Genomic DNA, 230686 nt, shown 5'->3' on the forward strand with positions numbered 1-230686 from the left:
AGATGCGGCTAAAATACTACCTAAAACTACAACTATATACATTACTGGAAGGGTTCCTAAGCATCTTTATAATATTTATCTTCCACAAAATATTATATTAACTGATTTTCTTCCAGATGACAAATATGCAGAACTATTATTTTCGTCAGATGTAATTATTGATTTTACTAAGTTGGACTGGTGTCTTGTTTGTGGGGGATATGAAGCGGTCTCACTTGAAAAGCCATTCATTACTTCGGATACTTCTGCTTTACGCGAATTATACAAAGAAAATGTTATCTATTGTGATCATAAACCCGAAAATATAGCTCGTTGTATAGTGATGGCATGTGAATTGCTTAAATTCTACGAAGAAAAAGTTATTAAATACAAAAAACAATATTTAGTTGAATGGGGAGAAAAATTTGTAGAATTAGAGAATAAATTGAATCTGCTTGAATAATTTACTTATATTCAATAATATTGAAAGCTTAACGGAGATCATTATGGAAAGATGCGTTGTTTTTTTACTAATAGTCATATTTGGTTTGATTAATCAGGCTGAAGCAGCAAGACCCATTATAAGTGAACACCCTGTATCTATGACACATAGTAAAAACATTACCATTAAAGGATCTAATTTTGGTATCAAGACGCCTGCAGCACCACTTCGGTACGATAATTTTCAAAATGGAAGTAAAGGAACAAGAGCTTCATCCGAATCCGAAGGAGGATGGTATACCGCAACTGGAGTTGTATATGATAATAAATATCAAAGGTTTAATGGTGACATGTCATTGCAGCAGAACTTCAATACTAATGGCGGTGGATATAATCAAACTATAGGTTTGACGGGTGATGTCTCTCTCAAGAATGCTAGAAAATTATACATGCATGCTTGGTGGAGAATCGATACATGGAATCATGCGACAAGAAATTGCAAAATTTTAAATTTGGGATCTGGTATTGGCAGCACTGGTTGGGATAGTCGATTAGACTTGCATCCTGCTGCTTCTAATGGGCTTATAAATATTCGCGAAGGTTGTCCATATGATGTCCAAGTCGCAGATTATATTGACGAAACAAAAGCTTTGGGTGACGATGGATCTTGGCATAGAATTGATAGTTGGTTTGACGGAGAAATAGGACATAGAACAATACATGTGGATAATCAATTACTTGGTTCAGTAACTCACACCCCATCCACCTCTGTTTTTTCTGGCTGTTCAGAAGACTATATAAACTACGCATATTTTGGTCATTACTATACAAACGATACTTATGATCCGGACCCCATGGCCCAAAGATGGTATAGTGAGTTGTATGTAGACATAACAAGGGCAAGGATAGAAATTGGTGATAATATAACGTTTGAAAATTGCAAACACAGGGAAATACAAATACCAACCGCATGGTCGGGCGGTTCAATCTCATTTACCTCAAATCAAGGTAGCTTTAAAGATGGTGATACAATTTACTTATTTGTAATAAATTCAGATGGAGAGGTAAGTGAAGGTGCTAAAATAATATTAGGAAATAATGATACTACTGCATCAGATAACCCACCTTCTGTGAATATTACTGCACCAACGTCCAATACAAATTATGTTACAGATACAAATTATATAACAATTTCCGGAACCGCTAGTGACGATTTGGATGTATCTTTAGTAACATGGAACAATAATTTGGGAGGAAGCGGGACAGCCCTGAATGTATCGGGAAATTGGACTAGTTTTTCATTGGAGAATGTTAGTCTTCAAGAGGGTACTAATGTTATCTCAGTGACTGCAACAGATACTGAAGGGCAGACTGCAACCGACACGCTAACCGTTACTTATAGTACGCTTGCTAGTACCGGAAGTACCGATGATTCTAGTGCCTGGAACGCGTTTTCCCAGACTGGAGACACAAGCTGGAAGGATTCCAGTGTGACCTATTGTGTGCGATTGCTGGTTGAAGGCAGTCAGATTGCTGGAAGCGCAAACCAGGTGAAATTGGGATTCCAGGGACGCAGTTCGGGTGATTACACCATCCACGGTGTGTCTATTGCCGAAAGGGATACTTCGGCCAATGAGGGGGATGTAATAGATAGTACATGGAAACAGGTCACATTTGATGGCGCTAGTTGGACTGCCAGCACAACAATACCTCAAGGGACGGAAAAATTAAGCGATCCGGTTGCCATTGATCTTAAATCAGGCACGGATTATTATGTAACACTAAAAATTGAATCACCATCTGTCTACCTCAATCCACCTTCAGGATACCGTGAGCTTTATTTTTACAGTGCAGATCATACGACCGATATTGACTGGAGCGGCAACGGCCATAGTGTCACTCAGGATTATCATGCACTGACCAAAATTTATGCCTATGAGGCCGATGGAGGAACCACTACAGTTCCAGCTCCTGAACATTTGGAAGTGCTAACAGATTGACATTAATTTATAGAATTACTTGACTTCAAAGCGCTTCATTTATTATAATGAAGCGCTTTGGTTATTTAAGCCTCAATTTATTCCAGTTATCACCTAAGCAGGACATTCTTTCAATTAGGGTAATACTCATTATTGTTTCCTTTATAGTGTGAAAAATCTGTTTTTAGCTCTCTTCGTAATTACGATATTTTCCCGCCGATGGCTTCAAATTCTTCTTCTAATGTAAAACTCCTTCATTTAAATTGAGACTTTTTTTGAATTGCATGCGTATCGAAACAAAAAAGTAGATTGTTTTTCCCAAGGTGAGCTGTTGACTTTTCGAAGTCAGCTGTTAGGCATAATTATGTTCTGGATACCGGATCAAGTCCGGCATGACGAGTCCGCACTTTTAACGAGTTCATCAAATTTAGGTCAATTAAGAACAAAAACGCAAATTGGTGTATGATTTTTTTTACGTTAAAACAACCTTACTCCAATACTGGGCGATTGTCGAGATTGCCGCATATACAAGGCAGATGTATTTCAGCTATAGTCGCCTATGCTGCTACCGCCGGCTAAAAATGGACCCGTCTTCGCGGTTTTATGGACCCACCTAAAAGTTGCTGATTTTGAGGATGGGGCTGTGAGGGCAGCGGTTTAGAAGCGATGCTCACGGCTACCGGAATAGAGCCCGCCCAGCCTATGTAAAAAAAGAGATCCCGCCTATTGCGCGCAGATTAAGCCGTAGACTACAAGAATGGTATATTTATCGGTTAAGGGAAGATTGAAGCTCGCTGATGACGCGATCAATGTTTTTGAGGCGATTTTCGAGGTGGGAGATTTTCTCAATGATTGATTCCAGGGATGGCACATCGGTTTTGCCTTGAGACGGCGATGGCATCACATGAGGCAGGATATCGCCGATGGCGCAAGGCCCGGCGTTATTGATCTTGTTTGTGAGGATGTTTTGATGAACAGACGACATGCGGTTTTGAAGCCATTTGACACTGTCGACAAAGCTGATTTTTAGCTGGTACATAACCAGTTCGATGGGGTTAAAGTTCCGCTGGCAGGAAAAGCATCGGACAAGATTGTGAGCGGCATGGATGGACGTGTCCAGGCCACCGCATATGGGGCAGGCAATTCGCCGCTTGCCGCTTTTGTTTTGGATGGGAGCATCAAACAAAGTTTCCACGACCCGGTCGATGGGGACCCGGTTGCGTAAAAAAACCAGTTCTCCCGATGAAAAACGGCGCGTCATTTGGATTTACCAGTGGTTTGCCTTTTGCGGGGGGATCGATTCAACCGTTTGGATTCATGCATCCGCCAACTGGGGCCATCGATGCTGATAATAACCGCATGATGGACCATACGATCAACGATGGCAGCCGTGACCACGGGATCCCCCAGGTATTTGCCCATGGCCGTAAAGTCGATGTTGGTCGTTAAAATGGTGCTGTTATTGCCGTATCGACCTTCGATGACCTTGAAGAAAAGCGACGCGTTACGGGTTGATTCCTGTTCCAGACGGTCAAAGCCGATTTCGTCGATCAAAAGGATCTGGGGACGCACATATGCCTTCAGTTTGTCCTCGAGGCTGTCGTCGGCCAGACCGGACCAAAGGTCCCGTAGCATAAAGGAGGCCGTTACATAACGACATCGGTAAAGGTGCTGGCAGGCGAGCAGCAACAGCGCCTTGGCGATATGGCTTTTTCCAGCGCCGGAACTGCCTGCCAGGATAAGCCACTGTTTTCGTTCGATAAATGTCAACGTGGCCAGATCCATTACCTGACGTTTGTCGACGCCGGTCTGGAACGTGAAGTCAAAATCGGCGAGCAGCTTGCGATCGGGCAGTTTTGACTCACGGATGCGCCGCTCCATACGCCTTTCGATCAACGAGACAGCCTCGATTTCCAGGAGCCGTTCGAGCACGGCTGCGGTTGGCAGGTTCTTCTTTGTCGCCTCGGCCAAGGTGTCATCCAGGGCCTTTTCCATGCGAGAAAGCTTCAGCGTCGCAAGATGGCTGCGGATATTATCCATCGTGCTCATCGACAGACTCCTTTAAAAGACTACTGTACGCTTCCAGCGGCCGCTGTTTGATATCCGGCAGTAGGGCGGCGCACTGTGAGACCGACCGGGTGCTCATTTGTTCCAACTGGCGCGGGGTATGACGGGCTTTTAAAATCCGCTGTACGGCCTTGCCGTCAAAGGCGTAATACTTTGCCGCATGCACCAGGGCCGCGTGAATATCTTCGCAATGATAGTGTTCTTTAAGACGCAGGATATAACGCGCCTGGAACCCGCAATAGTGCCGATGGCGCTCTTTGAGCCCATCCAGAAACGCCTGTGCGCCATCGCCGAGGGACAAAAACGCCGCTTTCACCGGTTCGAGCCCATAGCGCACTTTTTCCGATTTGCGATGATCCGGCTCCTCCACCTTCTCAGAGGCGCCCATGGGTTTTCTCTCGTGATGCGCGATCACACGAAGATCTGGACTGTACACAATGATTTCACGCTCCGTGGCCTTGACCGTAAGGATATCGGCGATGTACTCGTAAGGCACCGAATAGAAGTTGGTCTCATGTTCCAAGAATCCGTCCACGCGGCAGACCCGTAGCGCCACCTCGGCCGTGTCATAGGGATGGGCGGGCAGCGGTTTCAAGGCGGCTTGTTCTTGCTCCAAAAACAGTTCCAAAGGCCTGCGACCGGTGGTGTCGTGAACGTGCACATCCGAGCGATTTTTCAGCCACCACGCCGCCGTTTGGCGCAGATCCGAAAGATCGGCGAATGTCCGACCATTGAGCAGATTCTTCTCGATATATTGAAACGGAGCCTCGATTTTTCCCTTTGTTTGGGCTCGTCCGGGTAAACACGCCACCGGCCGGCAATGATAATGGGTAATGAAGGCCACGAATGCCGGGTTGTATACCGGCTGACCGCCCTCCCAACGCAGGATCACGGTTTTCTCACCGTCGTACAGGCAGGTGGCGGGAACACCCTTAAAACGGGCGAAGGCATCCTGATGGCGCCGAATCAAGGTATGAAAACGCCGGTCGGTGGTAAAATCGATATAATGCCGGCGTGAAAATCCCAGAATGTACGAGAAACAAAGCACCTTCTGTCGGCCGCTACGGGTGAAGTTAAACGTGTAAGGACTCCAGTCCATTTGGCCCTGACGTCCCGGCAGCGTCTCGAAACGCACCACCGGTTCTTTTTTCGGCCGCGGCCGGATCTTGCGCAGATAGTCCCTGACGATGCTTTGACCGCCGTCAAAATTGTTTTCGCGAAGCTCCTCATACACCCTTACGCCGGTCATGTCGGGATACCTTTCCAAAAGCGCCTTGATCATGGGCTTGAAGGCATCCAGCTTGCTTTTTCTCGCAACCGGTCTGCGCGGCTCGAGCACATCATGACCTTTATCCCGCTGCTCCTGGTGTTTGCGCAGGATCCGCCGGATCGTGTTACGGCCCATGTCAAAATGCCGCGACAGGGCACGAATGCCCCAGCCTTCGGCATGCATGAGAATGATTCGATGTTCCAGATCCTGCCGATTGCGAACAAAGACTACCATCTTTTAAGATGTCCATGCATGCCGGCCAGTACCACTTGTATCCGTTCGATGGCTGGCAGAACACGCGCCGGTTGACAAGTGTTTAGCTGATCCGTGGTGATGCCGGACAAATACACGTCCATCTTGACCAGCCGATTGTGAAAACCGTCGCACCAATCCTTCCGGGGACGTGGCGCATGCCGATCGCTCAAAATCTTTTCCGGGAAGCCAAGGATCAAAGGGTGGTTCCATCCCGGCTCCTTGAGCAGCAACCGGACTAACTGAGCGGTTTCACTGCCGGTCAATCCGTATTTCAATACCGTGGTCAGTGCCTTTTTCTGGTTGCCCGCGGGCAACCGCGACAACTCGCGACCGATGGTGATGTTGATCAGCCCCAGCTTGAGATGATCCATCACCTCGTCGCCAAGCTTTTCCGCCAGCGCAAGACGCCGGCACACAAAGCTCTTGTGGCGATGTAACAGTGCGGCGATCTCGACCTGGCTTAAATTGTCTTCCCGGTGTAGCGAGCGGATCACCAGGGCACTTTCGATGTCCGCGATGGTGCGCGCCTTGGTGTTCAGGTAAATGATGGCCGCCTTCATGGCCCGCCTACCACCGGGCATGAGCCGGGCCTGCAGGCTTTCATACCCCAGCTTGCGTCCGGCCCGCAGCCGCTTGAACCCGTCTACCATCTCGTATCGATCGTCCACTTGCCCCACCACCACGGGGGGTCAATTGACCATAGTTTTGCATGGACCGCTCCATGGCGTTTTCCGCCACAGGCTGAATGATCCGTAAATCCGCGTAGCGTTCACCGATGGTTTTCGCCGCGATCGTCATGTAGGGGCTATCGGACATGGTGCCAACATATCCCGGTGGCCCCTTACATGTCGATTGCGTCTTAAAAACGATTTCCGATTAGTCTGTCAGTATTCATCTGTTATCTCTATTGGTTATCCATTTATTGCGTCTTAAAGTCATTTTTTGATTAGTTGATCAATATCATAATAAAATAACAATAAGTTACATGATTCATGCATCTTAAAAACCCTGTGCGCGTTATGGCGCCCTAACGGATGACCGCCTTTTCCCATGGCGCATCACCTGCTTGATGATTTATTCCAGAATAATAAGGTGGCGAACACCGATGATGTCGGCCATCAAATCCTTGGGCAGGTCCAGGTTGATGCGGCTGGAAGATCTGATGACAGGGGCTTTGTTCGACGTTGATGCCGGTGGGTCTTTCGCATGCGCCAGTTTTTCGTACAAGTAGTTGGCTTTAAAATAGTCGCCGTTTTTTTGGTTCCACTTCGCGCATTGATGACGATGGTTTTCTTTTTGGCATAAAGAATCGCCGCAAGTTTTTTGTCTGCCGATCTGCCGCGGATCCGGCAGGAACCATTTGCGGCAGATCTTACACGGCCGCTTACGGGGTCGCGCTCGTTGCATCGTGCCCTCTCATACAAAAGGTGGAATGGATGGCACGATATTATAGGGAATTGCCTTCTGGGTGGGTCCGAAAATCTCCCTTTCGGTCGTTTTAGAAATGGCGGTGTAGTGGGTTCAGTTTCCGCCGGAAGGTGGGTTCATTTTTTACTGGCGATAGCACCTATGCGGAGAGACATCTAACGCGGTTCGAAGATCCCGCCATCGGGAAGATGCGGTGAGATCGGGAACCCCGTCAGGGGTTCAAATTCTGGGAGGCAATAATGGTTTACCATATTACCATGCTTACCAATTTTCATGCATACCAGAACTTGAATCGCCCAGTTAAATAAATCCAAGCTCTCTTTCTTCAAACGCAAATGATAAAATTGACCATGCTACAACTTGTTACAATAGTTTTAATTATTGCATTAGGTCAAAGTTTTGCGCAGGGCTACTTTGTCATTACAATAGAGGGGAAAAGTCAATCCAATGTTTTTCTTAACAAAACAGATAGCCTTAAAAACAGTGCGCATAAGCTTCTTCTGCTCGACGAAGGAAAAGATCAAAGTGGATACACGCTACCTAACCAATTAGCGCATGAACATCCCGAATTATTGTTTTATTTCGACAGAATTGCAATCCCTGAAGTTGTCATTCGTTCAAGTGCTCAGATTGAGACGCAAAATTTTAGTATTGATAATATGTTGTATGCAAACCTGAGGATTGCCCGTTTAATAGATGAATACGAGGGACTAAAAAAAAGATCCCAAGCTGTTCTTGAAGGCTTGGATGTCCCTTATCTAAATCAATATATTGATTGGGATAAAGTAATTGGCGATAAGAGTAAAAATATTAATGATAATTTAAATAGGCTGTTATCACAAACTAATATATCATCAGGTGCTGGTATCTCTGCCCGGGGAGGTACGAATCTAAAAAGAGATAGTCCATCTCTTCAATTCCGACAGTTCGTCAATAAAAAGCCATCGTTCAATCAACCTTTTCCGGTAACTAATTATCAAGCGAACAAAGCTACAAACAAAACTATCCCAAGAGATATAGATTCAGAAAAAGATCAGCCGAATGACAACGATCAAGTTGAAGGACCGCGGAGGATTCGCTATGGAGCCAATAAAAGTGAAAAATTGCCATGGCCGTTTCCATTATTATTCTCTATATTTGAGTATTTGCTGAGGAATAAAATGGAAGCATTAATATATTTCTTAATGTTAACTTGGGCTATACATTTTGCTATTAAATTATTCAAGCAATCGTAAAAAGGAACGGTAAAATTAAGTAATGAAGACATCGATCCAAAACTTGAGTCGTAATATTTTTATTATGGTTTATGGGATTGCTGTCTTTATTCTTGCATGCGGATCAGATGAAAAAATAGATAATAGTATACTCATTAGGCAAGGTGATGCAGCATTCCAAAATGGAATGTATGATGAGGCTATTAATGCGTGGGAAATAGCATTGAGGAAGGAACCGCAAAATTCTGGATTGAAGATAAAAATAGCCTCTGCTTATCAGCGACAGGCAAAATTTGATTCATCAAATCAGATGCTTGATCCCATTATCCAAACAAATGAGGCGCCAGGCAAAGCTTATTTGCTAAAAGCTCAAAATCATATCCTGTCATTTCAACTGGAGGAAGCGGAAAAAGTATTTGTTCTGGCAAGTCAGCGTATGTCTGCCGACAACGACATTCTATTGCTTGAAGGCGATTTCAAGACGCTAACCGGACAAATAGAAGATGGTGAGCAGTTGTACCGTCAGGTGATTACCAGGCAGGCTGATAACGTCTATGCATATTTCAAGCTTGCGGCAAATTTAATTGCACAAAATCGTCCGGAGATGGCTGATGAAGTATACCAACAGGCCCTTAGGTTAAAAGTAGATAAAACAATCCGGTTCTGGCTGAGCAAAGCTGAATACCTGATGCTGGCTGGCGATGATGTTGGCGCAGAAATGGCTTTGAGGCAGGCGATGAAAGATGATCCACAAAATTTTTTGGTCAAAATAAAGACAGCGCAATTTTTTCAATCAAACCAAAATTACGACGAAATTATTGCTTTGTTTATGAAAAACAATCAACTCATTGAAAATGAGGATATCCAAAAAATTGTTGCTGACGCGCTTTTAAATACCAATCAGGCGGCTAAAGCCAGTTCGATTCTGGAAAAATACCATCACTCAAATGACATTGACTGGCTGCTGCTTAACGGTAAATCCGCCCTTATCAATAAAAAAAACGCAATGGCTGTCAGCTATTTCCAACAAGTTGTTGATAGGGACAATGATGACCCGCAATCCCTTTATCTGCTGGCCCTTGCATACATGGCCAGTAATAAGACAAATTTGGCCCTTCAAGCCTTAACACGGCTTTTAGTCATTGCACCGGACCACCTTGATGCAGAACTCGCACTGGCTGACGTCCACTATAAAAAAGGCAATTACGATCTTTGTACCGATTATCTAAATCGTATCATTAAAAAATTTCCCGAAACCTTTCGTGCCTATCAGATAATGGGTAACTGCATGCTGGCCATGGAAAGATATAAAGAGGCGGAATTAAATTTCCGGAAAGCATTAAAACTAAATAATAATGCATTGGATGCCTATTATTACCTGGCCATTGCCAAGGAGAAACAAGGCGAGGATGATGCGGCTCTACAGATATTAAACAACATTTTTAAAAAAAAGCCGAAAAGTGTGGATGCAGCGTATGCGATTGCTCAGATCCATATCAAAAAAGGACAAAAGGATGAAGGCATAAAGGCCATAAACAATTTGGTCGATATCGATCCGGACAATAGCTATTTTCAATTGATTCTCGGGCAGATTTATCAGACCGTCAATGAAAACCAAAAAGCCCTCGTTTCATACAAGCGTGTATTAGTTAACGACCCAAAACAGGCTGAGGCATACAAAGGGCTCGTTAGCTTGTTAGAGGACCACCAACTAAAAATTTCAATTTTAAAGAAGGCAATTGAGGATCTGCCAAACGATAGGGATTTGAAGTTATTACTTTGTAGCTTGTATTATCAAGATGGAGATTTGCAATCCGCCATAGGAACAATGGAGGGCATCTATTCCGCTGATCCGAAAAATCCGGTTCTGGCAAATAATTTGGCATGGCTTTACCTCGAAAACGAGTATGAACTGCTCAAAGCTTTTGACTTGGCTCTTTTTTCCTATGAAACAGAATCGGAAAATGCTGATTTTGCCCATACACTTGGCGTGGCCTACCATCGAAAAGGGATGCATAAACAAGCCAAATGGTATTTAGAGCAAGCAATAAAGCTGACTGAGGGAAATTTGTCAGACCAGAACGACAATTCGGAAAAAGTTGATATTTACAAATATCACCTGGCCAGTCTCCTGATGGATATGAACCGGGTCAAAGACGCACGCAAAACCATGCTTGGACTGAATATGAGTACTTTACCACCAAGATATGAAGCCAATGCAAAAAAAATAATGGCTGAGGTTTTGAAGGAGAAGGGTGATGGGGGAGAGGCGGGGAGCAGAGAGAGGAAAAGCGGAAGCTCTGAAGATATGGAGATGAAGGATTCAAGGATCGTAGGATTTTAGGGGACGAGGGGGAAAGCTGGTGGCCCATTTTTCTCGCCCTTCCCGCGTTTCTCGCCATTCTCGCATAAACACTTTTCCTGCCAGTCTTGCTGAAAATACCAATATCCCCAACAAACATAAAATCACCGCAGAGTCGCCGAGAACGCAAAGAAAAGAAATTGTTTTTTATTGGCTTCGCCAAAGTTTTGTTTTTCCCATCAGGGAAATTTAAACCCTCTGCGAACTCAGCGCCTTGAGCGAAGCAGGCGGTGAATAATTAGCCACGGACTCACACAGATAGACTCGGCAAATGAAGAAGATCTTTCAGCAGCAATTTAGTAGACACCAGTTACAATTCGTATCTTTTCATCAAGCACAGTAATTCGTTCTGCTGGAAGGGAGCCGAAAGAATGTTGTGAAAGGCGTTTTTTATCAATGCAGCGCAGCTGAAAAACTTTTATTTTTGAAGGATGGTTTAAGTTTGCAGTTCCCTTGGGAAGGAAAATTTCATGAAAATATGTTTTATTTCCTTCTGCCTTTGCGATTGGTGCTACGATAATAAGTGACCCGACTCTGTTCGCCGAATCTGGCGAAATGACAACACACGGACGAGTTTTCTTGATTTCAGCTCCAATTGTTGGATCCAAGTTTACCCAATATATATCACCCCTTTTGGGAAATTTCATTGCCAAGTCTCCAATGTGGCTTGATCCCAATCGGCGTTTTCCTGCAGATCTTCCTCAGCAGATTCCCTGCAGGCCTCTTCCAGTTGTTGATAAACCTTTTCCCGTTTCAGTTTTTTGAGGTAATGCCGACTGGCCTCTTCAAAAAATTCCCTCCTGGTATTGAAAGGATTGAATTGGTCAATTTCGTTTAATAGCATTTTATGAATAGGGGTTGTGGTTTTTACAGTTTTCTGCTTTTGGGGTGTCATTTTTACCTCCGATGTTATGTCTTAATTGCCATCTATATATACATCACTTTTAGTTCCTGTCAAGTGGGGGAGAAAACGGAGTCAGGTTTTCGTTTATGATAAGCATGTAGGTGGAAAAGGTTGGGAGCGAGAATAGCGGAAGATAGGAAGATCGGAAGCTATGAAGATAGGAGGCTCGGAAGGTGGAAGATCCGTTTGTTCGTTTGATTGGTTGGGCTAGCTGATAGCATGGAGCATTGAGCGAAGAGGGGGATAAGAAGAGCGGACGCTGGGAAGAGCTGAGGCGTAGGCAGCGGATTATCTGTCTGTGTGAGTCCGTGAGTGCCGGTGGCTAATCATTTCACCGCCCGCTTTGCTCGAGTCGCGGAGTGCGCTGAGGGTTTAAATTTCCCTGACGGGAGGGCATACTGTTTTTCTTTGCGATCTTTGCGTCTCTGCGGTGATGTTGTGTTAGTTGAGTTCTTTGGATTACTTGTGTTTATTGTGTTCTTTGGGTTTAACAACCTTTCAGCGGAACTGGCGGGAAAAGCGTGAAACGCGGGAAATAAGCGCTAACGCCCTATAATCCTTCATTTCAACATCTTCATATATTCCGATCTTCAAATCTTCCGCTTTCCATTTTTTCCATCGCCTATAGCCCCCGGCCTCTTTCCTATCATCTACATCGCCCGTGTGAGTCGGTGGCAAGGTTAGATGCAGTTGGTCGGTGATTTATGACATTAGTTCAAAAATACCGGCCTTGGCTGCTTTTTTATCGAATGACAATACGCTTTCACAGCCTGACTGTTTGGCTGAACTGGAGATTAGAATGTCCGAAAGATCTGCGTTGTTTTCTCGGGCATACACCAAAAAATGTTTAAGTGCGGTTTGTCCTTTTTTTTGCGAGAAACCTAATGATAATATTGGTATCTAAGGCCTTCATCTGAATTCTTTCTTAAATTTCTTGGAAATGGCCTCGTCCATCGCTTGAGTTGAAACAGGCTTTATGCCTGGCCGGTTTAATTTCCCAAACAATTCATCCACTGTTTTGGAAATCGGCCTGATGAGCGCTTCACGTTCATTGGTCAAAATGAATTCTATTTTATCACCGGTATCAATCATCAACTTTTCTCGAATCGCTTTAGGAATAGTGATTTGCCCTTTGCTGGTGATTGTTGATAGGGCCATTGTCTGTCTCCTTACTTGATTTAAATTCCTTACATAATGTTAAGGCAAACCTGTGGATATGTCAATGACCTAAGTCGAACGTTCAAAATTTCGGAGCCACAGACCAACACAGACGAGATAGGTGATGGGAGATAGGCTTGATGAAGCGTAGTGAAGTGCAGAAGCTGCAGACTGCGCATTGCTTGTCCGTGTGAGTCCGTGTGTGTCGGTGGCAAAAAAGAAGAAAATGGGTCAAGTTTTCCAACCACTCTGCGCCTTTGTGGCCTCGAGCGAAGCGGGCGGAAAAAAAATGATCACCGCAGAGTCGCAGAGAACGCAAAGAAAAAAACAGGTTTCAGTTGGCTTCGCCAAAAAGAGACAGATAGCCACAGTCACACACAGACGAGTTCGTTGATAGCTTATTGTGGCTTACCAAACAGATTGAACGTAAGGGTAATTCAATATTTTCTCATCTCTGGTGATTAAAGGTACGTCCAGGGCAAGAGCGCTTGCAATGATAATTCTGTCGGCTGGATCACTATGAAGCGGTTGCGGCAGGTTGACCGATTTTAACGCTATCGAGTTGTCAACAGGAAGAAATTGAAAAAACCGTAGTCTTTCCGCTTTTGATATCCACTCACTAATCTCAATTTTGAGAATCAACCGTTTTTTGGCCACCAGAAGCGCTATTTCCCAGATACTAATGGACGAAATATATACAGCATTATTGTGAACGGCCTTTTCAACTAATTCAATGGCTTTTTGAGAGATCAACCCTGGATCGCTGAGAAACCATATCCACGCATGGGTGTCCAATAAGATCATTGTAGGGATTCCCAATCATCGAGACCGACAGGTTCAAGTGGTTCTGTGTATTCACAGACCGTACCCCTAAGGGAATCAAGAATTTTCTGGGTATCATCTGTGTAGGGAACAATTTTTATAACTGGTTTCCCATGATCGCTAATGATTAATGGCTTACCCGTTTTTTGGACATCCCGAAAATACTTTAGCGCGTGAGGTTTAAATTGTGATTTTGAAATGATACGTTCCATTTCGCACCTGATACATTAATATTAGTTTGAATAATGTCGATTTCATCTTCTACGTGCAGTAATTTGCACAATTATTTAATGGATATAGTCATTTTACCGTGGTCATATTTTTAGTTCAAGTCATTTTTCATCAAAAAAGAATGAGGAAATTTTCATCTTCATACTTAGACTCAATAAACGCGATACAAAATATGTCCGTGTACGTCTGTGGCAGATGTGGAGCGAGAAAGGGTGAAAGGACAAAGAGCGGGAAAGGCGGGAAAATCTCACAGAGCTGCAGAGTACACAGAGAGAAAAAGCAGTTTAAATGGGGGGCTAACGCAAGGTGATTTCACATTGGAAAATCAACCTTCTTTGCGCCTCTGCGCCCTCGAGCGAAGCGGGCGGTAAAAAAATAATCACCGCAGAGCCGCAGAGAACGCAAAGGGTAGTAATCTATCTTAATATGCGTGACAGGGAAAAATTAATATGACAATGAAAAAAGACTATAAAATCCATCTAATCGCAGCGGCTCGTCCTAATTTCATGAAAATTGCTCCATTGTATCATGAACTGAACAAAACAGATTGGGCGACGCCCATTATCGTACACACCGGTCAGCATTACGACATCAATATGTCGGATGCCTTTTTCAAGGATCTTGATCTTCCGGAACCGCATATTCATCTTGGGGTGGGGAGCGGCACCCATGCCGAGCAGACCGGGCGAGTCATGATTGAATACGAGAAAGTGTTAGTGCAGCAACAACCGAACTTGGTGGTGGTTGTCGGGGATGTGAATTCGACTATTGCTGCAACCCTTGCTGCGGTCAAGTTGGGTATTAAAACAGCCCACTTGGAAGCAGGATTGCGTTCATTTGATAGAACCATGCCGGAAGAAATCAACCGGATTGTGACCGATTCCATCGCCGATTTGTTGTGGACGCCATCCCCGGATGGGGATGAAAACCTGATTCGTGAAGGTGTTCCTCCTGAAAAGATTCAACGGGTCGGCAACATCATGATTGATTCATTAGAAATGATGCGTGGTAAAATAGAAAATGCTGGAACCTGGCAGGACATGGGACTGAGCCGGAATGTGTACGCGGTAGTTACCCTGCATCGACCGGCAAATGTTGACAATGAAGATACCTTGCGTTCCCTGGTCAATGCGCTGATAGAGCTCGCCGCTATCCATCCGGTTGTTTTTCCCATCCATCCACGGACCCGAGCAAACCTGGAACGCTTCAAGATGATGGAAAAATTGCAGGCGACAGATGGTATGAAATGTCTGGACCCGCTGAATTATGTGCGCTTTATGAATCTTGTTTTTAATTGTCGTCTGGTCGTGACTGATTCTGGAGGAATACAGGAAGAGACAACCTACCTGGGTATCCCTTGTATCACATTACGTGATAACACGGAAAGGCCGGTTACTGTAATCGAGGGGACTAATCGTCTGTGCAAAGTTCAAGAACTTCGCCAATCCATTGAGTCTATATTGAATCAAAAGGGAAAAAAGAAAAATCCGCCGGAATTGTGGGATGGCAGAACGGCTTCGAGGATTGCTGAGCGTATTCGGTCGTATTTGGGGGAAGGTGGGCATAAGGTATAAGGTGGAAGGTGGAAGGTGGAAGGCGAGGGGCAGGGAGGCGGAAAGGGTTAATGGTTAATGCGGGAAAGGCGGGAAAAGGCAAGACATAAAAGATGAAGGGGCCGAGGGACCAAGGAGTTGCGGGGAAAAAGGTAAAATAGCTGGTAGGCAGGGAGTGAGGAGCAAGGGGATAGGGCTTGGAGCTGGGGGCAAGGGGCGAGGAGCATAAATTAGGGAAAATCTGAAGTTAGGAAGAGGGGAAGATCGGAAGAGATGAATATGAAGGATTCAAGGGGCCAAGGGGTTGAGGGGGATGCTGGTGGCCCATTTTCTCGCATTTCCCGCGTTTCTCGCCAGTCCCGCCTTTCATATTTTCGCTCCATTCTCCACGCTCTACGCATTTCTAAGGGCTAACACAATAAACCCAAAAAACTGGACAAACAATGTGTGGAATCGCCGGGATTTTAAATTTTAAGGGGCCAGAGGATAAACGGGAACTCCTTACGCGCATGGTCAATCTGATGCACCACCGCGGACCGGATGCGTCGGGTCTTTTTCTGGATGGACCGGTCGGGCTCGGACATGCCCGCTTGAGTATTATCGATCTTAGCAGCAGTGGTATACAGCCGATTCACAATGAGGATCGCACGGTCTGGATTGTTTTTAATGGAGAAATCTTTAATTATCCTGACCTCAGGGTTGATCTGGAGGGCAAAGGACACAAATTTTATACACAAACAGATACCGAGGTGCTTGTTCATCTGTATGAGGAAAAGGGCACCGACCTCTTCCAGTTACTCAATGGCCAGTTTGCCATCGCCATTTGGGATGCAAAATCGCAATCCCTTCTTCTGGGGAGGGACCGGGTCGGCATTCGGCCCTTGTTCTACCACCATAAAAATGGCCGGCTTGCCTTTGCATCCGAGATCAAGGCGCTGTTTGCGGATCCGACAATTGAGCGGCAGATTGATCCCCAGTCCCTTTCTGATGTATTTACCTGCTGGGCGCCCCTTGGTGAGCGGACTTCATTTAAAGATATTTTCCAGCTTTTGCCCGGCCACTATGCAACGTATACCCGTATGGGGATGAATACCCAACCTTATTGGCAACCGGATTTTACGCCTGAAAACGGCCAACCTCGCAACCTTTCTGATTGGGCGGAGGAATTAAACGCACTGCTTCTTGATGCCTCCCGTATCCGTTTGCGGGCCGATGTCCCTGTCGGTGCTTATCTCAGCGGAGGAATTGACAGCACGTATATCAGTGCGCTGGTAAAGCAAAACTTCAACAATCGGTTAAGTACCTTCTCTGTCAGTTTTTCAGATAAACGCTTTGACGAATCATCATTCCAATCCATCGCTGTCCGGTCTTTGAAGACCGACCACAAGGACATTCACTGCTCGGAGAGTGACATCGGTGAGCTGTTCCCAAAGATCATATGGCATACCGAAACACCGATTATCCGGACCGCGCCCACGCCGCTTTTCATGCTTTCTAGACTTGTCCGGGAAAGCGATTTCAAGGTTGTCCTGACCGGTGAAGGGGCGGATGAGATATTTGCCGGCTACAATATTTTCAAAGAGGATAAAATACGTCGATTTTGGGCGCGCCACCCCCGATCTAAATCGCGGCCCAGGCTTTTGGAAAAGCTATACCCTTATATTTTTTCAGAGGCCAATCAGCGATCCCGGCAGTTTATAGAAGGTTTTTTCAAAAAAAACCTTTTGCAGACGGGCTCGCCTGTTTATTCGCATTTGTTGCGGTGGCAGAACACATACAAATTAAAGTCTTTTTTTAACGATGATTTCAGGGGGGCAGAAGATTCCATCGAGGGATTTGTCAAGCGGTTCAGCGACAGACTGCCAGACAATTTTATGTCCTGGAGCCCGCTTTCAAGAGCCCAGTATATTGAAATCAACATTTTCCTGTCCAATTATCTACTTTCTTCCCAAGGGGATCGTATGGCCATGGCTAATTCTATTGAAGGCCGTTTCCCATACCTTGACCATCGTGTTATTGAATTTGCCTGCCGGATGCCGGATCAATTGCGTCTACGTAGCCTGGATGAGAAGTTTCTGCTCAAACAAGTCGCCAGGCAAGTTATTCCCAAAGAAGTGGTTGACAGAGCCAAGCAGCCATACCGCGCCCCGATCAGCCGCAGCTTTTTTGGCGATCGGTCATTGGATTACGTCGATACCTTATTGAGTGAGGAGCAGATACGATCCAGCGGATATTTCGATGCCCCAAAAGTATCCCGGTTGATTAAAAAGTGCCGCAGCCGTCAGGGGATGCTTTTAAGTGAACGGGAAAATATGGCTTTGGTTGCCATTTTATCTACCCAATTGCTTGATCAACAGTTTATTAAACAATTTCCTGCCTATGAAGCTAAGGATGTCAATGAACCGGTTGTTTTTTGAGTTCGTTGAGTTCCTTGGGTTTGTTGTGTTTATTGAGTTGGTTGCTGGGAATGCGGAGAATGCTGGTGCGTGGAGCGAAACGAGGAAAAGCGAGAAAGGCGAGAAAGGCGAGACTGGCGGGAAATGCGGGAAATGCGGGAAAGGTAAAACACTATTTTTTATTGGCGAAGCCAAACAAAACCATTTCTTTTCTTTGCGTTCTCTGCGACTCTGCGGTGATTATTTTATTTGCCGCCCGCTTCGCTCGAGGGCGCAGAGACGCAGAGGGGTTGATCCCTGAGATAGGGATCAAATGAATACATGGGAACAGAGCTGCTTCAATGAATAAAACGACGACGATAATCGGCGCAGGGGTGGTCGGTCTTGCCGTGGCGGCTGAATTGTCGAAAATCCACAACGATATTCTGCTTATCGATAAAAACCCCAGTTTTGGCCAAGAGACCTCAAGCCGCAACAGTGAGGTGATACACGCTGGTATCTACTATGCAAAAGACTCTAAAAAGGCCAGGTTTTGCGTAGAGGGCAACCGATTACTCTATCAGCTTTGCGAAGAAAGTCGAATCCCGCATCGTCGATGTGGCAAGGTTATTGTTGCCACAGATCCGGATGAGGAAGAAATCCTTGAATCAATAGCGGAAAAGGCAAGGGATAACGGCGCCGTACCCCTTGAGAGACTGAGTTCACAGCAAATAAAAGCTCTTGAACCCAATGTAAAGGCGTTTGCAGCGCTTTTATCACCTTCCACCGGAATCATTGATTCTCACCGGCTGATGCGCAGGTATTTGTCCGAGGCCAAAAAAAATGGTGCTCAGTTTGTAACGCAGACAATGGTTTCAAGGATCGAAAAGCGCGATCGTGGTGATTACCGGATTCATGTAACGTATCCGGATGGTGATACCGACAGATTTAATTCGCACTGGGTTATTAATTGCGCGGGCCTTGAAGCTGACACCATCGCGGCTTCCATGGGTATAGATATTGACGCATGTGGTTACCGGCTGCATTATTGGAAAGGCGAATATTTCAGCCTGGATGTGCCGCATGGCTACATACGACGGCTGGTCTATCCGGTTCCTCAGGTGAACCATGTGGGCTTGGGTGTCCATGCCACAATCGATTTGAGCGATCGCATCAAGCTTGGTCCCAATGCCATTTACCTGCCCGACAGGACCCTCGAGTATGGTGTGGATAATTCAGTGCGCAGATCCTTTTTCGAGGCGGCAGTAAGATACTTACCCGATATCAACATCGAACAACTCAATCCGGAAATGGCCGGGATCAGACCTAAATTACAAAAACCTGGCGACTCGGTCAGGGATTTCATCATTGAGGAGGAATCTGCCAAAGGTCTTGCCGGTGTGGTCAATCTGATTGGTATCGAGTCGCCCGGTCTGACTGCCTGCCTTGCCATTGCGAAATATGTGAGGGCGTTGGTGGAAGGATAACTTTGTTAGTTGGTTGGTTGAATTGGTTTTGTTGGTTCGGTGGACGGTGGGGAGTGGGAAATGGTGAATGGTTAAAGCGGGAAAAGCGGGGCGAGAGATAAAGTAAAGATAGTCTCTCACAAAGCCGCAGAGATCACAGAGAAAAGTTGGGGGGGAGCTGGTTTTGCCAGAAAAAACGGATAGAAATTCTATATTATTTGATCCCTACTTCCCGTTAGGGAAATCTAAATAAACCCTGTGCGATCTCCGCGTCTTGAGCGAAGCGGGCGGTGAAACAACAGCCACGGATTCACACAGACAGACACTGACGATTTGGATGATAGAAATGAAGGGGCAAGGAGGGCAAGGATTCGAGGAGAAAACCGATAGCCCATTTTTCTCGCCTTTCCCGCGTTCCCCGCCAGTCTCGCTTTTCATATTCTCGCTCCACGCACCAGCATTCTCCGCATTCCCAGCAACCAACCCAACCAAACCCAACCAACCCAAATAACTCGTCCCCAAAGGTATTGAAGACCAATTAAAACGAAATCCAAAAAACACATATTGGCTTTTGGGACCGTAATGATGGTGTTGATGGTCCTTTATTTTGGCTTGCGAATAAGGGGGGATGGTAATATCAATGATGCTTTATGGCTGCCTGATCGAACCGCCCTGCGTTTCCAAGGATCGGGAATTGCTTATGTCGATGATCTATCGATTTCTCGGTTGAACCGCAAGGTTGACTCGCTGACCATCGAGATGGTCGTGAGGCCTGGACGGAATCAGCGGCAAGGCTTTGGACCGCTGCTTCTTTTGCACGATGGCGATGATGGAAGGCAGATGGCCATCTGGCAATACAAAGATTCTTTGATTGTCATGAATGGCAACGATTACAACAACGCCCGAAGATGGCCAAGAATAACCGGAATGCACGTTCTGCCACCGGATCAAATTCGCTACTTGACAATTACTGCGAGTAAAAAGAAAGGGAGTCGATTATTTGTAAATGGTAAACCCGTTGCCGCCAAAAAAGACTGGTGTTTGCGGATTCCTTCAGAAGGCCGACCGCTGCGTTTGGTATTGGGTAATTCTGTTTATGGCAATCATGGCTGGATCGGCGATATATACGGGTTGGGAATAGCCGGGAAAGCCATTTTCTCAGAACAGGTTCGAGCAAGATATGAAAAATGGGTTGAGGATCAGTCGGTTCCTTTGCTGGAACCTGATTTGCCGGAGCAGATAATCAAATTCAACCAACAGTTGTGGTCGCGACCATCAGAGGCCGACATGGTTGGTTCATTGCTTAATATTCCATCAGATGTCGTTGCTCTGGAAAAAGCGGTTCTTTCTACCCCACAAGCCTATTTCAAATTAAACCGCGTCACGATAGCTGACATCAGCCTTAATATTTTTGGTTTTGTACCACTCGGTGCTATGCTGTTTGCTTATCTGGGATCATGCTACGGGTTTGATGGTAGTCGAAAATGGATTGCCTTGGCGTTTTGCGGAACGTTGAGTCTTGGCATTGAACTGGCACAAGCGTGGATACCTACACGATTTTCTACCCTTTTAGATCTGATTCTCAATACCATCGGAGCCTGGATCGGGATCGAATTGTTGTATCGAATAAGAAAATTAAGAGGCCGTGATTCAATCTAACCCTCCCTAATTTTGCCTTACCAATTGTCCCACCTGCAACTATATAACCAATGATTGAAATTGGTATAGTAACAATTCATTCTACCTTTATACCTCCCTGAAATTACTTTTATCCTGAATGAATATGTAATTTATTTCCTATTTTTGGGTACAGATAACATGAATTGCCCAATAAGTAAGAAAAAAATGTAATATTTCTTGGCGAGATAGCGCGCCCCCGTTTAAAACATCCTGAAATGAATAGTAAAATTATTATTTAAATATAATTCATAATTGGTATATATCATGAATACGAATCATACGACGTTATTTAGCGTATTTAGCTCTGTTCGTAATCTTTCTTGCTGAGTTGCGTTGCTAATGAGACGGTTTTATCGTAAAGATGAAAAACTAGAACCATCCCCTAATCAGCTTATCGATCAAATCTCACAGACATAAACTCACCTTGTATGTCACATTAGCTTATTCAGCGGGATAATTTCGGGTCAAATCTATTGAATTTTCATCAAACGGAAGGGAGGGTAAAAAAATAGGATAGTAAGGAGAGGAATTTGGATCTATCTATAGAGATAGCAGGGGTGCTAGATGAAAAGAATGTTACTGTTGATTGTTGCTGTCGGATTAGTGATCTGTGTTTCGAATGTTGCATTTGCCGTTTCATATGTGGATCCTCAAATCCATACCGATAGAATAGAGCAAGATGATAAGGGTTCCCGTGATTTGTGCGATTTCGTAACGATTGAAATTGGAAGTTACACTTTTATTGGGGAGGTTGATACAGGAGAAGTCGGTTTTACGTTTGAGTCTATTAAGATACTTAGTGACCTTGGAACTGTCGATGCTTCCGCTTCCGCTAAATTGAGCGATTTTCACTTCAATGAGGCAACATTGACTGAACAAGCGATCACAAGTTATACTTCTCAGCCTGTCCCTGAACCCGCTACAATGCTGTTGCTGGGAACCGGTCTTTTCAGTTTGGCTGGTGCGACACGAAAGAAGATTTTCAAAAAGCGTTAGTTTATTATCCATTGATTGATGGATAATTTAAAAAACGGTTTGGCTTCCAACGCCAAGCCGTTTTTTTTTGCCGTCTACCACTTCACATCTATGTAATTTCCTACCAATTTTATTTTTAACGGTGACTTTTTAAATCAATGCAACAGCTCTTAAAAGTTCAAGATATGCATAGTTCATTATTGCTTTTTGGGGTGCTATTTTTTTATTGAGTTAAATTAAAGTAAAGAATATGAAAAAAATTACATAAGTACATAATAACTATTTCTAAAATTTCGTATGGCCTATCAATAACAAAATAAATTTGATGTCTAAAGTTTTATAATATGCTAAAAATATTGAAAATAAAAATATTTTGAAAATTGGCATTCGATTTGCTTAAACAGAAGCAAAACATATGTTTTAGGAGATCTCGTAAAAAAAAATGCAAACATTACTTAGTATCAACGGGTAAAAAATAATGGAGGTAAAGAAAAAGAAATAGAAATAAAAAAGAGTGATGATGAATATGGTTAAAGCACTGAATAAAAAAATAATGAAACTTTAATAAGAGGTGAATATGAAGATGATTAAATTGATTTCTTCACTGGTTTTCGCAATTACTTTTTTAACTGCCGTGAACGCCATGGCGACAGAAATGACCCTGCAAGAAATTTTTGACGATATAACTGTCGACGGTCCAAGTTCCGTAAATGCGGAAACGGATTACCTCACCAATGATGCCTATTGGAGCATAACAGGTTCAGGAGGCTCACTTGCGACAATGATTATTGAACTTGCCGGATATGCTTCCGAGAATATCTTTGGTGTTTATAGTGGAGATGAACTTGTCCCACTCTTTTCGGGAGCTCATGAAGCCGGTGATCAAACGGTACTTTCGATAAAAAACGATGGCAGCGTATATGTTAACTTTGATGATACTGGGGTAGATTTCTCAGCTAATCTTTTTGGATATTACCTCAGTACGCCGAACGGAATATTTTACAGTGACTCTACGCTGAATGAAGATGGGTTGGACCACTTGATGGCATATCAAGGCAACGACGTGGATGTCGTCGAACTTCCTGGCTTTGCTTCAGGTACTTGGACCGACAATGAATTTATTCTTGCATGGGAAGACCTTCTTGGAACTCAGAATCCTGACTATAACGATATGGTCCTCATGGTTGAATCAGTCCAACCCGCACCCGTTCCTGAGCCAACCACCATGTTGCTGTTAGGCTCCGGTTTGATCGGCCTGGCTGGCGCTGGAAGAAAAAAGCTGTTTAAAAAATAGACTCAAGTAATAGTCCAATAAAAAAGCCCGCTCTTTGGATCGGGCTTTTTTTATTTGATTTGGGGGTTGGTCCAATGCACCCATGTTGAGTCATCTGAGTAAATTAGAACCACCCAGTCTATATGGAAAAAGAGTTCACATATCGTCACTTTACCTCAATGATTTACATTATAGGGGCTGTTACCTATGATAGTTAGGAAACTGACAATTTTGCTATTGTCACAATAACTGTATAGAAATAAACAATATTTTAATTCGTGTTATAGCTTCTAAGCGTTTGTTAGGATGGTATAGTATTTGTAATCAACTTTCTTTTCATTTATCATAAATGAAATACCGATCCGATTACCATCAAATGGGGGAATATTAATGAAAAGCCGCTTATTTCAAGTATTAATCCTGCTGACAACGCTCGTTATCGTCGTGGGTTGTTCAACAAATGAAGAAAAAAAGGCCTCTCATTTTAAAAAGGGACAAACTTATTTTGAAAAAGGCGATTACAAAAGCGCCGAACTGGAATTTCGCAATGCCATTCAAATCGATCCGGAATTTGTAGCGGCCTATGAAAGCTTAGGGGAAACCTATCTGAGGCTTGGGGATCCGCGTGGTGCGTTCAGAGAGTACTCCAAGGTGGCCAAACTCGATCCGCAAAACACCAAAGCGTCACTAAAATTGGCAACCTTTTTCCTATTGGCCAAAAAAACCGAGGAATCCAGAAAAAGAGTGGAAACAGTGCTTGAAAAAGAACCCCACAACATCGATGCGCTGTTTCTAATGGGCGGAATTTATAATATAGAGCAGGATCTGTCTGAAGCCGCTGAAATATATAAAAAAATTATCGAATTGGACGAAAAACAAGCGCGGGCGTATATGGGTCTTTCGCGCATATATCTGAAGCAGGGAAAATTCGATGAAGCCGAATCGCAGCTCCAAAAAGCGGTCCAGTTAGATCCCAAGGACATCAAGCCGCGTGTCGAAATCGCTCGATTTTACACGGAGCAAAAAGCCTATGACAAGGCCCAGGCGCAAATCGAAAAAGCCATCCAACTCAATCCGAACAATAGCGATCTGCATATCATTCTAGGAAATTTTTTCTTCAAGATGAACAAGATGAAAGATGCTGAAGAGTCTTATCTTCAGGCGATCGCGGTTAATCCTGAAAAAGAAAGACCGTATATGGTCGCGGCCGGTTTTTATGAGCTATCCAACGCACCCGAAAAGACACTGGCGATGTATGAAAAAGCCCTGGCTGCCAAGCCGGATAGTGTAAACATCATGACCACCATGGCAGGATATTACATCAACCATCAACAGATGGAGAAAGCAGAGCAATACCTGATCCGGGTGCTTGATAAAAGGCCCCGTTTTTTCCCTGCCCGAATGTTAAACGGCGAAATCGCGATCCACAAAAAAGACTTTATTGGCGCAATCGGTGTTTTCGATCAGTTGCTGAGTGAAGAACCCCGATCCTACAAAGCCCATTATCTGAAAGGGTTGGCCCACCTTGGGAAGGGTGAATCTCAGGTGGCCAAAGCCTCTCTTAGCAAGGCCATTGAGCTCAATGGAAAATTTGCAAAAGCGAAAATCCTGCTTGCCGAAATTGCAATGAAAGAGCGGGATTTTGAATATGCACAACGCTTATGCACCGACATCTTAAAGGATAATACAAACAATTATCAAGCCAGGATGATGCTGGGTAATGCGTTGATGGCGCAAGGACAAGTCGATGAGGCGAGATTGCAATTTGCCGCCCTGATCGACCAGCAGCCGGAAAATCCAGTCGGTTATTACCGTATGGGATTGCTGCAAAGGGCAAACAAAAATTACGATGCGGCCTTGGACAGTTTCAACAAAGCCCTTTCATTGAATCCCATGCTGATGGACGTATTTGCCAATATCATTCTGGTGCATGGCGCCAACGGTGAACTGGACCTGGCGCTTTCCAAATGCGATGCGCAATTGGAAAAAGTTGGCGACTCCACCATTCACAAGGCGCTGATCAATAATCTGAAAGGAAAGGTGCTGTTGGCTCAGAAAAAGATACCGCAGGCGGAAAAGGCTTTTCAGGCAGCCATTCAAGAAAATGCACAATTTTTGCCGCCTTATTACGAGCTGGCAAAGATTTATCTGTCCGGTGAAAAACCGCAAAAGGCGATCGATCAGTACTTGGCTGTTCTGGAAAAAAATCCCGATCAGGTTCGACCGCATATGCTGCTTGGCACCATTTTTGACATGCAGAAAAAATACGATTTATCTGAGAAACACTATCGTGCTGCGTTAAAGGTTGATCCGCAATTCGCTCCGGCGGCCAACAATCTGGCGTATTTGCTCTCCTCACACGATGGGGATATTGATGAAGCCTTTAAATTTGCCCGTATCGCCAAGGAAAAATTACCGGATGATCCCAGTGTGATGGACACACTCGGATGGATTTACTACAAAAAAGGGCTTTATGGGAATGCCGTTCAGGAAATATCGGACAGCTTGCAAAAGATGCCTGATAATCCAGTCATTCATTATCATCTTGGCGCGGCGTTGTTTCACAAAGGGGACAAAAAGCAAGCCAAGCGGGCGCTTGAAAAAGCGCTATCCTTTAACGCGGAATTTGATGGTGCCGATGATGCGAGACAGATGCTGTCTGAGATATAACGATGCATCATTTCCCATTAAAAATACTGATCCTTTGCGTACTGCTGCCGCCTTTGCTTTACATTTATTCGCTTGGCCTGTTGGAAAAGGTCATTCAGATCCGATATGATAAGGATCTGGCCGCAGTGCTGATTGGCAATGTCAATCCGTTATTGGAAGGCAGCGCTGAGCTTCAGGATGTCCTGCAAAAAAACATCACTGCCTTTAAATCCAGCCGAAAGATGACCGCTTTAGGCGTTGAGATCAATATAACCGTCACTTCAGCCAGCGGTGCATATTTGTACCCTCACGGCTACGAAGAGTCCCAACCGGAGTTTGGAGAAACGGACAGCCTTTCCATTGCCAGAGAAAACTACCGACTGCTTTCAGAGGGGCTCCAACGAAGCCTAAAGGTCAAAATTGATCATAACGCTCTGATTGCAAATTTTATATTATCCTTTTACGTGTTGATTTCAGTGGGGGTGCTTTTTCTGTTCTATCGCCGCGGTGTGAAGAAAAGCCGTGCCGACGAGCTGGCCACCAGGAAAATGATCGATGAACTGGCCGATGAACACCGGGAACATTTGTTACAACTCGGCGCTTTGGAAGACCAGCGCAGTGAATTGTCCAAAAAAATCGAGCAGATGAAAAAAGCCTTGGACGAGGAGCGTCAAAAAGCATCCGAAACTGAAGATGAGATGGTGGAAGAGCTGGTGGCATTGGAGGAAAAAATCAGTCAGCACCTTAACCTGCAGACTCAGCAATTACAGGAGATTGATGCGCTTCAAGAAAAAATAGACCAATATGAAAAAGAAAAGGCGAGCCGACAGCGTCAAGTGCAAAAGGGCAGCGATGCGGTGCGCAAACGGTTTAATGTACTGTATAAGAACCTTGGTATTCATGATAAAGCCATCGATGGGTTCATGAATCTGACCGAGGAACTGCAGATCAAGGCTGAAGAAACCATTCACCAGCTCAACGATGATCCCAAAATGGTTCCGGTCAAACGCAAGGTTTTCGGGAAAAAGAATCGTGAGACGGTATTTGAAGTGATTTTTGCTTACAAGGGCCGCTTGTATTACCGGACCAAACCCGGTAACCGGGTAGAGGTGCTGGTGGTCGGCACCAAGCTGACCCAGAATAAGGATTTGGCGTTTTTGGAAAAGATATAAGCAGGAGGGGGCGTGGAGCCAGGGGTCGAGGGGCGAGACTATGAGAAGCGAGAAAAGCGAGACTGGCGGGAAAAGGCGGGAAAGATCAGTCCCATAATTCAGGCATTTAAAATTTTTTTTTCTCGCATTTCCCGCGTTTCTCTCTTTCACCCCTCCTACCTCACACTCGTCTCAATTTTCAAATTATACTTGTCAATCTTGGCATGCAGGGTCGGACGGGACATGCCCAGCAATTTGGCTGCCTGGCTGCGATTGCCGCCGGTCAGGTTCAACGCTTCTCCAACCAGAACGCTGCCAAAGTGATCCATGCAGCTTTCAAACAGATTGTCCTGGCCCCCATTGGATAGCAATGTGCGAATCCAGGCCCGGATGCTTTCGTCACACGCATCTTCGCTAAACTGGCAGCTTTTCCCTTCACTACCGGTAGCCTGGGTGATGTCCGAAATGCTCAAGGGTGCCCCGCGGTTGAAAATCAGTGCCTTTTGCAGCGTGTTGGAAAGTTCACGGATATTCCCCTGCCAGGGGCTGGAAACAAGCATGGACATGGCTTCGCGCATGATCCCCGGATTTTCGATGCCCAGTTCGTTGGAAAAACGGTTGAGGAAATAGTCGGCCAGCAAGGGGATGTCCCCGGTGCGGTCTCGCAAGGACGGCAACCAGATCGTGATTACTTTCAGCCGGTAATAAAGATCCTCGCGAAATTCTCCCTTGGTAATCAGTTGTTCCAAATCACGGTTTGTGGCGGCGATAATCCTTACATCCACAGGGATGGTTTCTCGTCCCCCCAGGCGCTCTATGCTTTTTTCCTGGAGCAGGCGCAGCATCTTGGCCTGCAGGTTCAAGGGCATATCACCGATTTCGTCCAAAAACACCGTCCCGCCACTGGCCTGCTCAATTTTTCCCACCCGGCGGTGGGTGGCGCCGGTAAAGGCCCCTTTTTCATATCCGAACAGTTCGCTTTCAAGCAACGTATCAGGGATGGCTACACAGTTGATGACCAGAAACGGTTTTTGCGAGCGAATGCTGTGCTGATATAATGCGCGGGCCACCAGTTCCTTCCCGGAACCGGATTCACCACGAATCAGCACGGTGGCATCCGTGGCCGACACCCGGCCGATGGCCTTGTACACCTCCTGCATGGCCGGGCTTTTACCGATGATGGCTTCCCCTTGGGTTTTATCCGGAGAGACATCCATATCCACTGGAGAACGCATGAAACGACCGGCCTCCAGAGCCTGCCGGATCGTGGAAAGCATTTGGGGAATGTCAAAGGGCTTGATGACATAGTCAAAAGCGCCCATTTTTGTCGCTTCAATGGCTGTTTCCGTGGTGCCATAGGCGGTCATGATGATCACCGGCAATTTTTGCTCGATCAGATGAATTTGCCTGAAGGTTTCAAGGCCGTTGATACCCGGCAAACGGACATCCAGAACCACTAGATCGGGAATCTCCTCGCTGATCATGCGGATGCCGGCCTCTCCTGATGCCGCTGTGCGGACCTGGTATCCCTCCTCCTTAAGCAGCCGCTCGAAACTGATGCGCAGCTGATCGTCGTCGTCAATAATCAGGATCGTATTCACAATGTGACTCCTTGTGTGGGAAGAACAATGATAAAGGTTGTTCCCTGTCCTTCAGTTGATGTGAGATCAATGCGTCCGCCATGTTCCTTGATAATTCTCGAAACGATGCTCAGTCCCAGTCCGGTGCCGTCTTCCTTGGTGGTAAAAAAAGGGTCAAACACTTTTTTTGCAAAGGACGGCGGGATTCCAGGCCCATTGTCGGTAACCCGAATCTGGGCCTGCAAACGATCCGGTGGCCCAATTACCTTCTCTTCGATGCTGATGGTTCCGGCACCGGTCATGGCTTCGCAGGCATTAATCATCAGGTTGACAAACACCTCCTTGAGTTGGTCGGGGTCCGCATCGATGGCCGGCAAAAGCTGGCTGCGATGCAAATCAATCCTGACATTGTAGGATTCCAGACGATAGCAGAGCAACTGAATGGCGGTATCGACTACGGTTGAAGGGCTTACCGGCTGAATTTTCAGTTTTGGTGGACGGGAAAATTCCAGAAAGTTTTGCACAATGGTGTCGATATGATCAATTTCTTCAGAAATTACATCGAAATCTTCTTTTTGGGTACCGGAAAGCTTCAAGGAACGGCTTAAGGAAAAGAGCCGCATTTTGACCGACGTGAACGGGTTGCGCACACTGTGGGCCATACCGGCCGCCAGTTTGCCGACCATGGCCATCTTTTCCGCCTGCAACAAATTCTCACGGCTTTTTTCCAATTCCACCTGGGTTTGTCCTACATCTTCAATGAGTCCACGGACACTTTTACTTAAGGTTTTAACATCATTACCGGACAGTTCGATGTTATCGCTGCGGCTGGTTTCTAATATCAACGCCCGGACCGGATTGAGAATTTGGTTGACCAGCTGATACGCCAAAAGCAATACCAGCATGACGTGGGTGACGATGACCGCCATGGCGGTGTCACGTAATCTGGCTGCCTCGGTCAACGCATTTCGCTTAGCCGCCATGATTGATTCCGTATGTTCTTTTTTATAGTCTTCGCACATTTGCAGGATGGAGAAAAAACGGTTGCGTACATCCTGATGCAACTGGGAACCGTATCTGTCCTGGCCGGATTTATAGTATTCGATGACCTGATCTTTTTCGCGGATATAATGATCGTATTCCTGGGCGATTTTAGAAATAGTTGTCTGCTGATCCGATGATTGGGTCAGTACTCTGGCCCGCCCTAATTGTTCGCTGAAAATACGGCGATATTTTTCCAACTGGATCAACCAGTCCGGGTTGCCATCCAGAAAATAGTAAGAGACGAATCCTTTTTGATTAACCAGGGCGATTTCCAGTGACTCGGCGCTTTGAAAGGCCACCAGGTTTTCGTCGGTGATGGCCGTCAGCACCCCCTCGATGCTGTAGGAATACCAGACCATTACCGCGGCGCCGGAGAAGGTCACCAGGAAAATAACAGCCAACAGGATATAGATGCGATTTTTCAGGCTAATGCGTGTCCACATGCAATTTCCTTTCGCTCTTCGAGGCAAAGGAACCGGTCGGAAATATCGGAATAGAGCTTTACCGAAAAAGATTCGCCGCTCGGCGGTAGGTTCTCCCAATGTCAGTTTGAAAACGCCATCCAAAGTCCAAGGAGGTCATACAATCGCCCAAAGGGGTTGAGGAACGGCTGGATGGCCTCGGTGTGCTGCAACACTTTCCGAGGCCATCCAGAATTGACAAACACAATCATGGCCCGCTGTCGGTTTTCTTATTTTATGGCGCAGGTCAGGGTCATGGATTGAAATACGGCGGCAAAGACGTCGGTCAGGCGCAATATGCCGATAATTTGCTTGTCACGGGTAACCAGCAAGGATTGATGATTACCCATGATCAGCATGTGGATGGCCTCGTCCAATGTCGCATCCGCATCCAGAAATTCGCCCTCGGTCATTTCCTGCATGAAATCCTTTACTTTCAGTTTGGCGGCTTTTTCACAGATGCGGCTGAGGGGTTTGTCAAAGAGACGATATTGTTCCTGCATGGATTTAAGAAAATATTTGCTGAAATGGCGGAATCCGGAACCGGGTGCCTCCCCCTGAATATCGTTGTATTTGGGCTCGAGGGCCTTGAGCGCATCGATCTGGCTGATCTTGCCGATGACCTGCTGGCGTTGATCCAGTACCAGGACGGCGCGGTGGCGGTATTTGGTGTGATCGAAAGATTGCTGGGCTTTCTCCAGGGAAATGATGGCATCGGCCAGCGTGGCATCTTCCGATACGGAGGCATACTCGTTAAGGGGTACCATCAGTTCTTTGACGTTCAAGGTTTTCATGTTATTTTTCTCCCATTGGCTCGCTTTAAATTTTGATCAGGCGCTCAGATGTTGCCCCGTTTTCTCAACAGCAATCGGGCTTCGGCCTTGCGGATGCGCTCCTCCTGTTCATCCTTTTTCTTTCGCGCGCCAACCAGTTTGGTGGTCAGATCCTCGAAATCCGCAGGCTTGAGAAGATAATCAAAGGCGCCCAGCTTCATCCCCTCTACGGCCGTTTCGGTCGTTCCGTGACCGGTCAGCAGAATCACTTCTACAAGGGGATAGCTGTTTTTAATGTTTTGCAATGTCTGGATGCCGTCCATGCCAGGCATCTTGATATCCAGAATGACAACGTCGATTTCATTGGAAGCCAGTTTCTCAAGGCATTCCTGGCCAGTATAGGCCGGTGTGACCTGTTCGCCGGCTTCTTCCAGACGCATCGCAAGCATTTCCACGAAATCCTGTTCATCATCGACCAGAAGTACTCTGGTGGGTATTTTTATCATCATCCGGGTCTCCTTTGCATGTTGGGCGCTGAAGGTTCGGCGACGACGGTCGCTGGCTATTGATGACCGACGTCGTCGCCGCGTTGTCGTTGACTTTCCAGGTGTTGAATGGGGATGTGTACGGTCATGGTCGTGCCCTCGCCGACACGGCTATCGACCTTTATGGAGCCGTCGAGCTTGTCGACAATTTCCTTGGTAACGAACAAACCCAATCCGGTTCCTTGACCTGGCGGTTTGTCACTGAAAAAAGGTTCGAAAATTTTATCGAGATTTTCCTTGGGGATCCCCTTGCCGGTGTCTTGGACAACAAGGGTGATGCCGTTGGGTTCTCGCTTTTTGATACTGATGGTGATTTGACCATTGGGTGCCGTGGCATGGATTGCATTGGCGATCAGGTTGATGAGGATCTGACGAATCTGGTTGGCATTGATCCATACGGCCCTCACATCCTTGGCGCTTTCTCGGGTGATACTGATTTCTTTGTCCTTGGCTTCCTTACTCACCAATTGAATGGACTCATCCACAAGGTCGTTGGGGTGCATGTGAACCAGGACCGGTTCCGGTTTACGGACGCTGCCCAGCAGTTGATGGGTGATGGCTCGCGCCCGCTTGACTCCTTTTTGGATTTTCTCGACGGCCCTTCCCATCTGCTCCTTGCGGGGAATATCGGCCAATTCAGGCTTTTCCAGCAAGCTCGATAGATATCCGCTGGCTTCGTTGATGATGGCCAGCGGATTGTTGATTTCATGGGCCACGCCGGCCGCTAAGGTTCCCAATGCCGCCAGCCGCTCCGTTGCAATCATCTGCTGCTCGATATGCGCCTTGTATTCGGCTTCTAAACGACGCTCTTCTGTGCGTTGCTTCTTTTCGAAAGCCTGTTTGATCTTCTCCAGAAGGTGTTCGAATTCCACCGGTTTGCTCAGATAATCGAATGCCCCGGCTTTGATCCCTTCAATGCCGTCGCGGGTCGCGGTATGGCCGGTGAGTAGGATCACCTCGGTTTGGGGATACCGTTGTTTGATGTGACGCAGGGTTTCCATTCCGTCCATGCCCGGCATTTTCACATCCAGCACCACCACGTCCATTGGATGGGTGACGAGAAAGTCAATCGCAGTTTCACCGCTTTCTGCCTGGTGGGCGTTGATTCCGCGTCGGCTCAGGCGCTTGGTCAGCGTGCTGCGAAAATCCGTTTCATCATCGACTAGCAACAATTGGAAACTAGCGGATTGTCCGGAATCCATGTGACCTTTCCTTTTTAAATGATGAGCGTACTGCTTGACTGTTGTGTCGCATTCTTAAAGCGATTAAACAAGTCCCAAAATGTTCCACCACACCGCCGCCACGACTACCAGGATCAAGATCAAAACCGGCGTCGCCACCAGGCCCACCTTGGTGATGTCCGAGGCCTTGAACTGCCTGAAGCTGTAAGCGATGGCATTGGGCGGACAGCCGATCACCAGCAGCATGGCAAAGGATGTGGCAGTGCCCAGGCACAGGGCCAGCACCCTGGGATCGACCCCCTCAAGCTGCGCCATGGGGATTACGATGGGTAGAATCAGGGCTGCCGCGGCGACGTTGGCCATGGCATTAGTCACCAGCGCACCGAAGATTCCCACCCCGACAAACATCAACAACCATCCGCCGCCCTTGACAAAGGGGAAGAACAGGTTGGCAAAGTAGTCGGCCGCGCCGGAGGCACCCATGGCCAGGCCCAGGGAGATGCCGCCGCCGAAAATGAATAGGGCCGTGCCCCATTCCAGGTTCTCGTGGATGTCGTCCCACTTGAGAATGCCGCTAAACACCAGCGCCGCCACGCCGATCATGCCGGTGACGGAGTAATCCAGACCATGGAACCCCTTGGTCAACCAGGCGATGAAGGCGAGGGCGACGATGGCCACGGTGATTTTTTCCTGAAACGTCCAGGGCGGCAGTTCCTCGTCCAGGCCCGGCAGGTTCAAGGTGCGATCCGGGCGGAAGACGAAGTAGCAGACCAATACCGATGCCGGTACGGTGACGATGGCCAGGGGCATGGCGTATTTGATCCAGTCCATGAAAGTGATCTCAATACCGGTGAACTCCTTGAGGAACGCCGCCGACACCATGCACCGGCCGCCGCCGACCAAGGAGCCCATGCCGCCGCAGGAGCAGGCAAAGGCCAGTGAGATGAGCATGAATTTGGCCGTATTGCTATGCGGTTGGATGCCGGCTGCGCGCATCAGCGGCAGCATGGTGACAATGCCGATGGACACGGCCGCGGCGTCGTGCATGAAGGAGGAGGAGATCCCCAGCCCGATGCTGATGAAAAAGGTAAACCGGACGACATTGGTGCCGGCCTTCTGGACGATGAAGTGCCCCAGGCGCTTGGTCAGGCCGGCCTTGTCCAGTGCAATGGCATAGATCAGGCAGCACATGATGAAGACCACCACGGGGTGCATGTAGGGGGCCCAGGCGGACTTCACGTCCATGATCCCCATCAGCACCAGGGAGACGCCGATGAGGGTGGCGGTGATTTCCAGAGGAATCGGCTCCACGAGGAAGAGGAAAATCAGGACCGCCAGCACCGCCAAAAAACGCATGGCCTTGGGGGACAGCCCGTTAAGGTAGTCGATCTGGATATCTCCCTTTCCAGAAGCCAAAGCCTTGTCGTGCAGTAAGGTTCCAAACGATTCGGCGGAGCCTTTATCAACGGTTTCGACAACATAAGTACCGTCATCGGGTTTGGCCGGCGTGACCAGGCTGAACTGATCCCGTATGGTTTCGTAAAATTCTTTGGCTGAATCCCCTGTGATTTTGAAACGGTTTCCTTCGGGCCTCGGTGCCATGAGAACGATGGCACCGAGAAGAAGCGCGAAGAGAATCTGAACATTTTTCGATTTTACCAAGGTTAGCATGAATCCCTCTCCTTTTACCCTTCCTCAATGAAAGAATTGATTGGGTTGCCCGCCATCGGTTCCGATGGAACCGATAGGGGCAACAACAACCGTTGCTCCCTTTTTACTTTAACCCCATAACACGACGTCGATTCTTAAACTGCGGTGAATTATCCGTCGGTTTGCTGTTTTTTTCCTTCGCTGACTGCAGCATGGATTTTGTCGATCAATTCGTCCAATTCATGCGGCTTGGTCAGGTAATCGTAGGCCCCATAAAGCAGCCCTTCCTGGGAAGCCTTTTCTGAGCCATGGCCGGTTAGCATGATAACCGGCATGGCAGGGTCCATTTTTTTAAAGATTTTAAGGATTTCAATTCCGTCCATGTCTTCCAGTTTCAGGTCCAACACAGCGATATCGAAGTCCCTTTTCCTGAGCAGACGGATGCCTTCGCTTCCCGAGAAAGCTTGTGTGGCCTTGATGTTGCGCTTGGCCAGACGCTTGGATAAGACGTCAACGAAACCCTTTTCGTCATCCACCAGCAGTAAACGAATCGGCTCTGGCCATTGCTTTAACGGGTGTTTTGGTTCCATGGTTCCTCTATGGGCGTCTTGCCGTTATTTCTTGGATACGGGCATTGATGATTTTATCTTCATGTTGACGTTTCTTGGCTGCCGCTTCGGATACCTTGGCGATCAGGTGTTCCATGTCGCATGGTTTGAGCAGGTAGTCGAAGGCGCCCAGTTTCATGCCTTCGATGGCCGATTCGACGGTGGCATGACCAGTCAGCATGATCACTTCGATCAAGGGTACCTTGCTTTTAATTGCCTTTAACGTGTCGATGCCGTCCATGCCCGGCATTTTCACATCCAGGATCACGACTTCGGTCTTGCTATCCTCGGTCAACTTGTCGAGGGCCTCCTGGCCGCTAAAGGCCTGTTCGACGTCGAGATCACGTCGCTTCAAACGCTTGGTCATTGCCTCGACGAAGGGGACTTCGTCGTCAACGAGCATAATGGTGGCAATTGTCATTGATCATTCTCCTTTCCTGAAGGTATTTTTGATTTCAGTCCTCGTTACCGGTTACATGCACTACACCTTCCGAGGGGTCGTCTGTTTGGATTGGGATGCGGATGCTAAAGGTGGTGCCCACATCCATTGTGCTTTTTACAGTGATTTCGCCGCCCATTTTATGGATAATGCCGTAGCAAATGCTCAATCCCAGCCCTGTTCCGCTGCCGACGGGCTTGGTGGTGAAAAAAGGATCGAATATCCGGGCCAAATTGGCCTTGGGAATGCCGGGGCCATTATCGGCGACGTCGATGACGATGGATTCATCCTCCTGCCGGCCGATGATATCGAGTACCCCGCCGGTTTTGTCCATGGCATCCAGGGCATTGTTGATCAGGTTCAGCAAGACCTGTTGCAATTCCGATTGCGATGCAGAGATGGCGGGCAATTTGGGGTCGAGATGGGTGTTTAATTCGATGTTGCTGAATTTGGCCCGCTGGGAGGCCAGGGCCACCATTTCTTCGATCAGGGGACTGATTTCAAAATCTTCGATGCGCGAGTCGGTTTTACGGGCGAAACTGAGCAGCTTGTGGGTGATTTCCTTGCAGCGGCGGCCCTGGATGCGGATTTGATTCAACGCGCGTTCGAACTCTTTGATATCCTCTTCGTTATCAAAGGCACCATCTTCCATCAGGTCCTGGAGCCAACCGGCCTCTTCGACCATGATGGCTACCGGGTTGTTGATCTCATGGGCGATACCGGCGGCCAGTTCACCGACCGAGGCCAGTTTGCCGGTTTCGATGACCTGCTGATTCATGATCTCCTTTTCACTGTCTGCCTTGGCGATGCGATTGACCACATTATTGGACATCCAGACGGCCAGACACACGATGATGATGCCGCCAAGTAAAATAAAGATCACCGCTCCGGTCTGGGCATTGCGAAGATCCGAAAACGCGTCGCTGCTTGCCTGTTTATAGACCAGCAGCCAATCTCCCCCCTTGAGCAGGGCGCTTACATAGATGCTCATCACGCCGGCACCATCCGGACGTTCCTGGATTTCAACATCCTTGCCGATACGCTTCAGAGTAAAAAAGTAGCGGTCGTAAATGTCCAGGGTGGGGGTGAAATCAAAAATCGGCTTGGTCTGGAATTGACCCTCCCGGTTCAAGATGTAGGCAAAGCCGGTTTCGCCGATGCGTACCTTTTCCACCAGGCGGTTGAACGAGAGAAAGTCGATGGTGGCGCGAATGATCCATTTCTGGCCGTGCCAGGTTTTTTGCACGGCAATGATAAAATGTGGCGAACCGCGCAGGCCCAGGAATACATCGCTGGTAAAATATAGATTTTCCCGGGCTTTTTTAAACCAGTCGGCATCGGCATATTGGGCCTTTTCCAGTTTGAAGGGCCCTGCGTAAGCGACCTGCTGTCCCTTTTCGTTGATCACTCCCAAATCAACGAAAACCGTTCCATAGGCACTTTGCAGGCGCATCAGCTTCTCGGCGATATCGTCATTTTCACCGATATGGTCGAATTCCATGGTGTCGACCAGAAATCTGATATTATGAATGCGTTCTTCAAGAAATCCGTCAATGTTCTGTTTATGTTTGAGCACCAGTTCAGCCAGATGCGCATATATTTTTTCATGATGGGAGGCACTGAATTGGTTGAGGATGATTCCGGTGAAGATGATCATGGGCGCTAGGGAAATTAGCATGACCACCAACACCATTTTTCGGGTGAGGGAAAGATAGTGTGTATTCAGGGGTCTCATCGTTCGCTTTCTGCCTTTATAGATGCCAGCGTTGTATGAAAGTATGGCGATTTCATTTACAAGTTTTATAATCAATTTCGGTGCCACAGCGGAATTCTTTTCATGTATTTTATAAGCTTCTGATATTTAAAGAAAATAAAATCAATCACGGTAAATCCGACACATTGTAAAAAAATATGACTGTCAGGATATTTTACAGGGTGTAAAGTGATAAGACGATAGGATGGGGCGGGTGTCAGGAATTTTTACGATTGAGGGGATAGCTGAGCGCAAGTATTAAGGTATAAGGTGGAAGGTACAAGGTTTGACGGGGAAAGGCGGGAAAGGCGAGAAGAGCGGAAAAGCGGAAGTTGGGAAGGGAAGAAAAGCGGGAGAGGCGGGAAACGCGAGAAAAAATGCTGACAATGTTGTTCGTTAGTTTTATTGGTTGAATTGGTTTGGTTGGTTAAGGCGTGAATATTTTGACCGCAAAGACGCAAAGCTCGCAAAGAAAACAGTATACATTCCCGTCAGGGAAATTAAACCCTCTGCGATCTTTGCGTCTCGAGCGAAGCGGGCGGTGAAATGATTAGCAGCGGATTCACCTACACAGATACAGACGAAGATGAAGGGGCCGAAGGGGCAGGGAGCAAGGTATAAGCTATTAGGTGGAAGGTATCGGGTTAACGCGGGAAAAGCGGAAAAGCGGAAGTTGGGAAGGGAAGAAAAGCGGGAGAGGCGGGAAACGCGAGAAAAAATGCTGACAATGTTGTTCGTTAGTTTTATTGGTTGAATTGGTTTGGTTGGTTAAGTTAAGGCGTGAATATTTTGAGCGCAAAGACGCAAAGCTCGCAAAGAAAACAGTATACATTCCCGTCAGGGAAATTAAACCCTCTGCGATCTTTGCGTCTCGAGCGAAGCGGGCGGTGAAATAATTAGCAGCGGACTCACCCAGACAGATACGGACGAAGATGAAGGGGCCGAGGGGCAGGGAGCAAGGTATAAGCTATTAGGTGGAAGGTATCGGGTTAACGCGGGAAAGGCGGAAAAGCGGACGTTTGGAAGGGAAGAAAAGCGGGAGAGGCGTTAAAAAATGCCGATCATGCGGCGTGGCGTGTGGGGGCGAAAAATTTTTCGCCCCCACGATGAAACCAAAATCTTTTTTGATAATCCTTATATAATAAGGTGCCCGCCTGTGTGCCCAATTCATTCATTCATTCACTCAATCTGCCTGCACCCTTAATCCTTTATGACGATTAAGGTCTACCCCCCAATGGGACGAATGCCCACTGCCTTGCGGATTTCTTCGATATAAGGAACACTGTGCTCCCTTGCCCGCCGGGCTCCTTTTTTAAGTGTCGCTTCGATATGGCCTGGATCGGCAATCAACTCCTCGTAGCGGACGCGCGGCTCGGCAAGGACCGCATTGATGGTCTCGAAAAGAATCTGTTTCATTTCCCCCCAGCCAATCCCCTGGGCATAACGGTCACGCATGGCGGCCACGGCATCGGCATCGGCAAAGGCGCGATAGATCGCAAACAGGCTACTGGTTTCCGGGTCCTTGGGTGCCTCGGGGGGGGAGGTGTCGGTTTTAATCTTCATGATCAGTTTGCGCAGCTTTTTTTCCGGCAGAAACAGCGGGATGGTGTTGTTATAACTCTTGCTCATCTTGCGACCATCTAGGCCGGTCAAAACGGCTGTGTCTTCATCGACCACAGCTTCCGGCGGAACCAGCAGGTCACCAAAATGGTGGTTGAATCGCAGAGCAATATCTCTTGCCATCTCGAGATGTTGAATCTGGTCGCGACCCACCGGTACTTTATTGGCTTTGAACATCAAAATATCTGCCGCCATCAGAACAGGGTAACAAAACAGGCCCATGGTAATGCCCTGATCAGGATCACGGGTACCGGCCGTTTCGTTCTCGGCAACAGCGGCTTTGTAGGCATGGGCCCGGTTCATCAGGCCCTTGGCAGTCATGCAGCTCAGGATCCAGGTCAACTCCACGATCTCGGGAATATCGCTCTGCCGGTAAAAAATCGCGTTATCCGTGTCCAGGCCCAACGCCATCCATGCCGCCGCGACCTCCATGCTGCTCTGGTTGACCCGCTCGGGATCATGACATTTGATAAGGCTGTGATAATCGGCCAGAAAATAAAAGCTGCGGACATCCTGATTGCGGCTGGCTTCAATCGCCGGACGGATGGCGCCGACATAATTTCCAAGATGCGGTGTGCCGGTCGTGGTAATACCGGTCAGTACGATTTGCTGGGACATGAATCCTTCCTATGTCTACACGGTTATCGGTAAAATTCCATCCCCAATATACAATAGAGGATGAATAAAGGCCAAAAAAAGCATTTATACGGTAATTGTTGCCGAGAAATCAATTTATTTTCCATTTTGAATGGGGGCTAAACGATCAAATAAAGGACAGGAAATATTGGTGAAAGGCAGACGGGTAGAAAAACCTCTTAAAAGATATAAGTAATAAATCAGTGCTATTATGATGTTTACAAGATCGGAAAATCCGAATAGCCTATTGCTTTGTGTGGTAACCTGTTTGTGTTCAAAACGATCAAGCTAAATGATCGGATGGGTGAATATAAAGGGGATACCATCTGTCTTGCCAAGCACCTGACCTTGCAAAAGGATTGATTCATGCTATCCAGCCAGTCAGCAAACGACAAAATACAGCAGTCTATTTTGATCGCCGACGATGACAAAACGATTGTCGAATTGCTTACCCAAGTGTTCAGAAGATACGGCCTGACGGTTTTTCACGCCGATAATGGCCTGGACGCCTGGAAGCTTTTCACTCGCCAGCCGACTGATTTTGTCCTCACCGACATTAAAATGCCGGGCTTGGACGGTGGTGAATTGTCACGGCGAATCCGTCGCCAATGCCCACTGATCAGGATTGGCGTGATGACCGGTGGCGACAGGGATGTCGCCACCCAACTGCTCAACGAAGGCACGGCCGACTATTATTTCGGCAAACCGTTCAACCTTAAAAAGCTGTCCGATCTAATCAATTAACAATTCCAGGCAATCTGTAAGTGATAAATCTTAAGTTTGGGATGCATCCGCTCGACACAATAGGCATAACCTTTTCAGCTTATGCTTTCTACCAACTGGTCATATGCTTGGCAGAAATGCGGATTATTTCCAGGGCAGGAAGCGCCAGTATCCCAAAACCGTCCAGAACCAAAGCACAAGCCAGGCCAGAATCGTGATCGGAAGACCGTATTTAACGAAATCCATCACGTCAAGCAACCGCTCTCCGGTTTCCGGGTCCTTGGCCATGCCGAAGCAGATGGCGTTGTTTGGCGTACCCACCACCAGAAAGTTGGCGAAGGAGGATGAGAATGAGCAGATCAGGCCTACTTTCCACACGCTCACGTTAGAGAGGGTCGCCATGGGAAGAAAAATGGGCCCCAGGGCGGCGACCGTTGCGCCGTCGCTCATGAAGTTGGTCATTGTGCCGGTCAAAAGGCTTACGCCGATTACAAGGCCATCGCCCCTGGTAAGAAAATCAGGCAGCACACTAACAAAGGAACTGGCCAGCCACAGGGCGCCGCCGGTGAACTTGAGGGCCACGCCCATGGCGCAGGCCGCCGCATAGAGGCCGACCACATCAAAGGCCACGCCATTTTGCACATCCTCCCAGTTGATGATCCTGAATAGGAACATGGCCATTACCGCATACAGGGTGGGGCCTCCCAATCCCGCATGTTCGCCGATAACCACCCATGCAATGACCAGAAGGGCCAAAATGACCGCCATGATCGCCTCACGGCCCCTGAATCTGGGCATATTGGCCACTTCATTGCGGACCACCTGGCCGGGGTTGACCCCTTCGACCTGGAACCTGGGCTTGAGTCGCAAGTACATATAAAGGCCGATGACCCATGACATTACCGGCACGAAGGGGAGACCGGTTTTCATCCATTCCAGGAAGGTAATGGGGCTACCGTAGTCGGCCAGGTAACCGACCATGATGGCGTTGCGGCCGCCGGCGGCCGGTGATCCCGGCCCACCGTGGTTAGCGGCAAAGCAAATTCCCATGATCAGGAAAATGGCCAGGGCACGATCTTTCTTGACTCCGTACATCTTGCAGGTGACCTTATAGACCCCCATGAGTACTGGAATCAAAAGGGCCACCAGGGCATGTTCGGAGAGGAAACCGGCCGACATGGCCAACAGAGGCAAAAAAATGAAGGCAAAGGCCTTGGCGCTTTTGATGCGGCTGAGCAGGATCAATCCAATGCGCTTGTCCAGCCCGGTCTTGGCCACCCCCACGGCCACGGCCAGTATGCCAAAGATGAAGAAGACCGCATCGGTCATATAAGCCTTGGAAATATCGTTGATGGGCAGGATGGCAAAGATATAAAGGAGTACCCCCACCAGAATGTCTGTGGCACCCAGGGGCAGGGACTCGGTACCCCACAGGAAGGCCGCCAGAAAGAGAATGCATACGGTTACCTTGGCCATTTGGGCCACCTGATAGGGGGTCAACAGCGGCTTGATCTGGCTGTGGCCGCCGTCCTCCGTTGCTTGCATCTTGGTTGACTGACCGGTGCGGGTATTGAACGCCTCGGGGCGCAGCTTCCTGTTAACCGCATCGGTAATGGACCTGGTTCCGGCCGGCAATTCGTAGCCGGCCGGTTTTTCCTTTTTGACAAGATCCAGCATCCCTTGGGGGGGGGGGAGCATAATGGCGAAGGTAAACAACAGACCAGCGATAATGAAAAGCACCGGTTTGTACCCGGGTTTGCTTTTCCACGACCAGCGGCGGTCTTCTATTTCTCCGCTGAGCAGCGGAGAGTAGGCACGATCGGTAGGGCTGTGGTTGTGCATGGAGCCTCCTTGATAAATTAAAAATGAGACTTCTTTATCGTATTGATGGATCGCTTCCCAAAAACGGATCCTGATTCTGTAATCAATGAGCGTGCCAATCGTTACACGATCATGAAAAAAATGTAATGACTTGAAAATATACAAGAAAAAAAGGTTTATAACGGCGGGAGTTAACGTTTGGTTTAAGAAAATGTCGGTTTGTTTTACAGGCTGTAAAAAAACAATAAACCTTTTGGATCCACACCGGCACCGTGATGTTGGATGGTGAAATTGCACCCGTTCAAACTGTTTTTTGGGACGGCGTCGGTGCCGAACTCGAAAAGGTTCTGCAAAAAGTAGGGGCGCCTACTTTTTACAGAACCACCAGCGGACCGATCAGATCATTTTTCCTGTTCGAATACCCGACTGGGATAGCGGATTAATTCCTGAATCTTGGCATCGCGAATCTTTTTGTCATGCGAGGCTTTTTTTTCGAAGGCCTGAGCCATTTTCGTGAGCAGGTCCTCGAACTTCATGGGTTTGAGCAGGTAGTCGAACGCACCTTGTTTCATTCCCTCGATACTGGTCTCAACGGAAGCATGGCCAGTGAGCAGCAGCACCTCCACTAGGGGCTGTATGCGTTTGATTTCCCTTAAGGTCTCGATACCGTCCATCCCCCCGGGCATCTTGATATCCAGCAGAACGACATCGTAAAGCTCTTCTTTGAGCTCATTGATCGCGGCCTCGCCGCTGGTGACCCCCTTGGCATCAAGCTTGCGTTTGTTGAGCCGGTTGACGATGGTTTCCACAAAATCGGTCTCGTCGTCTACAACCAGAATCCTGAACGTATGCATGGTGATGTCTCCATTATTGATTAGTTTTTTAGGCTGAAGGTGGAAGGCTGAAGGGCAGGTTGTATTTTATCGTTTTCAAAGCGACTACATTAATGCTTACACCTTCGACCTTATACCTTCTGCCTTCCTCTCACTTCTTTTCCGGAAGCACGATCGGCAGGGAAACCAAAAATGTGGTCCCTTTTCCTTCAGTGCTTTCTACCGTGATTCGTCCGCCCATTTTTTCGATAATATTGTAACTGATGGACAGTCCCAACCCGGTTCCTTTACCGGCATGTTTGGTGGTAAAAAATGGATCGAAAATTTTCTTTTGGACGGCCTCGGGGATACCCGGGCCATCGTCTTTGATGATGATATCAATATACGCTTTTTCCAGCCGGGTGGAAATATCGATTGTGCCGTCGCTGCCGATTGCATCGATCGCATTGTTGATCAGATTCATGAACACCTGTTGCAACTGAGACTGATCGTTGGCGATCACCGGCAGTGGTTCGGTAAAATTTTTGTGGATCTCGATGTCGTTGATGCGGGCATGATTGGCCAGAATCTCAATGGTCTGATCGAGTACCTTGTTGATCTCCACGTCGTCCAGGCGCGGTTCCATGCGGCGGGCAAACCCCAACATGTTATGGGTGATTTTTCGGGCGCGGTCCACATGCTCTTCGATCTTGGCGATGGATGTGGCAAATTCCTTGTAATTTTTACTGGTTTGAAATTCTTCTTCTGTCAACAGATCTTCCATCCAGCCGGCCTTTTCACCGATTACCGCCAGGGGATTGTTGATTTCGTGGGCAATGCCGGCGGCCATTTTACCCAGGGCCGCCAGTTTGTCTTGCTGAATCAATTGCGTGTTGAGTTTGTTCATTTCCCGGTCGGTGGATTCAAGATGGCGAACCAGGGTGTTGGAGATCAGTACGATGGCCAGAAAAATGATCAGGCAGCCAAAGGCGATAATCATTATTTCCGTGTTTCGCGCGCTGACCAGCCATCCGTGTTCCTGACCCGCGATCTGGCTGATCACCATCATCCACTCATCGTCCTTCAACCAGGAGCCACCGATATAGCGGGTATCGCCGCTTTCATCATCAAACGCGATCACCGTGGACCCTTCGCCGAACTGGTGGGTATCGATTCCCCAAAGATCCAGCGTCGTTCCGTTAAACCGCGGACTGGTTTGAAATATCCCATCTCGGTTAACTATGAAGGCATCACCACTGGTGCCGACCTGGGCACTTCTCACCAATTGATTTAAGATATCCGAGTCAATGGTGGCGCGAAGGATCCAACTACCATATGCATAGACGCCCCTGACAGCAATGATCACATGGGGAACCTGCCGGTATCCCATGAATACGTTGCTGATGAACTTGCCGCGGCGTACGACCTGATCGAACCAGGGTTGTTGATAATAGTTCAGCCCTTGAAGATTATAAGGCCCGGAATAGGCAACTTGGTTGCCTTTACTATCAATTACCCCCAGATCTATCAGTCCCAGCCCCTCGGCCCGTTGGTTGATTACCTGGAACAGGTGAGAAAGATTTTCCTGATCCTTTAGTTGGTCGAAGGATTGGGTTTCGACGAGCATGGCTAGGATGGTGGTTCGCTCCCTTAAAAACACATCCACGGCATTGCTTTGGGAGTGGGCCAAATGGCGGACCTGATCCTCGATGCGCTCCCTGTACAATTTACCGAACTGGTAAAAGATCGCCGTTCCCAACAGAACCAATGGCACAATGGACACCACCAGGGTGATGGTGATCAATTTCAGTCTCAGATTCCTATAAAGGGTGCGTTTCATGGAATTGACTCCGCTGCTGTTTGTCCCCTATCTACCGGTAGATTTGATGAGACCCTTACCAGGCAAGGAACCGCCAATATCCGAAAACCGACCAGCCCCAGAGTACGACCCAGGCCAGAAGGGTGATCGGCAGACCGAACTTGACAAAATCCATTACGTCCAGCAGGCGTTCTCCTGTCTCCGGATCTTTGCCCATGCCAAAGCAGATGGCGTTATTGGGTGTGCCCACCACCAGAAAGTTGGCAAAGGAAGAGGAGAAGGAAGTGATCAAGCCCACCTTCCACACGCTCACATTGGCCAGGGTGGCCATGGGCAGCACAATGGGTCCTAAGGCCGCTACCGTGGCGCCGTCACTCATAAAGTTGGTCATGGTGCCGGTGAGTAAGCTCACGCCAATCACCAGGCCGTCACCCCGGGTGAGAAAATCCGGCAGCAGGCTGACGAACGTGCTGGCCAGCCACAACGCGCCACCGGTGAATTTAAGGGCCACGCCCATGGCACAGGCTGCGGCATACAATCCTACCACATCAAAGGCCACACCATTTTGAATATCGTCCCAGTTGAGAATGCGACATAAAAACATGGCCATGACCGCGTAAAGAGTAGGCCCTCCCAAACCGGCATGCTCGCCAAGGATGATCCACGCCAGGACCAGAACCACCAGAATGACCGCCATGATGGCCTCCTGGCCACCAAACTTGGGCATGTTTTTGACTTCCTGCTTGACGATCTCACTTGGATTGACATCCGTGACCTGAAATTTGGGTTTGAGACGCAGGTACATAAACAAACCGATCACCCATGACATGACCGGCACAAACGGCATGCCGATCTTCATCCATTCCAAAAAGGAGATGGGCATGCCGTATTCGGCCAGGTACCCGACCATGATGGCATTGCGCCCACCGGCCGCCGGTGACCCGGGGCCGCCATGGTTGGCGGCGAAACAGACGCCCAGCAAGAGAAAGACCGCCAGGGCCCGGTCTTTTTTAATGCCGTACATCTTGCATGTCACCTTGTAAATGCCCATGAGTACAGGGATGAGTAGCGCCACCAGGGCATGCTCGGAAAGAAAACCGGCCGATAGCGACAGCATGGGCAGAAAAAAGAAGGCAAAGGCCTTGGCACTTTTGATACGGGAGAGCAAAATAAGGCCGATGCGCTTGTCCAGGCCGGTCTTGGCCACCCCCACAGCCACGGCCAGGATACCGAAGATGAAAAATACTGCATCTTTCATGTAGGCTTTGGATATCTCATTAATCGGCAGGATGGCAAACAGGTAGAGCATCACCCCTACCATGATGTCGGTGGCGCCCAGGGGCAGGGCTTCGGTGCCCCACAAAAAAGCGGCCAAAAACAAAATGCAGATGGTCACCTTGGCCATCTGTGCGACTTGATAATGGGTTAAAAGGGGTTTTACGTGGTTGTGCTCACCGGCCTTTTCTGCATCAACCGATTGACCGGATGCATGGGCCTGATACGCTTCGGGACGCAGTTTTTTGTTGACTGTATCGGTAATGGTTTGGGTTCCCGATGCCAGGCTATAGCCGGCTGGTTTTTCCAATTTGACCATATCCAGCATCCCTTGTGTCGGCGGCATGATCACGACAAAGGTGAATACCAGTGCGGCCATGATAAAGAAGATGGGCTTGTATCCGGGTCTGTTTTTCCATGTCCACCTTCGATCCTCGAGTCCTTCTGCCAGCAATGGGTCGAAGCTGTGGTCCACTGCGGTATGATGTGATGACATGCTGCCTCCTTAACAAAACTGTTTTTTGCCGCCAGGGCACAAGTGGTGATCGTGCCGGAAAATCGACGATACGAATTATTGCTCAACCTAAGCTGCCCTATCTTGAGCAATGCACATGCCAGGCTCCTATTTAAAGTTTGCTGTCTTTTAACTATTTGAAATAAATCTAATTATGATATGAATGGAAAAAAAATTGACACCCATCGGGAGTGTGGCCTGTCAGGTTGTTTTACAGGGTGTAAAGTGATGAGTGATGGGTGATGGGTGAGGGGTGAGGGGTTATGGGTGATGGGTGATGGGTGGCGGGGAGCTTGGAGCGGGGAGCGTGGTGATTCGGGGTGAAGGGCGGGAGAGGCGGGAAAGGCGGGAAAGGCGGGAAAGGCGGGAAATTCCGTTTCCTGCTTTTCCCGCGTTTCCCGCCCGTCTCGCCAAGGCTTTCCTCCTAACCCCACGCCCCTTGCTCCTCGCACCGCGCCTTCAAAAATAAAAACCCGGAAACGGCAGGGAGTGGAGGGAGTAACCGTTTCCGGGTCTGGGGTGGTCTGAAATGTTAGCGCAGTACCCGTTCCAATTCAAAAAACAGGTCCTGCTCACGGATAACGCCAACAACCTTGCCATCCTGAACAACGATCATGCGGCGACACCGATTATGCACCATCATGTAGGCGGCTTCCATCAGGTTGGCCCCGGCATCGATGGTGGGCGGGGTCGGCGACATCAGATCCCCTACAGCGGTGGCGGCCAGCTGCTGGGCCTCGCGCGTGAACATGCCGGTCCAGAACATGGGCGAGTACTGCAGGCTGTCCGCCGTGGATGGCTTGGGAGCGCTGAGGTAGCCTGGCATGATGCCTTCCAGAAGATCCATGATCGACAAAATTCCCTTTAACTCACCGGACCGGTCAAACACCAGCAGGCTGCGGTGTCCGGTTTCCATGATCCGGCTGGTGTGCATCTGGGGCGTAAAGGTCTTTTTGAGCTCGGCAATACCCTCGGCCACGGTCTGGTCTTCATTGAGCGTGGTGTACTCGGCAAGGGGAATCATGACCGCTTCGACTTTACGCTCCTGGTCCGGCGTCATATCCGCGTCCTGATGCCGCATGGCATCGGATAGTCTGGACGCCAACAGATCGATATCACAGGGCTTGGAAAGATAATCCACAGCCCCCTGGCTCAGCGCCGCTTTGGCGCTGTCATCGGCACCATGGCCGGTAAGCATGATCACTGGCAGATCCGGTGACTGTTTCTGGATTTCAGCCAGGGTTTCATTGCCGTCCATATCCGGCATGCGAACATCCAGGACCACGACATCCGGCTTTTCGCTGAGTCGATCCAGCGCTTCACGGCCATTGCCGGCCATGATCATTTCAAATCCTTTCTTTTCCAATAGCTTCCGGGTCGTCTCCCGAAATTGGGCTTCATCATCAACCATCAAGACTTTTATTTTTTTTGTCATTTTTTCTGACTCCTATTTAAGCAGAATGGAGCGATCCAAGGGCAGCCATGGGCAACAACGCCCAGATCAGGATCACCAAAACGGAAAAGGTAAACAGCACGGTAAGCGTGGCTCTGGACTTTGACATGCCCAGCCCATTGACCATGCCGGTGCCGATCAGCCACCATTTCCATGGCTCGGTAATAAAAAAAGCCGCCGGCACCCAGGCAATGAGTAAAACGGCGCCCGAACTGAGCGAAAATATGGAAAACAGCTGTTTGAATGCGTAGTGGCGGCGAGCGGTGGTGGCAAGGGCCAGATAGCAGGCCGTGCTGCCCATGACCACCATGCCCATGGCATTGATGAACAGGATGATTGCCGTGGCCAGTAGTGTGCTGTCCGGTCTGAGCAGTGCCCCGGTGACGGCAAAAAAAATACTCGATGCCGTGAGGATGATCAGGGCCTTGAATGGAGTGACCGCTTTAAACCGAGTGGCGTAAAACCGGCTTGGCCGAGTGAACAGTGCAATCAAGGTGTCGAAATAAAATGGGGTCCCATGCGTTTGCATTAGAGTACTCCTAGTTTATAGAGAATACCAAGGATCAGCATGATCACCGTGAGAATGAAGTAAAACTGCCGTTCCGCCTCACGGGTAAACCATAGCCGTCCATCCTGTCGTATCCATTGCGGTCCTTTTGCCATGGTGGCCTTTTCTTTACCGTGCATTGAGCGCTTCCTTTCCCGTTAGAATCCCGGAAGACCGCTGAATCCTCTGAACATCCAGTAGACACCGGTGAGCAACAATAAAACGATGTTGGCGATAAACCACATGGGCAGTCCGACCCTCAAGTAATCCTTAGGTTCCAGATATCCGCTGGCATAAACGATGGCATTGGGAGGTGTGCCGATGATCAGGCAGTAGGCAAAAGAGGATGCCGCCGCCGTGCCCATGGCCATGAAGGGCAAAAACGTGGTTCCCGGATGGACCAGACCGGCCATGTTCAGGGCAATGGGACCCACCGCCGCGGCGGCCGGACCATCGGCCATGAGGTTGGTCAGGATCGCAGTCAGGCCATTGCTGGTGGCCATGAGCGGCAGTCCGGCATCCATGCCCAGCGGCGCCAGGGCATCAATGGCGCTTCTGGCCAACCAGTAGGCGGCACCGGTATTGTCCAGGGTCCGGCCGAAAATGATTGCCCCGGCATAGAGCCAGACCACGCCCCAGTCGACCTTCTCCTGATAGTCGCGCCAGTTGACCACACCGGTCAACAGATAGGCCACTGCGCCGGCCACGGCAATGACACCGATGCCCAGGCGGACCGGATAGATGCCCAGGTTATAGAATTCTTTTTCAGTGAACCAGCCGAAGACCATGATGAGGAAAATGATCAGAGCGATGATCTGCTTGCGGTTCCAGCCGCCCATGCGGCCGATTTCATTCTGCAGATGGTTCATGGCCGGAGCCAGGGAGGTGACAGCCGGTTTGAAACGCCAGTTGACCATCAGCCAGGTCACCGGAATCATGATGACGAGAAAGGGAAAACAATAGGTGATCCACTGAAAGTAACCGATATCCATGCCGAACATGTCCGCCAGATAGGTCATCATGATCACGTTGCGGGCCCCGCCCGATGGGGCGCCGGGTCCGCCGATATTGCAGGCCATGGCAATGGCGATCATCAGCATTTTGCCCAGCTCGGGATCTTCGGGAATGTCCTTGGTCAGACTGTTTTGATAAAGCAGCATGCCGATGGGCAGAAACATGGCCGCCAGGGCATGATCGGAGATAAATGCCGCCAGCGGTGCAATGATGATGAAAAAGATCAGTGTGATCCAACGGACATTGGGAACGGCCAGTTTCCTGAACATCATCAGACAAACCCGCTTGTCCACACCGGTTTTGACAAAAGCGGCGGCGAACATCAGGCTGCCCATGATGAACCAGCAGGCGTCATCCCAGTAGAGCATGGCCACTTCTTTGCGGGTGACGACACCGGTGAACACCAGAATCAGACCGATGCAAAATGCTACCCCGGGCAGCGGAATACATTCAGTGAGAAAGCAGAGTACCACAAACACACCCATGGCAATGGATACTTTGATGAACCAAGCGCCATTGTCTGCCGCGGCACGGTCTTTTTCGGACAGCTCTTCGTATTTCAACTTGTCTTTGCGAAGGGAGAGTGATTGTTGCATCAATTCGGAAAATGCCTCATCACTGACCTGCGTGTCAATATAGGCATGGGCCTTATCGAAATTGCTTTTATCCGCTATTATTTTGTTTTGTTTGCACCATTTTAGATCACGCTTGAGATAACGGCCGCGGGTTAGGGCGCCCATATTCATGTTTTGTTCCATGATCTGGGCCGTCAATAACTGCCACTGCTCGGCATCGGAACTCTTGATATTGAACAATGCTTGAGTGATGTGTCCAATCACCGCCTTCGGGCCGACACGGTATTCGGTTCCCACATCCTTCATGCCGTATGGGGTGGGCATCAGCAGCAGCACAAAGAAAAGCACGACCGGAATAATGAACATTTTCCAGTCTACGTACTTATCGTATCCAGTGATTTTTTTTTCCTTTTTGGCCATCGTACAAAACCCCTTTCAGCTTGCGAATTGGTTAGGCATGCTTGAGCATTTCACGCGGTGTTTTCATCAGACCGCGCATGCGTGCCACGCGGATTTTTTCTTCGATATCCGTGCGCCGGTTGAAGGCCTGGGTGGCCTTTTCAATGATTTCTTCGATGTCAGCCGGCTTCATCAGATAATCCACGGCGCCGGATTTCAGCCCGTCAATGGCCGATTCCACCGTAGCGTGACCGGTAAGCATGATGACTTCAACCATGGGAAACTGACGTTTGATTTCACGTAAGGTCGCCACCCCATCCATCCCCGGCATCTTGACATCCAGGACCACCACGTGAACCGGCGATGTGCGTAGCATCTCCAGCGCCTCGCCGCCACTGGAGGCGGTTTGTACCTCGAATCCTTTTTTTTCGAGAAGTTTGCGGGTGGTGGACAAAAAACGTTCTTCATCATCCACTAACATCATTTTTAGTTGTTCCATTTTTTTACTCCTATCTTCGGGCAAAAGGGCGTATCGGCCGAAAGGTGCCGGCCGACGGCGCCGTTAATGATGATTCCCCAGGTCGTTTTGGGGAAAGGGTTTACCCTACGGGAAGTGTGATGGAAAACGTCGTACCTTTTCCCATCTGACTATCCACTTCCATTTTGCCGCCCATCTGCTGGATAATGCCGTAGCAGACAGACAATCCCAATCCGGTGCCTTTGCCCACCGGCTTGGTGGTGAAAAAAGGAGAGAAGATTTTCTCCATGTTTTCGGGTGAAATACCGGTCCCGTTGTCCTGGACCGAGATCATCGCTTGGCTGTCATTATCTTTATTCAGGGTAATGGCAATCACACCGCCGGCGGTTCCCTGCTGGTCGATGATGGCATCCATGGCATTGTTGAGCAGGTTGAGCAGCACCTGCTGAAGACGCGATGCATCGGCATTGACCCGGATCGGTGCGTTTGGCATGCGGCGGTCCAGATGGATGCCGTGTACTTCGGCTTTTTTGGTCACCATTTGGACGATTTCCGGAACCACGACGGCCAGGTCCAGATCCTCCTGCCTGGTTTCACCCTGTCGACCGAATTTGAGAATGGCTGCAGTGATCCGCGAGCAGCGGTCGATCTGTGTTTTTATCTGGTCGATGCTGTCGGTGACCTGATCAACGGCGTCACCGGGTTTGATCTCACCGCTTTCCAGCATTTCCGTTTGCAGTAATCGGATGAGTGACAACTCGGAGCTGATAATCTGCAAGGGGTTGTTGATCTCATGGGCAAAACCGGCAGCCATTTCGCCCAATTCCGCCAGGCGCGATGCACCGATGAGTTGCTGGCCCAAAAGGGCTTTTTCCGCATCCGTGCGCTCCATTTTACGAACAATGGCATTGGTCAGGGTAAACGCCGCGGCGATGATGCAGCCGCCGCCCACCAGGGTGATGAGAAGAATCGGCATGCGGGCCTTTTCAAGCGCCATGAACGCATCCGATTTTTCCTGGCGGATGACCAGAATCCAGTTGTGGTCCTTGAGCCAGGTGGTGGCATAAAGAAACGGTTCGGCCTGGTCCTGCTGGTGAATGAAGGTACGGATATCCTGGTCATCGGATGGAAAGAGAATTTTTTCCGGCGGTGTGTCCATCAGATTGCCACCGCTGCGACGGTCGGTTTGCAGGACCCCTTCATGATTAAGCAGATAGGCCTCACCGGTTTTACCGATGCGAATCTGTCTGACCAGATTGTTGAAGCGCTGGGAGTCTACCGTTGCGCGAACGACCCACATCCTGCCGTTTTCTTTTTTGCTAACGGCAATGATAAAATGCGGGATGTTGCGAAATCCCAGGAACACATCACTGATGTAAATGCCGTTTTCCAGGGTTTGCCGGAACCAGGGGGCGTCCTGATAGCGTTTGCCGGCCAGATCATAAGGGCCGTAATAGGCCACATGCATACCGGAATCGTCAAATATTCCCAAGTCCACGAATGCACTGGATGTGCGCTGAAGTTCTCGGAACGTCGATGATAGATAGTGGGTCTGAATCAGTTCTTCCACGCTGGCCGTATTGACGATCAGTTCCAGATCGTTTTTGCGCTCAATCAGAAAGGATTCGATCATCTGACGATGATCCGCTGCAATCCGTTTCATGGTGGAAATGGTGCTGTTCTCAAGAGATTTTGAAAACGAGTGATTGCCGATATAAAGGGCCATTAAAAAAGGAATAAAAGGCACCAGGATCATCGTAACGAGGATGAAACGGCGCACGCCGGTATAGGGTTGTGACGCTGTTTTCGAGTATGTCGATGATTGGTTCATTGTTTTACTCTTTTTTATGCATCGCTTGGGGGTTGTCTTCCAATGGGCGTAAAATCTTGGACACGGTCTTTTTCAAGTCTTCAACGCTATTGCCTTTTTTTTCGACAAATTCGGCGGGGGTGAGAGAGAAACGAGGCGATGCTTCATCCGGGGCCAGGGTATGCAGCACCACCGGCAACGGCGGCACGCGATCTTGAAGTTTTCGTGATAAAAAGTCGGCATCCACATCCGGCAAGTCCGGATCGAGTATCAAAAGATCCAGTCTGCTCGGACCATAAATGAGCTTTAAAAGCGCGTCACTACTATCCGCGAGACGGACGGCATAACCGGCCAAGGTGAATTCCCGCTTCAGAAATCGTCTGATGCGGGAATTTTTATCAGCAATCAGGACTCGATATCGCTTGATCACGATGATGTCCTTTCACGCCCAAAACCCTTAAGTGACGATCCAAACCGTATCCTTACGACCGGCTTGAACCACTTTGTTGCTCACGCGACCCATGAAAAACTCGCTGACGCTGGAAAGCCCGCGTCGGCCTACGACAATCGTCGCCCAGTCGCCACCGTGGGCCGCGTTGACAATGGCACCCGCCCGGCTCAAGACGCCGGTTACGGTTTTGGTGGAAATATTCTCCGGCGGGAACCCGGCGTTGACCAGAATGTTGATGGGAGATTTGAAGACCTCACCGGTTTCACCGATCCCGTTATCCTCGAGGAGATCGATATCCGGTTTGGGGCCACCGCGAATCACGTTAAGCAGCCGTACGTGGTAGTCCTCATGCGGACCGAGCATTTCGCCCACAAACTGGACAGCCCTGTCGGCGCATGGTGAGCCATCCACGGCCACCAACACCCGCTTGTTGAGTGGTTTACGGCCGGCAATGAGTACGGGAATAAAGTTCAGCTTCTCCATCAGTTTCAAGGTGACGCTACCGACGATGATATTCTGCAGGGCGGTGGCGCCACGGCGGCGGACGATGACTGCATCGTAACCGTTGTGGGCCTCGATGATGATATCTCTGGCAACGCCCTTTTTGCGGTTCTGAATTTTAATGTCCACCGCTGTTTCAGCATGCCCGGCGTCCATCAACAGTTGCTTGGCGTCGTCCATATATTTACGGATACTTTTTTTCTGCTCTACTTCCCAGCTGCGTACATGACGGACGACCTTGACACTTTTGGGTTCTTTTTCCAGGTCGTAATATGCTTCCGGAATGCTGTTGAATACATGGAAGAGAACTATTTTCATGCCTTTAAACGCGTCTTCTTCTCCTGCATAACGCACGGTCTGAATGGCGCGCTGTGAGCCGTCGACGGTTAGTAGCATGCGTTTTTGTCTGGGTGCCATATCGTTCCTCCTGTCACTTTGTTAATTCAAAGACTCAATGATTTCCAAAAATGGTCCGCCGATTTTCGCGATGATCGACCACGTATCTGAGCTTGGCTTTGGCTCTTAAAATATCCAACATCTCGTCGATACGGTCCCGCGGAGCGTTAAAAAAACGTAAATAGACATTACGATAGCCTTTTGGTGCCCGTTCGTAGGTGGACAGAATACTCGCCATGCGACCACCGTAGTTCCGGATAATGCTAACGATTTCCATGATCGATCCAGGCGTATCCTCGAGTACAAAGGCCAGGTGAAACCCACGCTTTTTCAGGCCGGTGATGTACAAGGTCGCCTTGAACAGGTCGGTCTGGGTAATCACCCCGCATAAGTCGCCGGCATCATCCTCAACCGGGGCACCGGATATATGATGGGAGAGCATCAGATCGGCCGCTTCTTCCACGGTCCAGTCCTGGTTCACGGTCAAGACATCCTTGGTCATGATCTCAGCCACCTTGATTTTGGAAATCAGATAGAGAAGTTCATGGACATCCAGGCTGGTGGCGTCCGATGCCGATGCGTGTTTCAAGTCACGATCTGAGATGATGCCGCAAAGCTTGCCTTTATGGGTGACCGGAAGCAGCTTGAAGCGGTTTTCCTTCATCAGGTTGATGGCCTGCTGCATGGATTCAGCCTTGTCGATGGCAATGACCGGCTTACTCATCCAGTATCTAATCAGCATGGCGTTCCTCCTATGCTGTTGGCTGGGGTTGATGAGAGAAAATGACCGCTAAAAAGGAACGTCTGAAAAACCGGCCGGGATGGTGACCAGTGGAACAGGGGATCGGCGATACAGTTTTCTTGCTGTCGATCCCACCACCACGTCGGCCAGGTTACTGCGCCCTTTGGCGCCGACAACCAGCATATTCGGCTGATGATTTTTGACCGCTGCCAATACTTCCAGATATGGAACACCTTGCCGGACCTCCACCGAATAATCGATCGCTTCAGGTGATACCGTGTCCAACAGATCTTTGATCCTTGCCTTGCGATCCTTGATTTGTTCTTCAATATAATTGGGGAGTGAAAACGCTTCATAGCCCACCATGGCGCGACTCACCATGTCCAGGTCCCGCTGGTTGATGACACTGACCAGCAGTAAGGCCGCATTCAGCTGTTTGGTCAGCCATGTGCTGTAGCGAACGGTCATTGCCGAATAATCCGATAAATCGACTGCTGCCATAATTGTAATGCGCTGGGTCATGAGGTACTCCTTTCGATTGCCGGTTAGGATAGATCTAATTGGGAATTTGCCCTTGACCAACTGTTGAGCAATGGCTATGCCACTTGAAAACCCGATCTGGATTGTAATAATACACAATGAAAACAGATGGATAAAAAAATGGTCAATGCGTTGGGGAAAGACGTTGGAATGCTGTGGTGTCGGACCTCTTGACAGGGTGTAAAGGAAGATTTTTAGAAATAAGAGGAAGGGGATGAAAATAAAAAAGCGCCGACGGCTGATCCGCCTGCGCTTTTTTTAAGAAAATGAACAAATTGTCTGTTGTGAGGGTGTGAGCGGATCAGCCCGCAGCCGTGGGCATGCCCATCAGCGGCCAGAGCACTTTCACGGCAAAAGCCGTGACCACCATCAGAATAATACTGGCTGGAATGCCCCACAGAAAAAATTCACCGGTGGTGAACTGTTTGGAGTCATAGGCAATGGCATTGGGCGCGGCGCCCACCAGCAACAGAAACGGCATGCCTGCCACGACCAGCGACGCAAAAACGATGATTTCACCGGATACGCCCAGGTAGGGCGCGATAACCAGTGCCACTGGCAGTGAAATGGCAATGGCGGCGACGTTCATGATAAAGTTGGTCATAATCATGACAAAGAAGGCGATGCTCATGACAAAAACGAATCCGGTGGATTCCTTGAACATGGTCAGCCAGTTGACGGCCATCCATTCGGCGGCCCCGGTCTGCCAGAGACAAAAACCGATGCTCATGGCGCCGGCAAACAGCAGGATGATGTTCCAGGGAATCGATTCCAGATCATTGATATCCAGAAGCCCGGTCGCAAAAAAGAGGATCGTGGACGTCAGCAGGACGGCAGTTTTGTGCGGCGGAACAAATCCGGGCATGGTGGATTTCATTACCGCGGATGCGCCCAATACCAAAATCGCGGCCCCCACGATGACTGCGGCGGTGACTTCACTTCTGGAGATCGGGCCCATTTCCTGACTGAGTCGTTTGGCTTTTTCACGCAAGCCCGGAATGGTTTTCTTTTCCGGCTTCATCACGATCATGAAAAACCCCCACAACAGGAAGGTCATCAGCCAGCCGACGGGGAACATGTAGTAGGTCAGCTCGAAGAATCCAACGGTCTTACCGGCGACCTCATTGAAAAATCCCAGCGCTACAGCACCGCGGGCAGCACCCAGCAGGGTGACAATACTGCCCGCGCCGGCAATATAGGCCATACCGATGAAAAGTCCCTTGCCGAATTTGGTGGGTTTGTCACCCTCGCCGTACATGGCATAGATCGCCACCAACAGGGGGTAGATGGTGGCTGCCACGGCCGTGTGGGCCATGATGTGGGTCAAAAGGGAGGTGAGGACAAAGCAGCCCAGATAGATCATGCTGGTTTTTTCGCCCACAATCCCCAGCATTTTATAGGCGATCCGCCGGGTTAATCCGGTTTTGGTAAACACCAACCCCACCACAATGGAACCGAAAATGAACAGCACGCTGGGGTCCATGAAATCTTTGAACGCGTCCTTGGCCGGGCGGATAAAGAAAAGGACTTGCAGCACGCCGATCGTCAAGCTGGTCACGCCGATGGGCACGACTTCAAACACCCACCAGGTGGCGGCCAGCAAAAAGACCGCCAGGGCGCCTTTTCCTTCCGGGGACAGCGCAAAGGCTTTGCCTTCGGGATCCATGGCTTCCGGCCAGGGAGGCGAGTAGTAAACGATAATGAAAAGAACAATACCGATGGCCATGAAAAGATATTTTTTCCAGCTAAGCCCCAATGCGGAGGCCGCTGCCGCGTCACTACTCATCTATTTCTCCTTCATTTCAATTGTCACTATTTTAGCAGACCGGTTAACAATGCTTTTTGGGCATTATCATTGTCTGAAATTCGTTGTCTTTGACCCAATGCGGTCCCACCCTGCTACAGGCTGCAGGTTTTCATCACATGAAAAACAGCAGCAAAAACATCCGTAAGCCTGAGGATGCCGATAATTTTCTTGTCTTTTTTTACCATCAGCGATTGATAATGGCCCATAACCAAAAGGTGAATGGCGCGATCCAGTGATGCGCCAGCATCAATGAATTCGCCTTCGGTGAGCTTGGACATGAAGTCTTCGACCTTTGTCTGGCTGGCCTTCTGGCAGATGTTTTCCATGGCGCCGTCGAGCAGGCTGTACTGGTCCTGCAAATCTTTCAAAAAGGAGACACTGAAACCGTATTGGGAGGCCGACGAACTGGTTGCCATTTTCAAATACTGGGGTTCGAGTGCCTTAAGCGCGGTATGCTGGCTGATTTTGCCTACCACATTACCCTTTTTGTCCAACACCAGAACGGCCCGATGCCGGTATTTGGTCTGGTCGAACTCTCCCTGGGCTTTCTCCAATGCCAGCACGGCGTCAAAGAGCGTCGCCCCGACGGTAACCGTGGCGTATTCCGACAACGGAACCATCAGATCTTCAATCTTGTAGGTTTTCAACGCGTACCTCCTCTCAAGTTTATTATTCATTGGGTTAATCAACCCATAATAGTTTTATTTTAGCATGTCCTACGGGTGGGAAGTATTTTCCGAAACACCAGCAGGTTGTCTACCACAGGGGATGGGTAAGATCAAGAGAATGGTGTTCGTATTCGAAACGCACAGTTGGTGGCGGGTGAAGTGTTCGATTTCGATCATTCACTATATAATTGATTCTTTTTTTGACCCCCAATGTTTACTACAACTAAAGAGAGTTCGGTTTTAATTGATTAGGTTCCTAAATCATGATAGTTACGCCAAAATTCAATCAAAAATAAAGGCGGCATCCATGTATCATGTTGGCTATCCAACGTGTGCATTTTGCTTAAGGGGATGTGAGATTATTACATTTCAATTGGTTGAGAACTATCAAATCGTCGAAGGGGAGGCTTTCAGTGAAAAATTATCTTGTCAAGGAGTTGATGGTACCCATATCGGAATACGCAACGGTTCCGGAGGGTGCCACTCTTTTTGAAGCCGTACTGGCGCTGGAAAACGCCCAGGAACAATTCCAGCAGAATCGATATTCCCATCGCGCGGTCCTGATCATGGACAAGAACAAACGGGTAATCGGAAAGCTCAGCCAAATGGATTTTTTAACGGCGCTGGAACCCAAGGATGAAAATCTTATTCAAATCCGAAAGTTTACGCAGCTTGGTTTTTCGCGAAAAGCGATTGCCCTGCAACAGGAAGAATACTTGAAATCGTCGCCGCCCATCCTGGATGTGTATTCCAAAGCCGCCTCCATGAATGTGACCCAATTCATGCAGCGTCCAACCGAAGGCGAGTATGTGGATGAAAACGCGTCGCTGGATGTGGCCCTGCATCAAATAACGGCCGGGGCCAATTTATCCCTTCTAGTGACCCGTGGGACGGAGATTGTCGGAATTCTCCGACTGGCAGATGTCTTTGCCGCGGTTTACCATTCCATGAAAGAATCTGAATCTCAAAAAGCCAATGGAGAGGCAGGATGAAAGAACTCAATAAACTGTTTGACCGGATTATCCAGCGTGTGAACATCAATTTGAGGGAGTTGGAATTCGATGTCAACCCGTTGGTCAGCAATCTCATCCCCACCCAGCAAATGACCAAATTCTATGCGTTTTATGGCCTTACCCCCCACCACCCGCTCAATTTCGTATTCCGCCATTCCAATCTGTCCGGAAGTTATTTTCTGGGCAAGGTGCGGGTAACCAATTCGCTGCTGTACAAGAGCGATATCCGTGGCGACGAGCTGAAAAAAAAGGGAGACCTGTTTCAATACCAGGATTTCAATATCCCGGTGGATCAGGATGAAGAGATCACCATTGATGACAGTTTTCTGATCAAGACCCTGGTGCATAATTTTTCCCATGACCCGGAAACACTGGAGACCTTTTTCGTTCGCGATACCGTATCCACCCACTATGCCAATATCCATGGATCACCCTCCGACGGGTGTTTCATGGGGCCTTTTTCCACCGTGGATCTGACCACCATGCGGGACTGTGTCGTGGGCGCTTACTCCTATGTGCAGGCCGGGGAGATCAGCCATTTGAATATCGAGCCGGGCACGGTCTGGGTGCGTCTGCCGGACGAATTCAACTTCATGTACCGGTTCCCCAGCGACCTGCTGACCAGCTATATCTATTTTAAGCCGGGCAACATCCCCCAGGGCATTTTCATGGATTTTGTGGAAGACCGCAAGGCGGCCTTTGAACAGGTATTTAATATCGTCAATTTCAAGGCGCCGGTGACGGTTCCCGATAGTGCGTCCGTGGATCGGTTTGCCGTCATCAAACCCAAAACCACCATTGGCGACAATGTTCTCGTCGCGCAGCGGGCATTCCTACAAAACTCAACCCTTGGCAAGGGCGCCAACGCCCAGGAAAACTGCTACATCATCAATTCCGTGCTGGAGGGTAACGATGTCACGGCCCATGGCGCTAAAATCATCGAGGCGGATTTGGGTAAAACCGTATTTGTCGGGTTTAACAGCTTTTTGCGCGGGCGGCCCAATGCACGCCTTAAGATCGGGCCGGAATGCATCATCATGCCCCACACGATCATCGATATCAGCAAGCCGTTGGTTGTTCCACCGGGACATCTGGTCTGGGGCCTGATTGAAAATGCCAATGATCTGGAGGCCAACAGCATTTCACTCAAAGATTTGTCCAAGATTGAAACGCGGATGTGCAAGGGACGCATGCTGTTTGAAGGCAGCGGCAAGACGTTTGTCACCGGTTTTCAGGAGCGGATTCATCATATTCTGGAGGCCAATGGCGCCTTTTTTGCCAACGTCACCAACAACCGCGGCCACGCCCAACGCAACCAGAATATCTCCTTTAATACTATTCAGCCCTATCCCAAGGGGGACGATAAAACAGGGTTGTACCCGACGATTATCATCCAGCCGTAAAAATCAAAAGGGCCTGTCACCCATCATACAGGCCCTTTCCCTTTAGTTTTTTAATGGGACACGGATGAACGCAGATGAACACGGATCGGGTATTAAGAAGGTCAGCTTCGCTGAAAATAACTGATCCGCATTTTTCCGCGTAAATCCGTGTACTATTTTTTAATGTCAGGACGTTTGTGGAACATTTTCGTGACTATTCAGAACTAGGCCCATAGGCCCGAGATCAAGGCTTTCGAAAAATTTTACCGCAGGCATATGGATGATATTCCGAGGATAAAATTTTTCGTATAACGCCGATATCGGGCCTATGGGGCAGTTCTGGGCATTATTTAAAGAAATTGAGTAGCGCGTGCAGATTACTCATGGGATGGGGCGGGCAGCCCGGGATAAACAGATCCACGGGCAACAACTTATCCAGCCCCTCGGTGATTTCAGGACTGCCCCGAAACGGACCACCTGAGATGGTACAACTCCCCACGGCGATGACCACGCGTGGTTCGGGGGTGGCCTCGTAGGTCTGCAGTAACGCGGTTTTCATATTGCGGGAGATGGGGCCGGTGACGACGATACCGTCGGCATGGCGCGGAGAGGCCACGAAGTTGATGCCAAAGCGGGCCAGGTCGAAAAACGGGGTGGCCAGCACGTTGAGATCCGCTTCACAGGCATTGCAGCCGGCCGCCGATACCTGGCGAAGCTGCAGTGACCGACCGAACAGTTTTTTGAAATGCTGACGGGAATGCTGGGCCAGGTCCGGAATATCGCCCTGGGTAATCAGATGGGCTTTTTCCGCCACAGCCACGGCAAAATCCTGGGTAAAGGTGATGAACCGTCCGCCGGCGATTCGGGCGCAGGTTCCGCAGAACACGCAGCGTCCCATATCGATGGTTTTGGCAATGCTGTCAATGGCGTCCTGGGGACAGGCGGCGGCGCACCGACCCACGATATCGGACGGTGTATCCTGCTGGATGATTGGCCGCCCCCGGTAACGGGGCAGCAACTGGACGTTTTCCTTGGGGTAGCGGGATGTCTTGCATCCCTGTTCAAACCTGTTTCTCAGCACTTTTAGCATAATCGGTCGCTTTTATGGATTGCCGTGGTTGATTTCATTTAATTACAGATCAAATCCGCAATAGGACAGGTTGTAGCTCTTGTTGTTGAGCGGGAAATCGGAAATCCCCGTGTCCCTCAGGGACATGGACAACCCGTTCCAGTTGTGAAACGATGGATCCTTGATTTTATAGCGCAAGATTTTCCCGTTGGCATCGGTAAGGATGCAGTGCGACAACTCGCCTCGCCAGGCCTCGTTCAGGGTGACCACCAATGAATCGGCCGCCGGCGTCAGATCGGGTTGGTCGACGATTTGCGTTTCAACGGGTTCCTTGATCAGGTGCTCGATGATTTCAATGGACTGCATCACTTCATCGGCCCGCACCTTGGCACGCGCCCACACATCACCCGTGGGCTCGGCGTTTTCCGGGATATCGATGCGGCCATAATGCTCGGTGGGAAAACAGCGCCTCACGTCATAGGGCAGGCCACAGGCCCGTCCGGCCGGTCCCACCAACCCCAGGGCGCCTGCATCGTCAAGATTTACCGCCCCGCACCCTTCGAAGCGGCTGCGCACACTGGAGGTGGAAAAAAGAAGCTCAATGGTGTGGGCCACCTGGGGCCCCAGTTCGCTGATGCGAGCGGCCAGGTTGCGGCGGTTGCCATCGTCCATGGGAAAGCGCACACCGCCGGGCCGGACCAGCCCCTTGCCGAAACGGTTGCCACAAAGAAGCAGGCTCATATTGAGAAAATCACCACGCATCCGGCCGCAATAGTTGGCCGGCGGTAAAAAGGCCACGTCGCCGCTCAATGCCCCCAGGTCACCAACGTGGTTGGCGATCCGTTCCAGCTCCAGACCGATGGTGCGGATGATCGTCGCTCCATCGTCAACTTGAATACCCCCCAGTGCCTCCATGGCCTGGGCATGGCACAGGCTGTGTCCCACCGAGGTGTCACCGGCGGTGTTTTCGGTAATAAAAGGCAAGCGTTTGAGATCAGCACCCACCAGCAGCTGTTCCACGCCGCGATGTTGATATCCCAGTTGAATCTCCAGATTCAGCACCCGTTCACCGATGCAGTTAAAGCGAAAATGGCCTGGCTCGATTACGCCCGCATGCACCGGTCCCACGGCCACTTCATGGATTTCCTCACCGGCGACCTGGTAATACGGGTACCGTCCGGGGATATCCTCTGTGTAATCGTTTCCAAAGACATCTTTAACCCCGCGCAGGTTGGGGTGGTAGCGCACCATCTTCAGCCATGGATGACCCTCGGGGCGGATACCGTATTGCTCGGCGATCTCCCGCTCGAACATATGAAACTGGGGGCAACTGGTGGTCAGCGAGGGATAGGATTCCGGTGCATCGCAGCACGCCGCCAGAAGCTGGTCGGTGCGCAGGACCGCCATGAACCGAACCCCGCCTTCTGACGGATAGGCGAAAAACTGCACCACCTTGCCGCCCTGGGCGACAATGTCTTTGGCCTGGTCGGAAAAATCGGTAAACGACAGCCGGGCAATATCTGGAATGCGGATCGCCTGGCCGTTGACAATGGATGTGAAATTCGTCGTCATTTAGAAACCTCCACCAATGCCTTTAACCGCATGAACAAGGGTTTGGTACAGGGTGTCCGGCATCCAGAAACAAAGCACCAGGGATGTCATCAGCAGCACATATTGGGGCAGGACCATACTCACATGCTCCTCAACCTGGCCGGCCGTTTGCGGCTGGCCAAACGCAATTTTTAGGATGTTGTTGGACAGGCCGGCCAGGATGACGCACAGGCTCAGGATGAACAGGCCGACCGCGATATAATGGCCGCCTTGAAAGGCGGCAATGATAATCAGAATTTCACCGATGAAGATGCCAAAGGGCGGAAACCCGGCAATACCGGCAAAACCGCTTAAAAAGGCCACAAAGGTCTTGGGCATACGCGCCACCAGGCCGCCGGTGTCGTTGATCAGACGACTTCCGAATCCCAGCAGAATATTGCCCGAGGTCAGAAACAGACTGGACTTGATCAGGCTGTGGTGGATCAGGCAGATCAGCGCACCATAGGCGCCCAGACCGCCAATGCCCGTGCCCACGGCAATGATGCCCATGTTTTCGATGCTGGAATAGGCCAGCATGCGCTTGTATTCGGTCTGCTTGAGAATGAAGGTGGCGGCAGCCATGATGGAAAGAAGGCCGAAAACAATCAGAATGGGGCTGGAAAATCCGTCCAGGCCGGCGGCATGCATGATCTTGTTGGTTTTGAAAATGCCCAGGTAGGCGCAGTTGAGCAGCACACCGGACAAAAGCGCCGATGCCGGGCTGGGGGCCTCGCTGTGCGCATCGGGCAGCCAGGTGTGCATGGGCGCCAGGCCCATCTTGGTGCCGTATCCCACAAGAATAAAGACGAAGGCGGCTTTCAGCCACGTGGGATTCATCTGCCAGGCAACACCGGTGAGAGCTGAAAAGGAGAGGGGGGCATCCACCTTGCCCGCGTCCATGGCCACGGTAACCAGAACCGATCCCAGAAGGGCCATGGCAATACCCACCGAACAGATCAGCACATATTTCCAGGTGGCCTCCAAAGAAAGCGCCGACCGATGCGTGTAGATGAGCGGGGCGCTGGCCAGGGTCGTGGCTTCGATGGCGATCCACATGACCATGATATGATCGGACAGGGTGACCATGGTCATGGTGGACAGAAACAGCAGCATGGATCCGGTGAAGACATTTTCCCGATGAACCGTGGATGCATCAAGGTAGGCAATGGTGTAAATGGCGATCAGGAAAAAGAGCAGCGATATCACCAGCAAAGAGAGCAGTCCCTCTGGCGTGACCGCAAAATATTCAGGCAACATGGACGCCGGGCGCTGTATCCAGACCATGATACTCAGGATCAAATGGGCCCCACCGGTAAGCACCAACAGTGCCCGTCCAATGGTTCGCGGTAGGAAAAACGCGGCAATGCCGGTAAGAAAGGGGAGTATAAATACGATTTCAAGCATGAAATGACCACCTATTCCTTTAAGGTTCGCAAGCGTGCCGTGTCCACGTCGTCAAAGGTTTGTTTGATATTTTGCAGGATGACGGCCATGATCATCACACCGGCCAGTACATCCAGAAGAATTCCGAATTCAACAATGTGGCGGGCGCGCAGTGAAAAGGTGGTGCCCACCAGGTAGATACCGTTTTCCATCATGATGTAGCCCAGTACCATGGCAATGGCGTTGCGCCGCGCCATGAGCATGAACATCCCGGCACCCAGAAGGCTGATGGCCGTCGGCAGAAGCAGGGCGCTGATGCTGCTGTAGGGAACATCGAAACGATGGCTGGCAAAGGTGGCGCCGACGATCAGCAGCAGTCCGACCAGAATGGAGGCGTGATAGCCGACGATGGGTTCCACCTCGCGGGCGATGGCAACTCTTTTAATGGCCAGGTAAATACACCCGGGGATGATGACCCCGCGGATGGAAAGGGTGGCAACCGTGAACACAAGACCGCCGGTGGACATGTCGTGACCCATAAAAAGCGGTACCACACACACCACCACCCCCTGAAAGGCCAATACCTTGATCAGTACCGGCAGGCGACTGGAGCCAAAGGAAAAGAGAATCGACAAAAGCGCCAGGGACAAAATCGTATCGACTGGATGAATCATTTCAAAAACTCCAGGGTAATGACGGTTGCGAAAAAGGCTAGGGCAAAGGAGGTGAGCACGAATTTGGGTACCCGGTCCATGCGGTAGCGGGCCATGACGGATTCCGTGACGCCCACGGCGACCACCACGAGCAATACCCCGAGAGAGAACAGACCTAAATTTAAAAGCGGATGGCCCAGTTCAAAGGGAAAGACCAGGCGGGCCACGATGGATGAATAAAAAAACAATTTCAGGAAAGCGCCCATTTCGATGAGGCCGAAATCCGGGCCACTGTGATCGAGCACCATGACTTCGTGGATCATGGTCAATTCCAGGTGTGTGGCCGGATCATCCACGGGCACGCGGGCATTTTCGGTGAGCAGAATGATAAAAAGAGCGATGACGATGAACAGCATGGGAGATCCGGCGCTTGCCCAGAGCCCGAATGGCTGGCCACCGGCAAGGTAGGCGGAAAAGGTCAGGTCCCCGGTCAAGCGGTAAAACAGGATCAGAATCATGAACATGCTGGCTTCGCATAGGATCGGAAAATAGGCCTCTCTTGCTGCGCCCATACCCTCGAATGGCGAGGCCGTATCCATGGCCGCGGCAATGGTAAAAAAGCGTGCCAGGCCCAATAAATAAAGGATAAAGATCACATCCCCGTCAAAGGAGAGCACTGGCGCATGGCCGGCAATGGGCAAAAACAAAAGTGCCGTGGCGGATGCGGCCAGGCCGATAATGGGACCCAGCTTGAACACCGCCGTGGTGCTGGTACTGTAGACCGATCCTTTTTTAAACAGTTTTGACAGGGTGTAGTAGTTGATCAGCACCGGGCTGCCTTTGCGGCCGCCGAAAAATGCCTTGACCTTTAAGATTACGCCCGCGAAAAACGGGGCGATCAGCAGGGCAACCACCCATAACAAGATAGATTCAATCATCAGTGCGTCCTAACCGGTTGGGCAATTAATAAGCTTGACGGATTCGTAAAAATTCCGAGTTTAAATAAAAAAAAGCAGCACAACAATCGCCAGCAGAATATATCCGATATAAAGGTGAATATCCCCATGCTGAATCCAGCGCAGCTTGTCAAACAACCAGATTACGGGGCTGACGATCGCGCGATTCAAATTCAGCTCGATAATGTCGTGAACCTGGCTGTGGTAGCTTGAGCCTTGCGGGAATATCCCTTTTAGTGGTGTATGCTTTTCCTCGAGTGGTGCTGCGGGCTTGAAAAATTCCAGAATCGATGCCGCGTAGGACGAACCGGTATACTGCATTCGGTATGTGGGCTGGGTAAACCCACACCCCCAGGTACCGCTGCGTCCAATGGGTTTGTTCTGGTAAAGTATTTTGCGCAAGGCTAGGATGGCCAGGAAAAAGCCAATGAACAGGGTTGCCCCCAAGGTGATGTTGGCCGACAGATGGGTAAAGGGCTGCATGGGAATACGGCCGTAATCCAGGCCCAGGGTTGCCACCCCATTGAGGGTCATAAACATGAAGGCTTGGGGGTAAATGCCTATTACAGCGCAGGCACCCGCCAGAAGGACCATGGGCAGCAGCATGGTCGGGCCTTTTTCATTGTCCACGCGGGCCAGATCGGTTCTCGGTTCTCCCTGGAACACTACCCCAACGACTTTGCTGAAACAGGCCAATGCCAAACCACCGATAACGGCCAGGCTGATGATGGCCAGAAGGCAAAGGGCAAACACCGGTGTTTCCACCTGCACGCCTTGAAACCCGGCCAGGTAAATGAAAAACTCGCTGACAAAGCCGTTGAACGGCGGCAGCCCGGAGATGGCCAGGGAACCGATTAAAAAGGTCACACCGGTGACCTTCATCTTCTTGAGCAGCCCGCCCAGGGCATCGATGGAACGTGTGCCGGTTTTGTGCAGCACCATGCCGGCGCCCATGAACAGCAAGGATTTGAAAATGCTGTGATTGAGTACATGCAAAAGGCCTCCGGCAAACCCCATGACAGCCATGATCGGATTCTTGGCTTCCACACCGATCATGCCAATGCCGATGCCGATCAGGATAATACCGATATTTTCCACACTGTGGTAGGCGAGCAGTCGTTTGATATCGTGCTGCCCAAGGGCGTAAACAACGCCCAGGATGCCCGACAGCATGCCGAAAAACAGTACACCCATGCCAATGCTCGGTACATGCAGATCAAGGAAACTGTATAGTCTTAAAATTCCATAAATGCCGGTTTTAATCATTACCCCGGACATCACCGCGGAAATGTGCGACGGGGCTGCCGGATGCGCATGGGGCAGCCAGACATGAAACGGAAACACACCGGCTTTGGAACCAAAACCGATAAAGGCCAGGACGAATACGATGATTTTGGCGGTCTGGGAGAGATCTGCGGCTTCAAAGGCAAAACTGCCGCTGCCGGCATAGATGATTCCGAAAGCGGCGATGATGAACATGGCGCCCACATGGGAAAAAATAAAGTACAGATAGCCGGCTTTTCGGTTTTCCTGGATTTCGTGATCGTGGATAACCAGAAAAAAGGAGGACAGACTCATGATTTCCCAAGCCAACAGGAAGGTGAGCATGTTGGCCGCGGTTACCACCAGGGCCATGGATACGGCCAGGAGACTGAAAAAAAAGTAGCTGGTTGCCGTGGCCAGTGGTTTTTCCGTATCATGCATATAGTGGTAACTGTAAACGGCAGCTAACATGCAGATGGCAAAAATCGCAAACAGGAAAAAGGCCGACAGTCCATCGATACAAAAGGCAAGCGAGAACGTATGTAAATAATCGATGGATAAGTTGACCGTTTGCGCATGGGACAGCTTGGACAGGGCATCGAGCATGCCCAGACAGGAGCCGATCCCAATGCCAGCGACGGCAATGGTTTTCATGGGCGAGAAAAAACGATACAACACCAAAGCGAGTATGCCGCTTGCGGCAATCATCAGAATTGACAGAAAAAATAGATTCATGCGCTCGTTTTCGGACCTCCGCGCCCTGACCGCCGAACCATACACGGGTGTGAAATACACCTGTATTGTCGTTTCGCAGGGCTTTAGTCGGGATGTTGATTTGGTGATGTTAGATGAATGTCTACAGAAAAACTGCGGAAACTTAGTTTAAAACGGGTGATCAAGTCAACCTTTGAATTCAAAAAATACTTAAGCCAAGATGCCAAAGCTCGGAAACCCGTTTGAATGAAAACCGTCAGCATGCTATTTGATATAAATTCGATTGATGTATTTATCGCGTTTCCAATCCAAGTATGATCAATCAACTCAAGCAGGGGGAATAAGATCATGCCGGAGAATGAAAGGCTCTTTTTGTCCACGCAGGAGGCTTTAGACGCTGTAAACATCGCATTTTCTCAATATTCATCGCAGTTTTATCTGATAGAAGGTCTATGGCCGTTGGTATTTGGCCGCGATGCCTATGTGATGCGGGATTCAAAGCGGCCCCATTTCTGGGCCAAAACATCCAAACGGTCCAAACTGTTGTCGGCCGGAGAAAATGATCTGAAACAATGGATCGTTTCTCATTTGCAGCAATCCCCGCCGTCTTTGGAACAACTGGCGAAAATTTGCAGCCTGGTTTTTGGAACGGCGGTTTGCACTGCACTCGAGTCATCGACAACAAATGGGCTTGACGGCATTTGGATCAAGACGGACATGGCGGATTTTAAATGCCTTCAGTGCGGGCATTGTTGTCGAACCTTGAATTACCGTGATGGCTGCAGTCTTGACGACTATCGGCGCTGGCAACAATTGGGCCGGGACGATATTCTGGCGTGGGTCGGCACGGTTCGTAAAAACGGAAGCTTGGTTGCCTGCCGAATATGGCTGGAGCCGGGGACCAACCACTATGCCGAGATATGCCCGTGGCTGAAACAGGTGGATCAGTCCGGATGCACAACGTGCACCATTCATGATGTCAGACCAGCGATTTGCAGGCAATATCCGGGAACCCGCAAGCATGCCAGGCTGACTGGATGCAAAGGGGTTTGAGTTTGCGCCGTTCAAAAAAATGTCGTATGAGCATAGGGAGCCATTGCCGATTCAAACGAGAAATAGTGAGGACCGATTTGCTGAAACCATTTCAAGCAACTATTGGAGGTTGATGATGACAGATGGCACCTTCGAGAAAGTCCAGCATTCCGATAAAAAAATGTATGGTCCCACCCGGCTTTTGCTTTGCGGGTTCGCCGCATCTGCTCAATCCAAGTTCATGACCGTGCTTGAGATGGCCGGTCTGAAACGTGTCGCCGTTGTCTGGGTCGGTGAATCGTTGGCCAACAAGCGCCTGTCAGCACTGCTTGATCTTCCTGACGGCAGTGGCGGGGGAGAGGGATCGACGCTTCCTCGGGCCATCATTGTCTCTGGTATCACCGAAAACCAGCTGCACAGCTTGATGGCGCTTTGCCGTAAAGCAGGCATGAAACATGCCCTATGGGCCGCCCTGACGCCAACCTCGGAAACATGGACGGTGACCCAACTGCTTGCAGAATTGCAAGCCGAACGAAAGGCGCTATCCAAACCCTCAAAGAAAAGCGCTCGATGATTTCACTGTAGAGCAGATCATTTTTATGGAAACGCAAAAATACACGATTACCATGCTGGTGGAGAACGAACCTGGTGTAACTGCTCGTGTATCCGGGCTTTTTGCCAGTCGCAGTTACAATATTGAAACCATTTGTGGTGCCCCCACCGCTAACCCGGATATGTCCCGCATCACCATTACCACCAATGCCACACCGGAGCAGATGGAACAAATCATGAAACAGGTGCGGCGGCTGATCAACGTAATAAAGGTTCGGGATATGACTGGCGATAATGCAGTCAGAAGGGAAATGGCGCTGATTTGTGTAAAGGCCCACGAAACAAACCGGGCTGAAATCCAGCGGATTGTGGATAACTTCAGAGCGCGCATTGTTGATACCGGTCTAACGCACTATATTATCGAGGCAACCGGCAGGATGGAAAAAATTGAAGCCTTGCTTCGACTTTTAGAGCCCATGGGGGTTAAAAAAGTAGCTCGTTCTGGCATTCTGGCCCTTTACCGGGAACACGACTAGTCAGATTCCCGTTTCAATACTAAGTGGATCGCCAAGGGGAACGCTGAAAAATGGGGTATAAAGAATTCAGAAGACGGTATGAACGCAAAACGTACGATACTGATATTATTTTTTCAGTCAAAGGCAAGGCTTTTGCCGGGGGGCTGAAAAATATCAGTATTGGCGGTGCTTATGTGGTCACCTTGTCGGTGAATCAGATCAGTAAAGGTGATGTTGTTACGCTAAGTATTCCTTATACCAGTGGAAAAGGTAATATCAAACGACGGGCCAAAGTGATTTGGGTCAGTGGCGAGGGGTTTGCGGTTGAGTTCTTGTAAGGTGTTGCGCTGCCCTGAAATTAATTTTCTGAATTCAAAGTGGTTGTAATTATTTTTTCAATCCGGCTCATCATAAGTTTTAGTTTTTTTATCTGGATCAGTGCCTTTTCCATATCCGCCTGTATACTGCTTTGCTTGATGGAGGACCGGTAGATTGCGATGAATTTTTCATCATAGTCGATCGCATCGATGGAAAGCGTTAATCCTTTGCTTCGCAGGGTAAGGTAATCTTGCATAAATTCAGGGCGAATATAATGGATGATGGAAAGGTGGCTCCATTGATTGTAAATCCTGACCGATGCATCCTGAATATACAGACAAACCTTCTGGATGTAACCTAACTGCCGATCTTCTTTTTCAAAAAGAAAACCTCTTTCCAGAAATTTGATGTCCTTGTATATCTGATCCAATTCATGCCAGTCGAGATAAAGCGCTTCAATGGGGGGTGTCAGTTCCGCAATGATACGATCGGTATCAATGGTGCTGGACCCGGCTACCTTCGCATGGTGCACGGTTTGGCAGCCACCGGTCAGTGCAAACAATAACAGCAGGCCGAAAAAACCAATTGGGAACGGTTTAAGGTGTCTCATTTTTTCCCTTGGGGTTTCGAATATACCACGCGATGAAGCTTCCGGCTGAACTCAACCACTTCATAGGGCTTGGCCACCGCCTCGCAAAAACCGTAATCGGTGTAGTTGGCAACCACCGTATTTTCGGAATATCCGCTGGAAACAATTGCTTTTACCGTGGGATCGAGTTGTTTTAGCGCTTTGATGGTTTTCTGCCCCCCCATGCCGCCTTTGATGGTCAGATCCAAGATTACCGCATCATAAGGGGCTGATGAATCAAGGGCAGCCTTGTACTTGTTAATGGCTGTCTGGCCTTCCTCGGCAAAATCGGCATCATACCCGAGATGATGAAGCAGGTTTTCGGTCAGTTCACGAATCATGGCCTCATCATCCATGACCAGGATTTTTCCATGGCCGGATACAGGTTTGTTCGCTAAGGGTTGTGTTTTTGTATCAATGGCGTGTTGAACTGGAAATGGCTGGACCTTTGTTTGGGTTGCGGGAAGCAGCACGTGAAAGGTGGTTCCCTCGCCAAGGCGTGAACAGACAGTAATATCGCCATTGTGCTTGGTGATAATGGAATGGGAAATGGAAAGCCCCAGGCCGGTCCCTTTGTTGTCGCCTTGTCCCTTGGTTGAAAAATAAGGGTCGAAAATTTTTTCGATATGCTCTGCACGAATGCCTGCCCCATGGTCTTTGATGGAAATATCAATGTATTTTCCCGGTGCCAGGATACTGTTGGGGCTGTCGATAGACACATTCTCGAAACGGATGAATATGGTTCCACCAGCAGGCATGGACTCGGCTGCGTTGATGATCAAATTGTGTATGGCCTGGCTGATTTGTTGGGGATCGACATCGGCCGGCCAGATATTTTGCGATGGTTCAAATTTACATTGCACGTTTGAACCGCTAAGGGAAAACGCGGTGGTATTTTCGACGACATGGACGATATCCGTTGGTGTTTTGGAAGGGGTGCCACCTTTAGAAAAGGTGATCAGTCGCTGCGTCAGAGTCTTTGCCACCCGCGAAGCGGATAAGGCCTGCTCCAACAAGGCTGTGGTCTTGGTTTTCGGCTCAATATGTTCCAGGGCAAGGGAAATGTTTCCCATTATAACAGTCAATAAATTATTATAGTCATGGGCAATCCCCCCGGACAACGCGGCGATGGATTCCAACTGGCGAATTTGCCTTTTAAGATCCTGGGGGGGCGGCTGGACCTCGGAAACATGATTCATAGTAGGTTCCTTTTGTCGCGAATAGATAATTAGAATTGGAAGCGGTGCCGCCCAATGTAACTTTTGTGTAAGAATAATATCGGTATGGGGCTCCATCAACTTAACCCCAAAGCTGCTAATGACCTTGATTGGTTAAAATTGGACATTCCTATCGGATTACTTTTTTATTGTTTCTAATGCTACCATTGGATCGTGACTTATGCTGACAGTGGTTTTTCAATTTGTCAATAAGGCGTAAGTTGAAAATCGGCGGAAAGTATGCATGTGATGCTTTGGGCTAAAGCAATCGATGCGGCAGACCGATATATGAATTAGAAAAAAAGGCTGGTTTTCCGTTTGTTTATAAGGGGAAGTGAATCTGTCGAAAACGGATATTGAAATTTTAAGCCAGGAAGAGAACAATGAGCAGCGGGATTGATACAATATTACAAAATTCCATGTTGCCGGTCGAAAAAACAGGGATTTTTGAAGAAAAAGATTCGGACGATCTTTTCGATGCCTTAACATTGCAGCAAAGCAAACTTGAATCGCTTTCCAATCAATTTTTGCAGACCGGTATCGACCAGTATATGAAAAAAGATTATACTGCTGCTGCAAAATCTTTTCAGGCAGCTTTGAGTATTGCCCCCAGCTCGAGTTACAGTAGTGACACCACTCAATATCTTGTTCAGACATACCTGAAACTGGAAGAAACAGACAAAGCCATCGAGACCTACGCGCAAGCCATTGAAAGAACGCCGTCAGATGAACAACTGCAAAGCGCGTTAGCCCAACTGCTATACTCGGAAGATCGATACGAAGAGGCCTCAGAGCACTATCGTGCGGCAATGGAAATCAATCCCAGTGCTGAAAATCGTTACACCTACGGCGAATCACTATTAAAAATTGAAAATTACAGTGAAGCCGAGTATCAGTTTAATCAGGTCAAACGTCTTGAGCCTGAGAGCTACGCCGGTGATTATGGATTGGGTAAAATGTATGCCCAGACCGAAAACTATGAGAAGGCGATTGAGCATTTTAAATCCGCGATAGAACTCGATCCAACCTTTTTCGATGCGCAGGCGGAAATCGGCTACGCTTATGCGGACATGGGGGAAATTGACGAGGCTCGGAAGGTGCAGGAACAATTGCAGGAAAATGACGAAGACCTTGCATTAACGCTGCAATATTATATTGACGAAAAAGAGCCTCCTCAAATTGCTTTTGCCTTTGCCACCAGTTCATTTCCCTATAGTGCGCCCAAAGGATACCAGGTGTCAGCCATTGACTCCTATCTGGAAAACGCCGGTGCTGAAAAAAGTGTGACAATGCAGTTTCTCTTTACCAAGCCGATGGATCGGGGGTCGGTGGAAGATCCGTTCAATTGGTCGATATCCAGACAGTCAAGTAACAATCTTGCAGAGACATACAATTTTGGCGACACCATTCCGGAGACAGAAATTTGGCTTGATCCCTATCCGGATTATGTCCTTTATGACGATGACTCCCAGACAGCCACTGTTGGATTCACCATCCGTCAAAACGATACCGCTGATGGAACCATTGACCCTTCCCACATTATGTTCAAGTTCAATGGTGAAGATCTCTATGGAGTGTCCATGGATCCGGATGCGGATGAGTTCAGTGGGTTTTCCAAAACTGTCTGACCCAGATTAATTTAACGTCTGTAAATTGATCAATCCTTTATATCCACCACGATTCTCTTTACAAGATACCGTTTGATCATATCTCTAAATGTTTTGATAACATTATAAAAAAACAATAAAATGTTTTAATCAACGTTTTCATTGCCATTGACACAAACCGTACTCAAGGGCAAGAATAGCAATCGAACGGTTACATTTCCAGTTATTAAAGAACCAATATTTCTTTTGACGCTATCTTTGATTTGAATTCATTTTCACGAAAGAGGAGAGGGAGTTCCACCCTATGGAGCATCTCAGGAAACGCGTTCTGGTAACCGGTGGTGCTGGCTTTCTTGGCTCCCATCTTTGCAAGCGGTTGGTGGCGAATGGTGATGATGTGCTTTGTGTGGATAACTACTATACTGGACAAAAAAAGAATCTTGAACATTTGATGGGCGCACCTAACTTTGAAATGCTACGCCATGATATCACGTTTCCGCTATATGTAGAGATAGATGAGATTTACAATTTGGCCTGTCCGGCGTCGCCCATTCATTATCAATTCGATCCGGTACAAACGACCAAAACAAGTGTGCATGGCGCGATCAATATGCTGGGGCTGGCCAAACGGACCAAAGCCAAAATATTTCAAGCTTCGACCAGCGAAGTCTATGGAAACCCCAACCTTCACCCCCAGAACGAATCCTATTGGGGGCATGTGAATCCCATTGGTTCCAGGGCCTGCTATGACGAAGGGAAACGATGTGCAGAAACACTTTTCTTCGATTACCATCGTCAACACGGACTGGCTATCAAAGTCGCCAGAATTTTTAACACGTATGGTCCTCGTATGCATCCTAACGACGGGCGGGTTGTATCGAACTTCATCGTCCAGGCATTAAACAACGCGCCGATAACAATTTACGGAGATGGCAGCCAATCCCGTGCTTTTTGCTACGTTGATGATATGATTGATGCATTCATTTCACTGATGGAAACCCCAGAGAATATTACCGGCCCTGTCAATTTGGGTAACCCGGAAGAAACCAGTATTTTGATGTTGGCTCAAAAAATTATTGATTTGACGGATTCAACATCAAAAATTATTTATCAACCGTTGCCTGAGGATGATCCGATTCAGCGGTGTCCTGACATCCGCTATGCCGAAGAAATTCTTCAGTGGCGGCCGTCTACCAAGCTGGAGGATGGGCTGAAAAAGACCATTTCCTTTTTCCGGGAATTCTTCAGGAATAGGTAAACGCTCTATTTGGATAGGCGGCAAAACAACCATTGTGTCTGACAAGCGGTTGATTATGGATTACTGCCATCAAAAGGACGATTCAAGATATTTTCAGTCTGTTGATTATGATCTTGACAAGGTTCAAAAGCCGTGTTCTACTAAATTAATCGTCCATTCAGTGAATGGTTATTTAAGCAATCATTGAATGGATGTTCCATCGTTCAAGCAAAATTTGTTGAAATCGACCCTCCTGAATACGATGTAGATGTAGATTAATATGATAGAGCCATTTATTGCCAAATTCCTTTCACCGACAAAAGCGTTCAGGCGGTTTTCAATTCTGCTCGCGATCTACCACTCAGCCGAAATCAGCCAGCAATTGATCGGTAAACAAACCCACTTGAGTAGTTCAATGGTAAACAATTACATCAAACAATTGAAAGAAGAGGGGCAGATTTCGGTTATAGGAACTACCAACCGCAACCAGCGTTATCACCTGACCGCTTCCGGCCATCATGAACTAATTGAATCATTGGTGATGTATTCTGCAGAGATTATACGCCTTTACAGCAGCGCAAAAAACGAATTTGCTACTTTGTTCGACCGTTTTTACAAGGAGGGCATCCGCAAAGTAGTGCTTTTTGGTGCAGCGGAAACAGCAGAAGTCGTTTACGCGGCCATGCGGCGGTCGGATATCAAAGTCGTTGGTGTCGTTGACAGCGACAAAGGCAAGCAAGGCGAAAAGTTTGAAAACCTGATCATTCAGCCACCGTCGAGCCTCAGGTCTTTTAATCCCGATGCTGTCATCGTAACCTCGTTTGGTCAACAGGAAGACATCTGCCGGGCTGTTGAAAATCTGGTTGGCGATGAAATTCCAATCAAACGCCTATCAATGATTGGGTCGATGGAAGAAGCCGCATGAGGCAATATACAGCCCATAATTGATAATCCATCAGAAAAGTCGTGCAATCCCACGAACCAGGACGATGCATGCTGTCAATTAAAATCGGAGACACCTTAATAGGCCCCAACAGCCCTATCTTCATCGTCGGCGAGATTGGTATCAACCACAATGGTGAAATTTCGTTAGCGAAGCAGTTGATTGATGTTGCGGTAGCATCTGGATGCAATGCCGTGAAATTCCAGAAGCGGTCGCCAGATGTTTGTGTCCCTCAAAAACAGAAATTCCTGAGGCGGGAAACGCCATGGGGATCAATGGCCTATATTGACTATCGGCATCGGATCGAATTTGGAGAGGCAGAATACAGGGAAATTGATCAATACTGTGTAAAAAAGAAAATCCCATGGTTTGCCTCCTGCTGGGATGTCGAATCTGTGGACTTCATGGATGCTTTCGATTTACCTTGTTACAAGGTCGCTTCGGCCTGCCTGACTGATAATACTATTTTGCGTTGTATGATCCTAAAAAACAAACCGGTACTCCTTTCCACCGGCATGTCTTCGATGAAACAAGTTCACGGTGCCGTATCTCAACTGGATTCAGACAATCTTCTCATTCTCCACACGACCAGCAGCTACTTTTTCAATCCTGACGAAATCAATCTGCAGGTCATCAACACCCTGCGTCATGAATTTGACTGTCCTATCGGTTACTCCGGACATGAGAATGGCTATGCAGCCACTCTTGCCGCCGCTGCATTAGGTGCTGTCCTCATCGAACGGCACATTACTCTGGATCGCCGCATGTGGGGCAGTGACCACGCGATCTCCCTGGATCCCCAACAGCTTAAACAGATGGTCAGGGATATTCGGATTATCGAAAGAGCCATGGGAAACGGTATCAAAACGATTTATGAGAGCGAACAGTTGGCTTCTGAAAAACTCAGAAACTGTAAAGCCATGTAAAACCTATCCCAAATCGTTCTTCTTCAAAGCGCACGTCCTTTTTGCCGTTATTGTGATTGGGTAAATATCATCAATGCCAAATGGCTTCATCGATGATCTGTAATCGAGGCGGCGGAGCTATGTAAAAGAGAAGGCTATAGGCCATAGGCGATGGGGAAATTAAGGATGGATAATTGTGGTTGATTTTCCAAAGCAACTTACCATCATGGTTACGAGCCGGTGTAACCTTCGATGTAAACTATGCTATCAAACCGAATACCAATCTGATCTGAATCCTGATATCATAGAAACCATGCGTCATGTATACCCTGAATTAGAGTGGTTCCATCCGATCGGCGGTGAGCCATTTCTATTTGATCTGAAAAAATTGTACGCTTTGCCTTTCAGCGATAGTTGCAAGGTCAAGATCATAACCAACGGAACAATGATCAACCCAGAAAATGCTTTGGATATCGTGCAGCATGTTGATCGTCTCATTGTAAGCATTGATGGGGGGACGAAAGAATCCTATAGGGTCATGAGGGGCTATTCGCTGGAAACAGTATTACAGGGAATCGATAGGGTTCAATTATGTAAGGCCGAAAAAAGCAGTCAAACCCCGAAAATCGAAATCAATTTTTTGCTAACAAAATCTACCGTCGACTCTTTGCCAACGCTTGCCTCCTGGTCTGCTTCCCATAGTGTTGATTGTATCAATACTTTCTATCCCAGCTATAAGGATTCGATCCTTCTGAATGAAGAAAAAATAAGCAAGGATGATGCGAAGGGCGCCATAACAGAAGCAAAACAACATATTGACATTGTCGAGCCGGAAAAAAGGGGTGGTGAAATGTGTCGCCGGCCTTGGAACACCTGCTTTGTCGATGTAAATGGGAATGTTTTCCTATGCTGCTTTGGAAGCCCATCACTGGGAAATTTATATGATTTGACCTTTGACGAATGCTGGTTTGGTCCCGTAGCAACCAAAATAAGGGCGACCGTGAATACCGAAAAAGAAATACGGCAATGTAGTAATTGTCCGGTGAGATAAGGAAGAAAACGGGGTAATAGGTGATAGGTGATGGGTGGATTCCGGGAATTGGTTCTTTGGCAGCGAGCTAAAGCGTTGGCTGTGAAGATATATACCATTACTCGACACGGCCGATTCGATACGGATTTTGGATTAAAGGACCAGATTCGACGTGCTGCAGTCAGCGTACCGAGCAATATTGCTGAGGGCGATGAACGCGGCACAAACAAGGATGCTGTGAGGTTTTTTTACATCGCCAAAGGCTCTCTTGCAGAACTGCAGACACAACTCGAAATAGCCCATGAGATCGGTTATTTTGACGAAGGCATTCTGCTCGATCTTGAACAAGAATGCAAGACAATCGGAAGAATGCTCGGCAGCCTTATCAAAGCTCGATCAGCAGTACATTAACCAATTACCCCTAACCCATAACCAATTACCTGCTTTTTATGAACATCCTAATGATCGCCATCAACGACCCTGCTGGAACCGCCATTGAATTTACCAAGGCCATCAATAAGTATACCGAACATACCTGCCGGCTCATTACCAAGGAGATCCGATATAACTTCATGTTCAAAAAGGACTTGCATTTACCTTGGTTGGATGCGGATGGATGGGAAGAGATGGAACAGCTGCTTCGTACCAGTGATGTTTTCCACTTTCATATGACCGCAGACGAGTATATTGAACTGGGTCCATTCAAGCCGGTCAACTATTTACACGGAAAAATAATTGTTCATCATCATCATGGTCATCCAGATTTCCGTGGCAATCCAGAAAAGTACCGAAACAAATATAAAAAACGGGACCGACATAATCTTTTGGTCAGTACACCGGACCTCTTGAAATTATTACCCGAAGCGCGGTGGCAGCCTAATTTGGTGCCGATCGATGATCCGCTCTACACACCTCTTAAGCACAAGCCCGATGAACCGGTCATCATCTGTCACTCACCGACACGTAAGGATTTAAAAAATACGTCTGAATTGGTCCAGGCGGTGAATCAATTGAAAAAAAAGGTTGGGACGAACATCGAATTGTGTTTGATCGAGAATACGCCACACAAGGAATGCCTGCGATTGAAACGCGAAAGTCATATTTTGTTCGATCACATGCAAGGGTATTTCGGTGTGAGCAGTCTGGAGGGGCTCAGCCAGGGACTGAGTGTCATCGCTGGACTTGATGAATGGAATCGCCAGTGTATAGAGATGTTTACAGGAACAAGCGAATTGCCATGGGTCCTAATGTCTCCTGAAAATCTGATACAGCAGCTGAATGAATTGTTGCTTGATATTAATCTTCTAAATTATTACGCGGAAGAATCCAGGCAGTTCATGGAAACTTGTTGGCGTGATGCCCAGGTGGTGCAGAAGCTACAGTTCTTTTACTCAGAGGCAAAGTAAACATCGCGACGAGACTCCAAAATGAACGGGTTGTTTTAGAATGAATATTGGCATCATTGGGTATGGAAAAATGGGGAAGCTTCGTCACGGTGTTATTGGTAAGATGGGTGGGCACAAGGTGGCGCATATTTGTGATCCAGTCACATACCAGGGAGATTTCAGGTATTCCTCGGATCCTGACGAACTTATCAATGACACTGGCATTGAAGCCATTTTTATTTGCACTCCGAATTATCTGACCAAGGATCTGGTTGTTCGCTCCCTGGACTCCGGAAAGCATGTGTTTGCCGAAAAGCCTCCGGGTGTTTCTTCCGACCAAATGAATGAAATGATGGCGGCCGAGGATCGAAATCCCAGTCAAAAGCTTATGTTTGGTTTCAACCACCGCTACCATGAAAGTGTCAGGACTGCAAAACAGCATGTTGATTCAGGTGAGTACGGTAGAATCCTTTGGATGCGGGGACGTTATGGAAAGAGCGTGGATGAGACCTTCTTCGAAAACTGGCGCTCCGAGCGAAGCCGGGCAGGGGGGGGGATCCTCATGGATCAGGGTATCCACATGCTTGACTTGCTCATGCACTTCGCCGGCGGTTTCGACGAGGTGAAAAGCTTCTGCTCTAACCTCTACTGGAAACTGGACGTGGAGGATAATGTCTTTGCGCTGCTCAAAAACAGCGAAAACAATATCGTGGCTTCCCTGCACTCAACCATGACCCAATGGCGCCACCTCTTCGCCCTGGAGATCTTCTTGGAACGCGGTTATATGGTCATAAACGGCCTGATCACCTCCTCCATGAGCTATACCACACCCAGTGGAGAAGAAGTCCTGACCATCGCCACCAACCGCACGCCGCCGCCTCAGGCCATGCATGCCAGCGAGCAGCGGTTCGTCTATTCTGATGACAGTTCATGGGAAACGGAAATTAATGATTTTTTTAAGGCAATTGAAAACAGCACACCAATTCCTAGCGGGACCAGCCGAGACGGTCTAAAATTGATGAAAATGATTGAACGGATATATCAGAACGGAAGCCAACAGGGGCAACCGCATTGAAACCAAAAGTCTTGATCGGGACATCTTCATTTGGCAAATCCAATCCGGCACCTATAGAACTATTGAAGGAAAAGGGGCTGGAGGTTATTCAAAATCCTTATGGTCGAAAGCTGACTCGCGAAGAACTTATCAAACTTTTACCGGGTGTGGACGGGCTGTTGGCCGGACTTGAGACGGTGGATCGGGGAGTGCTGGAAACAACGAATCTCAAGGTGGTTTCCAGGTGCGGATCGGGTTTTTCAAATGTGGATATAGAGGCCTGTAAGGAATTTGGGATCATCTTTAATTATACCCCTTTCGGTCCCACCCAGGCGGTGGCTGAACTGACACTGGCCATGGTGATCACACTGCTACGGAATGCATGGAGCATGCATGCAAGCTTGTGTGAAGGCAAGTGGGACAAGCAAATCGGATTTCAACTAAAAGGAAAGACTGTTGCTATCATCGGGTTCGGCAGAATTGGTCACAAAACTGCGCATCTTTTAGCACCCTTCGAAGTTAATCTTATTGCAGTTGACCCTTTGCTGAGAGAAGTAGAGGGAGTCTCTCAAATGGAACTGGTGTCTGCTCTTTCCATGGCAGACATTATCATTATGCATGCCAGTGGCGAGGAGGTAATCATAGGCGCTGATGAATTCGAACTGATGAAAGACGGTGTATACCTGTGTAATGCAGCTCGCGGTAATCATCTGGATGAAAATGCGCTTTTGAACGCATTGGATTCTGGGAGAGTCGCAGGCGCGTGGCTCGATAGTTTTTCATCGGAGCCTTATTCTGGTCCATTGTGTCGGCATCCGAAGGTACTATTGACACCGCATGTCGGCTCCTATACGGCTGAAGGTCGATTGGATATGGAGATGGAAGCTGCAACCAACCTCATTGATGGCCTGCGCATAGGCTCATTCTGAATTTTTCCATGACTGTTTTGATACGTCCTGAAACCATTGCAATCATTCCGGCGCGCGGCGGTTCAAAGGGGATCCCACGTAAAAATATAAAGGATTTGGCGGGGAAACCCCTGATTGCGTACTCTATCCTGGCTGCACAAAAAGCAAGCTTTATAGATCGTGTGGTTGTGTCAACGGAGGATGAAGAAATAGCTGCGGTTGCAAAGTCTTGGGGAGCGGAAGTGCCATTCTTGCGTCCCAAAGAGTTAGCGACGGATCGGTCTGTCTTGGGGAAGGTAATGTCCCATACAATTTCACAATTAGGTGGGTTGACGGAAAAGCGCGCTTTTGTGCAGCTTTATCCCACATCTCCGTTCAGAACGCCGGCGTTTATTGATGAAATGCTAAATATTCTCTACAGCGGGTATAGCTCAGTAAAAACGGTTAAAAAGGTACATTTCGACCCGCAGCATCTATATATTATGGATCCAAATACAAAAGAATTATGTGACATCATGGGAGAGAACAGCCTCGTATGCAAACAGAAAACGTATTATAGGCCATATTCCGTTTTGATCGCGAATCTTCTACAAAAAGTTGAACGCCATTACTTTTACGAGATTACTGATAAATGCATGTTGATCGATATCGATACCCAAAAAGATTTGAAACTGGCAGAGACTGTCATAGAAAAAGATCTCTTTGATTTTGGTTTTTAGAAATGTTTTCAGCAGTCATTCCGATTCAAATAGCTAAAAGCCCGTTCTGGAATTCACCCGATGGGGTGGAGTGTATTAAAAAATTCTTTATAATGATGAATACGATAAAATATATAGATCAGTCGATTGTAGTGACGGCGGATCCACTGGTTTCCGATATAGCCGAACAATACCGCCAGGAAGTTATATTTTCAGATGACATCAAATGTTCAATGGATTTCTTTACGTTTGAAGAAACTGAAAAAATTTTAAAGCAAGTTGTCGGCTTACATCCACCACCAGCAGATGCATTTATTTTTCTGGATCATCGTAATCTATGTCTGACCAGATATCATATTGGGAAAGCGATTAGGACATATGTTCAAAAGCCGGAAACATGCGTGATCGGTCTTGGCCGTTGTGAGGATTATGCGTGTCAATTTCGAAGCTTTTTAGTTTTCAAAGATTGCTTTATCTTTTTGTTGGATGAAACAGGTTGGAATAATAAGAAATATGCAGCAGATGCTCGGAATACGACCGTAAAAGTCTTTGAGAAGGATTCACATTTCATCATATCATATCAACCGAGACATCAAATGAAAGAAAGTTTTTTTGTTCAGGCGATACCTTTTACGAAAATGGCTCCGATGTATGACAAGGTCCAAGAAGTTTATATTAAATCAGCAAATGCTACGATTTCGATTGAAAAGAAAAATAATGAAATTTCTGGATTTATATTCATTTTTTTTCAACCGCCAAAATCCGGCAGCTACGATACAATAGAGATGTTTACGCCTAAAAAAGGTTCCTGGGAGCTCTGTGAAACCGGTGGATATAATATCTCCGATAAAAAAGACGGTAGAATAATGGCTGGACGCCAATTGTTTCCCATAAATTATACATTTTCTGGTTCACTTTGTATCCTTGGTAAAGAACAAATAATAGAAAATAGAAAAAAATGTTTTGTGCCAATAATTATTGATCCATCCTGCATTGTGGTTGATGAAGTTGATTTTTTATCAGCTCAAATTCAAAATTAATCACACGTAAGCGTTCACGGGATAGGCACGGCAAGGATCAAATCCACGCAAGATCAGGAATCGATTTTTGGAAATAGGCTTTGACGCAATCCACAAGAACAGGAAAAGTTGCCTTTGCTTTGATACGGCAAGTTTCTCTTAGAGATAAAACACGTTCCACCCAGCGGTTTCCTTTTTCGCTTTGTGTGCCAAGGCTGCGTTTTCTCCACAGCACACCAAAGCGCAACGCTCTTTCGGCACGATTGTTGGTGGGCTCAACGCCTTCGTGATCCATGAAAACCCAGAGGTTATCAATTTCCCGGATGATTTGGCGTGCGAGTCTACCGGCATCGGTCTCATCAGATTCCCAAAGGGTGACGGTAAACAGAAAGAAGGTATAAAAATCCGACCACTTCTTTGGGGCGGGAGGCTCTTTGGCAAAATGGACCAGTTGCCTCAACCAGCCAGCGATGATTTCTCCAAAGCGTCGCAAATCGGCCTTTTTTCCTTTCCGCGAGTGCGTCGGCTTTGCGAATCAGATGGGCCAGACACGTTTGGCGGTTGACCCATTTACGATACAGACCATATCCATCGCTGACAAGGATTCCTTGCCAGTCCTGGATCAGGTGATCGAAGGCTTCTTTGGATCGATGAGGATCGATGCGATAAAAGGCGACCCGCTCATTGACCATGGCCCACAGCCAGTGCAAATCGTTTTCCCTGAACCATGAGGTCTCGTCGATATAGTTGCACCAGAAGCTGCGGGCGATCCGCCCGATCTCATCATACACCGGCAGCAGCGCTTCGGCGTTACGGTCGACGAGTTTTTGGATAGTTCCTGTAGAAATAGGGATTTGCAGTACGGATTCGCAAAACTGCTTGACGTCGTTTCTGCTCATCGCCTTGATGCCGCTCAGTTCTCCGACCAGGGCGGTAAAACGCGGGCCATAGCCGGTGGCCTGTTCCGGTGGAAGCTGGGCTTTGACGGTTTTGCCGCAGTTGGGACAGTCGCATTGCTGGAGAATAAAGTGGCTGACTTCCATCTCGATCTTAGGCAGTTCAATACGTTGGTGGACGTAAAACGGCTGCATTTGCTTTGGATCAAAGTGTGTATTTCCGCATGAGCAACGTTTCGGCATTAACCATTTGGAATCAGTCGGATCCAGTATTTGCTGCTGATGCGCCTTGTGACCTTTTTGTCCGCCCTTGGAACGATTGCTCTTTTTCTGTTTGCGTTGCTTTTTAGCAAAAGGCGGGTCTGAAGATGGCGGTTTGCTGGAATTATGAGAATTTTTTTGGGTACTCACTTCAAGCTTTTCAATGCGCTTTTCGTGGGATTCGACCTGCTTCTGCATATCGTCCAGCGTACGTTCCAGGTACATAATGTAATGCCGCACCATCTCTGGTGTCTGTAGCCAATCGAGCTCTGAGAAGGGTCTTTTGAGTGCCATGAAAAGCACTTTATCATAGGTAAAATAAAAAATCTAGCGATTTTTTCAATTATTTCAGACAGTTGCTGATGGCTTGTTTTTTCTTTTGTTTTCTGATGGTTACGACTGGAGGGTAAACATCCAGAATACCCCCTGAACGCTTACAATCACACTCGATAAAATAGAATGATAATCACTTCCACCATACCTAATAGCACGACACTGTTAAGTGTTGTTGAACACTTTCTGAAAAAAGAAGATACAGACAAAAAGAAGGACGTATCAATTCTTCTCGACCTTATTGAGACAGACCGGATATACTCGAATACATGCCTAAGGATGGCAGCTTGCCGCTTGCAAAATACCCAGATAGATCAGGCAGTTTCTCTAATAAAAAAAATAGATTTTAATGAGCCATTCGGACAGGTTGAAAATTTTGAACAGGTAAACCGTATTATATCTATCATAGCTCAAACAGATGCTGTAGATATCATTTTCCCTTTAATTATTGAGAGAATAGAAAAAAATAGCAAAAAAAATAATGAATATTTTTTAATAAAAATCCGGATCGCTCTGATATTGCACTCTATGGGCGACGTCATCAATCCGAGGCAATTATTGTCCGACATTGATTTTTCGATAGTTGAATCGTTGGATCAGCTACTTGTTCTTGGTAAAAACTTAGTTCGTTTGGGCATGTTCGTTCAAGCACTTGAAGTGTTTGATCTTGTAGAAAAAAAGGACGCTTCTTGCACACAGCATTTGTTTTATAAGGCCAACACCTACCTGTGTCTTCATAATTATAAACAGGCAACGAATTTAATCCATAGAGAAATATCCGAAAATGGAGAGTCGAACAGAGCCCTGCTGGCAAAATGTCGATTGCTTAAGTACGCACATCGCTATGATGAGGCACTGAAGATTATTGACTTTTTGCTGAAAAAAGAAAAAAGCCCTAATCCATATTGTATAAATCTGATTGAGAAAGGGAAAATACTGCGTTTAAATGAATGTATTGATTCAGCCCTCACCTGTTTTCGAAAGGCCTCTGGCGTCGTTAAGGCAAAAAAACTTTGGCGGATGGTGGCATTTTTTGAGTACTCAATATCAAATGCTTGTTTGGGAGATTTTGAAAAAGCGATTGAAATTGCAATGGATGGTCATAGGCTTACAGTGGATAATAAAAAAAGTCATTATAACCCATCTAGTGTTTTAAAAGATTACCTGATCCAGACAGCATCAACCTTAAATAATAGAAATGGGCATTTAGTAGAAAAAAATTATAACTCAAATCTGTGGCCCGTAGCCTCCTTTCCTTATGATATTTGGATCGACTTTCTATCTATATGTATATTTAGTAGCTTTAAACCTATCAATGTTGGGAAAATAATTGAAAAATTTATTTCAGACCCGCGAATGGAAAAAAGTCATGATTTGTTAGAAACCATGAAAAAAACGAATGATGGTTGCTTGAAATTAGAAACTATAGAAGTCCTGGTTGATGCTTTGTGGCCATACTTATCAGGTACATCCTATAGAAAATCATTAATGAGATTTATGGTCCGGACTGCGTTATCCTAACAAGAATGTAAGAATGGAATTCTCTAAAATAAAACCTTTTTTAAAAAATAGACTAACATCTGTTTTCTATCATATTGTAAGCGAAAGACCATCAATATTGGTGAAAAATTTGTATCGACCAAGAAGCTATGAAAAATTTAAAGAGGATATCGAATTTTTTTTGAAAAATTTTAATCCAGTTTCATTGGTCGATATCGAAAATAATATTGAAAATGGATGTCCATTGCCTGAATATCCATTGTATTTAAGCTTCGATGATGGACACTGTGAAAATTATCAAAACGTCGTAGATTTTCTTTTAAAGAGATCTTTTCCGGCGACATTTTTTGTGGCGAGTTCAACAATCAATAATAAAAAAATTCTTTTACCTCACTTGAAATCAATTATAATTGAAAAAATGAAAACTATTAAAATTTCTCAACTTAAAAAATTGGCGCGTGAGCTTAATATGCCAATTCGTGAAAATTCTAAAGGCGATTTATTAAAAGAAATTAAATCGGTTAGAAATTATTCTACAGACGATACTCTTAAAAAAATTGCCAATATTATTGAAATTGATGAAGATGAAATTTTGAAAAAGAATGCTCCATATTTTAGTGAATATGATCTTTTATGTTTAAAAAACAGAGGATTCACAATTGGTTCTCACTCTCATAATCATTTTAAGTTTTCAACCATTTCTGATGAATGCCAAGCTGAGGAAATTGGTTTGTCAATATCGACTGTCAGAAAAATTAGCGGCGAAAAAAAAGTCGCATTTTCTTTTCCGAATTCAGGTGCTTTCTTAAATGATGAAAAGCTTGAAAAATGGGCGATTGAATACTCTATATCTTGTTTTTTTGATACTAGTAAGTATAGGCCTAATACAAAGATAAGAATCAATCGTATTTCGTTTGACAAATCAATGGGTTCAAATGCAGAACCTGAAAAACCTGCAGATAATATCATTAGAGATACTTATATAGAATATGAAACACGTTCTGATAAATAGTCACCTCAGATCCGGTGGTTCGCTTCTCGCAAGACTTTTTGATAATCATCCATTGTGTATTTCATTTCCAATGGAAATGAAATATGCAAAGAAAAAAGTTTACTGGCCGGATTTAAATGAAATTTTGACCAGGAAAAATTTTGCAGCTTTAATTAATGAAACTGATATCGACTGGACATTCGGAAAAAACTATCATTTTATAAATGGGAATAAAATTCTACCTAAAGATTTATATGGGAAAAAAATTATTAATTTTTCTTATGAGGAATTTTTAGAGGCCCTTAAAGCGGAACTCTCAAAATTAGAAGTGTGGACTCACGAACAAATTATTAATTCAATCGGAAAATGTTTTTTTAGGTGTTGGGATAATGGAATACATTTCAAAGAAGAATGCTTATATTTAATCAATCATATGTCAATGATGTGCTTTGCCGGAGCGGATTACTTTTTCAGATATTTCCCAAATGGAAGAATCATACATTCCATTAGATCCCCTTGGGATTGGTATGCCTCAATGCAAAATCATTTCCGAGCGAATGATGATGTCAAATTTTTCAAATATTCAATGAATTTGTGGCGAGAGAGCACAATAAGGGGTATTCAAAATTCTAACACTTTTAAAAAATATCTATTAATACGATACGAAGATTTAGTTTTAAATTGGAACAAAACCAAAATAAAGTTGCAAGAATTCTTACAGATAGAAAATATCCAGGATGTCCCGACAATTGGTGGTCAATGTTGGAAAGGAAATTCGTCCTATGGCCCAAAATTATCGATGAATTCAAAATCCGTATTCATAGCAGATAAAATACTGTCAAAAGAAAAAATTGATTATATAAAAGAAAATTATGGCGAATTAGCATCGATTTGTGGCTATACAGTGGATTCATTAAAAGCTTTTAGAAACCAAATTTTCTATAAAGATGAGTTGCTTCAGATTATTATTTCATTGTCTGAAAAATTCGAACTTGAGCGACTGCGCAACGATACAAAAAGATTTTCAGCACTCCTATATAATACACACAGAGATTACATATCAAAAATTAGAAAATAAGTAACAGCATGTACTAATAATTTTGGTATTTAAAAATTAAAGAAATATTTGCCTGTAAATAAGATATGATTAAAAACTCTTGTCTTTCATCATTACATATTATTGTCCATGTCGGTAAGTGCGGCGGACTATCTATACGTGATCATGTAATTGAAAATTTACCGGATAGTCAATATATTGATCTTTATGGTTTCGCAAATCCACAAATACCCCCATTGAAAAATTCAAAAGATGTAGATGATTACTTGAAGACAATAAATAAAAAAAATACAAGAATCGTTATGGGACATTTTTCCTACTACGGTATCCATAATAGGCATTTTCCTAAAAGTCAAAAAGTGCGCTATATAACAATGCTAAGAAATCCATATGCAAGATTATTATCGCATTATAATTATCTGATAATGGGAGTTCAAGGAAAGCAAGCGAGAAGAGGCGTAAGGCGTGATGATGGAACGATTCGAACAATCAAGGAATGGATTATCGAATTTGCTTCATTTAATAATTACATGAGTAAATTTTTATACAGCAGAATGTGTACATCGGACTTAATTTGGCCAGACAATTTTAATGACGAACAATATGAAAAGATGATTAAAAGTTTGGATAAATTCTATTTTATCGGAGATTTAGAAAGAGCTGAGAAATCGTTTTCGGAAATTTATAAAATGATGGATTTGCCAGTAAAGGGGCCACATTCTAATCAATCAATAATTAAAGAGAAAAAATTAAAAAAAACAGAAATAGAAATATTTGAGAAATACAATAAATACGATATTGAGCTTTATCGAAGTTTAAAATCTTAGGTACCATATTAAAGGGGGGGGGGAATCGAAGCTCCACCTGTTCGATAGTGCGTGGTAATTTTGTACGAGGATTGGGACTCGTGAAGCCAGCACTAATAGCAAGACTTGACTATCCCATTATATATCGTAAACTTGTGAAATTTAACATGACTGAAATAATGATGGATTGTGATATTGAATACCCATGATATATTATTACGATAATAAAAGAAGCATCTCAGACTGGTATATAAAACTGCTAAGGGAAAATATCTTTACTATCACTATCCCTGGCTTTTTTTATCAGTATTCGATAATGCGGTTTTTCTTAAAAAGGACTTTTCCATTTCAATCTGTTAAAAAGGGAGATAACGTCTTACAAGTTGGAAGTGCCGCCTGGACATTTGATGCTGGCGTTTCGCAAACTGCTATGCTTTCTACACTAGTAGGAGAAAAAGGTAATGTTATTGTTTTCGAACCGGAGAAGAAAAATATCGAATATCATAAAAAGTATTGTAGAAGATATGGAATCAAAAATATTTATGTTGAACCATTCGGGGTATGGTCAGATAGCGGTCACTTGGATTTTCTAATTCACCAAGAATCAGACGGGGGGCATGTAAGTGAAAAAATATATCATTGGAGGGGCGGGAAGGATACTAATTTTAAAAAAACTACAATACATGTAAAAACGCTTTCATCTTATCTCGATTTAAAAAAAATAGTACCTAAATTAGTTAATATTACAGTTAATGCCGGAGAATTTAATGTGCTTCAAGGAGCCGAAAAATCTTTCAAAGATATAGGAAATTTTACATTTCCGATATTTGGTCCCAGAAAATGGTACAAAGATGCGATTGAGATGTTAATCAAATCTGGTTACAAGGTCGTATTATCTGATGCGCCGCCAACCTTAAGGGGGCGGCCAGTATACAGAAACCAAGCGAATAAAATGTGTAAAAATAACCCACAAAGAATAGTCGCGTTCGCGACAAAAGATATTTCAATATTACCCCAAAAAAGGTTAATCCCGATTGAGAAATTGAAGAGGGAAAGGCAAACTTACGTTTTTATTCAAAACCACGCAAATACAAAAAATGAAAAAAAAATTAAAGGATGAGGTACGAATAGGCTCAAATGTTAGAAATGAAGCCGAATTTGAGGGATGTAATCAGATTGGTGATAACAGCACGCTAATAGGGAATGTGCGAATTGGTTACGCAAGCACATTAGGTGATTCCTGCGTAATTCGGGGAAATATTTCCATAGGACGGTATTGCTCGCTTGCTGAAAGAGTATCAATATTTTCGAAAGATCATCCGATAGATCATCCTGCCATTCATGTAGGAAGGTTATTTCTTGGCGGTAAAATGAAAGCATATCAACCAGACTTACCTATCCTGATTGGACACGATGTTTGGATGGGATGTTCATCAATTGTTTTAAAAGGTGTTAAAATTGGAAATGGCGCTGTGATTGGTGCAGGTTCAGTCGTAACAAGAAACATACCAAATTATAGTATTGCTGCAGGAAATCCAGCAAAAATAATCCGTGAAAGATTTCCGATATCAATTCAGGCGCTTTTAAATGAATTAAGATGGTGGGATTTGACAAATTCACAACTTGATCAATTTATAGATTTTTTTCAGACAGATCTCACTGAAAATGTTGAAAGGTCCAAAGAGTTGATAAAAAATTGCATTCAGAGAAAGGCAGCTTTGTTGAGGAAGTAGGTATGGGACGAATAGGTAGGGGGCCTCTAAAAGGAGAAAAGAGCGGGTACAAGCCAGCTGATACAACTATTGTTGTGCTTTGTTGCGTCCCTCATTTTAATAATTATTATGAAGAACGTTTCGAGATCCTCAAATATAATATCGCCTCTTTATTAATGCATAGTGGGGATAATTACGATCTCCTTGTCATAGACAATAATAGTCATGCAAAAGTTGTCGATTTTTTAAATAGACTGAAAGACAAGGGCCATATTGACCATCTGATTTTAAACAGCAAAAACATCGGCCTTAGCGGTGCTTTAAATATTGCATACTTTGCCGCTCAAGGCACTTACATTGCTTTTTCGAATGATGATATTTTTTTTCACCCAGGGTGGCTTGATAAGCACTTGGAAGTTATCAAAACATTTCCGAAAATCGGTCTCGTAAGTGGACAAACGGCCGCAGGACAGGACAGGCAAGATGAAATAACTAAATTGACTGAACATCACGACATCAGCTGCAGAAATTTTAAAATCCCTATTGATTGGATTCAGCAGTTCACTAAAAGTATTGGGCTCACAGCCGAAAAATGGCTGGAAAATAAACGGGTGAACCAAAATCGCGATACCTATTTAATGCAACGAGGAAACGTTAAAGCTTTCAGTGGGAAAACAGGATACTCATATGTTTTTAAAAAATCTATTTTAAATGAGATACCTTCTTTTCCATTCGAAACGGGTATGTGTGCCGGTGATAGCACCGACAGGAAATTTGCATTGGCTATAAGAGATGCAGGCTACTATTGGTTGACAACATTTGAAAAAACAACTGAACATATGGGGAATTATTTGGAACCTGAATGGTATGAGAAATTTGAAAAGTATCATATCACAGAATATTTAAGGAATTTAGAGGAAAACATAAAAAGCTGATAATGGCAATGCGCTACTGATTTGCCCTCCTGAAATATTGTTTTTCCTATGCATAAAAAATTATATAAGATTTCAAAGCATTTCCCGGATTTTTTTGTAGTCGGTGCTCCCAGGTGCGGAACAACCGCTATTTGTTCTTATTTAGCGGGACATCCTGACATCTATTTTTATAGGAAAAAGGAGATTAATTATTTTTCTTTCGATATGAACCGACCCTGTGTAGCCAAAAATCTGTCCGAATATCTGGATCTTTTTGCCGGCGGAGAAAATAATCAACTAATCGGAGAAGGGTCAGTCTGGTATCTATACTCAAAAGTGGCAATTCGGGAAATAATGAAGCATAATCCAAAAGCTAAAATCATTATACATCTCCGCAATCCAATTGACTGGTTCAGGTCATGGCACGCTCATCGCGTTTTTACGTTGAATGAGGACTTGATTGAACCTGAAAAGGCATGGGACTCCCAATATGAGCGAATGAAGGGCCGGATGATTCCAGAGTTTTGCAGGGAACCGGAACTCTTGTTTTACAGGCAAAATGCATTATTTGGGGAACAGGTAAAACGGGCCTTTGCAGTTGTCCCGAAAAAACAGCTTTTTTTTGTCGTGTATGATGATTTTAAAAAAAATCCCCAAGACGTTTATGAAAAAATATTGGTTTTTTTAGACTTGGAAAGTGACCATCAGATGAGTTTTTCGAGAGTCCATGTAACCAAAAAACATCGAAATATTGAAATGGCACGTTTGCTTAAGAGGCCCACGGAAAATGTTAGATTGATTTTTGAAACGCTTGATAAAATGGGTATCGGCTCGGAAATCAGAGACAAAATACAGGAATGGAATACGGTGCATGGCGAACGTATAGAATTTTCAGAAAGGCTTATAAAAAAACTTATCCAGGCATTTGAAAATGACGTATATGCTTTGGGGCAGCTGATCGGAAGGGATCTCAGTCATTGGTTGGAACTTTCAAATAGCGGCCGCCAAAAAGGTGTCGCATGATAAATGTCGGCATCATGCAGGGACGACTTTCCGAACCGCCATTAAACAGAATTCAGGCGTTTCCGGTCAACACCTGGAAAGATGAATTCCAAAATGCACGACAGTGCGATATTGCATTTATTGAGTGGCTGTTCGAGGATGATCGTTCTTATGTTAATCCGATAACTTCCGAAGCTGGTCGGGAATCTATTCAAGACTGCATTGAAAGGAGCGGGGTAAGGATATCATCCGTTTGCGCTGATTATTTCATGCTAAATCTTTTTTTCCGTGTTTTGGAAGAGGAACGTGCGCAAAATATCCGTATGCTTGAGTCCATCATTCGTTACACACATGAAATCGGAGGGGAAACAGTCCTATTACCTGTCCTGGAAACATCGGAAATACGAAGTAATAGAGAAATGCGTGAACTGGCTGAAAGTCTTCAAAGACCTTTGGACCTTGCGGAATCGATGGGGGTGCGAATCGGACTTGAAACGGAGCTTGAGTCTCAAAAATACCTTGAATTGGTAAATCGCATAGACCATCCTGCAATCGGGGTCTACTACGACACAGGCAACGCAGCCGCCAAGGGCTACGATTGCGCAAAAGACATAGAGCTTCTGGGGTCTTTTATAGCGGGGATACACTTGAAGGATCGAAAAATCGGCGGCCCCACGGTTCCTTTGGGAAGTGGAGATGTCGATTTCCCAGCAGTGTTTGAGGCAATCATCCGGGTGAGATTCAGCGGGACACTTGTTCTTCAGGCCGCTCCTGGCAAAGATTATCTGGGTATTGCAGCCGGATATAATCGATTTGTACGGGAGGCCCTTTCAAAAGCGGTAATATCGGTAAAGGTGGTGATGTGAAAATACTGATGATCGGATTGGGCGGTATTGGACAACGACATGCCCGAAATATTCGTCGACTCATGGGAGACTCGGTGGAAGTTTTTGCCTACAGAGTCCGTGGGCTTACTCATGAAATTACTCAGAAATTAACGGTAAACGATCAAGCAAATGTCGAAAAGCTGTTGGATATCCGATCCTATACGAATCTGGATGAAGCTTTGAGTACACATCCGGAGGCCGCCTTTATCTGTAACCCCAGCAGCCTTCATATTGAATCAGCTACAATGGCTGCAAAAGCTGGATGTCATTTATTCATTGAGAAGCCGCTGTCTCACTCTCTGGATGGTAATGAAGAGCTGATAAGAATCGTAAAACAAAAAGAACTTACGGCAATGGTAGGGTTCCAGCTTCGATTTCATCCCTGCTATTTGAAAATGAGAGAACATTTACTGAATAACGATATCGGGATGCCTTTGGCTGTCAAGGCAGAGGTGGGCGAATATATGCCCGGGTTTCACAAATACGAAGATTACAGGCAGATTTACGCCGCTAAAAATAAATTAGGGGGGGGCGTCGTGCTTACCCAAATCCACGAAGTGGATTATTTATACAGTCTGTTTGGTGTGCCGGAGTCCGTTTATGCCTTGGGAGGGCATTTGAGCTCACTTGAAATTGACGTTGAAGATACCGCGTGCATTTTGATGCAATGCCGGAACAATACTAAGGTTCTTCCAGTCTCACTGCATATGGATTATTTGCAAAAGCCACCCGTTCGTACATGCGCCGTTGTTGGTGAGTGTGGAAAAGTTGAGGTGGATTTTGTCAATCTAACAGCCTGTCTTTATAATGATCAGGGGCAATTGTCTGAAAAGTCGGAGTATCATGAGTTTGACCGTAATCAGCTTTTTTTAGATGAAATCAGTCATTTTTTTGAAAGTATTGAAAATCAATCGCAACCTCTTGTATCGCTTGAAGAGGGCCTTGCCAGCCTTCGCGTGGCATTGGCCATAAAGGCGTCTTTGGCTTCCGGCAAGCCCGAATACCTGAATTAAAGGAGTTTACAATTCATATCCTCGCATTGATACCCGCACGTGGCGGCTCAAAAAGTGTACCCCGGAAGAATATTATATCGATCGCTGGGAAACCGTTAATTGCATGGTCAATTGAACAGGCATTGTCTTCAAAGTTGATAAACAGGGTGGTCGTCAGTACCGATGATTTGGAAATAAGCAGCATCGCAAAAGAATATTGCGCGGAAGTACCATTTCTTCGGCCAGAAGAGTTCGCTCATGACTTGTCTCCCGATATCGATGTTTTTCGCCATGCTTTAGACTATTTCAAGGATACTGAAAATTATGTTCCAGACTTGATCGTCCATTTACGACCAACAGGCCCCGTACGAAATGTCGAGAAAATCGATAAGGCCATTTCAATAATGCAGGAAAACCAGTCGGCAGATTCGTTGCGATCCGTATCTGTTTCCCTCCAAACGCCGTATAAGATGTGGCTTGAAAAGGATGGATATTTGCAGCCAGCATTAACCTTGCCTGGAAAATCCAATGCGCATTCCTTGCCGAGGCAGGAGTTACCGGTGGTTTATTGGCAAAATGGGTATGTGGATGTGATACGCCCCCGTGCCATTTTGGAACAAAATTCAATGTGCGGCCGTCATGTTTTGCCATATGTGGTCGATGAACCGATTTATGAAATTGATTACCCCGAAGATTTGATAAAAGTGGAAAAAGCGCTTCATGCTCTCGCCAAAGGGATATCTATTTGTGCGGTTTCAGATAATTACCGCCTCCCCGTTTAAAATCAATAGAATACACCGGAGAAAACCATGAGTGAATCTATCTTGGACATAGGCTCATACCATGTAGGTTCAGGGCACCCTTGCTTCATAATTGCTGAAATTGGAATAAATCATAATGGTGACATCGACATTGCAAAGAAATTGATTGATTCGGCTATACATGCCGGCTGCCAGGCGGTTAAGTTTCAAAAACGTACAGTTGATATCGTATTCTCCGAAAAGGAATTAGCAAAATTCAGAGAGTCCCCGTTTGGTGATACAAATGGTGAACTCAAGCGGGGATTGGAATTCGGACAGGAAGAGTATGAAATTATCGACGGCTACTGCCGAAAAAAGGAAATAATATGGTTTGCATCCTGCTGGGATGAAGATAGTTTGGAGTTCATCGAACAGTTTTCCCCGCCTTGTTATAAAGTGGCGTCTGCTTCTTTGACCGATGACAACCTTCTGAACCATCATAAAAAATATTCCGAACCCAAAATTCTTTCTACAGGAATGAGTTCCTTAGCTCAAATTGATCATGCGGTCCAAATTTTTGGTGAAAAAGACCTGGCTTTGTTGCATTGTCACAGCACTTATCCGGCAAATAATGAGGAATTGAACCTGAACTGTATTCAGACATTGCGTAATAGATATCAACTACCCATAGGGTACTCTGGTCATGAAGTGGGGCTTGTGACTTCGGTTGCTGCAGCATGTTTAGGAGCATGTATTATCGAACGCCATATTACACTGGACCGGTCCATGTGGGGGAGCGATCAGGCAGCATCTGTTGAGCCCCATGGTATGAAACGGATGGTCAGTTACGTTCGAGCGGTGGAAGCCGCTATGGGGGATGGGGAGAAAAGAGTCTGGGAGAGCGAGGTGCCGGTGAGGCAAAAGCTCAGGCGAATTGGATAATGGATACATTTTCGCAATTCAATTTGGATGGGAAGGTTGCCATCATAACCGGAGCGGCGGGCTTGCTCGGACCTGAACATGCTTCGGCTTTGGCGGAGGCAGGTGCAAACCTGATCCTCTCAGATCTGAAAGAAAAAGAATTAAAGGCCGTTTCCGCTAAGCTGTCCCAAGCGTATCCGGTTGAAGTGATGGGTGTTTCGGCTGATGTAACTTGTTATGCATCGATAGAGAAAATGAAGGAAATCGTATGCTCAAGATTTGGCCGAATCGATATCTTGATTAATAACGCTGCAAACAACCCGAGCTTTGATGCGGCTTCTGAAGCACATTTTTCACGTTTTGAAAACTTTCCCGATGCAATGTGGCAAAAGGACATCGACGTCGGATTAACCGGTGCATTTAATTGCTGTAAGGCATTCGGGTGTTATATGGCTGAAAATGGCGGCGGCGTAATACTCAATATTGCTTCCGATCTTAGCATAATTGCACCTGACCAGAGGATTTATCAGGATCCAAAAAAATCATGTGACGATCAGTTGGTAAAGCCGGTGACATATTCAGTAGTGAAGCATGGGATAGTGGGATTGACGAAATATCTGGCGACCTATTGGTGTCAAAAAAATGTCAGAGTGAACTGCATATCTCCGGGCGGTGTTTTCAACAACCAGGATTCTCAATTTGTTTCCAGATTGACAAATTTAATTCCCATGGGGCGGATGGCAGGCCGAACCGAGTACAAGGCCGCTATCCTTTTCATGACATCTTCAGCTTCTTCCTATATGACCGGGTCTAACATAGTGATTGATGGCGGCAGAACGGTTTGGTGATATAATTCAAAAAGAATGAACAAGCGCAGATGTATAGCCATTTGGCTGCCTTACCTCTTCTCCATTCGGGACTTTTTATTCACTAGTGCATGGGATGAATTGGTGGCGCATCCGGAATTTGATTTTAAATTTTTGACCTCAAATACTTTCGTACTGAGAACAATTGCTGAGCGAGGTGTTCGACATATTCAGGCGCGTCGCCTGCCGGAAATAAACGGACGCAGTAATTGGAAACAAAAATTTGACCGGGGATATCTCTATCCGTCACTGCTTTGTCGATTCATTGCAATAAACAATCTGTCGATAACAAATATCAGGAAAGAAAAGAGTCTGGTAGATAGACTAGAATATCAGATGTATACAGGCTTTAATAAAGGGCAATTGGTGACATGGCCTTTTGAAAAAAGCAGAGTTTTTTACAATCTTCTATATAATCTGCGCCCTCGCATTTTTAGCCCCCCAGATCCAGTCCGATTAAAATTCTTAAAAGAAATTTCTCCCGATCTATTTATGATTGCCCGCATTCACAATCCGGAAACAGTCGGATGGCTAAAAGCCCTTCAAAGATTGAACATCAAAACGGTTGGCTATGTCGCGAGTTGGGATCAGACCACCACACAGGGACCGACCCCCAAGGGGTTTTATAAAATTGCGGTTGCAAGTTCCTACATGAAACAGGAGATGGTTCAATATCATGGTATTTCGAAAGACTGCCTTCGTGTTGTCGGAAAACCGCAAATGGATATTTTTACAAACAAAAATAAAATTCTTTTAAAAAAAGAGTTTTTCAATAGTATAGGGATTAAAGATCATTCCCAAAAAATGATATTGTTCGGTAGCAACGTCGGGGTGCTGGGTGTCCATGAACCATCCATTGCGAAATGGATTGTCGATGCGATTTCCGATGGAAATATTAAGAACGCAATATTTTGCATACGGCCCCATCCTCAAGATAAAGAATGGAGAGTGAAGTTTTCATCCATATTACATTCAAAACACGTCGTGACGATAAAATCACATCGTTTTACCGAATCGGATTCAACCCAAACGGGCCATGAAGATCAGGTTCTTTTCGCAAATCTTTTATACCACTCGGATTTAGTGATTCAAACAAGAGGATCTATGGCATTGGATGCGTTTGCATACGATAAACCGGTTATATCTCTTGCCTTTGACGGGGATAAGAATAAGTACTATGAAGATTCTATCGCACGAGAGTATGAGTATGAACATTATCAGCCGCTCGTGATGCAAAACAGTACGTGGCTCGTCAGTTCAATGGCTGAGCTGAGTGAAGCAATAAAAAGCTATTTGGCTGATCCACATCTTCACGCTTCCGGCAGGGAAAAAATCAGAACATCGCACATCGCGCCTTTGGATGGTAATAGCGGGAAGCGTATAGTAAAATTTATTATTGACTCAGGCAGTGAAACCCCTTGCCCCTTCAAAAAACACTCGGCCTGCCACAGCAGTACCCCTGAAAAAAATAAAAAAAATAAAGTCTCATTCGATATCCGCTCTTATTTGCAGACTATACCAGAGGCACGAAGGAACAGAAGATTCGAAGTCCCCCTCAATAACATAAAAGAATTGTGGCTGAAAATTTGCCCCTATCCACCCGTGTCAGATTCTCCAATTCTGTTGATTAAAAGAGGCCGCGCCTTTTTGTTAGAGGGTCAAACTCAGAAAGCGATGATTTGCGCTGAGAATGCGCTTTTCATTGAGCCGTTCAATCTTGATGCGCTACGTTTAAAATTCGATATTCTCTATAAATTAGATGATTTCAAAGGGGCGCTTTTCATACTTGGAAAAATTCTGCAATTAGAGCCCGATGATGCCATCTCTCTGAAGCATAAGGTGATGTTGTTGGTCAACCTAAATGAAGCGGAGAAGGCGCACCGGGCAATTAAGACGTTGTTTAAGTGCTCGCAAACCGACGCATCGCTGCACGGCCTGTATTATAAAATCGGACTCCAATTATTGAAAAAAGGCGACAGAGATGGGGCTAAGGAAATATTTGAGAATATCATAAATTCAGGAGTGGCTCAAAAAGAAATTATGGCATGGGCAGCTTTCAAATATGGTGAGGACTGTCTGGATCATAAGATGCGAGCCATGGCGACTTCTTATTTTAAATTGGCACTTTTATATAATCAAAATCATATCAAGGCAAAAATATATCTTATTTCTAATGACGAACCTCTAAAAGTTTCAACCGGAATAGTGGAAGACGGTTGTGAGGGATTGATCTGCATACCTCTTGATGATCCATTTGAAATTGAGATGTGGGATTATTATTTTGACAGGCGGAAACCGGATTATATCGAGATTGATACCGATAAAAAAAACTCAATAAATAAATTAGAATTACTGCCAAATCTGCTGATACGCCATCTTTCACAAACTGGAACTGCCGTAGTAAACATGAAATGTGAAAGGAACGCACTCATTGATCAAGTCGGGGAAGTATTCTCACATCGGTTCAATATCAGCCAACCAAATGAAAATACATTTCATATTACGCATATCCAAAAATAGCGGGAATTAGTATGGCAGATAACATTTCATTCTGGAGTTTTAAGTAAAGTGGATATGTCGCATTCTTTAGAAAAATTGAAAGTCGCCGAGAGGTTTTGGACAAAAACAAGAAAAAATATTAAATCGGAGGATAAGTCCTTTTTTCGTCATATCAAGGAATATTCCGATGACATTGAAACCTTTTTGTCACAGAAAACCTGCGGCAGTTTTTTAGCCGGCTTTGGACTATATGAAGGGATGGAAGAGGACGATGCGTTTATAATGGTAATGGAAGACGCAGCGAATCGTCTGTATCTACAGGGAAAATATGAAGCCGCTGAGAAACTTATCCTGGATGTTTACCGTATGAAATATGAGGATTTGGTAACCGACAGAACATTTAAATATGTGAAACGCGTTAATTTTGAACTTACTTCCATATGCAATTTGAAATGTAAGTATTGTACGTTCGAAAGCGGCAAACGGAAAAAACATATCAATCTGGAATTGTTTGAAAAGATCCTGATGGATATTGCCGAATGTCATCCAAGACTTCGAACGCTGGCACTTTACATGTCTGGCGAATCGCTCCTTCATCCCGGTTTTATTGAAATCTTAGAAATTGTTAGTGGTATTCAGGAAAGAAGCGAGGATTTCAGCCCTGAGGTTTACCTGCATACCAACGGCACTTTATGGACCCCTGAAAAAAATGATGCAATTATGGGCACCGGAGTGCTGGATCGTGTCGTTTGGAGTATTGATGGGGTTGATAGGGATTCTTTTGAGGATATGCGCGGAGTGAAAGGTATCTATAATAAAGTTTTGCATAACTTCGAGTATTTTTTAAATAATCATCCAGAAAAGGTAAAAGCCTGGGTAAACAATTTACGAGAATCCGAATATTTAGGAAAGGAATGTCTGGACTCCCGTCTTGAGTCGCTGCTTCAAAGAGCGGATATGGTTCAGGTTCAACCACCCAGGGATCTGAATCAATCCAATCTTACCGCCAATGAATATAAGGGTGAAAATAAATCGTTTTGTGAATATGTATTTCATACCGTGGTTATTACCACAGATGGTCAAATGAGCTTATGCTGTACCGATTACAATTCTGAAAATGCCTTTGGAGATTTGAAAAGCGACTCTTTTTCAGATGTATATTACAGCCACGATAGAATGGACATGCTAAAAAATATGAGCATCGGTCAAAGGCGTCGTATAAGAGGGTGCATGAATTGCAATTTATTGCATGGGGCTTGGTATGAGGGCTCTGAAAACAGCGGTTTTATAACGAATTTTCGCGAATTTAAAGAAAAGCAGGCTTTGCAGAGACTTTGGAAGATGTTGTCAAAACAATATGGGCCAAAAGAGATTGTAATTTTTGGCGCAGGAAAAAAAATTGCTTATATCTACAATCAGGTGAAATATATGGATCATAGCATGGTTGGCGCCGTTATCGATAATTACAGAAGTCCATACAGCTGCCTTTTTGGGCACAAGCCGGTTTTTCCAGATCAATTAGGAAATATATCACCTAAAGCGGTGATTGTTACTTCTCGATACGTAAAAGAAAAGATGACTGACCCTCTTAGGGAAATGTTTGGCTCATCAGTTGAAATTATTGATTTTTTTGAGCATATTGAATTTAATCTTTAATCCCTCCTGAAAAATACAAGCCTTTTATAAAACTGATAGAAAGTTCTCAATACAATGAAAAAATGGAAAACCAATCCAATGTTCAGCGTTATCCTGTCCAACTATAACTATGAAAAATTTATTGGAGATGCGATCAATAGTGTGCTTCAGCAGACGTTTGATGAGTTTGAACTGATTGTCGTCGATGATGGATCAACTGACGGGTCGAGGGATATAATAGATTCGTTCAATGATAAAAGGATAGAAAAAATATATAAATCGAACGGAGGGCAAGCTTCGGCGTTTAACGCAGGGTTCGAAAAAGCAACCGGAAGATATGTGGCATTTTTAGATAGTGATGATTTGTTCGATTCTGACAAATTGGAACGCGTATACGCTAAATTCGTGGAGAAGGATTATGCACTGGTGCAGCACCAACTGAGGGTAATCGATCAGAATGGCAATTTGAAAGAAGATCGTTTCCCAGGAACATTGGAAATCGGTGAAGGGGATATCCTCAAACGATATCACGGCTACCTCAGGACCGATTATTTCTCATCCTCTAGCGGTTTGGCGTCGCCTAGGCGCATATTGCGAAATATTTTTCCGATTGATGAAACCAAATGGCGAATTTGCGCAGATGGTCCAATATCCAGGCCTCTACCAATTTTCGGGTTGACCTATACACTGGAAACTCCCGCGGGTACGTACAGGATTCATGGTAAGAATAATTGGATGGAAACCGAGCGAAGGGAAAATAGCTTGGGTCAGGTTCAATACGATCTGGTGGAATATACTAATCGATTCCTGTATCGGTGGAATAAGAATATTCGTATGGAAAGCAGTATAGCACCTGAGTTATTAGATCGATATGGAATAAAAGATGTCTATGTTTATGGCGCAAGCCAATATTCCTTGTTGTTATTGTTGTCAGGATCCATTCCGGCACATATCAACATTATAGGCGTTATTGATGACAGTTTCGAAAAAGATACCTTTCTCAAATTTCCAATCATCCGTCATAAATCCTTAAAAAAAATGAATAAGCAGACGGCGGTAATCGTTCCGAATAAGCATAACTATCCAGAATTTATCGAAAAATCAATAGGTTTGAAATTTGAGTACATATTTGCATGCCACGGTAAACAGGATTTTCTCAAGAAATCTAAATTGTATATCGAAAAACTGCTTGAGGTTTTGCAAAGACGTAACCACCGGCGTATTGCGCTTTTCGGTCTCAATTTTCAAACGGTTAATCTGATCTTGTCTGATGTTTTTTATAAAAATTCCGGGATTCAAATTGAGGCTATTTACGATGAAAATCCAAAAATTTATAGTCTATTAGGAATTCCTGTTCTAAAAAGCAATAACAGTGTTTACACCGAATTTGATGCAGTCGTTGTGTTGGATGAGCAAAATGAACCTGGATTGTTCATGAAAGCGATTCGGAAATTTAAGAAAAATGTTTATCTTTTTCATGGCCCGGTTAAAACTCTAAGGGGTAACAGGAGCGATCACGAGGATATTCGTAGAAAATTCGTAAATAGAAAATCTAATAAAATAGCGATATTGGGGGCTTCCTATTTCACACAGTGCCTTTTGCAAAGCGGAAATTTGGACGAATTTATCAAAGTTTCGTGCATAATAGATAGCCACCAGACCTTAGACTCAGAATTATTTGGAGTCAAAGTTTACTCTCCTGAAGATAAAAATATCCCCGAATTTGATGTGTTACTCATACCGCCCGGTTACAAAAAAAAGTATCATGAAGAATGTCAACGATTCAATGGAAAGCCGACGTTGGCTTTGCCTGAGAATGTTAACGACATTGCAGTGGTATTCGATTATTTAAGAAACAATAAAAGGAATCCAATTATGTTTGATGTTGGTGCGAACATGGGAACTTCCTTTAAACCGTTTCTTTCGGACGGATGGGAAGTGTATGCATTTGAACCTGCTGAAAGAATGAATAACTATCTTCGTGCGGCATACGGGAAGATAGACAACGTCCATCTCATAAAGCAGGCGCTTTCAAATAAAGAGGTTAAACAGTTGCCGTTGTTTATTAGCGATGTTTCCGATGGCATCACCGCTCTTTCGGATTTTCACTACAGCCATTGCTTTTCCGAGTATGTGGAAGTGACAACCCTTGAATCATTCCTTTCTAATTTCGATATTCCTGAAATTGATTTTTTGAAAATTGATGTGGAGGGCTATGATTTTTTTGTGTTGCAGGGGAATGATTGGAATAAATTTAAACCCAGGGTGATTATGTGCGAATATGAAGAAAGAAAAACATTACCGCTTGGCTATTCGACAGCAGAATTGATTCAGTTCCTGGATGATTTGGGATATCGGATGATCATTTCAGAGCTTTTTCCAGTATGTGAATATGGCAATCAACAGAGATGGCGGGGTTTTGTCGAATATCCCCAGAGATTGTTCGATGATGATTCATGCGGAAATATCATTGCTTTCAGAGAAAAATCGGACTATCGCAAGTTTGTTGATGGCGTGTGGGAGAAAAATTATAATTTCAAATCCATGGCATAAACCTATTAAGGTTGAGTTATTGAATTCATTCTTCAACGATAAACGCGTCCTCGTTACCGGTGCCTGCGGTACTGTGGGAAAAGAGCTGGTTCGTCAGCTCTTGGAGGAGAAAAATGTAGAAGAACTCATTGCGCTTGACAATAACGAAAGCGAACTTTTTTTTCTGGAACAACAGTTTTCATATCACACCAATTGTCACTATTTTCTTAGCGATGTCCGGGATCGGGATAAACTGACCAGAAAGATGAAAGGGATAGACATAGTTTTTCATACCGCCGCGTTCAAACATGTGATCCTATGCGAAAGATCCCCTTTTGAAGCAGTTCAGACGAACATCCTGGGGGTCAACAATATCATTTATGCGGCCATTTCAAACAACGTAAAACGTGTCATTTTTACCAGTTCGGATAAAGCAGTGAATCCTACCAATGTCATGGGTACTTCGAAGCTTATGGGCGAGCGTATTATGACGGCAGCCAATAGCAATCAACGACAAAAGGGCCCTATATTTGCGTCCACAAGGTTTGGAAATGTATTGGGCTCCCGCGGGTCCGTTGTCCCCGTTTTCAGAGAGCAGATTAGAAATGGAGGGCCAATAACCTTGACAGATCCCGAAATGACGCGTTTCATCATGAGTATCAAAGATGCAGCCCGACTGGTCATAGAATCATCCTTTTTTTCATGCGGCGGAGAGGTTTTCGTTACCAAAATGCCAGCTATTAGAATAAAAGACCTTGCTGCGGTTATGATTGAGCAATTGGCGCCCCGTTATGGGCATCCCCCGGAAGAAATTGCCATTGAGCTAATCGGAGCCATGCCGGGGGAAAAAATGTACGAGGAACTGATGAACCAGGAAGAAACACGCCGTTCCTGGGAACTGGAGTGCTACTTTGTGGTCCTGCCAGCCTTCAGTGGTATTTATCACAAAATCGATTATAGCTATGCGGATCCGGTGTTAAAGAAAGTGGATGCCCCCTACCATTCCGGAAACGAGAAGCCGCTTTCAAAATCGGAACTTGGCGCTTTCTTAACAAAGCACAACATAATAGAGTTTTGAGATGGTGTTTATGACCCGTAACTAAAGGAAAGATGCCATGCATGTATTGATTCTAGGTGGCGACGGTTACCTGGGGTGGCCGACAGCAATGTCTTTTTCTAAAAGAGGATATCAAGTTACGGTTGTTGATAACTACTTTCGCAGAAATGCATGTATCGAACTCGATGCAGGCATACTATACCCTGTACCGACACTGATCGAGCGTGCAAAAATATGGTATGAACTCACTGGCAAAGAAATCAAGATCGTCATCGGGGACTTGACCGATCCGGAGGTGATGCGATCATTTTTTACCGGTGGTGTTGAATACCAGTTTGCAATCCATCCGACATTTGCAGGTATTCCGCAAACCGTTGTCCATTATGCAGAACAGCCTTCTGCACCCTATTCCCTTATTAACCACAAATACGCCAACACAACGATTATAAACAACCTTCTGGTGACCAATAATCTCATGTTCGCGGTTCGCGATTTTTCAAGGGATACACATGTGATCAAGCTTGGGACCATGGGGGAATATGGAACGCCGAATATCGATATCGAGGAAGGATGGATTGAAATTGAGCACAAGGGCAGAACGGGACATTTTCTCTTCCCACGACAGGCAGGCTCAATTTATCACACTACAAAGATTATGGACACAGACCTTTTATGGTTCGGTGTCCGCACATGGGACCTGAAAATAACGGATCTAATGCAAGGTCCGGTCTATGGCCTAGAAACCGAGGAGTCCATTTATGACCCGAGGCTCAGGACGATATTTAATTATGATGAAATCTTCGGAACTGTTTTGAACCGATTCATCGTACAAGCAATTATTTCGCATCCATTATCGGTTTACGGGAAAGGCGGCCAGACAAGGGGATATCTAAATATAATGGATACCCTTCAATGCATTCATAAGGCAGCAAGCACTCCGGCCAAAAGGGGGGAGCTTCGAATTTTTAATCAGATAATGGAAACCTTCAACGTAAATCAGCTCGCTCAAAAAGTGAAAAAGGTAGGGGCAGATTTAGGATATCCAGTTGAAATCAAGCACTTTGAAAACCCGAGGTTTGAAGCCGAAGAACACTACTATAATCCTACCTACCAGGGGCTTGTTGAACTCGGTGTCGAGCCTCATTTTTTAACTGCCGAGGTACTCGAGGGAATATTTCGAGTTGTGGCTGTGTATAGGGACAATATTCGAAAAGACTTGATTTTTCGAGGTGTTAATTGGTTGCGAGACGAAAAAACTACTATTCAGCGATAAGCATAAAGAAAAAACAAAAAGAAGCTTTTCAGTATTAGCACTGAATAAATAACATACTAAAACAGAAATCCATAAAAAACAGACGGAATTTCATTAATGTATTTACCTACAAAAATGAACAAGATTCAACAAATGAATATTCAGTGCCAAGGATATCCGATCATCAACGAAATGGATTCTCACATTCTATGTATGGGGTCTTGTTTTGCAGATTTTTTAGCTAAGGCACTTAGAAAACTAGGCTTTTCAAATGCCGTGCATATCGCTTCGTGTTGTTGGCATTTCACGAGTCGTACTATTTTAGAGGCGCTTCGACATGCAGAACAAAACCGTGAATTCACGATAGAGCATACATACAAGACAGGGTTTCTATATAATTCTGCATTGCACTACAGGCTGAGTTCTCCAGACCCGGAAATTCTTATCAAAGCAATGAACCAGAGCACCAAAGCGCTTTGCGAGCAAATCAAAAAGGCAGAATTGTATGTGTTGACTCTAGGAAACGCGACATACATGCGGCACGCTGGAACTCAACATATTGTTACTGCAACGCCAGCGTTTCGAGATTCAGCCACCTTCTTCAACTGGTACCATTCTGATGCTGACAGCGTTGGACTGGAATTGACGGAAATTTACGATATTCTCACCAGAATGAGCAGTCGCAAAATACGCTTAATACTGACTGTTTCTCCACAGCGATATAATTACAGTTTTCAGACCTGGGCTGAAAGGGATGATTTCTTTTATGAAGATAAGCAGGTCTATAGTAACTTTAACAAAGCTATTCTTTTATGTGCTGTGCACAATTTTATCGCAAAGATGGAAAAAAAAGGGAAGGGGGAATATATAACATATTTTCCTTCCTACGAAATCGTTTTGGATGAGTTGCGTTCAGAACAAATTTTCGATGGCGATGGATTGCACGTGAGAAATCCTGAGGTGCCGAACTACGTTGCGAATCGTTTTATAAATAGCTATTGCTCGAAGACATTACGAGTACTGCTCAATTCAAACACACCGGGATATAAATGGCCCTTCGGAAGAATGTTTATTGCGAACTGCAATCATAAAATCGATGTAATGTTTTTTGAACAATGCCTGGATGCCAAGTGGAATGTGGCAGAGCAAGTTCTAAAATCGATAAAGGAAATTCTTGCGTATGAGTTGGAAAGCCCTTTGGTTTGGATTCAAAATTTTATGCATGATGAGGTGCTCGAATGGGCGGAGGGCAAACAGAACGATATTTCTTAGTCGTATGGTAACATTGAAGCAGAAAAAGTCTCAAACATCAAAATTATGCATAGCATTTGTTCTGAAGGGTTGGATATAATGGTAAAATGTTTTTTGAAAACATCTTATAAATTTTGCGGCCCAGGAGAAAATCTATTCTTCTCTGTTCGATTGTATAATGAACTTTTTTACATCAAACCAAATTATTCCATGCCAAATGTCCTGCTACGATGGTTTGTCGTCCGGGTCGGCGATAATTTAGAAGAAAACGGCTCAATTTCATTGCCTCAACTTAAAGAAGTGCCTGGAGAGAGTTTCAACCATAATTACTTTTATGATTTTCAGATTAAGTTTGTTGCGTCGAAAATAAAAGGCGATTATGTTTTAATTATGCAGGTATATGAAAAAGTGGATGGAAGTATTGAAGGCGATAATAGTCAAACTTTGCGTGAAAGATTTAGTGTTGTTGACATTGATCAAGTCCCGGATCCATACCGAATTACATTTAACAAATCAATGCCTAATCTACCGGGGACTCTCATTGAAGTGACAAATATATGTAATATGAAATGCGATTTCTGTCCATCTGGTAGGTCAAGACGAAAAAAAGGTGTAATGCCCAAAACGACCGCCTTAAAAATATTGGAAGATATATTTTCTTTCTCAAAAGTCGGGGGGATCGGGTATCATATTCTTGGTGAGCCGCTTATGAATAAAGACTTGGCTGATATTGTTGAGGTCGTGAATAATAGATTTAGATCTAAAAGTACGATAACGACCAATGCAACGCTTATTAATGAAAAGTTCCTAAAGCAAGTTTTGCCCTACGATAAACTTCAAATGTTAATATCCATGCAGACGTTTAACGATGGTGAACATTTTACTGGAACATACTTTAATAGAGATGAATTTCACCAGGTTGTGGCAGACATGGTAGAATTCCATAATAAAGAACAGTCACCTGTAAAAATAAGATTATCATATTTGCTAAATTTTAATAAGAAAAGTTCGGGCGGTGTAAAGAGTTTAAAAAATGCACAGGCAGTTTTTGATTATTGGGATCATATTGCAAAAAAAATTACAGGCGATCAAAATAGGAAACAAAATAAACCTCAAATAAAAAGATTGAGTGATCTGGATAGCTATTTATACCCGAGTATGGGTTTCGAATTTTTACCAAATATATTTATATTTTTTAAATCTGCTGTAATGAGTTGGAACTGGGATGTTACGCCTATAATCGTGGATAGGGCGCCACCAAAAAATATGCCCTGTCCGAAACATTGGCATGCACCGTGTGTATCCTGGGATGGACAGTTTGTAATGTGCTGCTGGGACTATGATGCAAGAACCCGTGTAGCATCTTATGGAGAACGAAATTATCAGGAGATCCTGTCAGATTATGAGTACCTAATGGATCAGTTCGTAATTGGAACACCCCCTTTTAAATTTTGTTCTCAATGCATAAATAGCAGAATATAATTTTATTTGTAATCGACAAGATGTTCGTAGGTATAATCAATGATGTGGGAATTTTTATCAAATTATTATTTTTATGCTCTGGCCGTTTACATTGTGACAGCCGATATCTAAAGGAAAAAATTGGGAAAGAATAATATCAGTGAAAAAGATTACATTTGTTGCGAAGTCGAGTCGAAGATATTCGATAAAAAAACGGAAGTCGTCAGCTTTGATGTTTTTGATACACTCCTTTGTAGACCTGTTTTTCATCCTACGGATTTGTTTTATCTTGTAGAGGAAAAAATGGGGGGGGGTATTTATGGAAAAGATATCCCTTTTAAATCCATTAGAGTTTTGGCGGAAAAAAATGCCAGAAAGAAAATTTTAGATAAAAACAAAAAATGGGAAGATATAACGCTTGACGAAATTTACGACACTTTAGAAAAAGAATTTAAGATTCCTGCTGAAATATCAGTGTTACTTAAAAAGATAGAACTTGACACGGATAGAAAATATTTAAGGCCAAGAAAATCAGGAAAAGAATTGTTCGATTTGGTAAAAAAAACAGGTAAGAAAATATTCGTCATTACAGATGTTTTTTATGATCAAGGGTATGTCGAAAAGATATTGTCGGAAAACGGTTTCGAAGGATACGAAAGATGTTTTGTTTCCTCTCAAATGCGTCTAACGAAGCAATCAGGTAATATATACAAAAAAATAATGTCTGAAACCGGGATTTCGGCTAATAATTGGGTGCATATCGGCGATAATGCAATCAGCGATGTGAAGAAAGCTGAAGAAAACGGTATCGGGGCTATTTACATTCCAAAACCATCAGATCTTTTTATGAAGAATAAAAACAATAGAAAAATATGGAATAATAAAATTAATCAGTTAGAGCCCTCTTTTAGGATAATTCTTGGTTTGGTTATCAACAGATTCTTTGACAAACCTTTTGATGAAAAGGATAAATGGAGTAATTCAGCTTTTCACGGCAGCCCGAATCTTTTCGGATATTATGCATGCGGTCCTTTTTTGCTGTTCATGACCAAATGGCTGTTAGAAGAGGCATCTATAAGAAAATATAAAAAGTTGCATTTTGTTTCCCGGGACGGTCATTTGCCGTTGAAGATATATAATTTAATAAAAAAATATTACAAGGATCCGGTTGAAACAAACTATCTGTATATGTCACGAATTATAGGACATGCCGCATTGATGGAAGACGATCATGATTTTCTATTGACAAATGAAATTCTTCCGATCGAAAAAGATGTGCCGATATCAATAGTCTTGAAAGAAAGGTTCTTCATTGAAAATCCAGAGACGTTGGAAAGCTTTTTGAATGGCATGGGATACCAGCTGGATTGCCCGCCACTGGATTATAATGAATTTTTAAATGACTGCATGAATCATCCAGATATTAGGAAGGTTCTTCTCCAAAGACAGAAATGGATAAGGGAATTAATTAAAAAATATTACAGACCGCAATTTTATGAAACTGGATTGCATGCCATTTTTGATGTCGGATATACGGGGAAAATTCAGAAGGCACTTTCATTGGCGTGCGAAAAAGCTGTAGACGGATTCTATTTTTCTTCAACATTTCTTGGCGAAAACAACACTAATAAAAATACGAGGTGTTATAATTATTTAGGTGCACCGATTAATGACCGGATAAATACGATATTCAACAGGGGAATCATTGAGAATATTATTTCCGACGCTACTGCCGGGTCAATGATCGGGATGAAAATGGATAAAGATCATATCGCTCCAGTTTTCACCGAGCCGGAAAAGCACCAGAAAACAATTGATGTTCAAAAAAAAATACAGGAAGGAATAATGGATTTTGTTAATGATGTGATCGAAAATTTCGGAGATGATTTTGTTCATTTTAGAGTTGCTCCATCTACCGCTTTTTATACGATTTCACAATATATGCAAAATCCAGAAGAAAATGATGCTAAAATTTTTTTAGACGTAAAATTCGAAAATGGATCGATGGGGAGAGGCGGTTATCTTGTATCTAAGGATCGAAAAATGAACGGATGGAAAGCTGGTTGTGATGCCGCATTTGAAAAAAAAAAAAGTGTGGTCGGTATTGAGAAGGTAGTAAATAAAGAAAAAATAAAACAGGCAATTCAAAGATTAAAACAAGATGAGAATATAAAAAATATTCTTTGGATAGATTATGCAATGGTACCGGATAAATATGATTTTATATCCTATTTATCCGAATCAGATGATAAGATAAATATTTTGATTCTTGATGCATTTCAGGGAGATATAAAGATAGACAGCCCAAGAATCTCACATCTATCCCCTCCGGATGAAATTGTTAATACGGAAAAATATAGATATTATGTTGAACTTTCGGGAGATGCACAACTTCAGGCCTTGGTTCACACATTTGCCGCACACCATCAATATCTGACATTGGAGAGAAAAGAAATATCCTATGAAGAGGCGCTTTCAAGCGTAACAATAGCGTACAATTTCACCATTGATGTTATTAACTCCTACAAACCGGATGTCGTTTTTATTTGGAACGAATTTTATCCCCTTTCAAAGGTGGCCAAATATATCAGCGATTTATTAGAATATAAAAGCATTTATCTGGAATATGGACTGTTGCCAGGAACGCTTCAAGCCGATAAATTGGGCCAGGTAGGTGAAAGTTGGATCGCAAGACAATTTGAAAAGTTCAATTCATTGGAAATCGACGATAGCGATTTAGAAAAAGCCAAAAAAGCGATTGAATATTTCAAGGAAACAGGCATCAATCGAAGAAAACAACCACAATATGGAAATTTATTAAAAAAGATTGATAAAAAAAATAAAAAATTAATATTTCTGGCGGGTCATAATAATTATAGCTCCGGAATGTTCCCATATGACCATCATGCAAAGAGATTGCATTCCCCTTTTCTGAGAGATTCAAATCATCTTTTTGAAACAGTGCTGAAAATTGCTGAACAAAACGACTGGTTTGTAATTTATAAGCCTCATCCATATTCTAAAAAACAGATTTTTAAGCCGGAAAATTCAAAACACTATGAAATTATAGATAATGAAAACATTAACGAATGTGTTGACACATGTGACGTAGTGGTAACTGTTCTATCGCAGGTAAGTTATTTGGGCCTTATCAGGAATAAACCAGTCGTCATGCTCGGCTATACTCCAATGGTCGGAAAGGGATGTTCGTATGAGGCCTTTAAAGAAGAGAGTATAGAAGGAGCAATAAAAGATGCCCTGATAGGGAAAAACGCAAAAAACATGCATGATAGATGGATTGAGCATGCTGCAAGACTTTTAAAATATTCTCTGTTTTATTACAGCAAAAGCAATAATGACAAGTTTGCTGCAAGGACCTCTTCGGAATTTATCAAAATGATCGATGCATATGTGATGGATGATCTCGATGACTTTTCGATGGTTAAAAAATCAATCAATCCATAAAGAAAAATTTTTAAAACTTACCCTTAATAAAACGATATAAAAAAAATTCAGGGATAAAAATGCGATCTCCGGCTGAAATGACAATTATTCAAATAGAGTTGACTAATGCCTGTGTGCTCAGTTGTTCAAACTGCACCCGTCTGTGCGGGCACCATAAAAAGCCATTTTTTATGGAATGGGATTTGTTCAAAAAGGCCGTTGATTCCCTGAAAGGATTTAATGGAATGGCCGGTCTAATGGGTGGAGAACCAACTTTGCACCCGGAATTTGAACGTTTTGCAAGATACTTAGGTGAAAATTACGGAATAAAAGAAACATTGAAACGTGGAAGAAAACCAATAAGAAACTTCCAGAAATATATCACAGAAGAGATGCTATCAATAAAAAACCACGGGAGATGTCTATGTTCCTCATTAGGAAGCGGATATTATAAAAATTATGAGGTTATTCAGGAAACCTTCCATTACCAGCTTCTCAACGATCATCAACATGATGGAAAACATCAAGGAATACTCATCAGCAGGAAAGATTTGGGTATTGATGATAAAGAGTGGATTCCACTGAGGGATGCGTGCTGGTTACAAAATAACTGGAGCGCCAGCATAACGCCGAAAGGTGCATTTTTTTGCGAAATTGCGGCCGCATTGGATATACTGTTTGAAGGACCTGGTGGATGGGAAATAGAACCTGGTTGGTGGGAAAGGACACCGGACCAATTCGGGAGACAACTTGGATGGTGTGAACTTTGCGGAATTGCTATTCGAGGCCCAAAAACTTGTGCAAAGGACGAAAGAGATGATGTATCTCCGAGTCTTCTTGAAAAATTGAAGAATAGTGGTAGCCCGAAAATAGCAGCGGGAAAATATAGAATTTATAATCCTATAGATATTGTCAAGGAACGTTCGGATTATACACCTGGAAAACCTTTTTACCTTCCTAATGGAGATAAGAAAGAGAGGCTGAACAATTCGAATAGAACGATATTTCCACGCGATATCAAGGGAATAATGATACTCCCGGATGAATTCAGAATCAACTATGAGGATTTTAAAAATGTCAGAGATTCATTAGACGGACTCCTGGTGATACACCGCGGAAAAATAAATAAAGAAATAAAATCCTTTTTTAAGTCGATAGATGTGCATTCTCTCCAAGAGGAATTATTCAATTTTGGAAGTTTTATTAAAAAAGGGATTCAAATATTGGAAGCAAAGGACTGGATTGCAATTGTGGCATATAATTGCTTTCTGTCTCCTAAATTTAGACAGGATATTATGACCACCGTATTTAATCCAGGTTGTTACTATGTATACTATAATTATCCAAATCAGAAAAAAGAAGAAAAAACCAACTCAAAGGAAGAGAAAAGTGGTTGGAATAAAAATGAAACTCATTCATTCAGTTTTTTAAATGTAAGGGCTAACCAGTTAAAACACACTGAATTTGAAACAATCGCAACTCATGAGCAAATGATATCAAACTGGAATAAGGGAAAAATATTCTTTTTTAAGCTGAAAGATCAAAAACAGTGCAACACTCAATACTCAATTGATGATTTTTTAAATTTTGATGATAGATCATAGAAAAGGAGCCAGAACTTCCTAAGGTCAAAAGGTGCAGCAAATGAAAATTGTTTTGATAACAGGTGCAACAAAAGGTATCGGGGCCGCAATTGCAGATGCTTTTGATCAAAAGGACGTTCAATTGATTCTTACGGGAAGGAATCATGAAGAGCTTGCTATACTGAACGATAAAACTGAACCAAACAGGATATATGTTCACGCTGATTTTGCTGATCATGATTCTAATGAAAATTTCCTACGTTATATTAGATCGTTAAATCAGCTTGATATCTGCGTCAACAATGCTGCAATAAATATCATTAAACCTGTTGAAAACATTACAGAGAATGATATTGATCTGATAAATACAATTAATTTGAAGGTACCCTACCTGATCAGTCAAGCTGCCGCTAAAATAATGCGAGGGAATAAATGGGGGCGAATTATCAACATCTCTTCGATATGGAGTTGTGTGACAAAAAGTGGAAGATCAATCTATACGGGTGCAAAGAGTGGCCTGGCTGGCATAACCCGAACAATGGCCGTAGAATTTGCACCAGACAATGTGCTTGTGAATTGTGTGTCACCAGGTTTTACAATGACGGACTTGACTCGGCAGTCTCTATCGGATGATGAAATTGAAAAGATCAGTAGCCGAATTCCAATCGAGAGAATGGCAGAACCTTCCGAGATTGCAAAAGTCGTACGATTTCTTTGCAGTGAGGAAAACACATATCTTACGGGACAAAATCTGGTAGTCGATGGAGGTTTTACAATTGTTTGAGCCGCTGGCCATTCGTTCACACAGGTATTTATATAAAGTAAACTTTCTTGATAACTATATGCCGTGCCTTAGAGAATGTATCCGGGGCGGAGATGTCGTATTTATTGATAAAAATATATTGAAAAATTACCCTGATATCTCCGACGTCGTACAAAAAGGCAGGTATCGAATCATCGAACCTAAAGAGGAAACAAAAAGTTTTAGTTCTATTGAACCCGTTATAGACGAATTGCTGTCCTGGGGAATTACAAAATCGGATCGAATCATTGCGGTCGGCGGCGGAATTACTCAGGATGTTTGTGCCTTCACAGCATCTATTTTGCTCAGGGGAATGGATTTGATTTATTTCCCTACAAATTTACTATCACAAGCTGACAGCTGCATCGGAAGCAAGACCTCCATTAATTTCAAAACCTATAAAAACCAAATTGGTGGATTTTATCCCCCAGCTGAGATTTATATTTCGCCAAAGTTTTTGAAAACACTCCAGGAACCGGACCTTTTATCCGGTCTGGGAGAGATGATACATTATTTCTGTGTGTCAGGAAAAAAGGATTACGAGTGGGCAAAGGGAAAGCTTAAAAAAGCCAATTTGAAAAAATACGAATTCGGTGAAATGATACAACGGAGCCTATCGATAAAGAAAAAAATGATTGAAATTGATGAATTTGATCGTGGTCCTAGAAATGTATTTAATTACGGTCATTCTTTCGGGCATGCGATTGAATCAGCAACCGATTACACTGTACCTCATGGAATTGCGGTGGGATTCGGAATGGATCTATCAAACTGTCTGTCAGAGAAAATGGGACTAGTATCGTCACAATTCAGGAACGAAGTCAGGCATACACTGGAACTGGTTTGGAAAACAACCGAGCTGAAAAATATCGATTGTCAACGATTCTTTACAGCTCTCAGGAAAGATAAAAAAAACGAGGGCGATAAAATCAAGGTGATTCTAACCAGAGGGTTTGGTGAGATGTTTAAGGCCAATTTGGTCTTAGAGGATGACTTGAAAACATTTATATCCGATTATTTCAAACAAAAACAGTGGGAAAGTGATATATGAAAAAGTTGGGAACGTTGATTTGCCACATCCCGGCGCGAAAGGGCAGCAAGCGTGTGCCCAGCAAGAATCTGCGTTTTCTTGGAGAAAAGCCGCTTATTGCATATGCAATCGAATGCGCAAAAAATACGGAAATGATAGATGAGATTTACGTAAACACCGATTCTGAAAAATTATGTGCCCTGGCAAAAAGCTATGGTGTTAAAAGTTATTTGCGGGATTCGTGGCTGGCTTCAGACGACGCAAAGGGCGATGACTTTACAGCTGATTTCATGGAGAATATGAAGTCTGATACGCTTCTCATGATCAATCCCGTATGCCCTTTACTTTCTCCGAAAGACATTGCGGACGCCATAAGAACCTATGAAGAATCAGACTGTGATACATTGATCGCTTGTGAAGAGACCCAAATGCAGGTTTTTTTCAAACAACAAGGCGTAAATATCGATGCTGATGCCGCACTTGAACCAACCCAAAAGAATACAGCGGTTCAAATTCTGAACTGGGCGGTTGCCATGTGGAATACAGATGTCTTTATGAAGACATATAGAGAAAAGAAAAAAGGGTATTTAGGAACAAACAGGATCTTTTTCCCAATAGAACCGATAAAAGCGGTTAAAATCAGCAATGAAAAAGATTTCCGGTTTGCAGAAATGCTTATTCGGTTCAGCCAAAAGGGCGGGGCTAAGGATGAAAAACCTCGCTACTGGTCTCTTGAAACATAATCGGTAATGCCGCCATGGTACAAGCTACTGATCACAAAAAAATGTCGATTTTTTACAATGATGATAGTCAAGCCTAAGGAGTTGTTGTGGACAACCCAAATTGTGCCTCTGACAATTTGGCATCTCTGAAAAATAAATATGTCGGGGAAAGAGCTTTTATAATTGGAAACGGTCCGTCGTTAAAAGAACAAGAACTGCATATCCTGCGTGATGAATTTGTGTTTGCGGTAAACCTTATTACGCTCCATACGGAGTTCAAACATTTCAGAAAATGTTATTACTGCCTGGGAGATCCGAGATTTTATCAGCATGGGCGATTGCTACCGGAGATACATGACAACATTGCGGGACATACCGGAGTTACTTGCTTCTTTGAAAATCGAGCACGTGAAGCAATCAAGCGTGAAAAAAAAATGGGACATAATTCAATTTTTTTTGTGGAAATTGATCCCTTGCAACGATGCTGGGAGGGCCGATTTCAAGTGGATTTGGAAAAGAAGCTATGTTGGGGATATTCAGTTGTTATCGATCAGTGCCTGCCGATTGCAATTTATTTGGGATTTAACCCGATCTACCTGATCGGTTGCGATTGCGATTACGGGCTCGACAGAGAAACTGATGATTTTAAAAACGCCTATTTTTATAATCCCGATACGATTTCCCCAGAATATCTTGCCTCTCTTCGAAGTTCCAGAAAACTGCCGGATCAATTCAATCAATCCGGAAAAATCATCTCAAGCTATAAAACCGTCGGCTCTTATTGTAGCGCGAATGGCATAGAGGTCTATAATGCCGGAGTCGGGGGGAAACTGGAGGTGTTTAAGCGGGTTCAATTTTCATCACTTTTCATGGAGCGCAAAACGGAAAAATAGGTCATCGAAGACGCCGGGCAGAAAAATAACAATATGCATGGGGCTTTATGAAAATGTTGAATGAACATCATATAAATAGAGCTTTGTACAGCAGCTACCTTGGGAGTCTACAAATTGCCATGGAAAAAATGGTGGTGACGGATCAACTTGGTAATTCTATTGATCAGGAAGCTGCGTTGATGGAGCTTTGCAAGATGTGTCATGAGACAAAGGTAGGCGGCGCCACTATGTACTTTGCAGGCAACGGTGCAAGTGCTACTATGGCCTCCCACATGGCCGCTGATTTTAGCAAAAATTGCCGGTGCCGAGCAATGGCATTCAATGATATTGCTATGATGACGGCTGTCAGCAATGATATTCACTATGAAGAATGTTTTGCTGTTCCCCTTACAAGGTTTGCCGTTCCAGGAGACATGCTTGTCACTATAAGTTGCTCGGGGAATTCGCCCAATATCATCAAAGTTGTTAAGCGTGCCAGGGAAATAGGGCTCAGGATCGTTACACTTTCAGGTATGGCTTCGGACAACCTGTCGCGATCCTTGGGCGATTGGAATTTTTGGATTCCAGCAGATACCTACGGCCTTGTTGAGGCAAGTCATCAGGTGCTTTTGCATTGCTGGCTGGATACCTATCTCGAATTGCATGGCGAGGACGTCGTAGAGATAAAATGAAAAAGATCAGCATGGTGGTAGGGACCTTCAATCAGGCCCGATATCTTCCCATATGTTTAGACTCGATATGGTTTCAGGACTGGTCGGATCTTGAAATTATTGTAGTCAACGACGGTTCCAACGATACGACGCGGGACGTTCTGGATGCCTACGTAAAGGCCGTTGCTTTGGATCGGGTGTCCTATGCATCTAACTGCAATGAAGAAACGGACACAGTGGAGCGCTATGAGCATTTGAGATATCCTCCCGAAGGCCGGGAACTCCAGATTATTCATCATCCTGAAAACGTGGGGCTTGGGGGGGCGCTGAATACAGGATTCAGGGCCGCTACCGGTGAATATTGCTCCTTTATCGCCTCTGATGACATACTGCTTCCTTCGGCCATTTCAGAACTTGCGTCTCTTCTGGAGCAAGGATATGATTTTGCTTATGCCGATATGCATATCGTAGATGATTCCGGCCGAATTCTTCGTCGGTTCTCCCTGCCGGACTACTCATTTGAAAATGCATTTTGTCAATGGTACCTGTGTGGTGTTTGTAAACTGTACAAGCGCGAATTGCACGATCGGGTTGGATACTACGATGAACAAATAAAGCCCCAGGACCACGACATGTTTCTCCGGTTTGCTATGAACGGCGCAAAGTTTGTTCACATCCCCAAAGTACTCGCCAATGTGCGCATTCACGATGGCGAGCGGGAAGTTGCCAACCATTCTCCCGCCAATTGGAACAGGCTATATAATGAATCCGCAACTTTGGTTAAGAAGGCGCGGCAGTGGTCGAAATTTTGCGGATGAGGCAAATCGACTACCTGATTGTAGGAGGCGGAATTACCGGTATCGGTGGCGCATACCGGCTAAAAAAAATGGGTGTTTCATCGTTCGTTGTATTAGAGTCCACCGACCGAATCGGCGGTCTCGCTGCGAGTTTTAAAGACGATGCAGGCTTTACCTGGGATCTTGGCGGTCATGTGTTGTTTTCCAAGGATCAACGATTCATTCACCATATCGATGATGCAATGGGCGATGATCTGCTGGCCTATTGTCGCCGGGCCAGAGTCCATGTAAAGGGACAATGGACTGGCTATCCATTTCAAAACCACGTTCATGAACTTTCACCCGATCTTTCAAAATTATGCCAGGACGGACTGGCCAATGCTCCCGGACCCGATGAGGGAACGCGGTCGTTCAAGGATTGGATGGTCCGCAGTTTCGGAGACGGGATCTGCCGCCTGTTCATGGAACCTTACAATCGGAAGGTTTGGGCGTTCCCATTGCGAAAAATGGGATTTCAGTGGATTGGCGATCGTGTGAGCGTGGTTCAAAATAATCCGAATGAATCCATCGAAGAAAATGCTGGTCAAAAACAATGGGGGCCCAACAGCGAATTCCTTTACCCGCGCAATGATGGCATCGGTGCGATCGCTAGCAGAATAGGCAACGAATTTTGCGATCACATTCGTTTTCATCACGAGGTCATCAAAATTGATCCGATCGCGAAGGTGGCGGTTGTCAAAGGTGGCATTTCTTATAAATATAAAGCCGTTTTAAGCACCGTTCCCCTGGATCGATTGATAAAAAAGATGATTCGACCACAGCGACAAAACCTTTTCGCGGCGGCAGATCGGCTGGAATACAATCATGTAGCGGTCGCCGGCATTGGCTTGGACATGGAGGGTGATCGTCAAACGAGCTGGATGTATTTTCCGGGCTCCGAATGCCCATTTTACCGCTTGACCAATCTGCACAACTATTCACCAAGTATTAGGCCCAAGGGCAAAAATCAGGCTGCTTTGATGGCAGAGGTGGCTTTCTCCCCAGGACAATCGGAAAATGAATCAGTCTTGGTCTCCAAAGTCATCGACGGGCTGTTTACCACCGGGATAATCAATCGGTCAGATGAAAAAAAAATCATTTCGACTTGGAGTAAACAAATTCCATACGCCTATCCCATCCCAACGCTGGATCGGGATCAGGCGTTGGCGGTGATCCATGCTTACCTTGAAAGCCATAACATCTTTTCCCGAGGCCGTTTCGGTGGATGGAAATATGAGGTCGGCAACATGGATCATTCGTTCATGCAAGGATATGAGTGGGCAGAGAGAATGATTGCTGGAAAAGTGGAAAACATTTTTCGATATCGGTAGGTCGAGTTGAGTTTTATCATTTGAGGCCCATGACATTTAAGGAATTTTTAGATGCTGTTGAGAAGGCGGGGGGGAAGACTCTCACGCTTAATGAATGAATTTCGGCTTGAAAATATAGTTGCATCAACAGACGATCGATAAATGAGCAATATGTTTCACCGCAAAATTATTTTTCCTCAAAAAGACCATGCCTTTTACCACGTTCCTTCCATCGTTGTGGCACCCGACGGCAGCATCCTGGCCTTTAGCGAGGAGCGTTGGCGATCGCCTTGTGACGATACAGGGCAATGCCACATCGTCATGAGAAAAAGCATGGATGGCGGTAAGACATGGGGGAAGATGATCCATCTTCGACAAAAAGAAGGGGCCAAATACCACATGGGGTCCGCCGTGACCGATCCCGTATCGCAGACGGTATTGCTTATGTGTGGCGGCGGCTGGTTGAAAAGTGCGGATAACGGCAACACGTGGCAGGATTGGAATCTAAGAGTATATGATGCAAAAGGCTGCAAGGGGGTAAGCACCCATGGAAGCGCACCTGGCATCATCAAACGGTATGGTGAGCACCGAGGCCGGATTCTGTGGCCGGCGCGAACGATAGTCTCCAAGGATGGATACGATGATCGGAGTATTACGGATCGCCGTGAAAAATGCTACAGCATGGTACTTTACAGCGATGACAGTGGAAACACCATCCATGCTTCAAACTATTTTCTGAAAGGAACGGGGGAGGCATGCCTGGCCGAGCGTATCAATGGCGACCTTTATCTCAATGCCAGGGCCTATTGGGATGACGGGAAGCGATATACGGCCATCAGCACCGATGGTGGTGCCAAATTTTTGGAAACCGGAGGCGATGACACGTTAAGGGAAATTTCCCAGGGGTGCAATGCGAGTATGGTACGCTATCCACCTCAGCTGTGTGATGGAAGAGATATTCTGTTGTTTGCGAATCCGGATACCAACGGTGCTAACCGGGAACATGGCGTGGTCCATCTGAGTGAAGATGGGGGAGGGACATGGCCAATAAAAAAAGAAATCAGCCCCTGGGGAGACTGGTTTGACTATTCTACCATGACTGTGACCCAGGACGGTGTGATTCTGGTGATGTACAAGACAACGCCAAGCATGCAAGGGATTGCATCCTCTCCTGATGAATGCTGCTCTATGGCTTTGGCGCGGTTTGATTTAAAATGGATCGGTCTGCAGCATCCTTTAGAATAAAGTCGACGATGTAATATTATATTTAAATCAGCCGAATCCGCCTTGTTGTCACCAAAAAAAGGGCCGTGCATTTATGCACGGCCCTTTTTTGGTATGGTATTTGCGCTATAACCGTCAGCTTGTTGCCCAACATTGGCTGAGGCTTTAGGAAACGATCATGAATACTTGTATAACAGTTTTAAATTAATCATGAATTACCCAGAATTGCCCACAGCGGCCCACCAAACAAAACAAGGGCCTTGCCAATCGGCTGTCATCAATTTGTCAACTCGATGACAAGGCGTGGGATTCGGGTGATTATATCCGACAGAAAGAAATGGGAGCCGTGAATCAGTCTCGAGTTGATATCTATAAAGGGAACATGAAAATCCTAATTGAACGTTTCCCGCATGTAATCCCATATTTACAAAAGGTCCAACACAGTCAGCCCTTTGCAGCAACGATACGCCAGGACCATGGTCGGACGAACATTTATATTCGATGCGCTGATGGCCGTTTTCGCATGCTTTACAAGGAAGCGGAAGTTGAAAAACTATTACATAAAATTGATAGCACGGTACCACCCGATCCATATGACATGGTGTTTATCCTGGGAATCGGGCTGGGTGAGGCGTGCCTCGAGGCAATTCAAAGATTTACTAAAAAACCCCGTATCGTCATCATTGAACCGTATCCTTCACTGTTCCGGCTCGCCTTGTCAACGAAAGCATTGGAAAATATTTTTAAGTATAAACGACTAAGTATATACTTGGGAGTCCAGGCAGATGCAAATCGGATCATAGAAGATTGCAAGCACATTTTGCCTGTTGGGCGGACTTTTTTGTTCATTAATCCCTATCACGTACAGCTCATCGGTAACGCATTTAAGCAATTAGAGAAAAATTTGATTCATAATATCCGCTCAACACGGGATATGTGGCACACCGCCAAGCATTTTGGGAAACACATGCTGACCAATTCCCTTGCCAATTTGCCGAGTTTGATAGGTGGACCCCCAATGCGCGTGTTGCGGAATCGTTTCAAAGGAATCCCGGTAATTTGTGTGGCTGCCGGGCCATCGTTGAATGACGCCTTGCCTCTGCTGAAACAGATACGCGGGGCATTGATCATCGCCTGTGATTCGGCAGTGGGTAGCCTGCTAAATGCTGGAATCCGGCCCCATATTGTTGCCACTGTCGATTTTCATGTCTCCAATATCAATAAGCTTCGCCCATATATGGGATCTTTGCATGAGACAGTGCTGGCCTTTGGATTGGAATCCAATCCGGAAATTGTCAGTACCTTTCCAGGAGAACGGAAGGTGGGGATGACGGCATACAACCGATTGGTGTTGGAATGGCTTGATCAATCCCTTGATCTTCAATGCCGGATGCCGATTATGACGTCGGTTATGCATTTGGCGGTTTTATTGGCAATCGCCATGGGCGCTGATCCAATCATTCTCGTTGGTGTGGATCTGGCCTATTTGAATGGTCAAAGCCACGCCCAAGGATCTGTATATTCCCATATTCCTGAAAACGAAAATTTGATACCCGTCAAGGCTGTTGACGGTAGTATCGTGTATGCTCCAACACAACTGGTAACCGACAGGCTGATATTGGAACAGATCATTGCCCAGCATCAGGTTCGGATAATAAATGTCAGCACTGGGGGAGCCATGGTCCATGGCGCCGAGGTAAAGGATTTAAGGCAGGTGATCCATTGTGAATGGAAAGGCAAACCATCTGCTCAGCAAATATTGGACACGATTTTTTGGGACGCATCTCCAGCAATCAATGTCGTCAAATCCCGGCTAAAACCTATGATTGACTGGACAGGGAAACTGGAAAAGGTCTGTCACAGGCAAAATGAAGGCATGGCGAGGAGGTTGACAATATCAGAGCTGGAAGGGGATCAAGACGGTTTCAAACGACTCTACAGGCGATTGAAAAAAAAACATCTGACATTTCAACAACAATACGGACCGATGACCGCCATTATCCAGGATGCGGTGCTAAATGAGATGCAAACCATCATTAAAGCAGAAGAAGTGGTGGCTACCACGGTGGGTGATTTCAGAATACAAGCAATGCTTGATGAACTGGAAGCAATCAAAGCCTACTATAACACCATGGCCGATACCATCGCACAGATACACCGTGGATTGAAGACCATCTGTACTGCATATTGATATCCATAATAATGTAGAAGTAACAAAATGGTATAAGAATTGCTCTGAACTATTCTAAGACTATTGGATGCGAAAAAATAGCCGTAGAAAAGCAATGTATCGGTGGTTTTCGTCAAATGAACGACAATACAGTGCCAGGAATGTGACGAAAAGTGTCAGGCCAACAAAAAGCATGGCGCAGATGATTGCGATCACTTTCAATCGCTGGCTATCGCATCCAGGATAATGTTTACTTGAAAAAAACGATAGCTGTAAATTCACTATAAGGAGTATCCAATGAAATCATGTGAGGAATTATACACTGCAATTGAGCCGCTCATCGAATCCGGTGATTATGAAATGGCCATCGATGAAATGGAACAACTACTGTCTTCCTACGCTGATTTTGCAACGGGCCATCACGAATTGGGCGCGTTGTATTTAGCCACGGGGCAAAAGGATAAGGCATTTGAACACTACCAGAAAGCCGCCGACCTTGATCCGCAAAACACAGGCTTTCTTAAACAACTAGCCGACTTTTACTACACTGAAAAGAATAATGCCGATAATGCCAAAAGCTTGTATAGTCAGATAATCGAACAGGACCCCGAACATGTCGAAGTATTGCAGATTCTTGGCAACCTGGCTGTTGTTGACAGGGATTTTGAAACAGCCAAAACATTTTATAAACGTGTTCTTGACCTTGAGCCCTGGAACCATGATGCACTGATCATTATTGAAAAATTAGAACAGCACGAGATTAAACAGGCGAACGATCAAAACGATGACTCGGCATATGTACATAGCCAGCGGCTTGTTCAGGAAGGCAAGATCGATGAAGCCATTCATGTCCTGGAAGAATTGATCAAACTGGAGCCTGATTTTGCTCTGGCATACAATGATCTTGGTGTATTGTATTATCAGACCGATCAGAAGGAAAAAACCCTCAAATGTTATGAGGAAGCGGTGCGGTTGGATCCTGACCAACTGAATTACAAGAAAAACCTGGCAGATTTTTATTTTGTTGAGCTCGGTGAAGTGGAAAAGGCGCTTGAAATATACTTTCGTCTACTAAATGAGGATCCAACCGATATAGAAACGTTAATGGCTACCGGTTATATCTGCAGAGCACTGAAACGGGACGATGATGCCATCGTTTTTTTTGAACGTGTTCTTGATATCGAGCCTTGGAATTTCGAGGCCAGTGATAATATCAACCAGTTGAATCCCGTGAAAATAGATTCTTTATGATTGGTAGCCAGGAAACAATCCGTTTGTTGATTGCAACGCCCTGTTATGGAGGAAATCTTCATTACCAATATGTTGCCTCGCTGTTTCAACTGACCAGACAGCTCGATAAACTGAATGTCAACTATTCCGTATCGTTTCTGGGTAACGAGTCGTTGATTACCCGGGCACGTAACATCATGGTCGGTAAATTTTTAAGTGATCCCAGCTATACGCATCTTTTATTCATCGACGCGGATATCCAGTTCGGCGCCTCAAGTGCCTTGAAACTCATCGAGGTGGACAAGGATGTCAGCATTGGTGTTTATCCAGCAAAATCGTTCCATTTTGATCGAATTGAAAAGATTTTTAAAAAACTGGAGGATCCTTCGAATTTGAAGTCACTTTGCTTGAACTACATGCTGGATTTTGATCTGGATGCGTCCGGTCAGCCGCAAATCGATGTGAACCATAGGATGATAAAAGTCAGGTACGGCACAACCGGATTCATGCTTATTAAGAGATCTGTTATAGAGCGGATGATTAAGGCGTATCCGGATTTGCAATACAATAATCAAAAAACCTGTTTGACGCATAACATCAAGCGCGACAAATTGTTTATGCTGTTCGATTGTGCCAAAGATCCGGAAACAAACGATTACCTTAGCGAAGACTATTACTTTAGCCTTTTATGGCGAAAACTAGGTGGAGATATCTGGGCGGACATGGAAAGCAGGTTGTCGCACTGGGGAAACTACCCCTTTCAAGGTGATCTACACGCCTATTTAAAGGCTGGAATGATTCAATATCAAGATTCGTAACCAAACGCTTTAATTCATGGTCTGAAGATCTTACCATTTGCCTTCCTTTTGGTTTGAGCACAATAGCATAAATAAGAAACATCTTATTTACTATCCAAGCGGTTTGCCGACATGAACGCCCAAGTTAACGACGCGAAAGCTTACCATCTTAAAGGACTGGCCTATCGTCGCAGCGGAAATATAAAAATGGCCATTGAAGCATTTCAAAAAGCCATTGCGATCGGCGGCGATCAAGCGGAATTTTATAAAGATTTAGGTAATGCGTATGGCGATGACAAAAAATGGGACTTGTCATTGAAATGCTTTCAAACCGCACTGCGCATTTGTCCTGGGTGTACGGACGTATGGTATGATATGGGATGCACGATGCAGTCGGGCGGATTCATTGATGACGCTGTCAATTGTTATGGCAACGTATTGCAACGCGACCCCCACCATTCTGATACCTTGAATAACTTAGGGGTAATTCGGCAGTCCGCGGGGCAGATAGATAAGGCCAAATCCTGCTATCAGCGAGCGATACAAAGCAATCCTGGAAATTATACCGCCAACAACAACCTGGGAAATATTTTAAGGCAACAGGGAAGCGCCAGACAAGCCTTGGCTTGTTTTGAAAAGGCTATTGCTATAAATCCACAAATTGCGGATGGGCACAGCAATAAAGGGTTTTGCTTATGGGATTTGGGGCGTCATTCAGAAGCCTTGGACAGTTTCGAGCAGGCGCATCGGCTGGCGCCGGAATCAGATACCATTCTCATCAACTTCGCTAATGCTCTTCTTGCTCAGGGGCGTCCCCGTCGTGCATTGTCATGCTATGAAATCATTTTAGCCCGCAATTCAGAAATGAAGCAGGCCATAATGAATGCAGGGCTTTGCTATGAGGAAATTGGGGCGTTATCATCCGCGATTGAATGTTACCAGAAGGCATTGAAGGTTGATTGCAACTATGCAAAAGCCCAGAGTCTCTTAGTGTCAATCCTGAAGAGAACTTGCTGCTGGGATACATTGATTAAAGCGAACCAGCAATTGGACAGATTCACAGATGAGGCGCTTGCAAAAGGTGAGAAACCGGCTGAAACGCCATTTCTTAATATTTCCCGACATATCGATAGCGCGTTAAACTACAAGGTCGCCCGTGCATGGTCAATCCCCTTTGAGAAACAGTATCCGCATGATTTGACCAGCCGTTGCCAATCAAGACCATCTCAGGTGCCAACACCAACCCAACTCACGATAGGCTATCTTTCTTGCAATTTCAGAAATCATCCAACAGCGCAACTGATGGCTGGCTTATTCGCAGAACATGATCGCAGCCGATTCAAGATAATTTGCTATTCATACGGAATCGACGATGCAAGTACTTATCGGCAGGAGATTATAAATAACTGCGATCAATTTATTGATTTGCGTAGCATGGGTGACGTTGATGCAGTAACACGCATCCGATCCAATAATGTTCATATCCTGGTTGATCTGGGAGGATTTACCAAACACAGTCGCTTAGGAATCGCTGCCCAGCGTCCAGCGACATTGCAGGTCAGGTATCTTGGGCTGGCCGGCACGACCGGGGCATCCTTTTTCGATTATCTGATTACTGACAGGATCGTTACCCCGCCTGAACAGGCAAAGGACTATTCTGAAAAATTTATCTATATGCCTGACTGCTACCAAGTTAACAATTATCAGCAAATAAATCCCGATTCCAGGCTAAAACGCGAAGATTTCGGGCTTCCTGAAGATGGGCATGTATACTGTGCCTTCCATGTTGCCTATAAGATCAATCGTCAAATATTCAGGACATGGATGCGCATATTGAACAAGGTTGAAAAAAGTTTCTTGTGGCTATGTATCGCAGATGATTTGACCCGACAACAGCTGGTTGACGATGCGAAAAGGATGGGCATTGACGAAAACCGATTGGTATTTGCCGATAATTTACCCAAAGAGGAACATCTCAAACGATTAAGCCTGGCAGACACCGCACTGGATACGATTCTGGTTACCGGTGCGGCGACCACCAGTGATGCACTGTGGGCTGGTCTGCCCGTTGTTACCCTGAAAGGGCGCCATTTCGCATCATGCATGTCGGCAAGCATCCTGAATGCCATCGGTTTTCCTCAATTGGTTACCACATCCATACCGGCATATGAGGAATTAGCCGTCAAACTGGCAACAGATCATGATTATTATCAAAAAATCCGTGAAGCATTGGGCAACGCTCGTGATCAATCCTCTCTTTTCGATACGAAGCGTTTTGCCCGGAACCTTGAAAAAGGATACGAAATGATATGGGCACGGTATATAAAGGGAAAACCACCATCATTGATGGTTATTCCAATCAGCCAATAGGGCCTGTCATATGAAATGATCAACGGCATGCCAAAAAATAGACAAAAAATGAAATGATCAGAGTTGGCTACCTTTCCAATACATTCAGCAACCATCCAGGATCGCATTTGATCTCTGGACTATTTCGGCTTCATGATCGAACCGAATTCGAGATCTCCTGTTTTTCATACGGCAAGGATGACCACAGCTATTATAGAAAACGGGCCGAACAGGAAGCGGATCACTTTTTCGATATCAGTCAGATGAATGATACCATTGCCGCTGAATTGATAAGGAAACATCAAATTGATATTCTGGTTGATTTGAGAGGCTTTACCCATGCCAATCGCTTGCGCATCAACGCCTTTCGGCCGGCGCCGGTTCATGTCATTTATTTGGGGTATCCGGGAACAACCGGCGCTGATTTTATCGACTACATTGTTGCCGATAAAATAGTTATACCGGAAAGCCATGCCCAATATTTTAGCGAAAAAATCGTATATATGCCCCATTGTTATCAGGTAAACGACAATACTCAAAAGATTCATGAGCGACTGTTTCACCGTACCGAGTTCAACATCCCGGATGAGGTCTTTGCATTTTGCTGTTTCTGCACGCACTATAAAATCGAACCGATCATGTTCGACTGTTGGACGCGGATTCTAAAAAGAGTACCGAAAAGCGTCCTTTGTTTATTAGAAGGGAGTAAAAGTGCCGAGAAAAATTTGAAAAAAGAAATCGTAAATCGTGGTGTTGATGAAAAACGATTACTTTTTCAAAAAAAAATGCCTAAAGATGAGCATTTGGCGCGCTTACGGCTATTCGACTTGTCACTCGACACACGCATTGTCAATGGACACACAACCACCAGTGATGCGCTTTGGGCAGGGGTCCCTGTTGTGACGGCAAAAGGCGGACATTTTTCATCAAGAGTTTCTGCGAGTATTCTAAATGCCATTGGGTTGGCAGAGCTTATTACCAATGACATTGGTGAATATGAAGAATTGGCCGTTGATATTGCAAACAATCCAGAAAAACTTCAAGCGCTCAAGAAAAAGGTCGAAACAAATCGATTAACGGCGCCCCTTTTTGACACGCCCCAATTTACAAGAAATCTTGAACGGGCATATCGTGAAATGGTTAAAATCGCTAAGCGTGGTGAATCCCCAAAGCAAATTGACGTTCAGCAATTGGATTGAATATGGATGAATTAAAAAGGCCTGCTATTGATATTGGCGTTGAATTAAAATCAGGTGTGGCCCATCACCAGGCCGGGAATTATGATCAAGCTGAAAGGCACTATCATAGAATTTTGGAAGAGCATTCCCATCATGCCGATGCGTTGCATTTGTTGGGGCTTATCGAGCACCAGCGCGGCAAGCATCAACGAGCGATTCGATTAATAAAAAAAGCGATCCAGAATAATGGTAGCTGTTCATTTTACCATAACAATCTTGGTGCCGTATTCAAAGAAACCGGGGCGTTAAAAGAAGCGATTGCCTGCTACCAAAAAGCGTTAAAATTGCAGCCGGATTATGCTGAAGCCGCCTATAATTTAGGCAGTTTATTGCTGATTATGGGTGAACTGCGCGATGCCATTGCATGGTTTGAAAAGGCCATCACAATCAAGCCTGATTATCTGGACGCCCTTTCCAATTTGGCTGCGGCCTGCAATAAAGCCAGCCGAGCCGATGAAGCAATTTTGTACTGTGAGAAAGTCCTGTCGCTCAATCCTGATAGCGCGGTGGCTTGGAATAATTTAGGCAATGCACTGACGGCAAAAAAAAGACCAGACAAAGCCATTGCCTGTTTTCAAAAATCAATCGAAAGTGAGAAGAATAATCCTGAAGCCTACAGTAACCTGGGTAATGCCTTGCATGATCTGGGTGAAGCGGGAAAAGCACTGGATAATTATCAATCTGCCTTGGCACTCAATCCCATGTATGGCCAGGCATATAACAACATGGGGATCGTGTTCAGGGAAATGGGGCGGTTGAACGATGCGGCACGCTGTTATCGGAAAGCCATGCAACTTAGGCCAGAAGATTCTGAAGCCTACCACAATATGGGTAATATTTTAAAGGATGAAGGCCGGTTGAATGATGCCGTCACCATGTATCGCGATGCCATTGACCGCAACTCTCAATCAATTGATTCCCATGTGAATCTCGGAATCGCACTGGAGGATTCTGGACGAGCACAAGAAGCGATACAAAACTATTTAAAGGCGCTTGATATAGATCCATACTGCGCCAAAGCTTACAGCCACCTTGTGCATCAACTGCAGCATGTTTGTGCCTGGAATCAACTCGATCCATTCAATGAGAGACTGGACGAATTGACAAAGTGTGCACTGGAAGAGGGCGAGAAGCCGGATGAAATGCCTTTTCTTAACCTCATTCGTCATGCTCAACCGCTTTTAAATTATCGTGTTGCCAGGGCCTGGAGCAGGGAAGTCTCCAAGCAAGTAAGGGGTGTCCCAGCGTTTGGCCCACAAAGTAACAAACCGGATCTTCCCTTGAATAAAAAGACCCCAAAAATAACTCTTGGCTATCTGTCTAATAATTTCAAAAACCATCCAACGGCGCACCTCGTTCAAGGGATGTTTCAATACCATGATCGAAGCCAATTTCACGTTTTTTGTTACTCTTATGGTAAAGATGATAAAAGCAGGTACCGGGAAAAAATAAAAACAAGCTGCGATGGATTCATTGATATTCGTGAAATGAGTCACTTTGAGGCGGCCCGGCAGATCCATGATCACAGGGTGGATATCCTTATTGATTTAGTTGGTTACATGACGGCGAATCGACTCAGCATACCGGCCATGCGACCCGCGCCCATTCAAGCGAGGTGGCTGGGGCTGGCGGGAACCACCGGTGCTGATTTTTTCGATTACTTGATCACGGATGAAGTTGTGGCTCCTAAGGCGCATTCACCGTTTTATAGTGAAGCGCTGGTTTACATGCCGGATTGTTATCAAATCAACGATAACACCCAGCCGATACCAGATGGCGGGGTTACCCGACGTGATGCTGGATTGCCGGAAGAGGGGGTTGTTTTCTGTTCATTTTGTTCACGTTATAAATATGAACCCATAATGTTTCGCACTTGGTTGCGGATTTTGGATCAGGTTAAAGGCAGCGTACTATGGTTGCTGGGCGGCAACGTGGAGGCTGAGAAGAATTTAAGACAATTTGCCATTTCTAACGGTGTGGATAGTGATCGGCTTATTTTTGCCGAAAAAATACAAAGAGAAGCCCATCTTCAGCGTTTGCAACTTGCCGACCTTGCATTAGATACACGCATTGTCAATGGCGCCATTACCACTAGCGACGCCCTTTGGGCCGGCGTGCCACTGGTGACCTTACAAGGGGACCATTTTGCATCACGAATGTCATCGAGTATTTTGATGGCGGCGCAACTGCCGGAGTTGATAACCCATACAATTAAAGACTATGAAGATCTATCCGTAAGTTTGGCAAGAGATCCCAATCGATTGAATGACATCCGGCTATATTTGCGGCGGAGTCGATTGACCATGCCTCTTTTTAATACACAGCGATTTGTTCATAATCTTGAATCTGCATTTATAGAAATGTGTGAAATATATAATTCCGGTGACGAACCAAGACAGATTCGTGTTACGGAAAGAAAATAAGGCGATATAGTGAAGATCAATATGCCGCCCCAATGGATCATGCGACAATCAAGCGTTAATCGTTGGCTTAGACAAGCCTTAGACGCTTATGTTGTCGGAGATTACCGCATGACGGCGCATTGCTGCGAAACAGTTCTTTCGCACGATAAACATAATGCAGATGCGTATCATTTAATTGGTCTTTGTGCATTGAAAAGAGGGAAATTAGAAAAAGCATTTTTAATGGTTGATGCGGCAATTCGGGAAGATTCCACTTTTTCTGATTTTCATCGCTCCATGGGCAGTATTCTGAAAAAAATGGGGAAAACGGAAAAAGCACTATGGTCTTATCAAAAGGCGTTAACGCTTAATCCCGATGATTTAATTGCCACATATGAAGCCGGAGCGCTGAATCAGAAACTGAGAAAATTTGAAACAGCGGCAAGGTATTATCGTGTTTGCTTGGATAAAAAATTTGCATTTAAAGAGTGCTTGAACAATTTAGGCCTGACATATAAGGCGATGGGGAACATGCAGGCAGCCATCCGATGCCTTAGAAAAGCCGTAATGGTCGACCCCTTGTTTGCAGCGGCCTACAATAATTTGGGTATTGCCCTTAAGGAAACGGGCAACTTGCCATCGGCGATTAATGCTTTTCAGGCGGCGATCAAGGCCAATTCTGAGTATGCCGAGGCATACTATAACCAAGGAAATGTTTTAGGTGAACTGGGATTGTATCAGAAGGCAAGCCATGCATATAAACAAGCACTTCAGATTAAACCCGATTTTATCGAGGTACACAATAATTTGGGAATAAGCCTAAATAAAAGCGGGTATCCCGTCGAGGCGCTTGAGGCTTTCGAGCGGGCGATACGATTGAATCCAGCAAACGCGAACGCTTATCTGAATGCTGGCATAATCAACTATCATCAAGGCAAGCTAGAGCTTGCCATCGAATGCACTCGATCCGCCATTGAGAGAGCCCCATGTGAATCGAAAGGCTATTTATATCTGTTTGAACAACTTCGAGCGGCTTGCTGTTGGGATGAACTATCGGCTGTTGAAGGCAGAGTTGATCAATATACTAATGAAGCATTAAGTGCCGATAACCTGCCAGATGAATCCCCCTTTTTATCGATTACACGTTCCGAGGACCGCCAACGACATCTGAAAATTGCATCCCGTTGGAGCCGCGAAATAAAGGTACGCAGCGAACGAATGGGACGTCGACATTACCATTATGACGTTCGGCCAAAAGAAACGCTCACCATTGGTTTTCTTTCAAATCGATTTAAAAATGCGGCCACGGGCCATCTTATGGCCGGAATGTTTGGTTATTTCAACAAAAAACGTTTTAAATTGAACTGTTATTCTTGGGGCGAAAATGATGGTAGCTATTTTCGAAAATCGATTGAAAAAGCGTGTGACTGCTTCATCGATATTACGGGCTTGGGACTTTCAGCAACTGCAGATTTGATAAATGCACATAAAGTGGATGTTCTAATAGATCTAAAAGGATTTTCAAGAAACAATCGTATGGAAATCTGTGCTTTTAAACCGGCTCCAATCCAGATTGCATATATGAATTACAACAGCACTTCTGGGGCTGATTTTATAGATTATATTATCGGAGATGAAACGGTAACGCCAAAGGCGCATTTAGCTGACTTCAGTGAAAAAGTAATCGTCATGCCTCATACGTTTATGGTTACCGATACCGGATTAGCGATTGCAAATGAGAAAGAAAGGGCAGAAGAGGGATTGCCCCAAGATTGCATTATTTTTTGCTCATTCAACCAAGCATATAAAATCGACCCTTGTTTATTTGATAGCTGGGTCACCATTTTGAACCAGGTCGATAATAGTGTGCTTTGGCTTTTGCATGATAATGATCTTGCTGTGACCCATTTAAAGCGCGAGGCAAGACACCGTGGAATCGATCCCTCAAGGCTTGTTTTCGCAAAAAAAACAAACAAAAGCGATCATTTATCAAGAATGAGGCTCGCCGATCTCGTCCTCGATTCCTGGCTGTATAACGGGCACACATCCACGGTGGATGCACTGATCGCCGGCGTGCCGGTGATTACGAAAGAGGGTCAGCATTTTGCCTCCCGTGTATCATCGAGCCTATTAAGGGCGATCGGTTTGGAGACATTGATTTGTAATGATGAGATGGAATATACGCAAAAGGCAATTCATTTGGCTCAGCATCCTCTGCAATTGGCTGATTTGAAAAATGTTCTGTCTAAAAATACATCATCCTATCCTCTTTTCGACACCAAACGGTTTGTCCGCAATCTGGAAAATGGCTTTGAGATGGCTTGGGAAATTTGTTTGGCAGCTAAAAAACCGCGTCACATTTATATTCATGACAACGCTCCCAATACGCATAATATGGTATAGGAATTGCTTTCTTACACACTATGGAAGAAAAAGCGTTACCAGACAAAAATAAGAGGCTGAAAAAGTCTTTACAAGAGGCCATGGCTCGTCATCAAAAGGGCCAGCTTGAAACAGCAGATAATTTATATGACAAAGTACTGCGATGGGATTTAAATAATCCGGATGCATTGCATTTGAAGGGCGTACTTGCTTTCCAGCAGGAACGCTATCATGCGTCAGTGGATCTCATTTCACGTGCCATAAAAGAGGATTCCAGCCAAGCCGCTTTTTACAATAATCTGGGCAATACGTTCAATGCATTGGGGAAATACGAACGGTCCATTGCATGCTTCAAAAAGGCTGTGGAAATCGATCCGGCGATGGCGGACGCCTTTTTCAACCTGGCCAACGCTTATCAAAAAAAAGGTGAGTTTGATAAGGCCATCGATCATTATCATCGTGCGATACAATTGAAACCCGACTGTGCCCATATCTACAATAATTTGGGTATCACTTTTGATGACAAAGGGCAGGTCGACAACGCTGTCAATGCTTATCGTATGGCTATTAAGCTTGATCCGGATTGTGTCGATGCCTACAACAATCTTTGTGCCCTGCAAGAGGGTATGTCGCAATTGACGGATGCGCTGGATACTGCCAAAACCGCCCTAAAGATTGATCCCTCCTCTTCGTTCGCTATGCTAAACCTTGCCAAAGTCTATTATCGTCAGCAGCGTTTTGAGGATGCGATTGCACTATTAAGGACGCTAACCAAAAAACAATTGTCTGATACGTTCAATGCCCGTGTTTACTACCTTCATGGAAAAGTATGCAACAAAATGGAGCGATATGATCGGGCTTTTTCGTCCTTTACGACAGCCAATCAGTGTGTCTTCAAGTCCCACGCCATGTCTGCCTACCGTAGAAAAAACGCCTTAACGCTAAAGGAAATCGATGAGATCCAGGCTTTTTTTTCAAGTGCGCGTATCCGTTGCTGGAAAAGGTTCGATCCTGCTACAGCAAAACATAATATGGTTTTTTTAGTGGGATTTCCCCGATCCGGTACCACACTGTTAGAACAGATTTTAAATACCCACAAGCGGGTCGTCACCTTGGACGAGCAACCCATTTTTGAAAATGTTTTCAATGGATTTCGAAATCCGTCCGAGAGAATGAAACAGTTGGATCAATTATCAAAGGCAGAAATAGAATATCTTCGAAAAAGCTACCTTGATAAAGTCACAAGAAAAATCAACAATGATGAATCCATTGAAACAATAGTAGATAAATTACCTTTAAATATTTTATATTTGGGCATTATGTATCGATTTTTTCCGGATGCCAAGATTATTGTTGCTTTGCGGCACCCCTTGGGATGCGTTTTGAGCGCTTTTATGCAAGAGTTCAAAATCAATAAAATGATGTTCAATTTCCTGACATTAGAGGGATGTGCCAGATTTTATGCAAAGGTGATGGGGCTTTACCTGCATTACCAAAGTGTTCTGCCAATGCAGATATACCAGATCCGCTACGAAGACATAGTGGATGACTTTGAGAATGAAATCAGAAGTCTTTTTGATTTTTTGGCGCTTGAGTGGCAGGGGCTGGTCTTGAATTATCATCAGTCTGCCAAAGACCGCAAAATCAGTACACCCAGTTATAGTCAGGTAGTAAAACCGATTTATCGTGATGCAATCGACAGATGGAAACACTACCGGACTCACCTATCGCCTGCCTTAACCTGGGTAGAGCCATTCATTCAATCTTTTGGATACAAAAACGAGTGATGTGGCGATAGACAGCAAAAATAGCCGTTATTGCCTTAAAAAGAGATGACATACTTGTAGCAATAGGCGCTATTATGAATAAAGAACGGCTGACAGACGTTGACCAGTCTACGCTCCATAGGCCGGGCCAATCCAAAAAGGATCTTCAGCAAGAGATTCAACGCATCCAACGATCCATCGCTGTTTATCCTGAGAATTCCCAATACTATAATCTGTTGGCATCCGCATATCAGCGTGCCGATAATGATAAAAACGCTATTTTAGCCTACCGTAGAGCCCTATCATTGAATCCCCGTTGCACTGAATCACTTCTTGGACTGGGTCTTATCCACAAAAGACGCAACGAATTGGATTGGGCGATTCGATATTACCTGAAGGCGATTGGTGTGGATCCGAGCCAGCCTGCGGCTTACAATAACCTGGGAACGGCATATCGTGCCCAGGGAAATTTAAAAAAAGCAGCTGCTTGTTTTCGACAGGCCATCGGCATCGATCCTGCCTATAAAAAGGGGCTCATGAATCTTGGGAATGTTTCGCAAAAAATGTACAACTTTGAAGAAGCGATCATTTGTTATCAAAAAGCACTGGCGTTGGATGAAAATTTTTCCACGGCATATCTGAATTTGGGGTTTGTGTATCAAGCGCTGAGGCGCGTCGACGATGCCATCAAGGCCTTTCAAAAGGTGCTTGATCTCGATCCTGAAAATGACAAAGCGTTGGTCTATCTATACCATCAATATCGGTATGCTTGCGATTGGCGAAAAATGGATCACCTATCAGCAAAGCTGGATGCAAAAATCAAGCAGGCCATCAGTACCGGCAGAGTTCCGGCAGAACCACCTTTTTTAAACATCACACGATGCATGGATCCCTATTTGAACCATTGTGTGGCTCGATTGTGGAGTAAGGCCATTGAGCACAGTACAGCCATGGCCAGATCATCAACAACAGTGATGGAAAACAATGGATTAAGAAAAAAAAGGTTTTGATGTCGCTATCACGTAAAGGAAGGCAAGGATAGAAGGTGAAATTATACCGATTTTGGAAAAGTAACTATATCTAAGAGAATGGTAAGTCGTTAAAATATAAGGTGTTATTGCCCTCTTAAACCGGCAGCAATGTTTTCATTAATTTTAATCAGAATATCCAGTTTTTCAGGGGCTGGAGAACCCAAAACTTCGAAAATGCGTTTGTCAACAAAGCGACTCAGACGGAAGATGTCGAGCTTTATGGCATGCGGGAGAGGATTGTCCTCTTTGGCGATTTCTGCCTGAAAAATCGTCCAAATTCTTTGGTTGTAGCGGAGGGCTTCATCCAGCAGTTCTCGTCGGTTAACGTCTGTCCATTTTTTTTGGCAGTTTCTGAGCTTACTTGCACCTTCAGTTAAAACCCTGGCTTCAGTTTCCCTGCCAGAGACAGTCGTTTTCTCAACCGTTTTATAAGCATTGAGGGCTTTGTTATAGTGCACGGGCGATTGCCTCCTCTTCATAAGCAATAAGCTTTTTACACGTTTTAAGTGCCTGATAATAGTTGTTGTCTAATATTTCTTTGCTGATACGATCAATGATACTTAGTGAACCTGGAGCTGCATTTAAAAACTCCCTGACCAGTTTCCAATAATTTTTATGGTATTTGGGTAGATTATCTTCATCGATATACATTAATTGAATTGCGAAATATATTCTTCGGGCTGGGGAGTTGGCCTTGTCGGCGCTAATTATATCTTTTTGACGGAGAATAGGGACCGGATTTTCAACAATAAAGTTGGCCTTGGAATCGCCGTTCGTGATGACCGCGCCACTAATAATCATCCGTTCGCCAGGTTTTAATGTAATTTTTAGGCCCATTACATATCAAGTTCCATCGACTGTATAGGGGGACATTATGAAAGATATCGGTAATAACCTTAGTGAAAATTTTTGCGATACATTTACTATGATATTCTTATAGAGGTAATTTGGGCAAGGTGGAAATCCGCCTTGCCCAAATTTTTAATATTGAATAAATCCCTAACTCATTAGAAGAGTTGCAGTACTGCCTGGGCCGCCTGAGATGACATCGACAAAGAGGTGGTACCCAGAGACTGACGTGTCTGCAGCATCAGCATGTTGGCCCCTTCTTCATTCATATCAGCCAGTGTCAAGTTGTCGGCACCCGTGTTCAAAGTGTTTGCCATCTGAGTCGTGAAATCGGCACGAATCTGAATGGTCGAAAGGTTGGATGCCAGCTTTTGCGCTTCAGTCCGCAAGTTTGTAACAGCATCGTCAATATCGCTGATTGATGCTTCAATATCGGTGTTAGTGGAAAAATTAGCTGCTTGAACTGATACACCGGCGATGGAGCCCTGTGTGGTAGCAGTTGTACCGGAGACGCTCAAGGTGTTGGTGCCGTCCTCGTTGAATTCAACGGACAGACTGTCGCTGTTGAGCAGGTTCTGTCCGCCATAGCCCGAGTCTCTGGCCATCTTGGCAATCTGGGAACGAACGGTATCAAACTGGTTGGCAAGGTCACTGGTATTTGAAGATGTCTTGGCTGCCGAGGCCAGGGATTTCATCTGATCCAGCAGATCGTAGATGCCTTCAATACCGGTATTCGCCGCCTCAATGACCTTGATGGCTTCATTCATGCCGTCTTTTTTTGCGCTTAGATCTTCAGCCCGGTCATAGTGGTCTTTGGATTTGAAAAAGTTAACCGGATCATCCAGCGCTGTGTTGACCTTTTTACCGCTCGCCAAGCGTTTCTGGGTGGTTTCCATCATGTTGGTGGTGTTCTGAAGAGCGTAAAGGTTGGACCGCATTCCGGCTGTAAGTGTAATTGCCATGGTGTTTCTCCTTTTCTAGGTGTTGGTTCGGCATTCTTGCCGTAAAGTGTATTTTGTATGCGCGTTACTTTTTAAATCTGCTTCGCGCCTCCTTTCGTTTTTTTTACGCGATACAACCCTATTATCGTTCCCAACGATTCATACTTTAGGAAAAAGCCAAGCATGGCATTGAAAATTATAGTTTAACGTCCTGTGTTGGAGTTGCAAATTGCAAAAAATTGCAATTTGCAACTTTGATCATTATCCGTTTTTATTGGTTTTTTTGCTTTTTTTGAATTGGGTTTTTTAGAAAAGATAGGCTGAGTAGTGCCTGATGGATTTAGTATTTTCTTGGTATCCACTTTAGCTTGGGGCCAGATAACCATGAAAGAATATGTTTTGTGAGATTTAAAATGATTTGCAATTTGCAACTTTTTTTTTCATAAAAGCCAAAAATAGAAAAGAAATAGTAATCCATTGTCACAAAAGAATAGAAAAGATCTATATTATTTATCGAGTTTAGAAGCACAACCTGTAAAGCTATGTCTAATAAAAATATCTATATATGGTACTTTCGTGAAATGAGGACAAGAAAAAGGCAAAGTGATAAAATAAAAGTCGGCATAGAAATATCGTTTCGGCAAAAAAATTGCTATGTAGATATATTATCCCGACACCAACAAGAGATCAAAAAGAACCAGGAGGCGCCAAGTGCAAGATTCAGAAATAAACCATGACGAAGGTATGTTGGAGGAATCTGTTCAATTGACAACTTCTACAAATGCCTTTGAAGGAATCGTTGGCGAAAGTTCAAAAATGCAGGCGGTTTTTCGTCTGGTCGAGCGCGTGGCGGATAGTGACAGTACCATTTTGATTAACGGTGAAACCGGAACCGGAAAAGGGTTGATCGCCCATGCAATCCACAAGCAGTCTTACCGCAAGGATCAACCTTTCGTATCCATCAATTGTGGTGCGATTCCTGAAAACCTGCTTGAGAGCGAACTCTTTGGGCATATCAAAGGGGCCTTTACCGGTGCCACATCCAATAAGATCGGTAAATTCGAAGCAGCCAATGGAGGGACGATCTTTCTTGATGAAATTGGTGATATGAGTCAGGATTTGCAGGTAAAAATCCTCAAGGTGTTAGAGGAACAAAGATTTGAGCCGGTTGGCGGGTGTAAGACCGTAAACGTCGATGTGAGAATCATTGCCGCAACCCATCGGGACCTAGAAGAAGAGGTTCAGAAGGGTAAATTTCGTGAAGATTTATTTTACCGACTTTATGTAATACCGATTAAACTTCCATCGCTAAGGGAGAGGCGATCTGATATTCCACACTTTGTTAATCATTTTGTCGACCATTTGAACACCGCAAAGAAAACAAATGTAAATTCAATATCTGAAGAAGCGCTTGGTATTTTACTTCAACATGATTGGCCTGGTAATGTCAGAGAATTGTCCAACCTGATGGAACGTTTGGTCGTGATAAAAGGCGAAGGGGAAATCAGAGCGGATGATCTACCTGAAAAAATGAGAAGTAATACACCGAAAAACAATCTATCATCTATTGAAGTTACGAGTGACGGCTTATGTTTGAATACAGCGGTCAGTGAGTTTGAAAAGCGGTTGATATACCAGTCGCTGGAGAAAACCAAGTGGGTTAAAAACAAAGCCGCCCAACTACTTAATGTCAAGCGTACCACCCTAGTGGAAAAAATCAAACGCTATGATCTGCATAAATGTGCCTGAATGCCCCCAATCTAATCAAATCGCTGACTATATCATCGGTCGTCAACTTGGTGACACGCGTTTATCGAGTTGACACACGATGGGAACCAAATAAATTTGTCCATCCTCATCATACCTGATTAGAATTTCGATAAAATAATAATAAACAATGGGTTGGCTGATATTGCGGCGCCCTTGAGTTCATCTATGCGCAGTGGCAACTAAATTGCAGAGTACTTTTGGTGCAATGGATCGTTGTCTTTGGTGGACAGAATCGGTGGTCAAACACCGTCAACCATTTAGTGTCCGTCCAGAAATAGGAAAATTTGTTCGAGATCAAGGCGCGCGAAAATTTTCGCCACAGGCGCCCCGGAGGAAGTGCCCTTGGGGTGCATATGGTTGATTTTCCGAGGATAAAAATTTTCGCGCAACGCCGATATCGGGGAAATTGGGCATTTCTGGATGGGCACTATGTAACGGAAATGGCCTTAATAGGAAGAAGATGGACACTATAACTGTGCTGCTGGTTGCAAGTAATCCAACCATGTGTGACCATTTAACAAGCATCCTTCAGACCAATGACAAGCTGCGCCTTGAAACTTGCACAAGCGCGCAAAAGGCTTTGAAACTATTAAAAAGCCAACGAATCCAAATTGTTTATTCTGACTTGCAAAACGATGAAATGTCAGGTGTGGCGTTGGTTCAAAAAGCCAAACAGATAATGCCTGATGGGTATTGTATGGTTGGTTCGACAACCGGCACTGCTCAAGACGTAATATTGGCGATGCAAGCGGGGGCGGATGAATTTATCATTGATCCATATGATAGAGAATTAATCGAAAACACATTTGAAAAGGCCATATTGGATGTCACCAAACAGCAACCATCGATTGTTAATCAACAATTTTTACCGAAAAAGATTATTACCCAGGAAAAAGCCCTGACCAGCATGCTCGATATTGCCAAGAAAGTCGCTCCAAGTACGGCCAGTATTCTGATCACTGGGGAGAGCGGAACCGGCAAAGAACTGCTTGCTTCATTTATCCACCAGAATAGTAACCGAAGCAATGAACCTTATGTGGCGCTCAATTGTGCAGCGTTGCCTGAGCAACTTGCCGAAAGTGAATTGTTCGGTCATGAGAAAGGTGCTTTTACCGGCGCGATCAGTCGTAAAATTGGAAAGTTCGAGAGTGCCGGAAAAGGAACCGTGGTGCTGGATGAAATCACGGAAATGGCAATGCCTCTCCAGGCAAAATTGCTTCGTGCACTTCAGGAACGCGAAATTGTAAGGCTTGGCAGCAATCGAAGCGTCTCCATTGATGCCAGAGTTGTCGCGATCAGCAACCGAAGCATAAAAAAAGCGGTCCAGGATGGTATTTTTCGCGAAGATTTGTTTTACCGTCTAAACGTCATTCCTTTGACGATTCCACCCTTGCGTGAACGAAAAAACGACATCCCTTTGCTGGCCGATTATTTTTTACAGCGTTTCAGTGCTCAGAATGGAAAATCCATGTCATCTATATCAGATGAGACAATGGATTTCTTGGTCAAGCATTCCTGGCCGGGAAATGTGCGTGAACTCGAAAATGTGATCCAGCGCGGGGTGTTGATCGGAAGTGGTGACGTGCTTTTAAAAGAACATCTGATCATGGAAGAACCCGTTCGCGCCGCTATAGAAACACCGCAATTTTCTGTGGGCATGACGGTTAGAGAGATGGAGAAGACCCTGATCTTCAACACATTGGAAAGTGTAAACGATAATCGGACACACGCAGCGAAAATGCTTGGCATTAGCATCCGGACGTTGCGCAACAAACTGAACGAATACCGTGAAGAAATGGGAATTTCAGCAGAATAAGCAGCATTTGGGATTTCAAAAATCGTATAAAGCTTTGGAAGTTGAATCCGACTTGTTCGCGGCAATATGAAATTCGGAAAGATAGTAAATTGAAAAAATGGAATATAATTTGCATAACAAGATTCTAAAAGTAACCTAGGAATATATTTTATGGATAATTCACCGATCAACTTATTTAAAGGTACGATTGCAACCCTGTCGCGATCTTTGGATTTGCGGGCTCGAAAACACGAGGTGATTTTAGATAATGTCGCCAACGCAGATACGCCAAATTATAAACCCTTTAAAATGAACGTTGAGGAAGCACTGCAAACACAGCCGCAAGAAAATCAAGCATCGCGCCTGCGACGAACTGATGATCAACATCTTGCCGCACAGAAAAGTGCCAATAATTTTTCTGTTGATTTTGATTCAGGCAATCCTGATCCACTTTTATTTCGTGGCGATCAAAATGGCGTTGATATCGATGCCGAAATGACGGCACTTGCTAAAAACAGCTTGTTATACAAGGCGTCGACGCAAATTATCGCATCGAAGTTTAAAGGATTGAAAAAAGCCCTAACAGGAGGAACCCAGTAACATGAACTTTCTGAATAGTTTGGATATCAGTTCAAGTGGACTGAGTGCTCAGCGGCTCCGAATGAATTTAATTTCCAGTAATCTGGCGAATGTCAATACAACGCGAACAGAAAACGGGGAGCCATATAAACGAAAAGATGCCGTTTTCGAATCCGTTAAAGACAGTGACTTTGAGGATGTCTTGAATGACCAAATCGATACTGCTTCTAAAGGCGTCAATGTGGCCAGTATCGTCGAAGATGAGAAGCCTTTTATCGAAAAATATGACCCTGGCCATCCGGATGCTGATGAAAACGGATATGTTCGCCTTCCTAATGTAAATATCGTAGAGGAAATGGTGAATATGATTTCAGCCAGTCGCAGTTTTGAAGCCAATGCCACAGCGGTTAGCGCTACAAAGGATATGGCAATGGCCGCCCTGAAAATAGGAGAAACGTCATGAATGATCTGACAATATCGAATTTACAGTCCATATTGCCAAAATCAGGCGAGACGAAGCCTCAGACGTCAGATGAAACATCTGCAACGCCATTTAGTGATTATGTCAGGCAGTCATTGAATGAAGTCAATCAGAAAATGCTTGATGCAGATCAATCCATTGAGGACTTTGTAACCGGAAAAAATCAAGATATTCATCATACGATGATATCCATGCAAAAAGCAGAGGTCTCATTTGAGCTTGTGTTTCAGCTTCGAAACAAAATTATCGCCGCTTATGATGAGATTCGCAAAATGTCAATTTAATGACTCCGTGAATCAAGCTTTAAGATCCTGAGGAATCAAGATGGCCTTTTCATTTGCTACGTTGCCCCAACAAATCAAGCTGGCCTTTAGAGGGCTTTCAACCGGAAAATTGGTCGCCATGGCCATTTTGGTCGGTAGTACGATTGCCGCACTTGCCTTCTTGATGACATGGTCGGAAAACGACGATTTACAACCATTATATAGTAATCTGGCTCCAGAGGATGCCGCAGCGATTGTAACTAAGCTAAAAGAGAGCCAAATTCCCTATCAGCTGACCATGGATGGAACCGGTATTCGTATCCCTTACGATAAGATCTACGAAACTCGTCTGGACCTGGCATCTCAGGGATTGCCAAGGGGGACCGGTATTGGATTTGAGGTTTTTGATGAAACCAAGCTAGGCATGACCGAATTTGTACAAAACGTTAACTACCAGCGGGCATTACAGGGCGAATTGAGCCGAACCATTAATACTTTGATGGAAGTGCAAAGTTCACGGGTGCACATTGTGATGCCGACCCGATCGCTGTTTATCGAGGAAGAAGAACCCGCAACGGCATCGGTTATCCTGAAGCTTAGAAGAGGCAAGTATTTAAGCAAAGCACAAATTCAGGGTATTGTCCACTTGGTGTCATCCAGTGTATCCCGATTGAATCCCGAGGATGTGACCATCATCGATGACAGTGGAAAGATGCTCGCTGGGTTCAAGGAAAAATCAACGGTCAGTCAAGTAACATCCAACCAGTTGGCCTTTCAGGAGAAAAAGGAGCGTCTGCTCGAAAATCGTGTAAAGACGATGCTGGAAAGTGTGCTTGGACAGGATAAGGCCATTGTGCGGGTTTCATGTCTGCTTAACTTTACCCAACAGGAAAAAACAGAAGAACTTTATTTGCCGGATAACACAGTTATTCGCAGCGAACAAGGATCAAGCTCCGTCTCCAATGCAGCCAACCAAGGCGCTGCAGGGGTTCCAGGTCTGCAGGCAAACGTCGTTCCCGGCAATGCAGGCGCAGCAGGGTCGAATGGCGCAAAAAGAAATCAAAAGGAACAATATACAAAAAATTACGAAGTGGGCAAGCTGATCAATCGCCAGATCATGCCCATTGGCAGTGTTCAACGGCTGTCGGTCGCTGTTATCGTAGATGGGAGTTACAAGGCCCCCGAGGAGGGCGCCGAAGGTGAACAGGCGCAATATGTTCCACGAACGGTTGAAGAGATGGCCAAACTCCAAAATATTGTCAAAAGCGCTGTTGATTACGATGCTGATCGGGGAGATAAGATCGAAGTTGTCAATATTCCCTTCGAGGTTGAGATGGAACCCGAGATGCTGGCTCAGCCTGAACCGGTGGGGTGGATGGAGAAAATCAAAGAGCATCAAGGGGTGATTAAATACGCTGCAGCAGCACTGTTCTTTCTCTTTTCCTTTATAATGATTATCAAGCCGCTGACCCGTTGGTTGACATCGACACCCATTGAGGAAATTCAGATGCTTGAACAGCTTCCACAGACAATCAAAGAGTTGGAACGCCGGTATGCAGAGGCGGAAAAAGAAAACAGCTATACACGTCAAATCGAAAACTTGATCAACGAGAATCGTTCAGGTTCCACTAGACTCATGAAAGAGTGGCTGAAAGAAACCTAAATAGAACAGAATTATGGACCCAAGAAACCTCATCGGATCATTAAAAGCAGCTATCCTGGTGCATGCCCTGGGATGGGATGTGGTCTCTCCAATTATGAACCAGCTCAGTAAAGCGGAGAGAAACTTGGTGTTCAAGCTGCAGTCTAAATTGGAAAATATTTCTCCTGCACTTGTTGAAGGCGTGGCACGCGAATTTCTTGAAAAAGCGATTCCTCCCAAGCAGATTGAGAGCAAGGAAAAGGCTGAAGATGATAAGTCAGGCGATGATGCACTGGAAGGAGCCAGAGAAAAGAAATTAAAGGCCATTCAGGCAATTCCACCAGACGCGCTTATCCAACTGATTCAAAATGAGCATCCGCAAACCATCTCGCTGATTATTGCCCATTTGCCGCCCCATATTGCCAGTGAGGTGATGGGCCTTTTGCCCGATGAAATCAAGTCCGATGTGGCCTGCCGCATCGCGAACCTGGATAAAATTGCCTCAGGTATGCTTGAAGAAATAGACAATGTGCTGGAAGAGATTCTTGCCAACAAGGATACCTCCACGACTCAAAAAGCCGGTGGGGTGCCGCGCTTAGCTGAAATTTTGAATATGATCGACGGCACGACGGCCGAGCAGATCATTGAAGAAATAGAAGAAGAGGATCCTGATCTAGCGGAAGAGATCAGGCAAAATATGTTCGTATTCGATGATATTGTTTTGGTAGATGATAGGGGGTTGCAGAAAGTTTTACGCTCTGTGGAATCGCAGGAATTAGCGGTAGCATTGAAAGCATCTACGGATGAGGTGAAAGAAAAAATATTCCGTAACATGTCCGAAAGGGCAGCTGAAATACTCAAAGAGGAAATGGAAGTTTCCGGGGCAATCAGAATCAAGGATGTTACCGATGCTCAACAAAAAGTCACCAAAATCGTTCAGGATATGGAACGTAAGGGCGAGTTGGTGATAAGCGGAAGAGGAGGGGAGGAATTTGTTGGCTAACTCACCGAAAAATGACAGCTTGTCCACGGCCGATGCTTGTGCCCTTTACTATTTCCCTGAGATTCCGAACACGGCGAATGCGGCATGCGAGAATAACTCGACGCCTGCCCGTTTTACCAGCGGATCATTTGAAGAGCATAATGATCAATCCTCTCAAAAGAGCGCACCCCAAGATGCGGAGCAGATTCAGTCTTTGATTGAAGAGGCCTTCAATAAGGGGGTGGCGCAAGGGCGCGCTGAGATGAAAGCGGCCCAAGAAGAGCAAATAAAAAATGCTGTCGCCGCCTTTGAGACGGGTATACAAGAGATGCATCGGATACGGCAACAGGACATTGCATGCATGGAATCGGAAATTGTCCGACTCGCACTTGCAATCACCAAAAAGATTGTCGGCTATGAAACAGAGCATCATGCGGTGATTCAACACGTGGTTGAACAAGCCATTGGAAAAGTGAATGATACACGCCAGCTTGTCATCAGAATAAACCCAAAAGACATGGATACGATTAGAGCCCTTGAACAGGACCTATTACCGGTTGACGATTTGGGAACCATTTTTCGAATCGAGGCGGATGAAGGCGTCAAACGCGGAGGCTGTGTGATTGAAACAAAACTGGGTGACATTGATGCTAGAATCGACAAACAGATTAAGATTATCGAAGAACGGTTGATTGAACAGATCCCTAAACCTTCCGTTTAAAATGATCAATGGGGTAAAACGGTGTTCCAGACTTTTTCGGCAGACAAGTACCACGATATCGTAAATACGCTTGTTCCTATTCGTTCCAATGGGCGCGTTAAAAAAGTTGTTGGCATGGTCATCGAAGCCAGCGGGCCAGCCTCACAGATCGGTTGTGTTTGCGATATCGCCACTGAGGGGGGCGACGGTACGGTTAGCGCTGAGGTGCTTGGTTTCAAGGAAGAGTCGGTGTTGCTCATGCCGCTTGAGGATATCCGTAGTTTGGGCCCGGGATGTAAAGTGATTGCCAGGAAAGAAAAGGCGCATATCGGGGTGGGGCAAGCCCTGTTGGGACGGGTGATCGACGGGCTTGGCAGTCCGATTGATGGTAAAGGCCCGCTTAAAATCGACGACGAATATCCCATTTATGCCAATCCGGTAAATCCGCTGTTGCGCAATCGCATATCCCAACCACTGGATATTGGTATCCGCGCCATTAATGGCCTGCTTACTGTGGGGTGTGGACAGCGGATGGGAATTTTTGCTGGATCCGGCGTTGGCAAAAGTGTTTTGATGGGGATGATTGCCAGACGAACATCTGCTGATGTGAACGTCATTGCCCTGATCGGGGAGCGGGGCAGGGAACTCAATGATTTTATTCAGCGTGATTTAGGACCTGAGGGGCTTAAAAAATCGGTTGTCGTTGTCGCCACCTCTGACCACCTGCCGCTGGTTCGCCTGCGGGGAGGATTTATCGCTACCGCCATTGCAGAATACTTCAGAGACCAGGGAAACCATGTCAATTTGATGATGGATTCGGTTACCCGGCTGGCCATGGCTCAACGGGAGATCGGTTTGTGCTTGGGGGAACCACCAACAACCAAGGGATACACACCATCGGTTTTTTCCATGCTCCCCAAGCTGTTGGAGCGTGCGGGAACCTCTTCACACCGGGGAACCATTACCGGCCTTTACACGGTTCTTGTTGAAGGCGATGACATGAACGAACCCATTGCGGATGCTGCTCGATCCATTCTCGACGGTCATATTGTCTTAACCCGTGAGCTGGCAAACCAGAATCACTATCCGGCCATTGATGTACTCAAAAGCATCAGCCGCGTCATGGAAGATGTTACCGATCTGGATCACAAACATCATGCCGGTCGTATCAAAGAGGTCCTGGCTACCTATCGAAAAGCTGAAGATTTGATCAACATCGGTGCGTATGCTGCCGGTAGCAATCCCAAAATCGATTATGCTATCAAAATGATAGACCCCATCAATGGTTTTCTTAAACAGGGAATCAATGAAGAAACCTCCTATGAGGACAGTATTGGCATGCTAAAGCGTATGATGGAATGATTTCCTCTACAATAGCCTTGCCCATTTTACTCCTTTCTATTCAGTCTATCCCTTGCATCCAATTTATGAGAAAAACAGTGCCGCTACTGGCGCCATCATTGCGCCCTTAACATTACGAGATAGGAAAAATCCTCCAGCGGCGGTAATTGTTGCCCGGCAATCGATGAAAATAGAAAAAAATCAGGTCGAATAATTGAATGAAAATATTGTAAAAACAAATGATTAAAATAGTATTAAAAGTTGGCATTAAGTTTGCTTTTGATAATCTGTCAATAGATGATTTCAGCCAAGCTGACATCTGGTTTAGGGAACGTATAAAGGGCAGAAATGTTCACATTTAAATTACAATCGGTTTTAGATCATCGGAAAATGATCGAAGACAACATCAAAAAAGAGTTGGCTGAAATAAGGCAACGGGTCATCGAGAATCAAGAGAAACTGGAATTGCTAATGCAAAAAGAGATGAACACTGCTCACGCACTCGAACAAGAACAAGCACAAGGCCTGGCAAGTGATGGTGTGGTAGCCTATCATGCGTATCTAAAGAATCTCTCCCAAAAAATTATTAGGCAGCGCCAAGTTATTGATGACGTCCAAAAAGAGGAAGCTGTTAAAAAAGAAGCGTTGCTTGAAGCAATGAAGAAACGCCAGATTTTGGAAAAACTGAAAGAGCAAGGTCTGGATCGATACCATAAGGACCTTTTGAAAACGGAACGGGCCTTTATCGATGAGATTGCCGTCAACCAGTTTGTCCGCTCAAGCATGAGCGGTAACGGAGAAGATGAATAATGGATATCGGCGCATTTATGCAATCTTTTTGTTCGGGTGAGTCAATCATTTCCAAAAGAAGCGGAATGCCCGACAAGGCAAATTTCAATGTATACGGGCAATCTTCCGGGGAATTGGCTACCGACAACGAGACAACGTCTTTTATTCAGGCCGTACAACAAATTCTTGGTCAGACTGACTCCGGGCAGGGTGTAAGCGATGAGCTCAATGGATTCAGTCAATCTGGTCAGGAACCATCCAATGACCTTTCTCCTATTCTTTTTCTCTTGGAAATGTTGGGGCAAAAAGAAATTGGTGAATTGGAATCAATGACCAACCCGGAAAACGATTCAGATGCTGACGGCACAATCGCTGATTTGCTGGTGCAGATCAATGCGCAGCTGGCTGGAATGGACGTTACGGTCCAAGATTTATCTGGCGAAAATACGGAAAATCTAACCCGCCTGATGCCCCTGCTGCATAATAACATGTTGGCCTTGGAAACGTCGATTACCAGATCTGAGATGGCCATCAGTGATGATACGCTAAACGATCTCCAAAAAACACGCGCACTGCTTCAAACGGCCATCCGGCAAACACTTCATTCGGCGGGACAAGAGAACGCATTTGAGAAAGTCGCCAACGATGTCACCCGTCCGGTGCCAATACCAACGGATACGCCTGAAATGGGTATCTCGAGCAATGCTTCGACAAGCGAAAACATTGCTGCCAAACTGGCCAATGTAGTCGATAGAATGACCCAGATGACAGATAATCACTTGGCAGATAATCGATTGGCAAACGGTGGTTTAACAGATGGTCAAATGGCAGATAATCGATTGGCAAATGGTGGCTTAGCAGATGGGTGGGGGAAAGATGATGTCGCCAATTCCATCGCCAGTGCCATGGCGACCAAAAAAATGGCATCCCAACTTGTTATTGAAAAGGCGTCAAGCCGTAGCAATTTCTTGGCAGAGACATTGAGCGATTCATCCGTCCAGGCAAAAACCGACATAACCGATGGCAATAACAATCGGGCTAAATCCTTGGCTCAGGCCTTGATGGCTCAAAATGAGAATCCGCAAGCCCGGCAAGATGCGAATCATTCAACTTTTGAGAATGACACGGATCCCCGCCACCCACTGGAATGGGTGGGGCATAAAAAAGAAACGGGAAAAGGAGTCCCCCCTGTTTCAACTACTACCGGACAGCCCCAGGCGGCGTCCTCCCAGCAAGTGTTGGATCAGCGCCTTTTTGCCAATGACAAACAATCCTTAAAAGATGCACCGCAACCACAAGCAGTTGACAATGAGGTTTCCAGGGTGGCCGTATCGAACGGCCTTGATCGTGACGTCGTTAAAAATGAATCTTTCAACGCTGCACTGCCTGCGGATCCCATCATCGACAGTAAAGCTTCCACTGGTGGGGCGGGTAAATCTACTACCATTCCCATGCCAGCATCTGGTGATACGGCTTTTCAGAAAACGGTGATGAATCAAATTGTGGAAAAGGCGACACTTCGATCGGTAAATGATCGTTCAGAAATGCGGATCCAGTTGAAACCTGATTCATTGGGTGAAGTCCGAATGAATATTGTTTCCGAAAAAAACCAATTGGTGGTGCAGATGATTGCCGAAAAATCAGAAACCAAGGAGATCATCGAGAGTCAAATCCACCATCTAAAAGCGGAACTGGACAAACAAGGCCTAACCGTTGGTAAAATCGAAGTGATGATCAGTGCGAACAATGATTCACAAGATGGCCGTGGACAATTTTTCCAGATGTTTAAAAACAATCCTGATGGAAGCGGTAAAAGACAAAGTGGTACTCGCCAGGAGACAGCCTCCCAGCACCAAAGCGATGAAAAAGAAGCCGATTCATCCGGAGATGGGGTCAACTATTTTGCTTGAAATCCAAATTTCGTCCGTAAGATGACCAATGTCATTCAATAAAGAGGTAAAAGCATATGACAGTCATGAGCGTTTCCGAAGTCTACAGTCAGGCCAACACAACCACCAGTACGACTGAAGCGGTGATGGGTAAAGATGATTTTTTGACCTTGCTGATCACACAGTTGAAAAACCAGGACCCATTGAATCCTTCGGACAGTACCGAGTTCACGGCCCAATTGGCACAGTTCAGCTCACTTGAACAACTTCAAAATATTAATGACGCATTGGCCAGTTTCGAGGTTTATCAATCCACAGCCAACAATATTCAAGCTTCAAACTTTATCGGTCAAACGGTTACGGCCGCGGGGGACACGATTTCCGTATCAAATGGCGCATCCGATTCCTTATCCGTTGCCTTGGATGCTCCTGCCCAAACCGTATATATCCAGATTTACGATGCCTATGGGGAATATGTGACCGACATCGAAGCTGGAAGCCTGGATGCCGGCATGCATACCATCGCCTGGGACGCCACCGACCAGTATGGTGCCGCTGTGGAAGACGGCAGATATACGTTTTCTGTTATGGCTGTTGATGGCGATGGGAACAGTGTCTCCTCAACGTCTTATATCACGGGGCAGGTAACCGGTGTTGACTATCAAAGCGGCGAAACCATGCTGCTGATCGGTGACCAGGAAGTCTCCATTGCCTCACTGATTCGCGTCGAAGATCTCAACACCGATAATAATGAATCATAGATTTAGAAAAAAATCATTCTATTCTAAAGGAGAATAAACATGATCGGTTCACTCTACTCAGGAATTTCAGGTCTAAAAGCAAACACCAGTGCCATGGCGGTGATCGGCGATAACATTGCCAATGTGGATACCACCGGTTTCAAATCCTCCAAGGTGTCCTTTGCCAATATTTTCAGTTCGACCTTAACGCGCACGGGCTTGGAAATCGGTCGTGGCGTGACCCTCAACGGCGTGAATTCACAGTGGGAAACGGGGTCGCTTGAAAACACGAGCAGTGCAACCGACCTATCCGTCAATGGCACCGGGCTATTTGTTGTTAACGATCCAAGCACATCCATCCCCTATTATACCCGGGCTGGCCAATTCGAATGGAACAACGAGGGAAACTTGGTGACTCCCGATGGCTTCATTGCGCAGGGCTATACCATCGCTACAGATGGAACCGTTGGAAATATCGAAAATATTTCACTGCCCAACGGAACCAGCGCGCCCAATGCCACCGAAAACATCACATTTGGCATCAACCTCGACGCCGATGCAGAGGATGCTGATACCTTTACCAGTTCCATTACCACCTATGACTCATTGGGCTCCGAGGTTATTTTGGATTTCGTTTTCACCTACGATCTGGCCAATACAGAGTGGGACTGGGCCGTCACCCCTTCTGTGGGCAGTTCTACAAGTTCCGGCTCAATCTCTTTTGATGCGGATGGGGGCCTGACCGCTCCTGCGACCAACCCGACGATTAGTGTCGACACTTTCCCCAACGGCGCTGATACCTTAGACATCACCTGGACTATGCTGGATGCCAGCAATGCGAGTGATGGCAGCATTACTGGGTATAGTTCGGAGTCTACCAAAACGGCCCAGACACAGGATGGGTATCCCTCCGGAAGCCTCCAATCGGTGAGTGTGGATGAGGATGGATATTTTACAGGTATTTATTCCAATGGGTCCATGATTCCATTCGCTCAAATTGCCTTGGCCGACTTTGCCAGTTACTCCGGGTTGGCCAAGATGGGCAGCAATTTATACGCATCCTCCCTGGCTTCTGGACAAGCGTTGGTCAGTGCTCCGAATACAGCCAGTTTGGGGTCCATTGCACCCAGTACACTGGAAATGTCCAATGTTGATTTGGCTGGAGAATTCGTGGAAATGATCACCACCCAGCGGGCTTACCAGGCCAACTCCAAGGTGATTACCACCAGTGATGAAATCCTCCAGGAACTGATCAATATCAAACGGTAATTCAATTGACCTAAACATCGTTTCGGGCAGCCGGCGGTCTTCAATCACAATGAGGGCTCGCTGGCTGACTCGCCCTTTTTCCCACGCCTTCCTTCTGGTCTAACTTTTCCGGCACGTTCGTTTTCAGCTGTCAACTGCTTGACTGTTACCCAATAATTGACACCTGAAAACGCACATCAATCAAATCGAAAACAATTTTTCAACCCTTTAAAACGATAATTTTAGCCAATATCACCCAAGACACCCCTAAAGTATATGCGCTTGGATTATCAATTGATATCAGTGGCTGACAATGGCATGCAACATGCTATAGTGTATTGCCATAACGTATGGTTGTTTAAACCGTTGAGATGTATATTAAGATTTGGCGGAGGTTGATGGATGTCAAAAACAGTAGTGATCATCATCATTACGGTTATCCTTTTATTCATGGGGGTGGTCGGCGCAGGTTTTTTTATTCTTTGGAACAAAATTTCGCAAATTTCCCAGACGCCGCCGAACACCGGGGAAATCCCCATTGAAGAGGAAGAGAATGTCATTGGTCCACTGTATACGCTGGATACCATGATCGTGAATCTGGCCGATCACGGCGGAAAACGATATCTTCGCGTGACAATGGCACTGGAACTCAGTGATGCAGAGGCGCAGGCGACCATTGAAAGTCGACTTCCCCAAATCCGTGATGCCATTTTGATGATCCTGCCCACCAAGAATTACGACGATGTCAGTACCACAGAAGGGAAAATCGCTTTGCGCACCGAAGTGATGGAGAAAATCAACGGCCTAATGACCAAAGGGCAGGTGAATAATATTTATTTTACCGAATTTGTCGTTCAATAGGAACGGATTATGGCAGACCAGATACTATCCCAGGAGGAAATTGATGCGCTGCTTTCGGCGATGGATAGTGGCGAAATCGACGTTGCCGAAGAAAAGCAGGAGGCTGCTGTCGAAGTCCGTTCCTATGACCTTACCGCCCAAAACATTATGGAGCGCGGCCAGTTCGATGCGCTCGAAGAGGTCTACGATAAATTTATCAACCTACTCCAGGCATCCTTGACCAGCCTTTTCCAAAGAGCGATTTCGGTTAAAATTGTATCTCGCGAAACCGTAAAATTTGGTGAGTTCATCAAAGCCTTTTCCAATCCGACAGGTTTTATCATTGTTAGCATGGAGCCTTTGATTGGATCATCACTTCTGGCCTTTGAACCCAATTTGGTGTTCTCCTTGATTGATTGCATGTTTGGCGGGGATGGCAAACCCATGGAAAAAATCCGTGAGTTTACCCTGATCGAACGGCGCATGCTGCAAAAACTGGCCATTGCCGTTATCAAGGACCTGGAAACCGCGTGGGATGTCGCCTTCACACTTCGGCCGGCTCTGCGCAAAATTGAGACCAAGCCCGAGTTCGTTTATCTGGTCAACCCCAGTGATCAATTGATTATTGTGGTTTTTGAAATCAGCACGGAGTCGTTCTCCGGGAACATTCATTTGTGCCTTCCGTATCTCATGCTTGAGCCCATTAAAGATCAACTCAGTTCAACTTATCTGCGCGAAAAAGACCGGGCCAGTTCATTCGGAGATGAAATCCGCAAATTGCTTGGTCGAACCGAGGTTAACATTGTCGCCGAATTGGGGAAGACGATCTACTCCGTTGAGGAGATCCTCAATTTTGAAGCGGGTGACATTATTCGGCTCAACACCGGCCCGCAGAATCATGTAATCGTAAACATTGAACGGGTCCCGAAATATTTAGGGATGCCCGGTGTTGTGAAAGGCAGTAAGGCCGTTCAAATCAATGAAGTGATCGATCCGGATCGGGGAAAAGGATAAGCGATGGCTGACAATAATCAAACCGCAACGGAACTGACCCCAACGCAGCAAGCAGGCAGCGCAAAAAGTGGCAAGGCAGGAAAGAATGAAAGTGAAAACCTGGACCTTCTGTTAGATATTCCGCTTGAGATAACCATCGAATTGGGACGCACCAAAATGCTGATCAATGACCTGCTCAAGCTAGGACAAGGCTCAATCATCGAATTGACCAAGGAGGCCGGGGATACGCTGGAAATACTTGCCAACAACCGGTTGATTGCAAAAGGTGACGTCGTTGTGGTCAATAAAAAATACGGCATACGGCTTACCGAGGTCATCAGCCCCATGGAAAGAGTGGAGAAACTGGGATGAATGCCGCGCCTGATATGATCACGACAGGGCTGAAGATGATCGCCGCATTGGGGATGGTGTTGGCGATGATTCTCGTTTTGCTTTATGGCCTGCGAAAAATGGCCAGTCAGCGCATTGGCGTTACTGGCGGCAAGCGCATTCAAGTGCTGGAAAATCATTATATGGGGGTGAAGAAAAGCATCGCATTGGTCCAGGTGCCTGGAAAAGTACTGGTGGTTGGATTGTCTGCTGATCGCATCAATCTTTTGGACACCCTTGACGAAACGATGATTGAAACGCCGTCGACGGATAAGTCTGCAAACGCATTCGGACCGCTTTTGAGTAACCGACTCAAAAGCATCGGCCGCAAGCGTAAAGGTAAGGATGCATCGTGAGACCCGCGGCCATGCGTATAAAAACCGGCAACGTGAAAACCCGGATGTGGCTATTGACCCGACCCTTGTGCATGGCAGTTGGGGTGATGGGGGCACTTTTGCTGGCGGGCAGCGCATGGGGACAGTCTGCAGCACCACTAATCAGTATCGGATTGGATCAAACAGCCGACCAAGGCAAGGTGGCCATGGTCATGCAATTGTTCCTGCTAATGACGGTCCTTTCCCTGGCCCCGTCGATTCTGATCATGTTGACTTCTTTCACCCGTATCGCCATTGTCTTCTCATTACTTCGGCAGGCCATGGGAACAAACCAACTGCCCCCTAACCAGATTGTGATCGGGCTGTCCCTTTTCCTTACCTTTTACGTGATGACACCGGTTTGGCAGCAGGTGAATCAGGATGCCTTGCAACCGTTCATTGCCAAAAAGATCGACCAGGAACAGGCATTGGAAAAGGCCATCGGACCGATTCGAAAATTTATGATTTCACAAACCCGCGAAAAGGACCTGGCGCTGCTGGTCAATGTGGCCAAAATGCCGCGACCGGCCAATATCAGTGAGGTCCCTACAACAGTACTGATCCCATCGTTTATCATCAGCGAGTTAAAAACGGCTTTTCAGATTGGCTTTATGCTTTATGTCCCGTTTTTAATCATCGACATGGTCGTGGCCAGTGTGCTGCTGTCCATGGGCATGATGATGCTGCCGCCGGTGATGGTATCACTGCCGTTTAAACTGATGATTTTTGTGCTTGCCGATGGGTGGCATCTGATCGTCGGGTCCCTGGTAAAAAGTTTTGCTTAAAGGAGGGTAATGCTATGACCCCTGAATTTGTTACCGGTTTTTTTCTTCAGGCCATCAAAACCGCCATTTTCTTGTCGGCCCCCATGCTGGCCGTTGGGCTGATTACCGGTGTCCTGGTCAGCATGTTTCAGGCCGCCACCCAGATCAATGAAATGACAATGGTGTTTGTGCCCAAAATGTTGGGGGTGGCCCTGGCATTGTTATTTTTTTTCCCCTGGATGATGAAAGTGATCATTGGCTTTACCCAAAACCTGATAATCGAACTGCCCACATACATCCGTTGAACGTGATTGCAAAGGGTCCTGCGCATGACGGCTATGAACAATGATGGCGACACTCAACATCCCGCTTGATGAATTTTACGGCGTGCTACTGATTTTTTTAAGAGTGGCCGCCATCATTTTCAGTACGCCGGTGTTGGATTCGGAAACAATTCCCATCGTGTTCAAAGCGGGCCTGGCATTTGCCGTGAGTATTTTGCTATTACCGGTGGTCGACACGGTGGTGACGGTAAGCGATCTGAGTCTTACGGTGTTCGTCATGGGGGTGGCCTCTGAGATCATCATTGGTGTGACCATTGGGCTTTCGATAAAGCTACTGTTTACCGGTATCCAGATGGCTGGACAGATTGCCGGATATCAGATGGGATTTGCCGTAGCCAACGTCATGGACCCGTCAACAATGGCCCAGATACCAATTCTGGCCCAAATATACAATCTAACGGCCATGTTGATATTCTTAACAATCAATGCCCATCATATGTTCTTTTCCGCCTTGGTGGAAAGCTATCGCATCATTCCGCCCCTGTCCATTGTACTTTCGGCACAGTTGGTAGAGATGATGATGCAATCGGCAGGTAATATGTTTGTGCTGGCCATCAAGATCGGCGCCCCGCTGATTGCAGTGCTTTTGGTGACCACCATTGCTTTGGGGCTGGTGGCCCGGACAGTACCCCAGATGCATATTTTTGTTGTCGCCATGCCGTTGAAGATTGTTCTGGGGCTGGTATTCATGATCATTACCGGCCCTTTCTTGACCGCTTATCTGATCGATATGTTTTCTGCATATCGGTTCAGCCTATTTGAATTAATCCAATTAATGGCCTTACGGTGATCCATGGCAAGTGACTCGAGTCAGGACAAAACTGAACAGCCAACGGGAAAAAAGCTTGCCGATGCCCGTAATAAAGGCAATGTGCCCCAAAGTAGGGAGGTCCCGTCGGTGTTGATCCTTTCCGGAGGCATGGGCGTTCTTTTTTTCGGCGGGTCCTGGATGCTTGATCGGTTGACTGCAATCATGCGCGGGATCTATCAAGGTGCCGGCACCCTTGATGTGGCCCCCGAAACCATGCACACGTTGTTTTGGGACCTATTCACGAAAAGTGTGGTGATTTTGATTCCGCTGATGCTGGTGGTCATGACCCTCGGTGTTGTCGGCAACGTGGCTCAATTCGGCTTTTTGATTACCGGCGAAAAATTGACTCCGAATCTGGCCAAACTCAATCCCATTAGTGGAATCAAAAAGTTGTTTTCACTGCGTTCCTTGGTGGAACTGGCCAAATCCATTATCAAACTAATCATCATCGGAATGGTTTCGTATCTTGTCATCCGCCGCTATCTGGATCACATTCCCGGTCTCATGCAATTGAGCGTTGGCGGAATTATTAGTTTTATTGGTCAGGTCTCTTTTCAATTATGCCTGTATACATGCATGATCCTTTTTTTGATGGCCATCGTCGATTTTTCCTACAGCAAATGGCAACACCACCATGACCTCAAGATGACCAAGCAGGAGGTCAAGGATGAGCACAAGCAAAGTGAAGGGGACCCGGCGGTCAAGGCCAGAATTCGTAGCGTGCAACGGGAAATGGCCAGACGTCGGATGATGGAGGCGGTCCCTGAAGCCACGGTTGTGATTACCAACCCCACCCATCTGGCCATTGCAATCAAATATGAAGACGGTATGCACGCGCCCCAGGTAATTGCCAAGGGGGCGGGGTATGTGGCCCAAAAAATAAAAGCTATTGCCGCTGAAAACGATGTCCCCCAAGTGGAAAACAAACCCCTAGCCAGAGCCATGTTCAAATCCACAGAAATCGGTGACTTCATTCCTGCTGAGCTGTATCGGGCCGTGGCCGAGATTCTTGCTTATGTCTACCGGTTGAAAGGCATGGCTACCGGTTGATTCCTTTCTTAATCGCCCATAGCGGTTTGTGCATAGCATACGCCTGCCTTTTTGCCTTTTGAATGCCGATTATCCATCTACAGGACAATTATTTGACGCTTGCCGCCAGCGCTGTCTTGGTTTCATGAAAGACGTGGCCCCCAGAAGGTTCCAGCTGAAAAAAAGAAAACTGAAAAATACAATATTATCAAATTATTCTATACCTGCCTGATGAAGTATTGATTGGTTTGTGTCAATAGGCATGGAATGTGCTATTTTTTGATTTCAATTAATCTGGAATCAAGGAGCTTTAGTCACGATTATGGAACTTGCCGAACGGAAACAGCATCTCAACCGCTTCGCCTTTGTAACCAGCAATACTGATATTCTGATGGGATTTGCGGCCATGTGTATTCTCATGGTCATGATGATTCCCCTTCCATCAATGCTTCTTGATATTCTGCTTTCATTTAACATCACCTTTGCTCTGATCATCCTGCTTGTGGGCATGTATATTCTAAAGCCGCTGGATCTGTCCTCCTTTCCTTCAATTTTGCTGATGGTCACGTTGTTTCGCCTTTCATTGAACGTTGCCTCCACGCGGCTCATCCTTTTGCACGGCAACGAAGGCACCCATGCTGCCGGTAAGGTGATTATGGCTTTTGGCAGTTTTGTCGTCGGCGGAAATTACCTGGTGGGAGTCATCGTGTTCATCATTCTGGTGGTGATCAACTTTATGGTGATCACAAAAGGGGCCGGTAGAATTGCCGAGGTTGCTGCACGGTTTACCCTGGATGCCATGCCAGGCAAGCAGATGAGCATTGATGCAGATTTAAATGCAGGATTGATCGATGAAGCCCAGGCAAGGGACAGGCGCCTGCAAATCAGTCGAGAAGCCGAATATTACGGCGCAATGGACGGTGCCAACAAATTTGTCCGTGGTGATGCAATTGCCGGCATCATCATCACCCTGGTCAACATCCTGGCCGGTTTGGCTATCGGTGTATTCCAGAAGGGAATGGGTTTCGCCGATGCTGCCCAAACCTATACCCTGCTTACTGTTGGTGACGGATTGGTCAGCCAGATTCCTGCGCTGATTATTTCTACCGCAGCGGGGATCATTGTCAGCCGCGCCGGCGCGGAAAGCAATCTGGGATTCGAAATTGGGAGCCAGTTGTTGGTTCAACCCCGGGCGTTCGTTGTCGCATCGGTGGTTCTTTTCGGATTTGGGCTGGTTCCCGGGCTGCCTACCATCCCCTTTTGGATTCTGTCCGTTACCACCGGTGGCATTGCCTACTTGGTTTTTCAGACGGAGCGCGCCAAACAGGAGGAAAAACAGGAGATGGCACTGCAGGAGCAAATGAAAGCGCAAGAGAAGCCGCCGGAAACCTTCAAACCACTGCCGCCTGTAGATGTGCTGGCCCTTGAGGTAGGGTATGGATTGATACCGCTGGTTGATGTGGAGCAAGATGGGGAACTGCTTGAACGCATCAAATCAATTCGGCGTCAAATCGCCCAAGAAGTCGGGATTGTCGTACCGTCCATCCATATTCAGGACAATATGAAGCTTAAACCCGGTGCGTATTCGATTCTACTCAAAGGCATCGAAGTGGCCCGTGGAGATTTGATGATCAATCATCTTCTGGCTATGAATCCCGGCAATACCGATGCCAAGATCAGCGGTATTGCCACTCGCGAGCCGACCTATGGTCTGGAGGCCTATTGGATCAAACCGGCAGCTCGTGAAGATGCCAATGCAAAAGGTTATACGGTGGTCGATCTGGCAACAATCATGACAACGCACCTGTCGGATGTGATTCGGCGCCACGCACACGAACTGGTGGGACGTCAGGAAGTCCAGAAAATGTTGGACACCCTCAAAGTCAGTCATCCTAAAGTGGTAGAAGAACTGATTCCCAACCTCATGTCCCTTGGCAGTGTGGTGAAGGTGATCCAGAATCTGCTGCGCGAACAGGTACCGGTGCGTGATCTGCTGACGATTATGGAAGCGTTGGCGGATTGGGCACCCAGCATTAAAAAGGTAGATGTGTTGATCGAATATGTGCGGCAGGCGCTTGCCAGAACCATTACCAACTTGTACCAGGATGACAATGGCATGCTGCATGTTCTCACACTGAACCAACAGGTCGAGAAAAAATTATCGGAATCACTTCAGAAAACCGATCAAGGCGTGTTTTTGGCCGTCGATCCCGTATTTGCCAAGTCAATCATGGACGATCTTGGCGTCCGAATGGAAGATTATCATTCTTTGGGTGTTCAGCCGTTGCTGGTTTGTTCTGCCCAAATACGCAGCCATTTCAAGAAGCTGGCCGACAGATTTGTGCCAGGATTGATCGTGCTGTCATATGATGAGATTGTCAGCAGTGCCAAAATAAAAATAGTTGGAACCGTGGAGGCCTCGGATGCAGATTAAGCGTTTTGAAGCTGAGGATATGACAGAAGCCCTTCGTATGGTCAAACGCGAGTTTGGGGATGATGCCGTGATCCTGTCCGCCAAGGAAGCCAGGCCGGGAGGAATTTTCGGCGCATTTAAAAAAAAATGTGTGGAGATTACCGCAGCGACGGATTATCATATGGACGATGCAGGGGCGGAAAGTGATTTTTCCAGGCAGTTGTCCGAACAACTCGATACGGAAACGGAAAATGATCGCGTGTCGCTCTCATCCAAGCCTTCCCCATTTGCTCCTTTGACCGCATCCGCCACACCCGCTGAGATGCCCGATTATCCGCCGCAACCTGCGTTGTCAGAAGATAGAACCACGGATTGTTGGCACACCCGACAACCCGATAAGGCCTTTACCCATGTCACATCGCAGCAGCCGGTAAGCAGCAAACGGTCACAGGATGAAGATGCGGGAAAGATGACGGCTTTGCCTTTCTACCGGCATTGTTCAAAGCGCAAGATCATCGCCTTGGTGGGGGCACCGGGTACAGGGAAAAGTACGGCGATTGCCAAGTTGGCCCGGCATTGCTGCATGATTGAAAAAAAACGCGTGGCGTTGGTCAGTCTTGATCGTTTTAGTATCGGTGCCAATGGCTTACTGCAAACCGTATCGCAGATTATGAACCTGCCGTTTGCGGTTGCTCGCGATAGCGATCAACTGCTGGGCGTTTTGAATGACCAGGCAAATGTGGATGTCATTTTAATCGATACGCCAGGGGCGAGCGGGGCAGACACGGCGATGATTGATAAGATTGCCCGCCTGCTCGAGACAACCATTCCCGATGAAACGCATCTGGTCGTCAATGCCACCGTCCGCCATTCGGTTCTGGATCACCTGGTGAAGACATTTCAGCCCATGGGTGTCGACCACTTGTTCTTCACGCATATGGATGAGTATGGTGTGGATGATAGCATATTGGAACTGATCAAGGCTCATGGATTGCCATCGGCGTTTTACACTGACGGCGTCGATCTTCTTGACCACCTGAAGGAATCCGTTGCCGATGGGCTCCAGCGTTTTTGTCGGCCGATTCCACCGAAACAAAAACAGGTTACGGATTTTCCCAATAAAAAAATATCTTCGGTTGGAGAAAAAGCAAACACGGACTATAATAGGGAAAAAATACACTTTGTTGCCAATCGAAATTCAGAATTGTTTCATCATCCGGATTGCAAATCCGTAAAGCGCATCAATGCCGAGAACATAACCTCCTTTAGCAGTATTGAGCAAGCATTGGAACAAGGTTTTAAACCATGCCGGGCATGCTGCAACAACGAGATGATTAAAAACGCGGTGCCGAGTGTCATCGCACATCGGCGCATGAGTGCGATCTAATGTGGGAGAATAGCGGGCAATGACAAAATTCGAGAACAATAGCCGGATTATCAACTTGAACCAAAAAAGAAGACAGAGACATTCGATGTCAAGCAACGATAAAGCCCATCAGCCACAGGCCAGAGTGATCGCCATCACCAGCGGTAAGGGGGGCGTGGGAAAAACCAACATCGTCGCCAATATGGGATATACACTTTGCAAAGCCGGGAAACGGGTACTGATTTTCGATGCTGATCTGGGGTTGGGAAATCTGGACGTACTGTTGGGTCTTACTCCCCAGTACAATCTTTCCCATGTAATCGAAGGCCAGAAAAAACTATCCGACATTATTGTCAGCGGTCCAGGACAATTGAAGATTCTGCCGGCCTCATCGGGCATACAGGAACTCACCAAGCTTACGCATCCCCAGAAAATTAAACTGTTTAACGAACTTCATGTGCTGCTGTCGGACTACGATATCGTGCTGATCGATACAGCGGCGGGGATTTCTTCCAACGTACTTTATTTTAATGCGTCGGCCAATGAGATCATGGTGGTCGTCACCCCAGAGCCGACCTCGATAACTGATGCCTATGCGTTAATGAAAATCCTTTCGGTGAAGTATCAGGAAAAGCATTTCCGTTTGTTGGTCAATCAGGCAAAAAATGAGCGGGAAGCCGATGAGGTCAGTCGGCAATTGTGTCTTGTCGCCAATCGCTTTTTGGATGTATCAATCGATTATTTTGGCAGCATTCTTGCCGATTCAAAAGTGAAATCCGGCGTCCGGAAACAAAAAGTCGTCAGTCAAATCGCTCCCATGTCCCAGGCCAGTCGCGACTTTTTTCAACTATCGCATAAACTCATCCGGACCCAACCCATGGTCCAGCGGTCTGAAAACAGACCGCTTATCTGGCAGGATATCGTTTAGCAAATGGATGCGAAAAGGATTAACGATCGATTGGATACCATGGAAACGGCCAGAACGGCCTTACGCCCAGCCGCCCTTTGGCAACGAAAACCGGCGGATGGATGGATAAACGCCAGGAAGAATTCCAACTCATGGAGATGACTATGACTTTGGCACAAACGCGGCAAGAACATTTTGGCAAAGACAGCCATCTTTTAAGAAATCAGATCATCAGTGAGTATCTTCCTTATGTGAAACGCATCGTCAATCGTATTGCCGTACACCTGCCGGCCACGATTGAGGTGGACGACTTGGTGAATGTGGGGGTCATTGGATTGATCCAAGCCATTGAGCGGTACGATCCAACGCGGGATAACAAATTTATCACCTATGCGGTGTTTCGGATCAAAGGGGCTGTGCTCAGCGAGCTTCGTTCAAGGGATTTTTTAGGGCGGACGACCCGCAGGAAGATTCGGGATTTGGAAAAGGCTTACCTCAAGCTGGAACAGAAACTGGGACGGGAAGTCAGCGATGAGGAAGTCGCCAAGGAGATGAACATGGATCTGGAACAGTTCTACAAGGTCAAGCGCATGTCCAGCATCTCTTTTGTCAGTTTTGAGGAACTGGGTTATACTTCACGCAGTGACAGTTCTTCCGTTCCCAGTTCACTGTCCAGTGGCGATGCGGATGACGCCCTGTCTCTCACCGCGATGAAAGAACTCAAAGCCACCATCGCCAAAAACATCGATCTGTTACCGGAAAAAGAAAAACTGGTGATCTCGCTTTACTATTCCGAAGAGATGACCATGAAGGAGATCGGTCAGGTATTGAATATCACCGAGTCCCGGGTTTCCCAAATTCATGCCCAGGCCATTATCCATCTGCGTGGCAAAATGCGCCGCGACGGAATGCTTGAAGATTGATAACAAGGGATTGATAAAAAAGGAGCGGTTGCTATGTTATTGGATGCCAGTTATGCGATTTGGGGCGGTGCCTTTGCCACTATTTCAGCTCTGCTTTTAGGGATTTTTGTCATCAGAAGTGTCAATCACATAAAACAGGTTTTTCATATTCAATCTCAACATATCACCGATGCGCCGATGCCTGCCGCAACGATGCAGGACAACGCGCACCGTGCCCTGATGTTTCTCATGAACCAGAAAACGGATTCCATGTTGGCCGCATTGGCCAAAACCATCGAGCAAGAACGACAAAAGTTGGGCGTGGTCGTCAGAAAACCGTCGATGCCCGAAGAAATTGACGCTCATCGTGAAACGGCGCCAATCCTTTCAGCGCCTCAGCACCGTGCCTATGATCAGGTGCTGTGCTTGGCCCAGGAAGGGACACCCATTGAGACCATTGCGGATCAATTGAATATGTCCGAGGCGGAGGTTTCACTTGTTGTTCGTCTCGATGCCGCCTGACGGTTTCGCCGTCAAGTGACGGATTCGTAAAAAGTCCGATATCGGCGTTACGCGTATCCTTCGTCACTGCGGAGTACGAAAAGTACGCCTCATTCCTCAGGATTCGCAAGCCTTGATCTCGGGCTTTTTACGAATCCGTCCGAACGGCGACTTTTTACGAGTTCAACAAGTATTGGTAAACTGGAAAAAAAGGCCGGAAAGGCAGATATTGCCTACCGGCCTTTTTTAGTTGATGCTGAAGAGAAATATAAAACATTGTATTTATTGAAGAAAAATTGTTGTGGATGATATATCTTTGCTGGCATATGTATTGCATTAAATTGTGATCAAATGTTGCAATAAAACTAACGATCGAGGAGTCAGACCCATGAGTGGTGGTATGTATCTCGCCGCGGCCGGTGCCATGGTACAGCAAATGCGCTTGGAAGTACTGGCCAATAACATCGCCAACATCAACACCAACGGATATAAGGGTGAACAGACAATTTTCAGAGTGGCCGAGGAAACTGCCGGACCGGTAGAAGCGCAGGCCACCGGGGAAATTCAACCCCTGACCCCATACGCGCCACCATTTGAAACGCGCATCGATTTCAGCCAGGGAGCGCTTCGCCAAACCGGAAATCCGCTCGATGTGGCCATCAACGGGAAAGGCTTTTTTGCCGTTCAAACCCCCGATGGGGTTCAGTATACCCGTCAGGGCAGCTTCAGTTTGAATGAAGACAGCGTGTTGGTCACACCCGATGGCTTCCCGGTGCTGGGTGAAGGCGGGGAAATAACCATCGAGGAAGGAAAGGTCGAGATTGATTTGCAAGGGGGTATCTATGTGGACGGGGATGAGGTCGGACGCTTGCAAATAACATATTTTGAAGATCCGAATACATTGCAAAAAGTGGGCAATGGCCGTTTCCTGCAAACGGATGAAACGATTGTGGGTGAACCACCAGAGGACACGACCCTAAGCCAAGGTTATCTGGAAACGGCAAATGTCAACCCCATCAAGGCGATGACGGAAATGATCGAAACATCGCGGGCTTTTGAGGCCTATCAGAAGGTAATTCAAACGGCGGACGAGGCCACATCAACGAGCATCAATACAGTGGGGAAAACCGGCTGATCGGTACACTAAGCTGGCTGCTTTTTGGGAGCGGGCCAGAGGACAAGATCCATATGCGTTATCGGCTTTATAGGAGGACACCATGATTAGAAGTTTGTGGTCTGCGGCTACGGGAATGCAAGCCCAGAATATGAATATTGATGTGATTTCCAATAACCTGGCCAATGTCAGTACTTCCGGATACAAGCGAAGCCGGGCTGATTTTCAGGATCTGCTCTATCAGACCATAAGGTCTCCGGGGGTTGCCTCTTCCGCTGACACCGAGGTCCCCACCGGCATTCAGGTGGGGCACGGTACCCGGCCTGCCGCGACGCAGAAAATTTTCACGCAAGGGGATTTCCAGAATACGGAAAATGAACTGGACATGGCTATCGAAGGCGACGGTTTTTTCCAGATCATCCAGCCCAATGGGGAGATCGCCTATACCCGGGCCGGAACATTTAAATTGGACAGTGAGGGGCGGGTGGTCACCTCCGATGGTTTTCCCCTTGAGCCCGAGCTGACCATTCCAGCAGACGCGGTAACGCTTTCCATCGGAAGCGACGGTACCGTATCGGTGCTGCTTTACGGGGAGGCGGAGGCAAGCCAGATCGGTAATATCGAGCTGGCCCAGTTTACCAATCCCGCGGGGTTGCAAAGCATTGGCCGTAATCTGTTTATCCCGACAACCGCTTCCGGGGATGCCACGACCGGAACACCCGGCGAGGATGCGTTGGGGACCATTGCCCAGGGGTATTTGGAGCTTTCCAATGTCAGCGTGGTCGATGAAATGGTGAACATGATCGTGGCCCAAAGGGCATATGAAACCAATAGCAAAACCATACAGGCCTCGGATGAAATGCTTCAGACCGCCACCAACCTGAGACGGTAGACAATGAAGAATCAGCTCACAAGTCGCAAATCCAGGCCAGCACTTTTGCTAAGCATCTTTGGCATTTTGTTTTTCGCTGTCACCGCATTGGCTTCCAGTCCGATCCAATTGACGCTCAAAGAAGCGGTTGTCATCGATCAGGATGTGGTTCGGCTGGCCGATGTGGCTAGTCTATCCGGCGTGCCCAAAGCGGTTTCAGCGCCAATTGAAACGGTTCGGGTGGCAACATCGCCGCTACCGGGTCAAACCCGTTTTCTTAGTCTGGATTATATCCGAATTCGCCTTAAACAAGCTGGATTCCAGACTGATGCCATGAAATTCGTAGGGCCGCAGGATGTCCAGATCAGCCGCAAAGCCGCGGCCCTTTCACAAGATACAATCATCCCTGCGGTTGAAAAGGCGATTCGCCGGCAAATGCCATGGCAGCGGGAAGCGGTGACTATCCGCAATATTCGTTTCAATGATGATATTAAACTGCCCACAGGAACGCTGACTCACCGGATCACTCCCAATCGAAATGAGGATTATCTGGGGCGCACAACGCTGGCCCTGCATCTTTTCGTGGATGGCGAGCTGATCAAAAAAACGTGGGTCAATGCCGACATCTGCGTCATGGCGGATGTGGTCAACGTCGTGCGGCCCCTGGGCAAACATCAGCGCATTACAAGACAGGACCTGGCCTTGATGCGTGCGGATCTGAGCGACCTTCCATCCAACACGGTCCGCAATATCGAAGATGCACTGGGCAATCGAACCACGCAGATGATTTATCCTGGTACGATCTTAAAAACGGGAATGTATGCGCTGCCTGCGCTTGTCAAACGAGGAGATATTGTAAAAATAGTCGCAAATGCCGGCCCCATGACCATTACTGCCACAGGAAAAGTCAAACAAAAAGGTGCCAGAGGCGAGATGGTGCATGTGATCAACACGGATTCCAACCGAGTCATCACTGCCCGGGTCATCGGACCCGGTGCCGTGGAAGTCGAGTTTTAAGGACGTCGAGCTTTAAGAAGGTGCATTATGATTCAGAGAAAAGACAAGATCAGATACTCCAAAAAAATCCTACTGGTCGTGATGCTGATCCCCATGCTTGGCTTGATAGGCTGCGCAGGTGGATTATCCAGATTAAAAGGTCCTGTGCAATCCAAGCCGCTTGCCTATGATCCGGACCAAAAACCGGATTTCCAGCAAATGGCGGCACAACCGACCGAAAATATGGCTGAAGGGTCTCTGTGGGAAGAGAATGCGCCAATGCTGACCCTGTTTTCCGACCAAAAGGCACGTAAGGTGGGCGATATTGTGACGATCAAGATCATGGAATCGTCCACGGCCACCAACAAGGCCAGTACCGGGACCGACCGCAGTTCATCGATGAGTGCCAGCCTGGATGCATTTTTCAACGCCGAAAAACGCTTTCCGGCCGATCAACCCTTCTTCAATCCCTTTTCAAAGGTCGCCGGTGGGCTGGAAAGCGAGTTCGAAGGGACGGGGACCACAAAACGTTCTGGTGACCTGAATGCGTATATCACGGCTCTGGTCACCCAGATACTGCCTAACGGCAATATGGTCCTGGTGGGCTCCAGAGAAGTGCTGATCAACAATGAAAATCAGATCATTCAACTCAGCGGCGTCGTCCGTTCAAGGGATATCGACGCCAACAACCAGGTCTTGTCAACCTATCTGGCCGATGCGCGCATCTCCTACAGCGGCACCGGTATCATTAATGATCGGCAAAAGCCGGGTTGGTTGACCAAAATTATGATGGCGGTTTGGCCATTTTAACCAAAGTTATTGATAAGACTATGAACAGACAATGCTTCGTGATCATCAGCTTTCTTTTGTCGGCTTGCTTGGGCTGGCTGGATTGCGCCCATGCGGTTCGGCTCAAGGATATCGTCGAGATTAATGGGGTGCGTAAAAACCAGTTGGTGGGTTACGGTCTAGTGGTCGGCCTGGACGGCACTGGCGACGGGAAAAAGGCTACGTTTACCCTTCAATCCATGGCGTCCATGCTTGAAAAAATGGGGGTGACCATCAGCAAAAAAGATATGCAGGTCAAGAACGTGGCTGCCGTGATGGTTACAGCAGCACTGCCCCCTTTTGCCAAACGGGGCAATCGGCTGGATGTGTTGGTCAGCTCCATCGGGGATGCGGACAACCTTCAGGGGGGGACACTGATGCTGACACCGCTCAAAGGGCTTGACGGGAAAATTTATGCGATTGCCCAAGGCCCGGTAAACACTGGTGGATTTGGTGCGGGTGGGGCGGCCTCGACCATATCTAAAAATTTTCCCACTGTTGGGCGGGTGTTGTCTGGTGCCATCATTGAACGGGAAGTTGCAAACAACTTTAAAGATCGCTCGACCCTGGTCTTTAGCCTGCATAATCCGGACTTCATTACCGCCTCGAGAGTGATCAATGTGATCAACGCCCAATTTGGTGATCCTGTGGCCCGCGCTGCGGACCCCGGCACGATCGAGATAAAGGTTCCTGATCAATATATCGGCAACACCGTCCCCTTACTGGCCAGCCTCAGTGAGCTTGAAGTGAATCCTGATGCCAAGGCCCGGGTGGTGATCAACGAGCGGACCGGAACTGTGGTGATGGGCGAGAATGTGCGCATTTCCACGATTGCTGTCGCCCATGGCAATTTAAGCATCGTTGTTCGTGAAAATGTCAATGTTTCTCAACCCATGCCGTTTTCCCAAGGGCAGACCGTGGCAACGCCAAGCACCCAAATCAATGTCCAGGAGGATAGCAATCAGTTGATCGTGGTGCCCAAAGGGGTCAGTATTGGTGAAGTCGTCAATGCTCTGAATGCATTGGGCGTTACACCCCGTGATTTAATTGCCATTTTTCAGGCCATCAAGGCCGCCGGTGCGCTTCAGGCGGATTTGGAGGTGATCTGATGTCAGACATCAAATCAATTGGCATGGATAGCGCCCTGTTTCAGCTGCAGGCCGCCGGTACCGATCGATCTCTATCCGAGGCCCAGGCGAACCAGCGGCGTGAGGAAACAAACAAGGCGGACCTCGAGCAGGCCAGTCGTCAGTTCGAGTCCTTATTGCTGAACTTCATGATTCGTGAAATGCGAGCCACGGTACCTGAATCCAGCCTATTGCCGACATCTATGGCCCAAGATATCTTTACCTCCATGCTTGATGAAAAATATGCCGACAGTATGGCTGAAAACGGAGGCATTGGTTTGCATCGATTGATTATCGAGCAGCTTAAAGACGTGGCATCTGATAAATGAATCACCCCTTGGCGCGATAATGACCGAGAATATTAAAGTGGGACTGAAAAGGACCGATCATGATAGAAAAAGCCTGCACCCGACACGGTCATATAACCGTTGGGATTGAAAAAACGGTCTTACGGAACGTCTGGTCAGCGTGCCATAGGAGAGCAGTCGATGGAAATTACCGGTAAAGCCCCATTATTCGCTCCACAAACGCAAACGCATTTTTTTGATGATGCGCAAGGTAGCGTTGCTTCGCAACCAGACAACCCGCGCGACAAGGATACCGTTGAATTATCCACCAATGCCAATGAAATAAGCGAGATGGTAAAAAAGATCAACGAGATGTCTGATATCCGAGCGGAAAAGGTCGCTGAGTTAAAACGTCGTATTGAGTCCGGCGCCTATAGGATCATGAACGATAAAGCCGCCTCCCATCTGATCGGAGAGACCGTGGAAAATAACGCTATCCTTAATCGTATCGATGCGTTGGAAGATTGACGCGAACGAAAGGACGTCGTATGACCGAAATTTTTAACCAGCTACTGGAAACATTAAACGATGAGATGACCTACTACCGCAACATGCAGGCCGTCTTGGTCCAGGAACGGGATGCGGCAACAAAGTCGAGCAAAGATCAACTGCTGTATGTCGGCCAAGACAAGCAGGCGATTGTTCAGCAGCTCAAACAAGCAGAGAACAGACGTCAGGAACTGGTTGAGCAACTGGCCAGCCAGTATGATATCCAGGATCGTCCCCTTACCATTAAGCGGTTGTGTGCCAGCCTAACCGGACCTGATGCGTTGCGATTGAAGACAGTGGGCGATGACCTAAAGACACTGGTCAAAACTGTTCAACAAGAAAATAATGCCAATGCCAAGCTGTTTACCCATTCCCTGGAACTTGTTCATGGATCGCTGAAAATGCTCAACGAACTCGTATATTCCCAGGCGGTCTATAGTAAGCCGGGGAGCGATCGACAGATGCAGGGGTATGCTGGCCATCGGGGCAAAGTGTTTTGTCGCAGTGTCTGAAAAATCGCGTTTCTTCGATTTGATTGAGCCGTTTAGGACAAGGAGAGTACGGTTATGGCCAACATCATTTATGGCATGTTCAATGTTGCCAGCACGGCCCTTATGACGCAACAAAAGGCGTTGGATGTAACGGCCAACAACATCGCCAACGTCAACACGGAAGGATATTCCCGGCAACGGCTAAACATGGTGCAAAATGAACCGGTTCGCTACGAAGGGGGCACCCTGGGGACCGGTGTTCAGGCCGACCGGTATATTCAGCGTGTCTATGATCAGTTTGTTAACGCCCAGCTTGCCGAGTCAGAATCCTTGTCCGGTCGGTGGGACGCTGAACTGGAGACACTGCAAAAGGCAGAATTGATGTTTGACGAAACATCGGGTTACGGACTCAACGACGCGCTGGCGCAATTCTGGAACTCGTGGCAAGAGCTTTCCAATACACCGTCGGGATATACGGAGCGGGCGACGCTGATTGGCGATACCCAGAACCTTACAATGATTTTTAACAACCTGTCGGAAGGGCTGTCCGAGGTCCAGTCGGACAGTGATAAAAGCATTGTGGCGGCAGTGAATAAGATTAACACCCTAACCAGTGAAATTGCCGAGCTGAACTTGAAAATCGTTGAAATTGAAGCGGGAGGGCATAGCGCCAATGAATTCAGTGATGCAAGAGATATGAAACTGAAGGAGCTCTCCAGCCTGATTGACATCAACAGTTTTGAAGATGCTGACGGGTATTTGACGATTACCTCAGTCGATGGCAATACCCTGGTTGATCGGACCAGTTCATGGGAACTGACCACCCATGAGAATACCGATGGTCTTCAGGATGTATTCTGGATCAGCAGCAGTGGGGCTGAAGAGAATATTACTGACGGTATCAGCACCGGTAAGCTCAAAGGTTGGATTAAAGCCAGGGATGAGACCATTGTCGATTACAAAGATCGCTTGGATGAGTTCGCCGGGACGCTTATCAGCGAGATCAATTCATTACACAACACGGGCAATACGCTTGAGGGAACGACCGGAGTCGACTATTTCACCGGCACGGATGCCTCAGATATCACGGTAAATACGGATATTGTTAATAATTCCAATTTGATCGCGGCGGCACTGACGACTGAAGCGGTTCCTGGAGGCAACGGCAATGCCATTGACATTGCCGCATTGCAGACCAGCCTGACAATGAGTACGAATACGGCCACGTTTGATGATTTCTATAATGCACTGGCAGGCGATGTGGGCAGTGGCGTGGCTCTGGCACAGACCAACAGCGATCATCAATCTGCGGTGTCGCTGCAGCTGTCCACTTATCGTGAAGAAATTTCAGGCGTTTCCCTGGATGAGGAAATGATCGCTCTGGTGCAGTTTCAAAGTGCCTATAATGCAGCGGCGAAACTGGTGACCACGGTGGATGAAATGCTTGACTCCCTGATTGCCATGGTTTGATCAATCGTCTAGGAGATACCGATGAGAATAAGCTCAAGAATTATGGCGGAAAACATCAAGGCGAATCTGAACAAGCAAAGCCTGCAGTTGATGAATTCCCAGACAAAGATCGCCACCGGCAAACGAATCAACAACCTTTCCGATGACCCCAGTGGCATGCAAAAGGTGCTGAACTATCGGACGACCCTGTCCAGTATCGAACAATACCAGCAGAATATTGCCGACGCCCGGACCCGCATTGAATATACCGAAACCGTTCTGGGGCAAATCAATGATCTGGTTGATGAAGCCACAACCATCGCATCAAACCCGGATTCTGACAACCGGGCAGGCCTTGCTCAACAGGTTGCCAACATGCGCGATCAAATCATGGGATTGGCCAATTCAAAATTAGGCAACAACTATATCTTTCATGGTCACCTGACCGATACGGCCCCATTTGATGAAACGACGGGTGCCTATGATAATACCCTGCCCGGCAGCGATGAGGACCATCGCACTCTGATCGGCGACGGCATTCAGATCACAATCAACGCGGATGGCAGTGACATGTTCATTGAAAGCGGTGATAACCTGTTTACCATATTGGACGATCTGGAAACTGCGCTAATTGCCGATAACGATACAGATATCGCCGATACCGTTAATCCGCTGTATCGTATTGGGGATCAATTGGAAACGATTCGTTCCGGTCTTGCGGCAACCTATAACCGCCTGGAGACAACCGATGAACACTGGGAGGCATTCAGCCTTTCAGTGGAAAACATGCGCTCTACAGTCGAAGATGCCGATGTGACCGAAGCCGCCATTGATCTGCAACTCCAAAAAACCTCTTACGAAATGCTTCTCAAAGTGGCCTCTGAGGTGGTTCAGCCGACCCTGGTTGACTTTTTATGATACCAAGTTCATTTTGAATAGGATGAACCCAACGCCATTTTTTCACGGCCAGGAAGGGTTCCCACAATGATTTCAACCCGTCGATTTTTACGTCTTCCGCTTTCGTTGCTATTATCCGCAATCGGTCGAAATTCGCCAAACCCCATCGTTGATACCCGTTTGGGGTCAATGGCCGTGTGATCCAGCAGGAATTGGGCAACGGTCGCCGCCCGGGCAATGGATAGCTTGAGGTTGGTTTGATATGGCCCGCCACGCACCGGCACATTGTCGGTATGCCCGGCAACGATTATCCCTCCCGAGGTGGCTTCTTTGGCCAGGATTTGTCCGATGCGCAGCATCAAGGGTTGAAGTTCGGGCTTGATATCCGCTTTGCCGGAGTCAAAAGTACTTTCTCCCATCAGGCGGATGGTCAATTGGTCCTGATCCGCATCCAATTCAATATCATCTTCGATTTTGCTATAAAGCTCATCGAATTCCTCTTCCATTTCTCGACCAATGAACTGCTTGATCCGTGTCGCAATGGCCGCTTGGTCGAAGTCTTTGGCGATGATCTTTAATCCGTGGCGAGGGGAGTCGGACACATTTTTCTGGCGCTGCATCCCGAAGGCTTTCTCCATGGATCCGGCTACCTGCTTGTATTTTTGGCGGTCGATTTCGGAAAAAGACAACAGCAACACGAAAAAGCAGAGCAAAAGACTCATCAGGTCGCCGAACGTGGCCATCCATTTGGGGGCGCCGGCTTCACATTGGGGACATTCTTGGTTTTCGTCACTCATGCCTCACCTTGCTTACTCGGATTCTTCCTGGGACGTTTCCGCCGCTTCCCGTTTTTTGGGGGTTAGGAAAATTTTAAGGGATTCTTCAAGTACCATGGGCGAGACACCCCGGTTGATGGCAATGGCCGCTTCGACAATGATGTTTTTATTCAGGCGTTCCTGCTCGCTTCTCAAGGCCAGTTTGTCGGCGATGGGAAGCGCGATCAGGTTGGCGATGACCGCACCGTATAGCGTGGTTAAAAGGGCCACGGCCATGGATGGTCCGATGCTGGCCGGATCGGACATGGACGAGAGCATTTGCACCAGGCCGATAAGGGTGCCGACCATGCCGAACGCCGGTGCAGAATCGCCCATGCCCTTGAATACGTTCTGACCGGTTGTATGCCGTTGACTCATCAACCGAATATCCTTGTTGAGCATGTCCGAAATCAATCCTTCGTCATAACCGTCGGACAGATAGCGCAGCGCCTTGGCTGAAAAAGGATCTGTTGGGGTTTCCTTTTCCAGGGCGATCAGCCCCTCCTTTTTTGCGATACGGGTGAATTCCACCATTTCACTAATGATATTTTGAGGATCCTCCATTTTCACTAGAAAGGCTTTCATGGCCACGTTGATGGAACCGATGACATCCGCCATGGTGAATTTGATGAACGTGGCCGCCAAGGTACCGCCAACGACGATTAACAGGCCTGGGATATTAAAGAATATCATGGCGCTGCCGCCGATGATGATCGAGAATAAAATTAATATGGTCCCGCTGACCAGACCGATGATGGTTGCTAAATCCATTTATTTTTCCACGGATGATTGGCGAATTAGCACTTTGTTGGTTATTGTGCCGATAGTATGGTATTGTTTTAGTTTATCAATGGCATAGTCGTTCAATTCAGTATCGGCGGCCATGACAAAGGCGCCGGTTTTCATATACACGTTGTCCGCCAGAACCATGCCAGCATGAAGTTCGTCCAGGGTTAATTCATGATCCTTTTTTCGCGCTTGGTCATGCTGGACATTCACATTGATCTCTAACAACAATTCGATCAGTTGGGGTGACAGCTGGTAACCGCGGAAACGTTGCAGATGATCTGGAACCGTCTGCAATGGGATTTTGCCTTTATGGGTCAGATTATCATAGGTCGACGCTGCGGAAATAATCTGAGCCCCGATGGGAATGTCATCGCCGGCCATGCCTTCAGGAAATCCTTTGCCGTTGTATTGCTCATGATGCATTCTGACTAACAGGGCGACGGGTTTCATGATTTCAATTTCACCGATGATGCGGGCGCCTATTCCAGCATGGGATTGGTACCATTGTCGTTCATCATTGACCATTTCCGTGCGGCGTTTGTTGAGGATCGATTTGGGGATGCCCACCATGCCGATGTCATGCAGCAGGGCGGCGGCTTCGATAATCGGGATATCGTTATCCGCCACATCCGGATGACGGTGGGCCAGTTCAATGGCGATTTTGGCGGTTCTCCGGCAATGGCCGCCCAACTCATCGTCAAACACCTCCACGATTTGAGAAAACATGCGGATGGTTTGATAATGGTTGGCAGTGATGATCTCAATTTTTCGTTTGAGTGTTCTTTCGAGATTTATGATGCGGACACCGATATCAATCCGTGCTCGCAACGCATCCATGTCGATCGGTTTGGTAATATAGTCGTCGACACCGCTTGCCAGACCATGAAGAATATCCGCCTGGGAATTCTGGGCACTGATTAAAATCAGATAGATATAGGAAACACCATCTTTTCCACGAATGCGTTGACATAACTCAAGGCCGTCCAATCCTGGCATCAACCAATCGCTGACCACAATATCGACCGGATGGGAGCAAACCCAATCCCAGGCTTGGTTGCCATCATCGGCCTGATGGACCGTGTGCCCCCAGCTTGAAAGGTGCGACGACAACAGTTTCAACGTAACGGGATCATCATCTGCAATCAAAATATTCATGGTGTTTAATGTCTTCAGTGTGCGCCGCCTTGGCTGCACTTCAGAGGAAGGCCCTCTTGGTTTGTTGTTTCATCCTATGTCTCAAGTGTTGGAACGAATGTTAGCACAAAGGCATGTTTGGCAGCAGCTGTTGACAATTCATATCGGCTGCCCCCATTAAAACTTAAATAATCAATTTCAATACTTTTATTGCTATTTCAGGGCATTTTTCATGGGTACGCAATCCCGGCCTTGAAAGACGATAAATGTCTGCTTGACAAGTTTGTCACCGAACCGGTAGGAACAAACCATTTTATTCATTTGCCTGATATCACGATTTTTTCCATAATCCTTTGGGTAGACACGATACGAATGCAGACAGGAGATGTTCGAAATGGAAAACGACTGCCTTTTCTGTAAAATTGCAAATGGCCAGATGGATACTCGGTTTCTTTTTGAAAATGAGAACCTGGTGGTATTCCGCGATATCAACCCCCATGCACCCGTTCATCTGCTGATTGTTCCCAAACGGCATATCAGAAGTGTCAACGATCTGACCGAGGTGGACAGCGCCATTGTTGCCGAGATGATCATGACGGCCAAACAGATGGCCAAAGCAGAAATGGTGGATCAATCCGGCTATAAACTACTGTTTAACGTGGAAAAGGGTGGGGGACAGGTGATTTTTCATCTGCACTTGCATTTAATCGGTGGGTGGAAAAAATAGACATTTTATAAAAATATGAAAGAAGGTTGATTTATGCGAGTTGTGGTGATTATTCCCTCGCGTTATGGGTCGTCTCGCTTTAACGGCAAACCCCTTGCTCAAATTTGTGGGAAGCCGATGATTGAGTGGGTCTATCAACGGGCGCTGGCCGCCACATGCGTTGATTCCGTTTATGTGGCCACCGATGATCCCCGTATCCGGGATGCAGTCAATGGGTTCGGTGGAAACGTTGTCATGACTGCGTCGGATTGCAGGTCAGGGACCGATCGGGTTGCCGAGGCGGCACAGCGCCTCGGCTTGGCAATGAACGATGTCGTGATCAATATCCAAGGCGACCAGCCGCTTGTGGATCCACGTAGCTTCGATGCCGTGGTCAAGCCGTTTATCGATGATCCGGCGGTGAAAATGAGCACATTGGCCTTTGCTATTCAAGAAAAGCGTGAGCTTACCGATCCCAAGGACGTTAAAGTGACCTTCGACAACCAGGGTGATGCCCTGTATTTCTCAAGGGCAACAATTCCCCACGGGCGGGACAGCCAGGCAGGATATGATGTCTATAAACATCTGGGGGTTTATGCATACACGCAGGAATTTTTAGCGCGTTTCCGGTCTTTGGCGCCGGGAAGACTGGAGGAAATTGAAAAACTTGAACAACTGCGGGCCATGGAACACGGCTATCGCATCCGGGTTGTCGTCACACCTTATGATTCACCCGAGGTGGATCTGCCTGTTGATATCGAGCGTATTGAAGAGAAAATGACTGCCATGGGGCTGTGTTAATTCCAAGATTGTTAAATGAAAAGCGTGCCAGCTGTCAGTTGATTGTCTGCTCCTCAATACCGGTCGGTTGTGGACCGGGTTCTGTGGATGGGCTGGATGCGGGTGACTGAGGAGGCGGCGATGCTGCTTTTGCCGGCGATGGTTGGGGGGCTTTAGGGGTGGATGCCCGTTTTTTGGTTTGGGCATTGATTTGCATTATCTGCTGATTCAGCGTGTCGATCCTTTTATCAATTTGCGCCAGTTTTTTCCCCAATTCACTTATCTTATCATTGACTAATTCTTTTACAGCCAGTCGTTCAAGTCCCAAGGCCAGATTCAACGATTCCTTGGTCAATTTTTCTTTTTCCAGTTGAACCGCCTTTTTTTCAACCGCGACCAGCCGCTCTTGGTCCTTTTTCAGGCCTTGTGCCATTAAAAGAATTTTATCGGCCAGTTCTTCGTCGAATGTCGCAAAAGACGCTTTTAAATCAGCCACATCTTTTTTCAGTGCATCCAGCGCAGCGCTGTTTTTTTTGTCCAGGGCAGCCAGATCAGATCGACTGGCTTTGGTTTCACTATCTCCTTTAAAGTCGGTCATGGTTTTTTTTAGTTTCACCTGCATGGCTGCTGTGGTGGTTTCCAGCGCCTTTGTGTTTTCAGCAAGCAGTTCCTCTAATTTGGCCTGTTTGAGCGAGAGACTCGAAAACCGGGATTCCAAATCCTTGGACAAGTTCTGAACGCCCATGGTTCCCGTGTTTTGAGTACTGGCAACCCGGTTTTTGATGTCCAGATAGGCAACCACCAGAACGATGACCAGCAAGCAGGGAATCAGCACCGCCACAAGGGTGACCCGCGTGCTCAACTTTTCGATGCGCAGGTTTTCCGCATCAGCGACATACATAGAATCCGGTATGTCGGGTTCTTCATCCTGAATGGTGAAACGCGAGGTATCGTTTTCTGTGTTCATCGGTTAGTTATTCCCATTCGATGGTGCTTGGCGGTTTTGAACTGATATCGTATACAACACGGTTTACTCCACGCACTTCGTTGATGATACGGTTGGAAATGGTGCCCAGCAGCTTGTGGGGAAGCTTGGCCCAATCAGCAGTCATGGCATCCTTGCTGGTGACCGCTCGGATGGCAACGATATTTTCGTAGGTTCGTCCGTCGCCCATGATGCCGACGCTTTTGATTGGCAACAGCACAGCGAAAGACTGCCAGAGTTTGCGGTAGTAACCCGCGGCACGTATTTCTTCTTGGAGCACGGCATCCACATTCCGCAGAACATCCAGACGTTTTTTTGTGATTTCTCCGATGACCCGAATGGCAAGGCCCGGACCCGGGAAGGGTTGCCGCCATACCAGGTCTTCGTCCAATCCCAGTGCTTTGCCCAATTTGCGTACTTCATCTTTGAACAGGTACTTGAGCGGTTCGACTAGCTTGAGCTTCATTTTTTTAGGCAGGCCGCCCACATTATGATGCGATTTGATTACCGAGGTCGGGCCGCCAAAGGCGGATTGGGATTCAATAATATCCGGATAAAGTGTCCCCTGAGCCAAAAAATCAGCGTCTTTGATTTTCATGGCCTCTGCTTCGAAGACATCCATGAAAATTTTACCGATGATTTTGCGTTTACGTTCCGGATCCGATACACCAGAAAGTGCCTTGATAAAACGAGACGCGGCATTGACAAAACGGATGTTGATATCAAGGTGGCTTTTCAGCTTCAATTTCAACTGAGCGGCCTCGTATTTTCTGAGCAATCCGTTATCCACAAAAATGCAGGTCAGGTGTTTGCCGATCGCCCGATGAATCAAAAGGGCCGTGACCGACGAATCCACGCCCCCGGAAAGACCAAGGATCACCTTTTTGTCTCCGACGGTTTCGCGGATCTGGGAAATGGTGTCCCTCGCAAAGGATTTCATCGTCCATGAGGCTTTACAGCCGCAAATATCAAAAAGAAAATTGCGAATGATTTTTCGCCCCTTGACCGTATGTTCCACTTCCGGATGAAATTGGACACCATAAAATCGTTTTTGGTGGTTGGCCATGGCGGCCACCGGGGTGTTGGCTGTCGTGGCCGTGATTGAAAAGCCCTTGGGCAGCGATTCAATGGAATCCCCATGGCTCATCCAGGTCACGGTCTCTTTGCCGATGCCGGTAAAGAGGTCTTTTTCCGCTTTTGCACTTAACGCGGCAAATCCATACTCGCGTTTTTCGGCTTTTTTAACTTTACCCCCCAGCGCATCCACCATAAAATGCATCCCATAGCAGATGCCCAGCACCGGGATGCCCAGATCGAAAATGCCGGGATTGACGCGAGGGCTTTTTTCTTCATAAATGCTGGCCGGACCACCCGAAAGGATGATACCCTCAGGTGCAAGACTGCGAATCTCCTCCACCGTAACCGTTGGTGGTTCGATCTGGCAATACACGCGGCATTCGCGTACCCGCCGGGCAATCAGTTGGTTGAATTGGGATCCGAAATCGATGATGACAATCATGGGCGGTCTCCAAATAAAATCTGTGCAAATACACTAAATTTCAACAGGTTGAAAGAATTTTGGGGGGTCATAACACTATCCCGAACAAAAGGCAACCAGCCGGAAGCGTATAGGATATCCGTATTGATAATTTATTTATCTGCGATTATAAATCATTTCCAACAGATGGCAACAAGCAACTTTAAGGTGGGGCTGATACCGCTGATTGACAACCTAACCTTGTAAAACTGCCCATTGTAACCCTATGCAACGCAGTATGCTGAAACGAAAACAGTATGCATTGGTCGTATTGGGATTGTTGCTGCTGATCATCGCGTGCGAGCGACCGGTCAGACAAAATGATTTAGAGGCCTTACAATCCCGCGGCGAATTAGTCTTGATCACGCGCAACAATGCGGCCTGTTATTATGAGGGGCCCCATGGGGCAACCGGTTTCGAATACGAGTTGGCCAGCTCGTTTGCCAAGTATTTGGGAGTGACCCTTAGCGTTCATATCATGGAAGATGAGCTGGAGATGATTACCGCCCTTCGCGATGGGCAAGGTGACATCATTGCTGCTGGATTTCCTTTTGGTAACCGTTCAACCAAGCTGATCGCCTTGGGGCCGGGATATTTGGATGTGGATCAAGAGGTGGTTGGAAGACGTGGCGGGCCGGAAATCAAAGACAAAAAGTCTCTTGAAGACTATACCCTGTGGATGACCGGCAACAGTGCCCGAATTGAATACCTGGAAGCATTGCGCCAGATTTTCCCAGGCATTAGCTGGCAAATACTGAGTGCCTATACATCTGAGGATTTGCTTCAAATGGTATGGAACCGTGCATTGCCCCTGACGGTTGTCGATTCCAACATCATGGCCATCAATCACCCCTATTTCCCCGAACTGGTCAAGCATCTGACGTTGGGTGAACCGCGCCAACTGCGTTGGGCCATTGATCCGCGCAATCATTATCTTACCCGGGCCATCCACGATTGGTTTGACCGCAAAGAAACCCGGGCCCGAATCGAGGGGCTTGTGCAGCACTATTACAGTCATCTGGAATCATTCGATTACGTTGATGTGGTGCGGTACCGACAACGAATCAAACGAAGACTTCCCAGGTACCGGGCCATGTTTGAGGTGGCGGCTAAAAAATACCAATTGGATTGGAAACTCCTGGCCGCGCTGGCTTATCAGGAGTCCCATTGGAATCCAAGGGCAAAAAGCTATACCGGTGTGCGGGGCATGATGATGTTGACGCGTGAGACCGCGGCCGCTTTGGGCGTGGAAAATCGCATGGATGTGGAAGCGTCCATATTTGCCGGTGCACGTTACCTGGCACGTCTGCACCGGCAGGTGGGAAGCGAGGTCGCTGAGCCGGATCGGACCCTTTTGGCCCTGGCCGCCTACAACATCGGCTTCGGCCATGTCCAGGACGCCAGAATTCTCGCCCGCCGCCTTGGAAAGCGGAGCAACACCTGGCGCGGTATCCGAGCCGTGCTCCCGTTGCTGCAGCAGAAAAAATATTATAGTACCCTTGCGCATCGTTATGCCAGGGGGCAGGAGGCCGTTGTTTTTGTGGATCGTATCCGCACGTACCATCGCATCCTTCAACCGGTATTGGATGAAATGGCGGCCAATGAATTTACCCCTCATGGGTATGGGCTTTAAATTTGCACAAAATCCGCGAATGTGATAGAGACGGCCACGGTTAAATATCAAGTGTTTATTTAGATACTTAAAAATGAGCAGGTTCATGTCAAAACAGATTGTACAGATATATGAGATCCAAACGCCCGAAGAGGCCTGTGCCTTGATTGAGATGGGGGTGGATCATGTGGGCAGTGTGATTACCAGCCTAAAGGCGCGCCATGATCCGATTATCCGCGAAACGGTCGGCGTTGTGCGTAAACTGGGTGCAATCAGTAGCGTGATTCCGCTTTACACAGACACTGAAGCGGTAATTGACACGATCTCGTATTATCAACCGAATATCATCCATTTGTGTGACAAGCTTGACGGATCAGATGATCCTGCGATTGATGCGGCGATTGCTCTGCAAAAGGTGGTGAAAGATCGTTTCCCTGAGATCAAGATTACCCGGTCCATTCCCATTGCAGAGCACGCGGGTGCCCAGTGCCGGTCCATTTTAACCATGGCTGCGCGATTGGAGCCCGTAAGTGATTATTTTTTAACCGATACGGTTATCGACGGTTCCCCCCATACCGTGGGTGGGGATCAACCGGTGGATGGGTTTGTCGGTATCACCGGGCTTACCTGTGACTGGCAGGTGGCCGCGCGACTGGTTGTCCATAGCCGGATTCCGGTCATTCTGGCTGGCGGTATCTCACCGGAAAATGTGGCTGCCGGGATTCGTCAGGTCGATCCATTTGGTGTTGACAGCTGCACGTGTACCAATGCCCTGGATGAAAGCGGACAACCGATCCGTTTTAGAAAAGATATGGCGCGGGTAAAGATGCTGGTCGAGCAGGTTTGATGCTGCTTGGCCAGTGATTAGAAAGAAAACCTAAAAATAATATGCATGAATACTAAAACAGATACCCCATAGGAGGCGATCTATCATATGTACGAAAGCAGTGATTTACGCAAAGGATTGAAAATTGAGATCGACGGTGATCCCCATGTGGTGGTCCAGTTTGAGTTTGTTAAACCCGGCAAAGGGCAGGCGCTTTATAAATGCCGGCTGAAAAATATGATCAGTGGCGCCCAGTTTGACAAGACCTACCGTTCCGGCGAGAAATTCAAGGAAGCCAACCTTGAAGAGGTCGAGATGGAGTATCTATATCAAGACGGGTCCGGCTATTGCTTCATGAACACGTCCAACTACGAACAGGATTTCTTAAGTGAAGACCAGGTGGGCGATGCCAAGGCGTTTTTGAAGGAAAATACGGTGTGTAATGTTCTTATGTTTGAGAAGACGGCGCTGGGCATTTCGCTTCCCAATTTTGTGGAACTGACCATCACCGAAGCCGAGCCCTGGGCAAAAGGGGATACGGCTGCCGGATCGACCAAGCCGGCCACCCTTGAAACCGGCCATGTGGTTCAGGTCCCACCGTTTGTTAATCAAGGAGAAAAGATCCGCATTGATACGCGTACCGGGCAGTATGTGGAGCGAGTCAAGGGCTAAACGAAACGGTAATCTGGCCCAAGGCTGACGCGGCGAGCGTGCAAATGGACGCTTGCATAGGGCGAATCAAGTTAATGCGGCCCTGCCAAAGCGATATCTCCATACCAGGCCGTCGCCTTTTCGCCTGTATTGTCGGTGTCGGTCATCACAGCAATCGCGGTGATGGGAGGCGGATCGGTGCCAAAAGCCAGACGGAAGTCCTCAACAATATTCCGCCGGGCGGATCGCCATTGGTTCACGTGGGCTGGTCCGCTCTCAACCACAATCATTTGTACCCGATTCGTATATGGATTGGGGTGGATTGATCCTGGGGGCGATTGATTCCCCCATACATAAGCCAGCGCGGCTGAAGGCGGGACCTGGCCATAAAACAATTTGATGGCGGCTATTTTGGCGCGTTCAAAAAAGGAGAGGTCATCCGGATCCTCGGCAAAGGTGATGTAGAGCCGCGCCGCATAATCATCACCAGATTTTTCTTTGACGTTCCCCTTTTCAAGGATATTGCTTATTTTCCAACGCCAGGTAAGCCAGGGATAGGTGCCGGCGGACAGGTTTATCTTTCTGACCAGTCCGGAGGCCGAGGCATGGCTGTCCGCCCTTAATACTGTTCTGCCCTGGTTCTCAGCGATCAGCCGGTACTGGGTATGGGATTTGATTTTTTCAAAGGTCAGTGGTTCCCATCCGGATACGTTGCCGTCCGGTACCATGGCCGAAAATCGTCCCACGGCAAATTCCTCCAGATCAGCCGCCCAAAAGGATGCCGGGCTGATTATACAGGCAACTGAGAACGCTATCCAGGTAAGCAAGCAAAGGCTTGTTTTCATGAATGCTTTTCTACTATCAGGGTTGCTGGGGCGGTGGTGTTGAGGTCATCTCCTGAACCATATACCGTTTGATTCGGTTTCCATCCATTTCCAAGACAGTCACTTTGTATCCATCAATGGTAAAGATCTCATCCTCTTCAGGGATCCGGCCGATGCGATCCAGTATAAAGCCAGAAAATGTATCGTATTCCCTGGTTTCGGGAATCTGCATGCCTAGTTTTTCATTGACTTCCTCGATTTCCGATTTTCCCAACACCATCCATTCTTTGGGCTTTTTGCGAATAATGTGGGGTTCTTCTTTATCCGTTTCATCGCGAATTTCACCCACCAGCTCTTCCAGCAGGTCCTCCAGGGTGATCAATCCCGACACACCGCCGTGTTCATCGACAATGATGGCGATATGATTTTTGCGGGCCTTGAACTGGTGAAGCATCCGATCGAGCTTTTTGTTTTCCGGGACAAAATATGGGGAACGCATGATAGTGCGGATATCCACCGGTGTTTCCGAAGTGGCCTGGTGCATGAAAATATCTTTGATATTGAGTATGCCGACCACATGGTCGGTATCTCCCTCGATTACGGGAATCCTGGTGAATCCGGAATCGGCAATGGTCTTCAGGTCAAGGGGATCGGCGACATCCACAACGAACATATCGGCACGGGGCGTCATGATTTCCGATGCACTGGTGTCGTCCAGTTCAAACACATTGTGGATCATCTCCCGTTCCTCTTCCTTGATCTCTCCCTGCTCTTCCACAACCTCGACAAACGTGATCAACTCCTCTTCGGTTGCGGACGGTGTTTTGCTCATCCTGCCGGTAATCCGGGGAATGAAGTTGAGAAACCAGATGATTGGAGAAAAAAGGATCGACATCCAGTAAATGGGGAAAATGGTCAGTTTGGCGATCAGGATATTGTTACGCGTGGCAAAGGATTTGGGGATGACTTCGCCAAATACAAGGATCATAAATGTCATGATCCCGGTGGCCAGACCTACGGCGTAATTGGAAAACAGGTTGATCGTCAGCGAGGTCGCAATGGCAGAGGCGGCCACATTGACCACGTTGTTGCCGATCAGAATGGTGGTCAACAGCTTGTGCGGATCATCCTTCATGCGTTTGATCAATTGGTGGGATCGGATATCCTCTTTGGCCAAATGTCTGGCCCGGGTCTGGCTGATGGAGAACAAGGCGGTTTCCGCAGATGAAAAAAAACCGGAAAAAAGCAGTAAAACAAAAAGAAAAAGCACTTGATTGACCATCATCCGTCAGCTCCTGCACAAGCGATATTGTCCAACAGACGATCACTGGTCGTGTAAAAGGGATGGTAAAACTGACAGAAAGAAAAAGAATCGAAGGTACCCCGGTGACCTAACCCCGGGTGCGATAAAAAGGGGTCGTCCAACGCTATTGCCTTCCTCTTGAATTGTGAAATGGTGTCATGCGATAGTAACCCTTCCCGTTGTGGGGCAGGGGAGACGATGGGGAGATGTAATCAATTTCATAGTTACATGTAGTTTTGTTGCTAAAAAGACCGATTCATCAAAACTATAGCGTATTTTCCCAGTTTTTCAAGTCCATATGCGTATAAAAAAGCAAACCATGCAAAGTTAAGGGCAGCCATGTCTCTTGGAGCATCCATTAATCAGTATATTGCCGCCTTGAAGGGCGCCCATGCCTTTGAGGGGCAAATCGTATATCATCGGGAATTCGAACCGACCCCGGCTGTTTATGGCCGGGTGAAGACACCCTGGCCGCAGCCGATCACTCAGCTGTTGCATGCGATGGATATTAAACAGTTATATTCGCACCAGGTTCAGACCATGGATCGGGTGCGCTGCGGCATTCACACAGTGGCGGCCACACCAACGGCTTCCGGAAAGACGCTGATCTACACCCTGCCGGTGATTGAAGCGGTGCTAAGCGATGCATCCGCTGCGGCGCTTTTTATCTACCCCCTTAAGGCACTTGCGCAGGATCAGCTTAAAACCGTAAGCAGGATGGCTGATGCATTACCGGAGGTTGACCTGCAGGCTCAGATTTACGATGGTGACACCACGGCATACCGGCGGAAAAAGATAAGGGAGCATCCGCCTCATATCCTGATGACCAATCCAGAAATGGTGCATCTGTCCATTCTGCCTCACCATGATCGTTGGGGCGATTTGCTCGGACGTCTGCGATTTGTGGTGATTGACGAAGTCCATGTCTATCGGGGGGTGCTGGGCGCACACATGGCCCAGGTGTTCCGGCGGCTGGTGCGATTGTGCCGATTTTACGGAGCAGCGCCGACGTTCGTGTTTACATCGGCAACCGTTGCCAATCCCGATGAATTGACCCGTGCCCTGACCGGCCTGGATGTTGAAACGGTTCGCCACAGCACGGCGGGGACCGGTCGACGGCATCTGGTGATGATTGAGCCTGTGGATGGCCCGCTGGCCGCGACCTTGAAACTGCTAAAAGCGGCCTTGAGCCGAGGCCTGCGCACCATTGTCTACACGCAGTCGAGGAAATTGACCGAACTGCTTGCCATTTGGGCCAAACAAAGCGCCGGACCGTTTGCCAAACGCATCAGCGCCTATCGGGCCGGTTTTTTGCCTGAAGAGCGCCGGTCCATTGAAGCCAAGCTGGCTTCCGGTGAACTGCTGGCGGTGATCAGTACGAGCGCTCTGGAACTGGGAATCGATATCGGGACGCTGGATTTGTGCCTGCTTGTGGGTTACCCGGGATCCATCATCGCCACCTGGCAGCGAGGCGGGCGGGTAGGGCGCAGTGGGCGAGAATCCGCAGTGGTTCTAATTGCCGGTGAGGACGCTCTGGACAATTATTTTGTCAATCATCCGCAGCAGCTGGTCGAGCGGCAACCCGAAGCCGCCGTGGTCAATCCGCACAATGCTCAGGTCATGGCCCGGCATCTGGTCTGCGCAGCCGCGGAGCTTCCCCTGAAATCCGATGACCCCTTCATTGCTTCCAAGCCGGTCCGTGCCTGTCTCAAAAAGCTGGTCAATGACAGTAGCCTCTATCAGAGTGCCGATGGAACGACCTATTACGCACCTGTAAAAAATCCTCACCGGCATGTGGATCTGCGCGGTTCTGGACGACGGTTTGCCATTGTTGATGCAGCGGACAACACCCAGCTGGGGGAAATCGATGGTGTCCGTGTGTATCGGGAGGCTCACCCGGGGGCCATATACCTGCATCGCAGTCAAACCTATCAGGTGACCACATTAGACGTCGAAACACGAAAAGCTTATGTAAATGCCTGTCAGGTAGGCTATCACACCCGGGTTCGATCCCACAAAGACACCCGCATCATCGAGACCATCGATCAAAAGCCGGTTTATGGTACCATGATGTGTGTTGGTTTAGTAGAAGTTACCGAAACCGTAACCGGTTATGACCGAATTCAAACTCGAACCGGTAAAATCATCGATCGAACCCCTTTGGATTTGCCCCCAACGGTGTTTGAGACACAGGGCCTTTGGTTTACGGTGCCGGATGTCGTCACCACGATGGCAGAAGACGCCCAGGTTCATGTCATGGGCGGTCTGCATGCCCTGGAGCATGCAGCGATTGGTGTCTTCCCGTTGCTCGTTTTGGCCGATCGGAATGATTTGGGCGGGATTTCAACACCTTTTCATCCCCAGTTGCAGGCCGCCGCCATTTTTATTTATGACGGTGTGCCAGGCGGGGCCGGGCTTTGCCTGCAGGCCTTTTCAGATGGTCGGGCACTGCTTGATGCAACGTATCTGGCCATCACCGGGTGCGATTGCGAAAATGGTTGTCCTAGCTGCGTCCATTCACCCAAGTGCGGATCCGGAAACCGCCCCATCGACAAAGCCAGCGCTATTTTTTTACTGCAGCGCCTGTTTGAGGAAAAGGATCCGGTTGCCTCTGCGGTGATTTCACTGGCAGCCAACACCAACACGGACAAAGGGGATGCGCAAACGCCGGATCCGCCGACAGCCCAGACGCCGGACGCAATGATTCGTTACGGTGTGCTGGACATCGAAACCCAGCGCAGCGCCGAAGAGGTGGGCGGGTGGCATCGTGCCGAGCGTATGGGGGTGAGCTGTGCGGTGCTTTATGACTCGAAAACCGATAGTTTTTATGAATTCGTGGAAGGTCAGATCCCCGCGCTGATGGCCCATTTAAAAGGCATGGACATGGTGGTCGGATTCAACATCAAACGGTTCGATTATCGGGTGCTTTCAGCTTATACGGATACAAACTTCAGGCAGCTTATGACCCTTGATATCCTGGAGCAGGTGAAAAATCAGTTGGGATATCGTCTCTCCCTGGATCACTTGGCCTCGGTTACCCTGAATACCGGAAAGACCGCGGACGGGCTGGATGCCTTGAAATGGTGGAAAATGGGTAAGATGTCGAAAATTATAGACTATTGTCGGTCTGATGTCGCTATTACCCGGGATCTTTATCGCTTTGGTCAAAAGCACCACTACCTGCTGTTTCGCAACAAAGCCAAAAAGGTGGTGAGACTACCCGTAAAGTGGTAAATAAAAAAAACGCGGCAATGATCCGGTTAGGCCGGAATCCATGACGACGAAAACACCAATATAAACTGGGCCCCGTAATACAGGGGCAAGCCCACCATCCGGTTCCGGTGGTCACTGGTCACGAACCGTTGGCGCGCCACGGCAATATCCGAAAGGTAAAACAAGCTCGCCCCAATCAGGATACCGACTCTTGCCTGGTGCGGAATGTGGGTATTTGATAGGATTGACCATGCACCGCAAACCATGATGCTAATGACCACCAGATAGGCCAGAACCGGCGTCGTCATATCGCCCAAATGCGGCGCCAGCCAGCGCCAGATGATTCCTGCGGATACCACCATCAGCATCGCTCCAAGCGCCATGGCCGTGCCAGTGGTGCCCATGATAAAAAAGATGCTGGCAAACAGTACGTGTCCCATAAAAAAAGAAACCAGCCCTAACAAAAAGGCGACCCTCGAGCCGAAGGCCAGAAGAATATCGCCGCAAAGACAGCATGTCAGGGCTGCTCCCACTAGCGTGAAGGCTAATTTGTTCGGATAGGGTAAAAGCCACCAGGCAATGATGAACAGAAAGGAAAGCGGGGTTTTGAACAGTAGTATCCGACCCGGTACACCGCTTTTTTCCGCGGCAATCAAACCGAACAAGAGGACGATGGCCATACCCACAAGAATGATACCTGACATTTGACTGTCCTTTGCGATGGTGACGAATTGAAAGGGTCACGGTGTGTAAATGGTTGGATCAGGCACACCGGCGGCAGCGAATCCATTTTTTCGTAGCACACAGGCGTCACAATGTCCGCAGGCCAAGCCGTCGGCATCCGGATCATAGCAACTGTGGGTCAGCCCGTAATCCACGCCAAGGGATAATCCGGCCTGGATGATTTGGGCTTTGCTCATGTCAATTAACGGGGTATGTATACAAAAACGGCCCTTTCCCTCGACGGCTGCTTTGGTTGCCAGATTGGCCATGGTTTCAAATGCCTGGATATATTCCGGGCGGCAATCCGGGTAGCCGCTGTAATCCACGGCGTTAACCCCGATGAAGATGTCCCAGGCCCCAAGGACCTCGGCCCAGGCCAGTGCATAGGAGAGAAAGATCGTATTGCGCGCCGGCACATAGGTAACGGGAATTTCATCGGTCATCTGAGAAGGGTTGCGGGATTTGGGAACGGGAATGGCGTCGGTCAGGGCCGAGCCACCAATGGGACTGAGATCGATGCGGGTGATCAGATGTTTTTTGACCTGCATGGCAGCGGCGATCGTTTGCGCCGCCTTGAGCTCGAAATCGTGGCGTTGACCATAGGAAAAACTCAGGCTGAAGATGTCATAGGCCTTTTCGCGAACCATGGCCAGTACGGTGGTGGAGTCTAATCCACCACTTGACAAAACAACTGCTTTTTTATTTTTATTCATAATAGTTATATGTATAAAGATAATGTAATAGTTGAAATAAAGAGGTACACTCACATCCATTGTCTGTGAATGCATCTTGAATACGGTCACAGACTCAAACGAAAAAATAATCGGTGGTCAAGCATGCGTATCTATCGACTTGAAAATGTCATCCAGCCCTATGCCTGGGGATCCAAAACAGCTATTGCCGAATTATTGGGACTCCCCGGTCCCCATGATGTGCCTCAGGCAGAATTGTGGATGGGAACCCACCCCAAGGGACCGTCCATGGTGCGCGTCGGTGCGAAGCGAGTCCCACTTTATCAGCTAATCGAGCAAAATCCAATGGTTATGTTGGGGGCCGATAGCGTGCGGCGTTTTGGCGCAGTCCTGCCTTATCTTTTCAAGGTGCTGGCCGCTGACCAGCCGCTTTCAATTCAGGCCCATCCAAGCAAACAAGAGGCGATTGACGGGTTTGCCCGGGAAAACCAGGCAGGCATCGCCCTGGATGCGACCGATCGAAATTATCGTGATGACAATCATAAACCGGAAATCATTTGTGCCCTGACCCCTTTTTGGGCGCTGAACGGATTCAGGCCCGCTGCCGATGCTGTCCGCCTGATGGAGCCGGTTTGTCCTGATGATCTCAAACCCGCCTTCAAGCGTTTAAAAGATAATGGCGTAGACGGTCTTAACCCTTTTTTTAAAAGCATGCTGACATTGTCTGCAAATGAACGGGAAAGGGCATCTGCGCAGATGTTGATCAAAGCCAAGTCCCTGGCCAGGCAATCACCGGTCTATGGCTGGATGGTGACCCTGGCCGAGTGGTATCCTGCGGATATGGGTATTCTCAGCCCTGCCCTGTTAAACCTGATCCGTCTTTCGCCGAGGCAGGCCATGTATCTTCCCGCGGGGCAGTTGCATGCCTATTTGGATGGCGTGGGCATTGAATTGATGGCCAATTCGGATAATGTGCTGCGGGGAGGACTGACCCCCAAACATGTTGATGTGCCGGAGTTGCTCCGCGTGGTCAGGTTTGGTGAGACAACCATCACGCCCCTTGACGCAACGCCCATGGAAACCGGTGAGTGTTGTTATCGATGCCCGGCAGAGGAATTTTCGCTCAGCATGATCGAAGTGGATCCGTCACGGTCATATGCATCGCCATCCGCCCGTAGTATTGAAATCCTGTTGTGCACCGAAGGAAAAGGCAGGATCGCAGCAGATACCAATGACGCGCTGAGCATAAAAAAGGGCGACAGCCTGGTTGTTCCGGCAGCCTTGGACCGATATACCATTGATGGCTACGTGACTATCTATAAAGCCTCTGTTCCACTTCCCATTCAATAATTTTCAATATCTGCGGCAAACTGATCAAATCCTTTTTCGTTTAGAAATTTCGAGATCAGGTCTGCCAGTGCATCAGCGGTATCGACCCGATAGTGACCTTTCTCATCCGTACCGACCATTTTTTTGGAATTGGCCACCACAGCCTGAAGCGCTGCGGCAGAGATTTCAATATTTACATGAACCCTGACCATTTGATTATTTTCCGACATGGCAAATCCTCACTTCAAACGAGCGCTTTATAAAAGCGATCGCGTTTTTCAAGACGATTCGTAACGCAAAAATGGGTATTTTTAAAAGCGGCTTACCCTGCTTTTCGGGTAACTTCCTTAGAAGCAAATACTCAATAGGCGGTTGATTAGCGATTGTTTATCAAGGAATCGGGGACAATCGTCAAGCAAAAAATCCAACCTGTGCAATTAGCTATTAGATAAAACGCTTCAACATCCAGGTATGTCATCCATGGGAGTGGATCGCTTGTTCGAGTGTCTCCACCACCCATTTGTTGATGCTTTTTCCATTGTGGGCGGCAGCGGCGGCAATATCTGCGTGGACATCAGGGGAAATGCGAAGGGTTAATTTGCCTGAATAAGGTTTTTTCGGTTTTTCACCGCGTTGCCGGCAAACTTCCAAATAGTGGTCAATGGCATTATGAAAATCAGCGGTCAAAGCAGATACCGTCTCTCCATGAAAACCAATAATATCGCTTACACCAAGCACTCGTCCGAAAAAAATATTATCATCGGAATCAAATTCAATCCGTGCGGTAAATCCTTTATAAGTAAGTGTATTTTTCATGGCTCGATAAATTTTATATTTGCCTTTGTCGGCTTGGAAAAAACATCCCGTAATATTTTACGGTGTTTTGATTTCATATCAAATCTGATACCATTATTTGCCACCACATTCAAGATTGTTGTGGTTAATAGCGGAAAAAGCGTGATACTCAGACGTGTCGTTTTCGACAGTGAGGCCATGTTAAAAAGATCCATCCGCTTCACCCGGCTTCTTTCAAAATGGGCGATTGCATTGACAATCGAAAATGAATTGCATAGGGAATATAGTGTTTAAGATAGTGTTTTTGGCAAGGCCAGAAGGAGGAAGCCGTATTGTCATACTGCAACGAACGATAACGCAGCCCAAAAACATTATCTTGAATGCTATAGGTCAAACACAGCGTACCCTTAAATAGATGGGCACGATACTCATCAACGGTCATCAGGCATGAACGATTATGAGCAGGAACAATTCGAGGCATTTACCATTGTCAAAGAAGGATTGCGGCAAATGGATGCGGTGCAGCGACGGCAACTGATCGAGGCCGCCGCGCAATATATGCAGTTCAGACATCGTGTGGATCAATTTTTGGACCGCTATTTCAGTCCGATTTGCACTGAAACCTGCTTTAAAAGCCACACCAGCGCCTGTTGCAGCAAGGACGGGATTATTACTTTTTTTGCCGATGCGGTGATCAATGCGCTGTATGCCACGGACGCACAAATGGATCAATTAATGACGGTTCTGAATCAGGGCAATGCCGGGCACCGATGCGTGTACTTGGGTGAGGATGGGTGCCTGTGGACCGTCCGGCCCGTGGTCTGTGCCATGTTTTTGTGCGACCGGGCCACAAACGCCGTGTTTGATGCGACGCCAGCGGCACGCACCCAGTGGGAACGACTGCGGGAGCAGGAAAAACGGTTCAAGTGGCCGGACCGGCCGGTGCTGTTTGATTACCTGGAACGTGTATTTATCGACAGGGGATATCGGTCTACGCTCATGCACCTTAACTTGAGCCCGGGATTGCTAAGGGTTAAACGTAACGCCGGGCTGATCTGAGCGCCTTATTAAGAAGCCCCGCTAACGGCGCTGGAAAACGTCGTTACCGGGGCTGATCCAGATTTTTCAAAAAGGCGTTAGGGATGACGCCCCTAACTTTCCATCATTTTGCGGATCACGCAGGGCAGAATCCCGCCATTTTCAAAATATTCCAGATCCACTTCCGTATCTAAACGTGAAATCACCGTGAACGTCGTTTCCGTGCCGTCATCCTTGACCGCTTTAACCGACAGCGGTTTGCGCGGCGTCATGCCGGCAATTCCGCTGATGGTATAGGTTTCCGATCCGTCCAGCCCGAGGCTTTGGGCGCTTTCGCCCTCGCTGAAGATCAACGGCAGAACCCCCATGCCCACCAGGTTGTTGCGGTGAATCCGTTCATAAGACTCGGCGATAACAGCGCGAATGCCTAACAAATTGGTGCCTTTGGCGGCCCAGTCGCGCGATGATCCGGTGCCGTATTCTTTCCCCCCCAGCACGATCAACGGGGTGCCTTCCTGCTTATAGGCCATGGCCGCGTCATAGTTGAACATTTCCTTCTTGTCCGGGAACTTCAAGGTAAAACTGCCCTGCTTGGGCTCTACCAGTCGGTTTTTAATGCGGATGTTACCAAACGTGCCGCGCATCATTACCTCGTGGTTGCCTCGCCGGGATCCGTAGGAGTTGAACTGGTCCTCGGCCACGCCGTTTTCAATCAGATACTGCCCGGCCGGATAATCAGCCGGAATGGCACCTGCCGGAGAGATGTGGTCCGTGGTGACCGAATCCCCGAGCAAGAGGAATGCACGGGCATTGCTGATGTCGGCAGGTGCGGATGAGGTCAGGGAAAATCCGTCGAAATAAGGCGGATTTTTAATGTAAGTGGATGCATCGTCCCAAGTAAAGGTGGTGCTTTGGGATACATCCAGGGCCTGCCAGAAACGGTCCCCGTCGAAAATTTGGGCGTATTCCTTTTCGTAAAAGTCCTGTTTCACATGGGCCTTGACCAATGCATCGATTTCCTTCTGGGCAGGCCATAGATCATCCAGATAGACCGGCTCGCCGTTGGGATCGATGCCCACCGGTTCAATCGTCAGATCAATGTCCACCCGGCCGGCCAGGGCAAAGGCCACCACCAGCATGGGGGAGGCCAGGAAATTGGATTTGATGTTCTGGTGGATACGGGCTTCGAAATTGCGATTGCCGGACAATACGGCGGCCACGTTCAGATCGTTCTGTGTGACTATCGATTCAATATCCGGGTGCAAAGGCCCGCTGTTGCCGATACAGGTGGTGCAGCCGAATGCAGCCAGATGAAATCCCAAAGCATCGAAATACGGGATCAGGCCCGCTGCTTCCAGATAGTCCATGACCACTTTTGAACCGGGGGCCAAAGAGGTTTTGACAAATGGTGGCACTTTGAGTCCCTTGGCCACCGCATTTTTAGCGATCAGACCGGCTCCCATGAGCACATGCGGGTTTGAGGTGTTGGTACATGAAGTAATCGCAGCAACGACGATGTTACCGTCTCCGAGTTTGATCGGCTGACCATTGAGTTCCATGTCAAACCGCTTTTGGGCCACGGGTTGACAGCGCCTGGCACGAACGGTTGCAGCACCCGCGTCAGCTTGAGATGCCGAGATGCGTTTGATCTCTTCATCCCGGTCGTATTTGCAGCCTAAAATATCTGCGAAGGTGCCTTTAAGATCAGGCAGGGTAATACGGTCCTGGGGCCGCGCCGGGCCGGCCAGGGACGGCTCGACCGTGGATAGATCCAGTTCCACCACCTGGGTGAATTCAGGATCGGATTCACCGGTATAGAACATATTGGTCTGTTTACAGTAGGCCTCGACCAGGCGCGCCCGGTCGCCTCTACCGGTCAAGACAAGATAATCCAGGGTTTTTTCATCGATGGGAAAGAATCCTAAGGTGGCACCGTATTCCGGGGTCATGTTGGCGATGGTGGCCCGGTCGGTCACCGAAAGACTTTTCATGCCGGGACCGAAATATTCGACGAATTTTTCAACCACGCCAACCTTGCGCAGCATTTCGGTGATTGTCAGCACCAGGTCGGTGGCCGTCACCCCTTGTTTGAGCTTGCCGGTCAGCTTGACTCCGATGACCTCGGGAATGGACATGTAATAGGGCTGGCCCAGCATCACCGCTTCGGCCTCGATACCGCCCACACCCCACCCCATCACGCCCACACCGTTGATCATGGGGGTGTGTGAATCCGTGCCCACCAAGGTGTCCGGGTAGGCGATGGTCTTGCCGTTTTCCTCCTGGCTGATTACCACCCGGCCGAGGTTTTCCAGATTGACCTGATGGCAGATTCCGGAATTGGGCGGAACCACCTTGAAATTGGAAAAGCTTTTCTGGGCCCACTTCAAAAGGGCGTAGCGTTCACCGTTACGGTCATATTCCAGGGCGACATTTTTTTCCAAGGCGTCATCCGTTCCAAAATTATCAACCTGAATGGAATGGTCCACCACCAGTTCGGTGGGCACCAGGGGATTGACTTTCTCCGGATCCTTGCCCAGGGCTTTAACTGCATCGCGCATGGCCGCCAAATCCACCACGGCCGGCACACCGGTAAAATCCTGCATGAGCACCCGGGCCGGGTGATAAGGGATCTCCACCGGTGCATCATAGGTTTTCTTCCAACCCACAATATTTTCAAGATCCGTTTCCTTGACCACCCGCCCGTCGAACTTGCGCAGCAGGTTTTCCACCAGAATGCGGATGGAAAAAGGCAGCTTTTCAATGGCAGCGCCACGATCGGCGGCATACTGGCAAAAATCAAAGAATGTATATGTGGTTTCATCAATTCTAAGAGACTTTGCATAGTCCGTATTTTTCATGGTAATGTCCTTTTTTTGATGTTGGATTTTTTGGGGATAAACGATCGGCCGCTAAAAAAAGGAAGCAACGGGACTGGAACCGTTGCACAGGGTTGTCGGGGAATTGTCTGCTACACCGACAATTTGTATACGTTAAAGAAAATTATTTGTAAGGGCAAGCAAAAAAAGGCGTTAGATTTCAATGGCACTTAAGAAAAAACAGATTGTTGAATGTGATATTATTGATGTGGCTTTTGGCGGAAAAGGACTGGCAAAAATTGATGGCATGGCCGTTTTTGTCGACCAGACCGTTACCGGCGACCGGGTGGCGGCGCGAATTATCAGGAAAAAAAAGAACTATGCCGAAGCCGTGGTTGATCAGCTGATCGTCCCCTCAGAAAAACGCATCGATCCGCCCTGTCCATACAGCGGTTTTTGCGGTGGCTGTAAATGGCAGTTTATCGACTACGCTTATCAGACGGCATTGAAACGCCGTCATGTTGCCGAATCATTGGAGCACATTGCGCTGCTGAAAGATGCGCCGGTTTATTCAACCATTTTATCGGAAACCGTTTTCGGCTACCGCAACAAAATGGAATTTTCCTGTTCGGATCGGCGCTGGCTCATGCCCCATGAACTGGGCACCGATGCGGATATCCATTTTGCGCTGGGCTTGCATGTTCCCGGAACCTTTCATAAAGTCCTCGACACGCGTGCCTGTTTGTTGCAACCGGCGATGGGCAATCAGATTCTGGAAACCGTGCGCCGATATATGCGCGCATCGGACAGGCCGGTGTACGGCCTGCGCAGCCACCAGGGATTTTGGCGTTTTCTCATGCTTCGGCACTCCGTGGACTTTGATCAATGGATGGTCAACATCGTTACCGCCTGTGAGGATCAGGCCGCTGTCATGCCGCTGGCCGAAACGATTACCGCCGAATTTCCACAGGTGGCGTGCGTGGTCAATAACATCACCAGTCGTAAGGCCGGTGTGGCTATTGGAGAGCGGGAAATCACCCTGGCCGGCGATCCGGTGCTCAATGACCGCATCGGTCCGTTTTCATTTGAGATCTCTGCCAATTCCTTTTTTCAGACCAATACCCGTGGGGCGGAGAAACTGTATTCTACGGTCGGGCGGTTTGCAGAGTTGTCCGGCAATGAAACCGTTTTGGATTTATATTGCGGAACCGGTACCATTGCCATCTGGTTGGCCGGCCAGGCGGCTGAAGTTATTGGTCTGGAACTGGTGGAAAGTGCGGTCCTGGACGCTCGCAAGAATTGCCGCACCAATGGTATTGACAACTGCAGTTTTATTTTGGGTGACATCAAGGATACCCTGCAAACCATCAGTCAGGTTCCGGACTTGTTGGTTATCGATCCGCCGCGTGCGGGAATGCACAAGGATGTGGTGCAGGCGGTGCTTTCCATGGCGCCTGAAAAAATCGTGTATGTGTCCTGCAACCCGGCCACCATGGCAAGGGATTTTTTAGAACTCAAAACACGCTATCGGATGGAAGCGGTCCAGCCTGTGGACATGTTCCCACATACCTTTCATATCGAGGCGGTCGCCAAGTTGAAAAAAATCGGATAGCGGACAACGGTAACGATTCCACTGCGCTTTTTGCCGGTTCCCAGGCTTCGGTTTGGTAAACACGTCTTAAAAAATATGATTGTTAATCATAGTGAACTGCGTTAGTGAAATGAACATCATCTGTAAATAATGGAACAGAAATGACGTTTTAATTTTGCATTGCTCCGCATCGGCTGTGTCTGCGGTTAATCTGACCTGAATCTGCAGGAGGCCAGCATGTCAACTTTTCAAAAACTCAGAAAAGCGGAACGGGAGACTCGCAAAAATCTGATCATTGATGCCGCATTAGAGCTTTTCAGCCAGAAAGAGTTCCATAAGATCGGCATGCGCGACATTGCCAAACGGGCCGGGATATCCGCCGCAGCGATATATCGCTATTTTCCCGGTCGCGACGATATTTTTGTCGAGGCACTGGTGCGCCACATGCAGACAGTGGAACGGATGTTTGAGAAAAAGGTGGCTTCCGGCCAAACATCTTTGGAGGAACTCGCCATGGCCAGTGTCGACTATCTTTTGGAAAATGAATCGGTTTTCCAAATGATGGGCCATTTTATGATTACCGGTCAAATCCAAACCAAGGCCATGGAACGCTACAACGCGATGCAGCGGCAGTTCCTGAACCTCCTGGAAAGATTCAACAACCAATCCGAACTCGAGATCGACAACCGCTTGGTGACCCACGCGATCTACGCCTCCATTATCGGTGTGGTCATGGCCTTTAAAAAATATCCGGGACGTTCACCAGACGAGATCAAACGCCATATCCATCGGCTGACCCGCATTGTCAGCAGTATGTTTACCACAGGAAAAATGCCAGGCCGCAATGGGAGCGGTGAATGATGCAAACGGGTAAGATTCCTTTAATTGATGGCCGGCAATAAAAATATGAATGAAACCATTCCAAAGAGTCGCACCCAGTTGAAAAAAGAAGCCATGGCGCTTCAACGGATTGGAGAGCGGTTGGTTGCGCTTTCCGATGAACAGCTACAACGCATGGACCTGCCCCAGATGCTGATGGCGGCTATCGAGGCGATTCGGGGCATGACGTCCCGTGGCGCCAGGCGCCGCCAATTTCAATACATCGGTACGATCATGCGTGCCGTGGATATCGAGCCCATTGAACAGGCGCTTTTGGAGATTGAGCAAGGGGCCTACAGCCAAGCCCAGGCGTTTCATCAGCTTGAGTCCTGGCGGGATCGGCTGGTGGCTGGTGATGATGGGCTCATGCAAGAGATTTTAAACACCTACCCGCAGGCGGACCGTCAGCGCCTGGGACAACTGGTCCGCAGCGCGCGTAAAAAGACGGGCGGCAAGCCCGCTCCCAAGTCCCAACGCAACCTGTTTCGCTATCTGAAGGACCTGACGGAATCCTAAAACGTGTCTATCCAGAAATGACCAATTTGCCCGATATCGGCGTTGCGCGAAAAATTTAATCCTCGGAATATCAGCTATATGCCTGTGGTTAAATTTTTCTTCGCGCCTTAATCTCGACCAAATTTGTCTATTTCTGGATGGACACTAAAACGCGCCCAGTTGGCATTTTTTTATCTTTATTTCCAGGGCTTCACAGGCTGAGGCCAAATCTGATTTGGACATTTGCATTTTGTCCGCCAAATCCCATGCGGCTTTGCAGGTGAGTTTTCCATCAATGAGCGCATCACGAATAGCTTGTTCGAGTTCTTGCGGGACCCGCTCCATGGGCGTGATGGCCTTTACTGTTTCCGGTGGATGGCCGAAAAGCCCCATTTGGCAAAAATGAATTCGTTTTTCCAGCAAATCGATGTTCATGCCCACCACATGTGGGGGAACGGAAAGTTTTTTGGCAATGGCATGGGCCGCAGCACAGGTAATCCGCCCGTTTTTTTCTTTGTCAGCGATGGCCTCGGCGATCTGCGAATCGATTTTTGCCTCTGGGTGTTTGGCGGCGTAGTGGCCAGCATCTTCGTGGGTCATTTTTCCTTTTTCTCCTATTTTTCTGCTCATGGTGTTTATTTTGGCTTAACGCCGCTTAATTTAGTACTTGTTTTTCATTCCGGCAAGTATCCACTTGATGCACCATCCGACAATTACCGGGCCAGCGCCTACAAGGGCAAAAGGAACAATGTTTTGTTGATGCCATGGCTTGAAATAAAGTGCCCAGCAGGAAGGCCAGAGAATGGACAGGACGATGGCCAGGCGAAGCGTCCAGATCAGTCCGGGGGCAGGGCGGCGGGGCGTGATTCGGGGTGCTGATTCTTGCGGTTTTATCATGCGGGGCAGAACCAGAATGACCACAATGATAAGCCCGATCAAAAGCAATTCTTGGAATCCGGAAAACATGAGAACCTTTTGTCAAAGGATGTTTAATAGTGTCCATCCAGAAATAGGTGCTGCAAGGGAAGTGATGTGTAGCACAAAGCAAACACTTAGGCAATCGGTGAGCGACCGCCCAAAGGGCAACCGCATTTGGGTCACCTGCTCTGGTCGGCAACGATCGAGCCAAAAATGGAAAAATTGTCAAAGGCCAAAATCCAACTGTCAATTGAAGGATAACTCCGATTAAAATAGGCAGAATACCACCATTAGATACGTTTCATCCCTTGGTACGTAGCTGGTTTGAAACCCGCCTTGGGCAGCCGACGCCCATTCAAAAGCGCGCATGGCCATTGATCGCTGACGGCAATCATGTATTGATCACGGCGCCCACGGGACAAGGCAAGACCTTGGCGGCATTTTTATGGGTTTTGGATCAGCTGATTGGCGGACGATTAGAGACCGGGCACACGCGTATTCTTTACATTTCCCCCTTAAAGGCGCTCAACAACGACGTACATCGCAACCTGATCCGGCCACTGACCCAAATTCGGGCGTTATTTGAAAAAGATGGTGATGCTTTTCCAAGGATTCATGTGGCCACGCGAAGCGGTGATACGCCGCCTGGCGATCGCCGCAGGATGCTCCGGCGTCCGCCGGAAATATTGATCACAACGCCGGAGAGCCTGCACCTGATGCTTTCCTCCCACGGGGGGCGAAGCATTTTAGGCCAGATTTGTACGGTCATTCTGGACGAGGTCCACGCCGTGGTGGGAAACAAGCGGGGAACACTGCTGATGAGTGCGGTGGACCGGTTGGTGCCCCTGTGTGGTGAGTTCCAGCGCATCGCCTTGTCCGCCACGATCAATCCGGAAGATCGCGTGGCTGACTTTATCGGCGGGTTCAGCATGCAAGGTGAGGGCAAGGCGCCGGTCTATGTCCCGCGAGCGGTTCTGCGCTGCCGCGATTTACAGAAACGATCGGATATCATACGGATAACGGTTCCTGCCCATATTGCAGCGGGCGACAACACACAGTCCATCTGGAACAAGCTGGCCGACACCTTCAAAACCGCCATTGACGCCCACAGGTCAACCCTGATTTTCACCAATTCCCGGCGTCTGTGTGAAAAACTGACATTTTTGATCAATGGCAATGGCCAGCACCCCATTGCCTATGCCCATCACGGCTCACTGTCCAAAGCCTTGCGACTGGAAGTCGAAAACCGCCTCAAGGCGGGAACCCTCAAGGCCATTGTGGCCACGGCGTCCCTGGAATTGGGGATTGACATCGGCGATCTTGATCAGGTGATTCTGGTGCAGTCTCCGCCGAGTATTTCATCGGCGGTGCAGCGCATCGGCCGATCCGGCCACGGCGTCGGGCAATCCAGCCGGGCCGAGTTTGTGGCCACCCATGCGCTGGACGCCTTGACCGCTGCCACCTTGGCCCAGGCGGTGTTCAAACGCGAAATCGAACCGGTGCGCATCGTAGCCTGTCCCCTGGATGTGCTGGCCCAGGTACTGGTGTCCATGACCGGTGTCGAGACGTGGGACGTGGACCACCTGTACAACACCTTGCGTTCCTTTGCACCGTTCCATGATTTGAAGCGCAGTACCTTTAACTTGGTCGTGGAGATGCTGGCCGGCCGCTATGCGGCGACCCGGATTGCCGCCCTGCAGCCTAAAATGGCCTATGACCGGATTGAAAATACGTTAAGTGCCAGAAAGGGGGCGCTGCTCAGTTTGTACACGTCCGGGGGCGTGATTCCGGATCGCGGCTATTTTGCACTGCGCTATCAGGAAACCGGCGATCGTATCGGTGAACTGGACGAGGAATTCGTCTGGGAGGCCAAAAAAGGCCAGGTGTTCACCCTGGGAAGCCAGAATTGGCGCATTGGGCGCATCACCCACAATGATGTGTTTGTCAAGCCGGCTCGCCCCAAGGCACCCGCACCGCCCTTTTGGCGGGCAGAGGATGCGGATCAGGACTTTTTTTTGGCCGAAAAGATCGCCCGGCTGCTCGAATATGCCGAGCGCCATTTGTCCGATCCAGGCTTGCTGGATGAATTCTGCAAGCATTATGGTATGGATGAAAACAGTGCGCGCTATCTGATCGATTTTCTTGCTCGGCAACAAAGACGCACCGGTTGTGCGCTGCCCCATCGCCATCACCTGGTCGTGGAGCAACTGCCGGCCCTTAAGGGGGGAACTGGAATCGGTCAGGTCGTCATACATACCTTCTGGGGGGGACGGGTCAACCGTCCGTTTGCACTGGCCCTTCAAGCGGCCTGGCAAAAACGATACGGTCATATACCATCCATTTTTCCAACCAACACAGCGGTTTATCTGCTGCCCGCCCAGACGACTGACATGGACGATATTCTGTCCCTGGTGTCGGCCGAAACGATTGACTTACTGATCCGCGAGGCCCTGGAAGGCTCAGGCGTTTTCGGTGCGCGTTTCAGAGAGTGCGCAGCCCGTGCCCTGCTGTTGCCCCGTCAGCGGGCCGGCCAGCGCATGCCCCTGTGGATGAGCCGGCTGCAATCCCAACGGCTGCTGGATGCCGTCGGGCATTTTACGGACTTTCCCATCGTTCTGGAGACCTGGCGCAGCTGTCTGCAGGATGATTTTGATATGGTTGCACTAAAACAGGTGCTGGACGAGTTGGAGCAGGGCAAAATAACCTCTACGACAGTCAAAAGCACTTCCCCAAGTCCCATGGCCCTGTCCGGATCATGGCGGCTTGTCAATCAGTACATGTATGCCGACGACCGTCAGCAGGGGGCGGTAAAAACCCTTTTGTCCCGGGATCTTATCAATGAGGTGGTGTTTACCCCTGAACTGCGGCCGACTGTGGATGCAAAGACAATTGATGAATTCGTAAAAAAACGTCAGCGCATCTTCCCTGGTTATGCTCCGGACACCCCTGTTGAATTGTTGGAATGGGTCAAAGAGCGGTTGATGATTCCCTGGCCGGAATGGCAGGCCTTTTTGGATCAGATGCGCAGCCAAGGCCAAACATCTCCAAAAAAAGTAGTCAACGCCATCGGCAACAAGCTCGTGCGATTGGTTCCCGGCCGAGGTGCCCGACCAGACACGCATCTGATTGTTGCTACAGAGATGGTCCCTGTGCTGGCGCGTGGTTTATACGCCGGACAAACCGATATCGACTGGGTTGATTGGGGCGGCCAATCGATCAATTTTGCACAAACAAAACCGGCCAACGGAGCGCCGCCGCTTCCCCGGCCCACGGATATCCTGGGGCAGTGGCTTCGATTCTACGGACCGGTAAGCGAGGCTTTCATCGCCAACCGGTTGATGTTCAGCCCGGACGGTTTGTCCGACTTGCTCACCGCGCTGGTCAGTGAGGGCACGCTGGTTTCCGGACAGCTGATCGAAGGGCAAACCGAGCGTCAGTATTGTGACGCCGACAATTATGATTGCCTGCTGCGCATGGCAAGGCAGCGGCGAAGGGCGGTTATTGAAACGCGGGACATCGATGACCTGGCTTTGGTGTTGGCCCATTTTCAAGGCGTTTCGAAATCCGGCGGGCAACCCGATGCGTTGATGGAGCGGCTGCAGTGCCTGATGGGGATTTGGTTGCCGGCAGGATTATGGGAGACGGATATACTGCCGGCCAGGATCAAGGATTATGCCCCAGGGCAATTGGACTATCTGATGCAAGCCTCCTGTCTGATGTGGATCGGTGGTTCCGGAAAGCAGATTACCTTTTGCCTGGAAGACGATCTTGATTTGATCGTTGACGGCAAACCAGCCCCAAATAATGGTACAAAAAAGTCGTCGCAGGACCGCGTTGATATAAAGCCTTTGTTCAAAGATCGCTTTGCGCGCTACCCGTTGTCGGCCCTGTTGGGTGATCCGCCGCAACCGGCCCAGGCGGTGCTGGAGAAGTTGTGGGCCGCTGTCTGGACGGGACAGGTCACCAACGATACCATGTTTGCTCTCAGACAGAAGACAGGCCCAAAAAACAATCCTTCTGGGCAGCCGCGCACTCTTCAGGCAATGGGACCGGGTGCCGTGCGGCGTTTCAGACGCACCAAACCCGGATTGCAGGCAACGGTGTCGGCAGGGACAATGGGGAACTGGCGGCTTGTAAGTCCACCGGTCGCGCCGGACGGTCTGATGGAATCCGAGGAACTGGTCAAGGATCGGGTGCGGTTGCTGCTGGATCGCTACGGTATTCTTTTCCGCCAACTGCTGGACCGGGAAGCGCCGCTTTTCCAGTGGTCTTCCATTTTTCGTGCCCTGCGGCTCATGGAGCTTGCCGGAGAGATCTCGGCCGGATACTTTTTCAAGGGCATCCCCGGTATGCAATTTGTCTCCAATGCCATGCTGGCCTTGCTGCGCGACGGCATCCCCGAAGAGCCCGTATTCTGGATCAATGCCATGGATCCGGGGTCCCTTTGCGGGCTTAAGCTCGACGCGATCAAAGGCCGGCTGCCGCGGCGCGTAGCCAGCAGCCATCTGGTCTACCTTGGGTGTCAACTGGCCATGGTATCCCAGCGAAATGGCAAGACCATTGATATCAAGCTGCCCGTTGATCATCCGCGCCTGGGTGACTGTTTTGGCCTGTTTGACCATCTGTTGGGCCGCGCCGTCCATCCCCGGCGCTTCATTACCATTGACACCATCAATGGGGAACCGGCAGCCCAAAGCCCTTTTATTAACCTTTTACGCAAACGGTTCGATACTACCATTGAGGCATGTGCGTTGACCCTGTACCGGCGATTTAACCACTAAACCGCAATCGAAGTGCATAACTTCAAAAGAATCTATGGTTATCAAGCATGGACGTCCAATGGCTGCTTAACCTGCCCCAGCAGATCAAGGGCGGGGACCCATCATCAAAACCTAACCTTACCTTAAAGGCCGGTGATCTGCTGACAGCCTCGGTGCTGGAAGTGGACAAGGGACGCGATGCCCTGATTTCCATTGGCCAGTTCAAGGCCTACGCCCGTCTGCCGTTGCCCGTGGTTACCGGTCAGTCGATTCAAATCCAGGTCCAGCAGGCGGACAACGGGCTGCGGATGATGATGGTGCCCAATAAGAGTGGACAACCGGCATCGGATGCATCAGGGCGTGGTCATCCTCAGGTTGGCGAGCAGCCGAAAGGCAGTAGGGCGATGCAGGCAAGCGGGAGAATCAACCCGTCACCGACGCCACTAACGGGCAATGACGTACCCACCCGCAGCCAGCTCGTTGACAAAGGGATGCTGCCGGCAAACGGCAGAATCAACCGGGCCCAAACGCCGTCAACGGGCAATGCGGTACAGGCCAGGCGTCAGTCTGTTGACCAAAAGATGGTGCAGTCAACCGGCAATCGCCATCCGGCAGCGATTGCGCCGGGCAGCGATAATCTTCAGATACGTGTATTCGAACCGGTTTCCGATCGTCTGTCTTTAATTGCCCATTCCCACCTGCTGCGTCCGGGAGAATCCGTCGAGGGCCGTGTCACGGGGTTTGCGAAAGACGGATTGATGTTGGTAGATTTCGGCAAATTCAAGGCGTTTGCAAAAATTGATGTTCCAGTGCGGGAAGGCCAGATTCTGCCCCTGACCGTCGAAAAGAGCGAGCAGGGCATCACTTTTTCGATTGGGAAAAAAGCCCCGGTCACCATGGCGCCCCAGTCATCCTCGTTACCAGTGGCTCACGGTGTGTCCCCTGAGGCCATCCGCCACAGGGCCGAGCGCCAGACATTGCCATCGGCGTCAACGCTTCAATATACTACCCCTTCAGCGGATGTCCGGTCAGGCACGAAAGCGCATATGGCCCAATCGCCAGCCCCTTTAAGCCCGCCCACGGCACCGGAAATGGCCCAGTTCAGGCAGCAGATCCAACAGCTGCTCGGGCAGTCCACCATGCCTGAGAAACCATTCGCTGAATCACTTCCCCCAACCACTCAGGCAGCGCTAACCCACTTGCAACAGTTGCTGCGTCCAGTATCCACCACTGGTGATATCACCACGCTGATGACCAGTATTCGAGAATTTGTCGAAAATTCCGGGGTCTATTTTGAGAAACGGGTCGAGGCGGCAATCCAAAACGCACAGGATCGGCAGGTACCGATGACGCCAACCGAATTGGCCCAGCACCCACCCATCCGGGACCTGATGGTGAAGGATTTAAAACCCAATCTTTTGATTTTAAATCAATTTCTGGACTCTCAGGCAATTGATCAGAAGGCCGAGGATCGGCATGTATTGGAGACGATGAAAAGTGTGGTGCAGCGCACGTTGGCCCATATCGAACAGCAACAACTGGGGGCAACGGAAAAACCCGTTGATCCGGATGTATTCCAGGCTTTTTCCCACCTGCTGATGCTGGCTGATCATCGGCGCGATGCCCGGCTCAAAGTGTATTACGCCAAAAAGGGTGGTAAGGAAAATGCCAATAAAACCCCTCGTGTGGCCCTGCTCCTGGAGATGGACCGCATGGGGACGGTGCGCACCGATTTGTGGATGGTCGGCAAAGATCTGAACATTACCTTTTTTGTTCAGACACCGGAAATCAAGTCAGCCATCAGCGATGTCCAGGATGAAGTGAAAAGTGCCTTGAACGAAAAATTCAATACGGTTGCCTTAAGCGTTATCGTCAACGAAAACAAAATCGAGCAATTCGATGAAGAGGATGTATCCTTGAACTCCCGCCGCCTGCTGGATCTGAGCATATGAAAGACAAACAACTGAAAAAGGCCGCTGCCCTAAAATACGACCAGGCCCAAAGTATGGCGCCACGGGTGGTCGCCAAAGGCAAAGGGCATATTGCCGAGCAGATTATTCAACTGGCCCGCGAAAACGATGTGCCCATGGTCGAGGACCGCAACCTGGTCAATGTGCTTGAAGCCCTGGAACTGGAATCGGAAATACCCGCCGAACTTTACCAGGCCGTGGCCGAAGTACTGGTGTTTATCTATAAACTGAACGGCAAACTTTGAGCCGGTAATTTTTTAGTAAAAATTTCGACGGTTAAATCATCAAATCGCAGATACTTGTCTATCTTCTTGGGGGATAATTGGCCGCATTTTAACATTATCTTCAAAATTTCTCCTGCCAAAAAAATGACGATCTTTTTTTTCGATAACGCGTAACGCTTAAGAAAAACAGCAAAAAAATAGATACACCGCTTGGTATAAGAATTGCTGAAAATAGTGTCGGTGTCGCTACTATTTCCATGGTATCAAGCATCCTGCAATTTTTTTATCATCAAGGCGAAAAAATGAGTGAGACCTTTCGAGGATCCTTTTTACAATTTGATATTACGCCCAATGTGTCCGTATCAAATCCGGCCTTCCTGTTTGGAATAGGGGATGAACGAAGAGCGTCCAAATCCGTTGCTATTCCCCTTTCGCTTGAAATGTGCATGCTGGAAGATAGCGATTACACCCGGTTGTTATTTATCAGTGCAGATATTTTTGGTTTCGAAAAAAGTGTGGTTGAAAAAGTAGTGCGTTATGCCGCGCAATGGGGAGTTGCACCGGAGGGCGTTGTAATCAATGCGTCTCACACTTTTTATGCGCCAGGAACGATAGCGAACATGCCGGAGTCCATGGGACCCTACTACGAAAATTACTCGTCACAGATTTTACAGATTATCCTTTCAAATTTGCAGAATCTTTACGACCGGTTGGAACCTTGCACGATCCGTCATGGTAAGGTTGAAGCAGAAGTTGGTGTAAACCAGCGCTATTTGAAAAACGGGAGATTCGCTGGTGAAGCACATCATGAAAGTAAATTCATTCAAGATACGCCCATCGTGCGGATAGATTTGGGTTCAACAAAAAATAGAATTCTTTGGATTAATCACGGCTGTTACCCCATGGGAATGGGGGCGAATGATGATCGAATTTCGGCAGACTACCCTGGATTTATAAAATACAGTCTCAAGCGATATGGCGTTGCCCATTGCGTTATGTTTTTTCAGGGTGCTGGAGCAGATATTGTAGAAGCTGTCAAAACCAACGATCGATGGGATGTGTGCGATAGCCTTGAAAAGGTGAGGCAATACGGGCAGAAACTTGCCGATACCATTAAAAATGGCACTCAAAAAAAGCTCTCTCCAGTAAGGGGCCGCTTTTGTAAAGGTGTGGAACCGTTTACATTATCAGTTGATGAAAAAATAAATGACACAATTAAAGAAAAACTATCTTATCGTTTCAATGGCCACCAGATTTCAGGCAAGTTAAATGTCCAATTCATCCGAATCGGTGAAGATTTCAATGTCATAAATATTCCTTCCGGAATTACGTCTGCGTTGGCTGATAAAATACACAATATCGGAAGCATTTCAAAGAGTGATTTCCTGTTGGGTTATGTCGATGGAATTGAAAGCTATATTGCTGCTGATAATCTAATTGAGAGAGAAAGGGCCGGTGATTCCCGTCAATTTCAACAAGATCTAAAAAATTATCGAATCAGCATCGAAAAAAAAATATGTGTAGCTGTCAATGATATTTTATCAAAGATAAAAAGTAAAAATTCGAATGATAATCATCCGCTGTATGACAGATCATCAAAAAGTGTGGTCAGAAAAAAGCGGATACTCTTTCTTGAGCTTTTGCACCAGAGTACGGGGGGGTTTTTAGATCATATTGTCAAATCATTAAAGGAAAAATATGATGTAAAATACCTTAAGACGTCAAGCATGGATGAAGTTCGGTCTGCGGTGACCTGGGCAGATATCGTATGGTTGGAATGGGCCAACCAAATGGCTATTCATGTGACTAATAACATTTCAGAAATACAGGATAAAAAGGTGGTCTGTCGCCTTCATGGATATGAAGTGTATACGGATATGCCGGCAAGGATCAATTGGAATCGGGTCCATCGATTAATTTTTGTAGCCCATCATAAAAAAGAGATATTCAACCAGAAATTTCCCAATAAAAATGTTCCTCAGCTTGTCATTAGAAACGGCATCCAATTAGAAAACTTTTCTATATCTGAAAATAAATTAAATACGAAACGTTTGGTCTTACTGGGATATCTTAATTTTCGAAAAGGGCTTCCCATTCTTCTTCATTTTTTCCAGCAGCTATTAAAGCATGATCCGGATTACTTTCTTTATATCCGGGGTGAATTTCAGGATCCCAGGCTTGAAATGGCTGTCAAAACCATGATCAATGAATTGAATTTGATCGACAAGATTGAATTTACAGGCTGGATCAAAGATATCAACCATTGGTTTGCCGATAAATCTCATATCCTCAGTTTTTCTCTGGAGGAGTCATTTCATTACGCGCTCGGAGAAGGCATGGCAGCTGGCCTGAAACCTGTTATCCATGCATGGACCGAAAGTCGTGATATATGGCCAAATCATTACATTTTCAGTACGTTAGATGACTTTTTAAACATAATTCAGGACACGAGTTACGAGCCGGAAAAATACAGAACATTTATTTTTGAAAATAATCTGGATGCTAATTCACAAGTGAAAAATATCGATTTGATGTTCAATGCGTTGATGCGGGAAAATTTTAATGCAAAAATAACGAAATCTGATGCGAAAAAGATAAACGAAATAGAAACCGTAAATCCAAGACAAAAAAAATGCACCAAAGATGATCAAAATACAAAGTCTACCGCAAAAGTTATATCAAAAGATCTCAGTAATAGGGGGATACTTAAAAACAAAATTACAAGCGCTCATTTAATGCAAATCTACCGATCACTAAAAAAGACTATAAAATCGGCAAATTTTAATTCCATGGATGGTTTGATCAAAAGCAGTCGTCGCTTGGATAAAGATATTTCATCACCCATATGGGGCGTTATTGTCGAAACGCGATGTCACCCGGATCTGGAATATGTGATAATTGATTTTCATACAAAGAACGATATTCCAATTCAATTATTTCACGGAAAAAGCAATGTTGATTTTATCATGTCCACTGCTGTTGGTGATTTGGTTCGTAGAGGGAATGTCGTTTTGACGCAGCTTGAAACAGATATACTGACAGGCGACATGTACAACGCCCTGTTTTTATCAAAAATGTTTTGGAACAATATCGTGGGCAGAGAAAAGATACTAATTTTTCAACCTGATACAATATGCTGCAGCCAATCGGAATATACAATTAAGGACTTTATTAACTATGATTATATCGGGTCTAAATGGTCACGTAATCGTCCGGTTGGTATGATAATCGATGGCGGTAATGGTGGGCTTAGCTTACGGGATTGGCGCTTATCATATGAATGCCTATCCCGCTTTTCGCCGCGTTATTGGCCTGGGGGAGAAGATGGCTATTTTGCGTTTCATATCGAACTAATTGGTGGCAATGTCGGAAAAAACGATGAGTGTGCCAAGTTTAGTACTCAAGAAGAATTTATTTTCAACAGCTGGGGTGGCCACAACATCTCTTGTCTTAAAAAAAATGATCTAAATAGATTTTTATTATATTGTCCTGAGGCCGCGTTTATGACGGATAGAAAAGTCAATAATAAAAAATAAGTTTGAAATTTGTGAGTATATGAAAAATAGAAAAATCATCATTGTTTGTGGCGTAAATCACTCTGGAACTTCATGTGTTGCGAAGCTTTTAATTGATAATGGCGCTGATCCAGGTGAATACGATGCTACCATTTTAGAAAACACGCCGTATGTGAAATATGAAAATATCTATTTTAAAAATTGCTGCATCGAAATGGCCAAAATTCAAAGCCTTGTTGCTCCAAAAAATAGTATTAAAAAATTTGTTGAATATTTAAAACATGAAGATTCAAAGCAGAGCAAAAAACCATTGGTTTTGAAATATCCAAAAAGTGTATACTGTTTACCGGAATTATCACAAATTATCGGAAAAGATAGAATGAGATGTGTCTTTGTCATGAGAAACACATTGGACTTGGTATCAAGCAATGTTAAAAAGACTAAAGTCAATGCAAATATTATTTTTCACTATTACAATAGTACCTACACCGCATTAACTCAATATACTGGGGATGTTTTTATCACTGCTTTTGAAAGGATACGCGTTGGATTAGATCAAAAAATGTTGCTGGAATACTGTGGCTTATAATCAAAAAAATATTAAATTGTTTTTGTTGAATATGTAAACATCTATTGATAATAATTCTTGTCATGCAAAATAATTTTATATAGATGAGAAGATCAAAAATATGAATTTAAAACGCTACGATATTGCTCAAGCCATATTGAATAAATTAAAAGGTAGGCTTTATCTCGAAATAGGTGTAAATAAAGCCAACTCTTTCAAACGAATAGTTGTTGAAAAAAAAATTGGGGTGGACCCTTTACCAACCTACAATTTCATAAACCTTTTAATGCAAAATGCAGATATTCACTATTTCAGCTGTACGACTGATCGATCGGGATCTGCACAAATCAAGTTCAACCTAAAGAATAAAAAAAATATCAGTAAAATTACAAATTCAGCATCATGTGAATTGTTCTATGTAATATCAGATGTTTTTTTTGAAAATTATGCTTCGCCTGTGTTTAGACAAAACAGGATTGATGTGGCGTTTATTGATGGCTTGCATGCCTATAAACAAGTCGTCAAAGATGTAGGCAATACACTTAGGTATCTTGAGAAAGGAGGTGTCATCCTTATTCATGACTGTAATCCTCCAACCGAGGCAGCTGCATACCCTGCAAAATCATGGAAAGCCGCCTCAAAGATGAACATTGAAGGTTGGACTGGCCAATGGTGTGGAGATGTTTGGAAATCGATCGTTCATCTTAGAGCGGTTCGTAATGACTTGGAAATTTTTGTGCTGGATTGTGATTATGGAATTGGCGTGGTTCGTCAGGGACAAAATAAAGATCCAATCAATATGTCAATTGAGGAGATAGAGAAAATGACCTATGCTGAATTCAATTCAAACAGAAAAGAAATGCTGAATCTCAAACATCAGGATTATCTTTATGACTTTCTGGAAAAAATTTCAAAATGATTAACTATTATTAGATTTTTTATTTCATTATGATGTTTTTATCAATCCAAAAGTATGATAAAAAATTGATAATCATTTAAGGCTTTATAGCATGAAAATAAATATTGTATACCGAACATGTAATGCCCCTCTTAAAGAGACCGCATTAAATTACATTAACAAAGAAAGATGTTTGTCGAACGCCATTAAAAATTTCCCGCGTGATAAATGCAACTGGCATATTGTCGCCGACACTATGCCAGAAACCTCAATTGATGTGCTAAAAAAATATGTTGATGATGAAGGTATTGAAAAAATCTACGTAAAAGATAATTCAAAGTCTTTTACAGCATGTCTTAATTACGCATTATCTTTGAAAACAGAAGAGTGGGTATATTTTCTGGAAGATGATTACCTGCACAGGAATAATTCTTTTCAAGTCCTAAATGAAGGAATTCTATTATCCGAATCATATGTGAAAGAAAATATAAAATTTTTAACGTTGTATGATCATCCTGACAAATACGGATATAACGGGCCGAATCCATTTGTTTCCGGCGGTGAAATAACGAAAGTTTATCTGACGAATTCCTGTCATTGGAAATATACAAACAGCACGACGATGACATTCGCCAGTAAAGTCAGTACCTTATTGAAACATCAGGAAATTATAAGAAAATACGCTATCTCAGGAACGACTTATGCGTTTAAAATGTTTTTGGAGTTAAACCAAAAGAAAGAATATTTAATAAGCCCATTACCCGGATACTCGACTCATGGAACAAAACGTTTCCCTTCTCCATTATACAATTGGGAGAAAGAAGTCAGATGAAAACATTTCACATTCAAGAAGATTTAAAGCGTCTGGGTATGTAGGTAGCATGTGAAAATTTCTGCCAGTAAAATCATCACCTAATCCATTACGAAAATAAAACGCTCCAACATCCAGTCGATTTTTTCTATATCAAGTTCAACCTCAGCCGTTTTTACGAACAGTACCTGACGACCGCACTTCTCAACCGGTGGTATAAATTCCTCTACCAGATGATAGTGAGGACGTTTCATGTAGTCATCAAACAGGATAAACGTTCCATATTCCGCCTCTTTAAGTGTTTTTAAGAAGCAGGCCACTCTAAATCGGCCATCAACCAAGACCAGGTCGGGTTTTTCGCCGGCATCCCACCAGGCATGGATATAAGTGCGAAAACCGTCACGATGAGTATAGCCAACCGGTCGGCCCCATTGTTCTACCGGACCGACATCGCAGTACCGCACGTTAACCCGATCCGGTTGACCGCATTCCAATGCTACAGAGCGCGCCCACTGCTCATTGGTTTCGACACTGTGGATTTTGGCATGCGTATGTTTTGCCATCCAACGCGTAGATTGACCAGCGCCATATTCGCCATAGCAATGGGCATTGGCAGCCAGTCGCTTGAACAAGGCGTCATCGCCGTCAAAAAGACGTTCCTCCGCTGGTGGAAGCTTGACAATGGTGTAGCCCATTGGCTCCAACTGGCGTTTTATATCATTGATTGTCTTCGTAAGCGATGGTGAGGTAGCCATAATTATCTTTTACTTTACGGTTAAGGATCAAACAACAACAACTGTCCATCAGAAGAAGATAATGAACGTTTTGGGTTGGATGATGACGTATTATCGGTAGAAGAATCCAGCATTTCGTATTCAACCTGAATGCGATCGGCCGTTGGATCCCCGATGGCCGTAGGCAAAGGAAGCATCAATTCGCTCTCCTGTCGGGTAACTACCGGGAATCCATAGACCTGATTGGTATGCTTGATTGCCTTCCCGGCCGCTTGCCGGTCACGCACGAATTGGCGGTGGTCGTCCAGTCGATCTTTGATACGATTGCGAGCCTGGTCGATGGATAGGTCAATGCCTTCCAAAATGGCTGACCTAAATGCCTTGTCCAATTCATACCCGATGCTGTTGCGGGCAGCGGCAGCAGCGGCAAACAAGGTGGTGCCGGTTCCCAGAAACGGGTCCAGCACGGTATCGCCTATCACGGAAAACATTGAAATCAAACGATAGGCCAATTCAAAAGGATAGGCACCGCTACGATTGCGCAGTTTTTTGGATTGGGTATTCTGCCGTGTGCCTTTAAGATCCATCCAAACATCGGAAAACCACTGGTTGCGTTCCTCCCAGAAATAGGCGCTTTGCCGGCGATTGGTTTTTTCCTCGGCGGATTTGAACAGCCGTTTATCCCCTTTACGAAAAACCAAAATATACTCGTGTTCGAGGGTGACGTAGGCTCCCGGCGGCATCATCCCCGATCCCATGAATTTGTTGGGTGCATTGGTCTGTTTGCGCCATAAGATGTTGGGCAGATTGGAAAATCCCAGGCTGAGCATTTTGCTGGCGATCCGGGTATGGTTCGAGTAAAGGGCAAACCGATCATTGAGCGTGCGGGTGGCGTCACCGATATTGATACAGACGATGCCGCCAGGTACCAGGATACGATAGAGTTCATCCCACACCGAATCCAACATCTGGTGCATGAGTTCAAACGCCCGATTACCGTCACCGGAACGAAGCGCTTTATCAATTTTAGCTGACCGGCAAAACAGTTCGTCCCACATTTCGATCATGGGGTAAGGCGGTGAGGTGACCACCAGGTGAACGCTTTGGGATGGCACGGCATCCATGTTGCGAGAATTGGAAAAGTGTAGTTGGTGTTCGGATCGCATCCCGCTTCCTTTTTCTGTGGTACATTTTTAAGAAGGCTATATGAGCGATGACGGATCGGTACATATCAAGAACCGTCGGCAAACTCAATCCGTTGCTCAAATGATGAGTGCTTTTCTCATAAAATGCCGCTTTTTTCAATTGTTGGGCTGTGTTATTTTATAATCAGGCATGGTCAGGCGAAAGTGAGCGGTTCTATGGTGTTTAAGATAATGTTTTTGGCAAGGCCTTAAGGAAGGATCTGTATAATCAATACCGCGACGACCGATAACGCAGTCCAAAAACATTATCTTGAATGCTATAAGATGCTTTTGGTTGAGGGAAACGGCCCATGGGATGAGCGCATTCACCTGTAGTGAAAAAAAGATAGCGACAACCGGTAAAAATCAAAAATGGAGTGTTTTTGCGCTGGTGGCCATTGCCATTTTCATGTCCACCCTGGATTCCAGTATCGTCAATATTGCCCTGCCAGAAATAATGGACGATTTAGGTGCTTCCTTTGAGTTGATCCAATGGATTGTTGTCATTTATCTGTTAACCATTTCATCGACCCTGCTTGCCTTTGGACGGCTGTCAGACATTAAGGGACGGCGATGGGTGTATTGCAATGGTTTCTTTTGGTTTACATTGGGATCATTGCTGTGCGGCAGTGCCCGCGTTGCCGAGATGCTGATCGCATCGCGCGCATTTCAGGCCATTGGCTCAGCCATGCTCATGGCCTGCAGCCCGGCGCTGGTTGTAGATGCCTTCCCCTTAAAAGAGCGCGGCAAAGCCCTGGGGCTGGTGGGAACCGTTGTGGCCACGGGGCTTACCGCCGGGCCGGCCCTTGGCGGCGTGATTATCGAGCATTTCAACTGGCGCACGATTTTTTTAATTAATATCCCCATTGGCACCATCGCATTGATGGCGGCATGGCGCATCTTGAAAGGAACGGCCGCAAATGGTGCATCCAATGAACCGTTCGACTGGATGGGGGCGGCTTGTTTGACCGTAACCCTGTTCAGTCTGATGACCTTCCTGTTGCATCTGAACCAATGGGCGCTCAGGTCGCCACGTATGCTGGCCCTCTTGGCAACCAGTGCCGTAGGACTGCTGCTGTTTGTTTTCGTGGAGCGCCGAACAAATTACCCCATCGCCGACATTCAGATATTGAAAAACCGGTTTTTTATCGTGTCGGTCGTCTGCGCCACCATCTTATTTGCCGGCTTGTTCACGATTACGTTTTTAATGCCTTTTTATCTGATGCGTCCGGCAGGTTTCGATGCGCAGCGCGCCGGGACGATCATGATGATTCCGTTTGCCTTTCTCTTTTTCATCAGCCCGCTGTCCGGCTGGCTTTCCGACCGCGTCGGGTCGAGTGTGCTGTGTTTTGCTGGAATGGGCCTGCTGGCGACGTCACTTTTTTGCTTTACCACCCTTTACCCCACCCAAAACCTGTGCCCGGTCTGTTGGCGCCTGGCTTTGGCCGGTATAGGGGTTGCTCTGTTTTTGCCGGCTTATAACGCCTCAGCTATGAGCGCTGTCCCCGCAAACAAACGGGGCATCGCCTCAGGCACGATTGCCGCTGCGCGGAATTTCGGCATGGTCTGCGGGGTGGCCCTGTCAGGCGTGATTTTCAGCCGCAGCTATGCAATGCTGAGCGGCGGACTCAACGCCAATGTTTACGAGCCCAGTCTGCGTCTCGTGTTTTTGGAGGCGTTTCAGCATGCCATGCTGGCCGGTACGTTGTTGGTTGCTTTCGGCTGGCTCCTCACCCTTTTCCGCGGCCAGGCCCAAAGCGATCATTGAGTTTTTTGATTACCGGTTAAATGAAATCAATCCCAAATGGTTGCCATGTTGAAGAAATCATCAATTTTCTTGCCATTTTATTCTATTTTCCTTCAAAATGTTGTTTAACCTTTCGAATAAAATAGAAAAATAAAACTGATGAAATACGCATTAATTCGCTTGAACCTTGACTTTCTACCAAAAATTGAAGAAACATATGCTCCCATTGAAGTCACATCAGCTAAAGAGGAGGAAGGAAGATGTTTAAGGTACTGGTCAGCGACGCCCTTGGTGAGGCGGGGGTTCAGCTGTTTCGCGAAACCGATGGAATCGACGTAGATGTGAATACGGGGCTCTCCCCCGAGGAACTGAAAGCAATAATCGGCGACTACGATGCGTTGGTGATCCGCAGCGCCACCAAGGTGACCGAGGAAATCCTGGATGCCGGTAAAAAGCTCAAGGTCGTGGGGCGTGCCGGTATCGGCCTGGACAATGTGGATATTCCCGCGGCGACTCAGCGGGGCGTTGTGGTCATGAATACACCGACAGGCAATGTGGTCACCACCGCCGAACATGCGATCGCCATGATGATGGCCCTGACTCGCAATATTCCCCAGGGGACCCTTTCACTCAAAGACGGCCGGTGGGACAAGAAAAAGCTCCAGGGCCGCGAAGTGTATAACAAAACGTTGGGCGTGATTGGTTTCGGAAAGATCGGATCCATTGTCGCCGACCGTGCCAAGGGCCTGCGCATGAAGGTGGTCATTTACGATCCGTTCGTCACGCCGGAGCAGATTCAAAAGGCGGGGTTTGAGGGCGTTACCTTGGATGAACTCTACAGTCGGGCTGATTACGTCACCGTGCATGTACCCAAGCTCAAGGAAACCACTGGCCTTTTGAACAAGGCAGCCTTTGATAAAATGAAAGACGGCGTCATGATTATCAACTGTGCCCGCGGCGGGATCGTTGATGAAGACGACCTGGCAGAAGCCATGCAATCGGGAAAAGTCGCTGGTGCGGCCCTGGACGTTTTTGCCACGGAACCGCCTGGTGAATGCCGTCTTTTTGAACAGGATCGGATGATTTGTACGCCTCACTTGGGTGCCTCCACCCGTGAAGCGCAGACCAATGTGGCCGTTGCCGTGGCTGAGCAGATTATCGACTACCTGATCAACGGGACCGTTATCAATGCGGTCAATGTGCCGTCGGTTGCCGGAGAATTGCTGCAGAAAATCGGGCCTTACATGGCCGTGGGCGATCGCATGGGATGCCTGCAGGCACAGTTGGCCGATGGCCCGGTCAAGTCTGTTGTGATTGAATACACAGGGGATTTCAAGGGCATGGACATGGCCCCGGTATCCACGGCCATCTTAAAAGGCCTGCTGACCCCCATGGTCAAATACGCGGTCAACTTTGTCAATGCACCCATCGTTGCCAAGGAGATGGGCATCACGGTGACCGAATCCACCACTGCTGAAGCCGAGGACTATACCCATTTGATCACCCTGCGTGTTGCCACTGAAAACGGTGAAAACGTGGTCGCCGGCACCATTATCGGCCGCAGCGACATGAAGGTCGTAAAAATCAATAATTTCCGCCTTGAACTGGTTCCCGAAGGGCATATTCTACTGATTTTCAATCAAGACCGACCCGGGGCCATCGGCGGCATCGGTACCACCCTGGGCCAGCATGATATCAATATCGGTCGCATGCACGTGGGACAGGAAAAAGACGGTGATCGCAATATTATTTTCCTGCAAACCGATACACCGGTTCCACCGGAAGTGATCGGAGAACTGCGCACGGCACAGATGGTCAGCTCGGTGACGCCGCTTGAGTTGTAGTTTTATGCTGCGATAAAGAGATGTGAGAAGAAAGGGCGGGAGACCGCCCTTTTTTTGATTTCTGAAGTGGGCTTGATTTTTTCAAGAAATGATTTATAGCGTGTGCGTAAATATGTGGCATGCAATGCGTAAATAATTAATAAGAGAAGTGTGTGAGAATCTCTAAAAAAGATCTTGTTTTGTAATAGTTTGTTAGTACTGTACATATTATGTAATTTTATATTCTAATCCTATTGTTTTTCTTCTCTCTATCCCGTTCTCAACAATACTGCTCAACACATCAATGTTTTATTATCGAGAGTCATTTGACTGATCGATATGGCAGGCAGATTAATTCAGCGATGGCTGAATGAGACTCTGTTTCTATTGAAGGAGGTTGAAATTGTTTAAAATTGCAAGGTATGTAATCCTGCTCTTAACGCTGACCATTGTCATGGCGCTTCCTGCCTGGGCCGAGAAAGATGTTGAAGGTTCCAAAGACCTATCCATAAATGGCAGCTATTTCAGCGCCGAAAATGCCGATCAGCTGTCTGATGCACTGCAACAATCCGTGCAGGCGCAATACGATGAATTGGATGATTCAGGAAGCATTATCGGCCAAGGGTGTGTCGATGGTGCGGTGATTTCGCTTCCTTCAGGCGCTTACCAGGTGCGGATGAATGATGCGCATCACCGTCTGGTAAAAGTGGAAATAAAACCTGAACAAACCAGTGAAGTTGTAGTTGATATTTAATTCCCAGGTTTCGATCCAAACGAATCCCTCTCATTCTCCTCCTTGTTTACTCATCGATACAGTTCATGGCCGTGATGGTATTCACGGAAGCCTCCTCAAAACAGAAAGTGATTTCCATCAATCGTTGTTGTGATCTGATCGTCACGGTAAACATCGATTGACATGGATTTTAGATTCAAACGATAAACCAGCTGTTCAAGCAATTCCGGATTTGACAGACAGGACCCATTGAAAATCGCCAAGTTCTTGCCGTCTGATTGGCGAGCCGAAGGGCAAAGCAAGCCGGGATGCCGTTCATATCTGATCCTTTTGCCGATTTGTTGGGTGAAGTGATAGTTGCTTGAGTCTGTCAGTTGGGGAAAAAATTTCCGATCTCGTGTAAAATCAATCAGGATCGCGGTACAGCTCACCTTGCAAACAAGACGTCGCCGAACAACTTCATTATAACGACCTGCAAGATTTCTCTCTTCCTTGATCAATTCTTCGGACACCTTGATCTCGACCCAATTCGCCTATTTCTGGACAGACACTATGCAGGATCGAAAATGAAACCCTCCGATTCACCAAATCAGCGGGTTTCGTCGATGACCGTATTCTTCAACACACCGATATTCTCGATTTCAACTTCGACGGTGTCCCCATGGGAAAGGGGCCCCACACCGGACGGTGTGCCGGTGAGGATGATGTCACCGGGCATCAGGGTGAAATTCTTGGAGACAAAGGCGATGATCTGGGGAATCGTGAAAATCATCTGGCTGGTGTTGGCCTCCTGGACCGTTTTGCCGTTCAATCGACAGCAAATGGCCAGGTTCTGCGGGTCGGGAAGGTCTTCGGCCAGCGCCACTTGCGGGCCGATGGGGCCAAACGTATCGAAGGATTTTCCGCGAAACCACCCAGCACGATCACCATTTTGAATGTTGCGCTGGCTGACATCGTTCATGCAGGTGTACCCGAAAACATGATTCAGGGCATCGTTTTCGGCCACGTCCTTGCAGCGGTCAGCGATGATCAGGGCCAGTTCGGCCTCATAGTCGGTGCGCGGGTTCTTAAACCCGTAGTCCTTGATAAACCGTGGGATCACAATTTTTTCTTCCGGGCCGATCAGCACATTGGTGGTTTTGGGAAAAAGCAGCGGCTCGCTGGGAATTTCATCGGTGAATCCCTTGACTTTCACCGAGACGCTTTCCGCAATATGTTCCCTGTAGTTAAGGCCCAGGGCGATCAACTTGGTCGGGTTGACGGTGTAAGTATCCTGACGATTTTTAATGGGCAGATTGATCATGGCTGATCCCCCTTGAATAGGCTTGGCAGTCCATTGTTTTTGAATGCATGCATCAGTGAATCATCAATGATGGCCTCATAACCGGAAAGCGTGGCCACCACCTGATCATCGTGATCAAGAAAGGTGAAATCCGCCACCATTTTGCGATGGCTCTGGGCGGTTACAGTCATCACCGCCTTGGCACCGTCACTGGGAAACGTCGACCGATACTGGCGATACGTGCGCGCATAACTGGGCAGGCACACCTTGCCGGTTTGTTCAAAACACCAGACAATGGCCATCTGAAAGGCCCCGTCAAGCACCATGGGGTCAGCCATCCAGTGTTCCTGGATGGGATCCTGCATCCATACCTCGGGCTTTGGCGCGGCAACCAGTTTGGCGGTCATGCCGTGATCCGAATACTCATTGATGGCTTCAATGGCCCGTAGACGATCACCATGAAACAGGATGTCACCATAGATGGCGCTTACCTGCCGCGGGTAGGGCCGACTACCGTTTTTGCCGTTGCCGGTAAACGGCGGCGCATCGGGAAAGTGATCCACCAACAGGGCTTTGGCCCGGGAGTGAATAACATCTTTGCCGTTTTTGACGCCGTTGCGTAGCTCCACGTCAACCTGCCAGACGTCACCGGATCGTTTGGGTTTGCTGGCCATGAGCCGCACCAGTTTTCCAGACTGATCGACTCGGATGCCGCTGAGCAGACGAAAATCATCCAGGCCGTGCAGGGCATAGCCTGGGTTTTCCTTGAGTGCGCCGTGACCGATCCATTCGCTGATCAGGGCAAAGGGAACCACCGGCCTGCCGCCAATGACATGCGATTCAAGCACGGGATAACGATGAAGATCCAATTCACGACGCTCCAACAATGCCATGGATGCTTCGGATGAGGCCTCGATGTTGGCGGCTTCGTCGGTCAGCATGCTACCGATCAAGACTTCGATGGGGCTTGGATCGGCATTGGCCATCTCGGCTACCAGCATGGCTGCACCGATATCCAGTGGAATCAGGCTGATGTCCATCTTGGCAAAGGCGTTTTTGAGAGACGGGGTAACCATGCCGCCATCCCAGGGTCCCCAGTTGATGGCGGTCACCCGGCAGTCCGGCCGGCGCATGGATTCAATGTGGGCCAGCTTGTTGAGGACTTCATTGGCCATGGCATAGTCGCACTGACCCGTGTTCCCCGTCCTTGCGCTGACCGAGGAGAACAAGACCAGATGGCCAAGCGGGTCTGATTCCAGGGCGTTCAATACGTTTATCAGCCCATCAACCTTGGTGGCGTAGACCTGGCGAAACTGATGAATGGATTTATCGGCGATCAACCGGTCGTGAAGCACGCCGGCACCGTGAATCAGGCCGGTAATGGGCCCCATCTGACTCCTGATAGTGGTAAGGCTCGAGGCGATACTTTTTGCATCGGTCACATCGGCGCTGAAATAAGCGGCATTGACCCCGGCCTTCTGGAGCATATCCAGGGTCCGATTGATATCCATATTGGCTATTTGCCTGCGATATTCGGATTCCAGTTCTTTTGGTGTGGGCGGGTTGCCCCCAAAGGCGTGTTTGATGATCCGTTTTTTCATGGCGCCTTCGCCGTCGACAGCCTGCAGCCAGTCGGGTATCGGTTCAGGCCGGGCGCTGCGGCCAATCAGCGCCAGAGACGCACCGTTAGCCTGTCTGGCCAGGGCCAGGGCACAGGCGGCGGTGACCCCGCGTGCCCCACCGGTGATAACGATAACATCCTTTGGGCCTAAGTGGAGGGGGCCTTCGGCCACTTCTGCCGGTACCGGACAGAGGATCGTGCGATCGTCAGGTCCCAGACCGATCTCGACGGGGTCATGTGGCGCCACGGTCAGCAGTTCGTCAACGGCCTGCGCTGCTGCTACATCCGCGTTCTCAAAGGCAGGGGCCAGGTCAATAGCCCGGCAGACCACATCCTGCCATTCCAGGGCGGCGGTTTTGACCAGTCCCGGAAGCGCGCCCTGCATGGGATTTTCAAGGGAATTGCCGGCAAATCCAAACGCTCCATCAAGGCAGGTGAGGCAGGCAAACAGCGCATCACCTGTTTTAGAGGTTTGCGTTAACTCATCGGCGGCGTGTTTGGCCGCCAGAAAGGCGGATTCAGGTGGTGTCATGGGGCAAAGGATCAGCCCCGCGATACCCTTGAATCCTTGTGTTTGCTCAACGATATCCATGGCAATGGATTGCGCATCGATCCCTTTGGCCTGCAGCTGTTTGACCATGGCCGGCGCATATGCGCTGCCATCATCAATCACAAGGATTTTGCGTCCGTTTTCAATGTGCAGCGGCCGGCCCGGTGCTTTCGGCATTGATCGGACGTCAACGATTTGACGCGGTATCGTTGTCGATACCGGCTGGGGGGCGGCGTCCGTTGGCGTTGGTTTCTCTTCCGTGACCGGAGATGGCGCGGGCTGATTGCTCCCGGCCAGAAACTCACAGATCTGTCCGAGGGTTTTCAGGGTGCCGACCATGTCGGGGGTAACCTGCGGGAGATGGGGCATTTTCTCTTCCATGGCGGAGAGAATTTCAACACGCTTGATGGAATCAATGCCAAGGTCGGCTTCGATGTCCATTTCCAGCCCCAGCATTTCCACCGGATAACCGGTCAGGTCGGCCACAATTCCCAAAAGCGTATCCTGGATCACTCCGGATTCAGCCGTTGCTGTTGTTGTTGGCGCTGCCTGGGGTATGGTCTGTGTTGCCGCAGGTAGAGAGGGCGATTGCCCCTGGGCCAGAAACTCACAGATCTGTCCGAGGGTTTTCAGGGTGCCGACCATGTCGGGGGTAACCTGGGGCAGATGGGGCATTTTCTCTTCCATGGCGGAGAGAATTTCAACACGCTTGATGGAATCGATGCCAAGGTCGGCTTCGATGTCCATTTCCAGCCCCAGCATTTCCACTGGATAGCCGGTCAGCTCGGCCACAATTGCTAACAAGGCATCCTGGATTGCTCCGGATTCAGCCGTTGCCGCGCCTGTTGGCGCGGCCTGGGGTATGGCCTGTGTTGCCGCCGGTAGAGACGTCGATTGCCCCTGGGCCAGAAAATTGCAGATCTGTCCGAGGGTTTTCAGGGTGCCGACCATGTCGGGGGTAACCTGGGGCAGATGGGGCATTTTTTCTTCCATGGCGGAGAGAATTTCAACACGCTTGATGGAATCAATGCCAAGGTCGGCTTCGATGTCCATTTTCAGCCCCAGCATTTCCACCGGATAGCCGGTCAGCTCGGCCACAATTGCTAACAAGGCATCCTGGATCGCTCCGGATTCAGCCGTTGCTGCGGCTGTTGGCGCGGCCTGGGGCATGGTCTGTGTTGCCGCTGGTGCGGGCGCCGATTGCCCCTGGGCCAGGAATTTGCAGATCTGTCCGAGGGTTTTCAATGTGCCGACCATGTCGGGGGTAACCTGGGGCAGGTGGGGCATTTTCTCTTCCATGGCGGAGAGAATTTCAACACGCTTGATGGAATCAATGCCAAGGTCGGCTTCGATGTCCATTTCCAGCCCCAGCATTTCCACTGGATAGCCGGTCAGCTCGGAGACGATTTCCAGCAGGGCCGCGGATACGGAAGCGGACGCCTCGGTGGATTGAGACGGTGCCGGTGCCGCTGGTTCGATGGATGGTGCGACCGGGGCAACTGGTTCAGGAGGCGCAGGGGCCACGGGGGGAGGTGAGGCTGCCGTATCAGGCATGGGCGCCGGCTTCTGCACAGGGGGCGGTGGCGTTTGTAGGGGGGCCACCGGTTGTGGCGTTGCCGAAGGCACAGCCATCCGGGGGACCGGCATGCCTGTCAGCGATCCCACGAGAACCTGGGTACTCTTCATCATTTCCTGAAGGGTACGGCTGGCCTGGGACTGGGTTTCCAGAAATTTCTGGTGAGCCTGGGCTGTCTGCTGCTGCAGGGCCTGAATCGATTCCAACCCTTTTTGAACGACCGATAAGGCCGTGTTCATGTCGGTCGTTGGTGGCGCTGAATTCATCTGTTGACCAGTGACCGGCACCTGGGAGGATGGGGGTGTGATTGATTGCATCGGTTTAGGTGGTTCCATCGTTTGGGGCCGAGGCACCATGGTTGCAGATGGCGAGGCAGCCGCCTGCACGGTTGTCGGCGCAATGGTCTTTTCCTTCTCTATCTTAGTGGGTTCGGGTTTCGGCTTGGGTGCTCGGGGAGCCCGGTAATTGGCTCCGCATAAGGGGACAACCATTTTAGGTGTACGCTCATGCGGTGATTTCTGTTCCCACCGGGTAAGGTCCACATCTGCGCCAAGGGCGGCCAGTTGGCCGATGGCGTGGGCCAGGTCCAGAATACCGGCGGTTTTACCGGAAGATCGGTCCAGGGCAATGGTTACCATATCCGTGTCACTCAAAATGGATCGAACCAGACCGCACAGCACTGATTTGGGCCCGACTTCGATGAAGGTGCGTACCCCGCTATCGTAAAGATGCTGAATCATTTGTTGAAATTGAACCGGCGAGATCATTTGATGGCTCAGGACATCAACAATCGCCTGGGGCTCGGTCGGGTAGGGGGCGGCGGTAAAATTGGCGTATACCGGTATGCAAGAGGGGGTAAAACGGCTGGCGGCCACGGCCTTGGCAAAGGGCGTGGCCGCACTTTCGACAAGGGGACTGTGGAATGCAGCGGCTACCGGCAGCACTACGCTGCGAAGCCCTTTTTGATCGCATGCGGCCTTGACCGCTTCAATGACATCCGACGGCCCGGAGAGCACACGCTGATCAGGGCTGTTGATGTTGGCCAATACCAGCCGAGGATAATCCGCTAAAAGTTCCGACAATGCATCTGTACCCGCCTTGACGGCCAACATGGTTCCGGCATCGGTGTCTTTACCGGCCTGGGCCATCAACGATCCTCGGGTGGCGCTTAATTGTAAGAGCGTGTCCCGATCGATCCATCCGGCGGCATAAAGGGCCGGCAGTTCTCCATAGCTGTGACCACAGGTGGCATCCGGTCGCAGACCGAAATAGTCCAGTGCCGCCAACATGGCCAGGCTGATCGTGCCGATGGCCGGCTGAGCGACATCGGTCTGGCGCAGTGCTTCGGTTTGTCTTTGTTGCTGATCGTTACTGCCGGCCGGTTGCGGGAAAAGCCGTTGCCATAAAGTGGGCTGGCCTTCCACTGTACGATTGGCGGCTTCACAGGCTGCCATGGCGTCGGGAAACATGCACACCAAATCCCGTCCCATGTAAAGGTATTGGCTGCCTTGGCCCGGAAACATGAAGGCCACTTTACCCATGGATTGGGCAGGGGTGGCAAAATAGATGCCTTGAACAGGCAGTGTTGCCGGTTTACCGGATCCCACGCAGGTAACAGCCTCCTTGAGTTGCTTTTTCAGGATGTCTTTGGACGTCGTGGTTTGCAGCACCAAAACCAACCGAAAAGCATGTGTGGACTTAAATTTCGCCCGCAAGTCCCGCGCAATACGGTTAAATGACAATGGTTCGGGTGAATCATCCAATGAATCCAACATCCTTTGAACGGCGTCGGTCACGGCCGAGGCTGTGGGGCCTGAAAAGGCCAGAATTTCAACCGATCCATCCCAGGCAACGTCGGATTTGGTGGCTTGGTATTCTTCGAGTACCACGTGAAAATTGCTGCCGCCAAAGCCGAAAGAACTGACCCCGCAGCGCCGTGGCGTCTCGGATTCATTCAACCATGGCCGGGCAATGGTGTTGAGGTAAAAGGGGCTGGCTTCGATATCTAGTTTGGGATCGGGTGGATCCGCCTTGATGGTGGGGGGCAAGACCTTATGGTGCAGCGCCAGAGATGCCTTGATCAGACCGGCGGCACCGGCGGCGGCCTTGGTGTGGCCGATCATCGACTTGACCGATCCCAGTGCACACGGAGTTGTAGGGTTACAATATTGACCAAACACACGTTTCAGGGCGGTGAATTCAACCTCATCGCCGACACGGGTTCCGGTACCATGGGCCTCTATAAGGGATACTGTATCAGGCGTGATATCGGCCTGACGATAGGCGTCGACCAGGGCGCGTGCCTGGCCTTCCACACGGGGGGCGTAAATGCTCTGGGATTTGCCATCACTGGATGAACCGATAGCTCGAATGACAGCGTAAACCCGGTCATTGTCCCGCTTCGCATCGTCAAGGCGTTTGAGAACCATCAGCCCGATGCCTTCCCCAAGAACCGTACCATCGGCATTGGCGGAAAAGGGCCTGGCATCACCGCTATGGGACAGCACACCGGTTTTGGAAAAGCACATATGCATAAAAATATCGTTGATCGTATCCACTCCGCCGGTGATCACCATGTTGCTCTTTCCACTGACCAATTCCATAAGCGATAGATGGAGAGCGCTCAAACTGCTGGCACAGGCCGCGTCCACGACACAGTTGGTACCCCCCAGGTTTAAGCGGCTGCAGATCCGGCCGGCGACCACGTTGCCAAGCAAGCCCGGGAATGAATTTTCCTGCCAAGGTACATACTCCGCACCGATGTCTTTAACGATAGCATTCACTTGTTCGTCACCAAGACCGTTGTCGACCATGGCGCGGCGCCACAAGGGATGGCCCAGGCGGGAGCCCAGTGAAATGACCAGTTCCTGAGTGCCGGTAACCCCGATGATAACCGAGGTGTGCTCCCGGTCGAAATCGCGGCCGTCGCCGTAACCCGCATCGGCCAGCGCCATTTTGGCACCCACCAGGCCCAATAGCTGTGACGTATCCGTAGCTTCCAATGCCGTTGGCGGAATCCCAAATTCGGTCGGATCAAAGGCGATGGTAGGCAGAAACCCACCCCGGTTGCAGTAGATGTGGTCCGGCTTTTTGGGGTCGCAATCAAAATAGTCGTTCAACTGGCGGTGGGATGCCGGTGGATCACCAATGCGATCCACACCTTTTAAAATCGTGTGCCAGTAAGCTTTCAGATCATGGGAGCCCGCAAACATGCCCCCCATACCGATGATAGCGATTGGAATTTGAGAAAAATTTTTGTTTGATGTCATGGCCAGATCGTCGTTTGGATTATGGTAGTCCTTCAATATTTTGGCTATTTTTGATCAGATACGAATTCGGCTGTATCAAACTGCCGTCAAAACAGCCATATGGCAAAATCAAAGCGCCAATATAATCCATTAAAGCTGAAATTTCAAGGGATTGACAAATAGTCTGGTGCTTGTTAGGTAGGTATAACAACCTAACAGGTCTTTAAACGATGATTCATTACTTTACCAATCGGGAAATTGCCGAAAAACTTGACATTAATCTTGCCCGCTGGAAACGCTGGTCCAGGTCATTTTTACCGCCTGATCCACTTGGCGGTCTGCAATCCGGATACGCCAGGCAGTATGTGTTCAAAGATTTATTCAAGGTGTATCTGGGGGGCTATTTGGTATCCCATCTGAAGCTATCGGTTACCGATGCGCAGACCGTGCTCGCGGATTTGTCACCGTGGTTGAAAAAAAAAGGGTTTCTCGAACTCAACGGCTCGGTTGAAAGGGTTAAGGAAAATGTTGGATGTGAACATCCTTACCAGATATTCCTGCGTACGGTCACCGTGGCCAGTGGGAAAAAAACGTCCGCTTTTGGATATTTAATCCACAAAATCATTGATCTTCAGCCGATGGCGGCAAGCTCGCGGCATATCAATCAAACCGTTGAAGAGACCATTCTTGGCTGCGACATTCCCGATGGATCGACCTTTTTGATGGCACCGGATGTGTATATAATCAATCTTAGTGCCTTGTTTTATGACCTGATTGAACGATTGACCATAACTGATCAAAGCAACTGTTAACGGCTTGTCAACCCGGTGGCAAAATCAGCTGCCGGATGCGTGATTCAGAGATGGGGGCCAGCCACCCCATTGTTGATGGAGCGGGGATTCCCTGGCTTTTCAGGTCGTTGATGCGAGACATCACGGCCGCGCCGTACAAAAGGTTGAAGGCCACGGTTACCGTGCGGCGATTTTCAGGGTTTTCCATAGTGGACCCCCTGACCCATTCGTTAAATGCGCCCATGGCCGGTCCGCACCAGATCTGATAGTCGATGGCTCGATCGGCAAGACCGCTTTTGGCCCACAACGACGCACGGCCCAGATAGGAACGGAAAACCAGTGCCATTTTGTGCTTGGGGTCCGTTTCCGCCCGCTGGACCTGGGATGGATCCCGCTGCATGAAAAATGCGCGGGTGTTTTCCCATTCCTTCTCGAAGGTACCCTTGAGCAGCGTTTCTTCTACCATTTTGCGCTGGTTTGGCGGAACATCTTCGAACCGCTCATAGGTGCTATAGATTTCATAAAGCTTGTGACCGCGCATGGAGAACATGGTTCCGCGTTTGAGCACCTGAACTTTGACACCCATTTCAAACATGTCTGCCGCCGGTGCCATAGTGACATCCGCCTGACGGGCCTCGGCAAGCATTTTTTTTACCAATGCGGATGTGTCGGCCTCCACGCAGGACTGGTTGACGGATCCGGTAAGGATATAGGCCGCGCCCATGGCAAAGGCGGCGGCAGCCGACATGGGTGTGGCGATACCGCCGGCCAGTCCGACCCGCAATGGGATCGGGTAGGCGAACTGCGCAGCAATTTCATCGCGCAGGGCCGTCATCGTAGGAAACAGGGACAGGGCCGGGCGATTGTCGGTGTGGCCACCCGAGTCGGCCTCGGCGGTCAGGTCCTGGGCCATGGGAATCTGGCGGGCCAGGTCTGCCTGATCGGCGGTGATTTTGCCTTGTTGGAGCAACACCCGAAGATATTTTTCGGGTGGAGGGGAAAAAAATTTGCGGGCCACCTCTTCACGGGAGACTTTGGCCACCACACGGTTGGGACAGACGATGCCGCCGTTAGGATCGCGGTGGATGCCGTGAATACGGTACTGGACCAAGGCCGGGGTCAAGTCCAGGAAAGCGGATGCGGAAATCAGCGTGACGTTTTTGGCAATGTACAGCTCAACTGTTTTTTGTTCCAGATCCGGGTCATTGGGACTGTGAATCAGATTGAAACCAAAGGGCAGGGGACCGGAAAAGCCCTGAAGGGTATCGATGGCCGCTTCAATCTGCTCGAGAGATAGGCCGCCGGCACCGAAAAAACCAATCATTCCCGCTCTTCCGGCAGCCTCGACCATAGCGGTCGAGGTGATGCCATTGGCCATGGCGCCGCACACATAGGCATATTTCAATCCATGATCCGCTTTGAAGCCGGGATCACCCAAGGATTCCAGGCCAAGGGCAGGCGCCCACCCTATCAGTGGATAATTCTCGCCACTGACCGACACGGATGAGCCGATGGTTGCCGTGCCATCCTGGGCAACCCCCAAATGGCCGTCCACATCCACAATGTAAACGGGAAGCGAAAGATCAGCCAGGGACTCGCAAAACGCTTTGTTGCCGGTTCGGGGAAGATGATTGTCGGGAACCCACTGGCCACGGGGGATCAAGGTCGAGGGGGAATGGGGCATATTATCTCGCTCTTTTCCAATAATCGTCTGTAATTGTTTGTGAAAGAAAAATGACCGGAAACTCCATTAGCCAACCTGCTCCCGTCTGTCAACCCATTCAACCTTTAAGGGAACCAGATCGCCGCGTTTGGCTTCCTTTCAACAGGGAACCTTTTTAATCATTCGCAGACAGGCCTTTCAAGCGCTGCCATGACGGTGGCCACTGCCTGCTTGATGGCGTCGTCAACAGGCAGTGTGCCGGCAATGGCGGCAAGGTGACCCCGCTTGCGGGCCAGGACGGCACTGACCGGAAAATGAAGCCCGAACACCCAGCTGAGTTGAAATAATTTATAATCATTGATGTTTTTTATGTTTTTAAACCGTGCCGTGCGTTTTTCAAGGATGGCCTCGATCATTTTGGGGTCCCAACCGGGTTGATCGACAAAGTGCTGAACCATGACAGGATTACGATCTTTGTCATTTTGAAAATATTCAGCAAACACCTTCCAGATGTCCAGCTTGTCTGCATCGCGAATTAAACGCATGAACAGCATGGAAGGGGAGCCGTTGTTATCGGGCAGCGCAGGGACGTTATGAAATCGGATGGCATCGATGATGATGGTTCGTTCAATGTCCGGCAGGGATTCCAGGACGTTGAGCTGGGTCAGAACATCAATTCCCTTTTTCGCATGATTTACCGAATGGCTGTCATGAAAAGTTTGATAACAACGATATTGTTCAAATCGGCCGACATCGTGAAATAGGGCAATCGCTTCAGCCAGATGGATCTTTGCTTTGTCAAGCGAAAGGCTGACCGCCAGTTCACGGATATTTTCGCGGACTCTTGCCGTGTGGTCGATTTTAAGCGTCAGCGGAGCGTCGACTTTTGCATTGCCGGATAAAAAGGACTGGGTGTAGTCGTCAAACCAGGCGCTCAGACGATTTAACGTATCAATTTGCATTTTTTTGGTTTCGATTCTATGGGGAACGCTACTATTCACCGATGATTCGGTACAGCAGCAGTATTGGGATTATTATTGGATTTATTCCAACGGTTAGCCACGCGGGTGATATTTTTTATGGGCATCCAAGAGTTGCCTTTGCGCCACATGGGTGTAAATTTGAGTCGTCGAAATATCAGCATGGCCCAGCATCATCTGGACGGCGCGCAAATCCGCTCCGCCCTCGAGCAAATGCGTGGCAAACGAATGCCTCAGGCTATGGGGCGTCACCCGCTTTTTCAAGCCCGCCCGTCGGCCATAGCGACCGACCAGATTCCAGAAACTCTGGCGGGTCATGGCACTGCCCCGGCGGGTAACAAACAAATATGAACTGGAACGGTTGCCGAGCAGCAATGGCCGTGAATTTTCCAGATACGTTTGAATCGCATCCATGGCCATGCGGCCTACCGGAACCAACCGTTCCTTTGACCCTTTTCCAAAAACACGTACAAAACCCGCCTCCAGGTTGATACCGGTCATTTCAAGCCCGATCAGTTCCGACACCCGTAATCCGGCACCATAGAGCAGCTCCAGCATGGCGGCATCCCGCACGCCTTCAAGTTTGTTTCGATCCGGCGCGGCGATCAGGGCTTCCACATCCGCCACCGATAATACATCGGGCAATTGCAGTCCGGTTTTGGGCAGGTCAATCTGTGCGGCAGGACTGCTGCCGATGATTTTTTCCTGGGTCAGAAATTTGAAAAATCCCCTTAAGGTGACCAGATGGCGGGCCCGTGAGCGTGCGCTCAGGCCTCGATTGCGAAGGTGAATCAAGTAGCTTAAAATCGTCCCCCGGTCAATATCCGCAACCCGTACAATTTTCTGCTCTTCCAAGAACAGGCCGAATTGCATCAGATCGGTACTGTAGGCGGCAATGGTTTTCCGGCTGAGTCCCTTCTCCAGGCTCAGGAATGCTTGATGC

General features: G+C 47.2%; 199 protein-coding genes and 1 pseudogene (2 of these 200 running past the window's edge). 128 read left to right on the forward strand and 72 right to left on the reverse strand.

All coding sequences use genetic code 11. The features are described 5' to 3' along the window. Together Dvar_RS19240 and Dvar_RS19245 are read left to right on the forward strand one after the other, a co-directional pair. A protein-coding gene (locus Dvar_RS19240; protein ID WP_419663494.1) for a hypothetical protein crosses the window boundary here: on the forward strand, window positions 1-442 show its final stretch. The gene continues 536 nt to the left of window position 1, outside the view; the window shows 442 of its 978 coding nt (coding positions 537-978); its start codon lies off the left edge, out of view; the stop codon is at window positions 440-442. Beyond that, on the forward strand, window positions 435-2420 hold the full coding sequence (locus tag Dvar_RS19245; RefSeq protein WP_419663495.1) for a hypothetical protein: 1986 nt from the start codon (window positions 435-437) through the stop codon (window positions 2418-2420). The genes Dvar_RS19240 and Dvar_RS19245 overlap by 8 nt, the downstream gene beginning before the upstream one ends. 745 nt (window positions 2421-3165) lie before the next feature. On the opposite strand, the gene Dvar_RS19250 is transcribed toward Dvar_RS19245, so the two are convergent. The 6 genes from Dvar_RS19250 to Dvar_RS19275 form a co-directional block, all read right to left on the reverse strand. Further along, window positions 3166-3660: a CHC2 zinc finger domain-containing protein gene (locus Dvar_RS19250; RefSeq protein WP_419663497.1), complete on the reverse strand. Its 495-nt coding sequence runs from the start codon at window positions 3658-3660 to the stop codon at window positions 3166-3168. Beyond that, window positions 3657-4448: an IS21-like element helper ATPase IstB gene (istB, locus tag Dvar_RS19255; protein WP_419663499.1), complete on the reverse strand. Its 792-nt coding sequence runs from the start codon at window positions 4446-4448 to the stop codon at window positions 3657-3659. The genes Dvar_RS19250 and istB overlap by 4 nt, the downstream gene beginning before the upstream one ends. Next, window positions 4432-5970, reverse strand: a complete 1539-nt coding sequence (gene istA / locus Dvar_RS19260) for an IS21 family transposase (protein WP_419663500.1) — start codon at window positions 5968-5970, stop codon at window positions 4432-4434. Before istA ends, istB begins: the two co-directional genes overlap by 17 nt. Further along, window positions 5964-6659 (reverse strand): ParB/RepB/Spo0J family partition protein, encoded by a 696-nt coding sequence (locus Dvar_RS19265; protein ID WP_419663502.1) that lies wholly within the window; start codon window positions 6657-6659, stop codon window positions 5964-5966. Before Dvar_RS19265 ends, istA begins: the two co-directional genes overlap by 7 nt. Continuing rightward, window positions 6592-6807 (reverse strand): hypothetical protein, encoded by a 216-nt coding sequence (locus Dvar_RS19270; RefSeq protein WP_419663504.1) that lies wholly within the window; start codon window positions 6805-6807, stop codon window positions 6592-6594. Before Dvar_RS19270 ends, Dvar_RS19265 begins: the two co-directional genes overlap by 68 nt. A 258-nt stretch (window positions 6808-7065) precedes the next feature. Next, window positions 7066-7398: a hypothetical protein gene (locus tag Dvar_RS19275; protein WP_419663506.1), complete on the reverse strand. Its 333-nt coding sequence runs from the start codon at window positions 7396-7398 to the stop codon at window positions 7066-7068. A gap of 371 nt (window positions 7399-7769) precedes the next feature. Between Dvar_RS19275 and Dvar_RS19280 the strand changes: the two genes are divergently transcribed. Both Dvar_RS19280 and Dvar_RS19285 read left to right on the forward strand, forming a co-directional pair. Next, complete coding sequence (locus tag Dvar_RS19280; RefSeq protein WP_419663507.1) at window positions 7770-8654, forward strand: hypothetical protein; 885 nt, start codon at window positions 7770-7772, stop codon at window positions 8652-8654. A 22-nt stretch (window positions 8655-8676) separates the two neighbouring features. After that, window positions 8677-10977, forward strand: a complete 2301-nt coding sequence (locus tag Dvar_RS19285; RefSeq protein ID WP_419663509.1) for a tetratricopeptide repeat protein — start codon at window positions 8677-8679, stop codon at window positions 10975-10977. Between the two features lie 314 nt (window positions 10978-11291). Here Dvar_RS19285 and Dvar_RS19290 read toward each other — a convergent pair whose 3' ends face one another. The 5 genes from Dvar_RS19290 to Dvar_RS19310 all read right to left on the reverse strand — a co-directional run bounded on the left by Dvar_RS19290 (window position 11292) and on the right by Dvar_RS19310 (window position 14091). Continuing rightward, window positions 11292-11642 carry a type II toxin-antitoxin system PemK/MazF family toxin gene (locus Dvar_RS19290; RefSeq protein WP_419663510.1) on the reverse strand — a complete coding sequence of 117 codons (351 nt, stop codon included), beginning with the start codon at window positions 11640-11642 and terminating at the stop codon, window positions 11292-11294. After that, window positions 11639-11890, reverse strand: a complete 252-nt coding sequence (locus tag Dvar_RS19295; protein ID WP_419663512.1) for a hypothetical protein — start codon at window positions 11888-11890, stop codon at window positions 11639-11641. The genes Dvar_RS19290 and Dvar_RS19295 overlap by 4 nt, the downstream gene beginning before the upstream one ends. A 918-nt stretch (window positions 11891-12808) precedes the next feature. After that, on the reverse strand, window positions 12809-13057 hold the full coding sequence (locus Dvar_RS19300; protein ID WP_419663514.1) for an AbrB/MazE/SpoVT family DNA-binding domain-containing protein: 249 nt from the start codon (window positions 13055-13057) through the stop codon (window positions 12809-12811). Between the two features lie 408 nt (window positions 13058-13465). Next, on the reverse strand, window positions 13466-13861 hold the full coding sequence (locus Dvar_RS19305) for a type II toxin-antitoxin system VapC family toxin (RefSeq protein ID WP_419663515.1): 396 nt from the start codon (window positions 13859-13861) through the stop codon (window positions 13466-13468). Then, the gene (locus Dvar_RS19310; protein ID WP_419663517.1) at window positions 13858-14091 is read right to left on the reverse strand and encodes a type II toxin-antitoxin system Phd/YefM family antitoxin; all 234 of its coding nucleotides are present in this window, start codon (window positions 14089-14091) and stop codon (window positions 13858-13860) included. Before Dvar_RS19310 ends, Dvar_RS19305 begins: the two co-directional genes overlap by 4 nt. Before the next feature lie 468 nt (window positions 14092-14559). Between Dvar_RS19310 and wecB the strand changes: the two genes are divergently transcribed. The 9 genes from wecB (at window position 14560) to Dvar_RS19355 (ending at window position 27253) form a co-directional block, all read left to right on the forward strand. Continuing rightward, entirely contained in the window at window positions 14560-15684 is a 1125-nt protein-coding gene (gene wecB, locus Dvar_RS19315) for a non-hydrolyzing UDP-N-acetylglucosamine 2-epimerase (protein ID WP_419663519.1), read from the forward strand. 422 nt (window positions 15685-16106) lie between these two features. Further along, window positions 16107-18080, forward strand: a complete 1974-nt coding sequence (asnB, locus tag Dvar_RS19320) for an asparagine synthase (glutamine-hydrolyzing) (RefSeq protein WP_419663521.1) — start codon at window positions 16107-16109, stop codon at window positions 18078-18080. Beyond that, entirely contained in the window at window positions 18061-18360 is a 300-nt protein-coding gene (locus tag Dvar_RS19325; protein WP_419663522.1) for a hypothetical protein, read from the forward strand. The genes asnB and Dvar_RS19325 overlap by 20 nt, the downstream gene beginning before the upstream one ends. A 40-nt stretch (window positions 18361-18400) precedes the next feature. Next, window positions 18401-19525 carry an NAD(P)/FAD-dependent oxidoreductase gene (locus tag Dvar_RS19330; protein ID WP_419663523.1) on the forward strand — a complete coding sequence of 375 codons (1125 nt, stop codon included), beginning with the start codon at window positions 18401-18403 and terminating at the stop codon, window positions 19523-19525. Window positions 19526-20086: 561 nt separating this feature from the next. Next, a complete protein-coding gene (locus tag Dvar_RS19335) occupies window positions 20087-21163 on the forward strand; it encodes a VanZ family protein (protein ID WP_419663525.1) in 1077 nt (358 codons plus the stop codon). Between the two features lie 585 nt (window positions 21164-21748). After that, window positions 21749-22180 (forward strand): PEP-CTERM sorting domain-containing protein, encoded by a 432-nt coding sequence (locus tag Dvar_RS19340; protein ID WP_419663526.1) that lies wholly within the window; start codon window positions 21749-21751, stop codon window positions 22178-22180. Between the two features lie 556 nt (window positions 22181-22736). Beyond that, window positions 22737-23453, forward strand: a complete 717-nt coding sequence (locus Dvar_RS19345) for a DUF4114 domain-containing protein (protein ID WP_419663528.1) — start codon at window positions 22737-22739, stop codon at window positions 23451-23453. Between the two features lie 369 nt (window positions 23454-23822). Continuing rightward, window positions 23823-26102 carry a tetratricopeptide repeat protein gene (locus tag Dvar_RS19350; protein ID WP_419663530.1) on the forward strand — a complete coding sequence of 760 codons (2280 nt, stop codon included), beginning with the start codon at window positions 23823-23825 and terminating at the stop codon, window positions 26100-26102. A 2-nt stretch (window positions 26103-26104) separates the two neighbouring features. Next, window positions 26105-27253 carry a hypothetical protein gene (locus Dvar_RS19355; protein ID WP_419663531.1) on the forward strand — a complete coding sequence of 383 codons (1149 nt, stop codon included), beginning with the start codon at window positions 26105-26107 and terminating at the stop codon, window positions 27251-27253. A 155-nt stretch (window positions 27254-27408) separates the two neighbouring features. Here the strand turns inward: Dvar_RS19355 and Dvar_RS19360 are convergent, their stop codons facing one another. The 10 genes from Dvar_RS19360 to Dvar_RS19405 all read right to left on the reverse strand — a co-directional run bounded on the left by Dvar_RS19360 (window position 27409) and on the right by Dvar_RS19405 (window position 39504). Continuing rightward, window positions 27409-28833, reverse strand: a complete 1425-nt coding sequence (locus tag Dvar_RS19360; protein WP_419663533.1) for a sigma-54-dependent transcriptional regulator — start codon at window positions 28831-28833, stop codon at window positions 27409-27411. Next, window positions 28830-30299, reverse strand: a complete 1470-nt coding sequence (locus Dvar_RS19365) for an ATP-binding protein (RefSeq protein ID WP_419663535.1) — start codon at window positions 30297-30299, stop codon at window positions 28830-28832. The genes Dvar_RS19360 and Dvar_RS19365 overlap by 4 nt, the downstream gene beginning before the upstream one ends. Before the next feature lie 248 nt (window positions 30300-30547). After that, window positions 30548-31111: an HPP family protein gene (locus Dvar_RS19370; RefSeq protein WP_419663536.1), complete on the reverse strand. Its 564-nt coding sequence runs from the start codon at window positions 31109-31111 to the stop codon at window positions 30548-30550. 44 nt (window positions 31112-31155) lie between these two features. Continuing rightward, window positions 31156-31596, reverse strand: a complete 441-nt coding sequence (locus Dvar_RS19375; protein ID WP_419664136.1) for a response regulator — start codon at window positions 31594-31596, stop codon at window positions 31156-31158. A 56-nt stretch (window positions 31597-31652) separates the two neighbouring features. Then, entirely contained in the window at window positions 31653-32837 is a 1185-nt protein-coding gene (locus tag Dvar_RS19380; RefSeq protein ID WP_419663538.1) for a sensor histidine kinase, read from the reverse strand. Between the two features lie 63 nt (window positions 32838-32900). Continuing rightward, window positions 32901-34487 carry an SLC13 family permease gene (locus Dvar_RS19385; protein WP_419663540.1) on the reverse strand — a complete coding sequence of 529 codons (1587 nt, stop codon included), beginning with the start codon at window positions 34485-34487 and terminating at the stop codon, window positions 32901-32903. 149 nt (window positions 34488-34636) lie between these two features. Next, the gene (locus Dvar_RS19390; protein ID WP_419663542.1) at window positions 34637-35056 is read right to left on the reverse strand and encodes a response regulator; all 420 of its coding nucleotides are present in this window, start codon (window positions 35054-35056) and stop codon (window positions 34637-34639) included. 7 nt (window positions 35057-35063) lie between these two features. After that, window positions 35064-35495, reverse strand: coding sequence for a response regulator (locus tag Dvar_RS19395; RefSeq protein WP_419663543.1), 432 nt, complete (start codon window positions 35493-35495; stop codon window positions 35064-35066). A gap of 34 nt (window positions 35496-35529) precedes the next feature. Then, window positions 35530-37191 (reverse strand): sensor histidine kinase, encoded by a 1662-nt coding sequence (locus Dvar_RS19400; RefSeq protein ID WP_419663544.1) that lies wholly within the window; start codon window positions 37189-37191, stop codon window positions 35530-35532. A gap of 1299 nt (window positions 37192-38490) precedes the next feature. Then, the gene (locus Dvar_RS19405) at window positions 38491-39504 is read right to left on the reverse strand and encodes a tryptophan--tRNA ligase (RefSeq protein WP_419663546.1); all 1014 of its coding nucleotides are present in this window, start codon (window positions 39502-39504) and stop codon (window positions 38491-38493) included. 384 nt (window positions 39505-39888) lie between these two features. Between Dvar_RS19405 and Dvar_RS19410 the strand changes: the two genes are divergently transcribed. After that, the gene (locus tag Dvar_RS19410; RefSeq protein WP_419663548.1) at window positions 39889-40266 is read left to right on the forward strand and encodes a response regulator; all 378 of its coding nucleotides are present in this window, start codon (window positions 39889-39891) and stop codon (window positions 40264-40266) included. A 123-nt stretch (window positions 40267-40389) separates the two neighbouring features. On the opposite strand, the gene Dvar_RS19415 is transcribed toward Dvar_RS19410, so the two are convergent. The 16 genes from Dvar_RS19415 to Dvar_RS19490 form a co-directional block, all read right to left on the reverse strand. Further along, window positions 40390-42087, reverse strand: coding sequence for an SLC13 family permease (locus Dvar_RS19415; protein WP_419663550.1), 1698 nt, complete (start codon window positions 42085-42087; stop codon window positions 40390-40392). 380 nt (window positions 42088-42467) lie between these two features. Next, window positions 42468-42920 (reverse strand): response regulator, encoded by a 453-nt coding sequence (locus tag Dvar_RS19420; RefSeq protein WP_419663551.1) that lies wholly within the window; start codon window positions 42918-42920, stop codon window positions 42468-42470. Window positions 42921-43050: 130 nt separating this feature from the next. Next, window positions 43051-44718: a sensor histidine kinase gene (locus tag Dvar_RS19425; RefSeq protein WP_419663553.1), complete on the reverse strand. Its 1668-nt coding sequence runs from the start codon at window positions 44716-44718 to the stop codon at window positions 43051-43053. Between the two features lie 55 nt (window positions 44719-44773). Beyond that, on the reverse strand, window positions 44774-46468 hold the full coding sequence (locus tag Dvar_RS19430) for an SLC13 family permease (protein ID WP_419663554.1): 1695 nt from the start codon (window positions 46466-46468) through the stop codon (window positions 44774-44776). Window positions 46469-47018: 550 nt separating this feature from the next. Continuing rightward, window positions 47019-47921 carry a response regulator gene (locus tag Dvar_RS19435; RefSeq protein WP_419663556.1) on the reverse strand — a complete coding sequence of 301 codons (903 nt, stop codon included), beginning with the start codon at window positions 47919-47921 and terminating at the stop codon, window positions 47019-47021. A gap of 16 nt (window positions 47922-47937) precedes the next feature. Then, window positions 47938-48468: a hypothetical protein gene (locus tag Dvar_RS19440; protein ID WP_419663558.1), complete on the reverse strand. Its 531-nt coding sequence runs from the start codon at window positions 48466-48468 to the stop codon at window positions 47938-47940. Further along, window positions 48468-48626, reverse strand: coding sequence for a hypothetical protein (locus Dvar_RS19445; protein WP_419663559.1), 159 nt, complete (start codon window positions 48624-48626; stop codon window positions 48468-48470). The genes Dvar_RS19440 and Dvar_RS19445 overlap by 1 nt, the downstream gene beginning before the upstream one ends. A gap of 18 nt (window positions 48627-48644) precedes the next feature. Continuing rightward, the gene (locus Dvar_RS19450; protein ID WP_419663561.1) at window positions 48645-50495 is read right to left on the reverse strand and encodes an SLC13 family permease; all 1851 of its coding nucleotides are present in this window, start codon (window positions 50493-50495) and stop codon (window positions 48645-48647) included. A gap of 31 nt (window positions 50496-50526) precedes the next feature. Further along, window positions 50527-50973 (reverse strand): response regulator, encoded by a 447-nt coding sequence (locus tag Dvar_RS19455; protein WP_419663562.1) that lies wholly within the window; start codon window positions 50971-50973, stop codon window positions 50527-50529. A gap of 100 nt (window positions 50974-51073) precedes the next feature. Beyond that, window positions 51074-52783 (reverse strand): sensor histidine kinase, encoded by a 1710-nt coding sequence (locus Dvar_RS19460; RefSeq protein WP_419663564.1) that lies wholly within the window; start codon window positions 52781-52783, stop codon window positions 51074-51076. A 4-nt stretch (window positions 52784-52787) separates the two neighbouring features. Beyond that, complete coding sequence (locus Dvar_RS19465; protein WP_419663565.1) at window positions 52788-53192, reverse strand: response regulator; 405 nt, start codon at window positions 53190-53192, stop codon at window positions 52788-52790. A gap of 27 nt (window positions 53193-53219) precedes the next feature. Further along, window positions 53220-54131 (reverse strand): universal stress protein, encoded by a 912-nt coding sequence (locus tag Dvar_RS19470; RefSeq protein WP_419663567.1) that lies wholly within the window; start codon window positions 54129-54131, stop codon window positions 53220-53222. 34 nt (window positions 54132-54165) lie between these two features. Continuing rightward, the gene (locus Dvar_RS19475; protein ID WP_419663569.1) at window positions 54166-54852 is read right to left on the reverse strand and encodes a CBS and ACT domain-containing protein; all 687 of its coding nucleotides are present in this window, start codon (window positions 54850-54852) and stop codon (window positions 54166-54168) included. Between the two features lie 48 nt (window positions 54853-54900). Beyond that, complete coding sequence (locus Dvar_RS19480; protein WP_419663571.1) at window positions 54901-55374, reverse strand: universal stress protein; 474 nt, start codon at window positions 55372-55374, stop codon at window positions 54901-54903. 319 nt (window positions 55375-55693) lie between these two features. After that, a complete protein-coding gene (locus tag Dvar_RS19485; RefSeq protein WP_419663573.1) occupies window positions 55694-57178 on the reverse strand; it encodes an SLC13 family permease in 1485 nt (494 codons plus the stop codon). Window positions 57179-57291: 113 nt separating this feature from the next. Then, window positions 57292-57846: an HPP family protein gene (locus Dvar_RS19490; protein ID WP_419663575.1), complete on the reverse strand. Its 555-nt coding sequence runs from the start codon at window positions 57844-57846 to the stop codon at window positions 57292-57294. Window positions 57847-58280: 434 nt separating this feature from the next. Between Dvar_RS19490 and Dvar_RS19495 the strand changes: the two genes are divergently transcribed. Together Dvar_RS19495 and Dvar_RS19500 are read left to right on the forward strand one after the other, a co-directional pair. Beyond that, a complete protein-coding gene (locus Dvar_RS19495) occupies window positions 58281-58859 on the forward strand; it encodes a CBS domain-containing protein (protein WP_419663577.1) in 579 nt (192 codons plus the stop codon). Further along, window positions 58856-60283 carry a transferase gene (locus Dvar_RS19500; protein WP_419663579.1) on the forward strand — a complete coding sequence of 476 codons (1428 nt, stop codon included), beginning with the start codon at window positions 58856-58858 and terminating at the stop codon, window positions 60281-60283. Before Dvar_RS19495 ends, Dvar_RS19500 begins: the two co-directional genes overlap by 4 nt. Window positions 60284-60608: 325 nt before the next feature. Here the strand turns inward: Dvar_RS19500 and nuoB are convergent, their stop codons facing one another. Genes nuoB through Dvar_RS19530 form a run of 6 tightly spaced genes read right to left on the reverse strand, consistent with a single transcriptional unit; the run spans window position 60609 to window position 67911 of the window. Further along, window positions 60609-61352 (reverse strand): NADH-quinone oxidoreductase subunit NuoB, encoded by a 744-nt coding sequence (gene nuoB / locus Dvar_RS19505; protein WP_419663581.1) that lies wholly within the window; start codon window positions 61350-61352, stop codon window positions 60609-60611. A gap of 42 nt (window positions 61353-61394) precedes the next feature. Beyond that, the gene (locus Dvar_RS19510) at window positions 61395-62903 is read right to left on the reverse strand and encodes an NADH-quinone oxidoreductase subunit C (RefSeq protein ID WP_419663583.1); all 1509 of its coding nucleotides are present in this window, start codon (window positions 62901-62903) and stop codon (window positions 61395-61397) included. Further along, window positions 62904-64325: a proton-conducting transporter membrane subunit gene (locus tag Dvar_RS19515; protein ID WP_419663585.1), complete on the reverse strand. Its 1422-nt coding sequence runs from the start codon at window positions 64323-64325 to the stop codon at window positions 62904-62906. 11 nt (window positions 64326-64336) lie between these two features. Continuing rightward, window positions 64337-64978 carry an NADH-quinone oxidoreductase subunit K gene (locus tag Dvar_RS19520; protein WP_419663586.1) on the reverse strand — a complete coding sequence of 214 codons (642 nt, stop codon included), beginning with the start codon at window positions 64976-64978 and terminating at the stop codon, window positions 64337-64339. Next, window positions 64975-65895: a respiratory chain complex I subunit 1 family protein gene (locus tag Dvar_RS19525; RefSeq protein ID WP_419663588.1), complete on the reverse strand. Its 921-nt coding sequence runs from the start codon at window positions 65893-65895 to the stop codon at window positions 64975-64977. The genes Dvar_RS19520 and Dvar_RS19525 overlap by 4 nt, the downstream gene beginning before the upstream one ends. A 60-nt stretch (window positions 65896-65955) precedes the next feature. Next, a complete protein-coding gene (locus tag Dvar_RS19530; protein ID WP_419663590.1) occupies window positions 65956-67911 on the reverse strand; it encodes a proton-conducting transporter membrane subunit in 1956 nt (651 codons plus the stop codon). Between the two features lie 327 nt (window positions 67912-68238). Between Dvar_RS19530 and Dvar_RS19535 the strand changes: the two genes are divergently transcribed. The 4 genes from Dvar_RS19535 (at window position 68239) to Dvar_RS19550 (ending at window position 70327) form a co-directional block, all read left to right on the forward strand. Beyond that, on the forward strand, window positions 68239-68943 hold the full coding sequence (locus Dvar_RS19535) for a YkgJ family cysteine cluster protein (protein WP_419663592.1): 705 nt from the start codon (window positions 68239-68241) through the stop codon (window positions 68941-68943). 112 nt (window positions 68944-69055) lie between these two features. Then, window positions 69056-69496 (forward strand): DUF3783 domain-containing protein, encoded by a 441-nt coding sequence (locus tag Dvar_RS19540; RefSeq protein WP_419663593.1) that lies wholly within the window; start codon window positions 69056-69058, stop codon window positions 69494-69496. A gap of 25 nt (window positions 69497-69521) precedes the next feature. After that, window positions 69522-70010: an acetolactate synthase small subunit gene (ilvN, locus tag Dvar_RS19545; RefSeq protein ID WP_419663595.1), complete on the forward strand. Its 489-nt coding sequence runs from the start codon at window positions 69522-69524 to the stop codon at window positions 70008-70010. A 50-nt stretch (window positions 70011-70060) separates the two neighbouring features. Beyond that, window positions 70061-70327, forward strand: coding sequence for a PilZ domain-containing protein (locus Dvar_RS19550; protein WP_419663597.1), 267 nt, complete (start codon window positions 70061-70063; stop codon window positions 70325-70327). 20 nt (window positions 70328-70347) lie between these two features. Here Dvar_RS19550 and Dvar_RS19555 read toward each other — a convergent pair whose 3' ends face one another. Beyond that, a complete protein-coding gene (locus tag Dvar_RS19555) occupies window positions 70348-70917 on the reverse strand; it encodes a hypothetical protein (protein WP_419663599.1) in 570 nt (189 codons plus the stop codon). After that, window positions 70914-72134, reverse strand: coding sequence for a hybrid sensor histidine kinase/response regulator (locus Dvar_RS19560; protein ID WP_419663600.1), 1221 nt, complete (start codon window positions 72132-72134; stop codon window positions 70914-70916). Before Dvar_RS19560 ends, Dvar_RS19555 begins: the two co-directional genes overlap by 4 nt. A gap of 401 nt (window positions 72135-72535) precedes the next feature. Between Dvar_RS19560 and Dvar_RS19565 the strand changes: the two genes are divergently transcribed. The 11 genes from Dvar_RS19565 (at window position 72536) to Dvar_RS19615 (ending at window position 82959) form a co-directional block, all read left to right on the forward strand. Continuing rightward, on the forward strand, window positions 72536-73780 hold the full coding sequence (locus tag Dvar_RS19565; protein WP_419663602.1) for a tetratricopeptide repeat protein: 1245 nt from the start codon (window positions 72536-72538) through the stop codon (window positions 73778-73780). A gap of 283 nt (window positions 73781-74063) precedes the next feature. Continuing rightward, window positions 74064-75017, forward strand: coding sequence for a UDP-glucuronic acid decarboxylase family protein (locus tag Dvar_RS19570; protein WP_419663604.1), 954 nt, complete (start codon window positions 74064-74066; stop codon window positions 75015-75017). A 259-nt stretch (window positions 75018-75276) separates the two neighbouring features. Continuing rightward, window positions 75277-75921: a winged helix-turn-helix transcriptional regulator gene (locus Dvar_RS19575; RefSeq protein WP_419663606.1), complete on the forward strand. Its 645-nt coding sequence runs from the start codon at window positions 75277-75279 to the stop codon at window positions 75919-75921. Between the two features lie 68 nt (window positions 75922-75989). Then, on the forward strand, window positions 75990-76865 hold the full coding sequence (locus tag Dvar_RS19580) for an N-acetylneuraminate synthase family protein (RefSeq protein WP_419663607.1): 876 nt from the start codon (window positions 75990-75992) through the stop codon (window positions 76863-76865). A gap of 175 nt (window positions 76866-77040) precedes the next feature. Beyond that, window positions 77041-77895 (forward strand): radical SAM/SPASM domain-containing protein, encoded by an 855-nt coding sequence (locus Dvar_RS19585; RefSeq protein WP_419663609.1) that lies wholly within the window; start codon window positions 77041-77043, stop codon window positions 77893-77895. 30 nt (window positions 77896-77925) lie between these two features. Further along, on the forward strand, window positions 77926-78285 hold the full coding sequence (locus Dvar_RS19590; protein WP_419663611.1) for a four helix bundle protein: 360 nt from the start codon (window positions 77926-77928) through the stop codon (window positions 78283-78285). A 50-nt stretch (window positions 78286-78335) separates the two neighbouring features. Continuing rightward, window positions 78336-79280 carry a hypothetical protein gene (locus Dvar_RS19595; protein ID WP_419663613.1) on the forward strand — a complete coding sequence of 315 codons (945 nt, stop codon included), beginning with the start codon at window positions 78336-78338 and terminating at the stop codon, window positions 79278-79280. Window positions 79281-79320: 40 nt separating this feature from the next. Beyond that, entirely contained in the window at window positions 79321-80334 is a 1014-nt protein-coding gene (locus Dvar_RS19600; RefSeq protein WP_419663614.1) for a Gfo/Idh/MocA family protein, read from the forward strand. Continuing rightward, complete coding sequence (locus Dvar_RS19605) at window positions 80331-81242, forward strand: phosphoglycerate dehydrogenase (protein ID WP_419663616.1); 912 nt, start codon at window positions 80331-80333, stop codon at window positions 81240-81242. Before Dvar_RS19600 ends, Dvar_RS19605 begins: the two co-directional genes overlap by 4 nt. A gap of 8 nt (window positions 81243-81250) precedes the next feature. Continuing rightward, a complete protein-coding gene (locus Dvar_RS19610) occupies window positions 81251-81940 on the forward strand; it encodes an acylneuraminate cytidylyltransferase family protein (RefSeq protein ID WP_419663617.1) in 690 nt (229 codons plus the stop codon). Between the two features lie 2 nt (window positions 81941-81942). Further along, entirely contained in the window at window positions 81943-82959 is a 1017-nt protein-coding gene (locus tag Dvar_RS19615) for a hypothetical protein (RefSeq protein ID WP_419663619.1), read from the forward strand. 141 nt (window positions 82960-83100) lie between these two features. Here the strand turns inward: Dvar_RS19615 and Dvar_RS19620 are convergent. Both Dvar_RS19620 and Dvar_RS19625 read right to left on the reverse strand, forming a co-directional pair. Continuing rightward, window positions 83101-83245 (reverse strand): annotated as a pseudogene (locus Dvar_RS19620) (IS66 family transposase); the annotation flags it as partial. A 52-nt stretch (window positions 83246-83297) separates the two neighbouring features. Further along, window positions 83298-84389 (reverse strand): IS66 family transposase, encoded by a 1092-nt coding sequence (locus tag Dvar_RS19625; RefSeq protein WP_419663621.1) that lies wholly within the window; start codon window positions 84387-84389, stop codon window positions 83298-83300. A gap of 333 nt (window positions 84390-84722) precedes the next feature. Here Dvar_RS19625 and Dvar_RS19630 point away from each other — a divergent pair, with 333 nt between their 5' ends. From Dvar_RS19630 to Dvar_RS19820, 39 genes are all read left to right on the forward strand, one after another. Further along, the gene (locus Dvar_RS19630) at window positions 84723-85949 is read left to right on the forward strand and encodes a tetratricopeptide repeat protein (RefSeq protein WP_419663622.1); all 1227 of its coding nucleotides are present in this window, start codon (window positions 84723-84725) and stop codon (window positions 85947-85949) included. 13 nt (window positions 85950-85962) lie between these two features. After that, a complete protein-coding gene (locus Dvar_RS19635; RefSeq protein ID WP_419663624.1) occupies window positions 85963-86940 on the forward strand; it encodes a polysaccharide deacetylase family protein in 978 nt (325 codons plus the stop codon). Continuing rightward, complete coding sequence (locus Dvar_RS19640; protein ID WP_419663626.1) at window positions 86918-87997, forward strand: sulfotransferase; 1080 nt, start codon at window positions 86918-86920, stop codon at window positions 87995-87997. Before Dvar_RS19635 ends, Dvar_RS19640 begins: the two co-directional genes overlap by 23 nt. A gap of 65 nt (window positions 87998-88062) precedes the next feature. After that, on the forward strand, window positions 88063-88803 hold the full coding sequence (locus Dvar_RS19645) for a sulfotransferase family 2 domain-containing protein (protein ID WP_419663628.1): 741 nt from the start codon (window positions 88063-88065) through the stop codon (window positions 88801-88803). Between the two features lie 184 nt (window positions 88804-88987). Then, the gene (locus Dvar_RS19650) at window positions 88988-89902 is read left to right on the forward strand and encodes an FkbM family methyltransferase (protein ID WP_419663630.1); all 915 of its coding nucleotides are present in this window, start codon (window positions 88988-88990) and stop codon (window positions 89900-89902) included. Further along, window positions 89880-90515, forward strand: coding sequence for a CatB-related O-acetyltransferase (locus Dvar_RS19655; RefSeq protein ID WP_419663631.1), 636 nt, complete (start codon window positions 89880-89882; stop codon window positions 90513-90515). The genes Dvar_RS19650 and Dvar_RS19655 overlap by 23 nt, the downstream gene beginning before the upstream one ends. 2 nt (window positions 90516-90517) lie before the next feature. Then, window positions 90518-91429: a glycosyltransferase family 2 protein gene (locus Dvar_RS19660; RefSeq protein WP_419663633.1), complete on the forward strand. Its 912-nt coding sequence runs from the start codon at window positions 90518-90520 to the stop codon at window positions 91427-91429. Between the two features lie 48 nt (window positions 91430-91477). Continuing rightward, window positions 91478-92431: a sulfotransferase family protein gene (locus Dvar_RS19665; protein ID WP_419663634.1), complete on the forward strand. Its 954-nt coding sequence runs from the start codon at window positions 91478-91480 to the stop codon at window positions 92429-92431. After that, entirely contained in the window at window positions 92428-93276 is an 849-nt protein-coding gene (locus Dvar_RS19670) for a sugar phosphate isomerase/epimerase family protein (RefSeq protein ID WP_419663635.1), read from the forward strand. The genes Dvar_RS19665 and Dvar_RS19670 overlap by 4 nt, the downstream gene beginning before the upstream one ends. Continuing rightward, window positions 93273-94310 carry a Gfo/Idh/MocA family protein gene (locus tag Dvar_RS19675; RefSeq protein WP_419663637.1) on the forward strand — a complete coding sequence of 346 codons (1038 nt, stop codon included), beginning with the start codon at window positions 93273-93275 and terminating at the stop codon, window positions 94308-94310. The genes Dvar_RS19670 and Dvar_RS19675 overlap by 4 nt, the downstream gene beginning before the upstream one ends. 26 nt (window positions 94311-94336) lie before the next feature. After that, entirely contained in the window at window positions 94337-95071 is a 735-nt protein-coding gene (locus Dvar_RS19680) for a cytidylyltransferase domain-containing protein (protein ID WP_419663639.1), read from the forward strand. Between the two features lie 27 nt (window positions 95072-95098). Beyond that, window positions 95099-95971, forward strand: a complete 873-nt coding sequence (locus Dvar_RS19685) for an N-acetylneuraminate synthase family protein (RefSeq protein ID WP_419663641.1) — start codon at window positions 95099-95101, stop codon at window positions 95969-95971. Further along, window positions 95971-96798, forward strand: coding sequence for an SDR family oxidoreductase (locus Dvar_RS19690; RefSeq protein ID WP_419663643.1), 828 nt, complete (start codon window positions 95971-95973; stop codon window positions 96796-96798). The genes Dvar_RS19685 and Dvar_RS19690 overlap by 1 nt, the downstream gene beginning before the upstream one ends. Window positions 96799-96900: 102 nt before the next feature. Continuing rightward, window positions 96901-99336 carry a CDP-glycerol glycerophosphotransferase family protein gene (locus tag Dvar_RS19695; protein ID WP_419663645.1) on the forward strand — a complete coding sequence of 812 codons (2436 nt, stop codon included), beginning with the start codon at window positions 96901-96903 and terminating at the stop codon, window positions 99334-99336. 54 nt (window positions 99337-99390) lie between these two features. After that, window positions 99391-100971, forward strand: a complete 1581-nt coding sequence (locus tag Dvar_RS19700; RefSeq protein ID WP_419664137.1) for a radical SAM/SPASM domain-containing protein — start codon at window positions 99391-99393, stop codon at window positions 100969-100971. Window positions 100972-101025: 54 nt separating this feature from the next. After that, on the forward strand, window positions 101026-103503 hold the full coding sequence (locus tag Dvar_RS19705; protein WP_419663646.1) for an FkbM family methyltransferase: 2478 nt from the start codon (window positions 101026-101028) through the stop codon (window positions 103501-103503). A gap of 19 nt (window positions 103504-103522) precedes the next feature. Continuing rightward, window positions 103523-104560 carry a polysaccharide biosynthesis protein gene (locus Dvar_RS19710; protein ID WP_419663648.1) on the forward strand — a complete coding sequence of 346 codons (1038 nt, stop codon included), beginning with the start codon at window positions 103523-103525 and terminating at the stop codon, window positions 104558-104560. A gap of 37 nt (window positions 104561-104597) precedes the next feature. Continuing rightward, window positions 104598-105812, forward strand: a complete 1215-nt coding sequence (locus Dvar_RS19715) for an NAD-dependent epimerase/dehydratase family protein (RefSeq protein ID WP_419663650.1) — start codon at window positions 104598-104600, stop codon at window positions 105810-105812. A 132-nt stretch (window positions 105813-105944) separates the two neighbouring features. Next, on the forward strand, window positions 105945-107063 hold the full coding sequence (locus tag Dvar_RS19720) for a GSCFA domain-containing protein (RefSeq protein ID WP_419663652.1): 1119 nt from the start codon (window positions 105945-105947) through the stop codon (window positions 107061-107063). 93 nt (window positions 107064-107156) lie between these two features. Next, the gene (locus Dvar_RS19725; protein ID WP_419663653.1) at window positions 107157-108524 is read left to right on the forward strand and encodes a radical SAM/SPASM domain-containing protein; all 1368 of its coding nucleotides are present in this window, start codon (window positions 107157-107159) and stop codon (window positions 108522-108524) included. Between the two features lie 120 nt (window positions 108525-108644). Beyond that, entirely contained in the window at window positions 108645-111968 is a 3324-nt protein-coding gene (locus Dvar_RS19730; RefSeq protein ID WP_419663655.1) for an HAD-IA family hydrolase, read from the forward strand. Between the two features lie 170 nt (window positions 111969-112138). Beyond that, window positions 112139-113551, forward strand: a complete 1413-nt coding sequence (locus Dvar_RS19735) for a hypothetical protein (RefSeq protein WP_419663657.1) — start codon at window positions 112139-112141, stop codon at window positions 113549-113551. A gap of 40 nt (window positions 113552-113591) precedes the next feature. Continuing rightward, window positions 113592-114314, forward strand: coding sequence for an SDR family NAD(P)-dependent oxidoreductase (locus Dvar_RS19740; RefSeq protein ID WP_419663659.1), 723 nt, complete (start codon window positions 113592-113594; stop codon window positions 114312-114314). Further along, window positions 114307-115383, forward strand: a complete 1077-nt coding sequence (locus Dvar_RS19745; RefSeq protein ID WP_419663661.1) for a 3-dehydroquinate synthase family protein — start codon at window positions 114307-114309, stop codon at window positions 115381-115383. The genes Dvar_RS19740 and Dvar_RS19745 overlap by 8 nt, the downstream gene beginning before the upstream one ends. After that, entirely contained in the window at window positions 115380-116105 is a 726-nt protein-coding gene (locus tag Dvar_RS19750) for a cytidylyltransferase domain-containing protein (protein WP_419663663.1), read from the forward strand. The genes Dvar_RS19745 and Dvar_RS19750 overlap by 4 nt, the downstream gene beginning before the upstream one ends. A gap of 86 nt (window positions 116106-116191) precedes the next feature. After that, complete coding sequence (locus tag Dvar_RS19755; RefSeq protein ID WP_419663665.1) at window positions 116192-116977, forward strand: 6-hydroxymethylpterin diphosphokinase MptE-like protein; 786 nt, start codon at window positions 116192-116194, stop codon at window positions 116975-116977. A gap of 47 nt (window positions 116978-117024) precedes the next feature. Continuing rightward, window positions 117025-117648, forward strand: a complete 624-nt coding sequence (locus Dvar_RS19760) for an SIS domain-containing protein (protein ID WP_419663667.1) — start codon at window positions 117025-117027, stop codon at window positions 117646-117648. Further along, complete coding sequence (locus Dvar_RS19765) at window positions 117645-118445, forward strand: glycosyltransferase family 2 protein (protein WP_419663669.1); 801 nt, start codon at window positions 117645-117647, stop codon at window positions 118443-118445. Before Dvar_RS19760 ends, Dvar_RS19765 begins: the two co-directional genes overlap by 4 nt. A gap of 68 nt (window positions 118446-118513) precedes the next feature. Beyond that, window positions 118514-119794, forward strand: a complete 1281-nt coding sequence (locus tag Dvar_RS19770; protein ID WP_419664138.1) for a protoporphyrinogen/coproporphyrinogen oxidase — start codon at window positions 118514-118516, stop codon at window positions 119792-119794. Window positions 119795-119935: 141 nt separating this feature from the next. After that, window positions 119936-121018, forward strand: coding sequence for a sialidase family protein (locus Dvar_RS19775; protein ID WP_419663670.1), 1083 nt, complete (start codon window positions 119936-119938; stop codon window positions 121016-121018). Between the two features lie 361 nt (window positions 121019-121379). Next, window positions 121380-123188, forward strand: coding sequence for a motility associated factor glycosyltransferase family protein (locus tag Dvar_RS19780; protein ID WP_419663672.1), 1809 nt, complete (start codon window positions 121380-121382; stop codon window positions 123186-123188). A gap of 276 nt (window positions 123189-123464) precedes the next feature. After that, window positions 123465-124418 (forward strand): tetratricopeptide repeat protein, encoded by a 954-nt coding sequence (locus Dvar_RS19785; protein ID WP_419663674.1) that lies wholly within the window; start codon window positions 123465-123467, stop codon window positions 124416-124418. Between the two features lie 23 nt (window positions 124419-124441). After that, the gene (locus tag Dvar_RS19790; protein ID WP_419663676.1) at window positions 124442-125215 is read left to right on the forward strand and encodes a hypothetical protein; all 774 of its coding nucleotides are present in this window, start codon (window positions 124442-124444) and stop codon (window positions 125213-125215) included. Between the two features lie 111 nt (window positions 125216-125326). Continuing rightward, window positions 125327-127564, forward strand: a complete 2238-nt coding sequence (locus Dvar_RS19795; RefSeq protein ID WP_419663678.1) for a tetratricopeptide repeat protein — start codon at window positions 125327-125329, stop codon at window positions 127562-127564. Window positions 127565-127617: 53 nt separating this feature from the next. Beyond that, a complete protein-coding gene (locus Dvar_RS19800; protein WP_419663680.1) occupies window positions 127618-128742 on the forward strand; it encodes a hypothetical protein in 1125 nt (374 codons plus the stop codon). Window positions 128743-128744: 2 nt separating this feature from the next. Beyond that, window positions 128745-131204 carry a tetratricopeptide repeat protein gene (locus Dvar_RS19805; protein WP_419663682.1) on the forward strand — a complete coding sequence of 820 codons (2460 nt, stop codon included), beginning with the start codon at window positions 128745-128747 and terminating at the stop codon, window positions 131202-131204. A gap of 9 nt (window positions 131205-131213) precedes the next feature. Further along, complete coding sequence (locus tag Dvar_RS19810; protein ID WP_419663684.1) at window positions 131214-133586, forward strand: tetratricopeptide repeat protein; 2373 nt, start codon at window positions 131214-131216, stop codon at window positions 133584-133586. Between the two features lie 20 nt (window positions 133587-133606). Further along, window positions 133607-135352: a tetratricopeptide repeat-containing sulfotransferase family protein gene (locus tag Dvar_RS19815; RefSeq protein ID WP_419663686.1), complete on the forward strand. Its 1746-nt coding sequence runs from the start codon at window positions 133607-133609 to the stop codon at window positions 135350-135352. A gap of 74 nt (window positions 135353-135426) precedes the next feature. Then, entirely contained in the window at window positions 135427-136341 is a 915-nt protein-coding gene (locus tag Dvar_RS19820; protein ID WP_419663688.1) for a tetratricopeptide repeat protein, read from the forward strand. Window positions 136342-136445: 104 nt separating this feature from the next. On the opposite strand, the gene flaF is transcribed toward Dvar_RS19820, so the two are convergent. The 3 genes from flaF to Dvar_RS19835 all read right to left on the reverse strand — a co-directional run bounded on the left by flaF (window position 136446) and on the right by Dvar_RS19835 (window position 138173). After that, window positions 136446-136820 (reverse strand): flagellar biosynthesis regulator FlaF, encoded by a 375-nt coding sequence (flaF, locus tag Dvar_RS19825; protein ID WP_419663690.1) that lies wholly within the window; start codon window positions 136818-136820, stop codon window positions 136446-136448. Further along, entirely contained in the window at window positions 136810-137199 is a 390-nt protein-coding gene (locus Dvar_RS19830) for a flagellar biosynthesis repressor FlbT (RefSeq protein ID WP_419663692.1), read from the reverse strand. The genes flaF and Dvar_RS19830 overlap by 11 nt, the downstream gene beginning before the upstream one ends. A 170-nt stretch (window positions 137200-137369) precedes the next feature. Then, the gene (locus Dvar_RS19835) at window positions 137370-138173 is read right to left on the reverse strand and encodes a flagellin (protein WP_419663694.1); all 804 of its coding nucleotides are present in this window, start codon (window positions 138171-138173) and stop codon (window positions 137370-137372) included. A gap of 690 nt (window positions 138174-138863) precedes the next feature. Between Dvar_RS19835 and Dvar_RS19840 the strand changes: the two genes are divergently transcribed. The 36 genes from Dvar_RS19840 to flgL all read left to right on the forward strand — a co-directional run bounded on the left by Dvar_RS19840 (window position 138864) and on the right by flgL (window position 172635). Next, window positions 138864-139901: a sigma-54 interaction domain-containing protein gene (locus Dvar_RS19840; RefSeq protein WP_419663696.1), complete on the forward strand. Its 1038-nt coding sequence runs from the start codon at window positions 138864-138866 to the stop codon at window positions 139899-139901. 481 nt (window positions 139902-140382) lie between these two features. Continuing rightward, window positions 140383-141738 (forward strand): sigma-54-dependent transcriptional regulator, encoded by a 1356-nt coding sequence (locus Dvar_RS19845; RefSeq protein ID WP_419663697.1) that lies wholly within the window; start codon window positions 140383-140385, stop codon window positions 141736-141738. Window positions 141739-141888: 150 nt separating this feature from the next. Further along, window positions 141889-142317: a flagellar basal body rod protein FlgB gene (gene flgB, locus Dvar_RS19850; RefSeq protein ID WP_419663698.1), complete on the forward strand. Its 429-nt coding sequence runs from the start codon at window positions 141889-141891 to the stop codon at window positions 142315-142317. 1 nt (window position 142318) lies between these two features. Then, complete coding sequence (gene flgC / locus Dvar_RS19855; RefSeq protein ID WP_419663699.1) at window positions 142319-142759, forward strand: flagellar basal body rod protein FlgC; 441 nt, start codon at window positions 142319-142321, stop codon at window positions 142757-142759. Next, window positions 142756-143061, forward strand: coding sequence for a flagellar hook-basal body complex protein FliE (gene fliE, locus Dvar_RS19860; RefSeq protein ID WP_419663700.1), 306 nt, complete (start codon window positions 142756-142758; stop codon window positions 143059-143061). Before flgC ends, fliE begins: the two co-directional genes overlap by 4 nt. A gap of 40 nt (window positions 143062-143101) precedes the next feature. After that, complete coding sequence (fliF, locus tag Dvar_RS19865; RefSeq protein WP_419663701.1) at window positions 143102-144703, forward strand: flagellar basal-body MS-ring/collar protein FliF; 1602 nt, start codon at window positions 143102-143104, stop codon at window positions 144701-144703. A 13-nt stretch (window positions 144704-144716) separates the two neighbouring features. Next, complete coding sequence (gene fliG / locus Dvar_RS19870) at window positions 144717-145685, forward strand: flagellar motor switch protein FliG (protein ID WP_419663702.1); 969 nt, start codon at window positions 144717-144719, stop codon at window positions 145683-145685. Next, complete coding sequence (locus Dvar_RS19875) at window positions 145678-146385, forward strand: FliH/SctL family protein (protein ID WP_419663703.1); 708 nt, start codon at window positions 145678-145680, stop codon at window positions 146383-146385. Before fliG ends, Dvar_RS19875 begins: the two co-directional genes overlap by 8 nt. A 21-nt stretch (window positions 146386-146406) precedes the next feature. Then, the gene (gene fliI / locus Dvar_RS19880; RefSeq protein ID WP_419663704.1) at window positions 146407-147726 is read left to right on the forward strand and encodes a flagellar protein export ATPase FliI; all 1320 of its coding nucleotides are present in this window, start codon (window positions 146407-146409) and stop codon (window positions 147724-147726) included. Between the two features lie 327 nt (window positions 147727-148053). Beyond that, window positions 148054-148515 (forward strand): flagellar export protein FliJ, encoded by a 462-nt coding sequence (gene fliJ, locus Dvar_RS19885; RefSeq protein ID WP_419663705.1) that lies wholly within the window; start codon window positions 148054-148056, stop codon window positions 148513-148515. Beyond that, on the forward strand, window positions 148515-150404 hold the full coding sequence (locus Dvar_RS19890) for a flagellar hook-length control protein FliK (RefSeq protein WP_419663706.1): 1890 nt from the start codon (window positions 148515-148517) through the stop codon (window positions 150402-150404). Before fliJ ends, Dvar_RS19890 begins: the two co-directional genes overlap by 1 nt. Before the next feature lie 56 nt (window positions 150405-150460). Continuing rightward, window positions 150461-151144, forward strand: coding sequence for a flagellar hook assembly protein FlgD (locus Dvar_RS19895; RefSeq protein WP_419663707.1), 684 nt, complete (start codon window positions 150461-150463; stop codon window positions 151142-151144). 39 nt (window positions 151145-151183) lie between these two features. Next, window positions 151184-152392 carry a flagellar hook protein FlgE gene (locus Dvar_RS19900; RefSeq protein WP_419663708.1) on the forward strand — a complete coding sequence of 403 codons (1209 nt, stop codon included), beginning with the start codon at window positions 151184-151186 and terminating at the stop codon, window positions 152390-152392. A gap of 381 nt (window positions 152393-152773) precedes the next feature. Then, window positions 152774-153232, forward strand: a complete 459-nt coding sequence (locus Dvar_RS19905; protein WP_419663709.1) for a flagellar basal body-associated FliL family protein — start codon at window positions 152774-152776, stop codon at window positions 153230-153232. A gap of 9 nt (window positions 153233-153241) precedes the next feature. Further along, on the forward strand, window positions 153242-154225 hold the full coding sequence (gene fliM, locus Dvar_RS19910; RefSeq protein WP_419663710.1) for a flagellar motor switch protein FliM: 984 nt from the start codon (window positions 153242-153244) through the stop codon (window positions 154223-154225). A 3-nt stretch (window positions 154226-154228) separates the two neighbouring features. Further along, the gene (gene fliN / locus Dvar_RS19915) at window positions 154229-154576 is read left to right on the forward strand and encodes a flagellar motor switch protein FliN (protein WP_419663711.1); all 348 of its coding nucleotides are present in this window, start codon (window positions 154229-154231) and stop codon (window positions 154574-154576) included. Next, on the forward strand, window positions 154573-154950 hold the full coding sequence (gene fliO / locus Dvar_RS19920) for a flagellar biosynthetic protein FliO (protein WP_419663712.1): 378 nt from the start codon (window positions 154573-154575) through the stop codon (window positions 154948-154950). The genes fliN and fliO overlap by 4 nt, the downstream gene beginning before the upstream one ends. After that, a complete protein-coding gene (gene fliP / locus Dvar_RS19925; protein WP_419663713.1) occupies window positions 154947-155753 on the forward strand; it encodes a flagellar type III secretion system pore protein FliP in 807 nt (268 codons plus the stop codon). The genes fliO and fliP overlap by 4 nt, the downstream gene beginning before the upstream one ends. Window positions 155754-155767: 14 nt before the next feature. Then, window positions 155768-156037 (forward strand): flagellar biosynthetic protein FliQ, encoded by a 270-nt coding sequence (locus Dvar_RS19930; protein WP_419663714.1) that lies wholly within the window; start codon window positions 155768-155770, stop codon window positions 156035-156037. Window positions 156038-156077: 40 nt separating this feature from the next. Further along, complete coding sequence (fliR, locus tag Dvar_RS19935; protein ID WP_419663715.1) at window positions 156078-156866, forward strand: flagellar biosynthetic protein FliR; 789 nt, start codon at window positions 156078-156080, stop codon at window positions 156864-156866. Between the two features lie 3 nt (window positions 156867-156869). Next, window positions 156870-157937, forward strand: coding sequence for a flagellar biosynthesis protein FlhB (flhB, locus tag Dvar_RS19940; RefSeq protein ID WP_419663716.1), 1068 nt, complete (start codon window positions 156870-156872; stop codon window positions 157935-157937). A gap of 301 nt (window positions 157938-158238) precedes the next feature. Continuing rightward, the gene (gene flhA, locus Dvar_RS19945; protein ID WP_419663717.1) at window positions 158239-160350 is read left to right on the forward strand and encodes a flagellar biosynthesis protein FlhA; all 2112 of its coding nucleotides are present in this window, start codon (window positions 158239-158241) and stop codon (window positions 160348-160350) included. Further along, a complete protein-coding gene (locus tag Dvar_RS19950; RefSeq protein WP_419663718.1) occupies window positions 160340-161716 on the forward strand; it encodes an Ada metal-binding domain-containing protein in 1377 nt (458 codons plus the stop codon). The genes flhA and Dvar_RS19950 overlap by 11 nt, the downstream gene beginning before the upstream one ends. Before the next feature lie 85 nt (window positions 161717-161801). Continuing rightward, a complete protein-coding gene (locus Dvar_RS19955) occupies window positions 161802-162623 on the forward strand; it encodes a MinD/ParA family protein (protein WP_419663719.1) in 822 nt (273 codons plus the stop codon). A gap of 143 nt (window positions 162624-162766) precedes the next feature. Next, complete coding sequence (locus tag Dvar_RS19960) at window positions 162767-163525, forward strand: FliA/WhiG family RNA polymerase sigma factor (protein WP_419663720.1); 759 nt, start codon at window positions 162767-162769, stop codon at window positions 163523-163525. Between the two features lie 33 nt (window positions 163526-163558). Continuing rightward, complete coding sequence (locus Dvar_RS19965) at window positions 163559-164026, forward strand: hypothetical protein (RefSeq protein ID WP_419663721.1); 468 nt, start codon at window positions 163559-163561, stop codon at window positions 164024-164026. 367 nt (window positions 164027-164393) lie between these two features. Continuing rightward, window positions 164394-165140, forward strand: a complete 747-nt coding sequence (flgF, locus tag Dvar_RS19970; protein WP_419663722.1) for a flagellar basal-body rod protein FlgF — start codon at window positions 164394-164396, stop codon at window positions 165138-165140. Between the two features lie 82 nt (window positions 165141-165222). Then, a complete protein-coding gene (gene flgG / locus Dvar_RS19975) occupies window positions 165223-166011 on the forward strand; it encodes a flagellar basal-body rod protein FlgG (protein ID WP_419663723.1) in 789 nt (262 codons plus the stop codon). A 3-nt stretch (window positions 166012-166014) separates the two neighbouring features. Further along, the gene (flgA, locus tag Dvar_RS19980) at window positions 166015-167007 is read left to right on the forward strand and encodes a flagellar basal body P-ring formation chaperone FlgA (protein ID WP_419663724.1); all 993 of its coding nucleotides are present in this window, start codon (window positions 166015-166017) and stop codon (window positions 167005-167007) included. A 27-nt stretch (window positions 167008-167034) separates the two neighbouring features. Continuing rightward, window positions 167035-167796, forward strand: coding sequence for a flagellar basal body L-ring protein FlgH (locus Dvar_RS19985; protein ID WP_419663725.1), 762 nt, complete (start codon window positions 167035-167037; stop codon window positions 167794-167796). Window positions 167797-167816: 20 nt separating this feature from the next. Beyond that, window positions 167817-168923, forward strand: a complete 1107-nt coding sequence (locus tag Dvar_RS19990; protein WP_419663726.1) for a flagellar basal body P-ring protein FlgI — start codon at window positions 167817-167819, stop codon at window positions 168921-168923. Next, window positions 168923-169270, forward strand: coding sequence for a rod-binding protein (locus Dvar_RS19995; RefSeq protein ID WP_419663727.1), 348 nt, complete (start codon window positions 168923-168925; stop codon window positions 169268-169270). Before Dvar_RS19990 ends, Dvar_RS19995 begins: the two co-directional genes overlap by 1 nt. Before the next feature lie 159 nt (window positions 169271-169429). Continuing rightward, the gene (gene flgM, locus Dvar_RS20000) at window positions 169430-169756 is read left to right on the forward strand and encodes a flagellar biosynthesis anti-sigma factor FlgM (protein WP_419663728.1); all 327 of its coding nucleotides are present in this window, start codon (window positions 169430-169432) and stop codon (window positions 169754-169756) included. A gap of 20 nt (window positions 169757-169776) precedes the next feature. After that, complete coding sequence (locus Dvar_RS20005) at window positions 169777-170289, forward strand: flagellar protein FlgN (RefSeq protein WP_419663729.1); 513 nt, start codon at window positions 169777-169779, stop codon at window positions 170287-170289. A gap of 54 nt (window positions 170290-170343) precedes the next feature. Then, the gene (flgK, locus tag Dvar_RS20010) at window positions 170344-171738 is read left to right on the forward strand and encodes a flagellar hook-associated protein FlgK (protein ID WP_419663730.1); all 1395 of its coding nucleotides are present in this window, start codon (window positions 170344-170346) and stop codon (window positions 171736-171738) included. A 21-nt stretch (window positions 171739-171759) separates the two neighbouring features. Next, a complete protein-coding gene (flgL, locus tag Dvar_RS20015; protein ID WP_419663731.1) occupies window positions 171760-172635 on the forward strand; it encodes a flagellar hook-associated protein FlgL in 876 nt (291 codons plus the stop codon). Window positions 172636-172643: 8 nt separating this feature from the next. Here the strand turns inward: flgL and Dvar_RS20020 are convergent, their stop codons facing one another. Genes Dvar_RS20020 through Dvar_RS20030 form a run of 3 tightly spaced genes read right to left on the reverse strand, consistent with a single transcriptional unit; the run spans window position 172644 to window position 175373 of the window. Then, the gene (locus Dvar_RS20020; protein WP_419663732.1) at window positions 172644-173411 is read right to left on the reverse strand and encodes a flagellar motor protein MotB; all 768 of its coding nucleotides are present in this window, start codon (window positions 173409-173411) and stop codon (window positions 172644-172646) included. 12 nt (window positions 173412-173423) lie between these two features. Then, on the reverse strand, window positions 173424-174200 hold the full coding sequence (locus Dvar_RS20025; RefSeq protein ID WP_419663733.1) for a MotA/TolQ/ExbB proton channel family protein: 777 nt from the start codon (window positions 174198-174200) through the stop codon (window positions 173424-173426). After that, window positions 174201-175373 carry an HD domain-containing phosphohydrolase gene (locus tag Dvar_RS20030; protein ID WP_419663734.1) on the reverse strand — a complete coding sequence of 391 codons (1173 nt, stop codon included), beginning with the start codon at window positions 175371-175373 and terminating at the stop codon, window positions 174201-174203. Between the two features lie 373 nt (window positions 175374-175746). Here Dvar_RS20030 and Dvar_RS20035 point away from each other — a divergent pair, with 373 nt between their 5' ends. After that, window positions 175747-176079 carry a histidine triad nucleotide-binding protein gene (locus Dvar_RS20035; protein WP_419663735.1) on the forward strand — a complete coding sequence of 111 codons (333 nt, stop codon included), beginning with the start codon at window positions 175747-175749 and terminating at the stop codon, window positions 176077-176079. Between the two features lie 33 nt (window positions 176080-176112). Then, entirely contained in the window at window positions 176113-176859 is a 747-nt protein-coding gene (gene kdsB, locus Dvar_RS20040) for a 3-deoxy-manno-octulosonate cytidylyltransferase (RefSeq protein ID WP_419663736.1), read from the forward strand. Between the two features lie 34 nt (window positions 176860-176893). On the opposite strand, the gene Dvar_RS20045 is transcribed toward kdsB, so the two are convergent. Together Dvar_RS20045 and guaA are read right to left on the reverse strand one after the other, a co-directional pair. Next, on the reverse strand, window positions 176894-177805 hold the full coding sequence (locus Dvar_RS20045; protein WP_419663737.1) for a hypothetical protein: 912 nt from the start codon (window positions 177803-177805) through the stop codon (window positions 176894-176896). A gap of 7 nt (window positions 177806-177812) precedes the next feature. After that, on the reverse strand, window positions 177813-179342 hold the full coding sequence (gene guaA / locus Dvar_RS20050) for a glutamine-hydrolyzing GMP synthase (protein ID WP_419663738.1): 1530 nt from the start codon (window positions 179340-179342) through the stop codon (window positions 177813-177815). Between the two features lie 256 nt (window positions 179343-179598). Between guaA and mltF the strand changes: the two genes are divergently transcribed. From mltF to efp, 3 genes are all read left to right on the forward strand, one after another. Continuing rightward, window positions 179599-180993, forward strand: a complete 1395-nt coding sequence (gene mltF, locus Dvar_RS20055) for a membrane-bound lytic murein transglycosylase MltF (protein ID WP_419663739.1) — start codon at window positions 179599-179601, stop codon at window positions 180991-180993. A gap of 85 nt (window positions 180994-181078) precedes the next feature. Then, entirely contained in the window at window positions 181079-181819 is a 741-nt protein-coding gene (locus Dvar_RS20060) for a phosphoribosylanthranilate isomerase (RefSeq protein WP_419663740.1), read from the forward strand. 87 nt (window positions 181820-181906) lie between these two features. Then, window positions 181907-182470, forward strand: coding sequence for an elongation factor P (gene efp, locus Dvar_RS20065; protein ID WP_419663741.1), 564 nt, complete (start codon window positions 181907-181909; stop codon window positions 182468-182470). A 71-nt stretch (window positions 182471-182541) separates the two neighbouring features. Here the strand turns inward: efp and Dvar_RS20070 are convergent, their stop codons facing one another. Both Dvar_RS20070 and Dvar_RS20075 read right to left on the reverse strand, forming a co-directional pair. Next, window positions 182542-183294 (reverse strand): DUF3047 domain-containing protein, encoded by a 753-nt coding sequence (locus Dvar_RS20070; RefSeq protein ID WP_419663742.1) that lies wholly within the window; start codon window positions 183292-183294, stop codon window positions 182542-182544. 16 nt (window positions 183295-183310) lie between these two features. Continuing rightward, a complete protein-coding gene (locus tag Dvar_RS20075; protein ID WP_419663743.1) occupies window positions 183311-184558 on the reverse strand; it encodes a hemolysin family protein in 1248 nt (415 codons plus the stop codon). 357 nt (window positions 184559-184915) lie between these two features. Here Dvar_RS20075 and Dvar_RS20080 point away from each other — a divergent pair, with 357 nt between their 5' ends. Further along, window positions 184916-187810 carry a DEAD/DEAH box helicase gene (locus Dvar_RS20080; protein ID WP_419663744.1) on the forward strand — a complete coding sequence of 965 codons (2895 nt, stop codon included), beginning with the start codon at window positions 184916-184918 and terminating at the stop codon, window positions 187808-187810. Window positions 187811-187836: 26 nt separating this feature from the next. Here the strand turns inward: Dvar_RS20080 and Dvar_RS20085 are convergent, their stop codons facing one another. Both Dvar_RS20085 and queC read right to left on the reverse strand, forming a co-directional pair. Further along, on the reverse strand, window positions 187837-188493 hold the full coding sequence (locus tag Dvar_RS20085; protein ID WP_419663745.1) for a lysoplasmalogenase: 657 nt from the start codon (window positions 188491-188493) through the stop codon (window positions 187837-187839). A 36-nt stretch (window positions 188494-188529) separates the two neighbouring features. Continuing rightward, complete coding sequence (queC, locus tag Dvar_RS20090) at window positions 188530-189225, reverse strand: 7-cyano-7-deazaguanine synthase QueC (protein WP_419663746.1); 696 nt, start codon at window positions 189223-189225, stop codon at window positions 188530-188532. Between the two features lie 123 nt (window positions 189226-189348). On the opposite strand from queC, the gene manA reads away from it, so the two are divergent. Continuing rightward, window positions 189349-190554 (forward strand): mannose-6-phosphate isomerase, class I, encoded by a 1206-nt coding sequence (gene manA / locus Dvar_RS20095; protein ID WP_419663747.1) that lies wholly within the window; start codon window positions 189349-189351, stop codon window positions 190552-190554. On the opposite strand, the gene Dvar_RS20100 is transcribed toward manA, so the two are convergent. Beyond that, window positions 190548-190763 carry a hypothetical protein gene (locus Dvar_RS20100; protein ID WP_419663748.1) on the reverse strand — a complete coding sequence of 72 codons (216 nt, stop codon included), beginning with the start codon at window positions 190761-190763 and terminating at the stop codon, window positions 190548-190550. The two genes, manA and Dvar_RS20100, sit on opposite strands and share 7 nt — an antisense overlap. Window positions 190764-191007: 244 nt before the next feature. Continuing rightward, window positions 191008-191349, reverse strand: a complete 342-nt coding sequence (locus Dvar_RS20105) for a type II toxin-antitoxin system HicB family antitoxin (protein WP_419663749.1) — start codon at window positions 191347-191349, stop codon at window positions 191008-191010. A 426-nt stretch (window positions 191350-191775) separates the two neighbouring features. On the opposite strand from Dvar_RS20105, the gene Dvar_RS20110 reads away from it, so the two are divergent. Beyond that, window positions 191776-192387 carry a hypothetical protein gene (locus Dvar_RS20110; protein WP_419663750.1) on the forward strand — a complete coding sequence of 204 codons (612 nt, stop codon included), beginning with the start codon at window positions 191776-191778 and terminating at the stop codon, window positions 192385-192387. A 92-nt stretch (window positions 192388-192479) separates the two neighbouring features. Here the strand turns inward: Dvar_RS20110 and acnA are convergent, their stop codons facing one another. After that, window positions 192480-195224 carry an aconitate hydratase AcnA gene (acnA, locus tag Dvar_RS20115; protein WP_419663751.1) on the reverse strand — a complete coding sequence of 915 codons (2745 nt, stop codon included), beginning with the start codon at window positions 195222-195224 and terminating at the stop codon, window positions 192480-192482. A gap of 181 nt (window positions 195225-195405) precedes the next feature. Between acnA and rlmD the strand changes: the two genes are divergently transcribed. From rlmD to yjgA, 3 genes are all read left to right on the forward strand, one after another. Beyond that, the gene (rlmD, locus tag Dvar_RS20120) at window positions 195406-196794 is read left to right on the forward strand and encodes a 23S rRNA (uracil(1939)-C(5))-methyltransferase RlmD (protein ID WP_419663752.1); all 1389 of its coding nucleotides are present in this window, start codon (window positions 195406-195408) and stop codon (window positions 196792-196794) included. 216 nt (window positions 196795-197010) lie between these two features. Then, a complete protein-coding gene (locus tag Dvar_RS20125) occupies window positions 197011-197634 on the forward strand; it encodes a TetR/AcrR family transcriptional regulator (RefSeq protein ID WP_419663753.1) in 624 nt (207 codons plus the stop codon). 45 nt (window positions 197635-197679) lie between these two features. Next, the gene (gene yjgA / locus Dvar_RS20130; RefSeq protein WP_419663754.1) at window positions 197680-198168 is read left to right on the forward strand and encodes a ribosome biogenesis factor YjgA; all 489 of its coding nucleotides are present in this window, start codon (window positions 197680-197682) and stop codon (window positions 198166-198168) included. A 144-nt stretch (window positions 198169-198312) separates the two neighbouring features. Here yjgA and Dvar_RS20135 read toward each other — a convergent pair whose 3' ends face one another. Both Dvar_RS20135 and Dvar_RS20140 read right to left on the reverse strand, forming a co-directional pair. Further along, entirely contained in the window at window positions 198313-198747 is a 435-nt protein-coding gene (locus Dvar_RS20135; RefSeq protein ID WP_419663755.1) for a hypothetical protein, read from the reverse strand. A 60-nt stretch (window positions 198748-198807) separates the two neighbouring features. Further along, on the reverse strand, window positions 198808-199113 hold the full coding sequence (locus Dvar_RS20140; RefSeq protein WP_419663756.1) for a hypothetical protein: 306 nt from the start codon (window positions 199111-199113) through the stop codon (window positions 198808-198810). A gap of 260 nt (window positions 199114-199373) precedes the next feature. Here Dvar_RS20140 and Dvar_RS20145 point away from each other — a divergent pair, with 260 nt between their 5' ends. The 7 genes from Dvar_RS20145 to Dvar_RS20175 all read left to right on the forward strand — a co-directional run bounded on the left by Dvar_RS20145 (window position 199374) and on the right by Dvar_RS20175 (window position 211832). Next, window positions 199374-203846 (forward strand): DEAD/DEAH box helicase, encoded by a 4473-nt coding sequence (locus Dvar_RS20145; RefSeq protein ID WP_419663757.1) that lies wholly within the window; start codon window positions 199374-199376, stop codon window positions 203844-203846. A 47-nt stretch (window positions 203847-203893) separates the two neighbouring features. Further along, on the forward strand, window positions 203894-205777 hold the full coding sequence (locus Dvar_RS20150) for a hypothetical protein (RefSeq protein WP_419663758.1): 1884 nt from the start codon (window positions 203894-203896) through the stop codon (window positions 205775-205777). Then, window positions 205774-206040, forward strand: a complete 267-nt coding sequence (locus tag Dvar_RS20155) for an EscU/YscU/HrcU family type III secretion system export apparatus switch protein (protein WP_419663759.1) — start codon at window positions 205774-205776, stop codon at window positions 206038-206040. The genes Dvar_RS20150 and Dvar_RS20155 overlap by 4 nt, the downstream gene beginning before the upstream one ends. A gap of 281 nt (window positions 206041-206321) precedes the next feature. Then, window positions 206322-209555 carry a DUF5672 family protein gene (locus Dvar_RS20160; protein ID WP_419663760.1) on the forward strand — a complete coding sequence of 1078 codons (3234 nt, stop codon included), beginning with the start codon at window positions 206322-206324 and terminating at the stop codon, window positions 209553-209555. A 19-nt stretch (window positions 209556-209574) separates the two neighbouring features. Continuing rightward, window positions 209575-210123 carry a hypothetical protein gene (locus Dvar_RS20165; protein WP_419663761.1) on the forward strand — a complete coding sequence of 183 codons (549 nt, stop codon included), beginning with the start codon at window positions 209575-209577 and terminating at the stop codon, window positions 210121-210123. A 100-nt stretch (window positions 210124-210223) separates the two neighbouring features. Further along, complete coding sequence (locus tag Dvar_RS20170) at window positions 210224-211021, forward strand: class I SAM-dependent methyltransferase (protein ID WP_419663762.1); 798 nt, start codon at window positions 210224-210226, stop codon at window positions 211019-211021. A 91-nt stretch (window positions 211022-211112) separates the two neighbouring features. Continuing rightward, window positions 211113-211832, forward strand: coding sequence for a hypothetical protein (locus Dvar_RS20175; RefSeq protein WP_419663763.1), 720 nt, complete (start codon window positions 211113-211115; stop codon window positions 211830-211832). 80 nt (window positions 211833-211912) lie between these two features. On the opposite strand, the gene Dvar_RS20180 is transcribed toward Dvar_RS20175, so the two are convergent. Further along, window positions 211913-212506 (reverse strand): hypothetical protein, encoded by a 594-nt coding sequence (locus Dvar_RS20180; protein WP_419663764.1) that lies wholly within the window; start codon window positions 212504-212506, stop codon window positions 211913-211915. An 80-nt stretch (window positions 212507-212586) separates the two neighbouring features. Further along, a complete protein-coding gene (locus Dvar_RS20185; RefSeq protein WP_419663765.1) occupies window positions 212587-213711 on the reverse strand; it encodes a DNA-methyltransferase in 1125 nt (374 codons plus the stop codon). 334 nt (window positions 213712-214045) lie between these two features. Here Dvar_RS20185 and Dvar_RS20190 point away from each other — a divergent pair, with 334 nt between their 5' ends. The 3 genes from Dvar_RS20190 to Dvar_RS20200 all read left to right on the forward strand — a co-directional run bounded on the left by Dvar_RS20190 (window position 214046) and on the right by Dvar_RS20200 (window position 218053). Next, complete coding sequence (locus Dvar_RS20190) at window positions 214046-215497, forward strand: MFS transporter (protein WP_419663766.1); 1452 nt, start codon at window positions 214046-214048, stop codon at window positions 215495-215497. Between the two features lie 239 nt (window positions 215498-215736). Beyond that, on the forward strand, window positions 215737-217320 hold the full coding sequence (gene serA, locus Dvar_RS20195) for a phosphoglycerate dehydrogenase (RefSeq protein WP_419663767.1): 1584 nt from the start codon (window positions 215737-215739) through the stop codon (window positions 217318-217320). A gap of 382 nt (window positions 217321-217702) precedes the next feature. After that, window positions 217703-218053, forward strand: coding sequence for a hypothetical protein (locus tag Dvar_RS20200; RefSeq protein ID WP_419663768.1), 351 nt, complete (start codon window positions 217703-217705; stop codon window positions 218051-218053). Window positions 218054-218148: 95 nt separating this feature from the next. Here the strand turns inward: Dvar_RS20200 and Dvar_RS20205 are convergent, their stop codons facing one another. The 3 genes from Dvar_RS20205 to Dvar_RS20215 all read right to left on the reverse strand — a co-directional run bounded on the left by Dvar_RS20205 (window position 218149) and on the right by Dvar_RS20215 (window position 226330). Then, a complete protein-coding gene (locus tag Dvar_RS20205) occupies window positions 218149-218544 on the reverse strand; it encodes an RES family NAD+ phosphorylase (RefSeq protein ID WP_419663769.1) in 396 nt (131 codons plus the stop codon). Window positions 218545-218621: 77 nt separating this feature from the next. Continuing rightward, window positions 218622-219335, reverse strand: a complete 714-nt coding sequence (locus Dvar_RS20210; protein ID WP_419663770.1) for a fumarylacetoacetate hydrolase family protein — start codon at window positions 219333-219335, stop codon at window positions 218622-218624. Beyond that, entirely contained in the window at window positions 219332-226330 is a 6999-nt protein-coding gene (locus Dvar_RS20215; RefSeq protein WP_419663771.1) for an SDR family NAD(P)-dependent oxidoreductase, read from the reverse strand. Before Dvar_RS20215 ends, Dvar_RS20210 begins: the two co-directional genes overlap by 4 nt. 209 nt (window positions 226331-226539) lie before the next feature. Here Dvar_RS20215 and Dvar_RS20220 point away from each other — a divergent pair, with 209 nt between their 5' ends. Next, entirely contained in the window at window positions 226540-227121 is a 582-nt protein-coding gene (locus tag Dvar_RS20220) for a hypothetical protein (protein WP_419663772.1), read from the forward strand. 7 nt (window positions 227122-227128) lie between these two features. Here the strand turns inward: Dvar_RS20220 and Dvar_RS20225 are convergent, their stop codons facing one another. The 3 genes from Dvar_RS20225 to xerD all read right to left on the reverse strand — a co-directional run. Further along, window positions 227129-228784, reverse strand: a complete 1656-nt coding sequence (locus Dvar_RS20225; protein ID WP_419663773.1) for a PfaD family polyunsaturated fatty acid/polyketide biosynthesis protein — start codon at window positions 228782-228784, stop codon at window positions 227129-227131. 158 nt (window positions 228785-228942) lie between these two features. Then, the gene (locus Dvar_RS20230) at window positions 228943-229725 is read right to left on the reverse strand and encodes an HD domain-containing protein (protein ID WP_419663774.1); all 783 of its coding nucleotides are present in this window, start codon (window positions 229723-229725) and stop codon (window positions 228943-228945) included. Window positions 229726-229818: 93 nt separating this feature from the next. Beyond that, on the reverse strand, window positions 229819-230686 hold the 3' portion of the coding sequence (xerD, locus tag Dvar_RS20235) for a site-specific tyrosine recombinase XerD (protein ID WP_419663775.1). Its footprint extends 38 nt past the window's final position; only the last 868 of its 906 coding nucleotides appear in the window; the start codon falls outside the window, past its right edge — the gene reads right to left on this strand; its stop codon occupies window positions 229819-229821.

Source organism: Desulfosarcina variabilis str. Montpellier, assembly GCF_048565275.1.
In the GTDB taxonomy this organism is placed as follows: Bacteria; Desulfobacterota; Desulfobacteria; order Desulfobacterales; family Desulfosarcinaceae; genus Desulfosarcina; species Desulfosarcina variabilis.

Excerpts from the sequence above, each read along its gene's own strand:
- fliN (WP_419663711.1), top strand. The coding sequence starts at position 154,229 with ATGGCTGACAATAATCAAACCGCAACGGAACTGACCCCAACGCAGCAA.
- flhB (WP_419663716.1), top strand. The coding sequence starts at position 156,870 with ATGGCAAGTGACTCGAGTCAGGACAAAACTGAACAGCCAACGGGAAAA.
- Dvar_RS19535 (WP_419663592.1), top strand. The coding sequence starts at position 68,239 with ATGCCGGAGAATGAAAGGCTCTTTTTGTCCACGCAGGAGGCTTTAGAC.
- Dvar_RS20025 (WP_419663733.1), bottom strand. The coding sequence starts at position 174,200 with ATGGATTTAGCAACCATCATCGGTCTGGTCAGCGGGACCATATTAATT.
- fliE (WP_419663700.1), top strand. The coding sequence starts at position 142,756 with ATGAATGATCTGACAATATCGAATTTACAGTCCATATTGCCAAAATCA.
- Dvar_RS19330 (WP_419663523.1), top strand. The coding sequence starts at position 18,401 with ATGAATAAAACGACGACGATAATCGGCGCAGGGGTGGTCGGTCTTGCC.
- Dvar_RS20030 (WP_419663734.1), bottom strand. The coding sequence starts at position 175,373 with ATGAATATTTTGATTGCAGATGATGATCCCGTTACGTTGAAACTGTTG.
- Dvar_RS20110 (WP_419663750.1), top strand. The coding sequence starts at position 191,776 with ATGAACGATTATGAGCAGGAACAATTCGAGGCATTTACCATTGTCAAA.
- Dvar_RS20085 (WP_419663745.1), bottom strand. The coding sequence starts at position 188,493 with ATGTCAGGTATCATTCTTGTGGGTATGGCCATCGTCCTCTTGTTCGGT.
- efp (WP_419663741.1), top strand. The coding sequence starts at position 181,907 with ATGTACGAAAGCAGTGATTTACGCAAAGGATTGAAAATTGAGATCGAC.
- Dvar_RS20005 (WP_419663729.1), top strand. The coding sequence starts at position 169,777 with ATGACCGAAATTTTTAACCAGCTACTGGAAACATTAAACGATGAGATG.
- Dvar_RS19600 (WP_419663614.1), top strand. The coding sequence starts at position 79,321 with ATGAATATTGGCATCATTGGGTATGGAAAAATGGGGAAGCTTCGTCAC.
- Dvar_RS19835 (WP_419663694.1), bottom strand. The coding sequence starts at position 138,173 with ATGGCAATTACACTTACAGCCGGAATGCGGTCCAACCTTTACGCTCTT.
- asnB (WP_419663521.1), top strand. The coding sequence starts at position 16,107 with ATGTGTGGAATCGCCGGGATTTTAAATTTTAAGGGGCCAGAGGATAAA.
- Dvar_RS19655 (WP_419663631.1), top strand. The coding sequence starts at position 89,880 with ATGAAAAAAAAATTAAAGGATGAGGTACGAATAGGCTCAAATGTTAGA.
- Dvar_RS19275 (WP_419663506.1), bottom strand. The coding sequence starts at position 7,398 with ATGCAACGAGCGCGACCCCGTAAGCGGCCGTGTAAGATCTGCCGCAAA.
- fliM (WP_419663710.1), top strand. The coding sequence starts at position 153,242 with ATGGCAGACCAGATACTATCCCAGGAGGAAATTGATGCGCTGCTTTCG.
- Dvar_RS19740 (WP_419663659.1), top strand. The coding sequence starts at position 113,592 with ATGAAAATTGTTTTGATAACAGGTGCAACAAAAGGTATCGGGGCCGCA.
- Dvar_RS19785 (WP_419663674.1), top strand. The coding sequence starts at position 123,465 with ATGAAATCATGTGAGGAATTATACACTGCAATTGAGCCGCTCATCGAA.
- Dvar_RS19960 (WP_419663720.1), top strand. The coding sequence starts at position 162,767 with ATGACTTTGGCACAAACGCGGCAAGAACATTTTGGCAAAGACAGCCAT.
- Dvar_RS19760 (WP_419663667.1), top strand. The coding sequence starts at position 117,025 with ATGAAAATGTTGAATGAACATCATATAAATAGAGCTTTGTACAGCAGC.
- flgC (WP_419663699.1), top strand. The coding sequence starts at position 142,319 with ATGAACTTTCTGAATAGTTTGGATATCAGTTCAAGTGGACTGAGTGCT.
- Dvar_RS19635 (WP_419663624.1), top strand. The coding sequence starts at position 85,963 with ATGGAATTCTCTAAAATAAAACCTTTTTTAAAAAATAGACTAACATCT.
- flgL (WP_419663731.1), top strand. The coding sequence starts at position 171,760 with ATGAGAATAAGCTCAAGAATTATGGCGGAAAACATCAAGGCGAATCTG.
- Dvar_RS19430 (WP_419663554.1), bottom strand. The coding sequence starts at position 46,468 with ATGTCATCACATCATACCGCAGTGGACCACAGCTTCGACCCATTGCTG.
- Dvar_RS20020 (WP_419663732.1), bottom strand. The coding sequence starts at position 173,411 with ATGAGTGACGAAAACCAAGAATGTCCCCAATGTGAAGCCGGCGCCCCC.
- Dvar_RS19325 (WP_419663522.1), top strand. The coding sequence starts at position 18,061 with ATGAACCGGTTGTTTTTTGAGTTCGTTGAGTTCCTTGGGTTTGTTGTG.
- Dvar_RS19335 (WP_419663525.1), top strand. The coding sequence starts at position 20,087 with ATGATGGTGTTGATGGTCCTTTATTTTGGCTTGCGAATAAGGGGGGAT.
- Dvar_RS19615 (WP_419663619.1), top strand. The coding sequence starts at position 81,943 with ATGTTTTCAGCAGTCATTCCGATTCAAATAGCTAAAAGCCCGTTCTGG.
- Dvar_RS19460 (WP_419663564.1), bottom strand. The coding sequence starts at position 52,783 with ATGAACCAATCATCGACATACTCGAAAACAGCGTCACAACCCTATACC.
- yjgA (WP_419663754.1), top strand. The coding sequence starts at position 197,680 with ATGAATGAAACCATTCCAAAGAGTCGCACCCAGTTGAAAAAAGAAGCC.
- Dvar_RS19515 (WP_419663585.1), bottom strand. The coding sequence starts at position 64,325 with ATGCTTGAAATCGTATTTATACTCCCCTTTCTTACCGGCATTGCCGCG.
- Dvar_RS20080 (WP_419663744.1), top strand. The coding sequence starts at position 184,916 with ATGTCTCTTGGAGCATCCATTAATCAGTATATTGCCGCCTTGAAGGGC.
- Dvar_RS19640 (WP_419663626.1), top strand. The coding sequence starts at position 86,918 with ATGAAACACGTTCTGATAAATAGTCACCTCAGATCCGGTGGTTCGCTT.
- Dvar_RS19700 (WP_419664137.1), top strand. The coding sequence starts at position 99,391 with ATGTCGCATTCTTTAGAAAAATTGAAAGTCGCCGAGAGGTTTTGGACA.
- Dvar_RS19555 (WP_419663599.1), bottom strand. The coding sequence starts at position 70,917 with ATGAGACACCTTAAACCGTTCCCAATTGGTTTTTTCGGCCTGCTGTTA.
- Dvar_RS19775 (WP_419663670.1), top strand. The coding sequence starts at position 119,936 with ATGAGCAATATGTTTCACCGCAAAATTATTTTTCCTCAAAAAGACCAT.
- Dvar_RS19455 (WP_419663562.1), bottom strand. The coding sequence starts at position 50,973 with ATGGAACAACTAAAAATGATGTTAGTGGATGATGAAGAACGTTTTTTG.
- Dvar_RS19995 (WP_419663727.1), top strand. The coding sequence starts at position 168,923 with ATGTCAGACATCAAATCAATTGGCATGGATAGCGCCCTGTTTCAGCTG.
- Dvar_RS19570 (WP_419663604.1), top strand. The coding sequence starts at position 74,064 with ATGGAGCATCTCAGGAAACGCGTTCTGGTAACCGGTGGTGCTGGCTTT.
- guaA (WP_419663738.1), bottom strand. The coding sequence starts at position 179,342 with ATGATTGTCATCATCGATTTCGGATCCCAATTCAACCAACTGATTGCC.
- Dvar_RS19445 (WP_419663559.1), bottom strand. The coding sequence starts at position 48,626 with ATGCACGGTAAAGAAAAGGCCACCATGGCAAAAGGACCGCAATGGATA.
- Dvar_RS19685 (WP_419663641.1), top strand. The coding sequence starts at position 95,099 with ATGAGTGAATCTATCTTGGACATAGGCTCATACCATGTAGGTTCAGGG.
- Dvar_RS19415 (WP_419663550.1), bottom strand. The coding sequence starts at position 42,087 with ATGCACAACCACAGCCCTACCGATCGTGCCTACTCTCCGCTGCTCAGC.
- Dvar_RS19510 (WP_419663583.1), bottom strand. The coding sequence starts at position 62,903 with ATGACGACGAATTTCACATCCATTGTCAACGGCCAGGCGATCCGCATT.
- Dvar_RS20140 (WP_419663756.1), bottom strand. The coding sequence starts at position 199,113 with ATGTTTTCCGGATTCCAAGAATTGCTTTTGATCGGGCTTATCATTGTG.
- Dvar_RS19520 (WP_419663586.1), bottom strand. The coding sequence starts at position 64,978 with ATGATTCATCCAGTCGATACGATTTTGTCCCTGGCGCTTTTGTCGATT.
- flgF (WP_419663722.1), top strand. The coding sequence starts at position 164,394 with ATGAGTGGTGGTATGTATCTCGCCGCGGCCGGTGCCATGGTACAGCAA.
- Dvar_RS19475 (WP_419663569.1), bottom strand. The coding sequence starts at position 54,852 with ATGCTGATTAGATACTGGATGAGTAAGCCGGTCATTGCCATCGACAAG.
- Dvar_RS19625 (WP_419663621.1), bottom strand. The coding sequence starts at position 84,389 with ATGGCACTCAAAAGACCCTTCTCAGAGCTCGATTGGCTACAGACACCA.
- Dvar_RS20180 (WP_419663764.1), bottom strand. The coding sequence starts at position 212,506 with ATGGGCTACACCATTGTCAAGCTTCCACCAGCGGAGGAACGTCTTTTT.
- Dvar_RS19280 (WP_419663507.1), top strand. The coding sequence starts at position 7,770 with ATGCTACAACTTGTTACAATAGTTTTAATTATTGCATTAGGTCAAAGT.
- Dvar_RS19820 (WP_419663688.1), top strand. The coding sequence starts at position 135,427 with ATGAATAAAGAACGGCTGACAGACGTTGACCAGTCTACGCTCCATAGG.
- Dvar_RS19890 (WP_419663706.1), top strand. The coding sequence starts at position 148,515 with ATGGATATCGGCGCATTTATGCAATCTTTTTGTTCGGGTGAGTCAATC.
- Dvar_RS19815 (WP_419663686.1), top strand. The coding sequence starts at position 133,607 with ATGGAAGAAAAAGCGTTACCAGACAAAAATAAGAGGCTGAAAAAGTCT.
- Dvar_RS20170 (WP_419663762.1), top strand. The coding sequence starts at position 210,224 with ATGAATTTAAAACGCTACGATATTGCTCAAGCCATATTGAATAAATTA.
- flhA (WP_419663717.1), top strand. The coding sequence starts at position 158,239 with ATGGAACTTGCCGAACGGAAACAGCATCTCAACCGCTTCGCCTTTGTA.
- Dvar_RS20165 (WP_419663761.1), top strand. The coding sequence starts at position 209,575 with ATGAAAAATAGAAAAATCATCATTGTTTGTGGCGTAAATCACTCTGGA.
- Dvar_RS19765 (WP_419663669.1), top strand. The coding sequence starts at position 117,645 with ATGAAAAAGATCAGCATGGTGGTAGGGACCTTCAATCAGGCCCGATAT.
- Dvar_RS20060 (WP_419663740.1), top strand. The coding sequence starts at position 181,079 with ATGTCAAAACAGATTGTACAGATATATGAGATCCAAACGCCCGAAGAG.
- Dvar_RS19370 (WP_419663536.1), bottom strand. The coding sequence starts at position 31,111 with ATGAAAACCTTGAACGTCAAAGAACTGATGGTACCCCTTAACGAGTAT.
- flgG (WP_419663723.1), top strand. The coding sequence starts at position 165,223 with ATGATTAGAAGTTTGTGGTCTGCGGCTACGGGAATGCAAGCCCAGAAT.
- Dvar_RS19560 (WP_419663600.1), bottom strand. The coding sequence starts at position 72,134 with ATGAATCATGTTTCCGAGGTCCAGCCGCCCCCCCAGGATCTTAAAAGG.
- flgM (WP_419663728.1), top strand. The coding sequence starts at position 169,430 with ATGGAAATTACCGGTAAAGCCCCATTATTCGCTCCACAAACGCAAACG.
- Dvar_RS19795 (WP_419663678.1), top strand. The coding sequence starts at position 125,327 with ATGAACGCCCAAGTTAACGACGCGAAAGCTTACCATCTTAAAGGACTG.
- Dvar_RS19955 (WP_419663719.1), top strand. The coding sequence starts at position 161,802 with ATGTCAAGCAACGATAAAGCCCATCAGCCACAGGCCAGAGTGATCGCC.
- Dvar_RS19395 (WP_419663543.1), bottom strand. The coding sequence starts at position 35,495 with ATGACAATTGCCACCATTATGCTCGTTGACGACGAAGTCCCCTTCGTC.
- mltF (WP_419663739.1), top strand. The coding sequence starts at position 179,599 with ATGCTGAAACGAAAACAGTATGCATTGGTCGTATTGGGATTGTTGCTG.
- Dvar_RS20070 (WP_419663742.1), bottom strand. The coding sequence starts at position 183,294 with ATGAAAACAAGCCTTTGCTTGCTTACCTGGATAGCGTTCTCAGTTGCC.
- Dvar_RS19595 (WP_419663613.1), top strand. The coding sequence starts at position 78,336 with ATGATCGCCATCAACGACCCTGCTGGAACCGCCATTGAATTTACCAAG.
- Dvar_RS19440 (WP_419663558.1), bottom strand. The coding sequence starts at position 48,468 with ATGCAAACGCATGGGACCCCATTTTATTTCGACACCTTGATTGCACTG.
- flgA (WP_419663724.1), top strand. The coding sequence starts at position 166,015 with ATGAAGAATCAGCTCACAAGTCGCAAATCCAGGCCAGCACTTTTGCTA.
- Dvar_RS20135 (WP_419663755.1), bottom strand. The coding sequence starts at position 198,747 with ATGACCCACGAAGATGCTGGCCACTACGCCGCCAAACACCCAGAGGCA.
- Dvar_RS20155 (WP_419663759.1), top strand. The coding sequence starts at position 205,774 with ATGAAAGACAAACAACTGAAAAAGGCCGCTGCCCTAAAATACGACCAG.
- Dvar_RS19950 (WP_419663718.1), top strand. The coding sequence starts at position 160,340 with ATGCAGATTAAGCGTTTTGAAGCTGAGGATATGACAGAAGCCCTTCGT.
- Dvar_RS19645 (WP_419663628.1), top strand. The coding sequence starts at position 88,063 with ATGATTAAAAACTCTTGTCTTTCATCATTACATATTATTGTCCATGTC.
- queC (WP_419663746.1), bottom strand. The coding sequence starts at position 189,225 with ATGAATAAAAATAAAAAAGCAGTTGTTTTGTCAAGTGGTGGATTAGAC.
- Dvar_RS19300 (WP_419663514.1), bottom strand. The coding sequence starts at position 13,057 with ATGGCCCTATCAACAATCACCAGCAAAGGGCAAATCACTATTCCTAAA.
- istA (WP_419663500.1), bottom strand. The coding sequence starts at position 5,970 with ATGGTAGTCTTTGTTCGCAATCGGCAGGATCTGGAACATCGAATCATT.
- Dvar_RS20150 (WP_419663758.1), top strand. The coding sequence starts at position 203,894 with ATGGACGTCCAATGGCTGCTTAACCTGCCCCAGCAGATCAAGGGCGGG.
- Dvar_RS19845 (WP_419663697.1), top strand. The coding sequence starts at position 140,383 with ATGGACACTATAACTGTGCTGCTGGTTGCAAGTAATCCAACCATGTGT.
- Dvar_RS20220 (WP_419663772.1), top strand. The coding sequence starts at position 226,540 with ATGATTCATTACTTTACCAATCGGGAAATTGCCGAAAAACTTGACATT.
- Dvar_RS19425 (WP_419663553.1), bottom strand. The coding sequence starts at position 44,718 with ATGAAACGCACCCTTTATAGGAATCTGAGACTGAAATTGATCACCATC.
- Dvar_RS20225 (WP_419663773.1), bottom strand. The coding sequence starts at position 228,784 with ATGCCCCATTCCCCCTCGACCTTGATCCCCCGTGGCCAGTGGGTTCCC.
- Dvar_RS20185 (WP_419663765.1), bottom strand. The coding sequence starts at position 213,711 with ATGCGATCCGAACACCAACTACACTTTTCCAATTCTCGCAACATGGAT.
- Dvar_RS19270 (WP_419663504.1), bottom strand. The coding sequence starts at position 6,807 with ATGTCCGATAGCCCCTACATGACGATCGCGGCGAAAACCATCGGTGAA.
- Dvar_RS19780 (WP_419663672.1), top strand. The coding sequence starts at position 121,380 with ATGAAAATCCTAATTGAACGTTTCCCGCATGTAATCCCATATTTACAA.
- Dvar_RS20230 (WP_419663774.1), bottom strand. The coding sequence starts at position 229,725 with ATGCAAATTGATACGTTAAATCGTCTGAGCGCCTGGTTTGACGACTAC.
- Dvar_RS20075 (WP_419663743.1), bottom strand. The coding sequence starts at position 184,558 with ATGATGGTCAATCAAGTGCTTTTTCTTTTTGTTTTACTGCTTTTTTCC.
- Dvar_RS19905 (WP_419663709.1), top strand. The coding sequence starts at position 152,774 with ATGTCAAAAACAGTAGTGATCATCATCATTACGGTTATCCTTTTATTC.
- Dvar_RS19690 (WP_419663643.1), top strand. The coding sequence starts at position 95,971 with ATGGATACATTTTCGCAATTCAATTTGGATGGGAAGGTTGCCATCATA.
- Dvar_RS19405 (WP_419663546.1), bottom strand. The coding sequence starts at position 39,504 with ATGTCCCAGCAAATCGTACTGACCGGTATTACCACGACCGGCACACCG.
- Dvar_RS19990 (WP_419663726.1), top strand. The coding sequence starts at position 167,817 with ATGAACAGACAATGCTTCGTGATCATCAGCTTTCTTTTGTCGGCTTGC.
- Dvar_RS19715 (WP_419663650.1), top strand. The coding sequence starts at position 104,598 with ATGCATGTATTGATTCTAGGTGGCGACGGTTACCTGGGGTGGCCGACA.
- Dvar_RS20215 (WP_419663771.1), bottom strand. The coding sequence starts at position 226,330 with ATGACATCAAACAAAAATTTTTCTCAAATTCCAATCGCTATCATCGGT.
- Dvar_RS19450 (WP_419663561.1), bottom strand. The coding sequence starts at position 50,495 with ATGGCCAAAAAGGAAAAAAAAATCACTGGATACGATAAGTACGTAGAC.
- Dvar_RS19735 (WP_419663657.1), top strand. The coding sequence starts at position 112,139 with ATGGAATGGGATTTGTTCAAAAAGGCCGTTGATTCCCTGAAAGGATTT.
- fliF (WP_419663701.1), top strand. The coding sequence starts at position 143,102 with ATGGCCTTTTCATTTGCTACGTTGCCCCAACAAATCAAGCTGGCCTTT.
- Dvar_RS20125 (WP_419663753.1), top strand. The coding sequence starts at position 197,011 with ATGTCAACTTTTCAAAAACTCAGAAAAGCGGAACGGGAGACTCGCAAA.
- Dvar_RS19565 (WP_419663602.1), top strand. The coding sequence starts at position 72,536 with ATGAGCAGCGGGATTGATACAATATTACAAAATTCCATGTTGCCGGTC.
- Dvar_RS19435 (WP_419663556.1), bottom strand. The coding sequence starts at position 47,921 with ATGACAAAAAAAATAAAAGTCTTGATGGTTGATGATGAAGCCCAATTT.
- fliR (WP_419663715.1), top strand. The coding sequence starts at position 156,078 with ATGATGGCGACACTCAACATCCCGCTTGATGAATTTTACGGCGTGCTA.
- Dvar_RS19895 (WP_419663707.1), top strand. The coding sequence starts at position 150,461 with ATGACAGTCATGAGCGTTTCCGAAGTCTACAGTCAGGCCAACACAACC.
- Dvar_RS19830 (WP_419663692.1), bottom strand. The coding sequence starts at position 137,199 with ATGGGCCTAAAAATTACATTAAAACCTGGCGAACGGATGATTATTAGT.
- Dvar_RS19390 (WP_419663542.1), bottom strand. The coding sequence starts at position 35,056 with ATGGAACCAAAACACCCGTTAAAGCAATGGCCAGAGCCGATTCGTTTA.
- flgB (WP_419663698.1), top strand. The coding sequence starts at position 141,889 with ATGGATAATTCACCGATCAACTTATTTAAAGGTACGATTGCAACCCTG.
- istB (WP_419663499.1), bottom strand. The coding sequence starts at position 4,448 with ATGAGCACGATGGATAATATCCGCAGCCATCTTGCGACGCTGAAGCTT.
- Dvar_RS19930 (WP_419663714.1), top strand. The coding sequence starts at position 155,768 with ATGACCCCTGAATTTGTTACCGGTTTTTTTCTTCAGGCCATCAAAACC.
- Dvar_RS19590 (WP_419663611.1), top strand. The coding sequence starts at position 77,926 with ATGGGTGGATTCCGGGAATTGGTTCTTTGGCAGCGAGCTAAAGCGTTG.
- Dvar_RS19540 (WP_419663593.1), top strand. The coding sequence starts at position 69,056 with ATGATGACAGATGGCACCTTCGAGAAAGTCCAGCATTCCGATAAAAAA.
- Dvar_RS19705 (WP_419663646.1), top strand. The coding sequence starts at position 101,026 with ATGAAAAAATGGAAAACCAATCCAATGTTCAGCGTTATCCTGTCCAAC.
- Dvar_RS19500 (WP_419663579.1), top strand. The coding sequence starts at position 58,856 with ATGAAAGAACTCAATAAACTGTTTGACCGGATTATCCAGCGTGTGAAC.
- Dvar_RS19900 (WP_419663708.1), top strand. The coding sequence starts at position 151,184 with ATGATCGGTTCACTCTACTCAGGAATTTCAGGTCTAAAAGCAAACACC.
- Dvar_RS19650 (WP_419663630.1), top strand. The coding sequence starts at position 88,988 with ATGATATATTATTACGATAATAAAAGAAGCATCTCAGACTGGTATATA.
- Dvar_RS20100 (WP_419663748.1), bottom strand. The coding sequence starts at position 190,763 with ATGTCGGAAAATAATCAAATGGTCAGGGTTCATGTAAATATTGAAATC.
- Dvar_RS19290 (WP_419663510.1), bottom strand. The coding sequence starts at position 11,642 with ATGAAATTTCCCAAAAGGGGTGATATATATTGGGTAAACTTGGATCCA.
- Dvar_RS19660 (WP_419663633.1), top strand. The coding sequence starts at position 90,518 with ATGGGACGAATAGGTAGGGGGCCTCTAAAAGGAGAAAAGAGCGGGTAC.
- nuoB (WP_419663581.1), bottom strand. The coding sequence starts at position 61,352 with ATGCTAAAAGTGCTGAGAAACAGGTTTGAACAGGGATGCAAGACATCC.
- Dvar_RS19365 (WP_419663535.1), bottom strand. The coding sequence starts at position 30,299 with ATGTGGACACGCATTAGCCTGAAAAATCGCATCTATATCCTGTTGGCT.
- Dvar_RS20045 (WP_419663737.1), bottom strand. The coding sequence starts at position 177,805 with ATGAACACAGAAAACGATACCTCGCGTTTCACCATTCAGGATGAAGAA.
- Dvar_RS19985 (WP_419663725.1), top strand. The coding sequence starts at position 167,035 with ATGATTCAGAGAAAAGACAAGATCAGATACTCCAAAAAAATCCTACTG.
- Dvar_RS19420 (WP_419663551.1), bottom strand. The coding sequence starts at position 42,920 with ATGCATACGTTCAGGATTCTGGTTGTAGACGACGAGACCGATTTTGTG.
- Dvar_RS19385 (WP_419663540.1), bottom strand. The coding sequence starts at position 34,487 with ATGCTAACCTTGGTAAAATCGAAAAATGTTCAGATTCTCTTCGCGCTT.
- Dvar_RS19580 (WP_419663607.1), top strand. The coding sequence starts at position 75,990 with ATGCTGTCAATTAAAATCGGAGACACCTTAATAGGCCCCAACAGCCCT.
- Dvar_RS19805 (WP_419663682.1), top strand. The coding sequence starts at position 128,745 with ATGGATGAATTAAAAAGGCCTGCTATTGATATTGGCGTTGAATTAAAA.
- Dvar_RS19770 (WP_419664138.1), top strand. The coding sequence starts at position 118,514 with ATGGGTGTTTCATCGTTCGTTGTATTAGAGTCCACCGACCGAATCGGC.
- Dvar_RS19410 (WP_419663548.1), top strand. The coding sequence starts at position 39,889 with ATGCTATCCAGCCAGTCAGCAAACGACAAAATACAGCAGTCTATTTTG.
- fliG (WP_419663702.1), top strand. The coding sequence starts at position 144,717 with ATGGACCCAAGAAACCTCATCGGATCATTAAAAGCAGCTATCCTGGTG.
- rlmD (WP_419663752.1), top strand. The coding sequence starts at position 195,406 with ATGGCACTTAAGAAAAAACAGATTGTTGAATGTGATATTATTGATGTG.
- Dvar_RS19530 (WP_419663590.1), bottom strand. The coding sequence starts at position 67,911 with ATGAATCTATTTTTTCTGTCAATTCTGATGATTGCCGCAAGCGGCATA.
- Dvar_RS20105 (WP_419663749.1), bottom strand. The coding sequence starts at position 191,349 with ATGAAAAATACACTTACTTATAAAGGATTTACCGCACGGATTGAATTT.
- ilvN (WP_419663595.1), top strand. The coding sequence starts at position 69,522 with ATGGAAACGCAAAAATACACGATTACCATGCTGGTGGAGAACGAACCT.
- Dvar_RS19345 (WP_419663528.1), top strand. The coding sequence starts at position 22,737 with ATGAAGATGATTAAATTGATTTCTTCACTGGTTTTCGCAATTACTTTT.
- Dvar_RS19550 (WP_419663597.1), top strand. The coding sequence starts at position 70,061 with ATGGGGTATAAAGAATTCAGAAGACGGTATGAACGCAAAACGTACGAT.
- Dvar_RS20035 (WP_419663735.1), top strand. The coding sequence starts at position 175,747 with ATGGAAAACGACTGCCTTTTCTGTAAAATTGCAAATGGCCAGATGGAT.
- Dvar_RS20160 (WP_419663760.1), top strand. The coding sequence starts at position 206,322 with ATGAGTGAGACCTTTCGAGGATCCTTTTTACAATTTGATATTACGCCC.
- Dvar_RS19665 (WP_419663634.1), top strand. The coding sequence starts at position 91,478 with ATGCATAAAAAATTATATAAGATTTCAAAGCATTTCCCGGATTTTTTT.
- wecB (WP_419663519.1), top strand. The coding sequence starts at position 14,560 with ATGACAATGAAAAAAGACTATAAAATCCATCTAATCGCAGCGGCTCGT.
- Dvar_RS19305 (WP_419663515.1), bottom strand. The coding sequence starts at position 13,861 with ATGATCTTATTGGACACCCATGCGTGGATATGGTTTCTCAGCGATCCA.
- Dvar_RS19485 (WP_419663573.1), bottom strand. The coding sequence starts at position 57,178 with ATGAGTAGTGACGCGGCAGCGGCCTCCGCATTGGGGCTTAGCTGGAAA.
- acnA (WP_419663751.1), bottom strand. The coding sequence starts at position 195,224 with ATGAAAAATACGGACTATGCAAAGTCTCTTAGAATTGATGAAACCACA.
- manA (WP_419663747.1), top strand. The coding sequence starts at position 189,349 with ATGCGTATCTATCGACTTGAAAATGTCATCCAGCCCTATGCCTGGGGA.
- Dvar_RS19800 (WP_419663680.1), top strand. The coding sequence starts at position 127,618 with ATGATCAGAGTTGGCTACCTTTCCAATACATTCAGCAACCATCCAGGA.
- Dvar_RS19400 (WP_419663544.1), bottom strand. The coding sequence starts at position 37,191 with ATGCTAATTTCCCTAGCGCCCATGATCATCTTCACCGGAATCATCCTC.
- Dvar_RS19480 (WP_419663571.1), bottom strand. The coding sequence starts at position 55,374 with ATGACCCAGCGCATTACAATTATGGCAGCAGTCGATTTATCGGATTAT.
- Dvar_RS19355 (WP_419663531.1), top strand. The coding sequence starts at position 26,105 with ATGCATCATTTCCCATTAAAAATACTGATCCTTTGCGTACTGCTGCCG.
- Dvar_RS19350 (WP_419663530.1), top strand. The coding sequence starts at position 23,823 with ATGAAAAGCCGCTTATTTCAAGTATTAATCCTGCTGACAACGCTCGTT.
- Dvar_RS19340 (WP_419663526.1), top strand. The coding sequence starts at position 21,749 with ATGAAAAGAATGTTACTGTTGATTGTTGCTGTCGGATTAGTGATCTGT.
- Dvar_RS19250 (WP_419663497.1), bottom strand. The coding sequence starts at position 3,660 with ATGACGCGCCGTTTTTCATCGGGAGAACTGGTTTTTTTACGCAACCGG.
- Dvar_RS19375 (WP_419664136.1), bottom strand. The coding sequence starts at position 31,596 with ATGATAAAAATACCCACCAGAGTACTTCTGGTCGATGATGAACAGGAT.
- Dvar_RS19575 (WP_419663606.1), top strand. The coding sequence starts at position 75,277 with ATGATAGAGCCATTTATTGCCAAATTCCTTTCACCGACAAAAGCGTTC.
- Dvar_RS20190 (WP_419663766.1), top strand. The coding sequence starts at position 214,046 with ATGAGCGCATTCACCTGTAGTGAAAAAAAGATAGCGACAACCGGTAAA.
- Dvar_RS19285 (WP_419663509.1), top strand. The coding sequence starts at position 8,677 with ATGAAGACATCGATCCAAAACTTGAGTCGTAATATTTTTATTATGGTT.
- Dvar_RS19310 (WP_419663517.1), bottom strand. The coding sequence starts at position 14,091 with ATGGAACGTATCATTTCAAAATCACAATTTAAACCTCACGCGCTAAAG.
- Dvar_RS20210 (WP_419663770.1), bottom strand. The coding sequence starts at position 219,335 with ATGATCAATCTGCCCATTAAAAATCGTCAGGATACTTACACCGTCAAC.
- Dvar_RS20175 (WP_419663763.1), top strand. The coding sequence starts at position 211,113 with ATGAAAATAAATATTGTATACCGAACATGTAATGCCCCTCTTAAAGAG.
- Dvar_RS19525 (WP_419663588.1), bottom strand. The coding sequence starts at position 65,895 with ATGATTGAATCTATCTTGTTATGGGTGGTTGCCCTGCTGATCGCCCCG.
- fliJ (WP_419663705.1), top strand. The coding sequence starts at position 148,054 with ATGTTCACATTTAAATTACAATCGGTTTTAGATCATCGGAAAATGATC.
- Dvar_RS19720 (WP_419663652.1), top strand. The coding sequence starts at position 105,945 with ATGAATATTCAGTGCCAAGGATATCCGATCATCAACGAAATGGATTCT.
- Dvar_RS19750 (WP_419663663.1), top strand. The coding sequence starts at position 115,380 with ATGAAAAAGTTGGGAACGTTGATTTGCCACATCCCGGCGCGAAAGGGC.
- flgK (WP_419663730.1), top strand. The coding sequence starts at position 170,344 with ATGGCCAACATCATTTATGGCATGTTCAATGTTGCCAGCACGGCCCTT.
- Dvar_RS19670 (WP_419663635.1), top strand. The coding sequence starts at position 92,428 with ATGATAAATGTCGGCATCATGCAGGGACGACTTTCCGAACCGCCATTA.
- kdsB (WP_419663736.1), top strand. The coding sequence starts at position 176,113 with ATGCGAGTTGTGGTGATTATTCCCTCGCGTTATGGGTCGTCTCGCTTT.
- Dvar_RS19295 (WP_419663512.1), bottom strand. The coding sequence starts at position 11,890 with ATGACACCCCAAAAGCAGAAAACTGTAAAAACCACAACCCCTATTCAT.
- fliO (WP_419663712.1), top strand. The coding sequence starts at position 154,573 with ATGAATGCCGCGCCTGATATGATCACGACAGGGCTGAAGATGATCGCC.
- Dvar_RS19965 (WP_419663721.1), top strand. The coding sequence starts at position 163,559 with ATGTTATTGGATGCCAGTTATGCGATTTGGGGCGGTGCCTTTGCCACT.
- Dvar_RS19470 (WP_419663567.1), bottom strand. The coding sequence starts at position 54,131 with ATGGCACCCAGACAAAAACGCATGCTACTAACCGTCGACGGCTCACAG.
- Dvar_RS19380 (WP_419663538.1), bottom strand. The coding sequence starts at position 32,837 with ATGGATTCCGGACAATCCGCTAGTTTCCAATTGTTGCTAGTCGATGAT.
- Dvar_RS19610 (WP_419663617.1), top strand. The coding sequence starts at position 81,251 with ATGACTGTTTTGATACGTCCTGAAACCATTGCAATCATTCCGGCGCGC.
- serA (WP_419663767.1), top strand. The coding sequence starts at position 215,737 with ATGTTTAAGGTACTGGTCAGCGACGCCCTTGGTGAGGCGGGGGTTCAG.